Annotated in this window: 230 protein-coding genes, 4 tRNA genes and 2 pseudogenes (2 of these 236 only partly in view); 119 read left to right on the top strand and 117 right to left on the bottom strand. The window is 68.3% G+C overall.

Annotation, left to right across the window (positions count from 1 at the left end; all coding sequences use genetic code 11):
- Both ACZ5YD_RS12165 and ACZ5YD_RS12160 read left to right on the top strand, forming a co-directional pair.
- On the top strand, positions 1 to 722 hold the 3' portion of the coding sequence (locus ACZ5YD_RS12165; protein ID WP_379744233.1) for a YihY/virulence factor BrkB family protein. The gene continues 544 nt to the left of window position 1, outside the view; only the last 722 of its 1266 coding nucleotides appear in the window; its start codon lies beyond the left edge, outside the window; the stop codon is at positions 720 to 722.
- A 3-nt stretch (positions 723 to 725) separates the two neighbouring features.
- Positions 726 to 1685: a phosphatase PAP2 family protein gene (locus ACZ5YD_RS12160; protein ID WP_379744235.1), complete on the top strand. Its 960-nt coding sequence runs from the start codon at positions 726 to 728 to the stop codon at positions 1683 to 1685.
- A 52-nt stretch (positions 1686 to 1737) separates the two neighbouring features.
- On the opposite strand, the gene ACZ5YD_RS12155 is transcribed toward ACZ5YD_RS12160, so the two are convergent.
- On the bottom strand, positions 1738 to 2622 hold the full coding sequence (locus tag ACZ5YD_RS12155) for an RNA methyltransferase (RefSeq protein ID WP_379744237.1): 885 nt from the start codon (positions 2620 to 2622) through the stop codon (positions 1738 to 1740).
- A complete protein-coding gene (locus ACZ5YD_RS12150; RefSeq protein WP_379744239.1) occupies positions 2619 to 3224 on the bottom strand; it encodes a hypothetical protein in 606 nt (201 codons plus the stop codon). The genes ACZ5YD_RS12155 and ACZ5YD_RS12150 overlap by 4 nt, the downstream gene beginning before the upstream one ends.
- A gap of 109 nt (positions 3225 to 3333) precedes the next feature.
- Here ACZ5YD_RS12150 and ACZ5YD_RS12145 point away from each other — a divergent pair, with 109 nt between their 5' ends.
- The 12 genes from ACZ5YD_RS12145 (at position 3334) to ACZ5YD_RS12090 (ending at position 13638) form a co-directional block, all read left to right on the top strand.
- On the top strand, positions 3334 to 4578 hold the full coding sequence (locus ACZ5YD_RS12145; protein ID WP_379744241.1) for a dihydropteroate synthase: 1245 nt from the start codon (positions 3334 to 3336) through the stop codon (positions 4576 to 4578).
- Positions 4575 to 5270: a 6-hydroxymethylpterin diphosphokinase MptE-like protein gene (locus ACZ5YD_RS12140; protein ID WP_379744243.1), complete on the top strand. Its 696-nt coding sequence runs from the start codon at positions 4575 to 4577 to the stop codon at positions 5268 to 5270. The genes ACZ5YD_RS12145 and ACZ5YD_RS12140 overlap by 4 nt, the downstream gene beginning before the upstream one ends.
- Positions 5271 to 5359: 89 nt before the next feature.
- Positions 5360 to 5650, top strand: coding sequence for a 50S ribosomal protein L21e (locus ACZ5YD_RS12135; RefSeq protein WP_379744245.1), 291 nt, complete (start codon positions 5360 to 5362; stop codon positions 5648 to 5650).
- 15 nt (positions 5651 to 5665) lie between these two features.
- A complete protein-coding gene (locus tag ACZ5YD_RS12130; protein WP_379744247.1) occupies positions 5666 to 6022 on the top strand; it encodes an RNA polymerase Rpb4 family protein in 357 nt (118 codons plus the stop codon).
- Between the two features lie 157 nt (positions 6023 to 6179).
- The gene (locus ACZ5YD_RS12125; RefSeq protein ID WP_379744249.1) at positions 6180 to 6857 is read left to right on the top strand and encodes a DUF655 domain-containing protein; all 678 of its coding nucleotides are present in this window, start codon (positions 6180 to 6182) and stop codon (positions 6855 to 6857) included.
- Positions 6858 to 6965: 108 nt separating this feature from the next.
- Entirely contained in the window at positions 6966 to 7862 is an 897-nt protein-coding gene (locus ACZ5YD_RS12120; RefSeq protein WP_379744251.1) for a 16S ribosomal RNA methyltransferase A, read from the top strand.
- Between the two features lie 190 nt (positions 7863 to 8052).
- Positions 8053 to 9228: a mechanosensitive ion channel family protein gene (locus tag ACZ5YD_RS12115; protein WP_379744253.1), complete on the top strand. Its 1176-nt coding sequence runs from the start codon at positions 8053 to 8055 to the stop codon at positions 9226 to 9228.
- Complete coding sequence (locus tag ACZ5YD_RS12110; RefSeq protein ID WP_379744255.1) at positions 9225 to 9827, top strand: HemK2/MTQ2 family protein methyltransferase; 603 nt, start codon at positions 9225 to 9227, stop codon at positions 9825 to 9827. Before ACZ5YD_RS12115 ends, ACZ5YD_RS12110 begins: the two co-directional genes overlap by 4 nt.
- Positions 9828 to 9881: 54 nt before the next feature.
- On the top strand, positions 9882 to 10880 hold the full coding sequence (locus ACZ5YD_RS12105; RefSeq protein ID WP_379744257.1) for a 5-methyltetrahydropteroyltriglutamate--homocysteine methyltransferase: 999 nt from the start codon (positions 9882 to 9884) through the stop codon (positions 10878 to 10880).
- Positions 10880 to 11953 (top strand): methionine synthase, encoded by a 1074-nt coding sequence (locus ACZ5YD_RS12100; RefSeq protein ID WP_379744259.1) that lies wholly within the window; start codon positions 10880 to 10882, stop codon positions 11951 to 11953. The genes ACZ5YD_RS12105 and ACZ5YD_RS12100 overlap by 1 nt, the downstream gene beginning before the upstream one ends.
- 82 nt (positions 11954 to 12035) lie before the next feature.
- Positions 12036 to 13196 (top strand): DUF63 family protein, encoded by a 1161-nt coding sequence (locus ACZ5YD_RS12095; protein ID WP_379744261.1) that lies wholly within the window; start codon positions 12036 to 12038, stop codon positions 13194 to 13196.
- A gap of 247 nt (positions 13197 to 13443) precedes the next feature.
- Positions 13444 to 13638: a cold-shock protein gene (locus ACZ5YD_RS12090; protein WP_021072750.1), complete on the top strand. Its 195-nt coding sequence runs from the start codon at positions 13444 to 13446 to the stop codon at positions 13636 to 13638.
- Between the two features lie 153 nt (positions 13639 to 13791).
- Here the strand turns inward: ACZ5YD_RS12090 and ACZ5YD_RS12085 are convergent, their stop codons facing one another.
- Complete coding sequence (locus tag ACZ5YD_RS12085) at positions 13792 to 14595, bottom strand: inositol monophosphatase family protein (protein WP_379744263.1); 804 nt, start codon at positions 14593 to 14595, stop codon at positions 13792 to 13794.
- Positions 14596 to 14750: 155 nt separating this feature from the next.
- On the opposite strand from ACZ5YD_RS12085, the gene ACZ5YD_RS12080 reads away from it, so the two are divergent.
- Positions 14751 to 15008 carry a hypothetical protein gene (locus ACZ5YD_RS12080; protein ID WP_379744265.1) on the top strand — a complete coding sequence of 86 codons (258 nt, stop codon included), beginning with the start codon at positions 14751 to 14753 and terminating at the stop codon, positions 15006 to 15008.
- 409 nt (positions 15009 to 15417) lie between these two features.
- Here ACZ5YD_RS12080 and ACZ5YD_RS12075 read toward each other — a convergent pair.
- Positions 15418 to 15501 (bottom strand) — tRNA-Leu (locus tag ACZ5YD_RS12075).
- A 181-nt stretch (positions 15502 to 15682) separates the two neighbouring features.
- On the opposite strand from ACZ5YD_RS12075, the gene ACZ5YD_RS12070 reads away from it, so the two are divergent.
- The 4 genes from ACZ5YD_RS12070 (at position 15683) to ACZ5YD_RS12055 (ending at position 18330) form a co-directional block, all read left to right on the top strand.
- On the top strand, positions 15683 to 16174 hold the full coding sequence (locus tag ACZ5YD_RS12070) for a DUF309 domain-containing protein (protein ID WP_379744267.1): 492 nt from the start codon (positions 15683 to 15685) through the stop codon (positions 16172 to 16174).
- A 70-nt stretch (positions 16175 to 16244) separates the two neighbouring features.
- Positions 16245 to 17048, top strand: coding sequence for a M14 family metallopeptidase (locus ACZ5YD_RS12065; RefSeq protein ID WP_379744269.1), 804 nt, complete (start codon positions 16245 to 16247; stop codon positions 17046 to 17048).
- A gap of 150 nt (positions 17049 to 17198) precedes the next feature.
- Positions 17199 to 17987, top strand: a complete 789-nt coding sequence (locus tag ACZ5YD_RS12060) for a DUF7117 family protein (protein WP_379744271.1) — start codon at positions 17199 to 17201, stop codon at positions 17985 to 17987.
- Positions 17988 to 18093: 106 nt separating this feature from the next.
- Positions 18094 to 18330, top strand: coding sequence for a DUF7385 family protein (locus ACZ5YD_RS12055; RefSeq protein WP_379744273.1), 237 nt, complete (start codon positions 18094 to 18096; stop codon positions 18328 to 18330).
- 42 nt (positions 18331 to 18372) lie between these two features.
- Here the strand turns inward: ACZ5YD_RS12055 and ACZ5YD_RS12050 are convergent, their stop codons facing one another.
- Positions 18373 to 19266, bottom strand: a complete 894-nt coding sequence (locus ACZ5YD_RS12050; RefSeq protein WP_379744275.1) for a bifunctional methylenetetrahydrofolate dehydrogenase/methenyltetrahydrofolate cyclohydrolase — start codon at positions 19264 to 19266, stop codon at positions 18373 to 18375.
- A 141-nt stretch (positions 19267 to 19407) separates the two neighbouring features.
- On the opposite strand from ACZ5YD_RS12050, the gene ACZ5YD_RS12045 reads away from it, so the two are divergent.
- The 4 genes from ACZ5YD_RS12045 (at position 19408) to ACZ5YD_RS12030 (ending at position 22825) form a co-directional block, all read left to right on the top strand.
- A complete protein-coding gene (locus ACZ5YD_RS12045; protein ID WP_379744277.1) occupies positions 19408 to 20970 on the top strand; it encodes a Na+/H+ antiporter NhaC family protein in 1563 nt (520 codons plus the stop codon).
- Positions 20967 to 21245, top strand: coding sequence for a DUF7513 family protein (locus ACZ5YD_RS12040; RefSeq protein ID WP_379744279.1), 279 nt, complete (start codon positions 20967 to 20969; stop codon positions 21243 to 21245). Before ACZ5YD_RS12045 ends, ACZ5YD_RS12040 begins: the two co-directional genes overlap by 4 nt.
- Before the next feature lie 181 nt (positions 21246 to 21426).
- Entirely contained in the window at positions 21427 to 22083 is a 657-nt protein-coding gene (locus tag ACZ5YD_RS12035; protein WP_379744281.1) for a potassium channel family protein, read from the top strand.
- A gap of 118 nt (positions 22084 to 22201) precedes the next feature.
- Positions 22202 to 22825: a DUF7384 family protein gene (locus ACZ5YD_RS12030; protein WP_379745588.1), complete on the top strand. Its 624-nt coding sequence runs from the start codon at positions 22202 to 22204 to the stop codon at positions 22823 to 22825.
- A 217-nt stretch (positions 22826 to 23042) separates the two neighbouring features.
- Here ACZ5YD_RS12030 and ACZ5YD_RS12025 read toward each other — a convergent pair whose 3' ends face one another.
- Complete coding sequence (locus tag ACZ5YD_RS12025; protein WP_379744283.1) at positions 23043 to 23669, bottom strand: non-canonical purine NTP pyrophosphatase; 627 nt, start codon at positions 23667 to 23669, stop codon at positions 23043 to 23045.
- A 150-nt stretch (positions 23670 to 23819) separates the two neighbouring features.
- On the bottom strand, positions 23820 to 24872 hold the full coding sequence (ahbB, locus tag ACZ5YD_RS12020) for a siroheme decarboxylase subunit beta (RefSeq protein ID WP_379744285.1): 1053 nt from the start codon (positions 24870 to 24872) through the stop codon (positions 23820 to 23822).
- 120 nt (positions 24873 to 24992) lie between these two features.
- Between ahbB and ACZ5YD_RS12015 the strand changes: the two genes are divergently transcribed.
- From ACZ5YD_RS12015 to ACZ5YD_RS12000, 4 genes are all read left to right on the top strand, one after another.
- The gene (locus tag ACZ5YD_RS12015; RefSeq protein WP_379744287.1) at positions 24993 to 26072 is read left to right on the top strand and encodes an anthranilate phosphoribosyltransferase; all 1080 of its coding nucleotides are present in this window, start codon (positions 24993 to 24995) and stop codon (positions 26070 to 26072) included.
- 104 nt (positions 26073 to 26176) lie between these two features.
- Complete coding sequence (locus ACZ5YD_RS12010) at positions 26177 to 26680, top strand: hypothetical protein (RefSeq protein ID WP_379744289.1); 504 nt, start codon at positions 26177 to 26179, stop codon at positions 26678 to 26680.
- 90 nt (positions 26681 to 26770) lie between these two features.
- On the top strand, positions 26771 to 27304 hold the full coding sequence (locus ACZ5YD_RS12005) for a DUF5812 family protein (RefSeq protein WP_379744291.1): 534 nt from the start codon (positions 26771 to 26773) through the stop codon (positions 27302 to 27304).
- An 89-nt stretch (positions 27305 to 27393) separates the two neighbouring features.
- Complete coding sequence (locus tag ACZ5YD_RS12000) at positions 27394 to 28029, top strand: TIGR00296 family protein (protein ID WP_379744293.1); 636 nt, start codon at positions 27394 to 27396, stop codon at positions 28027 to 28029.
- Positions 28030 to 28126: 97 nt separating this feature from the next.
- Here ACZ5YD_RS12000 and ACZ5YD_RS11995 read toward each other — a convergent pair whose 3' ends face one another.
- Positions 28127 to 29293 carry a nicotinate phosphoribosyltransferase gene (locus ACZ5YD_RS11995; protein WP_379744295.1) on the bottom strand — a complete coding sequence of 389 codons (1167 nt, stop codon included), beginning with the start codon at positions 29291 to 29293 and terminating at the stop codon, positions 28127 to 28129.
- A gap of 70 nt (positions 29294 to 29363) precedes the next feature.
- Entirely contained in the window at positions 29364 to 31103 is a 1740-nt protein-coding gene (locus tag ACZ5YD_RS11990; RefSeq protein ID WP_379744297.1) for an Hvo_1808 family surface protein, read from the bottom strand.
- A gap of 155 nt (positions 31104 to 31258) precedes the next feature.
- Between ACZ5YD_RS11990 and ACZ5YD_RS11985 the strand changes: the two genes are divergently transcribed.
- Positions 31259 to 31831 carry a cysteine hydrolase family protein gene (locus ACZ5YD_RS11985; RefSeq protein WP_379744299.1) on the top strand — a complete coding sequence of 191 codons (573 nt, stop codon included), beginning with the start codon at positions 31259 to 31261 and terminating at the stop codon, positions 31829 to 31831.
- Positions 31832 to 31887: 56 nt separating this feature from the next.
- Here ACZ5YD_RS11985 and ACZ5YD_RS11980 read toward each other — a convergent pair whose 3' ends face one another.
- Both ACZ5YD_RS11980 and ACZ5YD_RS11975 read right to left on the bottom strand, forming a co-directional pair.
- A complete protein-coding gene (locus ACZ5YD_RS11980) occupies positions 31888 to 32289 on the bottom strand; it encodes a universal stress protein (protein WP_379744301.1) in 402 nt (133 codons plus the stop codon).
- A gap of 138 nt (positions 32290 to 32427) precedes the next feature.
- The gene (locus tag ACZ5YD_RS11975) at positions 32428 to 33873 is read right to left on the bottom strand and encodes a bifunctional metallophosphatase/5'-nucleotidase (protein WP_379744303.1); all 1446 of its coding nucleotides are present in this window, start codon (positions 33871 to 33873) and stop codon (positions 32428 to 32430) included.
- Positions 33874 to 34145: 272 nt separating this feature from the next.
- Between ACZ5YD_RS11975 and rpl7ae the strand changes: the two genes are divergently transcribed.
- The 6 genes from rpl7ae to ACZ5YD_RS11945 all read left to right on the top strand — a co-directional run bounded on the left by rpl7ae (position 34146) and on the right by ACZ5YD_RS11945 (position 37529).
- Complete coding sequence (gene rpl7ae, locus ACZ5YD_RS11970) at positions 34146 to 34508, top strand: 50S ribosomal protein L7Ae (RefSeq protein ID WP_379744305.1); 363 nt, start codon at positions 34146 to 34148, stop codon at positions 34506 to 34508.
- A gap of 6 nt (positions 34509 to 34514) precedes the next feature.
- Positions 34515 to 34739, top strand: coding sequence for a 30S ribosomal protein S28e (locus tag ACZ5YD_RS11965; RefSeq protein WP_379744307.1), 225 nt, complete (start codon positions 34515 to 34517; stop codon positions 34737 to 34739).
- Positions 34740 to 34741: 2 nt separating this feature from the next.
- Positions 34742 to 34936, top strand: coding sequence for a 50S ribosomal protein L24e (locus ACZ5YD_RS11960; RefSeq protein WP_379744309.1), 195 nt, complete (start codon positions 34742 to 34744; stop codon positions 34934 to 34936).
- Positions 34933 to 35415: a nucleoside-diphosphate kinase gene (gene ndk, locus ACZ5YD_RS11955; protein WP_379744311.1), complete on the top strand. Its 483-nt coding sequence runs from the start codon at positions 34933 to 34935 to the stop codon at positions 35413 to 35415. Before ACZ5YD_RS11960 ends, ndk begins: the two co-directional genes overlap by 4 nt.
- A 199-nt stretch (positions 35416 to 35614) precedes the next feature.
- Entirely contained in the window at positions 35615 to 37159 is a 1545-nt protein-coding gene (locus ACZ5YD_RS11950) for an acyl-CoA carboxylase subunit beta (RefSeq protein ID WP_379744313.1), read from the top strand.
- A 4-nt stretch (positions 37160 to 37163) separates the two neighbouring features.
- On the top strand, positions 37164 to 37529 hold the full coding sequence (locus ACZ5YD_RS11945) for a hypothetical protein (protein ID WP_379744315.1): 366 nt from the start codon (positions 37164 to 37166) through the stop codon (positions 37527 to 37529).
- A 33-nt stretch (positions 37530 to 37562) separates the two neighbouring features.
- Here ACZ5YD_RS11945 and ACZ5YD_RS11940 read toward each other — a convergent pair whose 3' ends face one another.
- The 5 genes from ACZ5YD_RS11940 to ACZ5YD_RS11920 all read right to left on the bottom strand — a co-directional run bounded on the left by ACZ5YD_RS11940 (position 37563) and on the right by ACZ5YD_RS11920 (position 41352).
- On the bottom strand, positions 37563 to 38204 hold the full coding sequence (locus ACZ5YD_RS11940; RefSeq protein ID WP_379744317.1) for an HAD family hydrolase: 642 nt from the start codon (positions 38202 to 38204) through the stop codon (positions 37563 to 37565).
- A gap of 86 nt (positions 38205 to 38290) precedes the next feature.
- A complete protein-coding gene (locus tag ACZ5YD_RS11935) occupies positions 38291 to 39445 on the bottom strand; it encodes an acyl-CoA dehydrogenase family protein (RefSeq protein ID WP_379744319.1) in 1155 nt (384 codons plus the stop codon).
- 56 nt (positions 39446 to 39501) lie between these two features.
- The gene (locus ACZ5YD_RS11930; RefSeq protein WP_379744321.1) at positions 39502 to 40548 is read right to left on the bottom strand and encodes an AIR synthase family protein; all 1047 of its coding nucleotides are present in this window, start codon (positions 40546 to 40548) and stop codon (positions 39502 to 39504) included.
- Positions 40549 to 40635: 87 nt separating this feature from the next.
- Positions 40636 to 40836 (bottom strand): dodecin, encoded by a 201-nt coding sequence (locus ACZ5YD_RS11925; protein ID WP_379744323.1) that lies wholly within the window; start codon positions 40834 to 40836, stop codon positions 40636 to 40638.
- A 177-nt stretch (positions 40837 to 41013) separates the two neighbouring features.
- Positions 41014 to 41352, bottom strand: a complete 339-nt coding sequence (locus ACZ5YD_RS11920) for a DUF7116 family protein (protein ID WP_379744325.1) — start codon at positions 41350 to 41352, stop codon at positions 41014 to 41016.
- A gap of 214 nt (positions 41353 to 41566) precedes the next feature.
- On the opposite strand from ACZ5YD_RS11920, the gene ACZ5YD_RS11915 reads away from it, so the two are divergent.
- Positions 41567 to 42223: a glycosyltransferase gene (locus ACZ5YD_RS11915; RefSeq protein ID WP_379744327.1), complete on the top strand. Its 657-nt coding sequence runs from the start codon at positions 41567 to 41569 to the stop codon at positions 42221 to 42223.
- Here ACZ5YD_RS11915 and ACZ5YD_RS11910 read toward each other — a convergent pair.
- The 7 genes from ACZ5YD_RS11910 to ACZ5YD_RS11880 form a co-directional block, all read right to left on the bottom strand.
- The gene (locus ACZ5YD_RS11910) at positions 42184 to 42501 is read right to left on the bottom strand and encodes a ubiquitin-like small modifier protein 1 (RefSeq protein ID WP_379744329.1); all 318 of its coding nucleotides are present in this window, start codon (positions 42499 to 42501) and stop codon (positions 42184 to 42186) included. The genes ACZ5YD_RS11915 and ACZ5YD_RS11910 overlap by 40 nt on opposite strands.
- A 129-nt stretch (positions 42502 to 42630) precedes the next feature.
- Positions 42631 to 43959 carry a TrkA C-terminal domain-containing protein gene (locus ACZ5YD_RS11905; RefSeq protein WP_379744331.1) on the bottom strand — a complete coding sequence of 443 codons (1329 nt, stop codon included), beginning with the start codon at positions 43957 to 43959 and terminating at the stop codon, positions 42631 to 42633.
- Positions 43956 to 45206, bottom strand: a complete 1251-nt coding sequence (locus tag ACZ5YD_RS11900; RefSeq protein WP_379744333.1) for a potassium channel family protein — start codon at positions 45204 to 45206, stop codon at positions 43956 to 43958. Before ACZ5YD_RS11900 ends, ACZ5YD_RS11905 begins: the two co-directional genes overlap by 4 nt.
- 102 nt (positions 45207 to 45308) lie before the next feature.
- Positions 45309 to 47900 (bottom strand): DEAD/DEAH box helicase, encoded by a 2592-nt coding sequence (locus tag ACZ5YD_RS11895; protein ID WP_379744335.1) that lies wholly within the window; start codon positions 47898 to 47900, stop codon positions 45309 to 45311.
- A 68-nt stretch (positions 47901 to 47968) separates the two neighbouring features.
- Positions 47969 to 48091, bottom strand: coding sequence for a hypothetical protein (locus ACZ5YD_RS11890; protein WP_379744337.1), 123 nt, complete (start codon positions 48089 to 48091; stop codon positions 47969 to 47971).
- A gap of 95 nt (positions 48092 to 48186) precedes the next feature.
- Positions 48187 to 48843, bottom strand: coding sequence for a phosphoserine phosphatase SerB (gene serB / locus ACZ5YD_RS11885; protein WP_379744339.1), 657 nt, complete (start codon positions 48841 to 48843; stop codon positions 48187 to 48189).
- Positions 48844 to 48882: 39 nt separating this feature from the next.
- A complete protein-coding gene (locus tag ACZ5YD_RS11880) occupies positions 48883 to 49329 on the bottom strand; it encodes a VanZ family protein (protein ID WP_379744341.1) in 447 nt (148 codons plus the stop codon).
- 57 nt (positions 49330 to 49386) lie between these two features.
- On the opposite strand from ACZ5YD_RS11880, the gene ACZ5YD_RS11875 reads away from it, so the two are divergent.
- Together ACZ5YD_RS11875 and ACZ5YD_RS11870 are read left to right on the top strand one after the other, a co-directional pair.
- The gene (locus tag ACZ5YD_RS11875) at positions 49387 to 49785 is read left to right on the top strand and encodes a DUF5778 family protein (RefSeq protein ID WP_379744343.1); all 399 of its coding nucleotides are present in this window, start codon (positions 49387 to 49389) and stop codon (positions 49783 to 49785) included.
- 16 nt (positions 49786 to 49801) lie between these two features.
- A complete protein-coding gene (locus ACZ5YD_RS11870) occupies positions 49802 to 50449 on the top strand; it encodes an alpha/beta hydrolase (protein ID WP_379744345.1) in 648 nt (215 codons plus the stop codon).
- Positions 50450 to 50462: 13 nt separating this feature from the next.
- Here the strand turns inward: ACZ5YD_RS11870 and cmk (ACZ5YD_RS11865) are convergent, their stop codons facing one another.
- From cmk (ACZ5YD_RS11865) to ACZ5YD_RS11850, 4 genes are all read right to left on the bottom strand, one after another.
- Complete coding sequence (gene cmk, locus ACZ5YD_RS11865) at positions 50463 to 51077, bottom strand: (d)CMP kinase (RefSeq protein ID WP_379744347.1); 615 nt, start codon at positions 51075 to 51077, stop codon at positions 50463 to 50465.
- A 93-nt stretch (positions 51078 to 51170) separates the two neighbouring features.
- The gene (locus ACZ5YD_RS11860) at positions 51171 to 51500 is read right to left on the bottom strand and encodes a transcription factor S (protein ID WP_379744349.1); all 330 of its coding nucleotides are present in this window, start codon (positions 51498 to 51500) and stop codon (positions 51171 to 51173) included.
- Positions 51501 to 51600: 100 nt separating this feature from the next.
- Complete coding sequence (locus ACZ5YD_RS11855) at positions 51601 to 52260, bottom strand: DUF8135 domain-containing protein (RefSeq protein WP_379744351.1); 660 nt, start codon at positions 52258 to 52260, stop codon at positions 51601 to 51603.
- On the bottom strand, positions 52253 to 53089 hold the full coding sequence (locus ACZ5YD_RS11850) for a hypothetical protein (protein WP_379744353.1): 837 nt from the start codon (positions 53087 to 53089) through the stop codon (positions 52253 to 52255). The genes ACZ5YD_RS11855 and ACZ5YD_RS11850 overlap by 8 nt, the downstream gene beginning before the upstream one ends.
- A gap of 269 nt (positions 53090 to 53358) precedes the next feature.
- On the opposite strand from ACZ5YD_RS11850, the gene ACZ5YD_RS11845 reads away from it, so the two are divergent.
- The 4 genes from ACZ5YD_RS11845 (at position 53359) to ACZ5YD_RS11830 (ending at position 56796) form a co-directional block, all read left to right on the top strand.
- Complete coding sequence (locus ACZ5YD_RS11845) at positions 53359 to 53919, top strand: hypothetical protein (protein WP_379744355.1); 561 nt, start codon at positions 53359 to 53361, stop codon at positions 53917 to 53919.
- Between the two features lie 73 nt (positions 53920 to 53992).
- Complete coding sequence (locus ACZ5YD_RS11840) at positions 53993 to 54229, top strand: DUF7561 family protein (RefSeq protein WP_379744357.1); 237 nt, start codon at positions 53993 to 53995, stop codon at positions 54227 to 54229.
- Between the two features lie 89 nt (positions 54230 to 54318).
- Entirely contained in the window at positions 54319 to 56256 is a 1938-nt protein-coding gene (locus ACZ5YD_RS11835; RefSeq protein ID WP_379744359.1) for a helicase C-terminal domain-containing protein, read from the top strand.
- A 345-nt stretch (positions 56257 to 56601) separates the two neighbouring features.
- The gene (locus ACZ5YD_RS11830; protein ID WP_379744361.1) at positions 56602 to 56796 is read left to right on the top strand and encodes a DUF7317 family protein; all 195 of its coding nucleotides are present in this window, start codon (positions 56602 to 56604) and stop codon (positions 56794 to 56796) included.
- A 135-nt stretch (positions 56797 to 56931) separates the two neighbouring features.
- Here ACZ5YD_RS11830 and ACZ5YD_RS11825 read toward each other — a convergent pair whose 3' ends face one another.
- Positions 56932 to 58065 (bottom strand): 60S ribosomal export protein NMD3, encoded by a 1134-nt coding sequence (locus ACZ5YD_RS11825; protein ID WP_379744363.1) that lies wholly within the window; start codon positions 58063 to 58065, stop codon positions 56932 to 56934.
- A 138-nt stretch (positions 58066 to 58203) separates the two neighbouring features.
- Between ACZ5YD_RS11825 and ACZ5YD_RS11820 the strand changes: the two genes are divergently transcribed.
- From ACZ5YD_RS11820 to ACZ5YD_RS11810, 3 genes are all read left to right on the top strand, one after another.
- Positions 58204 to 59505: an O-acetylhomoserine aminocarboxypropyltransferase/cysteine synthase family protein gene (locus ACZ5YD_RS11820; RefSeq protein ID WP_379744365.1), complete on the top strand. Its 1302-nt coding sequence runs from the start codon at positions 58204 to 58206 to the stop codon at positions 59503 to 59505.
- Between the two features lie 67 nt (positions 59506 to 59572).
- Positions 59573 to 60487 carry a malate dehydrogenase gene (gene mdh / locus ACZ5YD_RS11815; protein ID WP_379744367.1) on the top strand — a complete coding sequence of 305 codons (915 nt, stop codon included), beginning with the start codon at positions 59573 to 59575 and terminating at the stop codon, positions 60485 to 60487.
- 93 nt (positions 60488 to 60580) lie between these two features.
- A complete protein-coding gene (locus tag ACZ5YD_RS11810) occupies positions 60581 to 61033 on the top strand; it encodes a universal stress protein (RefSeq protein ID WP_379744369.1) in 453 nt (150 codons plus the stop codon).
- A 43-nt stretch (positions 61034 to 61076) separates the two neighbouring features.
- Here the strand turns inward: ACZ5YD_RS11810 and ACZ5YD_RS11805 are convergent, their stop codons facing one another.
- The gene (locus ACZ5YD_RS11805; protein WP_379744371.1) at positions 61077 to 61640 is read right to left on the bottom strand and encodes a peptidylprolyl isomerase; all 564 of its coding nucleotides are present in this window, start codon (positions 61638 to 61640) and stop codon (positions 61077 to 61079) included.
- Between the two features lie 129 nt (positions 61641 to 61769).
- Here ACZ5YD_RS11805 and ACZ5YD_RS11800 point away from each other — a divergent pair, with 129 nt between their 5' ends.
- Positions 61770 to 63074: a 5'-deoxyadenosine deaminase gene (locus tag ACZ5YD_RS11800; protein ID WP_379744373.1), complete on the top strand. Its 1305-nt coding sequence runs from the start codon at positions 61770 to 61772 to the stop codon at positions 63072 to 63074.
- 91 nt (positions 63075 to 63165) lie between these two features.
- Here ACZ5YD_RS11800 and ACZ5YD_RS11795 read toward each other — a convergent pair whose 3' ends face one another.
- The 5 genes and pseudogenes from ACZ5YD_RS11795 to ACZ5YD_RS11775 all read right to left on the bottom strand — a co-directional run bounded on the left by ACZ5YD_RS11795 (position 63166) and on the right by ACZ5YD_RS11775 (position 66477).
- A complete protein-coding gene (locus ACZ5YD_RS11795) occupies positions 63166 to 63738 on the bottom strand; it encodes a Tfx family DNA-binding protein (protein WP_379744375.1) in 573 nt (190 codons plus the stop codon).
- A 79-nt stretch (positions 63739 to 63817) separates the two neighbouring features.
- A complete protein-coding gene (locus ACZ5YD_RS11790) occupies positions 63818 to 64339 on the bottom strand; it encodes a TRAM domain-containing protein (RefSeq protein WP_379744377.1) in 522 nt (173 codons plus the stop codon).
- Positions 64340 to 64448: 109 nt separating this feature from the next.
- Positions 64449 to 64874: a CopG family ribbon-helix-helix protein gene (locus tag ACZ5YD_RS11785; protein WP_379744379.1), complete on the bottom strand. Its 426-nt coding sequence runs from the start codon at positions 64872 to 64874 to the stop codon at positions 64449 to 64451.
- A gap of 282 nt (positions 64875 to 65156) precedes the next feature.
- Positions 65157 to 65447 (bottom strand): annotated as a pseudogene (locus tag ACZ5YD_RS11780) (hypothetical protein); the annotation flags it as partial.
- Positions 65437 to 66477 (bottom strand): zinc-binding dehydrogenase, encoded by a 1041-nt coding sequence (locus ACZ5YD_RS11775; protein WP_379744381.1) that lies wholly within the window; start codon positions 66475 to 66477, stop codon positions 65437 to 65439. The gene ACZ5YD_RS11775 and the pseudogene ACZ5YD_RS11780, both read right to left, overlap by 11 nt.
- Before the next feature lie 157 nt (positions 66478 to 66634).
- On the opposite strand from ACZ5YD_RS11775, the gene ACZ5YD_RS11770 reads away from it, so the two are divergent.
- Positions 66635 to 67228, top strand: a complete 594-nt coding sequence (locus ACZ5YD_RS11770; RefSeq protein WP_379744383.1) for a MogA/MoaB family molybdenum cofactor biosynthesis protein — start codon at positions 66635 to 66637, stop codon at positions 67226 to 67228.
- A 38-nt stretch (positions 67229 to 67266) separates the two neighbouring features.
- On the opposite strand, the gene ACZ5YD_RS11765 is transcribed toward ACZ5YD_RS11770, so the two are convergent.
- Complete coding sequence (locus ACZ5YD_RS11765) at positions 67267 to 67761, bottom strand: hypothetical protein (protein WP_379744385.1); 495 nt, start codon at positions 67759 to 67761, stop codon at positions 67267 to 67269.
- The gene (locus tag ACZ5YD_RS11760) at positions 67761 to 68276 is read right to left on the bottom strand and encodes a DUF2240 family protein (RefSeq protein WP_379744387.1); all 516 of its coding nucleotides are present in this window, start codon (positions 68274 to 68276) and stop codon (positions 67761 to 67763) included. Before ACZ5YD_RS11760 ends, ACZ5YD_RS11765 begins: the two co-directional genes overlap by 1 nt.
- A gap of 110 nt (positions 68277 to 68386) precedes the next feature.
- Between ACZ5YD_RS11760 and ACZ5YD_RS11755 the strand changes: the two genes are divergently transcribed.
- Entirely contained in the window at positions 68387 to 68761 is a 375-nt protein-coding gene (locus ACZ5YD_RS11755; protein ID WP_379744389.1) for a 30S ribosomal protein S8e, read from the top strand.
- A 66-nt stretch (positions 68762 to 68827) separates the two neighbouring features.
- Here the strand turns inward: ACZ5YD_RS11755 and ACZ5YD_RS11750 are convergent, their stop codons facing one another.
- From ACZ5YD_RS11750 to ACZ5YD_RS11730, 5 genes are all read right to left on the bottom strand, one after another.
- Positions 68828 to 69511 carry a hypothetical protein gene (locus tag ACZ5YD_RS11750; RefSeq protein WP_379744391.1) on the bottom strand — a complete coding sequence of 228 codons (684 nt, stop codon included), beginning with the start codon at positions 69509 to 69511 and terminating at the stop codon, positions 68828 to 68830.
- A gap of 14 nt (positions 69512 to 69525) precedes the next feature.
- On the bottom strand, positions 69526 to 70461 hold the full coding sequence (gene mch / locus ACZ5YD_RS11745; RefSeq protein ID WP_379744393.1) for a methenyltetrahydromethanopterin cyclohydrolase: 936 nt from the start codon (positions 70459 to 70461) through the stop codon (positions 69526 to 69528).
- Between the two features lie 57 nt (positions 70462 to 70518).
- A complete protein-coding gene (locus ACZ5YD_RS11740; protein ID WP_379744395.1) occupies positions 70519 to 70830 on the bottom strand; it encodes a thiamine-binding protein in 312 nt (103 codons plus the stop codon).
- Between the two features lie 94 nt (positions 70831 to 70924).
- Positions 70925 to 71860, bottom strand: a complete 936-nt coding sequence (locus tag ACZ5YD_RS11735; RefSeq protein ID WP_379744396.1) for an alpha/beta hydrolase — start codon at positions 71858 to 71860, stop codon at positions 70925 to 70927.
- On the bottom strand, positions 71857 to 72231 hold the full coding sequence (locus ACZ5YD_RS11730) for a DUF8159 domain-containing protein (protein WP_379744398.1): 375 nt from the start codon (positions 72229 to 72231) through the stop codon (positions 71857 to 71859). The genes ACZ5YD_RS11735 and ACZ5YD_RS11730 overlap by 4 nt, the downstream gene beginning before the upstream one ends.
- Before the next feature lie 304 nt (positions 72232 to 72535).
- Here ACZ5YD_RS11730 and yqeC point away from each other — a divergent pair, with 304 nt between their 5' ends.
- From yqeC to ACZ5YD_RS11715, 3 genes are all read left to right on the top strand, one after another.
- Positions 72536 to 73321 (top strand): selenium cofactor biosynthesis protein YqeC, encoded by a 786-nt coding sequence (yqeC, locus tag ACZ5YD_RS11725; RefSeq protein ID WP_379744400.1) that lies wholly within the window; start codon positions 72536 to 72538, stop codon positions 73319 to 73321.
- A gap of 79 nt (positions 73322 to 73400) precedes the next feature.
- On the top strand, positions 73401 to 74060 hold the full coding sequence (locus ACZ5YD_RS11720; protein ID WP_379744402.1) for an HAD family hydrolase: 660 nt from the start codon (positions 73401 to 73403) through the stop codon (positions 74058 to 74060).
- A gap of 113 nt (positions 74061 to 74173) precedes the next feature.
- Complete coding sequence (locus tag ACZ5YD_RS11715) at positions 74174 to 74614, top strand: thioredoxin family protein (protein ID WP_379744404.1); 441 nt, start codon at positions 74174 to 74176, stop codon at positions 74612 to 74614.
- A 78-nt stretch (positions 74615 to 74692) separates the two neighbouring features.
- Here the strand turns inward: ACZ5YD_RS11715 and ACZ5YD_RS11710 are convergent, their stop codons facing one another.
- Positions 74693 to 75610 carry a DUF106 domain-containing protein gene (locus ACZ5YD_RS11710; RefSeq protein ID WP_379744406.1) on the bottom strand — a complete coding sequence of 306 codons (918 nt, stop codon included), beginning with the start codon at positions 75608 to 75610 and terminating at the stop codon, positions 74693 to 74695.
- A gap of 98 nt (positions 75611 to 75708) precedes the next feature.
- Positions 75709 to 76335, bottom strand: a complete 627-nt coding sequence (locus ACZ5YD_RS11705; RefSeq protein ID WP_379744407.1) for an adenylate kinase — start codon at positions 76333 to 76335, stop codon at positions 75709 to 75711.
- A 189-nt stretch (positions 76336 to 76524) separates the two neighbouring features.
- On the opposite strand from ACZ5YD_RS11705, the gene ACZ5YD_RS11700 reads away from it, so the two are divergent.
- Positions 76525 to 77349 (top strand): DUF63 family protein, encoded by an 825-nt coding sequence (locus tag ACZ5YD_RS11700; RefSeq protein ID WP_379744409.1) that lies wholly within the window; start codon positions 76525 to 76527, stop codon positions 77347 to 77349.
- A 59-nt stretch (positions 77350 to 77408) separates the two neighbouring features.
- Here ACZ5YD_RS11700 and ACZ5YD_RS11695 read toward each other — a convergent pair whose 3' ends face one another.
- Entirely contained in the window at positions 77409 to 79283 is a 1875-nt protein-coding gene (locus tag ACZ5YD_RS11695; RefSeq protein WP_379744411.1) for an aldehyde ferredoxin oxidoreductase family protein, read from the bottom strand.
- Positions 79284 to 79501: 218 nt separating this feature from the next.
- Between ACZ5YD_RS11695 and ACZ5YD_RS11690 the strand changes: the two genes are divergently transcribed.
- The 3 genes from ACZ5YD_RS11690 to ACZ5YD_RS11680 all read left to right on the top strand — a co-directional run bounded on the left by ACZ5YD_RS11690 (position 79502) and on the right by ACZ5YD_RS11680 (position 82464).
- Complete coding sequence (locus ACZ5YD_RS11690; RefSeq protein WP_379744413.1) at positions 79502 to 80251, top strand: molybdenum cofactor guanylyltransferase; 750 nt, start codon at positions 79502 to 79504, stop codon at positions 80249 to 80251.
- A 132-nt stretch (positions 80252 to 80383) separates the two neighbouring features.
- Positions 80384 to 81445, top strand: a complete 1062-nt coding sequence (locus tag ACZ5YD_RS11685) for a zinc-dependent alcohol dehydrogenase (RefSeq protein ID WP_379744415.1) — start codon at positions 80384 to 80386, stop codon at positions 81443 to 81445.
- A gap of 59 nt (positions 81446 to 81504) precedes the next feature.
- The gene (locus ACZ5YD_RS11680) at positions 81505 to 82464 is read left to right on the top strand and encodes a CehA/McbA family metallohydrolase (protein WP_379744417.1); all 960 of its coding nucleotides are present in this window, start codon (positions 81505 to 81507) and stop codon (positions 82462 to 82464) included.
- A gap of 27 nt (positions 82465 to 82491) precedes the next feature.
- Here the strand turns inward: ACZ5YD_RS11680 and ACZ5YD_RS11675 are convergent, their stop codons facing one another.
- On the bottom strand, positions 82492 to 83277 hold the full coding sequence (locus ACZ5YD_RS11675) for an SDR family NAD(P)-dependent oxidoreductase (protein WP_379744419.1): 786 nt from the start codon (positions 83275 to 83277) through the stop codon (positions 82492 to 82494).
- 96 nt (positions 83278 to 83373) lie between these two features.
- On the bottom strand, positions 83374 to 84447 hold the full coding sequence (gene carA / locus ACZ5YD_RS11670; RefSeq protein WP_379744421.1) for a glutamine-hydrolyzing carbamoyl-phosphate synthase small subunit: 1074 nt from the start codon (positions 84445 to 84447) through the stop codon (positions 83374 to 83376).
- A 96-nt stretch (positions 84448 to 84543) separates the two neighbouring features.
- Here carA and ACZ5YD_RS11665 point away from each other — a divergent pair, with 96 nt between their 5' ends.
- Positions 84544 to 84957: an Lrp/AsnC family transcriptional regulator gene (locus ACZ5YD_RS11665; RefSeq protein ID WP_379745591.1), complete on the top strand. Its 414-nt coding sequence runs from the start codon at positions 84544 to 84546 to the stop codon at positions 84955 to 84957.
- A 203-nt stretch (positions 84958 to 85160) separates the two neighbouring features.
- Entirely contained in the window at positions 85161 to 85778 is a 618-nt protein-coding gene (idi, locus tag ACZ5YD_RS11660) for an isopentenyl-diphosphate Delta-isomerase (protein WP_379744423.1), read from the top strand.
- Between the two features lie 29 nt (positions 85779 to 85807).
- Here idi and gpmI read toward each other — a convergent pair whose 3' ends face one another.
- The gene (gpmI, locus tag ACZ5YD_RS11655) at positions 85808 to 87322 is read right to left on the bottom strand and encodes a 2,3-bisphosphoglycerate-independent phosphoglycerate mutase (protein WP_379744425.1); all 1515 of its coding nucleotides are present in this window, start codon (positions 87320 to 87322) and stop codon (positions 85808 to 85810) included.
- Positions 87323 to 87602: 280 nt separating this feature from the next.
- Between gpmI and ACZ5YD_RS11650 the strand changes: the two genes are divergently transcribed.
- Both ACZ5YD_RS11650 and ACZ5YD_RS11645 read left to right on the top strand, forming a co-directional pair.
- A complete protein-coding gene (locus ACZ5YD_RS11650) occupies positions 87603 to 88529 on the top strand; it encodes a replication factor A (RefSeq protein WP_379744427.1) in 927 nt (308 codons plus the stop codon).
- A gap of 1 nt (position 88530) precedes the next feature.
- Positions 88531 to 89181 carry an RPA family protein gene (locus tag ACZ5YD_RS11645; RefSeq protein WP_379744429.1) on the top strand — a complete coding sequence of 217 codons (651 nt, stop codon included), beginning with the start codon at positions 88531 to 88533 and terminating at the stop codon, positions 89179 to 89181.
- A gap of 206 nt (positions 89182 to 89387) precedes the next feature.
- Here ACZ5YD_RS11645 and yciH read toward each other — a convergent pair whose 3' ends face one another.
- The 3 genes from yciH to ACZ5YD_RS11630 form a co-directional block, all read right to left on the bottom strand.
- Complete coding sequence (yciH, locus tag ACZ5YD_RS11640; protein ID WP_379744431.1) at positions 89388 to 89681, bottom strand: stress response translation initiation inhibitor YciH; 294 nt, start codon at positions 89679 to 89681, stop codon at positions 89388 to 89390.
- A gap of 207 nt (positions 89682 to 89888) precedes the next feature.
- Positions 89889 to 91244: a dihydroorotase gene (locus tag ACZ5YD_RS11635; protein WP_379744433.1), complete on the bottom strand. Its 1356-nt coding sequence runs from the start codon at positions 91242 to 91244 to the stop codon at positions 89889 to 89891.
- 67 nt (positions 91245 to 91311) lie between these two features.
- A complete protein-coding gene (locus ACZ5YD_RS11630) occupies positions 91312 to 91959 on the bottom strand; it encodes a DUF6149 family protein (protein ID WP_379744435.1) in 648 nt (215 codons plus the stop codon).
- Between the two features lie 218 nt (positions 91960 to 92177).
- On the opposite strand from ACZ5YD_RS11630, the gene ACZ5YD_RS11625 reads away from it, so the two are divergent.
- From ACZ5YD_RS11625 to mptA, 3 genes are all read left to right on the top strand, one after another.
- On the top strand, positions 92178 to 93416 hold the full coding sequence (locus ACZ5YD_RS11625; RefSeq protein ID WP_379744437.1) for an NAD(P)/FAD-dependent oxidoreductase: 1239 nt from the start codon (positions 92178 to 92180) through the stop codon (positions 93414 to 93416).
- Between the two features lie 50 nt (positions 93417 to 93466).
- Positions 93467 to 93880 carry a DUF7124 domain-containing protein gene (locus ACZ5YD_RS11620; protein ID WP_379744439.1) on the top strand — a complete coding sequence of 138 codons (414 nt, stop codon included), beginning with the start codon at positions 93467 to 93469 and terminating at the stop codon, positions 93878 to 93880.
- A gap of 88 nt (positions 93881 to 93968) precedes the next feature.
- Positions 93969 to 94904, top strand: coding sequence for a GTP cyclohydrolase MptA (mptA, locus tag ACZ5YD_RS11615; RefSeq protein ID WP_379744441.1), 936 nt, complete (start codon positions 93969 to 93971; stop codon positions 94902 to 94904).
- Positions 94905 to 94929: 25 nt separating this feature from the next.
- On the opposite strand, the gene ACZ5YD_RS11610 is transcribed toward mptA, so the two are convergent.
- Positions 94930 to 96585 carry a DUF255 domain-containing protein gene (locus tag ACZ5YD_RS11610; RefSeq protein WP_379744443.1) on the bottom strand — a complete coding sequence of 552 codons (1656 nt, stop codon included), beginning with the start codon at positions 96583 to 96585 and terminating at the stop codon, positions 94930 to 94932.
- Between the two features lie 64 nt (positions 96586 to 96649).
- On the bottom strand, positions 96650 to 97354 hold the full coding sequence (locus ACZ5YD_RS11605) for a helix-turn-helix domain-containing protein (RefSeq protein WP_379744445.1): 705 nt from the start codon (positions 97352 to 97354) through the stop codon (positions 96650 to 96652).
- Positions 97355 to 97569: 215 nt separating this feature from the next.
- Between ACZ5YD_RS11605 and ACZ5YD_RS11600 the strand changes: the two genes are divergently transcribed.
- From ACZ5YD_RS11600 to arcS, 3 genes are all read left to right on the top strand, one after another.
- Complete coding sequence (locus ACZ5YD_RS11600; protein WP_379744447.1) at positions 97570 to 98583, top strand: alcohol dehydrogenase catalytic domain-containing protein; 1014 nt, start codon at positions 97570 to 97572, stop codon at positions 98581 to 98583.
- A gap of 171 nt (positions 98584 to 98754) precedes the next feature.
- Complete coding sequence (locus ACZ5YD_RS11595; protein WP_379744449.1) at positions 98755 to 100476, top strand: hypothetical protein; 1722 nt, start codon at positions 98755 to 98757, stop codon at positions 100474 to 100476.
- 51 nt (positions 100477 to 100527) lie between these two features.
- Entirely contained in the window at positions 100528 to 102339 is a 1812-nt protein-coding gene (gene arcS / locus ACZ5YD_RS11590; RefSeq protein ID WP_379744451.1) for an archaeosine synthase subunit alpha, read from the top strand.
- Positions 102340 to 102377: 38 nt separating this feature from the next.
- Here arcS and ACZ5YD_RS11585 read toward each other — a convergent pair whose 3' ends face one another.
- The 3 genes from ACZ5YD_RS11585 to ACZ5YD_RS11575 all read right to left on the bottom strand — a co-directional run bounded on the left by ACZ5YD_RS11585 (position 102378) and on the right by ACZ5YD_RS11575 (position 104781).
- The gene (locus ACZ5YD_RS11585) at positions 102378 to 102683 is read right to left on the bottom strand and encodes a DUF7091 family protein (RefSeq protein WP_379744453.1); all 306 of its coding nucleotides are present in this window, start codon (positions 102681 to 102683) and stop codon (positions 102378 to 102380) included.
- A gap of 65 nt (positions 102684 to 102748) precedes the next feature.
- Positions 102749 to 104422, bottom strand: a complete 1674-nt coding sequence (locus ACZ5YD_RS11580) for an ABC1 kinase family protein (RefSeq protein ID WP_379744455.1) — start codon at positions 104420 to 104422, stop codon at positions 102749 to 102751.
- A 2-nt stretch (positions 104423 to 104424) separates the two neighbouring features.
- A complete protein-coding gene (locus ACZ5YD_RS11575) occupies positions 104425 to 104781 on the bottom strand; it encodes an Hsp20/alpha crystallin family protein (protein ID WP_379744457.1) in 357 nt (118 codons plus the stop codon).
- 150 nt (positions 104782 to 104931) lie between these two features.
- On the opposite strand from ACZ5YD_RS11575, the gene ACZ5YD_RS11570 reads away from it, so the two are divergent.
- Complete coding sequence (locus ACZ5YD_RS11570; RefSeq protein WP_379744459.1) at positions 104932 to 106212, top strand: molybdopterin molybdotransferase MoeA; 1281 nt, start codon at positions 104932 to 104934, stop codon at positions 106210 to 106212.
- The gene (locus ACZ5YD_RS11565; protein ID WP_379744461.1) at positions 106209 to 108164 is read left to right on the top strand and encodes a molybdopterin biosynthesis protein; all 1956 of its coding nucleotides are present in this window, start codon (positions 106209 to 106211) and stop codon (positions 108162 to 108164) included. Before ACZ5YD_RS11570 ends, ACZ5YD_RS11565 begins: the two co-directional genes overlap by 4 nt.
- A gap of 65 nt (positions 108165 to 108229) precedes the next feature.
- Here ACZ5YD_RS11565 and ACZ5YD_RS11560 read toward each other — a convergent pair whose 3' ends face one another.
- The 3 genes from ACZ5YD_RS11560 to ACZ5YD_RS11550 form a co-directional block, all read right to left on the bottom strand.
- The gene (locus tag ACZ5YD_RS11560) at positions 108230 to 108628 is read right to left on the bottom strand and encodes a universal stress protein (protein ID WP_379744463.1); all 399 of its coding nucleotides are present in this window, start codon (positions 108626 to 108628) and stop codon (positions 108230 to 108232) included.
- A 93-nt stretch (positions 108629 to 108721) separates the two neighbouring features.
- Entirely contained in the window at positions 108722 to 109093 is a 372-nt protein-coding gene (locus tag ACZ5YD_RS11555) for a hypothetical protein (RefSeq protein ID WP_379744465.1), read from the bottom strand.
- A gap of 100 nt (positions 109094 to 109193) precedes the next feature.
- On the bottom strand, positions 109194 to 110030 hold the full coding sequence (locus ACZ5YD_RS11550; RefSeq protein WP_379744467.1) for a QcrA and Rieske domain-containing protein: 837 nt from the start codon (positions 110028 to 110030) through the stop codon (positions 109194 to 109196).
- Between the two features lie 131 nt (positions 110031 to 110161).
- Between ACZ5YD_RS11550 and cmk (ACZ5YD_RS11545) the strand changes: the two genes are divergently transcribed.
- From cmk (ACZ5YD_RS11545) to ACZ5YD_RS11530, 4 genes are all read left to right on the top strand, one after another.
- On the top strand, positions 110162 to 110740 hold the full coding sequence (gene cmk / locus ACZ5YD_RS11545) for a (d)CMP kinase (RefSeq protein WP_379744469.1): 579 nt from the start codon (positions 110162 to 110164) through the stop codon (positions 110738 to 110740).
- An 86-nt stretch (positions 110741 to 110826) separates the two neighbouring features.
- Positions 110827 to 111810, top strand: coding sequence for an RNA-guided pseudouridylation complex pseudouridine synthase subunit Cbf5 (locus ACZ5YD_RS11540; protein WP_379744471.1), 984 nt, complete (start codon positions 110827 to 110829; stop codon positions 111808 to 111810).
- Between the two features lie 139 nt (positions 111811 to 111949).
- Positions 111950 to 112020: transfer RNA gene (locus ACZ5YD_RS11535), tRNA-Pro, on the top strand.
- A gap of 79 nt (positions 112021 to 112099) precedes the next feature.
- On the top strand, positions 112100 to 112360 hold the full coding sequence (locus ACZ5YD_RS11530) for a DUF7563 family protein (RefSeq protein WP_464384450.1): 261 nt from the start codon (positions 112100 to 112102) through the stop codon (positions 112358 to 112360).
- A 70-nt stretch (positions 112361 to 112430) separates the two neighbouring features.
- Here the strand turns inward: ACZ5YD_RS11530 and ACZ5YD_RS11525 are convergent, their stop codons facing one another.
- The 5 genes from ACZ5YD_RS11525 to ACZ5YD_RS11505 all read right to left on the bottom strand — a co-directional run bounded on the left by ACZ5YD_RS11525 (position 112431) and on the right by ACZ5YD_RS11505 (position 114739).
- Positions 112431 to 112697, bottom strand: coding sequence for a hypothetical protein (locus tag ACZ5YD_RS11525; protein ID WP_379744473.1), 267 nt, complete (start codon positions 112695 to 112697; stop codon positions 112431 to 112433).
- Positions 112698 to 112884: 187 nt separating this feature from the next.
- On the bottom strand, positions 112885 to 113151 hold the full coding sequence (locus ACZ5YD_RS11520) for a hypothetical protein (RefSeq protein WP_379744475.1): 267 nt from the start codon (positions 113149 to 113151) through the stop codon (positions 112885 to 112887).
- Positions 113152 to 113364: 213 nt separating this feature from the next.
- Positions 113365 to 113670, bottom strand: coding sequence for a hypothetical protein (locus tag ACZ5YD_RS11515; RefSeq protein ID WP_379744477.1), 306 nt, complete (start codon positions 113668 to 113670; stop codon positions 113365 to 113367).
- A 521-nt stretch (positions 113671 to 114191) separates the two neighbouring features.
- Positions 114192 to 114377 (bottom strand): type II toxin-antitoxin system HicA family toxin, encoded by a 186-nt coding sequence (locus ACZ5YD_RS11510; protein ID WP_379744479.1) that lies wholly within the window; start codon positions 114375 to 114377, stop codon positions 114192 to 114194.
- Between the two features lie 65 nt (positions 114378 to 114442).
- Positions 114443 to 114739 carry a type II toxin-antitoxin system HicB family antitoxin gene (locus ACZ5YD_RS11505; protein ID WP_379744481.1) on the bottom strand — a complete coding sequence of 99 codons (297 nt, stop codon included), beginning with the start codon at positions 114737 to 114739 and terminating at the stop codon, positions 114443 to 114445.
- A 180-nt stretch (positions 114740 to 114919) separates the two neighbouring features.
- Here ACZ5YD_RS11505 and ACZ5YD_RS11500 point away from each other — a divergent pair.
- From ACZ5YD_RS11500 to eno, 4 genes and pseudogenes are all read left to right on the top strand, one after another.
- Positions 114920 to 115099, top strand: a pseudogene (locus tag ACZ5YD_RS11500) (Cdc6/Cdc18 family protein); the annotation flags it as partial.
- 33 nt (positions 115100 to 115132) lie between these two features.
- Entirely contained in the window at positions 115133 to 115942 is an 810-nt protein-coding gene (locus tag ACZ5YD_RS11495; RefSeq protein WP_379744483.1) for a formate/nitrite transporter family protein, read from the top strand.
- 164 nt (positions 115943 to 116106) lie between these two features.
- Complete coding sequence (locus tag ACZ5YD_RS11490; RefSeq protein WP_379744485.1) at positions 116107 to 117507, top strand: glycerate kinase type-2 family protein; 1401 nt, start codon at positions 116107 to 116109, stop codon at positions 117505 to 117507.
- A 90-nt stretch (positions 117508 to 117597) separates the two neighbouring features.
- Positions 117598 to 118902 carry a phosphopyruvate hydratase gene (gene eno / locus ACZ5YD_RS11485; RefSeq protein WP_379744487.1) on the top strand — a complete coding sequence of 435 codons (1305 nt, stop codon included), beginning with the start codon at positions 117598 to 117600 and terminating at the stop codon, positions 118900 to 118902.
- A gap of 24 nt (positions 118903 to 118926) precedes the next feature.
- Here the strand turns inward: eno and ACZ5YD_RS11480 are convergent, their stop codons facing one another.
- On the bottom strand, positions 118927 to 120021 hold the full coding sequence (locus ACZ5YD_RS11480) for a phosphotriesterase family protein (RefSeq protein WP_379744489.1): 1095 nt from the start codon (positions 120019 to 120021) through the stop codon (positions 118927 to 118929).
- A 137-nt stretch (positions 120022 to 120158) separates the two neighbouring features.
- Complete coding sequence (locus ACZ5YD_RS11475; RefSeq protein ID WP_379744491.1) at positions 120159 to 121325, bottom strand: enolase C-terminal domain-like protein; 1167 nt, start codon at positions 121323 to 121325, stop codon at positions 120159 to 120161.
- A gap of 111 nt (positions 121326 to 121436) precedes the next feature.
- Here ACZ5YD_RS11475 and ACZ5YD_RS11470 point away from each other — a divergent pair, with 111 nt between their 5' ends.
- Positions 121437 to 123848 carry a hybrid sensor histidine kinase/response regulator gene (locus ACZ5YD_RS11470; protein WP_379744493.1) on the top strand — a complete coding sequence of 804 codons (2412 nt, stop codon included), beginning with the start codon at positions 121437 to 121439 and terminating at the stop codon, positions 123846 to 123848.
- Positions 123849 to 123996: 148 nt separating this feature from the next.
- Positions 123997 to 124656: a DUF2391 domain-containing protein gene (locus tag ACZ5YD_RS11465; protein WP_379744495.1), complete on the top strand. Its 660-nt coding sequence runs from the start codon at positions 123997 to 123999 to the stop codon at positions 124654 to 124656.
- Positions 124657 to 124715: 59 nt separating this feature from the next.
- On the opposite strand, the gene ilvD is transcribed toward ACZ5YD_RS11465, so the two are convergent.
- The 3 genes from ilvD to purS form a co-directional block, all read right to left on the bottom strand.
- Positions 124716 to 126497, bottom strand: a complete 1782-nt coding sequence (gene ilvD, locus ACZ5YD_RS11460) for a dihydroxy-acid dehydratase (protein ID WP_379744497.1) — start codon at positions 126495 to 126497, stop codon at positions 124716 to 124718.
- Between the two features lie 80 nt (positions 126498 to 126577).
- Complete coding sequence (gene purQ / locus ACZ5YD_RS11455) at positions 126578 to 127255, bottom strand: phosphoribosylformylglycinamidine synthase I (protein WP_379744499.1); 678 nt, start codon at positions 127253 to 127255, stop codon at positions 126578 to 126580.
- On the bottom strand, positions 127252 to 127503 hold the full coding sequence (gene purS, locus ACZ5YD_RS11450) for a phosphoribosylformylglycinamidine synthase subunit PurS (RefSeq protein ID WP_379744501.1): 252 nt from the start codon (positions 127501 to 127503) through the stop codon (positions 127252 to 127254). The genes purQ and purS overlap by 4 nt, the downstream gene beginning before the upstream one ends.
- 151 nt (positions 127504 to 127654) lie before the next feature.
- Between purS and ACZ5YD_RS11445 the strand changes: the two genes are divergently transcribed.
- Positions 127655 to 128860 (top strand): potassium channel family protein, encoded by a 1206-nt coding sequence (locus ACZ5YD_RS11445; RefSeq protein ID WP_379744503.1) that lies wholly within the window; start codon positions 127655 to 127657, stop codon positions 128858 to 128860.
- 19 nt (positions 128861 to 128879) lie between these two features.
- Here ACZ5YD_RS11445 and ACZ5YD_RS11440 read toward each other — a convergent pair whose 3' ends face one another.
- On the bottom strand, positions 128880 to 129284 hold the full coding sequence (locus tag ACZ5YD_RS11440; RefSeq protein WP_379745594.1) for a DUF8146 domain-containing protein: 405 nt from the start codon (positions 129282 to 129284) through the stop codon (positions 128880 to 128882).
- A 298-nt stretch (positions 129285 to 129582) separates the two neighbouring features.
- On the opposite strand from ACZ5YD_RS11440, the gene ACZ5YD_RS11435 reads away from it, so the two are divergent.
- Entirely contained in the window at positions 129583 to 131730 is a 2148-nt protein-coding gene (locus tag ACZ5YD_RS11435) for a CARDB domain-containing protein (protein ID WP_379744505.1), read from the top strand.
- A 78-nt stretch (positions 131731 to 131808) separates the two neighbouring features.
- Here the strand turns inward: ACZ5YD_RS11435 and ACZ5YD_RS11430 are convergent, their stop codons facing one another.
- The 3 genes from ACZ5YD_RS11430 to ACZ5YD_RS11420 all read right to left on the bottom strand — a co-directional run bounded on the left by ACZ5YD_RS11430 (position 131809) and on the right by ACZ5YD_RS11420 (position 132913).
- Positions 131809 to 132288 (bottom strand): rhodanese-like domain-containing protein, encoded by a 480-nt coding sequence (locus tag ACZ5YD_RS11430; protein ID WP_379744507.1) that lies wholly within the window; start codon positions 132286 to 132288, stop codon positions 131809 to 131811.
- Entirely contained in the window at positions 132289 to 132615 is a 327-nt protein-coding gene (locus ACZ5YD_RS11425; protein WP_379744509.1) for a cupin domain-containing protein, read from the bottom strand.
- A 143-nt stretch (positions 132616 to 132758) separates the two neighbouring features.
- Positions 132759 to 132913 (bottom strand) — tRNA-Met (locus ACZ5YD_RS11420).
- 236 nt (positions 132914 to 133149) lie between these two features.
- On the opposite strand from ACZ5YD_RS11420, the gene ACZ5YD_RS11415 reads away from it, so the two are divergent.
- A complete protein-coding gene (locus ACZ5YD_RS11415; protein WP_379744511.1) occupies positions 133150 to 134205 on the top strand; it encodes a DUF7115 domain-containing protein in 1056 nt (351 codons plus the stop codon).
- Between the two features lie 51 nt (positions 134206 to 134256).
- Here ACZ5YD_RS11415 and ACZ5YD_RS11410 read toward each other — a convergent pair whose 3' ends face one another.
- Positions 134257 to 134670 carry a DUF5830 family protein gene (locus ACZ5YD_RS11410; protein WP_379744513.1) on the bottom strand — a complete coding sequence of 138 codons (414 nt, stop codon included), beginning with the start codon at positions 134668 to 134670 and terminating at the stop codon, positions 134257 to 134259.
- A gap of 98 nt (positions 134671 to 134768) precedes the next feature.
- Between ACZ5YD_RS11410 and ACZ5YD_RS11405 the strand changes: the two genes are divergently transcribed.
- Entirely contained in the window at positions 134769 to 135419 is a 651-nt protein-coding gene (locus ACZ5YD_RS11405; RefSeq protein ID WP_379744515.1) for a TVP38/TMEM64 family protein, read from the top strand.
- A gap of 17 nt (positions 135420 to 135436) precedes the next feature.
- Here the strand turns inward: ACZ5YD_RS11405 and ACZ5YD_RS11400 are convergent, their stop codons facing one another.
- The 4 genes from ACZ5YD_RS11400 to ACZ5YD_RS11385 all read right to left on the bottom strand — a co-directional run bounded on the left by ACZ5YD_RS11400 (position 135437) and on the right by ACZ5YD_RS11385 (position 140841).
- Positions 135437 to 136351, bottom strand: coding sequence for an alpha/beta fold hydrolase (locus tag ACZ5YD_RS11400; protein ID WP_379744517.1), 915 nt, complete (start codon positions 136349 to 136351; stop codon positions 135437 to 135439).
- Positions 136352 to 136464: 113 nt separating this feature from the next.
- Positions 136465 to 139788 (bottom strand): carbamoyl-phosphate synthase large subunit, encoded by a 3324-nt coding sequence (gene carB / locus ACZ5YD_RS11395; RefSeq protein WP_379744519.1) that lies wholly within the window; start codon positions 139786 to 139788, stop codon positions 136465 to 136467.
- A gap of 212 nt (positions 139789 to 140000) precedes the next feature.
- Positions 140001 to 140216 (bottom strand): hypothetical protein, encoded by a 216-nt coding sequence (locus ACZ5YD_RS11390; protein ID WP_379744521.1) that lies wholly within the window; start codon positions 140214 to 140216, stop codon positions 140001 to 140003.
- A gap of 94 nt (positions 140217 to 140310) precedes the next feature.
- The gene (locus ACZ5YD_RS11385; protein ID WP_379744523.1) at positions 140311 to 140841 is read right to left on the bottom strand and encodes a DUF5815 family protein; all 531 of its coding nucleotides are present in this window, start codon (positions 140839 to 140841) and stop codon (positions 140311 to 140313) included.
- A 108-nt stretch (positions 140842 to 140949) separates the two neighbouring features.
- Here ACZ5YD_RS11385 and ACZ5YD_RS11380 point away from each other — a divergent pair, with 108 nt between their 5' ends.
- Positions 140950 to 142143 (top strand): iron-containing alcohol dehydrogenase, encoded by a 1194-nt coding sequence (locus ACZ5YD_RS11380; RefSeq protein ID WP_379744525.1) that lies wholly within the window; start codon positions 140950 to 140952, stop codon positions 142141 to 142143.
- A 91-nt stretch (positions 142144 to 142234) separates the two neighbouring features.
- On the opposite strand, the gene ACZ5YD_RS11375 is transcribed toward ACZ5YD_RS11380, so the two are convergent.
- The 4 genes from ACZ5YD_RS11375 to ACZ5YD_RS11360 form a co-directional block, all read right to left on the bottom strand.
- Positions 142235 to 143947, bottom strand: a complete 1713-nt coding sequence (locus ACZ5YD_RS11375; RefSeq protein ID WP_379744527.1) for a tryptophan--tRNA ligase — start codon at positions 143945 to 143947, stop codon at positions 142235 to 142237.
- Positions 143944 to 145086, bottom strand: a complete 1143-nt coding sequence (gene endA / locus ACZ5YD_RS11370; RefSeq protein WP_379744529.1) for a tRNA-intron lyase — start codon at positions 145084 to 145086, stop codon at positions 143944 to 143946. The genes ACZ5YD_RS11375 and endA overlap by 4 nt, the downstream gene beginning before the upstream one ends.
- A 46-nt stretch (positions 145087 to 145132) precedes the next feature.
- Positions 145133 to 145969 (bottom strand): topoisomerase DNA-binding C4 zinc finger domain-containing protein, encoded by an 837-nt coding sequence (locus ACZ5YD_RS11365; protein ID WP_379744531.1) that lies wholly within the window; start codon positions 145967 to 145969, stop codon positions 145133 to 145135.
- Between the two features lie 103 nt (positions 145970 to 146072).
- Positions 146073 to 148421, bottom strand: a complete 2349-nt coding sequence (locus ACZ5YD_RS11360; RefSeq protein WP_379744533.1) for a DEAD/DEAH box helicase — start codon at positions 148419 to 148421, stop codon at positions 146073 to 146075.
- 182 nt (positions 148422 to 148603) lie between these two features.
- Between ACZ5YD_RS11360 and ACZ5YD_RS11355 the strand changes: the two genes are divergently transcribed.
- Together ACZ5YD_RS11355 and ACZ5YD_RS11350 are read left to right on the top strand one after the other, a co-directional pair.
- The gene (locus ACZ5YD_RS11355; protein WP_379744535.1) at positions 148604 to 148972 is read left to right on the top strand and encodes a PadR family transcriptional regulator; all 369 of its coding nucleotides are present in this window, start codon (positions 148604 to 148606) and stop codon (positions 148970 to 148972) included.
- 52 nt (positions 148973 to 149024) lie between these two features.
- Positions 149025 to 149369 carry a DUF5802 family protein gene (locus tag ACZ5YD_RS11350; protein ID WP_379745597.1) on the top strand — a complete coding sequence of 115 codons (345 nt, stop codon included), beginning with the start codon at positions 149025 to 149027 and terminating at the stop codon, positions 149367 to 149369.
- Here the strand turns inward: ACZ5YD_RS11350 and ACZ5YD_RS11345 are convergent.
- Positions 149366 to 150145, bottom strand: a complete 780-nt coding sequence (locus tag ACZ5YD_RS11345; RefSeq protein ID WP_379744537.1) for a DICT sensory domain-containing protein — start codon at positions 150143 to 150145, stop codon at positions 149366 to 149368. The two genes, ACZ5YD_RS11350 and ACZ5YD_RS11345, sit on opposite strands and share 4 nt — an antisense overlap.
- A 366-nt stretch (positions 150146 to 150511) precedes the next feature.
- Here ACZ5YD_RS11345 and ACZ5YD_RS11340 point away from each other — a divergent pair, with 366 nt between their 5' ends.
- Together ACZ5YD_RS11340 and ACZ5YD_RS11335 are read left to right on the top strand one after the other, a co-directional pair.
- A complete protein-coding gene (locus tag ACZ5YD_RS11340; protein ID WP_379744539.1) occupies positions 150512 to 152443 on the top strand; it encodes an aldehyde ferredoxin oxidoreductase family protein in 1932 nt (643 codons plus the stop codon).
- Positions 152444 to 152516: 73 nt separating this feature from the next.
- A complete protein-coding gene (locus ACZ5YD_RS11335; protein WP_379744541.1) occupies positions 152517 to 152876 on the top strand; it encodes a DUF8147 domain-containing protein in 360 nt (119 codons plus the stop codon).
- A 78-nt stretch (positions 152877 to 152954) separates the two neighbouring features.
- Here ACZ5YD_RS11335 and ACZ5YD_RS11330 read toward each other — a convergent pair whose 3' ends face one another.
- From ACZ5YD_RS11330 to ACZ5YD_RS11310, 5 genes are all read right to left on the bottom strand, one after another.
- The gene (locus ACZ5YD_RS11330) at positions 152955 to 153854 is read right to left on the bottom strand and encodes a mechanosensitive ion channel family protein (protein WP_379744543.1); all 900 of its coding nucleotides are present in this window, start codon (positions 153852 to 153854) and stop codon (positions 152955 to 152957) included.
- Positions 153855 to 153975: 121 nt separating this feature from the next.
- Positions 153976 to 155127 (bottom strand): 7,8-didemethyl-8-hydroxy-5-deazariboflavin synthase subunit CofG, encoded by a 1152-nt coding sequence (cofG, locus tag ACZ5YD_RS11325; RefSeq protein ID WP_379744545.1) that lies wholly within the window; start codon positions 155125 to 155127, stop codon positions 153976 to 153978.
- A 34-nt stretch (positions 155128 to 155161) separates the two neighbouring features.
- Positions 155162 to 155875 (bottom strand): 2-phospho-L-lactate guanylyltransferase, encoded by a 714-nt coding sequence (gene cofC / locus ACZ5YD_RS11320; RefSeq protein ID WP_379744547.1) that lies wholly within the window; start codon positions 155873 to 155875, stop codon positions 155162 to 155164.
- 20 nt (positions 155876 to 155895) lie between these two features.
- Positions 155896 to 157074 (bottom strand): tubulin/FtsZ family protein, encoded by a 1179-nt coding sequence (locus ACZ5YD_RS11315; protein ID WP_379744549.1) that lies wholly within the window; start codon positions 157072 to 157074, stop codon positions 155896 to 155898.
- 384 nt (positions 157075 to 157458) lie between these two features.
- Positions 157459 to 158376 (bottom strand): complex I NDUFA9 subunit family protein, encoded by a 918-nt coding sequence (locus ACZ5YD_RS11310; protein ID WP_379744551.1) that lies wholly within the window; start codon positions 158374 to 158376, stop codon positions 157459 to 157461.
- Between the two features lie 82 nt (positions 158377 to 158458).
- On the opposite strand from ACZ5YD_RS11310, the gene tmk reads away from it, so the two are divergent.
- Positions 158459 to 159046 (top strand): dTMP kinase, encoded by a 588-nt coding sequence (tmk, locus tag ACZ5YD_RS11305; RefSeq protein ID WP_379744553.1) that lies wholly within the window; start codon positions 158459 to 158461, stop codon positions 159044 to 159046.
- Positions 159047 to 159061: 15 nt separating this feature from the next.
- Here the strand turns inward: tmk and ACZ5YD_RS11300 are convergent, their stop codons facing one another.
- Both ACZ5YD_RS11300 and ACZ5YD_RS11295 read right to left on the bottom strand, forming a co-directional pair.
- Complete coding sequence (locus ACZ5YD_RS11300; protein WP_379744555.1) at positions 159062 to 159382, bottom strand: hypothetical protein; 321 nt, start codon at positions 159380 to 159382, stop codon at positions 159062 to 159064.
- A gap of 95 nt (positions 159383 to 159477) precedes the next feature.
- A complete protein-coding gene (locus ACZ5YD_RS11295; protein ID WP_379744557.1) occupies positions 159478 to 159714 on the bottom strand; it encodes an Lrp/AsnC ligand binding domain-containing protein in 237 nt (78 codons plus the stop codon).
- Between the two features lie 79 nt (positions 159715 to 159793).
- Here ACZ5YD_RS11295 and ACZ5YD_RS11290 point away from each other — a divergent pair, with 79 nt between their 5' ends.
- The gene (locus tag ACZ5YD_RS11290; RefSeq protein WP_379744559.1) at positions 159794 to 160492 is read left to right on the top strand and encodes a potassium channel family protein; all 699 of its coding nucleotides are present in this window, start codon (positions 159794 to 159796) and stop codon (positions 160490 to 160492) included.
- The gene (locus ACZ5YD_RS11285; protein WP_379744561.1) at positions 160489 to 160722 is read left to right on the top strand and encodes an Lrp/AsnC family transcriptional regulator; all 234 of its coding nucleotides are present in this window, start codon (positions 160489 to 160491) and stop codon (positions 160720 to 160722) included. The genes ACZ5YD_RS11290 and ACZ5YD_RS11285 overlap by 4 nt, the downstream gene beginning before the upstream one ends.
- A 216-nt stretch (positions 160723 to 160938) precedes the next feature.
- Here ACZ5YD_RS11285 and ACZ5YD_RS11280 read toward each other — a convergent pair whose 3' ends face one another.
- The 4 genes from ACZ5YD_RS11280 to ACZ5YD_RS11265 all read right to left on the bottom strand — a co-directional run bounded on the left by ACZ5YD_RS11280 (position 160939) and on the right by ACZ5YD_RS11265 (position 164066).
- Entirely contained in the window at positions 160939 to 161520 is a 582-nt protein-coding gene (locus ACZ5YD_RS11280; RefSeq protein WP_379744563.1) for a DUF5813 family protein, read from the bottom strand.
- A 134-nt stretch (positions 161521 to 161654) separates the two neighbouring features.
- Positions 161655 to 161936 (bottom strand): DUF5808 domain-containing protein, encoded by a 282-nt coding sequence (locus tag ACZ5YD_RS11275; RefSeq protein ID WP_379744565.1) that lies wholly within the window; start codon positions 161934 to 161936, stop codon positions 161655 to 161657.
- An 82-nt stretch (positions 161937 to 162018) separates the two neighbouring features.
- Entirely contained in the window at positions 162019 to 163725 is a 1707-nt protein-coding gene (locus ACZ5YD_RS11270) for a bifunctional N(6)-L-threonylcarbamoyladenine synthase/serine/threonine protein kinase (protein ID WP_379744567.1), read from the bottom strand.
- 20 nt (positions 163726 to 163745) lie between these two features.
- The gene (locus ACZ5YD_RS11265; protein ID WP_379744569.1) at positions 163746 to 164066 is read right to left on the bottom strand and encodes a 30S ribosomal protein S24e; all 321 of its coding nucleotides are present in this window, start codon (positions 164064 to 164066) and stop codon (positions 163746 to 163748) included.
- Positions 164067 to 164213: 147 nt separating this feature from the next.
- Here ACZ5YD_RS11265 and ACZ5YD_RS11260 point away from each other — a divergent pair, with 147 nt between their 5' ends.
- From ACZ5YD_RS11260 to ACZ5YD_RS11205, 12 genes are all read left to right on the top strand, one after another.
- The gene (locus ACZ5YD_RS11260) at positions 164214 to 164780 is read left to right on the top strand and encodes a ribosome biogenesis domain-containing protein (protein WP_379744571.1); all 567 of its coding nucleotides are present in this window, start codon (positions 164214 to 164216) and stop codon (positions 164778 to 164780) included.
- 126 nt (positions 164781 to 164906) lie between these two features.
- Positions 164907 to 167600, top strand: coding sequence for a heavy metal translocating P-type ATPase (locus ACZ5YD_RS11255; RefSeq protein ID WP_379744573.1), 2694 nt, complete (start codon positions 164907 to 164909; stop codon positions 167598 to 167600).
- Between the two features lie 109 nt (positions 167601 to 167709).
- A complete protein-coding gene (locus ACZ5YD_RS11250; RefSeq protein WP_379744575.1) occupies positions 167710 to 168009 on the top strand; it encodes a hypothetical protein in 300 nt (99 codons plus the stop codon).
- 222 nt (positions 168010 to 168231) lie between these two features.
- Positions 168232 to 168405 carry a hypothetical protein gene (locus ACZ5YD_RS11245; RefSeq protein WP_379744577.1) on the top strand — a complete coding sequence of 58 codons (174 nt, stop codon included), beginning with the start codon at positions 168232 to 168234 and terminating at the stop codon, positions 168403 to 168405.
- Between the two features lie 97 nt (positions 168406 to 168502).
- Complete coding sequence (locus ACZ5YD_RS11240; protein ID WP_379744579.1) at positions 168503 to 169735, top strand: MBL fold metallo-hydrolase; 1233 nt, start codon at positions 168503 to 168505, stop codon at positions 169733 to 169735.
- A 264-nt stretch (positions 169736 to 169999) separates the two neighbouring features.
- Positions 170000 to 170659: a DUF7119 family protein gene (locus tag ACZ5YD_RS11235; RefSeq protein WP_379744581.1), complete on the top strand. Its 660-nt coding sequence runs from the start codon at positions 170000 to 170002 to the stop codon at positions 170657 to 170659.
- Positions 170660 to 170741: 82 nt separating this feature from the next.
- Entirely contained in the window at positions 170742 to 171380 is a 639-nt protein-coding gene (locus ACZ5YD_RS11230; RefSeq protein WP_379744583.1) for a DUF7114 family protein, read from the top strand.
- 121 nt (positions 171381 to 171501) lie between these two features.
- A tRNA-Thr gene (locus tag ACZ5YD_RS11225) sits at positions 171502 to 171573 on the top strand.
- Between the two features lie 357 nt (positions 171574 to 171930).
- Positions 171931 to 172212 carry a ribbon-helix-helix domain-containing protein gene (locus ACZ5YD_RS11220; protein ID WP_008307424.1) on the top strand — a complete coding sequence of 94 codons (282 nt, stop codon included), beginning with the start codon at positions 171931 to 171933 and terminating at the stop codon, positions 172210 to 172212.
- The gene (locus ACZ5YD_RS11215; RefSeq protein ID WP_379744585.1) at positions 172205 to 172489 is read left to right on the top strand and encodes a type II toxin-antitoxin system RelE family toxin; all 285 of its coding nucleotides are present in this window, start codon (positions 172205 to 172207) and stop codon (positions 172487 to 172489) included. The genes ACZ5YD_RS11220 and ACZ5YD_RS11215 overlap by 8 nt, the downstream gene beginning before the upstream one ends.
- 120 nt (positions 172490 to 172609) lie before the next feature.
- Entirely contained in the window at positions 172610 to 173014 is a 405-nt protein-coding gene (locus ACZ5YD_RS11210; protein WP_379744587.1) for a hypothetical protein, read from the top strand.
- A 558-nt stretch (positions 173015 to 173572) separates the two neighbouring features.
- Entirely contained in the window at positions 173573 to 174208 is a 636-nt protein-coding gene (locus tag ACZ5YD_RS11205) for an OsmC family protein (RefSeq protein ID WP_379744589.1), read from the top strand.
- Between the two features lie 88 nt (positions 174209 to 174296).
- Here ACZ5YD_RS11205 and ACZ5YD_RS11200 read toward each other — a convergent pair whose 3' ends face one another.
- Together ACZ5YD_RS11200 and ACZ5YD_RS11195 are read right to left on the bottom strand one after the other, a co-directional pair.
- Positions 174297 to 174557 (bottom strand): hypothetical protein, encoded by a 261-nt coding sequence (locus tag ACZ5YD_RS11200; RefSeq protein ID WP_379744591.1) that lies wholly within the window; start codon positions 174555 to 174557, stop codon positions 174297 to 174299.
- Between the two features lie 72 nt (positions 174558 to 174629).
- Complete coding sequence (locus ACZ5YD_RS11195; protein WP_379744593.1) at positions 174630 to 174962, bottom strand: hypothetical protein; 333 nt, start codon at positions 174960 to 174962, stop codon at positions 174630 to 174632.
- 127 nt (positions 174963 to 175089) lie between these two features.
- Between ACZ5YD_RS11195 and ACZ5YD_RS11190 the strand changes: the two genes are divergently transcribed.
- Entirely contained in the window at positions 175090 to 175806 is a 717-nt protein-coding gene (locus ACZ5YD_RS11190) for a helix-turn-helix domain-containing protein (protein WP_379744595.1), read from the top strand.
- 75 nt (positions 175807 to 175881) lie between these two features.
- On the opposite strand, the gene ACZ5YD_RS11185 is transcribed toward ACZ5YD_RS11190, so the two are convergent.
- Both ACZ5YD_RS11185 and ACZ5YD_RS11180 read right to left on the bottom strand, forming a co-directional pair.
- Entirely contained in the window at positions 175882 to 176364 is a 483-nt protein-coding gene (locus ACZ5YD_RS11185; RefSeq protein ID WP_379744597.1) for a HalOD1 output domain-containing protein, read from the bottom strand.
- A 94-nt stretch (positions 176365 to 176458) separates the two neighbouring features.
- Positions 176459 to 177685 carry a COG1361 family protein gene (locus tag ACZ5YD_RS11180; protein ID WP_379744599.1) on the bottom strand — a complete coding sequence of 409 codons (1227 nt, stop codon included), beginning with the start codon at positions 177683 to 177685 and terminating at the stop codon, positions 176459 to 176461.
- A gap of 314 nt (positions 177686 to 177999) precedes the next feature.
- On the opposite strand from ACZ5YD_RS11180, the gene ACZ5YD_RS11175 reads away from it, so the two are divergent.
- The 6 genes from ACZ5YD_RS11175 (at position 178000) to ACZ5YD_RS11150 (ending at position 184649) form a co-directional block, all read left to right on the top strand.
- Positions 178000 to 178989 carry an NAD(P)/FAD-dependent oxidoreductase gene (locus tag ACZ5YD_RS11175; protein WP_379744601.1) on the top strand — a complete coding sequence of 330 codons (990 nt, stop codon included), beginning with the start codon at positions 178000 to 178002 and terminating at the stop codon, positions 178987 to 178989.
- On the top strand, positions 178986 to 180107 hold the full coding sequence (locus ACZ5YD_RS11170) for a FecCD family ABC transporter permease (RefSeq protein WP_379744603.1): 1122 nt from the start codon (positions 178986 to 178988) through the stop codon (positions 180105 to 180107). Before ACZ5YD_RS11175 ends, ACZ5YD_RS11170 begins: the two co-directional genes overlap by 4 nt.
- A 1-nt stretch (position 180108) precedes the next feature.
- Positions 180109 to 181047 (top strand): ABC transporter ATP-binding protein, encoded by a 939-nt coding sequence (locus ACZ5YD_RS11165; RefSeq protein WP_379744605.1) that lies wholly within the window; start codon positions 180109 to 180111, stop codon positions 181045 to 181047.
- Positions 181048 to 181166: 119 nt separating this feature from the next.
- On the top strand, positions 181167 to 182438 hold the full coding sequence (locus tag ACZ5YD_RS11160) for an ABC transporter substrate-binding protein (RefSeq protein WP_379744607.1): 1272 nt from the start codon (positions 181167 to 181169) through the stop codon (positions 182436 to 182438).
- Positions 182435 to 183691 carry an ABC transporter substrate-binding protein gene (locus ACZ5YD_RS11155; protein WP_379744610.1) on the top strand — a complete coding sequence of 419 codons (1257 nt, stop codon included), beginning with the start codon at positions 182435 to 182437 and terminating at the stop codon, positions 183689 to 183691. Before ACZ5YD_RS11160 ends, ACZ5YD_RS11155 begins: the two co-directional genes overlap by 4 nt.
- 127 nt (positions 183692 to 183818) lie before the next feature.
- Positions 183819 to 184649: an MBL fold metallo-hydrolase gene (locus ACZ5YD_RS11150; protein ID WP_379744613.1), complete on the top strand. Its 831-nt coding sequence runs from the start codon at positions 183819 to 183821 to the stop codon at positions 184647 to 184649.
- Positions 184650 to 184708: 59 nt separating this feature from the next.
- Here ACZ5YD_RS11150 and ACZ5YD_RS11145 read toward each other — a convergent pair whose 3' ends face one another.
- On the bottom strand, positions 184709 to 185716 hold the full coding sequence (locus ACZ5YD_RS11145; RefSeq protein WP_379744615.1) for a DUF5787 family protein: 1008 nt from the start codon (positions 185714 to 185716) through the stop codon (positions 184709 to 184711).
- 134 nt (positions 185717 to 185850) lie between these two features.
- Between ACZ5YD_RS11145 and ACZ5YD_RS11140 the strand changes: the two genes are divergently transcribed.
- From ACZ5YD_RS11140 to ACZ5YD_RS11130, 3 genes are all read left to right on the top strand, one after another.
- Entirely contained in the window at positions 185851 to 186243 is a 393-nt protein-coding gene (locus ACZ5YD_RS11140; RefSeq protein WP_379744618.1) for a hypothetical protein, read from the top strand.
- Positions 186240 to 186863 carry an NUDIX hydrolase gene (locus ACZ5YD_RS11135; protein WP_379744621.1) on the top strand — a complete coding sequence of 208 codons (624 nt, stop codon included), beginning with the start codon at positions 186240 to 186242 and terminating at the stop codon, positions 186861 to 186863. The genes ACZ5YD_RS11140 and ACZ5YD_RS11135 overlap by 4 nt, the downstream gene beginning before the upstream one ends.
- 100 nt (positions 186864 to 186963) lie before the next feature.
- Positions 186964 to 187797, top strand: a complete 834-nt coding sequence (locus ACZ5YD_RS11130; RefSeq protein ID WP_379744624.1) for an NAD+ synthase — start codon at positions 186964 to 186966, stop codon at positions 187795 to 187797.
- A gap of 63 nt (positions 187798 to 187860) precedes the next feature.
- Here the strand turns inward: ACZ5YD_RS11130 and speB are convergent, their stop codons facing one another.
- From speB to ACZ5YD_RS11110, 4 genes are all read right to left on the bottom strand, one after another.
- Positions 187861 to 188682 carry an agmatinase gene (speB, locus tag ACZ5YD_RS11125; RefSeq protein WP_379744627.1) on the bottom strand — a complete coding sequence of 274 codons (822 nt, stop codon included), beginning with the start codon at positions 188680 to 188682 and terminating at the stop codon, positions 187861 to 187863.
- 5 nt (positions 188683 to 188687) lie between these two features.
- Complete coding sequence (locus ACZ5YD_RS11120) at positions 188688 to 189065, bottom strand: translation initiation factor IF-5A (protein WP_379744630.1); 378 nt, start codon at positions 189063 to 189065, stop codon at positions 188688 to 188690.
- A 98-nt stretch (positions 189066 to 189163) separates the two neighbouring features.
- Positions 189164 to 189409: a hypothetical protein gene (locus tag ACZ5YD_RS11115; protein WP_379744633.1), complete on the bottom strand. Its 246-nt coding sequence runs from the start codon at positions 189407 to 189409 to the stop codon at positions 189164 to 189166.
- A 94-nt stretch (positions 189410 to 189503) separates the two neighbouring features.
- Positions 189504 to 190508, bottom strand: coding sequence for a PhoU domain-containing protein (locus ACZ5YD_RS11110; protein WP_379744636.1), 1005 nt, complete (start codon positions 190506 to 190508; stop codon positions 189504 to 189506).
- Positions 190509 to 190817: 309 nt separating this feature from the next.
- Between ACZ5YD_RS11110 and pstB the strand changes: the two genes are divergently transcribed.
- On the top strand, positions 190818 to 191750 hold the full coding sequence (gene pstB / locus ACZ5YD_RS11105) for a phosphate ABC transporter ATP-binding protein PstB (RefSeq protein WP_379744639.1): 933 nt from the start codon (positions 190818 to 190820) through the stop codon (positions 191748 to 191750).
- A gap of 142 nt (positions 191751 to 191892) precedes the next feature.
- Positions 191893 to 192567 (top strand): phosphate signaling complex protein PhoU, encoded by a 675-nt coding sequence (gene phoU, locus ACZ5YD_RS11100; RefSeq protein WP_379744642.1) that lies wholly within the window; start codon positions 191893 to 191895, stop codon positions 192565 to 192567.
- Positions 192568 to 192591: 24 nt separating this feature from the next.
- Here phoU and ACZ5YD_RS11095 read toward each other — a convergent pair whose 3' ends face one another.
- Positions 192592 to 193470 carry a PspA/IM30 family protein gene (locus ACZ5YD_RS11095; protein ID WP_379744645.1) on the bottom strand — a complete coding sequence of 293 codons (879 nt, stop codon included), beginning with the start codon at positions 193468 to 193470 and terminating at the stop codon, positions 192592 to 192594.
- 186 nt (positions 193471 to 193656) lie between these two features.
- Here ACZ5YD_RS11095 and ACZ5YD_RS11090 point away from each other — a divergent pair, with 186 nt between their 5' ends.
- Positions 193657 to 195684 carry a PAS domain S-box protein gene (locus ACZ5YD_RS11090; RefSeq protein WP_379744648.1) on the top strand — a complete coding sequence of 676 codons (2028 nt, stop codon included), beginning with the start codon at positions 193657 to 193659 and terminating at the stop codon, positions 195682 to 195684.
- Positions 195685 to 195694: 10 nt separating this feature from the next.
- On the opposite strand, the gene ACZ5YD_RS11085 is transcribed toward ACZ5YD_RS11090, so the two are convergent.
- Both ACZ5YD_RS11085 and engB read right to left on the bottom strand, forming a co-directional pair.
- Positions 195695 to 196612, bottom strand: a complete 918-nt coding sequence (locus ACZ5YD_RS11085; protein ID WP_379744651.1) for an alpha/beta fold hydrolase — start codon at positions 196610 to 196612, stop codon at positions 195695 to 195697.
- A 37-nt stretch (positions 196613 to 196649) separates the two neighbouring features.
- Complete coding sequence (gene engB, locus ACZ5YD_RS11080; RefSeq protein WP_379744654.1) at positions 196650 to 197276, bottom strand: GTP-binding protein EngB; 627 nt, start codon at positions 197274 to 197276, stop codon at positions 196650 to 196652.
- 152 nt (positions 197277 to 197428) lie between these two features.
- Here engB and ACZ5YD_RS11075 point away from each other — a divergent pair, with 152 nt between their 5' ends.
- The gene (locus ACZ5YD_RS11075) at positions 197429 to 199006 is read left to right on the top strand and encodes a heme-binding protein (RefSeq protein ID WP_379744657.1); all 1578 of its coding nucleotides are present in this window, start codon (positions 197429 to 197431) and stop codon (positions 199004 to 199006) included.
- On the opposite strand, the gene ACZ5YD_RS11070 is transcribed toward ACZ5YD_RS11075, so the two are convergent.
- From ACZ5YD_RS11070 to ACZ5YD_RS11060, 3 genes are all read right to left on the bottom strand, one after another.
- Positions 199003 to 199878: a phosphatase PAP2 family protein gene (locus tag ACZ5YD_RS11070; protein ID WP_379744660.1), complete on the bottom strand. Its 876-nt coding sequence runs from the start codon at positions 199876 to 199878 to the stop codon at positions 199003 to 199005. The two genes, ACZ5YD_RS11075 and ACZ5YD_RS11070, sit on opposite strands and share 4 nt — an antisense overlap.
- Positions 199879 to 199882: 4 nt before the next feature.
- Entirely contained in the window at positions 199883 to 201703 is a 1821-nt protein-coding gene (locus ACZ5YD_RS11065) for an ABC transporter substrate-binding protein (RefSeq protein ID WP_379744663.1), read from the bottom strand.
- A 123-nt stretch (positions 201704 to 201826) separates the two neighbouring features.
- Positions 201827 to 203113 carry a hypothetical protein gene (locus ACZ5YD_RS11060; RefSeq protein ID WP_379744666.1) on the bottom strand — a complete coding sequence of 429 codons (1287 nt, stop codon included), beginning with the start codon at positions 203111 to 203113 and terminating at the stop codon, positions 201827 to 201829.
- Between the two features lie 161 nt (positions 203114 to 203274).
- Here ACZ5YD_RS11060 and ACZ5YD_RS11055 point away from each other — a divergent pair, with 161 nt between their 5' ends.
- Both ACZ5YD_RS11055 and thiD read left to right on the top strand, forming a co-directional pair.
- Positions 203275 to 203940: a DsbA family oxidoreductase gene (locus ACZ5YD_RS11055; protein WP_379744669.1), complete on the top strand. Its 666-nt coding sequence runs from the start codon at positions 203275 to 203277 to the stop codon at positions 203938 to 203940.
- A gap of 135 nt (positions 203941 to 204075) precedes the next feature.
- Positions 204076 to 204912 (top strand): bifunctional hydroxymethylpyrimidine kinase/phosphomethylpyrimidine kinase, encoded by an 837-nt coding sequence (thiD, locus tag ACZ5YD_RS11050; RefSeq protein WP_379744672.1) that lies wholly within the window; start codon positions 204076 to 204078, stop codon positions 204910 to 204912.
- A 24-nt stretch (positions 204913 to 204936) separates the two neighbouring features.
- Here thiD and ACZ5YD_RS11045 read toward each other — a convergent pair whose 3' ends face one another.
- Together ACZ5YD_RS11045 and ACZ5YD_RS11040 are read right to left on the bottom strand one after the other, a co-directional pair.
- Entirely contained in the window at positions 204937 to 206637 is a 1701-nt protein-coding gene (locus ACZ5YD_RS11045) for a histidine kinase N-terminal 7TM domain-containing protein (protein ID WP_379744675.1), read from the bottom strand.
- Positions 206638 to 206782: 145 nt separating this feature from the next.
- On the bottom strand, positions 206783 to 207727 hold the full coding sequence (locus tag ACZ5YD_RS11040; protein WP_379744678.1) for a UbiA family prenyltransferase: 945 nt from the start codon (positions 207725 to 207727) through the stop codon (positions 206783 to 206785).
- A 173-nt stretch (positions 207728 to 207900) separates the two neighbouring features.
- Between ACZ5YD_RS11040 and mutS the strand changes: the two genes are divergently transcribed.
- Entirely contained in the window at positions 207901 to 210681 is a 2781-nt protein-coding gene (gene mutS / locus ACZ5YD_RS11035) for a DNA mismatch repair protein MutS (protein WP_379744681.1), read from the top strand.
- Between the two features lie 62 nt (positions 210682 to 210743).
- Here mutS and ACZ5YD_RS11030 read toward each other — a convergent pair whose 3' ends face one another.
- The 5 genes from ACZ5YD_RS11030 to ACZ5YD_RS11010 all read right to left on the bottom strand — a co-directional run bounded on the left by ACZ5YD_RS11030 (position 210744) and on the right by ACZ5YD_RS11010 (position 214002).
- Positions 210744 to 211379 carry a uracil-DNA glycosylase gene (locus ACZ5YD_RS11030; protein ID WP_379744684.1) on the bottom strand — a complete coding sequence of 212 codons (636 nt, stop codon included), beginning with the start codon at positions 211377 to 211379 and terminating at the stop codon, positions 210744 to 210746.
- A 31-nt stretch (positions 211380 to 211410) separates the two neighbouring features.
- Positions 211411 to 211638, bottom strand: coding sequence for a DUF7860 family protein (locus ACZ5YD_RS11025; RefSeq protein WP_379744687.1), 228 nt, complete (start codon positions 211636 to 211638; stop codon positions 211411 to 211413).
- A gap of 89 nt (positions 211639 to 211727) precedes the next feature.
- A complete protein-coding gene (gene prs, locus ACZ5YD_RS11020) occupies positions 211728 to 212576 on the bottom strand; it encodes a ribose-phosphate diphosphokinase (RefSeq protein WP_379744690.1) in 849 nt (282 codons plus the stop codon).
- 84 nt (positions 212577 to 212660) lie between these two features.
- A complete protein-coding gene (locus ACZ5YD_RS11015) occupies positions 212661 to 213587 on the bottom strand; it encodes an HVO_0234 family beta-propeller protein (protein ID WP_379744693.1) in 927 nt (308 codons plus the stop codon).
- Between the two features lie 79 nt (positions 213588 to 213666).
- On the bottom strand, positions 213667 to 214002 hold the full coding sequence (locus ACZ5YD_RS11010) for a DUF7113 family protein (protein ID WP_379744696.1): 336 nt from the start codon (positions 214000 to 214002) through the stop codon (positions 213667 to 213669).
- A 152-nt stretch (positions 214003 to 214154) separates the two neighbouring features.
- Here ACZ5YD_RS11010 and ACZ5YD_RS11005 point away from each other — a divergent pair, with 152 nt between their 5' ends.
- Positions 214155 to 216083, top strand: a complete 1929-nt coding sequence (locus ACZ5YD_RS11005) for an ATP-binding protein (protein ID WP_379744699.1) — start codon at positions 214155 to 214157, stop codon at positions 216081 to 216083.
- A 54-nt stretch (positions 216084 to 216137) separates the two neighbouring features.
- Here ACZ5YD_RS11005 and ACZ5YD_RS11000 read toward each other — a convergent pair whose 3' ends face one another.
- Positions 216138 to 217472 carry a nickel pincer cofactor-dependent isomerase, group 22 gene (locus tag ACZ5YD_RS11000; protein WP_379801177.1) on the bottom strand — a complete coding sequence of 445 codons (1335 nt, stop codon included), beginning with the start codon at positions 217470 to 217472 and terminating at the stop codon, positions 216138 to 216140.
- A 119-nt stretch (positions 217473 to 217591) separates the two neighbouring features.
- Here ACZ5YD_RS11000 and ACZ5YD_RS10995 point away from each other — a divergent pair, with 119 nt between their 5' ends.
- Positions 217592 to 218005 carry a universal stress protein gene (locus ACZ5YD_RS10995; protein WP_379743096.1) on the top strand — a complete coding sequence of 138 codons (414 nt, stop codon included), beginning with the start codon at positions 217592 to 217594 and terminating at the stop codon, positions 218003 to 218005.
- A 64-nt stretch (positions 218006 to 218069) separates the two neighbouring features.
- On the opposite strand, the gene ACZ5YD_RS10990 is transcribed toward ACZ5YD_RS10995, so the two are convergent.
- Positions 218070 to 218577 carry the 3' portion of a KaiC domain-containing protein gene (locus tag ACZ5YD_RS10990; RefSeq protein ID WP_379801175.1) on the bottom strand. It continues 839 nt past the right edge of the window, so the window shows 508 of its 1347 coding nt (coding positions 840-1347); its start codon lies beyond the right edge, outside the window; the stop codon is at positions 218070 to 218072.

Below are 218577 nucleotides of genomic sequence, written 5' to 3'. Positions count from 1 at the left end.
CGATCGTCTTCGTTCCGATGTACTACATCCTCCCCAACCGGCCGATGACGCTCCGGGAGGCGCTGCCCGGTGCGGTTCTCGCGGCGGTCGGGTGGACGCTGTTACAGGGCGGCTTTCAGGTCTACGCCGCCGGAGCCGGCCAGTATCAGGTCTACGGCGTCATCGGCGGCGTCCTCCTGCTCGTCACCTGGCTGTATCTCGCGGCGATGATCGTCATCGTCGGCGCGGTCGCAAACGCCGTGCTTGCGGACCGGCAACTCCAAGGGGACCCCGGCCCAGCGACCGATATGGGCGACCGCGAGGACACCGACGCGCGCGCCGGCGACGAGGAGGAGACGCCGCGCGGCGCACCCGACGTCGCCGCGCTCTCGGAGGAAGTCGCCGAGCTTCGCGCCGACTTCGAGACCTTCGAGGACGACGTCGAACGCCGGACGGTCGACAGACCGCGGATCGAGACGGAGCTGAAGGCCTACGTCCGCAGACGGATGCGGAGGGGCCACGCACGCGGATGGGGGCCGTACCTCGTACTGCTGTACGGCACCGTCCTCACCCTCGGCGCGTTCTACTTCCTGAAGGGGATCTACGCGATCGCCGCGATGGTGATCCTCGGCCTCTCGACGCTCGGGCTCTACACCCTGTTCGTCATCGTCGGGATCGGGTTCAACGCGCTGGAGGCGCCGGGGCGGGCGATGGAGTACGTCCGCGACCGCGGCGAGGAGTGACCGATGGGGCGTGGCATCGGCGAGTCCGCGGTCGTCGACGCGCTCCCGGACGTCGCCGTCGTCGTCGGGGCGGCGGTCACCACCCTCGGGGACACCTGGTTCGTCTTCGTCCTGCTCGCGAGCGTCTACTGGTTCCTGTCGCAGCGGTTCGCGAGCGATCCGAGGCGGTCCGGCGCGACGCTCGTCGCGATCGTGACCGGCACGCTCGCGGCTCTCACGCTGTTGAAGGTCGGGTTCGGCGTCCCGCGCCCGCCGGCAGCGGCCACCCCGGCGGCGGCCCCCGGCTGGCTGCCGGCCGTCCTCGAGGGCTGGTTCGCGGGCACGACCGAATCCGACGGGTTCGGGTTCCCGAGCGGGCACGCGACCGGCGCGGCCGTGACCTACCTCGGACTGGCGGTCGTCCTCGACCGGCTGGGCGGCCGCCGACCGCGGCTCGCCCTCGGGGGTCTCCTCGCGGTCGCGGTGGGGCTCTCGCGGGTCGTCATCGAGGTCCACTACCTCGTCGACGTCCTCGCCGGCTGGCTGCTCGGCGCGGGCCTGTTGGCGGCGGGCCTCGCGCTCGCGCGGAGCTTCGACGATCGTGTCGGCTTCGACGGCCGTTCCGGATTCGACGATCGCTCCGGCAGCCTCGATCCGACCCGGCCGTTCCTCGCGGCCGCGGCCGTCGGCGTGCTCGGCGTCCTGGTCGCCTTCGGGCTCGGGGAACCGGGGAGCGTCGCCGACGCGAGCGTCGCGGTGGGAACGGCGCTCGGGGGTGCGGTCGGATGGACTCGCTGTGAGGGCTCGGAACCTCCGGTGTCGCTTCCGATCGCGGCCGGCGCGTTCGCCGTCTCCGGGCCGCTGTGGCTGCTCGCGTTGACCGACCTGGCTCCGTCGATCGCCGGCGCGGTGCCGGCGTTCCTCGCGAGCGCGGTCATCCTCGCGGCGCCGCGACTCTCGGAACGAGTGGCGGGGAGAAATTGACCGTCCGGGAGCGGAGTGGCCGGCGTACGGGTTCTCTCACCGATTTGCGAACTCACTCCGGACGCGGGTCGTCCGCGTCCTCGGCGCGTTCGTGGTCGTCTCCGCCGCGGGTCCCCTCGGGGCCGCCCCCGAACCGTGACTCCCCGTACCGCTCCGCAAGATCGTCGGCGTACGACAGCTTGTCGTTGGCCTTCCGGAAGACGCCGAGCAGGGTGTGTACCTCCCGATCGGTCGGGTGGGCGCGCCCGAGTACGCGCCGAAAGAGCGTCTCACAGCGGTCGCGACGGTGCTCGCGGTGGTCGGCGTGTTCGAGGAACTCGCCGAAGTACTCGTGGAGCCGCTCGACGTCGCCCTCGGGGGCCCGCTCGCGCTCGACGTCGGGGAGCTGGTACTCCTCGACGGTGAGTTCGCGAAGCTCGTACAACAGGACGGTCGCGGCCTGTCCGAGGTTGAGAACGGGGTACTCCTCGTCGGCCGGGATCGAACAGACCTGATCGAGGCGGGCGAGCTCGTCGTTGTTCAGTCCCTTGCTCTCGCGGCCGAAGACGAGGGCGGTTTGCGTCTCGACGGTCGAAAGCGACTGGCGCAGCTCCGCGGGCGTCGAGAACGGATACCGGACGTGGCGTCTCGCGTCCTCGCCGGTGATCGCCGTACACCCGACCGTGTGGTACGTCGAGACCACCTCCTCGAAGGTCACCGTCTCGGCGTTCGGCAGGACGTCCTGGCGGGCGTGGCCGGCGAACCCGTAGGCCTCGCCGTCCTCCGGAAGTTCCGGCGGGTCGACGAGCTTGAGGTCGGAGAGCCCGAAGTTCTTCATCGCGCGGGCGATCGTTCCCACGTTTCCCGGCGTCTCCGGCTCGACCACGACGACGACGGGGTCCGTCGAACGCGGTTGCGACGCGGTGGTCTCGCCGGACCCGGCGTCCGGCTCGCTCATCGGTCCGCCCGCGGGTAGTCCGTCGAGAGGTCCAGATCGCTTTCGGCGATCTCCTCCTCGTCGATCCGGTCGGCCTCGCGTTCGGCGGCCGCCTCCTCGTCCTCGACGTACGAGCGGATGTCGATCCGCCGTCCCTCGAAGCCCGCCTCGATCCGCTCTTGGATCTCGTTTTGTCCGGGCGGGTCCGGAAGCCCCTCGGGGTCGGCGTCGACGTGCTCGAGGCCGCCATAGTCCTCCGGCGCGCGGTTTCCGGCGGCGTACCACTCGTGGAAGCGGTCGGCGAACGCCGACGATCCGCGATGGTCGCTTCCGCCCGCCTCCCGGAACCAGTAGAGGAAGTCGGGCTCGTGGTCGTGACACAACAGGAGCTCGCCGAGCGGCTCGCCGTAGACGACCTCCGCCGGGGTCGCGCGGTGGAGGTTCTCCTCGCCGTGTTCGATGTAGCAGGCGTCACACGGCTCCTCGACGAGCTTCTGGAGACGGACCAGTCGTTCACGCGGCTCCTCGGGGATCTCCTCGAGCGGCTTGAACTCCCCGTCCTCGTCGAATATCTCGGACTCCTCGAACCGCCAGCCGCGGAGCCCGACGCTCACCTTCGACATGTGCGGATCTGGGCGACGAGGCGGTATAAACACGTTCCTTAGAGTCGTCCGGTCTGGTCGCCCATCCGCTTTCGGACCGCCTATGGTGCTCGCGTTCCTCCCGTCGGGCATGCGAACTGTAGACGCGGCGGGACTCGAGATCGGGGACGACCGCCCCCCGCGGATCATGGGCGTGCTCAACGTCTCCGAGGAGTCGCCCTACGACCCGAGCGTCTTCGACGATCCGGGCGAGGCGGCCGAGTACGTCGACGCCGAGCTGATCGCGGAGGGCGCCGACATCGTCGACGTCGGCCTGGAGTCGGCGAACAAGCGGTTCGAGGTGCTCTCGGCCGACCAGGAGCTCGACCGGCTCGACACGGCGATCGAGGCGATGGAGTCGACCGCGGGCGACGCGGTCTGGTCGATCGAGACGCGCTATCACGAGGTCGCGGCGGCGGCCCTCGATCGGGGATTCGACATGGTCAACGACGTCTGCGGGTTCGCGGACCCGGAGATGCCCGCGGTCTGTGCGGACCGGGAGGCGGCCGTGGTGAAGATGGCCTCCCCGCCGGACCTCGAGCGTCCGGGCGCGATCGCGGACGTCGACGACATCTACGACGCGCTCGCCCGAAACGGGTTCACCGACCGCACGATCCTCGATCCGGCCTTCGGCGGCTGGACCGAGGAGAAGACCCTCGCGGACGACCGGGAGACGTTCCGCCGGCTTCGCGAGTTCCGCGGCTACGGCCGTCCGATCCTCGTGTCCATCAACCGGAAGAACTTCCTTCGCGACGTCGTCGACCGCGAGACGGAGGGGGCGCTCCCGGCCTCGCTCGCCGCGACGTCCATGGCGGTCGAGCGCGGCGCCCACGTGATCCGCACCCACGACGTCGCGGAGACCCGCGACGCCGCCGCGATCGGCGCGGAGTTCGCCCGCGATCGGATCCGAGAGACCGTCCCGGGAGCCGAGCTCGAGGAACTCGACGTGACGGCGCCACGTGAGGCGGCACGACATCTCGACCGGGTCGGAGCAAACGCCGACATCGCGGACGAAAGCGTCATCCGGGTGGTCGAAGCCTCCGGTCTCGATCGGGATCGGCTCCGTGCCCTCGCGGCCGCCGTCGAGGGGACCGGCGTCGCGTTCGCGACCGACGGAACGGCAGGGACCGCCGAGTCCACCCGATCGGAGACGCCCGCGACGGATGGGTCCGGCGACGCCACCGGATCCGGTGCCGGGGACGCGACCGCGCGGGGACTGCTCGTCGGCACGCCGGCCGCCCTCGAGCGCGCGAGCGAGCGACTCGTCGACGGGGAGTTCGCGGCGGCAGCCGAGATCGGCTCCGTGCTGGCTCGGATCGCGGACCCCGATCGATGAACTTCGAGACCTGGGAGCCGGTCTACGAGGCCGTCCTCGACGACTTCGGCTTCGACCGGGGCGCCGACGAGCGCGCTCGTGACGTCGCAGATGGGTTCGCGACGCCGTTCGATCTCGGCCGGTTCGACGGACTGGCGGGCGCGACCGTGGCGATCGCGGGCGCCGGACCGTCGATCGAGAACGCGTCCGCAGCCCGCCGCGCCCGCGAGGCCGACGCGGTCCTCGCGGCCTCCACCGCCGCGGACGTCCTGCTCGCAGCGGACGTTGCGATCGATGCGATGGTCACCGACCTCGACAAGAATCCGGAGACGGCGCGCCGGCTGAGCGAGTCCGGCGTTCCCGTGGTCGCCCACGCCCACGGCGACAACGTGCCGGCGGTTCGCGAGTGGCTGCCGCGGTTTCGGACGGAACACGTCCTCGCGACCACGCAGGCCCGTCCGCGCGGTGACGTCCGCGGGTTCGGCGGCTTCACCGACGGCGACCGGGCGGCGTTTCTCGCGGACCACTTCGGGGCCGCCGAGCTCGTCTTCGTCGGCTGGGACCTCGAGGACCCGACGGTCGATCCGACGAAGGCGAGAAAGCTCCGGTGGGCCGGGCGTCTGCTCGCCTGGCTCGAGGCGCGCCGCTGCGACCGGTTCGACGTGCTCGAGGAACGGCGACCGTCGGTGCCTGCCGGCTGGCCGATGGAGTGACGGGACGGGGCGGGTGCCCGTGAACCAGTGACGTCCCCGACCCGTAACGCACCATTTATAACCGCGCCGACGGTACTGGTCCCACGACCATGCCGAGTTCCAACGGGCCCAACAAGGCGACGCGCAACAAGCTCTCGAACGCGCCGCGCGAGCGCGGCACCTCGCCGCCGCAGCGAGCCATCCAGGAGTACGAGGAGGGCCAGAAGGTCCACCTCAAGATCGACCCGAGCGTACAGAAGGGTCGCTTCCACCCCCGATTCGACGGCCACACCGGAACGGTCGTCGGCAAGCAGGGATCCGCGTTCAAAGTGGAGATCACGGACGGCGGCAAGACGAAGACGCTCATCGTCTCGGCCGCCCACATGCGCGCACAGAACTGATCGGAGCCATCCGAGATGAGCATCTTCAAGGAGAAACTCGACGAGGAGAACGTCACCGTCGCCGAGGCCAAGGATATCCTCGCCGACATCGAGGCGGAACGCGCGGCCGACGAGGACCGCGAACTCCGCTACGAGCTCGCCCGCGCGATCGAACACGTCAACCGCTTTGCGACCCTGGAGGGCGAGGAGTCCCGCGAGCTCGTCGAGGAGCTGTGCGAGCTCGAGTACGTCGACGAGCGCGCCGCGATCAAGATCGCCGACCTGCTTCCGAACGACCGGACGGAGCTCCGCTCGGTGTTCGCCCACGAGCGGTACTCCCTCGACGGCGACCAGCTCGACGAGATCCTGAACGTCCTCGCGAAGTACGTATAGGCCCTCTCGGGCCCGTTCTCGATCCGCGGTTTCCGAACCCGACTTCCCCGTCGCCGTTTCGTCGTTCGATCCGACGCCTTGCTCGTCGGGTTGCCGGGTCGATCCGACCGTTCCACGGCGGACGATTTTTAAGTATCACCTCCGCATAGATACGGGTATGAACGACCCTCAGCGCTCGCGCGTCCTGCCGGACGGCGGAACCGACGCCCGTTCGGACGGCGAGGCCGGCGCGGATTCGGACTCGACCGCCGAGCCCGGATCGGACTCCGACGGCGACGACCGTCGGTACGCCGTGGCCATCGACGTGTTGCCGACCGGTCGGCCGGACGACGATCGGCCCCAGTACCAGAAGTCGCCGATCGCCTACGCGCTGGGGGAGTCCGACTTTCGACTCTTCGAGCTCACCTTGAGCGACGACGCGGACGCCTCCGTGGGCGACCGGATCGCGATCGAGCCCACCGCCGACGCCGACATCGTCTCACGCTACCGGGAGGTCGACCACGACGAGTTGACCCACAACGCCGCCGCCGAGATCGAGTACGCCGTAGAGCGGATCGTCGAGGAGAACGAGCGACGCTTCGTCGATTTCTACAACGAGGCCGAGCCGATCACGCTCCGACTCCACCGGCTCAACCTGCTTCCGGGGATCGGCAAGAAGCTGCGCAACACGATCCTCGACGAGCGAAAGCGCGGCCCCTTCGAGAGCTTCGAGGACGTCTCCGAGCGGATATCGGGGCTGCACCGCCCGAAGGAGGTGCTCGTCGAGCGCATCCTGGAGGAGATCCGCGAGGACGATCTCAAGTACCGCGTGTTCGTCGACCGCGGCGGGGAGTGAGCCCGGAACGCGGCGACCTCGAACCGTCGACCGTCACGACCCCGAGGCGTCACCGCGTCTCCGCCGGGAAGCGGGACGTTTACCGGAGTGCCGCCGCTAGTCGAGTTAATGACCGATCCATCCACCCGCGCTGACGGAGGGGACGTCCCCCTCGCGGGCGACCGCGATCCGGACGGGCTGATCCGGCGGGCCGGCCTCCGCGTCGACCCCGATCGGGACCAGCACTTCCTCGTCGACGACCGGGTCCTCGACCGCATTCCGACCTACCTCCCGGACGACGTCGATCGCTCTCGACTGCTCGAGATCGGCGGCGGGGCGGGCGCCCTCACCGACCGCCTCCTCGGAGCGCTGCCGGACGGCGGCCGTCTCTCCGTGATCGAACGGGACCGGGAGTACGCCGCGTTCCTCCGCGAGGAGTTCGACGACGCGGTTCGAGCGGATCGCCTCTCGGTGATACACGGGGACGCCCTCGAGGAGGACCTTCCGGAGTTCTCCGCGTGCGTCGCGAACCTGCCGTACGGCGTCTCCTCGGAGATCGCCTTCCGGCTGCTTCCTCGAAGGCGCCCGCTCGTGTTGATGTTTCAGGCGGAGTTCGCCGAGCGGATGGTCGCCGAGGCGGGAACGAGCGAGTACGGCCGGCTGTCGGTGTCCGCGCGCCACTACGCCGACGTCGAGCTGGTCGAGCACGTCCCGCGTGAGGCCTTCGAGCCGAAGCCGGCGGTCCAAAGCGCGATCGTTCGGTGTACGCCCCGTGACCCCGACTACGAGGTGCCCCAGGAGGTGTTCTTCCTGCGGTTCGTGAAGGCGCTTTTCACCCAGCGGCGCAAGACGCTCCGCAACGCGATCCGGAACACGGGCCACATCTCGGGGCTCGAAGACTCCGAGGCGGTCGTCGAGGCGGTCGAGGAGGACCTCCTTCGGCGTCGCCCCGGCACCCTCGAACCCTCCACGTTCGCCGAGCTCGCAACGATCGCCTACGAACACGGCGAGCCCCACGAGTCGTGAGCGTGAGGTGAACGCCGATGCTCGAGAACCCCTCCCCGTCTTCGTCTCTCTGTCCGTTTCCGTCCCCGATCACGAGGGTGAACGTTCTTAATCGGGCGCGGCAAATCACCCCTACAGGGGACACCACAGTGGTGAACGAACGCTGGAACTCGTGGCTCGCGAGGGGGCGTCCCGGTGCGGTGATCGGCCGATGACGACGATCGAATCGGCCTGGCCCGGCACCGGTCAGGTCGCCTTCGGGACGCTCGAACGGCTCGGGGCGAGCGCCGCCATCATCCTCGCGGTGTTCCTCATACGGTATCTCGTGCATCGATACCGCGCCTCGAGGGGAGCGGAGTTCGGAACCACCAAACGTCTCGTCTTGTCGACGGCGATGGCCGCAACCACGGCCGTCGGCGTTCTCGGACTGGTCGGGCTGTGGGGACTCGGCGACCAGCTATTGGCGGCGTACGGCCGCCTCGAGCTCGGGGCGCAGGTCCCGAACATCATCCTCGCCGTCATCGTTCTCGGGGGCGCCTACGCGATCACGGACTTCCTCGGGCAGGTCATCGGGGAGGTGATCTCCACCGGCAAGACGATCTCCTCACACCAAAAGCAGGTGGTATACCGGCTGACGCAGCTGGGGATCTACTCGCTGGCGGCGCTCGTCGTCATCGGGCTGTTCACCGACAACCTCGGCAGCCTCCTCGTCGGGGCCGGATTCCTCGGCATCGTGGTCGGCATGGCCGCGCGACAGACCCTCGGGTCGGTGCTCGCCGGGATCGTCCTCATGGTCTCGCGGCCCTTCGAGATCGGCGACTGGATCCAGTTCGGCGACTACGAGGGAACGGTCACCGAGATCACGGTCTTTCACACGCGCATCCAGACGTTCGACGGCGAACACGTCACCATCCCGAACGACCGGATCGGGAACGAGGTGATCGTCGACCGCTCGCGGAAGGGCCGGCTCCGGATCGAGGTGGAGGTCGGCATCGACTACGCCGACGATCCCGATCACGCCGCCGACGTCGCCCAGGAGGCGACCGCGGCGATCGACGACGTCAGGACCGCCCCGCGTCCGAAGGTCGTCGCAAAGCGGTTCGGCGACTCCTCGGTCGTCCTCGGCGTGCGCTTTTGGATCGACCAGCCGAGCGCCAGAAAGCGGTGGCGGACCCAGACGAAGGTCATCTCCGCCGTCCACGAGGCGTTCTCCGAGGAGGGGATCACGATCCCCTTCCCGCAGCGGACCCACGGGTCGCGCCCGAACGAGCTGTCCGTCACCGTCGGGTCCCCGGACGATTCTGCGGCCGACGGGGGATCGTCTGCGTCGGATTCTGAAGGATCGTCCGCGGGCGAGTCGGGAGCGGGGACGGGTGAGAGCGAATGACGGATCTCGCGGAGCGGCGCGGCGCGGAGACGACCGTCTACCAGCCGGCCGAGGATTCGGGTCTCCTCGCCGAGGCGGCGCTCGAGGAGGCGACCGGCCGCGTGCTCGAGGTCGGAACCGGATCGGGCTGGGTCGCGAAACGAGTCGACGAGGAAGCCGGCGAGGTCGACGAGGTCGTTGCCAGCGACGTCAACCCGCACGCGTGCCGACAGGCTCGAGAGCGTGGAGTCGAGGTCGTCCGCGGCGACCTCCTCGATCCCTTTCGTGCGGGCGCGTTCGACGCGGTCCTGTTCAACCCGCCGTACCTTCCCACCGATCCCGAAAACGAGTGGGACGACTGGATGGAGACCGCCCTCTCGGGCGGGGAGACGGGTCGGGAGCTGATCGAGCCGTTCCTCGACGACGTCGAGCGAGTGCTGGCGCCGGAGGGGATCGTCCTACTGCTCGTGAGTTCGCTCGCCGGCTACGAGGAGATCCGCGGGCGCGCCGCCGACGCGGGCTTCGACGACGAGGTCGTTCGCGAGGAGTCGTTTCCCTTCGAGACGCTCTCGATCCTCCGGCTGTCCCGGCGGTCGCCCTCGTCGTCGGGAGATTACTGAATGGAATAATCCGTATTAGAAAATATTAAACAGCGGCATATCCAACCTCCGTCGATGACCGAACGAGTCGCGACCACGCCGGGGCTGTATCCGCTCCCGGACTGGGCGAAGGAGACGCTTTCGGAGTTGAAGGGCCACCAGAAGGGCGACCTGTTGAGCGGCGACGAGACGGGCGAGATCGTCGAGACCTACGACGAGGTCCGCTCGGAGCTGATCGACGACCAGGTCGACGCCGGACTCGACCGGATCGTGGAGGGACAGGCGCGGTGGGACGACATGATCGCCCACCCGCTGACGATCGCCGACGGGGTCGAACCCGGCGGAATCGTCCGGTACTACGACAACAACAACTTCTATCGCGACCCGCGCGTGCGTTCCGAGCCGAGCCCGAGCGGCGACGTCGCCGACGACCTGGCGGCCGCCCGCGACGTCGCACCCGAGAACGCCGCGCTGCAGGCGGTCCTTCCGGGTCCCTACTCGCTCGCCGATCTCGCGACGAACGAGACCGGTGGCGACGAGGGTGAGTTCCTCGAGGCGATCGCGGCGTTCCTCGCCGCGGAGGTCGAGGCGCTCGGCGACCACGAGACGCTGTTCCTGCTCGAGCCCTCGTTAGTCGAGAACCCGCCCGGTGACGGCGCGGACGAGCGCGCGAGCGCCGCGATCGACGAGGTGGCCGCGGCGACCGACGCCGAGGTCGTGGTCCACACCTACTGGGGCGCGATCCCGGAGAAGCCGTACGCACACCTGCTCGATGCCGACGTGGACGCGGTGGGGATAGACCTCGTCGCCGGCGACCGCGAGGACTCGCTTTACAACGTCCAGGAGTACGGCGCGGCGGACTCCATCGCCCTCGGCGTCGTCGACGGACAGAACACCCTCGTCGAGACGCCGGAGACGATCGCGGAGCGCGTCGAGTGGTTCGAATCGCAGGTGCCCGTGGACGACTTCGAGACGACCTACGTCACCTCGAACACCGAGCTGTTCTACCTGCCCGAGAACAAGTACGAGGCGAAGCTGAACGCCCTCGCCGCGGGCGTGGAGGTGCTTTCGTAATGGTCCGAACGCCCGACGCCAACCGCGAGCAGTTCCGCCCCGAGACGCATCCGAACGACCACTTCCTGTTGACGACCGTGGTCGGCTCGTACCCGAAGCCGAAGTGGCTCAACCGCGCCGACGAGCTCGTCAAGGACCCCGACTCGAAGTTCGACGCCGCCGACCTCGCGGAGGCCCACGACGACGCCTGTCGGCTCATCACCGACGAGCACGAACGGGCCGGCCTCGACACGGTCGTCGACGGCGAGATGCGACGAAACGAGATGGTGGAGTTCTTCGCCCACCGCATCCCCGGCTACGAGTTCAACGGCCCGGTGAAGGTGTGGGGTCACAACTACTTCGATAAGCCCTCCGTCGTCGAGGAGGTCGCCTACGACGAGCCGTGGCTCGTCGACGAGTTCGAGTTCACGAGCGAGGTGGCGAGCCGGCCCGTGAAGGTCCCGATCACCGGACCGTACACCCTCGGATTCTGGGCGTTCAACGAGGCCTACGGGACCACGGAGGAGTTGGTCTACGACCTCGCTGACCTCGTCAACGAGGAGGTCGAGGCGCTCGTCGAGGCCGGCGCGAAGTACATCCAGATCGACGAGCCGGCGCTGGCGACCACCCCGGAGGACCACGCCATCGTCCACGAGGCGCTCGACCGGATCACGGCGGGGATCCCCGAGGACGTCCGGATCGGACTGCACGTCTGTTACGGCGACTACTCGCGGATCTACCCCGAGCTCAACGACTTCCCGATCGACGAGTTCGACGTCGAGCTCTGCAACGGCGACTACGAGCAGGTCGGGGTGTTCACCGATCCCGAGTTCGAACCGGATCTCGCGCTCGGCGTCGTCGACGCACACACCGCGGAGGTCGAGTCGGTCGCGGAGATCAAACGGAACGTCCTCCAGGGACTGAAGATCGTTCCGCCCGAGAAGCTCACGATCTCGCCGGACTGCGGGCTCAAGCTGTTGCCCCGCGAGATCGCCTACGGCAAGACCGAGAACATGGTGACCGCCGCCCGCGAGATCGAGGCCGAACTCGACGCGGGCGAGATCGACCTCGACAACCCCCTCGCGAACTACTGAGGCCGCGGGGCTTGCCGTAACATCCGATCCTGTGGGATCGTACCGCAGAAGCTAAACCCGCCGGACGTCGCCATATTCACCAATGAGCCTCTCGATCGCGGAGCGCATCGAGTCGTCCCCGGAGGCGGCGTGGGTCGCCACGGTCGTCTCCCTGGCGGCCGCCCTCGCCGCCGGCGCGGTCCTGTTCCCCCGGTACGTCTACGATCGGTTCCTCTGGCGCTACTTCTGGGGGCCGGTGGCGGCCGACGGCGAGGGGGCCGAGTGTGCCGTCCGTCACGCCGACGGCGGCGTGGAGTACCTCTATTCGTCGGCCGCCTGCAGCGACGCGGCCGCCACCGCGGACGCGGTCGTCGCCTCGCCGGGGTACACCACCGTCTCGACGGTCTCCTACGTCGTCGTGTTGCTGATCGCGCTCGTCGGCGTGTTGTTCCTGCTTCAGCGCCTGGAGATCGGCGAGGAGAAGCGGTTCTTCTTCGCGCTGTTCCCGTTCGTTCTCCTCGGCGGTGCGCTCCGGACGATAGAGGACGCGGGCGTCGCGGCCCTGGGTGCCCGTGGCGAACACCTGATCCCGGATCCCTGGACCGCGCTGTTCATCAGCCCCTTCATCTACGTGACCGTCTTCCTCGTGACGCTCGCGTGCGTGCTCCTCGCGTACGCGCTCGCCGACTGGGGGCTCGCGGAGGACTACGCGAAACCCCTCTTCGCGATGGGATCGATCGCCGTTGCCGCGTCGATCGGCTACCTCGCGTACCTCGCGATCACGGTCGACTTCGTGACGTTTCGCGTCTCCATCCTCGCGTTGACGCTCGTCGTTGCGACCGCGTCCACCGCGGTCACCTGGCTGCTCATCGGACGGTTCGCGCCCTCGGTCAACGACGGGACCGGCTACATCGGGCTCGTCGTCATCTGGGGGCACGCGATCGACGGCACCGCGAACGTGATCGGGCTGGACTGGATGCCGGCGCTCGTCGGCGCGCCGAACCTCGTGCCCAAACACGTTCTCAACGCCGCCATCATCCGGTGGACCGGGCGTCTGCTCCCCGAGTCGGTCCTCGCCGTCACCGGCGACGCCTGGCCGTTCCTTCCGGTGAAGCTCGCCGCCGCGACGTTCGTCGTGTGGGTGTTCAACGACGAGATGTTCGAGGAGTCGCCGCGATACACCGTCCTGTTGATGGTGACCGTGCTCGCGGTCGGGCTCGGTCCGGGGACCCGTGACGTGTTGCGTGCGACCTTCGGCGTGTAACCTTCGCGTCCGAATGCGACGTCCGATCTTCGACGTGTGATCCTCTCGGTCCGTTCGCTGCCGAACGGGGATCTGATCGCGGATCCGGTCCTCCTCGGGCGAATATCTCACCCGCGTGAGAATTCCCATCCTCGAGAAAATCGTCGTCTCGTGGCCTGAAGATGAGAATATCCTCGGATTCGCGTTCGATCACGATACCACGTGTCGCACAAGCGTTAACCGTCAAGAGGGCCTCGCTACGGTTGCAATGTCGAAAGGTACGGTTGACTTCTTCAACGACACTGGCGGCTACGGTTTCATCTCGACTGACGACGCGGACGACGACGTGTTCTTCCACATGGAGGACGTCGGCGGCCCCGACCTCGAGGAGGGACAGGACGTCGAGTTCGAGATCGAGGACGCCCCCAAGGGCCCGCGCGCGACGAACGTCGTTCGCAACTGAGCCTCACCCCGTAAAGACGCCAGCGTCACGCTGACGGTTTGCAGTTCTCGACGCGTCCGCTCGGATTCGGTTTCGGGCGCTCGCGTTCGCATCGTTCGACTCGCCACCGGCGGGTCTTTTTACCACACCGATCACGCCACCAGGAGCGACGAGCTACCCTTCGATCTCGTTTGCGGCCTCGAGCAGTTCCCCGTGTAGCTCGCCGTTCGAGGCGACGAGACCGACCGAGTCGTGTCGCCAGCGGTTCCCGTCCAGGTCGGTCACTCTGCCGCCGGCCTGCCGGATCAGGTTCACGCCGGCGACGGTGTCCCAGGGGTTCGTCTCGACGTTCGTGATCGCCCCCTCGAGTCCGCCGTCGGCGATGGAGGCGAGAAGCGCCTGCGCGGAGCCGATCCGCCTCGCGTCGCCGAACCGGGTGACGATCGCCTCACACGCCCGGGCGTACTCGTCGCGCCGGTCCATCTCCCACCACATGGCCGGCGAGACGATCGCCGCCTCCGGATCGTCGACGTCGCTCGTCGCGAGCGGCTCCCCGTTCCGGTAGGCGCCCTCGGCGTCCACGGTGTAGACGTCCTCGAGGGCGGGCATCGCGGTGGTCGACGCGACCGGTTCGCCGTCGACCACCACGGCCACGACGCTCGCCCACACCCGGTTGTCACGGACGAAGTTGCTCGTCCCGTCGATCGGATCGATGATCCAGGCCGCCCCCGACTCGGGGACGGCCTTCAGCTCGTCGTCCTCCTCGCCGACGATCGCGTCGTCGGGGAACTCCGTTCGAATGACGTCGATAGCCTCGCGCTGGGCCGTGCGGTCGGCCGCCGTGACGACGTCGGTCTTCCCGGATTTGGTCTCCGTCGAGATACCCGTTCGAAAGTGCTCGTGGGCCACGCGGGCGCCGGCGTGGGCCGCCCGTTCGGCGATCGTCGCTCGGTCGTCGCGGTCGGCGTCGTCGATCATGCGGGGAGGTGGAGCGGCCGCCCCCGTTAACGCATCGATCGCATCGAAATCGATGAAGACGGCGTCACTCGACCGAACACGGAACGCTCCGCGAAAGTATTAACTCGTTTTCGAATTCGCGTACCTTTATGGGGATGTCGCTCCTTTCGTCCCATATGCGCCCCGAGGAAGCGGTCAGACAGATCGAGTACGCGATCGACGCCAACCTGGAGGAGACCGGACAGCGAAGCGCCGCCGGCTACCGTCACACCTTCGAGCGCGTCGCCGAGCGGGCCGACGGCCGCGCCGTCTACGAGCTCGCGCGCGAACTCGCCGCCGAGATCGCCGCCGGGTCGCGGCCAAACCCGGCGGAGGCGAACGCGACAGCGGAGAGCCTCCTCGCCGACCGCGTCTACACGGACGGCGGCCGGTAGGACCTCGTCTCCGAGCCGTCGATCGCGTCGGCGTCACGAGCCGATCGCTTCGTGGGATCGTCGCTTCCCGCGTACCGCTTTACCGCTTTCTCCATCCGTCTTCCACGTCCACCGGAGTCGCGTCTGTCGCAGTCAGGTCCCTCGCAGTCGTGACCGCCGCAATCCGTCGGAGTCGCGTCCGGATCGTTCGTGGCCGTCGCTCCTCGATCGGCGTCGTTTCAGGAATTTTTGCGAGGGAAGAGCGCTCCGAGAGCGTCTTCCGCATCACGGGTGTGACCCCGGCGATGCGAGGGGAGGGATTTGAACCACTTCAAGACGGCCGGGCTGCGGCCGTCGGCCGTTCCGGGCCGGTCTGGCCTGATTCAATCCCTCCGGTGCATCCGGCGGACCGGCGAGCGGCCCGCACGTATGCGAGGGGAGGGATTTGAACCCACGGACCTCTACAGGAGCGGATCTTGAGTCCGCCGCCGTTTCCGGGCTTGGCTACCCTCGCACGCGTTCGAGTGATGATCCCGATCCGGGTTTAAGCCTCCGATTTTCGGCGAGTCCCCGTCCGGATCCTCGCCGATCGCGAGCCGATCGACCACTCCGAAGCCCCGATCGGCGGGCGTTCACGGTCGAGGCCCAAATCGGGCCACCCACAGCGTTTAGCGCCTCCGTCCCGTGCTGTCGACATGGACGAACACACCCGCGATCCCGGCGTCGCCCCGCCGCTCGGCGACCCCACCGGGTGGCGAAGCGACGACCGCGTCTGGGAGCACGCGACGCTCCGACGCGCGAGCGAACACGGGATCCGGCTGTTCAACGCCGGCGAGTACCACGAGTCCCACGACTGTTTCGAGGACGAGTGGTACAACTACGGCGCCGGGACCGTGGAGTCGGCCTTCCTCCACGGGATGGTGCAGGTCGCCGCCGGCGCCTACAAGCACGTCGACTTCGAGGACGACGCCGGCATGGAGAGCCTCTTCGAGACCGCCCTCCAGTACCTCCGCGGGGTCCCCGCGGACTTCTACGGGATCGACGTCGACGACGTGCGTGTCACTCTCGAGGCGGCGCTCTCGGATCCGTCGGCGATCGACGGCTGGCGGATCGCGATCGACGGAGCCAGACCGGAGGCCTACCCGGTCGACTACGAGTACGTGGAGGAGCTCGAGAACGGGCCGTGAGTGGGGTCCCTCGCTCGACGCGTCCGCCGCGATCCGAACCCGACTTATTCGCGCGTCCGGTAGTCGAACCATGCGAATCGTCGAGTTGGGCGAGGGTCGACCCGAGATCGCGGTGGTCGCCGCCATCCACGGCGACGAGCCGTGCGGCGCACGCGCCGTCGACCGGCTTCTCGCCGACGAGGAGGCCTACGAACGGCCGGTCAAGCTGATCGTCGCCAACGAGGAGGCGCTCGAGGCGGGCGAGCGGTACCTCGAGGAGGACCTCAACCGGGCGTTCCCCGGCGATCCGGAGGCCGACACCCACGAAGGTCGCCTCGCCGATCGGCTCCTCTCGGAGCTTCGGGGATGTACCACCCTCGCGCTCCACTCGACGCAGTCGTACGCGGAGCCCTTCGCGGTCATCGACACGATGGACGAGGTGGCCCGCGGCGTGGCCCCCCACCTTCCGGTCGAGGCGGTCGTCCAGACCGACGCCTTCACCGAGGGGCGGCTCATCGAGCACCCCCACACGATCGAGGTCGAGTGCGGCCTCCAGGGGACCGATGAGGCGGCCGACAACGCCTACTGGCTCGTTCGCGCGTTCCTCGCGGCGACGGGAGCGCTTTGCGCGCCCGGATCCGAGAGCGTCGTCGACGCGGGCGGTCGCGGCGACGTCGACGTCTTCCGGCTCTCGGACCGAATCGCGAAGCCCCCGGCGAGCGAGTACGAGGTGTTCGTTCACAACTTCGAGCGCGTCGAGGCCGGCGAGCGGTTCGCGGCGGCCGACGGCGATCCGCTCGTCGCCGAGGAGCCCTTCTACCCCGTGTTGTTGTCCGCCTACGGCTACGAGCACGAGTTCGGCTACGCGGCCGAGTACGTCGACAGCTTCGCGTGAGCTGGTGTCGGTCGATCGACGAAGCGGAGGATCAAAACCGGATCGTCGAGCGTCCCGGACGAACACCCCGGACGAGCTCCTCTAACGAGCGCCACGGCCGAGCGCGCTCGGTGGCCAGCCATTTAGGCGTGCCGTCCCCACCTCCGATCGATGAAGGTCCGTGGCGAACGCGAGTGTGTCGACTGCGGGACCCGCTGGTCCTACTACGAGACCGGATCGATCGCCTGTCCGGACTGTGAGAGCCTGCGAAGCGTCGGCGTCGACGAACGTCGCCGACACACGGACTCGCCGGTCGATCTCGATCTGTCCGATCACCGGCTTCGGTTCGGCGAGGCGGCGGGCACCCTCCCCGCGGACGGGATCTCCGACCTCGAGTCCGACCTGCGCGAGTACGTCCACCGGCGCGGCTTCGTCCGCGGCGGCGAGCTCCTGCCCCTCGACGACGTCTACCTGGCCGCCCGCGAGCTGCTACAGGCGCTCGACGTCTACGGCCGCCTCGCGGAGCCGAGCGATACGGAACGCGAGTACCTCCTCCGACTGCTCTCCGGCGCCGACGACGGCGACCGTCCGGCCCCGGGAACCGTCCCGGACCGGTTCCACGCGGCCCGCGGGCTCGCGTACGCGAACGCGATCGGGACCCACCGCGAGGACCTGACGACGTATCTCCGTGATCTGGAGGACGGAGCGGTCGATCCGGACGTCGACGTCGAGGACGGTCCGGATGACGTCGAGGACGACCCCAATATCGAGGCCACACGGGACGTCCTCGAGTCGCTTCGCGAACGAACGAAGCGCGTGGAATCGCTTCAGGGCGACGTCGACCCCGACGTGATCGAGGCGCTGGTACGGGCGGAAAACGACCTGGTTCGATACCTGGATGCGGGAGACGCGACCGGTCTCTCCAGTGCGCGCGAGCGGGTGAGCGGGTCGAGGCGGTAGCGCCCTCCGGGGCCGAACCGGTGGTGACCGCCGAGTTCACACCGCTGGCGCCGACGATCCGACCGCGAACCGCACGCATTAACCCTTTCCGTCGGAATCGGCGTGCGTGAGCGATACCGCCGACTTCGACGTCCACGCCCATCGCCATCGACTCAAACAGCTCCGCGACGACGGCGGGACCGAACTCTACGAGAACCGCGACGGGGTGGCCTGTCCGGCCTGCGGCGAGTCCTTCTCGCGGCTGTTCCTCACGCGACGGGCGCGGACCTCGTTCCCGTCGAACGACGGCGCCCCGTTCTGTCTGGTTCGGACGTCCGAGTCGATCTGCGTGTTCCGACACTGAACCGCGCGAACGCCGCGTCGGGTTCCGGAGGGATCGATATCGTCAGGGCAGATCGATCTCGACGCCGGTCTGCAGGCTGGCCGCCTTGAGGGTGTTGTACAGGAGCATCGCGCGGGTCATCGGGCCGACGCCGCCGGGAACCGGCGTGATGGCGCCCGCGACCTCCGCCGCCGATTCGTACGCCACGTCGCCGACGAGTTCCGTGCCCGATCCGTCCTCGCTCTCGACGCGGTTGATCCCGACGTCGATCACGGTGGCGCCCGCCTTCAGCATCGAGCCGTCGATGAACTCGGGGATTCCGGCGGCGGCGATCACGATGTCGGCCTCGCGCGTCCGGGCTTCGAGGTCGTCTGTCCGGGAGTGACAGACCGTGACCGTGGCGTTGCCGCCGGGCGCCTTCTGGATGAGCAGGTTCGCCATCGGCTTGCCGACGATGTCCGAACGCCCCACGACGACCGCGTCCGCGCCCTCCGTCTCCACGTCGTGTGCGGCGAGCAGGCGCTGGATGCCGTGTGGCGTGCAGGGCTTGAACCGTGCGTTTCCGGCGACGAGCCGCCCCACGTTCTCGGGATGGAACCCGTCGACGTCCTTCTCGGGGCGGATCCGGCGCAGCACCTCGCGCTCGTCGACGTGGTCGGGAACGGGAAGCTGAACCAGGATTCCGTGGACGTCCTCGTCGTCGTTCAGATCGTCGATCGTCCCGTACAGCTCCTCGGCGGACGCCTCGGGATCCAACTCGACGTGGATGCCGTCCATCCCGACCTCCTCGCAGTCGCGCTGTTTCATCGAGACGTACGTCTCGCTCGCGGCGTCCTCGCTCATCAACACGGTCGCGAGTCCCGGCTCGACCCCGGCCGCGGAAAGCGTCTCGACGCGGTCGGCGATCTCCTCGCGGAGTTCGGTTGCGACGGCGTTCCCGTCGATGACCTCGGTCATACCCGTACGTGTCGCACGCGCCGGTAAAAGGACACGGGATCGTGGTCAATACGGTCCTCGAGACGGTCGATGTATACACGCTCGTGTGTATCTACGCCGGATCACGGGTGTTTAGTCGGTACGACGAGAAGGAGCACAGACATGCCCGATTCCACGACTGAACGGGACCCGACCGCCGAATTCGGCGGGTCGGACGTCGCCGACGGGCCCGACCTGGAGTTCCACGGCGGACGGGGGATGAGCGCCCTGCCCATCGTCTTCTTCATCCTGTGGGCCGTCGTCCAGACGGCGCTGTTGCGCGTCTCCGATACCACCGGGCTCGTCGCCGGGATGCTTCTCGGGCTCATCGTCGGGATGTTCCTCGTGAAGGGTTCCTGGACCGGGTACGCGAACACCATCTTCGAGGGGATGACCCAGCCGGTCGCCGTGACCGCCATCGTCGCCTGGATGTGGGCCGGAATGTTCACGGAGACGCTTCAGGCCGGCGGGTTCGTCGGCGGCCTCGTGTGGATCGCCGACGTCGCCGGCGTCGGTGCGACCGTCTTTCCGGCCATCACCTTCGTGCTCGCGGCCGTCCTCGCGACCGGCATCGGAACCGGATACGGGACGAGCGTCGCGTTCGTGGGGCTGTTCTTCCCGGCCGGGATCCTCCTCGGCTCGAGTCCCGTGTTGACCTTCGGCGCGATCCTGTCGGGAGCGATCTTCGGCGACAACCTCGCACCCGTCTCCGATACGACGATCGTCTCCGCGGTCACCCAGGACGCCGACATCGGCGGCGTCGTGGCCTCTCGGTTCAAATACGCGATCGTCGCGGCCGCCGTCGCCCTGCCCGCCTACGTCCTCGCGGGCGCGGTCATGCCCGGCATCGACGTCGCCGGGGATCCCCGGAAGGTGCTCCTTCGGGGGGCGGATCCGCTCGCGCTCGTTCATCTGCTCTCGATGGGCGTCGTCATCGTTGCCGCCATCGCCGGCCGCCACATCGTCGAAGCGATCTCGTGGGGGATCGTGATCGCGGTCGCGTTGAACCTGATCGGCGGGCTCGCCTCGCCCGCGGACATCCTCGTCTTCCGTGCGCCCGCAGAAGCTCCGGCAGCCGGGGTCCTCTCGGGGCTCCCGATCGTCGAGATCGTCTCCGACGCGAGCGAGATCGGCGTCGGCGGCTCGATATACGCCGGCGCGGCCGGGTTCTTCGCGCTGTCGATCCTCGTGTTGTTGATCATCGCGGCCGCCCAGATCATGATCCGCGGCGGCGCCTTCGAGGCGATGCTCGAGTGGTCGATCGATCACCTCGCGACGAACGTCCGCAACGCGGAGTTGACCATGGTCGGGACCGCGGCCCTCGTCAACGCCGCGATCACGATCAACACCGCCGCCGAGATCGCCATCGGCCCCTACATCGCGAAGATCGGCGAGCGGTTCAACATCAACGGTTACAGACGGGCGAACATCCTCGACGCCCAGACGGCCGCGCTCGGCTACATCTTCCCGTGGTCCGGCGGCGTACTCGCCGGCTACTCCGCGATGATCGGCCTCCCGGGCACCTTCGAGTGGTTCGAGGAGGGGATGCTCGTTAACCCCGCCGAGGTCTGGCCGTTCGTCTTCCACGGCTGGCTGCTCGTGGGGGTCTTCGTCCTCGCGGCCGTCACCGGGTTCGGTCGCGAGTACGTCATCGACCGCGAGAGCGAAGAGGTGGCCCGCGTATGAGCGCCCTCCGCAAGTTCCTCGCCGGCTGGTCGTTCCGGACGACCACTCCGTCCCTCGAGCCAGGCGAGACCGTCTCGGTCTTCGTCGCCGAGTACGAGCCGGAGACCGGCGAGGGCATCGTCTTCGTCGGTGACATGCGACTCGCCGTGGCGAACTTCGATCCGGACGCGCTCGGCGACAGGGTCGCGGTCCGCATCACCGACTTCGACCCGGACGAATCGGTCGGCCGGGGGGAGTTCGAGGGCGTCGTCGAGGAGAGTTCCTACGACGTGTAGCGGTGGGTGGATTCGTGTTGATCATCGCCGGCCTCCGGTGAAACGGCACGCGATCCGTTCCGATATCTCTCGGCGACGGCGCCGATCGGTGCTCAAGGCCGAATGGGAAAGGAAAGCGCACGTCGTGAACCATGGTAACTACCAACATAGATTTTTCACGCAGGTCGACGTATCCAGGCCCATGAGGATACTGGTCGTCGGATTCGGTCGAGTCGGTTCGCGGACCGCACGGATCCTCGCGGCGGAGGGTCACGAGGTCGTGGTCGTCGACGACGACCCGGAGAAGGTGCATCGAGCGCGCGAACGGGAGTTCACGGTGATCGAGGGTGACGGAGCGCTCGAGAGCGTGCTTGAGGAGGCGGGGATCGAAACCGTAGACGCCGTGGGGGGACTCACCGGCTCCGTCGAGACGAACCACGCCGTATGCCGCATCGCCTCCGAGCACGGCCGTCGAACCGTGATGCGTCTGAGCGAGGACGTCGACCCGGAGGTGTACGACCGATACGAATCGGACGCCGATGCCGTGATCTATCCGGAGCGGTTCGGAGCCGCGGGCGCGAAGACGGCGCTTCTCGGCGGCGACTTCAACGCCCTAGACGAGTTGACCGAGGACCTCCAGCTGTTCGTCCTGACGGTTCCAGAACAAGCGCCCTCGGTGGGGAGACACGTCAACGAGATCGATCTCGACGACGACGGACGAATATACGCCCACGGACGAAAGGACGAGTCGCTCACGATCCCGCTTCCGGGAACGATGGTCGAGGCGGGAGACCGGATCGCGCTTCTCGCCTCGACGGGCTCCATCGATCGGGTCCGGTCGCAGATCACGGGGACGTGAGCCGGGCCGGAATGGAAGTGAAACGGTGAAGGATGTAAAACGGAGAAGGGAGAGGGAGCGAAGAAGGGAGCCGGTCGAGTCCACAAACCGGATATGGATGGGACGCGTCACTCCGGCAGTGAACTGGGGATCGCTGTTCGATCGCGGTGAGTCGGCAGACGTCGACCGGGCGGCCGTGACGGGGGCGCTCGAACGGCGGCGCTCCGGGATCGACGATCGTCGCGACGGGGACGAACCGAACACGGAGTCCGGCGACCCGTCCGCGTCGACGCCTCCGGATCCGTCGCCGTCCCGGGTGGTCGCGGACGCCGACGTGCTCGCCGCGGATCTCCTGTGCGGCGGTGACGCCCGTGAGGCGCTCGATGCGATCCGTCGACACTCGTGGATGACGCTGGTCGCGAGCGAACCGCTGGTGGCGGACGCGAGGGAGGTGATCGCGGAGCTCACAGAGGAGACGCTCGCGGACGAATGGGCGGAACTTGTCACCGAGCGCTCTGAGCGGGTGGAGCATCCGGCCGGCGATCACCCGGCCCTGGCGTCGGCATACCGCGGCGGAGCGATGCACGTGCTCTCCTTCGATCCGGGATTGACGAGCGCCGCCGCCGGCGTCGCGGTCCGCGGTCGGATTCCGGCGAGCATCCGGGAGCCGCACGCGTTCGCGGCGGTGTTCGACGCGGAACGGCTGTACCCGACGGTCGTCGGGGGAGAGTATCCGGGACCCGACCGCGATCCTCGAGCGTGATCGCCCGACGCGTACGGGGAGGGACGGAAACGGGGAGAACGCGGCACGTCCGATCGGGATGAATGGCGGACAGGCGACACGAACGCGTGATCAGAGATCCCGACGCGGCGTGTCGCACACCCGCGGACGCGTCGGGGCCATCATGGCTGGCACGCCGCGGGCTGGGTCGTCATCGGTGATAAACATCCGGACGCGGTGGCGTTCGGCGAACGACGAACTAGCGCTCGGCGAACCACTCGGCAAACTTCGCGAGGGCGCGTCCGCGGTGTGAGACGGCGTTCTTCCGTTCGGTGTCCATCTCGGCGAAGGTCGTCCCGTCGTGTTCGAAGATCGGGTCGTACCCGAACCCGCCGTCGCCGCGGGGGGAGACGATCGTTCCGGGGACGTACCCCTCGAACAGCTTCACCGGAAGCGGACGGTCCGCCGTCTCCGCGTCCGGACCCGCCGCGGCGGCCGCGTTGCGATCCTCGCGGTCGATCGGGTCGGGGCTCGCGTCGAAGTCGTCGCCGTCGCAATACGCCAACACACACCGGAAGGAGGCGCGGCGATCGTCCAGATCGCTCGCGATCGCGTGGACCCCCTCGACGCCGAGGGTGTCCTCGACGTAGGAGGAGTAGGGGCCGGGGAATCCGTCGAGCCCCTCGATGAACAGGCCGGCGTCGTCGACGAGAACGGGGTCGCCGGCGTGACGGTACGCCTCTCGCGCGCCGTGTGCGGCGATCGGAGCGAGGTCCGGACTCTGTATCTCGGGATAGTCGTACTCCAGTCGTTTCACGGAGCCGTCCCGGAGGTAGGATTCGGCCTCGCGGACCTTTCCGGGATTGGTCGTCACGTAGGTGAGCATACCGACGTCTCGGCTGTCGATCGGGAATAGGCGTCGATCGGGATCGGGGCCGCGAGCGGGGCCGAAATCGGGAGCGGGAGCGGGAGCGGGACCAGTAACGGGACCGGAACCGGGACCAGGGTCAAAAATCGACGATCGGCCGGCCGGGAGTCACTCCGTGAGGAGGTCCTCGTAGTGCGCGCCGGTCTGTTTGAGCGTCTCGGTGGAGTAGAGCCGTTCGTGGTCGACCGGCAGGTGGTCGGCGGCGAGCTCGTCGACCTTCTCGTCGACGGCGTCCGCGTCGCGGCCGTGGATCATGGTGAAGAGGTTGTAGGGCCAGTCGTGTTCCGGACGGCGGGGACGGTGATAACAGAGCGTCACGTACGGCAGGCTGCCGACGCGCTCGCCGCGCTCGTCGAGTTCCCCGTCTGGAACGTCCCAGACGACCATGCAGTTGTTCTCGAAGCCGGTGACGACGTGGTTGACGACACAGCCGATCCGCTTTATGCACCCGTCATCGAGGAGCCGCTCGATCGCCTGCAGGACGGCCTCGGGGTCGGCGTCGAGGTCCGCGGCGACGTCGCGATACGGCGTGGCCGAAAGCGGAAGGCCGCCCTGGATCGCCAACAGCACCTCCGCCTCGAGACGCGTGAGGTCGCCGCGCGACTCCTCCGGGATGCGGGTCGCGGAGGCGTCCTCGCCGGCGACCGACTCGCGAGCGAACCGGTCGCGATTGACCACCGGGAACTCGAGGTCGATGTAGTAGTCGGTCAACATCGGCAACGCGAGCACCGACAGGCCGGTGCGTCGCTCGATCTCCTCGCGGATCGCATCGCGTTTTTCGCGCGTGCCGGCCGTGATGACGAACCACATGTTCCACTCGTGGTCGCGGCGGTAGTTGTGGTTCACCTGTCGGTACCCGTTTACCACCTCGGCGATCTCGTAGAACCGTTCCTCGGGAGCCCGCACGGCGGCGAGCATCGAGGAGCCGATCACCGGCGGATTGAGGACCGCCCCGAATCGGCGAAAAACGCCCTCCTCGTGGAGTCTACGGACCCGGTCGATGAGCGCCTCGGCCGTGAGGTCGCGGTCGGTCTCCGCGGCGATCTCGGCGGCGACCGATTCGAAGGGGGACTCGACGACCGGAAAGCCGCTCTGGTAGCCGTCGATCAAGGCGGCGTCGACGGCGTCCAATCCGCGTCGCCAGTCGGCAGCGGTGGTCATCACTCCCGGTAGGGAGCGGAGTTATCTACGGCTTTCGGAGTCGGAACGCGGCGGCGGGACGATTCCCGCTCGATCGGAGCAAGCGGGAGGCTTTTGCGGGGAGCGACCGTACCGTTCGCCATGGCGAAAGCGACCCAGGAGTTCGGCGAGTGGCCCCTCGAACGGTTGATGACCGAGGTGTGCGGGTCGGGTCCGAAGTCCGCGGCGGACCTGACGCGCGACCAGGCGACCGAGGCGCTCGAACGGATCCTCGCGGACGAGCCCGACCACACGACCCTGGGGGCCTTCTGGCTGGCGAACCGCTGGAAACGAAACACTCCCGAGGAGCTTGGCGCGTACGTCGACGTGATGTGTGACCGCGTCGAGTACGCCGAACCCGACGTCGATCCGGTCGACTGCGGGGCGAACTACGACGGGAAGGGCGAGTCGGCGATCCTCGGCGTCGGAGCGGGCGTCGTCGCGGCCGCGGCCGGCACGCCGGTCGTGGTCCACTCCGGGGACCGCGTTCCGACCCAGAAACAGGACGCCTACAAGCACGTTCTCGACGAACTGGGCGTCGCGACGGAGCTCGTCCCCCGTGACTCCGCGAGGATGGTCGATGAGACCGGGTTCGGGTTCTACTACGCGCCGGCGTTCAACCCGGCGATCGACGCTCTCCAGGAACGTCGCGAGCGGATGGGCGTGCGAACGTTCGTGAACACGATCGAGACGCTCGCAAACCCGGCCGGCGCGGGCGTCCACCTCGGGTCGTTCTACCACCTCGCATTCGCGCGCAAGGTCTGTGACACGTTCGCCGAGAGCCGGTTCCACGACCTCGATCGAGTGATCATGTTCCAGGGGATGGAGGGCTACGACGACATCCGTCCGGGCTACACCAAGGTCGCCGAGTGGGACGCCGCCGGCGACGACGCGGACGCGGCGTTCACCGATTACGAGATCGAGACGCCGGAGTACGGAATGGACTTCGAGGCCGAGGACCTCGCGGTCGACGACGTGGCCGGGGACTCGGCGTCGATCACCGAGTCGGTGCTGGCAGGCGAGCGCGACGATCGGTTCGCGGACGCGATCGCGCTCAACGCGGCGTTCCGCATCTACGCGCGCCGCGACGTCGAGACCATCGAGGAGGGACTCGAGGCGGCACGCGAGGCGATCGACGACGGCTCGGCCGCGGCGGTTCTCGAGGAGCTTCGCGCGTTCTGAGACGCCGCGATCGAGGGACGAAGGACGGGCGTCCCGGCGAGGGCCGACCCCGACCGGAACCGTCCTTCGCGGGGTTTATCGCTCGCCGGGGCCAACGACCGGCGATGACAGAGGCGTACCGCGGCGCGATCGGCGCGTTCCCCTACGCGTTCTCCGAGAGCGACTCGTGGTTCTTCCGGGTCTACGGGGTTGTCGGCACGCTCGCGGCCGTGATCGTCGCCCTGGTCGTCGGGATGGCGCTCGTGGTCGAGCTGGCGCGGACCGCGGAGTTGACCCGCGGCGGGCTCGTCTCCTTCTCGCGGTCGCTGTTCGTGTTTCTGGGCTTCACCGCGGCGGGACCGCTCGTCGCGCCCGTCCTCCTCGTCGCGCGCAGACACCGGAGGGGGACCGCGGTCCATCGGCTCTACGACCAGGCCATGGCGGCCTGTGGCTACCTCTTTCTCGCGTCGATCTACCTCGCGCTCGTGATCTCCGCGCCGCCGGCGTTCCAGGAGCCGACGACGTCGCCGGTCCTCGGCGCGCTCTATGCGGTCCACCCCGTCGCCGGCGTCCTCCCGCCGATCGCCGCCTTCGGCGTGATGGTTCTGGTGCACCGGCGATTGGGATAGCGCGGGGGGAACCGGTCGATCACTGACGTCTCGACGGGCGGATCCCCCGGCTCGAAACGGGCAAAAGGATCGACCGACTACCCGACGACGATGACCGACCCGACGGATCCGAACGAGTGCGGATCGGAAACCGACGATCAGACGGACGACACACCGGAGAACAGCGAGGAGGGTACCTTTCTCGTCACCCACGCGGAAGCGGAGTCGGCCGTCCTCAGGGACGTCGACGACGGACGGGTGCACACGTTGAGCTCGAACCCCGGAGTCGAGACCGAGGACGTCCTGGAGGCCGCCATCGCGCCGGAGCCACCCCTTGAGGTGACCCATCGCGTGATCGAGGTCGAGTCGCGTCGACGGATCCCGATCGAGGAGAGCCCGGAGCCCCCGACCGAACAGGAACGCGACCTCGCGGCCGACCAGGCAGTCGGAGAGGTGACTCGCGAGCCGCGGGCCGGTGTCGGGGAGCTTCACGTCATCACCGTGCCGGAGGAGACGACGTCGGACGCGGTCGGGGACGTGCTGGACGACTGGGAGACGACGATCGCGCGCGCGGCCCGACTCGGCGTGAATCGCGTCGAGATCCGATCTGAACCCGGGATCGTCTCGGTTCGCTACCTCCCGTGAGACGCGAGCGAACGCAGTGGGGACCGATCGGGGCACCAGCGGCCGTTCCAAGGGAAGCGTTCAAGTCGTCGGACCGTCTGTAGATCGGTATGTCCGAGGCGCAGACCGTTCGACTGTCCTACGAGGACGGGGCACGGGCGGTCGAACTCGCGCGCGAGTCGGTCGAATCGTACGTGCGACACGGGCAACGCGAACAGCCCGGAAGCATGCGGGACGCCTTCTACAACCGGACTGGCGCGTTCGTGCGGCTCCAGTCGACGCGGGGGCGCGGACGCCTCCGCGGGTGTGCGGGGACCTACAGCGAGTCCGACCAGCTCGGCCACGCCATCGTCGACGCCGCGATCAAGGCGGCCTCGGGCGACTCCTGTGGCACCGAGGTCGGCCCCAAGGAACTCGACAGCCTGCAGGTGTCGGTGTGTATCGTCTCCAACACGACGCTCACGAACGATCCGCTCGAGGACCTCGAGCTCGGCGTCCACGGCGTCGCCGTCGACGGCGAGGGGAGACACGGGTGGATGTATCCCCGGCTGCCGATCGAGAACGACTGGAGCCCGGCGGAGTTCCTCTCGCGAGCCTGCCGGAAGGCGAAGCTCTCGCCGACCGCCTGGGAGGAGGACGACACCATGGTGACGCTCTTCGAGGGACAGGTGTTCCGCGAGCGCGAGGACGGCGGCGCGGTCGAGGCGGTGGCGGCCGGAGAGTCGCTCGAGGCGTCGAGCGAGTAGCGTCGCTGGGAGCTACCTGAGAAGCGGGAACGCCGTGCCGGTCCGTTTCGCACGGACGGGTTCCGATCCGGGATGGAGACGCCGAGCGGCGCGCGAACTACTCCTCGATCGCGGCCCCGAATCCGGTTCGCTCCGCGTCCGCGAGCGCTCGCTCGCTCGCCTCGTCGATCGAGAAGGACCACCCGTCCACGAGTTCCCCGTCGCGAAGCAGCGGCTCCAGGAGGGGATCGGCGTCGGAAGGTCCTTCGCGGTCCGCGAGCCCGACGTGGTGTCCGCCGTCGGGGGTCCGGTAGACCTGTTTCGCACCCGAGAGCTTCCCGCGTTTCGCCGCCGGCTCCCCGTCGACCACGACGAGGTCGAGGGCGAAATCGACCGGGTCGGCGTTCGAGACGTGACCGCCGACGCCGAAGCCGTCGGCGACGTCCCGGAGGCGGACGAGATCGGAGGGGCCGAGCCCGCCGGAGACGAAGACGTCGACGTCCCCGTGTCCCCGGGCGTCGAGTTCCCACTGGACCTCCCGAACGATGTGTCTAAAGTCCCCTCGCCGGGATCCGGTGGTGTCGAGTCTGACGCCGGAGAGGTTCTCGCCGAGTGCGTCGACGGCACGTAACACCTCGTCCACCTCGTCGGTGTAGGTGTCACACAACGCGACCCGCGGGACCTCCGGTTCGACCGCCTCGTCGAACGCACGCCAGGCCGCCTCCTGGTTCCCGCGGCCGAAGCAGATCACGAGCGCGTGTGGCATCGTGCCGGACGCCTCCTCGCCGATCACCTCGCCCGCAGCGACGTGCGAGAAGCCGTCGAGGCCGCCGACGAGTGCGGAGCGCTCGACGGTCGCGGTCATCGCCGGGTGAACGTGGCGGGCGCCGAAGGAGAGGACCGTCGAGTCGGGGGCGGCGACCCGACACTCGAGCGCCGCGGTCGCGATCCCGGAGGCGTGCGAGAGGAACCCGAGAAGCGAGGTCTCGAGGCGGGCGAACTCGAGATAGGGGCCCTCGATCCGCATCACCGGACCGCCGTCGAAGAGGGTTCCCTCCGGCATCGCGTCCACGTCGATCGGTCGTCCCTCGAGGAGCGCCACGGCGTTTTTCACGCCGGCGAACAGCTCGAGCTCCCCGTCGGGGAACTGGTCGGCCGTCACCTCCGCGACGACGCGGGGGTTCCGGCCGGCCGCCTCCAGCACCCGTTCGGTCCGGTCGAAGTAGGCGTCCGTCGCCCGCCCGCTCGCGATGGCGTCGGCGCCGACGATGTCGAACTCCGTCATACTGGCACGTCCGACCCCGAGGAGAAAAAGCCATCCGGGTCGCGGATCGCGTGTTCTCCGACAGCCGCGTCTATCGGCGTCGACGCGCGACCGCCACCAGAGCGATCCCCGAGATCACGACCGCGAGAAGCGCGAGAAGCGCCGTGAACCCCGGCGTCTCCCCGGCGGTCGTCTCCGTGGCCTCGGTCGTTTCGTCCGGTCCCTCCTCGGAATCGTAATCGGGCAGGGTCGGAGTCGTCACCGCGGAGTCGGTCGGTTCCGATCCGTCCTCCGTGTCGGAGTCCGATCCCGTCCCGGGCTCGCTCGTGGGTTCGGGCGTCGGCTCCTCGAGGTCGATCGCCGGTCGGAGTTCGGTCACGTCCGCGGGCATGGGCGCGTGGACGATGGTCACTCGCGTGTCGTCCAGTTCGATCCCGTAGGCGCCCCGGAACCCGCCCTCGGCCACGTAGATGATGCCGTCGTCACGTCGAACGGCGTCGTGGGCGTCGAGCATCCGGAGGTAGGTCGCGTGGAACTGGGCGGCGTCCGCGGGGGTCTCCCACTCGCTGGCCCAGACGTAGCCGTTTCGCCGCTCGTCGCCGCGGTCGTTTCGGTAGGGAACGATCCGGTCGCCGGCCCAGCCGTCCGTCGACGCGTGATCGTAGTTGTAGACGGATTCGGGATGGATCCGCGAGGAGTCGAGGAGGACGCGCTGCCAGTCGAAGGTGTCGGCGCCGTATTCGCGACTCTGGAACCAGAACATCGCGAACATGGACGCCTCGCCGACGGTGTCGGAGCCGTTTACCCCCTGATCGGGATACGTCTCCCAGCCGTTCGTGGCGGTATCGGCGACGGGAACGGGCTCCGGAGCGATCGATTCGCGGTGGATCGTCTCCGCGGTCGCGTTCGGGGGCGACTCCATGCGTTCCGAGACGCCCTCCCACCCCTCCTCCTCGACGATCTCGGCGACGTAGGCGGGACCGTCGGAGTACGGCTGGAAGACGGTCAAGTAGATCCCCCAGTTCTCGGGTGGCCCCCCTCCGCCGCTCGATTCGGGGCCCTCGAGACAGGACCAGTCGCCCGCGCCACAGCGCTCCTCGTAGCGGTTCTCGACGTAGGAGGCCTCGCCCTCGACGATCCCGTCGATCGCGAGATCGGCGTCCTGCGTCTCGCCGACGTACCGCGGCCTGGAGAGGTTGTGATACTGGTCCTGCATGGCGTGGGTGAGTTCGTGGACGAGCGTCGCCTCCTCGATTCGGAGCTCCTCCCCCTCGGGTACCACGATCACGATCCGGTCTCCCCCGGGCGAGTAGAAGCCGGCGACCGAGCCCGACAGCGTCCCCTGGATGGCTTCCTCGGAGGATCCGTCCTCGCCGACGATGAAGAGCGCCTTCCACACCTGGTCGTTCCACCGGTTGAACTCGGGGTTCGACTCGGAGCCGTTCATCGTCTCCGTGTACTCCGCACGCGTCATCGTCTCGACCGGCACCTCCTCCTCGAAGGGTCGCTCCCGGAGGTACTCGACGCGGGCCATGCCGCGGTGGACGAGCAAGGTGATCTCCTCTTCGTCGAGCCCATCGGAGTCGTCGATCGCCAGCTCGGCGTCGTGACAGACGCCCTCCCAGTAGCCGATCTCGTCGTTGGTGGTCGCCTCACAGCTCCCGTTCGTCGCGTCGTCCGAGTCCTCGGATCCGGTCTGGAACGGTCCGACCGCGTGGGAGACCGCTCCGTCGTCCGGCGCCGGCCGAGCGGACGCCGCGACGGATCCGACCGGCGCGACCGCCGAGGAGACCAACAACACCGCGACGAACAGGACGAGCGACCGTCGCATACCGTGACATGGGAACAGGCGGGTAAGAAGCTTACCGACGGCGGGGCGCGGTCGGCCCCCTCGTGAGCGACGGCCGCATCACGAGCGACGACCGTACCGTGAGCGGAGATCCGAGTCGGCGTGGATTTTTGGCCGATCGCCGCCTATCCACGATCATGCGATTCGACGCCAGCGAGACCGCGGTCGTCGCCGTCGACATGCAAAACGGATTCTGTCACCCGGACGGGGGCCTGTATGCCCCCGCGAGCGAGGAAGCGATCGAACCCGTCGGCGACCTGATCGATCGAGCCCGGTCGGCGGACGTCCCGGTGGTCTACACCCGGGACGTCCACCCGCCCGAGCAGTTCGAGGACGCACACTACTACGACGAGTTCGACCGATGGGGCGAACACGTCCTGGAGGGGTCCTTCGAGGCGGAGATCGTCGACGAACTCGAGGTGCGTCCCGAGGACCACGTCGTCGAAAAGCACACCTACGACGCCTTCCACCGGACGGAGCTCGGCGGCTGGCTGGAGGCGAGAGGGATCCGCGATCTGGTCATCTGCGGCACGCTCGCGAACGTCTGTGTCCTCCATACGGCCGGAAGCGCCGGGCTTCGCGACCTTCGTCCCGTCCTCGTCGAGGACGCGCTCGGGTACATCGAGGAGGATCACCGCGAGTACGCGCTCGAACACGCCGACTGGCTGTTCGGCGAGACGGTCGAGCTGGGGAACGTCGCGTTCGAGTAGGCGACGCGATCGAACACGACGTCTCGGGAGCAGACAGGGTTCGAGTCCACGGAGGCTCAGGACCCGACGGTGATCACCGTACAGTCGAGCTTCTCCCGGAGGAACGAGTCGATGTCGGGGTCCGAAAACACCTTCCGGAGGGTTCGCCGCCAGCGGCTCGCCTGTCGGGAGCCGATCACGACGACGTCAGCGTTCTCGGCGGCGACCTCCTCGAGGATCGACTCCTCGACGAGGAACCCCTTGCGGACGACGTACCGCGCGCGGTCGATGGATCCGAACTCCCGTTCGACGGTGCGTTTGAGGTCGACGCGTGTCACGTTGTGGCTGTCCTGATAGAGATCGACGTGCAGCACGGTCAACGACGCGTCCCGGTCCTCGGCGACCCGGATCGCCTCCCGGAGCGTCCGCTTGGAGTCGGCCGTCAGCGGATACCGGACCGGAACCACGACGAGGGACATGCGCGATCGGTGGGGATTCCGGTTACAAGACCCTGCCGTTTCCGGATCACGATCAAGCCTTCGAGCTCCGGCCACGGACGCGAGTACCGATCCCGGCCAGGATTCGGATCGCGGCGGCGGGAGTCGGGATCGCGGCGGTCAGAGTCGGGGTCCCCGATCGGAGACGGTGGACGGCTCCTCCGCCGGGCGCTCCGCGTCCGCCTCCTCGTTCGAGCCGTTCAGGACCCGGATCCGACCGTCGATCGTCGGGTCGATGCCGCGCTCGGCGGCGTACCGCCACAGGACCTCGTACTGTATTCCGCCCTCGCCGGCGCGGTGGCGTTCGCGAAGCGTCGGAAACTCCTGGTCGGAGTGGAGCAGGTACTCCGAGGTCGCGACCGTGTAGGTCGCCTCGGGATCGATCGCCCTCCCGTCGACGGTCGCGTCCCGAAGCGTTTCGGCGTCCGCGTCCCAGACCACGCGGGCGTTCGAGACGTGGCCGTGCCACCAGTCGTCCTCGCCGAAGTCGACCGTCGGCGCCGCCATCTCCGCCAGGATCGACCGAAGCTCCCGGCCGGTCACCTCGGCGCGGACGACCGGCTCCTCGAAGGGGATGAGGCTCACGAGATCGGCCCGGGTGACGCGGCCCGCGATCGGATCGCCCGACCGAAGCCCGCCGGCGTTGGTGAGGCCGACGTCGGCGGAGAGGGCCCATCGGAACGCGTCGGCGACGAAGTTCCCGACCCGACACTCGCCGCCGTGGACCACCTCGTCCGTGCGGGACATCGGCTCGTCGAGCGTCGCGACCGTCTCGTCGAGGCCGGTGTTGGCCATCCGACGCTCGAGGGCGTTCCGGAGGTCCGAATGCGGATCGGCATCCGATCGCTCGCGAAGCGTCGCGGTCGGTCGCCGGTCCGCGAACAGCTCCACCTCGGCGACCGCGGCGCCGTTGACGCCGGGACGAACGAGGAGCGTCCCGTCCACGTGCTCGTTGCGCGGGCTGTGGACGTGTCCGCCGAGGATCGCGTCGACGTCGAGCGCCCGGGCGAGATCGTCGTCGCCGCCGCCGAGATGCGAGAGGACGACGAGGTGGTCGGGTGGGTCCGCCGCCGCGCGCATCGCCTCGAGTTCCGCCTCGACGGCGGCGATCGGGTCCGAAAACGACAGCGAGGCCGCCATCGGGTTCAACGAGTCGGTCGCCGGGTCGGTGACGCCGACGAACCCCACCCGGGAGCCGTCGATCTCCCGGACAGCGTGGGGGACGACGCCCTCAGCCGCGCCGAATCGTTCGCCGTCCTCGTCGCGGACGTTCGCCGAGACGTACGTCGCCGGCGACCGCTCGAGGAGTTCTCGAAGCGCGCCGGGGCCGTGGTCGAACTCGTGGTTGCCGAAGGTCTCGAGGGCCGTGTCCGTCGCGACGTGGAAGTCGACCGCCTGTCGGCCGGAGGCGACGAGCGAGAGGACGCCCGGCGCGGTCGTGTCGCCGGAGCCGACGACGAGCGCGTCGGGGCCGTCGAGCTCGCGGATCCGGCCGGCGAGGCGAGCGGCCCGCTCGGGCGTATCGAAGACGTTCTCGACGTCGGAGTGGTGGACGAGGCGGGGCATCTCCGTGGGAACCTGGGGGCGTCCCGAGGTAAAAGCCCTCGGGGCGGAGGGCGAGCGTTGGCGATCGATGTCCCTCACCCCGGGTCGCGCCGCGATCACCGTCACCTCGCCATGATCCGCCCTCACACGGCCGCTTCGGTTTGAAAGCCCTTTTATGCCATCCCGGAGTATTCCGGTGCACAGCCTCTTCGGGGTTGATGATGTGGCGCGCCGATAGGGACCGACCGCCGGCGCGACCACGCGAGCCCACGAGGGGGATACGGTGAACAACCATGGCAGTTTACGTAGACTACGACACCCCAGCCGACCTCGCCGATCGCGCGCTCGACGCGCTCGAGGTCGCCCGAGACACCGGTACGGTAAAGAAAGGTACGAACGAGACGACAAAGTCCGTCGAACGCGGCAACGCCGACGTCGTCTTCGTCGCCGAGGACGTCTCCCCCGAGGAGATCGTGATGCACCTCCCCGAACTCGCCGAGGAGAAGGGCATCCCGGTCGTCTTCGTCGAGACCCAGGACGACGTCGGTCACGCGGCCGGCCTCGAGGTCGGCTCCGCCGCCGCCGCCGTCGTCGACGCCGGCGAGGCGTCCGACGAGGTCGAGGACATCGCACAGAAGGTCGAGGAACTTCGATAAGCGGCCATGAGCACAGAAGAGGGAACCGGCGACTCGACGGCCGCGGAGGTCATCGAAGTCGTCGGCAAAACCGGGATGCACGGCGAGGCCATGCAGGTCAAATGCCGCATCCAGGAGGGATCGAACCAGGGCCGCATCATCACGCGAAACGTCCTGGGTCCGACCCGCGTGGGCGACGTGCTCCAGCTGCGGGAGACCCAGCGCGACGCCGACTCCATCGGAGGACAGTAACCATGGTCGAGACGCGCACCTGTGATTACACCGGAGAGGAGATCGAGCCCGGAACGGGCACGATGTTCGTCAGGACGGACGGAACGATCCTCCACTTCGTCGACTCGAAGGCGGAGAAGAACTACTTCATGGGTCGCGAGGCGCGCGACCTCGAGTGGACGGAGGCCGGACAGGCCACCAAGGGCGAGGACGAATGAGCCACCACGACGAGCGCACCTTCGTGATGGTCAAACCCGACGGCGTCAACCGCGGGCTCATCGGCGAGGTCGTCTCCCGCTTCGAGGACCGCGGACTGAAGCTCGTCGGCGCGAAGTTCATGCAGATCGACGAGGAGCTCGCCCACGAACACTACGGCGAGCACGCCGACAAGCCGTTCTTCGACGGCCTCGTCGAGTTCATCACCGCGGACCCCGTCTTCGCGATGGTCTGGGAGGGCGCCGACGCGACCCGACAGGTCCGCCGGATGGTCGGCGAGACCGACCCCGCGGAGTCCGCACCGGGCACGATCCGCGGCGACTTCGGCCTCGATCTGGGCCAGAACGTCATCCACGCCTCCGACCACGAGGACGAGGGCGCGAACGAACGCGAGATCGATCTCTTCTTCGACGAGGAGGAGCTGATCGAGTGGACCCCGATCGAGGAGACGTGGGTCTACGAGGACGCCGGCGGCGAGTGAACCGATAGCCGGTACCCTCGCTCGCGTCCGAATTCTTGCGGTGATCGTCGACGTCGCGGAGCCGTCGATCCCGATCGAGAACCGTCGGACGTCCCCATCGATTAGACGATCGTCGAAAGACGGATCGTCGGATAGCAGAACCCTTTTGCCGTCCCTTGCGGAGTTCACACACAATGGATGGAGGTGTCTCGAGGTGACGATGGACGACCGGATCGACGACCTCCGCGAGCGCCGCGAGCGCGCGCGCAAGGGCGGCGGGGAAGAGCGGATCGAGTCCCAACACGAAAAGGGGAAGATGACCGCACGCGAGCGGATCGACTACTTCCTCGACGACGGCACGTTCCACGAGTTCGACCAGTTCCGCACCCACCGCAACCACACCTTCGGCATGGAGGAGAACCAGCTCCCCGGCGACGGCGTCGTGACGGGCTACGGCGAGGTGAACGGCCGCAAGACGTTCGTCTTCGCCCACGACTTCACCGTCTTCGGGGGGTCGCTCGGCGAGGTGTTCGCGGAGAAGGTGTGTAAGGTGATGGACAAGGCCATGGACGTCGGAGCGCCCGTGATCGGGCTCAACGACTCGGCGGGCGCACGCATCCAGGAGGGCGTCGCCGCGCTGGGCGGCTTCGCGGAGATCTTCCGACGTAACACCGAGGCCTCCGGCGTGATCCCGCAGATCTCGGGGATCATGGGCCCGTGTGCCGGCGGGGCCGTCTACTCGCCCGCAATCACCGACTTCACCGTGATGGTGAAGGACACCTCCCACATGTTCATCACCGGACCGGACGTGGTCGAGACGGTGACGGGCGAGGAGGTCAGCTTCGAGGAGCTCGGCGGGGCGGTCACCCACTCGTCGACCTCGGGCGTGGCCCACTTCGCCGAGGAGTCCGAGGAGGACGCCCTCGACCGGATCGCCCGGCTGCTGTCGTATCTCCCGCAGAACAACGTCGAGGACCCGCCGCGGGTCGACCCCTGGGACGACCCGGAGCGCGCGGACGAGGAGCTCGCCGAGATCGTCCCGGACGCCCCCCGAAAGCCCTACGACATGACGGCCGTGATAGAGCGGGTCGTCGACGAGGGGTCGTTCCTCGAGGTCCACGAGAACTTCGCGAAGAACCTCGTCGTCGGGTTCGCCCGGCTCGACGGGCGTTCCGTGGGGATCCTCGCGAACAACCCGCGGGTCAACGCCGGCACGCTCGACATCGAGGCGAGCGAGAAGGGCGCGCGATTCATCCGGTTTTGTGACGCGTTCAACGTGCCCATCGTCACCTTCGAGGACGTGCCCGGCTTCATGCCCGGGACCGACCAGGAACACGGCGGGATCATCCGCCACGGCGCGAAGCTGCTTTACGCCTATTCGGAGGCGACGGTCCCGCTTCTCACCGTCATCACGCGAAAGGCCTACGGCGGCGCCTACTGTGTGATGTCCTCGAAGCACATCGGCGGGGACGTCAACTACGCCTGGCCGACCGCCGAGATCGCGGTCATGGGCCCGAAGGGCGCCGTGAACGTCCTCTATCGCGAGGAGCTGGCCGACGCCGACGACCCGGACGCGCGTCGACAGGAGCTGATCGACGAGTATCGCGAGGAGTTCGCGAACCCCTACACCGCGGCCGACCGCGGGTTCATCGACGACGTGATCGAGCCGACCGAGACCCGAGCGCGTCTCGTCGACGACCTGGAGATGCTCCAGAGCAAGCGGTCCGACCTGCCCGAGAAGAAACACGGCAACATCCCGATCTGATCGAATGTCCCCCGAGACCACCACGGAGCCGGCGGAGATCGAACGCGACGAGGGTGCGGCGAACGGCGGGTCGAAACGAGCGGGAACGACCCCGATCGACCGGATCGCGGAGGGGATCTCGATCCCCACGGACGCCGACCCGGAGGAGGCTGCCGCGATCGTCGCCGCGGTCGCGGCTCACGTTCGCGACCGGGAGGCTGCAGCCGCCGCGGCAGCGGCAGCGGCCGCCGCGGACGCGGAGGACGGCTGGGAGAACGACCGCTGGGCGTTCGCCGGGCGAACCGACACCCTCCAGGGACGCGCCGCCCGCGTGCCGCGCGAGGCGCCGCGGGACGCCTGGACGGCCGCCGGTCGAACCGACCGGTTCTGAACGCGATTCCTCACTCGGAGTGTGCGTGCGAGCTCACTCGGAGTTGACGTACCGAAACTCGACGCCCGCGCGCTCGGCCGTTCGGGCGTCGCGCTCGGAGTCACCGACGAAGAGCGAGCGGGCGGGATCCGCGGAGAGCGCGTCGAGGGCTGCCAGGAGCGGCTCGGGGTCGGGCTTGTAGGTTCCGACGGTATCCCGCCCCACGACGGCGCTTACACGATCGTCGAGGCCGTGTCGATCGAGGGCGATCCGGCAGGCGTCCTCGGAGTTGAGCGAGCAGACGGCCGTCCGGGGAGCCCGGTCGGCATCGAGGATCTCGGCGAACGACAGCCGCCGGGAGTCGCGGGCACCCTCGCGTTCGTGTTCGGCGATCGTCTCCTCGACCACGTCCGCGATGCCGTACTCGGGGGCCGCGGCGTGCAGCTCCCAGAGTCCGTCGGAGGGTGGCTTGACGGCGTGTTCGACGTAAACTCCGAGGACGTCCTGCGCGACCGCGTTCCAGTCGACGCCGAGGCGGACGAGGGTCCCGTCGAGGTCGTAGACGACCGCGTCGTAGGCGTCGGGATCGAAGCCCGGGTCGAGATCGGCGGCAACGGACGTCGAGTCCTCCGTGGAGCCGGGCGATCGCCGATCGCGTGAGTCGTCCGTCGCCTCGGTGACGTCTCGGGAGGTCATACCCGAGATAGGTCCCCCGGGCCACTGTACGTTTCGGTCGATCGGGTTTCGGCTCGAAACGGGCGTTGGATCGGCTCCACGCTGACTCACTCCGGAAGGAGCCCGCGAGCGATGATCGTCTTTTGGATCTGGGTCGTCCCCTCGTAGATCTCCGTGACCTTCGCGTCCCGATAGAGCCGCTCGACCGGGAACTCACGCGTGTATCCGTAGCCGCCGTGGATCTGGATCGCGTCGTTGGCGACGGCGGTGGCCGTCTCGCTGGCGAAGTACTTCGCCATGGAGGCGGCGACGCGGGCGTCCTCGCCGGCCTCGGCTCGCCGGCAGGCGGCCCGGACGAGCTCTCGACTCGCCTCGATCCGGGTCGCCATCTCCGCGATCGTGTGACGGATCGACTGGAACTCGGAGATCGATCGACCGAACTGCTCGCGGTCGGCCGCGTAGGTCGTCGCCTCCTCGAGCGCCGCGCGGGCGAGCCCGACCGCCTGGGCGCCGATCCCGATCCGGCCGCCGGTGAGGATCCGGAAGGCGGACGCGAGGCCCTCGCCGACCTCCGTCAGCCGGTTCTCGGCCGGGATCCGACAGCCGTCGAGGACGACGTCGGTCGTATCGGAGGCGCGAAGCCCGAGCTTCCGCTCCGGCTCGCCCGGCTCGAACCCGTCGGCGTCGGCCGGCACGAGGAACTGCGTGACGGTGTCGGGGTCGTCGGGATCGGTCTTCGCGAAGACGATGGCCACTCCGCCGCGCCGGCCGTTCGTGATCCAGCGTTTGTGCCCGTCGAGGACGTACTCGTCGCCCTCGCGCGTCGCGGTCGTCGTCATCTCCGCGGGGTTCGAGCCGGCCTGCGGCTCCGAGAGACAGAACATGCCGACCGGCCGCCCCGAGCGGGCCATCCGCGGGAGCCACCGCTCGCGCTGGTCGTCGGTGCCGAACGTCGCGATACAGGAGGTGACGAGACAGTGGACCGAGAGGGCGGTCGCGACCGCGAGCCCTCCATAGGCGACCTCCTCGTTGACGATCGCGTAGGTGGATCGATCGGCCGCGACGCCGCCGTGCTCCTCGGGAACGGTGAGTCCGGCCAGGTCGGCCTCCGCGAGCGCGTCCCAGGCGTCCTCGGGAAACGACTCGTTCTCGTCCGCCTCGCGGGCGACCGGCCGGATCTCCTCGGTCGCGATCTCGTGGACGAGTTCCGCGATCGCTCGCTGTTCGGCGGTCAGGCTCGGGTCGGTCCACGGATCGGGCATGCGGGCGGATTCGAGGCGGTCCCGCAAAAACCTGCCCACGCGATCGAAGCCACGAGCTACGCGTCGTCCGACGACGCGTCGGCGGCCTCCCAGAGCGCGTACAGCTCGTCGCGAGGCGGCTCCGGGATCGCCACGCCGTCGAGGACGACGCGGGCCGGATCGGCGTCGCCGGTGTTCGATCGACCGGATCGGTCGTCGCCGGCGTCCGATGCCACGGGTCGGACCTCGCCGACGACCGCCGCCTCGACGCCGACATCGGCGACGGCGTCCAGGGCCGCGTCGACGCGCTCGTCCGGGATCGCGGCCAACAACGCGCCCGATCCGAACGTCCGGAGCGGATCGACGCCGAGGGCGTCACAGCACACGCGGGTCGCATCACGGACGGGCACGTCCTCGCGGTCGACGTCGACGCGGACGTCGGCCGCGCTCGCCATCTCGTGGAGGGCCGTCAACAGCCCGCCCTCGGTCGGGTCGTGCATGGCGGTGGCGAACTCGCGGAGCGCCCTCGCCTCCGGGAGAACGCTCACGTCCTCGAAGTAGCCGAGCGCGTCGTCGATCGTGGCGTCGTCGACGCCGGCCTCGCGGCATTCCTCGGCGAAGTCGCTCGCGAGGATGGCGGTCGCCTCGATCCCGGCTCCCTTCGTCAAGACGATCCGGTCGCCGTGGGTCGCACCGCCCGACGGGAGAAACCGGTCCGTCGTTCCCATCGCGGTCATCGACAGGAGCGGGCGGTCGAGCGCCGGGAGGTACTCGGTGTGGCCGCCGACGATCGAGACGCCGACGTCGCGGGCCGTCGAGTCGAGCTGTTCGGCGAGGGTCCGGCGCGTCTCGGGATCTCGATCCGGCAGGAAGACGGTGCTCGTGAGCCAGCGCGGGTCCGCGCCGCTCACGGCAACGTCGTTGCAGGCGACGTGGACGCCGAGATGGCCGACGCGCTCGGCCGCCAGCGAGATCGGATCGGCGCTCACCACGAGCGTCCGGTCGCCGAGGTCGATCCCGGCGGCGTCCTCGCCGTAGGCCGCCCCCTGAACGACCGCCGGATCGTCGGCGCCGACCGCGTCGAGGAACTCGGAGAGCGCCTCGGGATCGAGTTTTCCCGTCATACCGATCGCTCGAGTGCGCCGCGTCAAAAGGGTGTGCGCTTCGATCCGCGGAAGACCGATCCGCGGACGGACCGGGACGGGAAGTCCTCACTCGGCCAGTTCGAAGGCGATCTCGACCTCCGCCTGGTACTCACGTTCGGGGGCGTTTTTGACCTCCACGCCGAACTCCTCGACCTCGGCCCAGTAGACGTTATCGAGCGTCGCCTCGGCGCGATCGATCGCGTCGTCCGCCGCGTCGTCGAAGCTCTCGGTGCTCGTCCCGATCAGGGAGATCTTCTTGAAAACCATGGGTGATGTTGGCTCGCCCACGGTGATAAATGTACCCGCCGGCTCGCCCGTGGAGTTCGTCGGCCGCTCGATCCCGGGGCGCTTGATCCCGGGGCGCTCGCGACTCGATGGCGAACGGCCGCGATTCGGGTCAGGATCGACCGCGGTTCCCGGGAGCGGCCGCAGTTCCGTCGGCGGTTAGGGACTTCCGGGACGGCCCTGCATCACGTCGAAGTCGCCGTCGTCGCCGACTCCGATGACGGCCCAGTCGAACGGCGGCTTCAGTCCGAGGAGGTGCTCGCGAAGATCGCTCGCCGACCGCTTCCAGGTCACGAAACACCGCAACCGCGGCGTCTCGCCGCCGTCCGCCAGATACGGTTCCGGGTCGGTGGCGTCCTCGGCGCGGATCGGCGTCACGAGCACGCGTCGCCACTTGCGTTCGGCGACGAACTCGGTGCCGTCCTCGCGAACCGAGTATCCCAGTTCTCGAAAAACGTCTCTGGCCTCCGTGGTCGGTGGCATGCTAACAGGGGCCATCTACTCGGGGGTACTCGGCCGAGTGTGATAAGCTTTCTCACAGGGCCGATTCGGCGATCGAACGTCCACCCGCCGTGGCGTCTCACGACTCTCGTGTCGCCTCACGAACTCATCGTGTCGCCTCCCGGACTCTCATGTGCCCCACGAGATCACCGCGCGAGCACGTTGGGGACCGACAAAAGGGCTATCCCGTCCGGAGGAGTGGGTCGTGACGATGGGCGATCCGACGCTGAGCTACGTCGTCCCGGCGTACGACGAGGCCGACTACATCGACGCGACGCTGTCGGCCATTCGGGACCAGTCGACGGACGAGGCGATAGAGGTCGTCGTCGCGGACGGGGGCAGCCACGACGGAACGCGTTCGATCGCCCGCGACCACGGCGCCGCAGTGCTCGTGGAGGACGACGACGGGATCTGGGCGGGGAGGAACCGGGGAGCGGCCGCCGCGAACGGGGAGTGGGTCGCGTTCGTCGACGCCGACACCGTGGTCTCGTCGAACCACTGCGACCGGATGCTGTCGTGTGCTCGAGAGCGCGGGCTGGACGCCGCGAGTTCGCGATGTCGCGTTCCCGGGATCCGGGCGACGTGCATGGAGGCCACCATCAACCACGTGTTTCCGCGGCTGCGACGTCCGGTCCTCCCGGGGTTCAACTTCCTGATCCGCCGCGAGGTCTTCGAGGCGACCGGGGGATTCCCGGCGGTTCCCAACGAGGACACGGCCTACAGCAGGCGACTCGGCCGGACGCATCGAACCGGCTACTGCAGGGAGATCCTCGTCGAGACGTCCCCACGCCGGATCGACCGACAGGGGCTGACCGGGAGCGCGTTCCACTACCTGCGACTCGACTGGCGGCGGCTGCGCTCGTCGTGAGCGTCGGAGCCGCCACTGACGGGGGGAAACAGCGCGAGCTCGTCGCCGTCCTCGAGTTCCGTCTCGAGACCGTCCTCGTGAATGACGTTCTGCCCGTTTCGAAGCAGGTTGATGTGGTCCGCGAGCTCCCCGTCCTCCATGACGCGATCGCGGAGGTCGGGACGGTCCTCGAGGAGGTCCTCCAACGCGTCGCCGACGGTGTCTCCCGGGCCGGCGGAGACGGTCACGGTTCGTCCGCCGGCGGCCTCCGCGAGGTCGGCGAACAGTTTCCACTCCATACCGACCCACCGCCCGCCGGGCGTATGAGGATTACGTCCCGTCGACGTTCGCGTCTCGTTGACGTGCGCCTCATCGACGACGTTCGGGTCTCGCCGACGTGCGTCTCATCGACGTTCGCGCTCCGCCAGTCAGTCTTCCCTCCTCGGGACGTCGGTTCCCGCATCGTCGGCCTCCGAATCGCCGGATTCCACATCGTCGGTCTCCGCATCTCCGGCCGCCTCGGCCTCGACGCGCCGAAGGGCGTCCGGTCGTCCGAGGAGGAAGACGGTGTCGCCGGGCTCGAAGAGCCGATCACGTTCGGGGATCGCCTCGATGGAGGCGCTCGCGGGACGCACCGCGGCGACGACGGCCTCGAGATCTCGAACGCTCGTGCCCACGAGGGGACTTTCGGGACCGATCGTGACGGCGGTCATCGTCTCGTCGGCCGCGCGCAGGAGGCTGGCGAACTCCCGGTCCGCCTGCGGTTCCGCGGGCAGCGTCACGAGCCGATAGGTCTCCGACTCCTCGAGGCGGGCCGCGTCGGTCTCATCGAGCGCGAGCGTCGCGACGTCCCCGGCCGTCGCACGGAGCTCCGCGGTCGCGACCCGCCTCGGGTCGTCGCCGCCGATCCACGCCTGAACGACGTCGCCCGGCGTAGCGGTGTACGGCGGGTCCGCGTGGACGGCGATGGCGGCGGTCCCGGGCGCGAGGGTCGGACCGATCCCGGCGGCTCGCGAGCCGACCGCGAGATACTCGATCTCCCCCTCCTGGGTGACGTCGACGTCGACGTAGTTCACCCCGAAGTCCTCCTTGATGCGGGCGACGAGGCGCTCGCGAAGCTCCGCCACCGTCACCCGACGCGGAAACAGCAGCGTTCGTCCGGCCATCCCCTCCTTCGTCGCCGGGGCGACCGCCTCGTAGGAGTCCATGTCCGCGATGTCCTCCGCGGCCGGCAGCGTGACGGGCGTGACGCGACCGACCGTGCGAACCACGCGTCCGATCTCCCCTTCGAGCTGTTTGCCGCCGGCGACGGCGAAGACGTTCCGGGCGACGACGTCCCCGGTCCAGGCGCCGGCGGGCGCGACGGCCGCGGCGACGCCGACGGCGACGACGTTGAACAGGACGACGTCGACGCGCAACAAGACGACGTCGGTGCCGCCGATGATCGAGCCGAGCGAGGCCGTATTGAGGTACAACACGACCGCGGAGACGCCGAGGAGGACGGCGACGCCCTCGGGGATCCGCTGGCGGAAGTACCACCGATACGCGACGGCGACGCCGCCGGCCGCGAGCACCGCAAGGCAGGCGAAGAGGAGGAGCCCAACCGCCGCCCGAAGCGGCTCCGCGAAGGTCACCTCGACCACGAGCGGCAGGCCCGCCGGCGTCGAACTCCCGGCGTCGGCGGCCGGAACGGGGGTCGGAACGGAGGCCGAGACCGAGGACAGGACCGGGACGAGAACCGAGGCCGGAGGGATCACGCGGCCACCTCCGAGAACCGATCGAGCGCCTCGCGCGTGCCGACGACGAACATCTCGTCGCCGGCGGCCAGCTCGCTCGAGCCCCGCGGGGCGATGGTCCACGAGTCGTGTCGCGCCGCGAGGATCGCGACGTCGTAGGCGTCACGGACGTCCACCTCGCCGATCGTGTGGCCGTCGAGGGGTCCACCCTCGACGACGGAGACGCGTCGAAACCGGGTGCCGGCGCGCCGCAACAGCGTCGTCAGCTCGAACTCGCGGCGGGTTCCCCGCGAGAGCACGAGGACTCGACCGCGATCGGCACGCAGGAGCGCTCCGGCGGCCGACCGATCGACCGCCACCGTGACCCGACCGTCGCCGCCGGTCGTGACGGGAACGGACGGAGCCGTCGGCTCGACATCCGGATCGCCGTCTCCGCCGTCGGTCGCGGCCGGCGGCGTATCGGCGGGCGGATCGGATGCGGGCGAGGGAGGCGATCCGGAGCCGTCGCCGGACCGTGCCGAGACGACGGTTCCCTCGACGGTCGTTTCGGGAGTGATGACGCGGACCTGCTCCCCGCGGGCGATTCCGGTCGGGACGAGCGCGGCGATTGAGACGGCGCGTTTTCCGGGGGGGACCCGCCTGGAGAGTCCGCCCATCGGCGGCGCGGCGTTGACCGTCGCCCGGGCGTTCTCGTCGATGCTCACGGAGACGTCGGCGAGTTCGAACTCCGTTCGAAGCCGGTCGGCGAACCGCGTTTCCAGCACGGAGATCGGGACGTCGGCCGGAAACGTCCAGTCCACCTCGGCGATCGCCTGGCGGGTCTCGGCGGCCAGCGGCGGGTATCCCTCCATGTCGCCGACTTCGCCCGCGATCGCGATCCGCACGCGGCCGCGCGACCCGACGAGATCGATCACGTCCGCCGAGAGCGTCCGGTCCCGAAGCGACCGAAGCGACAGCCGCTTCGGCGCGGTCGCTCCGAGCTTGTCGCCCTGGGCGTGGGCGTACAGCGAGACCATGAGGACGACGACGATGGCCGTCAAGACCGCGGGCGCACGCTCCGACGAGCGGATGGAGGGATCGTTGAGCGCGAGCAGCCCGCCGTTGACGCCGGCGATGGCGAGCGCGAGGACGACCACACCGAATCCGGGGATCGTCACGCCGGTCACGTACTTGAAGACGAAGCCGAGGACTCCCGAGACCAACGCCGGGATGATCCCGGTGAGAAGACCGAGGTAGAGCCCGTAGAGAATTTCGACCGGCAGTTCCATATCGGCCAGTCTCCCGCGGCGTATAAACCGTTACCGACGGACCGGTCGATCGGACCCCCGCGGTCGGACGTTCGGGCGTCCCCGGCGACCGTTCCGGCCGCTTCACCCGCCGACGTACTCGCTGGCGACGACCTCGCGGATCCGGTCCGCCGTCACCTCGCCGACGCCGTCGACCGCGAGGAGGTCCTCGCGCTCCGCGGTCATGACGGCCTCGACCGACTCGAAGTGCTCGAGGAGCGATCGGGCGGTCACCGGGCCGATGTCGGCGATGGACGAGACGACGTACTCCTGTTGTTCGTCGAGCGTCTTCGTCGTCTTCTCGCCGTGGACGCTTACCTCGCGGTCGCGCGTCTCCTGTTCGCGGCGGGCGATCGTCTCGAGGAGTTCCGCGGTCTCCCCCTCGTCGTCGCTTTGCAACACGCTGATCCCGAAATCGACCGCGAGGGAGGCGAGCGCGCCGCGTATCGCGTTGGGGTTCACGTCCCGCTGGGTGTAGAGATCGCCGCCCTCGATGACGAGGATCGGTCGGGCGTACGCCCGGGTCAACTCGCCGACCTGCTCGAACATCGACCGGTCCGAGTCGAGCAGGGAGTCGACGAAGTCGGCCGCGGACTTGCGCTCGATCGCCACCCGATCCGAGAGGACGTAATCGCCGACGGCCAGGGTCTCGAGGCGGGTCACCAGCTCCTCCCGCGTCGAGAGGTCCTTGGCGATCCCCGCGTCGAGTTCGCGCTGGTCGACGACGATCTCCACGCCGTCATCGACGCCAGCGGTCGCGACGACGCCGTCGTCTTCAGCGCCGGCGTCGCCTTCAGCATCGGCGTCATCCTCGAGGTCGGCGTCCGCGCTCCCGCTCGGATCCGAACCCGGATCGCGGTCGGCGGGTTCCGCCTCGGCGTCCGGGTCGGTATCCGCCTTCATCCCAGCGTCGGGATCGACGTCCCCCCCTGTCTCCGCCTCGGCCGCGAAGTCGGTCAGTCCCGGCTGGCGGTCGCCGCCCGCTCCCGGCTGGCGATCGTCGTCGGCCCCTTGCTTGTGGCCCTCGTCCGTCTTCTGCCGGCGATCGTCGTCCTCGCGCTCGCGAGCGTCGCCATCGTCTCCGTCGAACGCCTCCAGTCCCGACTGTGCGCCGCCGCCGATGGCCGACTCGATCTCGCCGGTGGCGGCTTTGAGTTCGCGAAGCTCCTCGCGCATCTGCTTCTCACGACGCCGCGAGATCCAGAAGAACGCCTCGTCGCGGGTGTCCTCGGCCAACAACACCACGACCTCCCCGCTGGCCTGCCGACCCGTCCGACCCTTGCGCTGGATGGACCGGATCGCGGTCGGGACGGGCTCGTAGAACAGGACCAGATCGACCTCCGGGACGTCGAGGCCCTCCTCGGCGACGGACGTCGAGACGAGCACCTCGAACTCGCCGGCCCGAAAGTCCTCGAGAGTGTCGTGCTGGTCGGCCTGGCTCATCCCGTCCGACCCTTCCTTGTCCCCCTGTCCGACGAACCGCTCGACGTCGAAGCTCGCGGAGAGGAACTCGACGAGCGCCTCGGCGGTGTCTCGCGACTCCGTGAAGACGATGGCCCGATCGCCGCCGTTCACCCCGAGCGTCTCCGCGAGGAGCAATCGGGTCTTCGAGAACTTCGGGTGGAGGTCGTCGAACGACTCGGCGAGCCGCATGGCCTCTCGGACCCGCGGCTCCGCGACGAGCCGCTGGCTCGCCTTCGAGGCGCCCGACGATCGGGCGGCGTTGCGCTGGCGCTCGAAGTAGCGGCGGACGGACTCGACCGACTGGGTCTCGACGAGCTCGACGGCCCGCCGGAGCTTCATCACCTCGGCGTGGGTCGACATGCCGGTGTAGCCCTCCGATCGACCCGCGTCCATCATCCGCTTGAGCTTCCCGCGCATCGCGTTGAGGTCGCGCTGGGAGACGTCGGGGCTCGTCGAATCCGCCACGCCGATCGACTTCAGCTGCTCGAGCCGCTCCTCGATGACCTCGTTGATCGCGTCCCGGATCGCCACGAGCTCCTCGGGCAGCTCCACGCGCTCCCAGCGAACGTCGGTGTCGTGGGTGTACTCCGCGACGTCGGCGTCCTCCTCGGTCATCACCTCGACGTTGTCGATCCCGAGGTTGTCACAGACGGTCTCGATCTCCTCGAGGTCGCCGCCGGGCGAGGCGGACATCCCGGTGACGAGCGGGTTCGCGGCGTCGGCGTGGTACCGTTCGGCGATGTAGACGTAGGCGTACTCGCCGGTCGCGCGGTGACACTCGTCGAAGGTGAGGTGGGTCACGTCCGCCACCGAGATCCGGTTGCCAACGAGGTCGTTCTCGACGACCTGTGGGGTCGCGATCGCGATGCGAGCCGACTCCCACAGCTCGGCACGCTCGTCGGGCCGGACGTCGCCGGTGAAGACCACGATCTCGTCGTCGGGGATGGTCAGCGCCTCGCGGTAGAAGTCGGCGTGCTGTTGGACGAGCGGCTTCGTCGGCGCGAGAAACAGCGCCTTCCCGCCCGCCTCCTGGAGGCGTTCCGCGGTGACGAGGAGGCTCACGGTCGTCTTTCCGAGGCCGGTCGGCAGACACACGAGGGTGTTCGCGTCCCGCGCGGCCGTCGCGAGGCGAAGCTGGTAGCGACGCCGCTGGAGGAAGCCGTCGACTAAAAGCGGGTGGTCGATGCTCGCCGCGTCGGCCTCGGTCGCCATCGGCGGCACTTGGCCGTCATCGCGGAAAAGGCTTCGCGAAGCGGGGTGAAAGTGGTCCGATCGCCGGGTTACCGGTCGTCGATCTCCCGGACGCGCTCGTCGGGAACGCGCTCGCCGACGAGCGCGGCCCACTCGTCGAGGCGCGAGCGACGGTCCCCCGCGCGCCCCGAATCGCGTGTGTGAGGGGTCATCGTCCGTATGTGTACGAAGCCGTCCTCTTAATCGTTACTCCGGTTCCCGGTCGGCGATGACCCGATCGCTGCGGCGGGGTCGGTGAGACCGCCGATCACTCGAGCGTCTCCGCGGACGGGAGCACGCGATATCCCTCGAGAACGGAGCCGAGACGGGCCATCGACGCGACGACGGCGTCACAGGAGGATCGGACGGCCGGTTTCGGGACGAAGCCGACGGAGAGCCCGGCGACCTCGAGCATCGGGAGGTCGTTCGCGCCGTCGCCGATCGCGACCGTGTCGGCCATCGGGACCCCGACCGCCTCGGCCAGCTCCTCGAGCGCGTCGTCCTTCGTCCCCTCGATGAGCGGGCCCTCCGCGTCGCCGGTCAGGCGGCCGCCGGACTGGGGAAGCCGGTTGGCGACGATGGTGTCGACCTCGACGCCCTCGCGTGCGAGTGCGGCCTCGACGCCGCGTTCGAACCCGCCGGTGAGGATCGCGACGTGGTGGCCGGCCTCGCGCAGTCGAGCGATGAGGTCCGCGGCGCCGGGGCGGATCCGGACGCGGTCGAAGGCGTCCGCGACGTCCTCCTCCGAAAGCCCCTCGAGCAGCTCTGCGCGCTGATAGAGGCTCTCGGCGTAGCTCAACTCGTCGTTCATCGCCCGTTCGGTGATCTCCGCGACCTCCTCGGAGACGCCGGCCCGCTCGGCGAGCAACACCGTCATCTCGGAGTCGGAGAGCGTCCCGTCGAAGTCGAACGCGATGAGTCGCATACGCGCGGTTCGCGGCGTGCCGGTTAAATCGCGACGGTTTCACCTCGTCGACGTGCGGGCGAGAGCTCCCGCGATCGTTCCGACGAGGACGCCGACGACGGCACCGACCGCGTTGATCGCGGCATCGAAGAGCCCCCCGGATCGCCACGGTATCGGGACCTGGAGGAGTTCGATCGTCGCGCCGTAGCCGGCGGCGAGAACGACGGCGATCACGGCCACCTCACGGACCTCGAAGTCGCGCTCTCGAAGCGTCCGTCGACAGAGCCCGGCGATGATCGCGTACGCGAGGAGGTGGCTCGCGACGAACGGGTCGACGCCGACCGAGAGGGTGAAAAACGCGGCTTCGCCGCCGGAACTCCCGGGAACCGGAACGACCGAGACGACGAGCACGAGGAGGGAGAATCCGACGATCGATCGCGATCCGACGGCGGAGAGCGCGTCGGCAACCCGGGTGCGGGCTCCACCGGAAGCGCGGTCGGAGGTCATCGGTCGCGTGACGCTCGGATCGCCACCCGTTTATCCGGTCCGATCGAACGTCCGCCGATGAACGAGACGCTCGACGACGACCTCTATCAGCGCACGATGGCGCTTTTAGAGCCCGGGGAGATCGACCTCCAGGGATGTATCGTTCACTCCGTCTACGACGGACAGTCGGACCTGGAGATGCACGAGCTGACCGTCGCGATCAACGACGTGATCGCCGAGGCCGCCGGCAAGGGCGAGACCTACATCGAGGCGGGCAACGACGACCCGGACTTCTCCTCGAACCAGTTCCAGGGGCTCACCCTCGAGGACGAGTCCTTCGTCTGGGAGTGCCAACAGCTGCTTCGCGAGGGGACCTTCGATCTGGTCTTCTACTACGAGGCCGACGCGGACCAACGGACGGTCGTCGAGGGGATCGAACGGCTCGAGGGCGTCGATCGGGTCACGCCCGTCCCCTGAATCGAGGATCCGGATCGTGACCGACTCGAAGACGGTCCTCGTTCCCGGCGGTCGAGACGTCCGGGCGACCCTCGATCGCGCCGGGGACGACACGCTCCCGACCGCCTGCGTCGTCGCGTGTCCGCCCCACCCGCAACACGGCGGCCATCGCGGCGACCAGCGGCTCGAGGCGGTCTCCGCCGCCATCCGCGATCGCGGCGTCGACTGTCTGCGGTTCGACTACGGGGACTGGGACGAGGGGTACGGCGAGCGGGCCGACGCGGACAACGCCCTCGCGTGGGCGTTCGACCGCTACGAGCGCGTCGGGCTCTTCGGTTACTCCTTCGGCGGCTGTCTCGCGCTCGTCGCGGCCGCCGGGCGCGAGGACCTCTCGGGCGTGGCGGCGCTGGCGCCCGCACCACAGATCAACCCCGACGTCGACGCGGTCGCGGCGCTCGCCGACGTCGCGTGTCCGGTCCGGATCGTCTACGGAACGCGCGATACGACCACGGACTGGGAGTCCGTCGTGGAGCGTGCTCGCGGGCTCAAAACGGGCCGGCCGTCCGGAGCGATCACGCTCACGGAGGTCTCGGCGGACCACTTCTTCATCGGTCAAACCGACGCGATCGGAGAGACGATCGGGGAGTGGCTCGGAGAACGGATCCGGTCGTCCCGACAGTGCTAACGGGAGACGGTCGTCAGATCTCCAGGTCCGGGGTCGGGATCGCGCCCTCGTCGCGCACCGGATCGTACTCGTCGATCGCCGCGAGAGCGATCGCGAGCGTGCTCGACTCGGTCCAGCGCCCGGTGTTTATCGCGAGGTCGTAGATCGACCGGTCCGAGACGTCGATGTCGTAGTAGGACTCGTATCGCTGGGCCTCGATCACCTCGCGGACGCGCATCTCCGCCTCCATCTCCTCGCGGCCGGCGGTGCGGTCGACGCGGACCTCCTCGGGCGCGTCGAGCCAGATGCGGAGGTCCGCGCGGTTGCCCGCGATCCATCCCGCGAGACGCGACTCGAGGACGAACGCCTTGTTCGCCGCGCCCCACTTCTCGGAGATGCGTCGAAGTCGCCGGTCGAGCTCGCGGTCGATGTCCTGTGACTCGCCGGTCTTCGCGACCAGCTGTGAGAGGCTCATGTCGCGGTCCTCGGCGATGTCCCGGAAGATCTCCCCGCCGGAGACGTAGCCGCAGTCCATCGCGGCGGAGAGCCCCTCACACAGCGTCGTCGCGCCACAGCCCGGCGGCCCCGAGACCGTGACGAACAGGTTGCTGTCGATTCGTCGCCCGCCGTCGTCGTCCTCCGTGGCCATCACGGGTGTTCTCGAGCGCGAGACGGGTAAGGGTGCGGATCGACGCGGGAGGGGGTGAGAACGCGGATCGGCGCGGGAGCAGAGAAACTCGGATCAGTTGTAGCCGCGCCAGCGATGGCCGCACTCGGTACACTTGAAAAAGCGCGTCGGCGGCTCGTCGGCGCTGCCGGTCTGTTTGATCGTGTACCACGCCTCGCCGTGACCGCACTCGTCGCAGGACACGTCGGTGGCGGTCGGCTTCCCCTCGAAGTCGGCCCCCTCCTCCGTCTCGATCGGGTCGGAATCGCCCTGCTCCTCCGTCGAGACGAACCGCTCCGCGAGGTCGTCGTCGCGGTCGGTGGTGGCGCCGCAGTCGTCGTTTTGACAGACCATCTCGCCGTCGACCGACACCATCATCGATCCGCACTCGTCGCAAAATTGCATCGGTGATCGTTCCCGATGCTAGGGGCTCGTGCGGTTTGAACGGTTCGTTCCGAAACCGGGGATCCCATCGAGCATTCCGGATCGTTTCCACGACGGCCGATTACTCGTCGCCGCGGTCGAACTTCGGGTCGTCCTCGGTCACCATCGGGCAGTTTCGGACCCGAAACTCGTCGATCCCGACCACCTCGACGATCGCCGTCCCGTCGTGGCCGCACTCGACTTCCGGCGGCTCGCTGAAGTGGGGACATCGCTGGCAGTACTGTCGTTTCGAGACGAGGTGGTCCTCGTGGCGCTCGTCGTGGTCGACGAGCGTGGCGTCGCCGCCGATCTCGAAGCCCGATCCCTCCGAGTCGAGGCTCTCCCAGACGTCGTCGGTCGCCACGTCGACGTCCATCTGTTCGAAGGGGTCACCCTCCCCTCCCTCGAGCGTCGATTCGGACGGGGACGCCGAACCCGAAGTCGAACGCGGCTCGTCGGCCTCGAGCGCCGCGAAGGGGTCCTCCTCGGCGTCGACGTCGGATCCGGATTCGAATGCCTCGACGTCGTCGTCGAGTTCCGCCATCGTCTCGTCGAGACGATGATGAGTCTCGCCGAGATCGATCGGCTCGTCAGGATCGCCCGAGTCGTCCGGATCACCCGAGTCGTCCGGATCGCCCGAGTCGTTCGACTCGTCCGCGCCAGCCGACTTCGCTGCGGTCGTCCCGTCATCGTCGACCGCGTCGAAGTTCCACTCCTCGGGGGCCTCGGAGTCGTCAGCCATCGTCGTCCTCCAGGATGTCCGCCGCGGCCTCCGGCCCGTCGACCTCGCCCTCGAGCGCGGGTCGATCGCCGATCGTGAGCCACGGCTTGCCGAAGAACCCGGATTTGGGCTCGACGGACTCGAAGGGGGTATCGCAGTGTGGACACCGCGGCTTGGCCAAAAGGCCCACGTATACCGCGTCCTCACAGTTTCTGCAGGCGGCTTTGGTGATCCCGTGGTGGTTCGCCCGCGAGAGGATGTCCTCGAGGGCCTTCCGGCGGGACCGCAGCGCCTCGAGCTTGCCGAGACGCCGTTGGGTGCTCACGACCGCCTTCGCGACCCTGGTGAGTTTCGTCTCGAACTCCGAGACCCGCTCGTCGTGGGCCGCGAGCGAGTCGCTCACCGAGTCGGCGGACTCGAGGTCGCCCTCCAGGTCGTCGATCCGGCTCGAGAGATCGTCAACGGCGGTCTCGAGGTCGTCGATATCCACCTCGACGTCCGCGTGTTCGTGGTCCTTCGGCGCCCGGGATTCGACCTCCTCGAGGACCTGGATCACGCGGTTTCTGACGTCGGTGATCTGCTCTTCGAGTTCCGTCCGGAGCGCCCCGACGTCGTCCTCGATCCCGTCCACGTCCCGTTCGATCGCGTTCACGTCCCGTTCGACCGTCTCCACGTCGCGTTCGAGGTCGTGGACGTCCGCCCGCATGCGTTCGATCGTCTCGGCGTCGGGAACGTCGATGTCGCGCTCCTCCGCGAGGTTGACGATGGCCCGGGCGAGCAACTCGCGTTGCCCGTCGCTCGCGAGCCCCTCGACGTCCTCCGGCCAGTCGTCCCCCGCGGACAGCGTCATTCGTTCGGATCCCCCGTCGTGTTCCCTTCGACCCCGGCGCATAAGTAAGCTTGCGCGCGAGAGCGCGGGGATCGACGACTCGAACGGTGATCGATCCCCCGAGCGGCGAACGACGTTCCGGACGCCGATCGATCTCCCGGACGGTGAACGTCCAAACCGGGTGCGGTTCGGCGCAACACGCCGATCCTTGAACGTGGACGCCTTTATGCGCGTTCATGCGCGCGAACGGCATCGGACGGCTTTTGGGCTCGGACCGTCCTCACGTCGGTATGTCACGCCACGGTCGTCGCAGTCGTGCGGTCGTCCTCCTGCCGGCCGGAGCCCTCGCCCTCGTCGGAAGCCTCGAGACGTGGAACGGACGCGAATCGTTTCCGGCGCTCCGAATGCTCGAGGAGCCGGTCACCGTGGCCTCGATCCTCGCGTCCGCGCTCCTCGTGTTCGGGGCGATCCTCCTTTGTGCGGCGACGATCGCGCTCGCGGCGCGCCCGCCGACGCCGCGCGCCGTGGCCGTCGTTCCCGTCGTCGGCGCGGCCGGCGCCGGCCTGTTCGGGGTCCGAACCGGCCTCGTCGCAACGACCGCATCCGTTCCGACGGTCACGTCGATGGGGACGTTCGTTCTCACCGTAGTGGTCGCGGGAACGGCGGTCGCTCCGATCGCGATCGCCACGACGCGCGAGCACACGCCGGTCCTGTTGGCCGGCGCCATCGGGTTCCTCGCGGCGATCTTCTCGTCCCCCGCGCCCATCAGCACCGCGCTCGTCGGAGCCGCGAGCGGAATCTCGGCGGTGGGGACGCTGTGGATCGTCGACGCGAAGGCCTGGCGGCCGTGAAGCCGCATTCCGCCGGCTCCGGCGGCGGCCGTGACGTCGATACGCCTATCCGTGGCCGAACCGAATCGGGGACATGGCGTCGGAGCCCTGTGCTGTCTGTGGATCGGACGTTCGGATCGCCGGCGGGATCGGCGACCTCTGGAGCCTCGCGTTCGAGTCCACCCAGGGGATGACCCTGGAGCTCGTCGACGGCTCCGAGTTCTTTCTCTGTTTCGAGTGCGTCGAGCGGCTTCCGGAGGATCGCGAGCCGGTCGCGGACGACGTCGAGCGGCTCCGGAGGGCCGCCGAGGACGTCGAGCACGGCGAGTGAATCGGATGGAGCGAGGCGATCGGTCCGACCAATCCCTCCCGATCCCGTCCTTCCGATAGGTTTACTCCGATCGCAACGGACCCGGGAGTGTGGACCCCGACCGGATCCTCGCGGAGTTCCCCGCGCCGAGCTTTCGCGGCGCCCAGAAGGAGGCCCTCCACGACGTCCGCGACGCCTTCGCGGCGGGCAACGAGGTGGTCCTCGTGCGCGCGCCGACCGGCAGCGGCAAGTCGCTTCTGGCCCGGGCGATCATGGGAGGCGCACGCACCGTTGAGGCGGCCGAGCCGCGGCAGGCGACCGGCGCGTACTACACGACGCCGCAGGTCTCCCAGCTCGACGACGTCGCGACCGACGACCTCCTCGAGGACCTGAACGTGATCCGCGGCAAGTCGAATTACGCCTGCATCCTGCCGGGCGAACACGACACCCCGGTCGATCGCGCCCCCTGCGTTCGCCAGCGGGGGTTCGACTGCAGCGTGAAACACCGGTGTCCGTACTTCTCCGACCGGGCGATCGCCTCCTCGCGACGGTTCGCCGCCATGACGCTCGCGTACTTCATGCAGACGGCCGGATCCGAGGTGTTCGGCGAGCGCGACGTGGTCGTGATCGACGAGGCACACGGCCTCGCCGAGTGGGCCGAGATGTACGCGACGATCGAGTTGTCACCGGACCGCGTCCCGGTGTGGGAGGACGTGGGCGTGCCGGACGTCTCGGCGGCGAGTGCCTCCGGCGACCGGGACGCGGGACACGAGGGCGACGGTCACGACCCGCTCGATCGCACGGCGCGGTTCGTCGAACAACTCCGGAGCGTCTGTGAAGGCGCGAAGGACGACCTCGTCGGCCGGGCGGAACTCGACGCCGAGGAGGTCGCCCGCCGCGACCGCCTCCAGGAGCTGATCGGCGAGCTGGGGTGGTTCCTCGAGGACTACCGCGACCCGGAGAGCCCGACCACGTGGGTCGTCGACCAGCCCGGCGGCGAGGGCACGGCGATCACGATCAAGCCGCTCGACCCGGCCCGGTACCTCCGACACACGGTCTGGGACCGGGGGAACCGCTTCGCGCTGCTTTCGGCGACCATCCTCTCGAAGGAGGCGTTCTGTCGCGGCGTGGGCCTCGATCCGGACGACGTCGCGCTCGTCGACGTCGAGCACACGTTCCCGCTCGAGAACCGCCCGCTGTACGACGTCACCCGGGGGAAGATGACCTACGAGCACCGCGAGGAGACGCTTCCCCGGATCGCCGAGTTGATCGTCCGATTGATGGCCGAACACCCCGACGAGAAGGGGCTCGTTCACGCCCACTCGTACGCCATCGCCGACCAGCTCGTCGATCGTCTCGGCGAGTTCGGCGTCACCGCGCGGCTGCGCCGGCACACGAAGGCAACACGCGACGACGAGCTCGAGGCCTGGAAGGCGAGCGACGACCCCGAGGTCTTCGTCTCGGTGAAGATGGAGGAGGCGCTCGACCTCAGGGACGACCTATGTCGCTGGCAGGTGATCTGCAAGGCGCCCTACCTGAACACGAACGACTCGCGGGTCGAAAGACGCCTGGAGGAGGGCCAGTGGGCCTGGTACCACCGGGCGGCGCTGCGGACCGTCATTCAGGCGTGTGGACGCGTCGTCCGGGCGCCCGACGACGCCGGCGCGACGTACCTCGCCGACGACTCGCTCCTCGACCTCTTCGATCGCGCACGCGCCGATATGCCGTCGTGGTTCGGCGACCAGGTCCGCGAGATGTCGACGCCCGACCTCCCGCCGGCGGACCCGGCGGCGGCGCTCGCCGGGATCGACGCCGATCCGACCGTCACCGCGTCGGCGACTCCGGGATCGGCAACCCCGGGAGCGGCGGCGGACGACCGCCGGGAATCCGGCCACAGCGGTCAGTCGTCGGGGCAGAACCGCTCGAGCGCCTCGAACGGCGGCGACCGATCGACGTCCCGGTCGGATACCCGATCGGAGACCCGGTCGGAACGCGACGCGAAACGACGCGAGAACCATCCGCTCTCGGACGTCTGGGGCGACGGCTGAGCCGGTACGGGCCACCCGCGCCGCCTAGATGAGCGAGACGCCCCAGGCCACCATCGAGGAGACCATCAGGAACGCGAAGAACAGCGCGAACAGCTTCTGTCGGTCCATGCACTCAGAGTAGGCCGGCGAGCGGACATAACTCCTGTGTCCGCGCGTCGATCGGCCGCCTCGACCGATGCACGCCCGACCGTCGTCCCGTGTCCGTCGAGCTCTCGCCCCTCCGTTGATCCTTAAACGCACGCGCTTCGAGACGGGAGTTCGATCGTGTGATTATATCATATAAGGTCTGAATATCCCCTACAGGACATAGAAACCTTAATAATCGATCACGCCTCATCGACTGATATGGCACTCCACGGGCTGGCGACCGCGCTCACGCTGTACGACTCGGGAACGCTGACACTGTCCCAGGCGGCGTCCCGGGCCGGGATCGGCGAAACGGAGTTCATCGCGCAGCTGGAACGACGGGGCATCGAGGTGTCCGAGTCCGACCGGTCGGCGCGAAAACGGGTCGAGACGCGACCGGCACGCGCCGACTGACCCGGGACGACGATCGGGTCCCGGTCCGGCAGGAACCGAGCCGGCAGGAACCGAGCCGGCAGGAACCGAGCCGGATCCGGACGGACAACGGGTCGAGCAGGAGGTCGAAGCGAACGCCGCGTCGATCCGCCGTTTTCACTCCTCGTCGTCGGTCGCGGCGGGGTCCCGTTCGGGGACCAGATGGACCTCGCCGTCGTGTTTGACCGCGAGCGCGACGTCGGCGTCGTTCTCGAAGAAGTCGGGATTCGGGACCGTGACCGCCTCGTAGGTCTCGGGATCGAGCACCTGCACGGCGTGTTCGTCCTCCACGGTCACGACGGTCGTCTCCGACGCGTCCGCGCGGGACCCGATCCGCTCGGCGTCGGGGGCGTCGCCGTCGTCGAACCCGGAGACGTACTCCGCCCCGCTGGCGAGGCGAACGCCGCGAACCCGATCGGCGACGCCGGTGACGAGGACCGGGCCGTCTCCGTCGTCCGGGTCGACGATCTCGCCGGGGGCGTACCGGGGGAGTCGAACCGCGAAGGTCACCCGATAGACCTCGTTGCCGTCGGCGTCCTCCGTGACCAGGGTCGGATAGGACTCGAAGCTCCCGCCGAGCTGGTCCGTGATGCGCGTCGCGACGTCCTGTCCGAGCCCGTTCGAGGAGATCTTCAAGTTCGGCCCGTCCTCGGTCTCGTCTATCTCCGTGATGAAGGCCTCGCGGTCGCCCTTCGCCTCCTGGGCGGCGACGTGCGATTCGGCAATCTCGATCGCTCGCTCGCGTTCCTCCGCGGTGAGCTCTCGGTCGTCGGCCCGGATCTGTACGATCGCGGCGTAATAGCCGCCGGCGATGCGGCCACAGCGGTCACAGGTCCCCCGGGAAATCTTGACGGGAACGGTGACGGACTCCTCGCGGCGGGTCCCCCTGACCACTCCCGAGAACTGACAGTGCATCCGGATCGTGTTCTCGTCCACCTGTTCGGGCTCGACGCCCCACTCGACCGCCTCGGCGTCGACGTGAACCCCGAGACGCTCCGCGGTCTCGTCGACCGCGACGTCGGTGTAATCGCGCGCCTCCACGTCCCGCCAGGAGCTGCCGCGTCGGACCGCCCCACACCCCGAACAGACGAGGACCTCGATCCGGTCCGGGGCGTCGACGAGGTCGAAGTCCTCGAAGTAGCAGTCGTCACAGAGCTTCCGGTCCCGCGTGCGGGGGCGACCGGGAAGCGGCTCGGCGCGCTCGCCGACCGGATCGCCACAGCGCGGGCAGAAATCGCGGGACTCGCTCATCGCCTCTCCGTAGGTGAGTCGGCGGGTTAAGTCGACCGAATCGGGACCGTCGACGAGGGCGTGCGAACGCATCCGGAACGTCGGCAGGACCTGCAGGAGCCGCGTGTCTTTAACACGGCGGCGGCCGAGGAGACGGATATGGCAGACGAATCCGACGACGACACGCAACGGTTCGCGACCCGGAGCCTCCACGCGGGCGCGAAACCCGATCCGACGACCGGCGCGCGCGCGACGCCCATCTATCAGACGACCTCCTACTCCTTCGACGACGCCGACCACGCGGCCTCGCTTTTCGCCCTGGAGGAGCCCGGCAACATCTACTCGCGGATCATGAACCCGACGAACGCGGTCCTCGAGGAGCGGATCGCCTCCCTCGAGGGCGGGATCGCCGCCGTCGCGACGAGCTCCGGAATGGCCGCGTTGAACCTCGCGACCTTCCTGCTCGCCGGTCCCGGCGACAACATCGTCTCGGCCTCCTCGCTTTACGGGGGCACCTACACCTACCTCACCCACACCGTCGAGCGGCGCGGCGTCTCCACGCGGTTCGTCGACACGCTCGACGTCGACGCCTACGAGGAGGCGATCGACGAGGACACCGCCTACGTCCACCTCGAGACGATCGGCAACCCGGCGCTCGTGACGCCCGACATCGAGGCGATCGCCGAGGTCGCCCACGAGCACGACGCGCCGCTTCTCGTCGACAACACGTTCGCGACGCCGTACCTCTGTAACCCGCTCGACCACGGCGCGGACCTCGTGTGGCACTCGACCACGAAGTGGATCCACGGCGCCGGCACCACGATCGGCGGCGTCCTCGTCGACGGCGGCAGCTTCCCGTGGGGCGAACACGCCGATAAGTACCCCGAGATCGGCGGCGACAACCCGGCCTACCACGGCGTCAACTTCACCGAGCGGTTCGGCGACGCCGCGTTCACCTACGCCGCCGTCGCTCGCGGGCTGCGCGACCTCGGCTGCCAGCAGTCCCCCTTCGACTCCTGGCAGACGATCCAGGGGCTCAACACGCTGCCGTTCCGGATGGACCGCCACTGTGAGAACGCCGAGATCGTCGCCGAGCACCTCTCCGACCACCCCGAGGTGAGCTGGGTCAACTACCCCGGCCTGGAGGACCACGAGACCCACGAGGCCGCAAGCGAGTACCTCGACGGATACGGCGGCATGATCACCTTCGGGCTGGAGTCGGGATACGACGCCGCAAAGACGACGGTCGAGAGCACCGAGATCGCCTCGCTTCTGGCCAACGTCGGCGACGCGAAGACGCTCATCATCCATCCGGCCTCGACGACCCACCAGCAGCTGTCCGAGGAGGAGCTGCTGTCGGCGGGCGTCACGGAGGACATGGTCCGGCTGTCGGTCGGCCTCGAGGACCCCGAGGACATCCTCGCCGACCTCGATCAGGCGATCGAGACCGCGACCGAGTGAAGCGCCCCGTCCGATTGTAGACGTTCGTCGAAACGGTTAGGGGACTCGCGTCCCCTTCTCCGGAGGCATGACCAAAGTGAGCGTGGTCGGCGCCGCCGGCACCGTCGGTGCCGCCGCCGGCTACAACATCGCGTTGCGTGACGTGGCGGACGAGCTCGTCTTCGTGGACATCCCGGACAAGGAACCGGAGGCGGTCGGACAGGCCGCGGACGTCAACCACGGCGTCGCGTACGACTCGAACACGACCGTTCGACAGGGCGGCTACGAGGACACCGCGGGCTCGGACGTCGTCGTGATCACCGCCGGGATCCCGCGCCAGCCCGGCCAGACCCGGATCGACCTCGCCGGCGACAACGCGCCGATCATGGCGGACATCGGCTCGTCGATCGCGGAGTACAACGACGACTTCGTCACCGTGACGACCTCGAACCCGGTCGACCTGCTCAACCGGCACCTCTACGAGGTCGGCGACCGCGACCGCCACTCGGTCGTCGGGTTCGGCGGCCGGCTCGACTCCGCGCGCTTCCGGTACGTGCTCGCCGAGCGGTTCGACGTGCCCGTACGGAACGTCGAGGCGACGATCCTCGGCGAGCACGGCGACGCGCAGGTCCCGGTCTTCTCGAAGGTGCGCGTCGACGGCCGCGATCCGAGCTTCGATCCGGACGAGCGCGAGGCGATCCTGGCCGACCTCCAGGAGTCCGCGATGGACGTCATCGAGCGAAAGGGCGCCACCCAGTGGGGCCCCGCCACCGGCGTCGCCCACGTCGTCGAGGCGATCCTGCGGGACACCGGGGAGGTCCTCCCCTGCTCGGTCGCCCTCGAGGGCGAGTACGGCCACGAGGACACCGCCTTCGGCGTCCCCGCGAGGCTCGGGTCGAACGGGATCGAGGAGGTCATCGAGTGGGACCTCGACGAGTACGAGCGCGATCTGATGGCGGAGGCCGCGGAGAAGCTCTCAGAGCAGTACGCGGAGATCGCCTGAGAACGGGCTCGAGCGCACTGGGAGACGCCCTCGGACGCGTTCGTAAGGAACCCTCGAACACTTTTAAGCGACGCCCGGACGAAGTTCCGGTCGATGTACGACCGAATCCTGTTGCCGACCGACGGAAGCGAGGGGGTCGACCGGGCGACCGAGCACGCGATCGACGCGGCAAAGCGGTACGGCGCGACCCTCCACGTGCTCTTCGTGGTCGACGAGGGCGTGATCAACGCCTACCCCGGCGACGAGTACGTCCACGAGTTCGAGGGGGTCGAACGAACCCTCGAGGAGTTCGGCGAGGAGGCGGTCGAGCGGATCGGGTCCGAAGCGAAAGACGCCGGCGTCGACTCGGTCGTCACCGAGGTGCACCACGGCGAGCCCGACGAGGCGATCATCGGGTACATCGACGACGAGGACATCGGTCTCACGGTGATGGGCACGAAGGACCGTCCCGGGGAGTATCGCCGGCTTCTGGGGTCGGTGACCGAGCGCGTGGCTCGCCGATCGAGCGAGCCGATCACCATCGTGAAGACGACGGTGGAAGAGTAAAAAGTAGAAGAGTGGATCCGGCGGCGCGTTCGACCGTCAGACCCTACCGATCGACGTCGATCGACTCGATCGCGGCGTCGGTGGTCGGCTCGTCCTGTCTGTCGGTCGGGAGCGAACCGATCTCCTCGACGACGTCCATGCCGTCCGTGACCCGCCCGAAGACGGCATGGCGGCCGTCGAGGTGGGGCTGGGCGTCGAGGGTGATGAAGAACTGCGAGCCGTTGGTGTCGGGCCCGGAGTTGGCCATCGAGAGGATCCCCGGGTCGTCGTGGCCGAGGTCGTCGTGGAACTCGTCGTCGAACTGGTAGCCCGGGCCGCCGCGGCCGGTCTCGGTCGGGTCGCCGCCCTGGATCATGAAGTCGTCGATGACGCGGTGGAAGGCGACGTCGGAGTAGAGCGGGTCGATCCGCTTTTCGCCCGACTCGGGGTCCTCCCAGGCGCCGGTTCCGGGAGCGACCTCGGTGTTCTCGTAGTCGTTCGCGCCCTCGGCGAGCCCGACGAAGTTCTCCACGGTTCGCGGCGCGCGCTCCGCGAAGAGCTCGACCTCGATGTCGCCGTGAGTGGTGTGGATCGTCGCCGTCGGGTTGTCGGAGTCCGAATCGGTCATGTCCCCTGGTGGGGGCGGCGTCCGGAAAACGCTGCTCATTCGACGCCGGATCGGGGGACCGTCCTCCCCGGGTGTGCCGCCGGGGCGAACGGACAGCCTCTTCACCGCACGGGACCTCGTTCGGCAGGGATGTTGCTCACGGGAACGGTCGTGGCGGACCCCGGGACGGTCATCGAGGACGGGGCCGTCGTCGTGGATGGATCGGAGATCGCTGCCGTCGGCGGCCGCGAGGAGCTGGTCGACCGCTTTCCGGACCGCGAGCGGCGCGCGTTCGATCTGGTCGCGCCGGGACTGGTCGGCGCCCACGTCCACTCGGTGCAGTCGATCGGTCGGGGGATCGCCGACGACGCGGCGCTTCTCGAGTGGCTCTTCGATCACGTCCTCCCGATGGAGGCGGAGATGGACGCGGAGGCGACTCGAGCGGCGGCCGAACTCGGCTACCTCGAGTGTCTCGAGTCGGGAACCACGACCGTCGTCGACCACCTCACGGTCCACCACTCCGAGGCGGCCTTCGAGGCCGCGATCGACCTAGGGATCCGCGCCCGCATGGGGAAGGTACTCATGGACGCTGACTCGCCGTCGGGACTCGAACAGGACGCGGAGACCGCCCTCGCGGAGAGCGAGTCGCTCCTCCGCGAGTACCACGGCGCGGCCGACGGCCGGATCCGATATGCGGTGACCCCCCGATTCGCGCTGTCGTGTACCGAGGCGTGCCTGCGGGGCTGTCGCGAACTGGCCGATCGCCACGACGGCGTCCGGATCCACACGCACGCGAACGAGAACCGCGAGGAGGTCGAGGCCGTCGAGGAGCGGACCGGGACCTCGAACCTCCGGTTCCTCGACGAGGTCGGTCTCACGGGACCCGACGTGACCCTCGCCCACTGCGTCCACACCGACGAGCGCGAGCGCGAGCTGCTCGCGGAGACCGGGACGGTGGTGACCCACTGTCCCTCCTCGAACATGAAGCTCGCGAGCGGGATCGCCCCGATCTCGGAGTACCTCGATCGGGGGATCACGGTCGCGCTCGGCAACGACGGACCGCCGTGTAACAACACGCTCGACCCGTTCACGGAGATGCGCCAGGCGAGCCTCCTCGGGAAGGTCGACGCCCTCGATCCCACCCGGCTGCCGGCCGAACGCGTCCTCGGGATGGCGACCGCGGGCGGCGCGCGGGCGGCCGGTTTCGACCGGATCGGCGCGCTCCGGGAGGGGTACCGCGCGGACGTGATCGGGCTGTCCGCCGATCGGGCGCGGACGACCCCGATCCACGATCCGGTCTCACACCTCGTCTACGCGGCCCACGGGGACGACGTCGCCTTCACGATGGTCGACGGCACGGTGCGATACGACGACGGCGAACACGTCGGCGTGGACGCGGGGGAGATTCGCGAGCGGGCGACCCGGCACGCGAAACGGATCGCGGAGCGGATCTGATCGTCGCTCGGCTTCGCGTTCGGCGGATGCGGGTCACCCTCGCGATCGGAGAACGTCGATCAGCCGTACGCCCAATGAACGCCGATCAACCTCACGGCCTGCGGACGCGGACGGTCCCGTCGTGGCTCACGGTGACGAGAAGCCGTCGTTTGACCTCGCGCCCGTGGACGGCGTCGCCGGCGGCGTCGCCGACCGTCCGCATCAGCTCGGGGGCGGTGTGGTTGACCTTCACGCCCGCCCCGTCGCAGGCGTCGTAGACGGTTCCGGGAACGTCGTACAGGTCGGTTCCGGCGGGGATCTCGACGCGGACCGGCGCCGTGAGCGTCTCGGCGAACGCCACGGTCTCGCGGGCCTTCTCGACGTTCTCGCGAGCGCTCGACTCCACGCTCGAGACGTTCGCACGCGAGGTGCCGAGTACGGCGGCGATATCGGACTGCTTCATGCCGCGTTCGCGCAACACGAGCACCTCGGCCTGGCGACGGGTGAGCACGCTCCCGTCGGCACGAAATCCGGCACGCTCGAGCAGGTCGTCGACGGAGTCCGCGTCGATCGCGTCAGCACCCTCGAACGATCCGAGGTCGCCAGCGGAGCCGCCGGATCCGTCCCCGGAATCCGTTCGGTCCCGGCCTCGATCGACGTCGCCCGTTCCGTCGTCTGCATCCATGTCACCGGGGAGGGGATGCGGGCGGAAAAAGGTACAGTACGGACTGTCCGGGTTCCTCCGGGGGAAGGAGGAGGGGCCTCTACCGGCCCCAGAAGTTCTCGCGACTGCCGAGGCGCTCCCTGGCGATTCCCTCACGCTCCGAGTCGGCTTCGTCCTCGTCCTCGTCGTCGTCGACCGCGTCCTCCGTGTCGGCCGAGTCCGGGTCGGCGCCGTCCGCCGCGTCCGAACCCGCGTCGTCCGCGTCCTCGTCGTCTTCATCCTCCTCGAGTGGAAGCCGGTCGACGACCTTCTTGGAAGTCGCGTGGTTGGACTTGACGCGATGGATCCGGACCTCCGCACGCGCCGGCGGGAGGACGCCGTCGACGAGAACGATGAACCCGTCGTCGGTGCGGCCGACGCCGGCGCCGCTCTCGTGGATGTCGTCGACCTCGACGACGACCTCCTCGCCGGGCTGGACGGGCTGGCGTTTCAGCTCGTGGATCGGCATATCGTAGTGTTGACACCACTCGGCACCCCCGCGATCGCCGTAGTGTTGACAGCCCATCCCCTGGATTCGCTCCTCGAAGCTCGGGCAGTCGTCGGCGAGTGGACAGTCCGCCATGGCGGCAGTTAGCCGACGTGCGCTCTTTACGTTTCCGACTAGCCTACCGCGGCGGTCGAACGGGCCGCCCCGGCCGAGGTGGCCCGGGCGGGGATGTGCGAGCGAGCGCTCACTCCGGGGTGACGGGGCCGAACTCGTCGACCGGCATCACGCTGTAGTCGACGGAGAGGGTGTCCTGTGTCGCGCGGATCTTGCCCACGAACGAGGAGATCTCCTCGAGGCGCCCCTCGAGGACGAAAAGCTCCATGCAGTAGTGGGCGCCGACGTGGCTGTGAAAGTTCGAGGCGACGAGCCGCTCGTGTTCGTGTCGCAGCCGCATCATGCGCTCCTCGACGCTCGTCGTCTCGTAGTTGAACAGCACGGTGACGACGGCCATCAGCTCCCGGTCCTCCAAGCTGGCGTCCTCGAACTCCCCGAGGAGATTGCGGGCCGACTCGCGAACGACCTCGCTGCGGCCGGTGTAGCCGTGGTCCTCCGCGAATCGGTCGATCCGCTCCAACAGCTCCTCGGGCATCGAGACGCTGACGACGGTCATATGTTAACTACGCGCCGGCGAGTTGTTAAAGATTGAGTCGCGTGGGTGGTTCGATCGGGTGACCCACCGGATCGCCCTCCCCCGTCAGGGGAGGGACCGCCATCAAGCGGAGTCGGATTCGGAGTCGGAGTCACGCTCGGCGTCGACGTCGTGATCGTGTCCGTTCACGCCGGCATCGTCGTCGAAGATCAGATCGTGATCGCGTCCGGCCGCGTGGTCCTCCCGGTCTCCGGTCCCGCCCTCAAGGTCGGTCCGGTCGCCGGCCCCGCTTTCGGAGTCGCTCCGGTCGGGCGCCGCCGCCGTCATCGTCCAGACCGCGATCAGACCCAACAGCACGGCGGGGACCATCGGCAAGGCGAGGTACGTGCCGAAGAAGCCGAGGTCGAAGACGCCCACCGCGTAGGGGTAAACGTAGATGATCCCGGGAATCACGAGCGTACAGCCGATCACGGCGGCCGCGAGGAGCCACCCGGCGCGGCCGAACCCGTCCGGCTCGGGACGTGCGTCGGCCTCGGAGGGATCGGGATCGTCCACGCGATCGGAACGGCCGGGATCGCTGCGATCAGAGCTCACTGTCGGGAATTACCACCACCTTGCCAAAGCCCTCACGATCCTCGAGGAGCCGGTGGGCCTCCGCGGCCTCGCTCATCGGGAATGTCTCCCGGATCCGCGGCTCGAAGGTGCCGTCCCAGACGTGCTCGAGGACGTCGTCGACCTCGCCGGGTGTCCCCATCGTCGAGCCGATGACGGAAAGCTGGTTCCAGAAGATCCGGTTGAGTCCGGCGTCGGGGTTCGGCCCCGTCGTCGCTCCGCAGGTAACGAGCCGGCCTCCGCGCGCGAGCGACGCCAGCGAGTCGGGGTAGGTCGCCGCGCCGACGTGATCGACGACGACGTCGACTCCGCGGCGGTCGGTCAGGGCCGCGACCTCCTCGGCGAAGTCGTCCGCCTCGTAGTCGATGACGTGGTCGGCCCCGCACGCCTCGGCGTGGCGGAGCTTCGCCTCGCTGGAGGCGGTCGCGAACACCTCACAGCCCGCGTGGTCCGCGATCTGCACTGCGGCGTGGCCGACGCCGCCGGAGGCGCCGAGGACGAGGACGCGCTCGCCGGCCTCGACCTCCGCGCGCGTGTGCAACATTCGCCAGGCCGTCTGGAAGACGAGCGAGGCCGAGCCGGCGACCTCCCACTCGACGTGGTCGGGGACCGGAACGAGGTTGTCCGCCGGAACCGCGGCGCGTTCGGCGTGGACGCCCGGCATGTGCTCGCCGAGGATCCGGAACCGATAGCAGAGCGTCGGGTCGCCGTCCCGACAGAACTCGCAGGTGCCACACGAGACGCCCGCCGAGACCGCGACGTGATCGCCGGGCTCGAAGCGTTCGACGTCCGCTCCGACCGACTCCACGACACCGGCCGCGTCGCTGCCCGGAGTGTGTGGCATCTCGAGATCGACCCCCGGAAGCCCGCGGCGCGTCCACACGTCGAGGTGGTTGAGCGCGCCGGCCTTGACGTCGACGAGAACCTCGTCGTCGGCCGGTTCGGGGTCCGCCAGTTCGGCGTATTCGATCACGTCGCGGTCGCCGTGTTCGGAGAAGGTCACCGATCGCATACCGATCGACACCACGGCGAGCGACTAAACGGTTCCGTGGCCGATGGACTCGGACGCGGGCGGGTGAAGCCGATGGGCTCGGATGCGGGAATCGGATGTGGGTCGGCACGAACGCGGGAGCCGGAAGCCTTTGTGCGCCCGGACGGTACGGTCGGACATGACCGACGGACACGATCACGACCACGGGGAGGACCACGATCACGACGGTACAGGCGAACACGAAGATCACGACCACGGCGAGGACCACGGCCACGACCACCACGCTCACGACCTCGATCGGGTTCGCGTGGCGATCGTCACGGTGACGTCCTCGCGGACGATGGACGACGACCCCTCCGGCGAGTTCATCGAGAGCGCCCTCGGGGAGGCGGCCCACGAGGTGTCCGTCCGCGAGGTGATCCGGGACGACTTCGACGCCATCCAGGGGACGATCGATCGGCTCGTCAGCCGTGAGGATACGGACGCGGTGGTGACCACCGGGGGCACCGGCGTGACGCCGGACGACGTGACCCCGGAAGCGGTCGCGCCGCTCTTCGAGAAGGACCTCCCGGGCTTCGGCGAGACGTTCCGTCGGCTCTCCTACGAGGAGGTCGGCACGCGAACGATCGGATCGCGTGCGACGGCCGGGATCGCCGACGGAGTCCCGGTGTTCTGCCTGCCCGGATCGAGGAACGCCGTCCGGCTCGGGATGGAGGAGATCATCCTCCCGGAGATCGAGCACCTGACCGGGCTCGCACGCCGTGAGGAGTGAGGATCCAACTCGGAGAGGATCCGGAACGGCGGCCGACCCTACTCCGATTCGAGAACCGACTCGAGAACCGACTCCAGGACGGGCAGCGCCCACTTGACCTGTGCGCCGTCCTCGAGGAACACGATGGTCCGCGGCGGCCTCGTGGCCGTCGGACGAACCCGAAGCCCGGCCTGACTCGCCGCCTCGGCCACGATCTCTGGCGCCTCGTTGAACTCGAGACGTGCGCGGTCCGGTTGCACGTGGACCGCGGCGATCTCCCGGCCGCCGTCGCCGGTTCCGACGTCGCCACCGTCGCCGACATCGCTACCGGTACCGTCGTCGCCATTGCCATCGGCGTCATCGCCATCAACGTCGTCGGAACCGTCCGGATCGTCGAGGACGATCCGGTAGGCCAACTCGCCGTCGACGGTCGCCTCGACGTCGGGATCGGCGTCGGTCACCCGAAGCTCGCGAAGTCGGCCGGCGTCGCCGGTTATCTCCGAGGAGAGAAGCTGGGCGATCCGGACGCCGTCGGTCAGCCGATCCTCGACCATCAGACGGGACCTCCCGCGTCGGTCTCCCCGTCGGGAACGTTCCCGTCCGCTCGGTCGGTCGTGCTTTCGACGATCTCCCGGCGGACCGCATCGGCCAGTCCGTCGACGTCAGTGCCGCGCTCGCGCGCGTAGACGACCGCGGCAGCCTCGATCGAGATCCCCAGATCGCGTTGTCGCTCGTTGATCGAGGCGACGGCGGTCTGTTTGTCGACGCCGTTGCTCACGATCGTCTCGAGCGCGCGCTCGAAGGTGGACTGCTCGCGGAGGACGCTCTCGTCGGGAGTGAAGTCCTCGGGTATCTCGACCGCGTCGAGGTCGAATCCCGGGACGAGATCGTCGGTCTCCGGGTCGATATCGAGCAGGCCACGGCCCCTCGCGAGGTCGACGAGCCGCTTCGCCTGGTCGGGGGAGAACCAGTCGCGATCGAGCGACAGGGCGACGACGAACTCGCCCTCGCCGAGGCGGTCCGTGCCCCGCTGTCGAAACGGGACGGCGACGGCGACCTGCAGACTCATGAACGGATCCCGGCGATCGACGCCGGTAAAGCTACCGAACCGTCGCGCGCGCCCTGCGAAGGGCGCCCCGAGTCGAACGGTTCAAGTATTCGCTGGCCGTCTCCGGACGTATGAAGGATCAGGGACGCTCCACGCGCAAGCGCACCGGGGGTCGACTGCGGCCCTCCCACGACAAGAAGCGACACCAGCTCGGCCGCCAGCCCGCCGAGACGACCGTCGGCGAGCCGCGGTTCCGGTACGTCGACGCCCGCGGAAACGACACGAAGGTCCGCGCGCTCTCGACGAACACGGCCCAGATCGCCGACGGCGGCGAGACCGTGACCGCCGAGATCGAGAACGTGGTCGAGAACCCCTCGAACGTCAATTACGTCCGCCGAAACATCATCACGAAGGGCGCGGTCATCGAGACGAGCGAGGGACGCGCGCGCGTCACCTCACGTCCCGGACAGACCGGACTCGTCAACGCGGTCGCGATCGAGGAGTAGTACACGGCCACGGTCGCGGGTCGTCAATGCGGTCGCGGTCGACGTCCGTCGGACGCGATGGCCGAACTACTCGATCCGATCGCGTCCGCGATCGGTCGGGACGTACCCGATCGGATCTTCCCCACGTGCATCGTCATCGAGGTCGGTACCGGCAGGTCCGACTCGCTCGAGGAGGTCGAACGCGACGAGCCACTCGAGGACGTGACCGGTTCGTTCCCGCCAGATGGACTCCCAGGAGTCGGGATTCTTGTACCGCTCGTAGGTCGGAACGTCCGATCGGATCCGGTCGAAGACGGCCTTCGGGGTCGCGAGAGCGGCGCCACTCCCGCACTTGGAGGCCGCCCAAAGCACCTCGTGCGAGAGGAGGATCCGATCGAGGAACGCCTCGCGGAGCCGTTCGGCCGCCGGTTCCTCGCCGACGCGTTTGAATCCCGACCCGGTCCGCTCGACGACGCCGAGCGCGCGCAGGAACGTGAGCCAGGTGCGCGAGACGTCCCGGCTCGCAAATCCGACCCGCTGCATGAGCCGCTCACAGCAGTCGTCCTCGTCGGCGGGGACGATCGGGACCGTCCGCCACGCATCGCGAAGTCGCTCGAGCGGTCGGTCCTGGGGCGGAGCGGGAACCATCTTGAACCGGACGGCGGCGCGTCGATCGGGAGGGCGAGATTCGTCGACGGAGGGTTCCCCGGCGTTCGGTTCGGGGACGTCCGATTCGCCGGCGTCCGGATCCGAGTTCGTGTCGGTCGGCATGGGCGTCCCGGCGATCACTCGAGGCCGAACGATTCCGCGAGCATCGCGTCGTCGACCCCGCCGTGGGTGTAGGTCGGCCCGTCGACGACGTCGACGGTGACGTGGGCGGGCGCGAAGACGGACTCGGGGACGTCATAGAGGTCCCAGTCGGCCGACTCGAAGAGTTCGAGGAAGGGGGTGCCGTAGTCGTCGCGAGCCGTCGAGACGAGCTCGTCGAAGCGCGCGTCGTCGCGGGCGACCCGCAGGTAGACCTCGCCGCCGTAGGCGATGGCGTCGTTCGTCCGACCCATGGCGACGTCCTCGTCGTAGCTGACCGGGGCGACCGGCGCGGAGCCGGAGGCGGTGAGCACGTCCGTCGGGTCGTAGCCGAGCTCCAGAAGCCGGAACATCGCGAGCTCGGCCGCGCGCGCGGCCATGGTCACCGATCCGACGATGGACCCGGTCGCGAAGGTCGGCAGGAAGACCCCCGAGGGCTCGACGCCGGCGAGGTCGGCGACGTGTTCCGCGACCGTCTCGTCGGGTAGCGCGGTCGACTCGACCGAAAGCGTCGCGAACTCGAACTCGTCGTAGTAGCCGATCCGCTCGAACTCCGTCTCCCGGCCGACGAGCGCGCGGGCGGGACCGGATCCGAGCCCCTCGAACCCGTCGAACTCGAGCTCCCAGCCCGCTTTCTGGGAACAAAGCAGGGCGATGGCCGGGTGGTCCGTCGTCACCTCGATGAAGGGACGGGGCGTGCCGGCGACCCGGTCCATGGTACTCGTCACGTTCGCGAGGCCCGCCGTCTGGATCTCCGCGAGGAGGATCCCGGCCTCGATGCCGCCGTCGGCCTGGACGCCGAAGTCGAGGACCGTCGCCTCGTTCTCCAGCTCGTAGGCCGCGACGTTCAACTCGCCGGCGAAGTCGAGCGCCTCGTCGACGAGCTCGATCGCGGTCCGGTTGATGCTGTCCATACCGCCCGTGGGCGCTCCTCGCCTAAGGGGCTTATCAAGGTGTCCGCACCGGCGCGCTCACCGGCCGCCGGACGCCTCGCGGCCGAGGTGGTCCTCGACCGCCTCGACCTTCTCCGACGCCGAGACGTCGGCGGTCCGCTTGTCGTCGATCTTCAACACCGTCGAGACCCGGTCCCCGTCGACGGCCTCGTGGGCGGCCCGCGCCGCGGCGAACAGCGTCGCGGCGTCGTCGGCCTCGATCACGGTTCCCATCGGATTCGTCTCGTAGCTCACGTCGAACGCCTCCAGGGCGTCGACGGCCTTCGCGACCTCGCCGGACATGCTTCCCTCGATCACGGGCGCGACGCTCAACAGCGCGATTGCGGTCATGTCGGATCGATCGGCCGGCGGAGACATAAATGCGCGCGGACGATCCCGTTCCTGGGGGTCGAGAACTCCGCGCTCCAAAGAGACGCCGCCACGGTTAGGCGTCGAATGCGTCCCGGAGGAAGGCGATCTGGTGGCCGACCGCGGGTTCGAAGTCGGCGCCGTAGACCGACCAGTGGTCGGCGGGCATTCGAACGTAGGTGGACGACGGGAGCCGATCGGCGGCCGATTCGACCGCGGGTTCGGGCGCGAGCGCGTCGCGATCGCCCGCCAGCATCAGCGTGGGCGCGTGGACGTCCTCGATCCGGTCACCGAGCCGAGCGCGGGCGAGCGAGACGAGGGATCGGGCGGGCGTCTCGTTGCGCCAGGTCGACTCGCGGTCGACCAGGTCGAGGTACCCCCGTTTGGCGCCGGGGTCGGTGAGGACGGCTCGGTCGGCCTCCCCTCCGACGATCGGGACGGTTCGTCCCCCGCCGAGACGTCCGATCGTCGCGTCCCGTACCCCGGTCGCCATCGCGGCCAGGAAGGGCTTGGCGGCGCGACGACGAAGGAGGGCACGGCCGTCGAGGAGCGGCGTGATGGCGAGAACGGCGTCGACGTCGCGGCGATCGGACGCGGCCCGGAGGGCGTGAAGGGCTCCGAGCCCGGAGCCGTAGAGCGCGACGCCGGGGCCGAGGTCGTCGATCCGACGGACGCGATCGACCGCGGCGTCGTAGTCCTCGCGATGATGGACTGGCGCGATCCGGCGATCGCTTCCCCCGGAGTCGCCGAAGCCGCGATAGTCGAACCGGAAGGCCGCGTATCCGGCGGCGGCGAACCGTTCCGCGACCGCCGGCAGGCCGAACGACCGGTCCGCGCCGAGTTCCGGCCCCATGACGACGACAGGCGGGTCCGGCGTCCCGGAGGGGAGATACAGCGTGCCGCGGCAGGTGTCGCCGCCGATCTCGAAGGTGAGCGAACGGGTGGCATACCGCTCGCGCGCCGGGCGATCGAGGTCTCGCTGGGCGCGGTTTCGCGGGGTCCGTCGGCTCACGGGGCGTCCTCCGCGGTCGACGTCTCGGACGCGTGGTCGATCGTCTCGACCACGCGCGTGGAGAATTCGGTCTCCGAGAGCTCGTAGGACGCGAGCCGCTCGAACCACTCCGGCTCGACGTGCCAGCGGCCGAGTACGTCCCCGGGGGCGCGCTCGACGGTGGCCTCGACGCGCGTCGGCTCCCAGCGGTCGGCCTCCTGGAGGTCGATGAGGGCGTTACACGCACGACCGATCTCGGGGTGGTGGACGGTGTCGCCGGGGAACGCGGTCATGTAGGTGACCCGGAGGGCATCCTCGTCGACCGAGAGGTCCTCGACGCTTATCCCGTAGCTGCGAAGCTCCGCCGCGAGCGCGTCGGCGTCCATGGTCATGGCGACCGTTGTGTCGCCGAGGCTAAATCGGTACCGGGAGCCAGAACGAACGCGCGGAGGGGAGCCTCACCGGGCGGAGCACTCGCGTCGAAAAGCCGCGTGCGGGGGGGATCGTCGGGGGGACGACGAACCAAATTCGGTTGTCAGAGGCACACGATTTGGGTTTCCCGCGCGGCAAGCCATTCTTTGGCATCGAGCCTATTAACCTTTCTGCGATCGACGTCGTGTTACCACACCACCAACACGAACACACGGACGTGAAACGGCGACAGCGCTTTTCGATCCGAATCCGTATTCGACCTCGATGCACCTCACCGAGGCGCTCTTCGCCGAGGACGCCGCGATCGCCGTGGTCGGCGCGGGCGGGAAGAAGACGACGATGTACGCGCTCGCGGAGCGCCTCGATCGAGCGGTGATCACGGCGTCCGTCCGGATCCCGATCTTCGACCCGCACGTCGAAACGGTCGAGGTCACGGACGACCCCGTGGATCGCCTCGCGAACGCGTCTCCGAACGAGTTCCCGCTCGGGCTGGTCCGCGAGCGCGAGCGTGGACGGGACGACCGATATCTCGGGTACGGTCGTGAGGCTGCCGCGTCGATCGTCGACGCCCACCGCGGCGACGGAAGCGTGTTGATCAAGGCCGACGGCGCGCGAATGCGCGAGTTCAAGGCGCCCGGCGAGGCGGAACCGCAGATCCCCGATTCCGTCGACGTCGTGGTGCCGATCGCGAGCGTCTCGGCCGTCGGCGAGCCCCTCGATCAGGAGTCCGTCCACCGGCCGGAACGGGTCCGCGAGGTGGCTCGCGCCGCAGGCGTCGACGCCGAGATCGGCGAGCCGATCGGCCCGGAGACGGTCGCCGCGGTGCTCGCGAGCGATCGGGGCGGCCTGAGGAACGTTCCCGAGGGCGCACGTGTCGTCCCCCTGCTCAACAAGGTCGACGACGAGGCGGACCTCGCCGTGGCACGCCGGATCGCGGAGGGGCTCATCGGACGACTCGAACGCGACGGGAGGGATGGTCCCGCCGTGCCACACGTCGTCCTCGGACGGCTCATCGAGGGCGAGGTGGTCGACGTCGTTCCGACGGGGTGAGGATCGGAGCGCGGCCGAAGCGATCGCGCGCTACCGCGTCAGTTGAAACCTTTTTCCGCGTGTCGCCCCGAGTACGGACGTGTACGACGCGGTAGTCTTCGACAACGACGGGGTGCTCGTGGGACGGACACCCTTCGATACGCTTCGGGAGGCGGCCTGGAACGCCTTCGAGAGCGTCGGCGTCGAGGACCCGGATCTCGCCCACGTGGACGACGTCGCCATCGGCGTGACGCCCGCGACGCTCACGGACGTCTGCGAGCGGTACGACATCGATCCGAGCGAGTTCTGGCGCGTTCGCGACCGCGTCGCGAGCGACGCGCAGGTCGAGGACGCGCGGGCCGGCCGCAAGACGCCCTACGACGACCTCGACGTCCTCGACGAGATCGACGCCGCCCTCGGCGTGGTCTCCTCGAACCAGCAGGCGACGGTCGACTTCCTCCTCGATCACTTCGGCCTCGCCGGACGATTCGAGACCGCCTACGGCCGCGAGCCGTCGATCGCCAGCCTCTCGCGCAAGAAGCCGTCGCCCTACTACCTCGAGCGCGCGCTGGAGGACCTCTCGGCCGAGACCGCGCTCTTCGTCGGCGACAACGAGTCCGACCTGGAGGCGGCCGACAACGCCGGGATCGACTCGGCGTTCATCCGCCGTCCACACCGCCGCGACTTCGAGTTGACGCGCCAGCCGACCTACGAGATCGACGACCTCCACGACCTGGTGAGCATCTGCGGTCGCCGCTGAGGAGTCTCAACCCCACGGCCACCGTCGAACCGGGCGCCGCTTGCGGTCCCGCATCGATTCGTCCCCGGAGCGACCGGCGACGAGGCTTTGCCCCTGCCGCCCCAATCGTACCCATGACCGGCGAGTCGACGATCCGAGGCGATACCGAGGGGGACAGCGACACGGCGGACGGTGAGACGGCGGGGATCGACACGACGGACGGCGACGCTCCAGCGAGGCCCGTGGAGATGCACTCGGCCGAGGAGCTGGACGCGTTCCTCGCCGACCACGAGATCGTCCTCGTGGAGTTCCACACCGAAGGGTGTACGCTGTGTGAGTCGATCCAGCCGGTTCTCGGGGCGGTCGCACGCGCGGCGGACGTTCCGGTCGCGACGATCAACCCGCGGGACGACCCCGAGCTGATCGAGCGGTTCACGATAGCGAGCGTGCCGACGCTTCTCGTGGTCGTCGACGGCGAGCCGGTCGACCGCCTCGCGGAGGGGTTCGTCGGGGCCGACCGGATCCTCGAGTTCCTCGCGACCCACGCGCCGGACCGGGTTCCGAAGGAACGGTAAGGGGGTACAACTCGGTGAACGGTTTCCGACCGGTGAACGGTTTCCGAGAGGGGAAAGAGGAAGGAGTGGCGTCCGCGATCAGGTCGACGTCGGCGACATCTGGATGTTCAGGCTCTTTTGGATGATCTGGGTGAACGCCATCGAGCAGAGGAAGTACCAGACGATCCAGATCTGGATCGGCCCGAGGAGCGGATCGGTCCACGCGAGCGGCTGGCCGGCGATCGGGACGACGATCTCGCCGAGCTCGTAGTGGGCCTCGCTGCCGCGGTAGCCGACGACCCAGTACATCCACAGGAACGCCGGAATGGTGAGGAACATGATCCACACCATCGGGCGGAACTGCTCTTTGAACATGCCGAGCTGGTCGCCCATCGCCTCCATCTGTTCGTCCTGGATGCGGTCGAGCGCCTCCTGATCGTCGCGCTCTTTGGCCTCCTTGCGGCGCTGTTGGATCTCCTTCATCCGGTCCTGGTACTGGCCCATCTTCTCCATGTCCATGATCCCGGCGCGCAACAGCGTCGAGTAGAGGCCGGTGGCGAGCGCGACGACCATGATGACGACGTAGAAGGGGACGATCTCGGCGAGCGGTCCGAACACGAGGTCGACCGCCCCCGCGATGACCGATCTGACCGGCGCCCACGCGTAGCCGACGAAGAACCCGACGGTCACGAGCCCGGCGAGCTTGTCCCACTTCGACCAGGACGTCTCCTCGGGGGTCTCGGCGTCGGAGCCGGAGCCGCCGGACCCGCCGGACTCGTCGGCGGACTCGAGTCCGGCCTCGATCCCCTCGCGGTCGGCGAGCGCGAATCCGGCGTCGCCGTCGACGAGGACCCCCTTTTCGATCAGGCGGCCCCACTGTCCGCTCGTCAGCTCGTCGCGGACGTCGACCCACTTCACCTCGCCGTCGTCGGCGTTGTCGAGGACGGTCTCTATGGCCCCGCGCATCTCCTCGTCCTCCGCGACGAGGCCACGGACCTTCCGTTCGACCTTGCTCATCGTGAGCCGGTAGGAAACGGACGGTTAAGAACCTTTTAGCTCGCGTCCGCGGGCGAGCGGATCGATCGAGCGTCCATCCGCATCCGGACGTGAGGCGATCACTCCTCGTCGAGGACGTTCCGGATCCGATCGAAGACCTCGTCGGGCGCGGCCTCGCCGTCGATCTCGACGAGGTCGCCGGTCTCGCGGAAGTGCTCGATGACGGGTTCGGTGTTCTCCCGGTAGACGGACAACCGCTCCCTGGCCGTCTCCTCGGTGTCGTCGTCGCGCTGGTGGAGGTCGCCGCCGCACTCGTCACAGACGCCCGGTTCCTCGGGCGGGGCGAACTCGACGTGGTAGTTCGCGCCGCAGTCCTCACAGACGCGCCGGCCCGTCAGCCGGTCGACGAGGACCTCCTCGTCGACGTCGAGGAAGATCACGGCGTCGAGGTCCGTGATCTCCGAGAGGTACTCGGCCTGGTCGAGGTTGCGCGGGTAGCCGTCGAGAACGAAGCCGTCGGCGTCCGCGAGCGCGGCCTCGACGATCTCGTTGACGACCGGGTCCGGGACGAGATCGCCCGCCTCCATGTACTCGCGGGGGGTGCCGTACTCCGTCTCCATGTCCTTTCGGGCCCGCAGCGCGTCGCCGGTTGTGACGTGCTCGATGCCGTATTCCTCGGCCAGCTTCGTGCTCTGTGTGCCCTTGCCCGCACCGGGTGCGCCAAGCAGGAGAACGCGGTGGCTCATGTGCGAACGGTGGAAGCCCCCACCTAAAGCCTTGAAGATATCGACGCGACGGCGGGAGCGCTCCCCGTCCGGTTTCGCCGGTGTCGTCCAGTCGGGTTCCGTCCTCTTTCGTTCCGTCCCGGTCGTGTCGTGGATCCGGCTCGGAGAAGACCCGAAACGCTTTCGGGACGCCGCGTCGCCTTCGTGGACATGGCGTTTCTCCCCGAGGGGTTCACGTTGCCGGCGTTGCCGCACCTGCTCGTCCTGCTCGCCGCGGTCGGACTCGTCGGCGCCGCGTTTCGACGGAGCCCGCCGCGCGTGGAGTCTCGACACGTACTCGCGCTCGCGCCGTGGATGGTCGTCGGGTCGTGTCTGCACGTGCTGTACGTGATCGGCGCGTTACCCGAGGCGGCGCGACCGTTCGCCGGGACGCCGGCGGTCTACCTCACGGTCGCGGCGATCGCCGGCGCGGTTTGGATCGCGATCGACTCGACGGAGGCGATCCCGGCGAGCCGGGTTCCGACGGTCCTGGCCGCAAGCGGGGTGGCGGCGCTCGTTTCCGTCGTCGCCGTCGCCCTGGCCGCGGGCGCGCGAAGCGGAAGCCTCTCGCCGACCTGGCCCGCTGCGGCGCTCGTCCTCGCCGTGCCGATCGCGGCCGGAACGTGGTTTGCGCTCGTCCGGGCGGTTCCCCGCGCCTCGATCACGGGCGAGGTGGGTGCGCTCGCGGTGTTCGCACACGCGCTCGACGGGGTCTCGACGGCCGTCGGCGTCGACGTCCTCGGGTTCGGCGAGCGGACGCCGCTGTCGCGGCTCGTCATGGAGGCGGCGGCCGGCCTGCCGACGCCGGAGGCGATGGGGGTCGGCTGGCTGTTCGTTCTCGTCAAGCTCGCGGTCGCGAGCCTCGTCGTCGTGCTGTTCGCCGACTACGTCGAGGAGGACCCGACGGAGGGGTACCTCCTGCTCGGACTCGTCGCCGCGGTCGGGCTCGGACCGGGCGCGCACAACCTGTTGCTGTTCACCGTCTGGGGCGCGTGATCCGCCGTTCGTCGTCCCGCAAGCGTGTGAGCTACGGTTCGCCGCCCTCCGAGCGTGAGCTACCGGTCGTCAGTCCCCGTGCGTGAGAGCTGGCGTTCCGCGTTGTCGGGCGCGTCGTCGAGATCGAGCTCCGGTCGGTCGAGCTCCGATCGATCGAGTCCCAGTCGATCGATGGTCGCCGCCGTCGGGACTCCCTCGGCGTTCCACCCCCGCGAGCGGTAGTAGGCGTCGAGGGTCTCCTCGAACGCCGCCGGATCGATCCGGCGTCCCGCGGCCGGCCCGTCGGCGATCGGTTCCGCGAACAGGTCCGGAAGCCGATCGTCGCCGCGGTCGAACCCCTCCCTGACGTTGAACAGGCGGACCAGCGTCCAGATCCGCTCGCCGACCGCGGAGAGCGCGTCCGAGTCGGTCGGATACGCCACGTCGGCGGTCGAATCGAGCGCACGCATGAAGGGCTGGCCCCGGTCGGACCACATGGTCTCGCCGGCGAAGTCGTCGGCCACGAGGCTCCACAGAAGCGATCGAACGTTCTGGGCCCGGATCACGGGCTGGACGCGGTCGCCTTGATCCCACGCGGTGAAGACCTCGCGCTCGATCGGGCGGGCCCGGCGGTGGCAGCCGCCGCGGTCGCTCGTGGCGTACGCGAGCGCCATCGCCGGAGCGACCCGGGGATCGTAGGACGGAAGCGTCATCGACTTCACGGTCGGAACGGTCGTGAGGTCGAACCGGTCCGCGGCGACCTCGACGCCCAGCCGGAGCGCCTCGATCGCCTCGGGATCGATCTCATCGGAACCGCCCTCATCGGAATCGACACTCACACCGGCGATACGTCGAATGGCGCGCCGGGCGACCGCCGGATCCCCGAAGGCGACGTCGACATCGACGACATCGGACTCGTCCGCGGAGCGGGCGAGCCACGCGACCGCGTTGCCGGCCGAGACGACGTCGATCCCGAGGCGGTCACAGAGCCCGCCGAGCGCGGCAACCGCGTCGAAGTCGTCGATACCGAGCCCGGCGCCGAGCGACATCGACACCGCGCCGCGCGGAACCGTCTCACCGGCGTCGGTTTCGACCCGGAAGTCGCCGGAAACGGCCGAATCGGGGTTCTCCCTGCCGGTCGAGGCCTCCCGAGCGGCCTCGACGCCTATCGACTCGACGCCCTCGAAGCGGTCCCGCGTCCAGCCCTCGGTCGCGAGTCCACCGACGGCGTTCGCGAACTCGGCCGACTCCGCGGTGCCGGAGGCGGCGTGCCAGCGGCCGGTCGAATCCGCGGCGAATCGGTCCTCGTACTCCTCACGCAGGGTCGCGAGCTTGGGGGTTGCCGGGTCCGCCGAGTTCCCGCGAGCGACGACGGCCTTGAGCCCCTTCGCACCCATCACGGCGCCGGCGCCGCCACGACCGGCGTGATGCTCGCCGCCGTCGGAGGCGATCGTCGCGTATCGAACGCCGTTCTCGCCCGCGGGGCCGGCACACGCCACGGCGGCCTCCGGGTGGCGTTCGGCGGTCTCGACGGCGTCCCTGCCCCAGCAGTCGGCGGGGACGATCCGTCCCGCGCCGCCGTCGATCTCGATTCGGACGGGATCGTCGCTCGCGCCGGTCACGAGGAGCCCGAGACAGTCGTCGAGCGATCCCGCCAGCCGAGCCGCGAACTCGCCGCCGGCGTAGGAGTCGAGAAAACAGCCGGTGAGCGGGGACTTCGTCACGGCGGCGTACCGCGGCTCGCCGGGCACGGAGCCGGAGAGCGGACCGACGAGGAAACAGAGGAGGTTGTCGGGAGCGAGCGGATCGACCCCCGGCTCGAGCTCCGAGAGGAGATAGCGCGCGCCGAGACCCTTCCCGCCGAGGTACAGACGGCGCCAGCGCTCGGGAACGCGTTCGCGACGGAGCGTTCCGGCGGAGAGGTCCGCGCGGAGCACGTGTGTCCGATCGGCCATCGAGTCGTGGGGAGCGTTGTCGCGCGCGGCGTATATGTCGTCTGGTACGCCGTCCGGTCGCGGGCCGGAAGCGGTCGGGACGGGAAGGACCCATCGAGCGCGCGCCGGTCCGCGATCTTTGGGAAGAGTCTGCGAGTGGCGAGGGAGACCTCGAGCATCGAGGAAAAGTCCGCGAGTGGCGGGGGAAAGTCCTTGAGCGACGGGGACCAACCTCCCCCATGGTCAGCGAGGAGCCCGCGGCCGGAGATCGGCGTTCTTCGACCGGGGGGCAAGACTCCACGGGCGGGGCGGAGGGCCTGACGGGCGCGATCGTCGCGGGCGGTCGGTCGACCCGGTTCGGCGAGGTCGACAAGGCGGTTGCGCCGCTCGCCGGGACCCCGATGATCCGCCGGGTCGCCGACCGGTTGGCGGGCGTCGACGACCCGATCGATCCCGGCAGCGACCGCGCGAGCGGCGGCGAGGCGGTCGTTCGGGACCTCGTGATCAACTGCCGGGCCGACCAGCGGCCGACGATCGAGGAGGCGATGGACGGCTACCCGCTCGCGGTTCGCTACGCGGTCGACGAGGAGCCCGACCAGGGCCCGATGGCGGGGATCAGGAACGCCTGCCGCGGGGCCTCCGGGGAGTACGTCGCGGTCGTCGCCTGCGACATGCCGTTCGTCGATCCGACCCTGATCGAGCGACTCCACGAGCGCGCGATCGGACACGAGGGGTCGGTTCCGCGGATCGACGACCGGTGGTTCCAGACGACGCAGGCGGTCTACCGGGCCGATCCGATGGCGGCAGCCTGCGATCGGATGCTCGCGGCCGGGAAACGGAAGATAGTCGAGGCGCTCTCCGAGCTCGAGTACGTCGTCCTCGACGGCGAGGAGATCCGGGCAGTGACGAGCGAGCGGACCTTCGAGAACCTCAACACCCGCGAGGACCTAGCGTCCGCGAGGGAACGGATCGACGGGAACGGGGCGTGAACCGATCGGCGGCGAAGCGTAAGCCGGTCGGCGGCGGATGGATCTCGGGGTCGAGGCGATCGGGATCGTCGATCCGGTTTGAAAGGTATCACCAATACCTTTTTGTGGATATCCGTGACCCCTGTAGTCGTCATGGAGACCCGAGTTGCGTACCTCGACGTGGGAGAGATCAACATGGACACGGTCGAGCTACCGGAGCTCGGACCCAACGACGTGCTGGTGAAGACACATCAGGCGTCGGTCTGCGGGTCCGAACGCTATTTCTACCGGGGCGTGACCGTCCGGGAGGAGGACGAAGCGAGGGGTCGCCCGAACGAGGGCGGCGAATACCACGAGGGGGAAGGGCGACGACACTCCTACCCGATGGGTCCGCTCGGTCACGAGGGCGGCGGGACCATAGAGGCGGTGGGATCGGCGGTCGACGAGTACCTCGGCGGCGGGTCGGTCTCGGTCGGCGACCGGGTGGGAAGCCTCTACTACCCGACCTACACGGACTACTGGGTGACGGACGTCTCGAACGTCCAGCCGATCCCGGACGGCGTGTCCTTCGAGGTCGGGTGCCTCTACGAGGCGCTCGCGTGTGCGGCGTGGGCCGCCCGGCGGATGGACGTCAAACTCGGGGACACGGTCGCGGTGAACGGCGCGGGCTTCGCCGGCAACATACTCCTCCAGGGGGCGATCGAATCGGGCGCCTCGAGGGTCTTCGCGGTGGACGTCGCGGACGAGAAGCTGGAGATCGCGAAGGACCTCGGCGCCGACGTCGCGATCAATCCCGAGGAGGAGGACCCCGTAGCGCGCGTCGACGAGCTGACCGAGGGCGAGGGCGTCGACGTGGCCGTCGAGGCCGTGGGCGGGACCGGGGTCGGCATCAAACAGGCGCTCGGAATGGTCGCACACAACGGGGTCCTCGCGCTATACGGGGACAACTACGAGCCGATAGAGGAGTTCTGTTTCCATCGCTTCCACGAGGACGGACTCGAGGTGCAGAACCTCAACGCGATGCACTACACCGAGCTGCAGGCCGTGGAGTACGCCCGCGAGGCGTATCGCGCCGTGGAACGTGACGTCTTCGACATCGACGTCATCCTCGAGAACTCGAACAGCCATCCGCTCGAGGAGCTTCCGGAGGTCTTCGCACGGGAGACGGAATCCGCGGAGGATCAGGGCTCGCTGAAGACGCTGATCATCCCCTGAGAGCCCCGATCTCCTCTCGAGCGATCGCGTTTATATGTGACACCGCCGTAGACGCACGCGTGTCGAACGAGAACGTCACCGTCAGGATCGACCCGCACGTCCACTCGGAGGCGTCCTACGACGGCCACGAGCCGGTCGAGTTGATCCTCGAACACGCCGCAGACATCGGGCTCGACGCGGTGGTCATCACCGACCACGACGTCTGTTCCGAGTCGGTTCGCGCCGCCGAACTCGCGCCCGAGTACGGGCTGATCGGGATCCCCGGCGTGGAGGTCTCGACCGCCCACGGGCACCTGCTCGCGATCGGCGTCGACTCGATGCCCCCGCATCGCGTCCCCTACGACGAGACGGTGGAGTGGATCCACGACCACGGCGGGGTGGCGATCGTCCCCCACCCCTTCCAGCGGTCGCGACACGGCGTCCGTCGTCGCTACATCCCGACGAAAGCGGACGCGTCGGGGATCGCAACCAAAGGGGACGGGACGGAATCCTCGCCCACGGCGGCGGACGGCGGTGAACCCTCGCCCGCGACCGCGGACGGAGAAGCCCCGACCGGAGCGGACGGGGCGACTCCCCCGAGCGGCGTCGACGCCATCGAGGTGTTCAACGCGTGGCTGTTCACGGGCTATCGAAACCGCAAGGCTCGGCGGTTCGCCGCCGAGAACGCCCTTCCGGGCGTCGCCGCGAGCGACGCCCACACGCTCGAGTACGTGGGACGGGCCTTCACCGAGGTCGAGATCGACGACGCGGCGTCGATCGACGCGGTGGAATCCGCGGACGTGCTCGAGGCGATCCGCGACGGGACGACAACCGTGTCGGGCAAGCGCGCGCCCGTGCCGATGGCGGCCAGACACTACGCCATCGCCGCGGGACGCAAGTCCGGCTACTACGCGAAGACGGGTGCCGTCCGGAGCGCGGCCGCGGCACGGTGGGCGGCGTTCACCGCCGCCTCGACGGCCCGCGTGGGCGCGCTTCAGGGCGCCCACCGGATCGCGCGGGTCGCCTCGTGGCTGCGGTGAGCCCCCGGATCCACGAGGGCGGAACCATCACCGCGCCGTGCTGCCGCCGTCGACGGCGATCACCTCGCCGGTGACGTAGTCGGCCCCCGGCGAGAGCAGGAACGCCACCGTCTCGGCGACGTCCCCGGCCTCGCCGAGCCGCCCGAGCGGAATGTCACGTGCGCGCCGATCCTCCCAGTCCGGATCCTCGTTGCGGACCGCCTCGTTCATCGACGTCCGGGTCGTGCCCGGCGCGACGGCGTTGACCCGTACGTTCTCGTCGGCGTATTCGACGGCGAGCTGGCGTGTCAACGCGTCGATCGCCCCCTTCGTCGCACAGTAGGCCGGCAGATTCGGGACGCCGCGCGTGGCGGCCTCCGAGGAGACGAACACGAGCGATCCGTCCGTCTCGACCAACGGGGGGATCGTCGCCCTCGCGACCCGCAGCGCGCCGAGCAGGTTGGTGTCGACGACGAACTCGAGGTCCTCGTCGGTCGCCTCGTCGATCGGTCCGCGAGTGAGCACGCCGACGGTGGTGACGACGGCGTCGAGACCGCCGAACTCCTCGAGCGCGCGTTCGACCGCCCGGTTCACCGCGGCCGTCTCGCGGACGTCGCACTCGATGGGCACCGTCTCGCCGTCGAGCGTCGCCGATAGCTCGCGAAGCTCGTCGATCGACCGGGCCGCCATGGCGACCGCGGCCCCCTGGTCCGCGAGCGTCTCGACGATGGCCCGCCCCATGCCGCGGCTCGCCCCGACGACGAGCGCGCGCATCTCCTCGCCTTCCGGGATACTCCCGATTCCGTCGGCGTCGGCTGGTTCGTCCGTGTCCATGTCTCACGGAAGGCGGAGCGAGGAAGATAGCCGTTCGGGTCGAGGCGAGTCGGGCGGAACTGGCGAGTCGGGGCGAAGATCGGCTCCGATCCCCGGTCAGTCGGCCGCGACCTCGGCGGTCGAGTCGGACATCGCGAGCACGTCGTCGAAGAAGTCGAGGGAGTCGTGGGGTCCGGGGTTCGCCTCGGGGTGGTACTGGCGGGTGATGACGCCGTACTCCTCGCTTTCGAGCCCCTCGGCCGTGTCGTCGTTGACGTTGACCTGGGTGACCTCAAGCGGCCCGGGGTCGGAGACGGTGTAGCCGTGGTTCTGGGTCGTCATCACGACGCGGTCGGTCCGGAGGTCCTTGACTGGCTGGTTGACCCCGCGGTGGCCGAAGGTCATCTTCTCCGTCGAGCCGCCGAGCGCGCTCGCGATGATCTGCTGGCCCAGACAGATGCCCGCGAGGGGGAGATCGCCCGCGAAGGCGTTCACGACCGCCTTCGCGGCCTCGAAGTTCTCCGGATCGCCGGGACCGTTCGAGACGAACAGGACGTCGGGATCGACGGCCTCGACGTCCGCGGGGGTCGAGTCGTAGGGCAGGACGTGGACGTCCGCGCCGCGTTCGTTCAACGACTCGACGATGGAACCCTTCGCGCCGCAGTCGAGAAGGGCGATCCGCGCGTCGACCGCGCCGTTCGGATCGGCCTCGTGGACGGTCGGTTCGGAGACGGAGACGCCGGCGCCGATGTCGACGTGGTCGCTCATCGGCTTGCACGCCTCCATCTCGGCCTTCGCGTCCTCGGGCGTGACGTCCTCTCCGGCGGCGATCCCGCAGGCCATCGCGCCCTCCTCGCGGACGGTCGTGACGAGTTCGCGCGTGTCGAGGTGGTCGATCGCCGGAATCCCCTCCTCGGCGAGCCACTCCGCGACGTCGTCGGTGAACTCGCGGGCGATCGCCGCGCGCGGCTGGACCCTGTCGGACTCGAACCGCTCGGAGCGGACCCCGTAGTTTCCGATCAGCGGATACGAGAACGTGAGGACCTGCTCGGCGTACGAGGGATCGGTGAGCGACTCCTCGTAACCGGTGTACGCGGTCGTAAAGACCAGTTCGCCACGTGTACGCCCCGGTGCGCGGGTGCGCGCCTCGAGCACGCGTCCGTCTGCCAACGCGATGTAGGCGTCCGTCATTACGAGAAACGTACGGAGCTACCCTAATAAGTGCGTCGTTCGTAGTTGAGTTACGAAATTCGTAATCAGTATATGGCCGCGGTCCCACGGACCGACATGGACGAACTCGATCGGCAGATCCTCGGCGTCCTCCGTCGGGACTCGCGCACCCCGTATACCGAGATCGCGGACGAGGTCGGGACCTCGGAGGGCACGGTCAGGAACCGGGTCGAGCGAATGAACGAGGAGGGCGTCATCGAGCGGTTCACGGTGACGACGCGGACGGGCAACGTGAAGGCGATGATCGAGATCTCCGTCGAGGTCCACGTCGACACGAGCGCCGTGAGCGAGCGGATGGCCGACTGGGAGGAGGTCGACTTCGTCTGGCAGGTCTCCGGCGAGGACGACATCGTGCTCGTCGTCGACTGCGTCGACACGGGCGCGGTCAACGAGCTGATCACCGACGCCCGCGAGATGGACGACGTCAAATCGACGAAGACGCGCCTCATCCTCGACGAGCGGCTGGGGTGAGCCGAGACCGCCAACGGCTGGGTGAGCCGAGACCGCCAACGGCTGGGTGAGCCGAGACCGCCAACGGCTGGGTGAGCCGAGACCGCCAACGGCTGGGTGAGCCGAGAACGCAGGCGATCGACGATCCAGGGGAACGAGATCCGACGGCGATCCGGTCCGTATCGATCGAATTCTTATTAGGGGGGCTCGCCGTCCCATACCGTATGAACGCAGACGACGCGGCCGATCGCCCTCCGATCGCCGACGGCGGCGAGTCCAGCGGCGGACCCGAGGACGAACTCGACCACGAGAACGCGAACCAGGACGTCATCGCGGTCGACTCCGAGGACACAGCACAGGGCACGGTCAATCGCCTCGACGCACACACCGGCGACGGGATCCGCCACCGGGCGTTCACCTGCCTCGTCTTCGACGGCGACGGCAGGCTCCTGTTGGCCCAGCGCGCGCCCGGAAAGCGGCTGTGGGACACCCACTGGGACGGGACGGTCGCCTCCCACCCGGTCGAGGGACAGACCCAGGCGGAGGCGACGGAACAGCGTCTCGAGGAGGAACTCGGGATCACGCCCGACCAGTACGACGACCTCCGCGTGACGGACAAGTTCGAGTACAAACGCTACTACCCGAACGCGGGCGTCGAGTGGGAGGTCTGTGCGGTGCTCAAGGTCACCCTCACGGACGTCAGCCTCGACCCCGACGAGGAGGAGATCGCCGGGCTGCTGTGGGTGGACTACGAGCACCTCCACGAACACCCGAAGTGGTACCGCCAGCTCAGGCTGTGTCCCTGGTTCGAGATCGCGATGCGGCGCGACTTTTCGGAATAGGTTCGACACCGGCGTCTTCGCGTGACGGATCACTCGAGCAGCGACTCGCCGGTCATCGCGTCCGGCTGGTCGATCCCCATCGTCTCGAGGATCGTCGGAGCCACGTCACAAAGCGACCCGTCCTCGCGGATCGACCGGCCGCGGTCGTCGCCGGCCGGCGACAGGTAGACGAACGGGACCGGATTGTACGTGTGGGCGGTGTGCGGCTCGGCCGCCGTGCCCATGTCGTCGGCGTTGCCGTGGTCCGCGGTCACGATGGCGTGTCCGTCGGCGTCCGCGATCGCCGCGAGGAGCCGGTCGAGCTGGTCATCGACCGTCTCGACGGCGCGGATCGCGGCCTCGTAATCCCCGGTGTGGCCGACCATGTCGGGATTGGCGTAGTTCAACACGACCAGTTCGGGGTCGTCCTCGCGGATCGTGGCGATCGCCTCGTCCGTGACCTCGCGCGCGGACATCTCGGGCCGGCGATCGTAGGTCGCGACGTCCGGACTCTCGACGATCGTCCGGATCTCGCCGGGGAACTCCACCTCGCGGCCGCCGTTGAGGAAGTAGGTGACGTGGGCGTACTTCTCCGACTCGGCGATCCGGAGCTGTCGGAGCCCGGCGTCTGCGACCACCTCGCCGAGGGTATCCTCCGGGATCTCCGGGGGGAACGCGACCGGGAACTCGAAGGTCTCGTCGTACTCGGTCATCGTCACCATCCGGATCTCGGGCTGGTCGAGATCGAAGGGCCACTCCGGCTCGGTCCCGGTGAGCAGACGGACGAGCTGTCTGGCGCGATCGGCCCGGAAGTTGAAGAAGACGACCGCGTCGCCGTCCGAGAGGGCCGGCTCGTCGGCCACGAGCGTCGGTTCGATGAACTCGTCCGTCTCGCCGCGCTCGTGGGCGCGCTCGGCGGCCTCGACGGCCGAATCGGCGACGTGTGGGGCCTCGCGGTTCACGATCGCCTCGTAGGCCTTCCGGGTTCGCTCCCAGTTCCGGTCGCGGTCCATCGCGTGATACCGACCCGTCACGGTGGCGACCTCGCCGGTGGCGACGTCCGCGGCGTGGTCCGAGACGTCCGCGAGGAACGTGTCCGCGATCTCGGGGGCCGTGTCCCGGCCGTCGGTGAAGGCGTGGGTGCTCGCGGGCACGCCCGCGTCGTCGGCGAGATCGATCAGCGCCTTCAGGTGGTCGACGGAGGAGTGGACCCCGCCGTCGGAGACGAGTCCCATGAAGTGGACCCGTCCCCCGTGGGAGTCGACGAAGGAGAACGCCTCGCGAAGCGCCTCGTTGTCGGCCAGCTCGCCGGCGGCGATCGCGTCCGATATCCGGGTGTAGGCCTGTTTCACCACCCGACCGGCCCCGATGTTGAGGTGTCCGACCTCGGAGTTGCCCATCTGTCCCTCGGGCAGCCCGACCCGCCGGCCGTGAACGGTCAGTCGGCCGGAGGCTCCCTTCGCCGATATCCCCTCGAAGGTGGGCGTGTCGGCGGCCGCGACCGCGTTCCGCCGGTCGTGGTCGCCGATCCCCCACCCGTCCAACACGACGAGCGCCGTTCTCATACCCGAACCGTCGGGGGCGACGCCCAACTACCCTTCGTTGTGGGGACCGGAGCGCGGCGGGCTCGCCCGCCGACTCGAACCGACACGATCTCCGCTCGAACGAGCATGATCTCCACTCGAAACGCCGCCCGCGTGCGTCCGACGTTCGTCGCACGCGAGACGGCCTGATCGGCCGCAGTCGGCCGGTCGTCCACTTTCACCGCGGCTACGGAACTTTTTACCACATGCCGCCCCAAGGGGCCCACGCCTCCCATTCGAAAACACGCCGGAGGCAACAACCATGACGGAACTACGAGACCACGCGGAAGCGATAGCCGAACAGTTCTCGGACCACCTCGACCCGGACGTCGACGAGATCGAGGCCCGGCTGGACAACCTCGTCACCGAATACCGGGTGCCCGTCGAGGAGGCGAGACGGAGCATCACCAACGACTACCTCGACGAGGCCGGCCTCGAGCGCGACGAGCTCGGACGGGGCGGGAGCGAACGGGTCCAGGTGAACGAGATCGACGAGGACGAACAGTGGGTCGACCTGCGCGTGCGCGTCGTCGACCTCTGGGAGCCCCGAAGCGACGCCGTCGCCCAGGTCGGGCTGCTCGGGGACGAGTCGGGGACGATCAAGTTCACAGCCTTCGAGACCTCGGATCTTCCCCTGCTCGAGGAGGATCAGGCCTACGATCTCTCGAACGTCGTCACCGACGAGTACGAGGGACGGTACTCGGTCAAGCTCAACCGGACGACCGGAATCTCGGAGATCGACGAGGAGATCGAGGTCGGCGACAACGCCGAGACGGTCGAGGGAGCCCTCGTCGACGTCCAGTCCGGCTCCGGTCTCATAAAGCGGTGTCCCGAGGAGGACTGCACGCGGGTGCTCCAGAACGGGCGCTGTAGCGAACACGGCAAGGTCGACGGCGAGTTCGACCTCCGGATCAAGGGCGTCCTCGACGACGGGCGGGAGGTCCACGAGGTCATCTTCGACCGGGAGGCCACGGAGGAGCTGACCGGCATGGGCCTCGAGGAGGCCAAACAGCTGGCGATGGACGCGCTCGATACGACGGTGGTCGCGGACGAGATGTCGGAGGGCATCCTCGGGCGGTACTACCGGGTCACCGGTCCGACGCTCGGCCGGTACGTGCTCGCGGACGAGACGGAGGAGCCCGGGCCGGTGGACGTCGAACGCGCGCTGATCAACGCGAGGTCGATCTGAGATGAGTCAAAGCGAATCCACCCCCATGAGGGAGGTCGCCCGGCGCGTCTTCGCCACCGAGTTCAACGACGCCGGCTACACGTTCAAGGAGTCCGACGACGAGCGCGCGCCCGTCTACTCGCTGCTTCCCACCGGGGAGTCCGCGAACCGGGTGTTCCTCGTCGGCACGCTCACGGAGAAGGACGACGTGGGCGAGGACAACGAGTACTGGCGCGGCCGGATCGTCGATCCGACGGGGACGTTCTTCGTCTACGCCGGCCAGTACCAGCCCGAGGCCGCGAGCACGCTCCGCGACCTCGAGCCGCCGGCGTACGTCGCCGTGGTCGGCAAGCCGCGGACCTACGAGACAGACGACGGCTCGATCAACGTCTCGGTCCGCCCGGAGTCGATCACCCCGGTCGACGCCGCCGTCCGCGATCGCTGGGTCGCCGAGACCGCGGAGCGGACGATAGAGCGCGTCGCCCGGTTCGACGACGAGGCCAACGAGTACGCGCGAATGGCACGCGAACACTACGATCTCGACCCCGAGACCTACCGCGCGGCGGCGCTCTCGGCGCTCGAGGATCTCGACGAGGGAGAAGGCGGTAACGATTCGGGGACTGACGACGCCGACTCGGAGGCGGACGACGCCGAGACCTCGCTCGAGGCGTAGGGTCTCGGCGGCCGGCATGCGCCGTCGCGGGTGACCGGGCGGCAGTTCACACGGCGGCGGTCATTCGTCCGTCGATCGACGATCCGCGTCGATCTGTGAGACGATCGTAGACGATCGTAAGCGACCGGAAACCGACGGAAAACGCGGCCGCTCACGCGTCGTCCGCGACCGAAAAACGACGGCTCGACGGCGGGGTCAGGTGACGGTCACGCGACGTTGAACCCCTTCTCGCGGAGGAACTCCTCGACGCGCCCGGAGTGGTTTCCCTGCAGCTCGATGGCGTCGTCCTCGACGGTGCCGCCGCAGGCGAACTTCGATTTGAGATCCGACGACAGCGAGTCGAGATCGACGTCCTTGGGGTCGAATCCTTCGATGACCGTTACCTCCTTTCCGTACCTTCGCTCGTCGATGCGGATGCTGATCTGCTGGGACTCCTTGGCGACGTCCTCGCAGACGCAGAGTTCCTGGGGCAGCCCGCACGTCGAGCAGACTTCCGACATTACGGTTCGAACCTACTGGATGCCGGTATTAAATAGTGTCGGGACCCCCGGCGTCGGTATCACGGATCGGCGGGGCGTTAACCGACGCCGACCGTCACCACGGATCGGCGGAGCGTTGACCGACGCCGACCGTCACCACGGATCGGCGGAGCGTTGGCCGACGCCGACCGTCACCACGGATCGGCGGGGATTTCTCCGACGCCGGCCTCAGCGTCCCCCGTCCGCGTCGTCGACGGCGCCGATCGGGTCGCGTGCGCGGGCGTTCTCTCCGATCGGGTCGCCGAAGGACTCCACGCCGATCACCGTGTCCCGCTCGTAGGCGACGTGGCCGCGAACGATGGTGATCTCGGGGAACACCCCGGTCATCCCCTCGAAGGGGGTCCACCGACACTTCGAGTGAAGCGCGGCGGCTCGGATGTCGGAGGGATCCTCGAGGTCGACGACGACCAGGTCCGCGTCCCGTCCGGCCTCGATCGCGCCCTTGTGCTCGAGTCCGAAGATCGACGCCGGATTTCGGGCGGTGACGTCGCGGACGCGCTCGAGCGTCAGCTCGTCCCGGCGAACCGCCGCCAAGAGCAGGGGGAGCATCGTCTCGACGCCGGGCACGCCGCTCGGCGCCTCGGTCAGGGTCCGGTTCTTCTCCGCGGCGGTGTGGGGCGCGTGGTCGGTCGCGACCACGTCGACGCGACCGTCGCGGAGCCGCTCGAAGACGGCCGCACGACGGTCGGGATCGCGAAGCGGGGGGTTCATCCGGCCGAACGTCCCGAGCCGGTCGCAGTCGTCCGTCGAGCAGAAGAGGTGGTGCGGGGTGACCTCGCAGGTCGCCCCGGTTCCGGCGGTCGCGTCGATCCCCTCCGGCGTCGAGGTGTGGGCGATGTGAACGTGCCCCTCGACGTCCTCGCCGGCCGCGACGGCGCGCTCGACGGCCGCCGCCTCGGCGTCCGGCGTTCGAAACGCCGACCAGCGCTCGCTTCGGGCACGACGCCCGACGCCGCCGAGATCGCCCGACAGCGCGTCCGGATCGAATCGGTCCGCGTCCTCGGCGTGGACGGTCACGGGAACGCCCGCGGCCGTCGCCCGGTCGAGGGCGTCCTCGAAGCGGTCCATCTCGATCCCCATCTCCCCGGTCGAGTCGGCGAGGAAGACCTCGCCGAGCGCGAACACCGGCCGGTCGAACAGCTCCTCGGGACGCCACGCCGCGGTGACGCCGCCGTTGATCCCGTAGTCGACGAGGGAGTCCTCGGCCGCGGTGGCGGCCTTCGCGTCGAAGGACCCGCCGTCGACGGTGGGCGGGTCAGTGTTCGGCTGGTCGACGACGGTCGTCACGCCGCCCGCCGCGGCCGACCGCGATCCCGTCTTCCAGGTCTCCTTTTGTAACCCGCCCGGCTCGCGAAAGTGGACGTGAACGTCGATCGCGCCCGGAAGCACGTGCTTGCCGCGAGCGTCGATCACCCGTTCGTCGGCCGCTGGCTCGAGGTCGGACGCGACGGCGTCGATCGTCTCCCCGTCGATGCGGACGTCGCGGACCCGCCCGTCTGCGAGCGCCCCGCCGGTGATGAGCATACGGGGATCCTCGATGGGGCACGGAAAAAGCAGTCCGATCCGGGAGGGCCAGGCTCGCCCGCGAGGGTCAGGCGCGCTCGCGGTCGTCGCCGGCGGGGGAATCCTCGGTGAGCCCGTTCGCGTTGGCGTAGTCGGCGTCCTCGTCGAGCCCGGGCGTCGCGCTCGGATCGACGTCCTCGGGCTCGCCGGCGTCGCCGACGACGGTCTCGCCCGATTCCGTCTCGACGTAGACGTCGTCCGCGAACCCGGCGATCGCGTTCTCGTATTCGGGCTCCTCGAGCCGCTCCGGGGTCGCGGGGGCGTCGGCGATCCCCGATTCGGGGTGGAACTCGCCGAGCGGGTCGTCGATCGTGATCCCGTGTTCGGTAAAGAAGTCCTCGTAGCGTCGGTAGTGCGCCTCAAGTTCGTCGCCCGGGATCTCCATCATCTCGGTCCACCCGTGGTTGAAGAAGTCGAAGTTCGCCTGGATGTGGGTTATCTCGCGGGCCTCAGCCTCCGGAAACCCGGCCTCGAGGGCGGTCACGTAGGCGTCCATGGTCGCATCGAAGAAGTCGTCGAGGTGGTCGCGACGCTGCTCGCGCCGGTCGTCGTCCGCCTGGTTCAAGAAGATCGTGGTGTGGAGATCGACGAGCTTGTCGTTCGCGAGGTCGCCGAGAACCGGGGCCGTGAGCGCCTTCTTCGCGGCCCAGTGGCGGACGTTCTGGCTGATCTTCATGCTCGCGGGTTGGGCCCGTACGTCCTTGAATCTGTGGCGGTGGGAACCGAACTCGTGACGATTCGAGCCGAACTCGTGACGATCGGACCCGACGGACGCCGTTCACGAGAGGGACTGTAAGGTCCTAAAGGAGCTACAGACATACCCCATGAGATCATTCCTCATGATTCCTCACGTCGATAGCAATCCACATTAACCCCCGTACCGAACGGCCGATCATGAGCGAATCGTACGTGATCGTCGGCGACGGCGTCGCCGGGTCGTCGGCCGCCGAGACGCTCCGCGAGGAGCGTCCCGACGCCGACATCACGGTCATCACGGACGAGGGCGAAGCCCTCTACAACCGCATTCTGATAAAGGAATTCGCGAAGGGGAAGCTCCCCGAGGCCCCGATCTCCATCCACGACGAGGAGTGGTACGCGGAGCGGGACATCGACCTGCGGCTCAACACCCTCGTCGTCGACATCGACGTCGAATCCGACGAGATCCGAACCCACGAGGAGGAGGTGTTCGCCTACGACAGCCTGCTGTTGGCGATCGGCGGAACCCCCCAACAGCTGCCCGTCGAGAACGCCGATGCCGACGGAGTCCACCACTTCTGGACGTTCCAGGACGCACGCCGGATCAAGGAGAGCGTGGAGGACGCGGACTCGGGCGTCATCGTGGGAGCGGGGCTACTCGGCATCGACTTCGCGGCGATCTGCGGCGCCCAGGACGTCGAGGCGAAGTACCTCATGCGCGGCGACTCGTGGTGGCGATACGCCCTCTCGAACGAGGGCGCGGAGATCATGCACGAGGCGATGCGCGAACGGGGCGTCGAACCCGTCTTCGACTCGGGCGTCGACCGCTTCGAGGTGGACGAGGACGGCCACGTCGAGGCGGCGATCGACCCGAACGGCGAGCGCTACGAGTGTGATTTCGCCGGCGTCGCGATCGGGTTGAACTTCAACACGGAGATCGTCGAGGACACCCCTGTCGAGACGGACGACGGGATCCTCGTCGACGAGTACATGCGAACGAACGTCGACAACGTCTTCGCGGCCGGCGACATCACGGAGTTCAACGACCTCGTTCTCGGCGACCGGGCACAGAACGGCGCGTGGGGCTCCGCCAAGGAACAGGGAACGATCGCGGCACGGAACATGGTCGAGTACGGCGCGGAGGAGTTCCGCTGGGTCAGCTCCTACTCGATCACCCACTTCGAGTTCCCGTTCCTCTCGTTCGGCCACCCGACGCTGGGCGACGAGAGCGTGGAAGCGACCACGGGCGAGGGCGAGTGGCGACGGCTCGCGTTGAAGGACGGCCGCATCGTCGGCGGCGTCCTGATCGGCGACCTCGCCCCGCAGTCGGCGTACAAACAGCTGATGCGCGAGCGGCGATACGTCGGCGACCAGACGGACGTCCTCATGGAAGAGGGCTTCTCGGTCGACGACCTGGCACAGACGAGCGAGCCCTGAGGGGACGCCGGAAGCGAAGCGGTTTTCGGCCGTCGCGGCGAACCGGACGTATGGACAGCGGCGGATCCACCGACATGACGTTGGCCTTCGAGCTGGAGGCGCTCCGGCGGTTCGCGGACCCGAACGCGGTGTTCAACGACGCCCGCCAGTGGACCGAATACGTCGGCGTCGTGAGCGAACAGCCGACCTACGTGGTGACGAACTTCACCCGCAAACACCGGGTTCGCCAGGACTTCTTCTCCGGACCGCGGGGGGTCGAAGAGAGCCTGCAGAACATCAAAGACCAGTTCGAGACGGACCGGCACGTCTTCGTCGGCACCGACGAAGACGACGAGGCGCTCGCCGAGTCTGCCGACTGGGAGTTCCTGTCGGTCGAGGACGCCGCCGAGGCGGCCGGCTGGCGGATCGCCGACGGCGAGGAGGAGCCCGCGGAGGCGACCGAGCAGCGCGACGACTGGCCGTGAAGCCGCTTGTGACGTCGGGGCGCGTGCTGGCGTTCGTCGATCACGGGTTTCGAAAGCCCTAATCGCGTCTCCCCCCTTCCCGTAGGTAATGAGCCACCAGCTGCCGGACGTTCAGGCGTCGGATCCCGAGGTCGCGGTCGGCCTCTCTCAGGTCGGGGTCACCGGGGTACAAAAGCTCGTGAAACTCTCGCGCGGCGACGACCGGCCGATCGTGTTGATGGCGGAGTTCGAGGTGTTCGTCGACCTCCCGAGCTGCAGGAAGGGACTCGACATGTCCCGGAACATGGAGGTCATCGACGAGATCTTAGAGGACATCACCCGCGAGGAAGCCTACCGCGTCGAGGACGTCTGTGGCGACGCCGCCGAACGACTCCTCGAGAAACACGAGTACACTTCTCGGGCCGAGGTGGAGATGACCGCCGAGTTGATCACCCGCGAGCGAACGCCGGCCTCGGATCGGCCGACCCAGAACACGGCGACGATCATCGCCTCGGCGACGGCGACCGAGGAGGGGACCCGCGAGGAGATCGGCGCCGAGGTGACGGGCATGACCGTCTGTCCGTGTTCGCAGGGCATGTCCGAGTCGCGCGCGAGGGAGAAGCTCCACGATCTCGGCGTCGACGAGGAGACGACGGAGTCCTTCCTCGAGGCGGTCCCCCAACCCGGCCACTCACAGCGGGGACACGCGACCCTCACGGTCACGGCCGACGGCGACCCGGACGTCGATCTGCGCGACGTGATCGACATCGCGCGCGACGCGATGAGCGCGCGGATCTACAACATGGCGAAGCGCCCGGACGAGGACCACATGACCTACCACGCACACGCGAACGCGAAGTTCGTCGAGGACTGCGTGCGGTCGCTGGCCGAGCGGACGGTCACGGAGTTCGACCACCTCCCCGACGACGCCGTGGTCCGGATGGCCCAGTCGAACGACGAGTCGATCCACGAGCACAACGCCCACGCCGAACGCGAGGTCACGATGGAGCGGCTTCGGACCGAAGTGAACGGCGCGGCCGAGTGATCCGGGGACGGAGCGGATCGAAAGACTACTCGACCGTCTCCGCGACCCGCGACAGCAGCTCGTCGGGCGTGCGTGCGGGCTCGGAGGTCTCCCCGTGGAGGGCAACCACGGCCGTGTCGCGATCGAGGGTGCGCCCGCCCGGCGCGTCCGCGAGGTGTGCGTTCGGGACGACGACCTTCTCGTGGTCGGCCACCCGCCAGGCGGCCCGATGGAGGTCGCTTCCCGGCGGGGTGGCGACGTGGACGGCGGGCGAGCCGTGGAGGAGACGCGCCACGAGTCCGCCGTAGCTCGCGATCTGTACGCCGTAGCGCTCGTAGGCGCCGGCGAATGACTCGGCGGTCTCGCGTGCGACGGCGGCGTATCGCTCCTCCCCGGTCGCAAGCGAGAGGGAGTAGAGCGCGTCGGCCATCTCGACGTTGGTGTCGAGGGGACGGAAGGGGCGATCGAGGAGTCCGGGGCCGTTTGCAGGTCCGTCGAGGAACGAGCCGTCCGCGTGGAGGACGTCGATCGCACGGTCGGCGACGGCACGCGCGACGTCGATCCCCTCGCCGAGGACGCCTTGCGCGCGGACGAACGCGGCAACGACGCGGGCAGCATCCTCGAGAACGTCGACCTCCCCGGTCGCGTCGCCGGTCCGAAAGCGCGTGACCGTGCCGGTCTCCGGATCGACGAGTTCGTCGCGGAGCAGATCGAGGATCCGCTCCGCGTACTCGCGGGCGCGCTCGTCGTCGGTGTAGGCGGCGTAGGTCAAAAGCGCGTCCGCCGCGAGCGCGTTCCCGCCCGCAAGGAGGGTGTAATCGTATCTGGGGTCCGCCATTTCTGCGCGTCCCTCGGCGTCGCTCGCGTAGTAGGCACGCCCCTCGCCGGGACCGATGCTGCCGCCGACGCCGACGCCGGTCCAGAGGTCCTCCGTGAGGAACGCGACGGCGTCGCTCGCCGTCTCCGCGTAGGCCGGTTCGCCGGTGTAGAGATAGGCGTTCGCGAACGCCCGAAGCGTCGCGGCGTTGACGTCGATCGTCTGCTCGTGGTGGACGTCCTCCCACGCGCGAGTCCCGGCGTAGCGGAAGAACCCCCCGCCGACGTCGTCGTGCAGGTGCGTCGAAACGGCATCCAGGGTGCGACGGGCCTGCGAGCGCTCGCGTTTGAGCGCGAACTCGATCGTCCGCGCGAGGGGGAACTTGGCGTCGTCGCCCCAGCCGGCGTGTTCGGAATCGAACTGGACCTCGAGTTGGCCCGCGAGGTGCTCCTCGATGGCCGCCGTGAGCTCGCCCGAGGGCGGGAGGTCGCCGGCGAGCGCGCGGGGGACTCGCCCGGCGTCGTCCCCCTTGTCGGCCCACATCGTGCGGACGGACTCGAGCACCTGACGCATCCCGTCGGGGCCGAGGTAGCCGGCGCCGGTGAGAAGCTCCCCGTCGGGGGTGACGAAGACCGTCGAGGGGAACCCCCCCATGTTGTACCGCTCTCGGACCCGCGGATGGCGGTCGACGTCGACGCGGACGGGGACGAACCCCTCGTTGACGTTGGCGGCGATCCGCGGCTCGCCGTAGGTCCGTGCGTCCATCTCGTGGCAGTCCGCACACCACGTCGCCGTGAGCGCGAGGAGGACCGGTCGGTCGGTCTCCGCGGCCTCCCGAAAGGCCGCACTCCCCCACTCGCGCCACTCGACGTGCGTCTCGTTCATGTCACCGGATCGGCCGGCGAGGTGGGTAAGCGCTTCGAGACGCGCGGGCGGCGGGGACGCGGACTCAAAGGTCGCGGAGCGTGTCGAGCGAGTCGTCGAGGTCGCGGGTCGAAACGGCGAGCGAGAAACCGTCGGCCCGAGCGAGGTCGGCCGCGTGGTCCCAGAGGTCCGGCTCCTCGATGCCGTGGAGGACGACCGCGTTCGGCGTCGGCGTGACGACCCGGAGCGCCACGAGCGGCGACTCCCCGCGCGTGACGTTCGTGAACACGAGCGCGCGGTTGGTCGACTGGCCGTACAGCCGGTAGAACTCCTCGCTCGAGAGCCGGGAGATGGCCTGGATGGAGTTGATGACGGTGTGTCCGTAGATCCGGTCGCGCTCGCCGGCTTGGATCTCGTTCGCTCCGATCGCGTCGTGGAACGTCGAGAGGGGGACGGCCGTCGAGTACTCCCGGAGGTCGCGGACCACGTCGCTCTCGAAGCCGGCCGAGAGGACGCGTGCGTGCTGTCGAAGCCGGTCGCCGCCGCGCTCGACGTCGATGTCGAGCAGCGCCTCGACGGTCCGTCGGACGACACCGATTCCGGGACTCTCCCGGCGGCCGCTCTCGTAGTCGGAGACGACGGACGAGGAGACCTCGAGCTGGGCGGCGAGCTCCGTCTGGGAGACGTCGAAGTCCGTGCGCCACTTGCGAAGCGTCGCGCCCGGATCGTCGCTCAGGGTGATCTCGCCGGCGATCCGTCGCGCCAACTCCTCTCTCGCGCGTTGGCTCATCGTGGTCGACGTCCGTCCGAGACGCGCAAAAGGGTATCGAAAGTGGGGTTCGTCGACCGTCGATATCGTTCGAGGATCGAAGAGGGACGGCGGCGCGTCGAGACGGGGACCGCGGCGCGTCCGGACGGCGGGCAGCGGCGCGTCCGGGCCGCGGGCGGTACGCGGACGAACGGCGGGCGCCAGTCCTATTTGATCGGCCGTCGAACCCTCGTCCGATGCGCGCCGCAGCATTCTCTGAGTTGACGGGGCCGGAGGGAGTACGGATCGTCGATCGACCGACGCCGGATCCGGAGCACGGCGAGGCGGTCGTCGACGTGGAGGCGTGTGCGATCAACAGACACGACCTGTGGATCCTGGAGGGCGACTCCGCGATGGTCGACGCGGACGACCTCCCGTTCGTGAGCGGGCTCGACGTCGCCGGAACCGTCCGCGCCGTCGGCGAGGGGGTGACCGACGTCGCGCCCGGCGACGAGGTGGTGTTGTGTCCGAACGAGACCTGCGGACGCTGCCGGTTCTGCCGTGAGGGTCCGGAGAACCTGTGTGAATCCTTCTCGCTGTATCACGGCGGGCTCGCGGAGTCGGCGCGCGTGTCCGCGGACAGGCTGGTCCGGCGTCCGGAGGGGGTCGACGCGACGACCGCGGCCGCGCTCCCGACCGCGTACGTGACCGCCTACCGGATGCTCCAGCGCGCGGAGGTGGGCGCCGGCGACCTCGTCTTCGTCCCCGGAGCCACGGGCGGGGTCGGCCTCGCGGCGATCCAACTCGCGGACGTCCTCGGCGCGCGGACGGTGGGCACCTCCTCGTCGGCGAGCAAGCTCGATCGGGTGGCGTCGCTCGGGCTCGATCATCCGGTCCACGGAGAGGACCCGGAGGAACTCCGGGGTGCCGTGGAGGCGGTCGGGACGCCGGACGCGGTGGTGAACCACCTCGGCGGGCCCTACACGGAACTCGGCATGGACGTCCTCCGCAGGGGCGGGATCATGACCGTCTGCGGGCGGACCGCGGGCGGACGATCGACGTTCGACGTCGCGGACCTCTTTTTGAACCACAAGCGGATCGTCGGCAGCACGATGGGGACCCAGGGCGACCTCGAGACGCTCGTCGATCTCGTCGCGTTCGGCGACCTCGATCCGGAGATCGACGGAACGTATCCGCTTTCGGAGACCGCGGACGCCTTCGCGGCGATGCGCGACCGCGAGACCGTCGGCAAGCTCGTGATAACGGCCTGAGGACTCGCTCACGGAGGACAGGCTCGCGTTCGAGATCCGCCCCTCGCGATCGAAAACGTCGAAACCGGAGACCGGAGCGGCCGGAAAGAAGTCATTGAACCGACCGTTCGCGGGAAAAACGGCGCGAACGGAACTCGGTGTTTATATTCGAGCCCCGATTGAGGACGATCAATGAGGGGCTCCGCCGTCGTGCTTTCGATCTGTCTGATCGCGGCCGCGATCCCGCTCGTCGCGGGGACGGCAGCCGCGGTGCCGGACACGGGGGACGCCACGAACGACGGATCGGCGGCGCTCGACGGACCGGAGCCGTTCGACGTCGCCGATTCGGCCGACGTCCCCGATCCATCCGGCGTCGCACCACAGATCGGCGGAGCCGACGGAAACGAGAGCGAACCCACCGGCGGGGGCGACGGCGGGAGCGGAAACGGAACGGACGCCTCGGACGAGAACGGTACTGACGCCTCGAACGAAAACGGTACCGACGCCCCGGACGAAAACGGTACCGACGCCCCGGACGAAAACGGTACCGACGCCCCGGACGAAAACGGTACCGACGCCCCGGACGAAAACGGTACCGACGCCCCGGACGAAAACGGGTTCGGATCGGCGGTCTCGGCGTTCGTGCAGTCGACGTCGGCGGAGACGGGTTCGACGATCGACCAGGGGATGTGGGAGGCCGGGATCGACGACGAGGACTCGAACGAGGCGGGTCGCGAGCGCGCGAGCGAGCTGTCGAATCGGGTCGAGGCGATCCGCGAGGAGCGCGCGAAGCTCGCCGCGGCCCGGGCTAACGGGTCGATCTCGCCCGAGCGATACCGCGTCGCGGACCGTCGAGCGCGGGCGAGACTGAAGGCGACTGGCTCGGCGGCGAACGAGACGCGAGCCACGGTCCCGAACGAACCGGAGATCGAACGCGCGCTGGAGGCGGTCGAGCAGGCGGCCGAAAACGCCCGGGGACCGCCCGCTTCGGTTCGGAATCGAACCGGGGCGGGCCCGCCGGAGTCGGTTCCCGCGAACGCGAGCGGACCGCCGGGCAACGCCTCGAACGGCTCCACGAACGTGTCGAACCGCTCCGTGACCGTTCCGAACGGTTCCGCCCCGAACGCGAGCGGAGCCGACGGCGAGCCGCCGGGGGCCGGCCGCGGCACGGGGTCAAATGGGGAAGGGCCGGACGGGGTGCCCGGAAACGGACCGGACAGTGCACCGGGGAACGGACCGGATGGTGTCCAAGGAAACGGAGCAGCCGGCGGTGCCGGTCCCGATAGAGGTGGCGAGAACGCCGGAAACGCACCGGGTGACCGGGGTCGAAGCGGGGTGGGTGGCGGGAACAGCAAGGACGAGAGCGACGACGAGGACGGGGAAGACGGGGACGACGAGAGCGACGAGGGTGATGGGGGAGGCGAGGACGGGGATACCGGAAGTCGGGACGGGAACGGGGCCGATCGGGACCCCGGACGGTCGACGAACGACCCCGGAGGGTCGGGTTCGAGCGACGTCCCGGGTCGGGGGAACGGGGCGGGCGACGGGCGTGGTGGACCGGATGGAGGCGAGGAAGGTCCAGGCGAGAGCGACGACGGTGGGGACGAGGAGAGCAACGACGACGGCGAAAGCGACGACGGCGGAAGTGAAGACGACGAGAGCGACGACGACGAGAGCGACGACGACGAGAGCGACGACGACGAGAGTTCGGAGGGAGGCGACGAGGCGGGAGGGCAACCCGACGGCGAGGCGAGCGGAAGCGGTCCCTCGGACGATCGCGAGACCGGCGCGTCATCGAACGGCGACGGAAACGGGGGGCCGCCGAACGATCTCGGAAACGGCCCGCCGAGCGGTCGGTCGAACGACGTCGCGTTCGGCGAGTCGGGCGGTCCCGCTCAGGCGCGCGCGGAGTGAGGGACGCCACGGGAACGCAACCTATTCGGCCGTCCGCGGCGCAGCGACGGTATGACCGAGTACTTCGAGATCCACGAGCGGGACGGCATGGCCCGCCTCGGCGAGCTTCGTCTCGCCGACCCGGTTTCGACCCCGGCACGTGCCGACGACGTCCTCGCGGACGCCGGCAGCCTCTGGGCGGGCGACCGGTCGGTTCCCGAGGGCGACGAGAGCGCCCTCACCGTCCTGCCCCATCGCGGGTTTCCCGCGGGAACCCGCGAGCCCGTTCGCGAGTCGTTCCGGGTCGATCACCCGAACGTCGAGTTTCCGAGCGCGGCCGTCATCAGCGCCGCGGATCCGGCCGCAGCCGTCGCCGAGACGGACGCGAACGTCGACGCATACGTGCTCTCGGACGCGACCGGGTTCGTGGGCCACGGGTCGGCGTTCGTCGACGCGATCGTCGGGGTCAAGGAGGCGATCCCGGCGGACACGGCGCTCGTTCTCTCGGGCGTCTCCACGCCGGTGAACGTCGCGACGCTCGCGTACGCCGGCGTCGACCTGGTCGACGGATCGCTCGCCCGGGTGAAGGGGTCACAGGGAAAGTACCTCACGAACGAGGGCGAACACTTCCTCGAGGACCTCGAGGAGCTGCCGTGCGCCTGTCCGGCCTGTGCGGTCCCCCGCGGGGAGTTCACCCGCGAGGACTGCGAGGCGCACAACCTGAACGCGCTCGAGGCCGAGCTCCGGCGAGTCCGCCACCGGATCCGGCGGGGGCGGCTGCGCGACTACATCGAGGGGCAGGCCCGCCACGACCAGTGGCTCACGGCGACGTTCCGCGTGTTCGACGAGCGCTGGAGCCACGTCGAGCGTCACGCGCCCGTGATCCGCGAATCGGAGATCACGGCGGCGAGTGAGGACACCCTCGAGCGGGCCGAGATCAAGCGCTTCGCCGACCGGGTGAGCACCCGATACCGGTGTCGCTTCGACGCGCCGCTCGTGTTGGTGCCGTGTTCGGCCACGAAGCCCTACAGCGACTCTCGGAGCCACCGACAGTTCCACGACGCGATCGGGTGGCGCGGCCACGTCGTCTCCGTGACCTCGCCGATCGGCGTCGTCCCACAGGAGCTCGAGACGACCTACCCGGCCCAACACTACGACTCGGTCGTGACGGGCCGCTGGTCGTGCGACGAGACGGAGTTCGTCGCCGAGGTCCTCCGGCGTTACCTCGAGGACAACGAGTATCCCCGCGTGATCGCTCACGTGCCCGAGGACTACGGCCCGATCGTCGAGCGCGTCGAGGACGACCTCGAGGTGCCGATCGACTACACCTGCGAGGACCACCCGACGACGGACGCCTCTCTCGAGCGGCTCTCGGAGGCCCTCTCCGGCGAGGAGACCTACAGCAAACGCGAACGCGAGCACAACACGGTTCGCGCCATCGCCGACTACCAGTTCGGGAGCGACACGTGGGCGGACGCGGGGGAGGCGGCCGGCGACCGCCTCTTCGGGGAGGACGTCGACCTGCGAACGAACGGGCGCTACCCCAAGCTGCAGGCGTGGGACGGCCCGGCCGGCGACGAGGGGACACAGCTCGCGACGATGGTTCCACAGTACGGCGTTCTCTCGCTCACGCTCGCGGGCGCCGAACGCTGGGTCGACTCCGACGTGGCGACCCGGACCGTGGAGATCGACGGGTTCGTCCCCCAGGGGTCGGTTCTCGCTCCCGGCGTGGTCGACGCCGACGACTCGATCCGGGTCGGAGACGAGGTCGTGATCGAGGGACCGCGCGCGTTCGCGGTGGGACGCGCGGAGATGCACGGCCGGGAGATGGCCGAGTCGACGCGGGGGATCGCGGTCTCGGTGCGACACGTCGAGGAGCGGTAGGCGGGAACGACGGCAGTTCCCGACGGATCACCACGCGCTCACCACGTCTCGACGTATCCGTCGCGCACGTCCTCGAGACAGCCCTCGCAGTCGGGGTGATCGGCCTCGAAACAGGCGGGACGACCCGACTCGTCGACCGGGACCGATCGGCGCTCGCCGTGGCGGCGACAGACGATCCGGGCGTTCCCGTCCTCGTCGGTCGGCAGGCCGAACCCGGAAACGTCGTCCTCGACCGTTTCGGAGCCGCCGGATCGGCCCTCCCGGTAGGCGCGTTTGGTCTCCTCGAAGCGGCGACCCGCCAGCCGGATCCCGCGCCGGATCGTCTCCTCGAGGTCGTCGTCCATGTCGGGGACAAGCCGCCGTGGACCCTTGAGTGGTTCGTGTGGGGATCTCGAGTGGTTCGCGTGGGTCACTCCTCGCGGCGCTTTCGCATGCTCTGGCGCGTGAACTGCGGCTTGGCGCGGATCCCCGAACGCGATCGGAACGAGCGGTACAACGCGATCGCAAGCGGCGTCGAAAGCCCGAGCGAGACCGCGGCGAGCTCCCAGGCGTTCGCGAACGAGTAGAGGATCGTCGCGGAGAGCACGCCGACGGCGAGCAACACGGAGTAGGCGATCCGCATCGCCAGCTTGTCGAGCACCTTCGTCTCGTCCTCGATGGTGACGTTGAGGTGGACGTCGCCGCGTTCTGCGCGATCGAGGACCCGATCCAGCTTCGGCGGGACGGTGAAGAGCGCCTCGGCGGTCGCACGCGCCTGCTCGCCGGCCTCGGCGGCCAGCTCGCGGGCGGTCTCCTCGTAGTACCCCTCCTCGCGGAGGTAGTCCGTCGCGGTCGCGATGAAGTCGAAGTCCTCATCGAGGGTGACACAGACCCCCTCGACGACGGTCGCGACCCGCAGGACCAACGCGAGGTTCCGCGGGAGCCGCAGCGGGAACTCGTAGATCGTCGATTCGATCTGCTCGATTATCTGATTGACGCGGTACTGCTCTATGTCCTCGCCGCGGGCGTCGGCGATGGCGAGCTCCATCACCTCGCCCATCACCTCGCGGTCGGCCTCCGGCGAGAGCGTCCCCATCTCGATGAGGGTGTCGAGGATGGCGTCGATGTTCTGGTCGGCGACGGCCACGTAGAAGTCGACGATCCGGTCCTGGATGAACGGGTCGACGCGCCCGGACATGCCGAAGTCGTAGAAGACGATCGCCCCCTCGTCGTCGACGGCGAGGTTGCCCGGGTGCGGGTCGGCGTGGAAGACGCCGTCGTCGATGATCATCTGCAGGTAGGCGCGCTGGAGCGTCTCGGCGACCGCGGTCGGGTCGTGGCCGGCGGCCTCCAGATCCGCGATCCGGTCGATCTTCGTCCCCGGAATGTACTGCATGGTGAGGACGCGGCGGCCGGACGCCTCCGCGTAGGACGTCGGGATCCGGATCGACCCGTCGTCGGCGAAGTTCGCGCGGATCTCCGCGAGCATCTCGCGTTCGCGCTCGTAGTCCATCTCCTGGCGGATCGTCTTCGAGAACTCCTCGGAGAGGTTCTCGAGCGAGAACGCCCGCCCGCTCCCGATGAAGCGTTTGACGATCGGAAGCGACCACCGAATGACGCGCAGGTCGGCGTTCACGAGGGGCTCGATCCCGGGACGTCGAACCTTTACCGCGACCGGATCGCCCTCGTAGGTGGCGGTGTATACCTGCCCGAGGCTCGCGCCGCTTATCGGCTCGGGATCGAAGTCGTCGAAGACCTCCTCGACCGGACCCAGCTCGTCCTCGAGCACGCGTTTCGACTCCGGCCACGGGGCGGGCGGAACGTCGTCCTGGAGGCTCGAGAGCACCTCGATGTACGCAGGCGGGAGGACGTCCGGGCGAGTCGAGAGCAGCTGCCCGAGCTTGATGAACGTTGGACCCAGCGTCAACAGGATGTCGAGGAGCGTCTCGGCGCGCTCGCGTTGGGTCTCGGCGTCGACCCGCCGGCTCCCGCCGAACAGCAGGAATCGGCGACGGTCCCGCCAGTAGGCGAGGATCAGCGGCGAGAACCGCCGAACGACGACGAGAAACCGCCAGTAGGCGCGAAGGGAGACCAGCGTGACCACCCTCAGGCGTCGCCGATCTCGATCGGCGTGCCGTCCTCGCCCTCGCGTTTAGGAACCGTCAGCTCCAGGACGCCGCGGTCCATCTCCGCGCGGGCACGCTCGCCGTCGGCGTCCGGAGGGAGAGGGAGATCGACGTCGAGGAACAGCGGTCGGTCCTCGCGGACGTATCGATAACCCTCCGGGGTCGCCTTCTCCCGACGGGCCTCGATCTCGATCCGGCCGGACTCGACGACGACCTCGGTCGTCTCACTCGTCGCGCCGGGGAGATCGACCACCACGAGGTAGGCGCGCTCTGACTCGAGGAGATCTGCGAACGCCGGCTCGGGGAGGTCCCGAAGCGCGTCACGAAGCGCGGACATGAGGCGGAGTACGGTCGCGTGGTCGAAAAAGGGTGTGGTCGACGAGGAAGAGAGACGAGGGAGAGAGTCGAAGAAGAGAGACGAGAGGAAAACGAAGGAGCGGATGGTCGACGGAGACGGGCTTTTCACCTCGGAGGGGAAACGGCGCGTATGGACACACGGAGACACGAGGCCGGGTTCAAGGACCGGACCCGCGTCGAGACCGCCCGGCGAATCCTGCTCGAGGCGGTCGTCCCGCACGGTCGAAGCGAGTCGGTCCCGCTTTCGGAGGCCGACGGCCGCGTCGTGGCCGAGTCGATCCGGGCGCCCAACCCCGTTCCGGGCTACGACCGGGCCGCGATGGACGGCTACGCGGTCCGTGCCCGCGACACATTCGGCGCCTCCGATCGGTCGCCGGTCGTACTCGACCGAACGGAGGGATCGGTCGGTGCGAAGGATGCCGCCCGCGTCCACACCGGAAGCGATCTTCCGGAGGGAGCGGACGCCGTCGTGATGATCGAGCACGTCGAGGAGGTCGCCGGCGGGGCCGAGATCGAGGCGTTCGACGCGGTTGCGGAGGGGGACAACGTCGGGGAGGCGGGCGAGGACGTCGCCGAGGGACAGTCGCTCTACGAGCCGGGACACCGCCTTCGGCCCTCGGATCTGGGACTGTTGAAGTCCGTCGGCCGCCGACGGGTTACGGCCCGCGAACGCCCCGAGGTGGCCGTGATCCCGACCGGCGAGGAGCTCGTGGACGCCGATCCCGACCCCGGCGAGGTGATCGAGACGAACGGCCTCACCGTCTCCCGACTGGTCGAGCGATGGGGCGGAACCGCGCGGTACCGCGACGTCGTCACCGACGACGAGACGCTGCTCCGGGAGGCGATCGGAACGGAGATCGACGACGGCGCCGATCTCGTGGTCACGACGGGCGGGTCCTCGGTCGGCGAGCGCGACCTCCTGCCCGAGGTTCTCGCCGAACTGGGGGAGGTCCTCGTTCACGGGGTTGCGCTCAAGCCCGGACACCCCGTCTGTCTCGGCGTCGTCGAGGACACGCCGGTTGTCTGTCTGCCCGGCTATCCGGTCGCCTGCATCGTCAACGCGGTGCAGTTCCTCCGGCCGGCGCTCAAACGATCCGGGGGCGCCGACGTGCAGCCGCATCCGACGCGACGCGCGCGGCTGACGAGGAAGGTGGCGAGCGAGCCCGGCACGCGGACGTTCGCACGCGTCAGACTGGCGGAGGTCGATGAAACGGGAGCCGATAACGACGGAGCGGACCGCGATGATGCCGGCGAATCGGTCCCCTTCGAGGCGATCCCCACCCGCGCGAGCGGGTCCGGCGTTCTCTCGAGCGTCGCGCTCGCCGACGGGTGGGTCGTCGTCCCCGAGTCGACCGAGGGCCTCGACGCCGGAACGACCGTCGACGTCGAGATCTGGGAGGTGGACGAATGAGCGACCGCCGGGAGTTCCGCGATCTGGCCGAGCCGTCGGAGGCACACGCCGCGATCGCGAGCCTCGAACTCGAGCCCGCCACGGAGTCCGTGCCGCTGGAGGAGGCCGACGGGCGGGTCCTCGCCGAACGGATCGATGCGGATCTCGACGTGCCGGGATTCGACCGCGCCTCGATGGACGGCTACGCGGTCCGCGCGCGGGACACCTTCGGGGCCGACGAGGCCGATCCGGTCGAGTTGGAGCGGATCGGGGCGGTCCACGCCGGCGCGAAGCCGGACGTGACCGTGGAGGCGGGGACGTGCGCTGAGATCTCGACCGGCGCCGTGATGCCCCCCGGCGCGGACGCGGTCGTGATGGTGGAACGGACGGACGAGGTCGAACCCGGAGACGAGGGCGAACTCGCGAGCGACGACGACTCGCGGATCGCGATCCGGACGTCGGTCGCGCCGGGCGACAACGTCATGGTCGCGGGCGCGGACGTCGCGGCCGGTCAGCGCGCCCTCGGGCCGGGGACGGGGCTCACGTCCCGCGAGATCGGGCTGCTGTCCGCGCTCGGTCGGGAGACGGTCCCGGTTCGCGGACGTCCGCGGGTCGGGATCGTCTCGACCGGGGACGAGCTGGTGCGGCCGGGCGATGAGCTCGACAGCGACCGCGGACAGATCTACGACGTGAACTCGACGACGATCGCCGCGGCCGTCCGGGAGGCCGGCGGCGAGCCCGTCCTCTATCCGCACGCCGGCGACGACTACGAGGAGATGGAGCGGCTGCTCGTCCGCGCGGCCGACGAGTGCGATCTCGTGTGCTCGTCGGGGTCGACCTCCGCCAGCGCCGTCGACGTGATCTATCGCGTGATCGAAGAACGCGGCGAGCTGCTGTTGCACGGGGTCGCGGTCAAGCCGGGGAAGCCGATGCTGATCGGTCGCATCGACCGGTCACCCGATGCCGACCGTGCGGGCGAGTCGGCATACGTCGGGCTGCCCGGCTATCCCGTCTCGGCGCTCACCATCTTCCGCACGTTCGTCGCGCCCGCGATCCGGGAGGCCGCGGGGCGACCGGAGCCGCGGACCGCGACGATCGGCGGCGAGATGGCCGTCCGCGAGCGGTACGGCGAGGGGCGTCTGCGACTCATGCCGGTCGGCGTGCTCGAACGCCCCGGAACGGACGATCCGCCGCTCGTCTATCCCGTGGACAAGGGATCGGGCGCGACGACGAGCCTCGTCGAGGCCGACGGCGTCGTCGCCGTCGATCCGGACACCGAGTACCTCGACGCCGGCGAGCGCGTCGAGGTGCAGCTGTTCTCGCCGGAGGTCCGCCCGCCGACGCTGCTCGGGGTCGGCGAGGACGACCCGGCCCTCAACCGGCTGCTCGACCGTCTCGATCGCCCGCGGTACCTGCCGGTCGGGTCGCGGGAGGGGCTCAGACGGCTTCGCGGCGGGCTTCCCGACCTCGCGGTGACCGCCGGGCCGGTCGATCGGGACGTCGAGTCGATCGACCTCGGCGGCTGGACGCGCGAGTGGGGCCTCGTCGTTCCGACGGGGAATCCCGCGGACGTGTCCGGGCTCGCGGATCTCGTCGATCGCGATCTCCGGTTTCTCAACCGCGACCGGAACTCGGGGTTGCGCGCGAGCCTCGATGCCGCCCTCGACGGGATGGCCGCGGAACGCGGGGTGGAACGACGGGAGCTCGCCGACTCGATCGACGGGTTCGAGTGGACCGTCCGCGCCTTCGAGAGCCCGCCGCGACGCGTGAAGGCGGGCGACGCCGACGCGGGGATCGGCCTGCGATCGACCGCCGAGAAGCTGGATCTGGGGTTCGTTTCGCTCGGCGACCAGAACGTCCGGGTGCGGGCGAACCCCGATCGCACCGAAAGCGAGGGAGTGGCGGAGGTCCGGGAGGCGCTCGCGGGGATCGGTGCGATCCTCGAGGACCTTCCCGGATTCGAGTCGGCGTAGGACTTCGGGCCGGCGGAGGAGAATCGACGTTAGACCTCGTTGGAACCCGCTTCGTCGAGACGCCCTCAGGCGGAGCGCGGAACGGCGACGACCGGAACCGGGGCGTCGATAAGCACCCGTTGAGCGACGTTTCCAAAGAGCAGCTTGTCGGTCGCGGAGCGCTCGCGCACCGCCAGGACGATCTCATCGGCCTCGAGGTCGGCTGCGGACGCGAGCACGTCCTCGGCCGCGTCGTTTTCACGGACGAACTGGTGGGTCTCCACGCTCGCAAGCCCTCCGAGCCGAACCGACATCACGTTCAACGCCTCCTCGCCGTCGCGGACGTCATCGTCGGTGGCCGCATCGCCGCCGGGAAGCGAGTTGACCGCGTGAACGACGTCGTCGTCGGCGAGCCGATCCTGGAGGTAGTCACAGATCGCAGCGCTCGCGTGTACCGAGTTCGTCGCGGCGATGAACGTCGTCATCGCAACGCGATTCGCCGCGATCGGTTATAAACCTCCGCGTCTCGACGTCGGCGAGCGGCCAGGATCGAGACGACGACGCGTCTCGACGCCCGGCTACTCCTCGTCGGGGAGGGAGTCGGTCGAGGCGGGGATCTCCTCGACCTGTCCGGCGAGGGTGGCCGCATCGCCGGCGACGGTCGACGGTTCGACGCCGGCCTGTCGCGAGACGAGCTGGAGGTGGGCCGCGAGCAGCCCGAGCGGCTGAAGCGCCTCCTGATCGGCGTCGTCCGCACGTTGGGCGAAGGTCGTCTCGACCTCCCCGTCGCGGATCGCGCCGACGAACAGCGCGTCGACGTCGGGATCGAGGAGCGCGCGAGCCCGCTCGACCTCCGCGGCGAACTCGCCTCGGTCGTCGGGGTCGGTCGACTCGTCGTCAGGGTCAGCGTCTGCGGCGTCGGAGTCGGTGTCGGCGTCTGCGGCGTCCATATCGGTCGGTGGGACCGGGTGGGGAAAAAGGCGCGGCTCGAACCGGGAGAACCGGAAGAATCGGGCGGGTGAATCGAACTGGGAAAATCGAACCGGGAGATCAGTTCGGACGCGGACGGGCGACGAAGAGCGTCTCGACGATGCTGAACGGGTCGTACCGCGACTGGTGACACTGACAGTAGACGCCGTCGGCGGCGTCGTAGCGGGCGGCCTCCTCGTTCTTCTTGTACCCGGGGACACAACAGAAGTGGGTGCAGACGTTCATCCACGCGAGGAAGCCGTTCTCGGTCGAGGCCGCGAGCCACTCGTCGTCCTGGGCGGCCTCCTCGATGATCGGCGATCGAATGACGGTGACGGTGAGGGTGTCCTCGGAGTCCTCCGAGCGCCAGTTGGTGACCGCTGGCTTGCCGATGCCGTCCGATCCGATGCCGTTGCCCCACTCCTCGTAGTTCTCGAAGGAGTCGGCCCGGATCCGGTCGCCGGTCTCGTACTCCTCGGACTGCCAGTCGTATCCGCCCGGCGCCGACCGGAGGATGTTGTCGGACTCGAAGTCGGGCTGGATGTTCTCATAGCCCTCCATCCCGCAGTACTGGAACCACTCGCCGGCGTAGGTCACGCCGCCGGCCATGTCCTCTTGGGCGACCTGGACCTCGACGCCCTCCTGGGTGATGGTCGTGGTCTCCGGCCACTTGCCGCGGAGGTAGCCGTCGTCGGTGATCTCGACGGGGATCTGCGGCATTCCGCGCGGGGCCGGACCGCCGGTGAGCTCGATGGCCATCGCGACGGTCTGGCCGCCACCCTCTCCGGCGGAGGTCGTCAGGGTGTTGACGGTCGCGGAGCCGGCCGCGCCCACGCCCGAGAGGGCCGCACCGCCGACGACGCCCTTCACGAACCGCCGGCGCCCGGATTCGGGGGGATACTTGTCGTCCTCGCTCATACCTCGAGTTCGAATGGCGCGGTGAAAAGCGTGACGAAGCCCCCGTCCGGGGGAGGTTCTCGAAACGAGGTCGTCGATCGACGGCCGCGTGAAACGACAGTCGTTTGTAACGGGCTCGATAGAGTGTCGGTATGTTACTGACCGTCTCCGGCCCGCCGGGAAGCGGGAAGAGCACCACGGCCGCCGGGCTGGCCGAGGCGCTCGATCTCGATCACGTGAGCGGGGGCGACATCTTCCGTGAGATGGCCGCCGAACGCGACATGACGCCGGTGGAGTTCAACGAACACGCCGAGACCGACGACCGGATCGACCGCGAGCTCGACCGACGCCTCCACGAGATCGCGACCACCCGCGAGGACGTCGTCATCGAGTCCCGCCTCGCCGGCTGGCTCGCCGGCGACGCCGCGGACGTGCGGATCTGGCTCGATGCACCCATCGAGGTGCGTGCCGCACGGATCGCCGACCGGGAGGACAAGGACGTCGACCGTGCGCGCGAGGAGACGCGTCGGCGCGAGGAGAGCGAGGCGAAGCGATACCGCGAGTACTACGACATTCCCATCGCCGACCTGAGTATCTACGACGTCGTCTACAACACGGCCCGGTGGGGCCCGGAGTCCGTCCTCGAGTCGATCGTCTCGCTGGTCGAGGCCTACGACCCGGATCTCGACGAGGGGAAACACCCCGTCGAGGGCGTCCGGTACGACTTTTGAACGGTGGGATCGATGACCGGGACGAACGGAGGATCGATGACCGGGACGAACGAGGGGCCCACGGACCGAACGAGCGGAGGCCGACCGTGACGGACGACCGACTGCGCGCCGCGCCCGCGGACCGGACGGCGGCGGAGCGGCTGCGCTTCGGCGTGGTCAACCTCGACAAGCCGGCCGGGCCGACCTCCCACCAGGTCGCCGCGTGGATCCGCGAGGAGATCGCCGAGACGCTCGCCGAACTCGATCCCGAGGGGTCCTCGATCGACGGCGTCGCCCACTCGGGGACGCTCGATCCGAAGGTGACCGGCTGTCTCCCGACGCTCGTCGGGACGGCGAGGCGTGCCGCCCGGGTGTTCCTGGAGGGCGAAAAGGAGTACGTCGCCGAACTCGAGTTCCACGACGTCCCACCCGCCGACCTCGAGACCATCGTGGCGGACTTCGAGGGGGAGATCTACCAGAAGCCGCCGCGAAAAAGCGCCGTGACGCGACGGCTTCGAACCCGCCGGATCCACGCATTGGACCTTCTCGAGCGCGAGGATCGACGCGGCCTGCTCCGGATTCGGTGTGAGTCCGGCACCTACGTCCGCAAGCTGTGTCACGACCTGGGGCTTGCGGCCGGCACCGGCGGCCACATGGGCGCGTTGCGCCGCACCGCGACCGATCCCTTCGACGACACCGATCTCCACACGCTGCAGGACCTGTGGGACGCGCTCGCGTGGGCCCGCGAGGGCGACGACTCCTACCTCCGGGAGGTGGTTCGACCCGGGGAGGACGCGCTGAGCCACCTGCCCGCAGTCACGATCGCCCCCTCCGCGGCGGCGAACGTCGCCACCGGCGCGCCGGTCTACGCGCCGGGGGTGATCGACGTCGAGTTCGTGTCGGGCGACGGCGCCGAGCTCGGAGCGGAGCACGACGCCGGAGACGGTGGGGACGCCGTTCCCCATCCGGAGGGTCGTCCCCTCGTCGCGTGTTACCTCCCCAACGGGAGCGCCGTCTGTCTGGGAACGCTCGTCGGCGATCCGGCCGCCGAGGAGGGACTGGTCGTCGATCTCGAGCGCGTGCTCGTGTAACTCTCCGCCGGCCGATCGCGGGACGCCTCGATGCCCGATCGCGGGGCGTCACGCCGGCCGATCGTGGGACGCGTGACCGCCGTCGACGGGGGAAACGAAGCCCTTAATTAACGGACTCTCGTTCGTTCGGATGCAGCCCGGGACCGTGGGGTAGTGGTATCCTATGCCGATGGGGTCGGTATGACCCGAGTTCGATTCTCGGCGGTCCCATAAAATTCTTTACAGAACTCCATTAACGGGGATTTCAACCCGGTCAGGGCCCCGAAATCGACGACCGGAGGGTCCGAAAATGATGCGGATCGGTCAATTGACCGATAATTCTCTCTGTCTCAACTGCGAACCTCACGTTTCTGATACGTTCCGCCGAACCTTCGGCGATGAGGAGGGGGGCGTTCACCGCTGCACCTCGTGCGACTCCCGGCCGCGCATCCAGCTCGGCAGCGCTGCCGGACTCGACGTCGACTGGCTCGACCCCGCCGACCAGCCCGAACGGAACCGCGGAATCGCGGCGGACCACGCCGCGCGGACTGACGGAGGTCGATCTCGATGAGCGGCTCGTCTCGATCAACGTCGACCGCCTGGGCGTATCGGTTGATCGTGGCTTCAGTATCGACGGGAACTCACGTTTCCCGCTGCTTGCCGTCGACATGCTCGCCGGTGGTGTCCTTCCCGGCGACGATCTCGAGCTCGTAGTGGCGGCCGTCGGTCATGCGCGAGATATGGCGCGGCTCAACGTCGAGGTCTTTGGAGACGCGCAGCCCACAGTCGCCCATCAGCCGGATCGCGATCTCGTGTTCGAACGAGTCGGCCGCTCGCGGGATCGCCTGGTACTCCTCGCGCGACAGCCACACGTTCCAACTCCCGTCCCTGTTTCGCTCCGTTCTCATTTCACGTTCCCCCGGAGAACCACGAAGAATAAGCGTTCCGGTGGGGTTCCGCCGTGATCGGCGCCGATCGACGGTCGATGTTCGGTGTTTCTGTACAAACGTGAAATCCAAGTGACTCAGCCTGGCCGGTACATGAATCGCTCAATACAGAGAATTGATGTATCTCTCGGGCTCTGGTATTCGGATTTCAAGACTTAAAATCATCAAACCCAGCATCACCAGTACCAAGCAACCCCATCCAGTAGTTCCATTTACCCGTAACCTTGAGATGACCGGGGGCAGCCTTCATCGAAGATATTGCTGCATCAATAGTAAACGGGTCATCTTCCTCACTGAATAACTCATAGAGACCCGAACCCTCCAGCTTCTTAGCTTCTCTTACAACTTTTTCTCGCTCTTTTGAGGTACAATTGAATTCTTTCCTAAGCCGCTTTTTGAATTCATCCTCATCCATGATAGATAAAGATAAACAATCGAACTACTTGAATGGTTGTGAGCGTTATCGAGAAATACGCTGTCTTCATCAACCGGCTGTTTCATCGCACCCACGTCTGAAGAATAGGGCTCCAACAGAGTCGGAGATCTCTCGTTTGTGTAGAAACGTGAAATCGCAATTCCTCAGTCAAGAAAACGTATTGACTGTGCGAATAGCGGGGATAGGTATCAACTACGTGGTGTTGTAGGATTCATCGTACCGCTGGTATAACACAGCAAACACTCCAAATACGGCAATTGCCCCAATTGCAACTCCAATCCAGTCGCCGTAGGGAATATCGGCGCTGATCAAGACACCACCGACAGCACGTCCACCAATCATCATCGCGATGATCACCGCGAAACCAAGGATGAACCGGGTAATGAAATTATTCTCGACTGGGTTATTTTCCATACGTTGATTTGTAGATACATTGTCGTAAGTATTCTGTCGGTCGGCGCATGCTCGATACCAGTCGCTATCAAGTGGCTGTTCCATCAGAACACGGTCTGAAGGATTAGGTTTCAACAGAGCCGAAACATCGCGCTTCTGTTCAAACGTGAAATCCCTGTTGCTCAGTCTAGACAGCACGTGAATCGCTCAATACACTCCGAGACGAGCCACACTTATTTACTCTCTGAGTCTATATACCATGGTGCCTACCAACAAACCCCAACGGGATTCGTGGTAGGCAAGCACGATACTCAGGCAACCTGCAATCGGTTGAGCTATCGTGTGACATGCTACATAGGGGGCTTTGGACGGCCCCTGATTTAGCAGCATAACGGAGGTTCGGTCAGTCAAACTCACCAGGTCACATTTCGCCTCCGTTTTTGAACTACGGGGCTGGGAACAGCTCCAAGTCGATCGTGGAAAGACCGACCGGCAGATCTGCTCCTTCGTATCGACATCTAGCTTTCGTCAGAAATCCACCTCGAGCTAGTACATCCCGTCCTGCTCGCGAAGCTCGATAGCCTGCTCGTTCATCGCCACCTAGAAGGCGACGAACTGCTCGGCGGTCACCGGTTCCGATCGATCCATCGACACCACGCGTTGAAGTTTTGGGCGCCGGACTGGTCGGCGATGTCGCGAAGCGTTCCGCCTTTGATTCGGTCATGCATTGGCACGGTCACGAGCCGAACGTCGTCGTCGTTCTCAGGATGATCGTATCGCAGGCGAACGTGGCTTCCCTCACGGCCGATCACTCGAAAATTGTTCTTCGTGAGGGCCTTGAGACGTCCTGGCCGGAAAAGTCGGTCGTGACCATTCGTTACTGCATGAACTCCGGCAGCTCCTCGGACTCCGCTCGAGCCTCCTCGATCTCGTCGGGATCGAGTCCGAGATCCTCTAAGAGGGCAGCCTCGTCATCGACGTTCTCACCGTTCCCGGCGTGGAGTGCGACCGCCTCGTCGAGCATCTCCAGGGCGTGTTCGCGCGTCTCGCCCTGCGTCGTCACGCCCGTATCTTCGTCGGTGATGATCCACATCTCACCGTCCTCGGATAACTCCATCCGGATACGGGTCGGCGTGGTCGGCCCGTTCTCCTCCACGCCCGTATCGGTGCTCATACCTCCACGTTTCGGGTAGACGGGCAAAAGCGTTCTGTCGAGTGGACCCATCCGGAACCGATCGGAACCCTCGGGGTACGACTTATCACGTCGCTCCGAGATCGATTCGACGTGATACGCGACGGAACGGTGTTCGACGACGACCACCTCTCGAACGAGATCGTGGGTCGCAACAGCCACATGAACGAGGTGACCGACGCGCTCTCGCCGATCGAGGACGGATTCCGCGCCGAGAACTGCGTTCTGTTCGGTCCCTCCGGCGCCGGGAAGACGACGGTCGCTCGCACCGCCGTTCGCAACGACGATCGTCATCCGGAACTGAAGGACGTCGTTCGACCCAATGCAAAGGTTTGGATATGGTGAACGAGAACGATCGGTCAACGAGGACCGACCGTGAGTGACTCAGGGCCCAACCCCGCCGATTCAACGGGACAACGGACGTCGCGAGACGTCCTCGGATCGCTGATCGACAGCGCGCTTCACGAGATGAATCGCGAGCGGTCCGGGCTCCTGCTCTCCGGGCTCTCCGCCGGCCTCGACATCGGGTTCGGTCCGCTGATGATGGCGGTGGTGTTGACCCTCTCGGAGGGGGGATTCGGGGATCTCTCGACGGAACTCCTGTTGGCGAGCGTCTACTCGATCGGGTTCATGTTCGTGATCCTCGGGCGCTCGGAGCTGTTCACGGAACACACCACGTTGGCGGTGATACCGGTCCTCGACGGACAGGCGTCGATCCGGCAGTTGGCGCGTCTCTGGGGACTGGTGTACGTCGGAAACGTCGTCGGGGGGCTGCTGTTCACGCTGTTGGTCGTGCTGTTGATGCCGGGGCTCGGCGTCGTCTCGCCGGGGGCGTTCGAGACGATCGCGCTCAAACTGGTCGATCACGACCTGGGATGGCTGTTCGTCGGCGGCGTGTTCGCGGGGTGGCTGATGGGGTTGCTGGCGTGGCTGATCACGGCGGCCCAGGAGACGACGAGTCGGCTGCTCCTCGTCTTCATCGTCACGGGAACGATCGGGCTCCTCCACCTCCCGCACTCGATCGCGGGCAACGTCGAGGTCCTCTTCGGGCTGTTCATGTCGCCCGCAGTCTCCCTGGTGGATTACCTGGCGTTCCTCTCGCTCGCAACCGTCGGAAACGCGTTCGGCGGGGCCGTTTTCGTCGCGCTACTCAAATACGGGCACGTCGTTCGCGGCGGGAACTAGCGGATCGGGTTCTCGAATCCCGTTCGCCCCAATCCGGAACCCTCACCGACACGTCGACCAACCGCTACACACGGATTCGGCAACAACGGTTATGTGCGATGGGCGACGATGCTCCTCGGTAGCATGGTGATCACCACGAACAGGTCCCGGACGCACGAGCGAGCGTGACGGTCCGCAACCGGGCGACGCTCGTCGAGGGGGACGAGGCGGTCCGCAGAGCCGACGCCGTCGGAATCATCGAGGAGGCGCTGGCCGCGGTCGCCCCGGATCGGCTGCTCGAGGGGATCCTCGAACGGTCCGGCGACGTCGTAACGATCGACGGCCGGACGTACGACCTCGACGCGGCCAGCGACGCGTCAGCGGACGACGTGTTCGTGATCGGGGCCGGAAAGGGGGCCGGGGCGCTCGCGAGTGCGGTCCTCGGCCGCCTCGGGGACGCCGTGAGCGAGGCGCTCATCGTCGAGAAGGACGCGTCGACCGTCGACTCGACGGCGTTCGACCTGCCCGAGGACGCCGTCTCGGTGATGGAGGCCGGCCACCCGATCCCGAACGGTGCGAGCCTGGCGGCCGGCGAGCGCGTCCTCGCGCTCGCGGACCGGGCGGGACCGGACGACCTGGTCGTCTGCTGTATCACGGGCGGGGCCTCGGCGCTGCTCGCGGCGCCCGACGGAATCGAACTCGACGCGATGGCCCGGACGACGGACCGCCTCCTGCGGGCCGGCGCCCCGATCGAGGACGTCAACGCGGTCCGCAAACACCTCTCCGCGATCAAGGGCGGAGGGCTGGCCGATCGGCTCGCCCCGGCGACGGTCGAGAGCCTGATCGTCGTCGACGAGGTGGCGGGCGACCCGTGGGGACCGACCGCGCCCGACGCGACCACCTACGCCGACGCGCTCCGCGTGCTGGATCGATACGGGCTGCGGGAGGCGATCCCGCAAACGGCGTCGGGCCGGTTGGAGCGCGGAGCGAAAGGGGATCGACCCGAGACGCTCGACGCGGCGGCGATCGCTGACCTCCCGGTCCGGAACGTCGTCCTCGCGGACGCCTCGAGCGTCTGTCTGCCCGCCGCCGAGGCCGCGAGGGAACGCGGGTACGAACCCATCGTCCTCTCGACGCGCATCGAGGGGGAGGCCAGCGAGGTCGGGCTCGTCCACGCGGGCATCGCGACCGACGCCGTCGAGTCGGGACGCCCCGCGGAGCCGCCGATGGCGCTCGTGACCGGCGGCGAGACGACGGTGACCGTCGACGGTGAGGGCGGCGAGGGCGGACCGAACCAGGAGACTGCGCTGGGGTTCGCACGCGGCGTCGACGGCTGGTCCGGGATCGTCGGGGCGTTCGTCGGCACCGACGGAACCGACGGACCGACCGAACTGGCGGGCGCGATGGCGACCGGCGAGACCCGACGCCGCGCGAGTGAAGCCGGCGTCCCGATCAGCGACGCGCTCGCGGCGAACGACGCCGCCGGGACCGTCAGGGAGCTCGACGACGCGATCGTGACCGGACCGACCGACACCAACCTCATGGACCTCCGGATCGTCCTCGTGGGAGGGGACGCTCCGGAGTAGCCGCCGGCGATGACCGGACAACGACGAACAAATGACGAGCAGACGAATGATGAACGAGATTGCCGACCATGACATGCGAATCCACACACCATGACACGTGAACCCACCAATCACGAATCACACGCCCCACGGACGAACACGGCGATCGAATCGGTCTCCGCGCTCGAGATCGTCGACTGCCGGTTGGATCCGACGCTCCGGGTGACGGTTCGAACCGCGGGCGGCGCGTGCGGGACCGCCGACGTTCCGTGTGGTCGATCGACCGGTTCCCACGAGGCGGTCGAACGGCGTGACGGGGACGACCGGTTCCACGGCCGGGGCGTCGAAGGCGCGGTCGAGACGGTCGAAACGGAGATCGATCCGGCGCTCGCGGGGCTGGACGTCACCGACCAGCGGGCCGTCGATCGCGCGCTCGACGAGCTCGACGGGACGAACGATCGGTCCCGGCTCGGCGGCAACACGACGACCGGCGTCTCGCTCGCGACCGCGGTCGCCGCTGCCGACGCGGTGGGACTGCCGCTCTATCGCTACCTCGGGCGCGCCGACGTCGGATCCCTACCCGTCCCGCTCTTCGACGTGATCGAGGGCGGCGAACTCGCGGAGAGCGGGCTCGCCTTCCAGGAACACCAGCTGATCCCGGTCGGAGCCGACTCCATCTCGGAGGTGGTGCGGATGTGTGCGGAGACCTACTCGGTGCTCGGCGACCTGCTCGAGGAGCGGTACGACGCCAGGTCGCGAAACGTCGGCGTCGAGGGGGGATACACGCCGCCGATCACCGACCCGCGGGACGCCTTCGACCTCGCGTTAGCGGCGGCCGAGGAGGCGGGCTACGGCGGATCGTTCGCCCTGGGGATCGACGCCGCGGCGAGCCACTTTTATGACCCCGAGTCGGGGACCTACGCGGTCCTCGAGGAGCCGTTCGATCGGGGCGAGCTCCTCGAGTTCTACGCCGACCTCGAGGACGCCTACCCGCTCGTGTCGATCGAGGACCCGCTGGAGGAGAACGACCTCGAGGGGACGGCGGAGCTGACGAGATCCCTCGAGGCACAGATCGTCGGCGACGACCTCTTCGTGACCGATCCCGACCGCCTCCGGGACGGGATCGAACGGGGGGCCGGGGACGCGCTGCTTTTGAAGGTGAACCAGGTCGGAACGCTCACGGAGGCGCTCGAGGCGGCCGACCTGGCCCGCCGAAACGGGTACGACCTGCAGGTCTCCGAACGCTCCGGACAGACGCCCGACACGTGGCTTGCCGAACTCGCGGTCGGGCTCTCCGCGACCCAGATCAAGACGGGCGTGACCCGCGGCGAGCGAACCGAACAGTACAACCGGCTCCTCGAGATCGAACGCGCGTTGGGGGACGGCGCCGCGCTGGCGGACCCGCCCTGGGAGTGACGGGAGCAACGTGACCGACGTGTTTCACTCGGGTTCGACGAAGGCGAGCACGGACCGGGGATTGTCGACCAGGATCCGATCGATGACATCGGAGTCGACGCCGCGTTTCTTCAGGAGCGGAACGACGTGTTCGAGCACGTGGGCGTATCCGAACCCGCCGTAGGCGGTCCGCTGCAGCTTCGTGTACACGTCCTGTGAGAACAGCAGCCGGTCGGCGTGTCCATCGTCGATCAGTTCCGTGACGAACTCGAGGCGCCGGGAATCGGACATGTAGGCGTCGCCGTACTGATCGAGGGACGCCTCCATGCCCCAGAGGTCGTACTCGAGGTAGGCGCCGCGCTCGGCGAGGCGGCGTTGATACGTGAGGTCCTCGAAGACCGTCCGGTCCATGTGGCTCATCACCACACGATCGGCCGGGAGTCCCTCCTCCTCGACGAGGTCCAGTATCTCGAGGCACCACCGGGAGGTCGGGTAGGTGCGATCGCGTTGGCTGTGTTCGGTTCGACCGGGCGGATGGAAGTTCACGGAGGCGCCGGTCCGGAGCGCGGCGCGGGCCGCCGCGCGAGCCACTTTCCGTTCGGCCTCGTGGATCCGTCCGCTCAGCCCGATCTCGCCGATCAGGCCGGCGCGAACGTCTGTGTCGTCGATCCCCGTCTCGACGTCGTCGACGAACTCCGCCGCGATCTCGTCGACGCTCATCCGGGCGATCCGGTCTGGATGGACCGGACGGACGTAGTAGGCCGTGCCGTGGACGACGGTCACGCCGGTCGCGTTCGCGACCCGCCGGACCGCCCGCGGGTCCTCGCCGGCGTTCTTCGGCGTCACGTCGACGATCGCGTCCCCGCCGGCCTGCACGTACCGTTCCACCTCGTCTACGGCCTCCTCCGGGGAGTCCAGCCGCATGTTGTCCCGGTGTTGCATCGCGTTGCGTCTCACGTACGGGAGCGTCTCCATCGAGACGGGCTCGCGAGCCAGCCGGCGGTCGACGGCGCTGTCCGGCTTCGTGTACAGCGCGTCGACCGTGTCGATGAAGAGGTGCTCGTGGGTCATGGTCGTCCCGAGCGAGTCGGGGTCGATGCGACCGGTGACCGTGACGATGGAGCCGGGGTCGGACGTCATTGATACACACACCCACCGTGGTCGGGTTAAAGATACCGGCGTCGGGCCATCGGAAGGGCGACCCGATTCAGGTACTCGCGGATGCGCTCATCCGCTCGCGGACGCGTCGGGCGCTTATTCGCGGACGCGTCGGGCGTTCACTCGTAGACGCGTCGACCCGTCTCGTTCGCCTCGATGAACTCCCAGTCGTACTCGACGCCGAGGCCGGGGCCGTCGGGGAACCCGATCGTGCCGTCGTCGTCGATGCGGTCGAGCTGGTCGGTGTAGCCGTCGGCGTAGATGGGCGGCGTCGTGTTCGGCGTCTTCGGGCCGACGAGCGACATCTCGTAGTAGTTCGTGTTTCGGATGGCCGCCAGACACTGCCGCTGTGCGGGGCCGGGGGCGTGGAACTCGATGTCGAGGCCGAATCCCTCGGCCACGCGAGCGCGCTTTATCGCGCCGGTGATCCCGGCGTCGTACTCGGGATCCGCGCGGACGAAGTCGGTCGCCTCGTTCGCGATGAAGTCCGTGAACGGTTCGACTCCGCGGACGTGCTCGGTCTGGAGGATGGGCGTATCGAGCTTCTGGCGGAGCTTCCGGTGGGCGTGTTGGGAGATGCCGCCGTCGCGATAGGGGTCCTCGTACCAGTAGAAGTCGTGTTCGTCACACGCCTTGCCGACCGCGAGCGCGTCGCCCCAGGTCTCGATCTGACAGGCCGGATCGCACATGAGGTCCATCTCGTCGCCGACGCGCTCGCCGACCGCGTGGATCGTCTCGATGGTGCGTTCGGTGTCGCGCCACTGGCCGCCCCACGGGTGGATCTTGAACCCTTGATACCCCATCTCGAGACACTCCTCGGCGAAGTCCGCGTACGCCTCCGGCGAGTCGAGCCCGCCGTTCATGTCGCCGAAGTAGGTGGAGGCGTACGCGGGGAGGCGCTCGCGATAGGTGCCGAGCAGCTCGTGGATCGCGGCGTCGTGATACTTGCCCGCGAAGTCCCAAAGCGCGATGTCGATCGGCCCCATGCCCATGCGGTCGTACTTCCGTAGCGCGCGCTTGATCTCCGACCAGTGCTTCTCGCGCTCGAGCGGGTTCTTCCCGATCAGGTAGTCCGCGACCATGTTCAACTCCGCCATCCCCGGCGAGTTCCCGCCCACGTACTCGCCCGTGATCCCCTCGTCGGTGTGTACCTGTACGCCGAAGAGACGGCGCTCGAAGGTCGAGTCCGGCTCGTAGACCATGTGGAATCCGTCGGGGGTCGGTCCCTGCTCCTCGAGCTCGTAGGCGAACTCGATCGAAACGATGTCCGTGATCGTTGGTGGCATGCACCACTAGGTGTCGGGAGAACGGATAAGTGCTGGCCCGAAGGCAGCGATCACCGTTTCCGGACGACGCGCACGCCAACCTATAGGTGACCGCCGCGAGAACGATACGTCATGTCCGATCGATTTCGCGCCTATCCCGTCGAGGAGCCGACCGACGGGGTGCGGATCCTTCACGTGGACGACGATCCCGCGTTCCTCGATCTGACGGCGACGTTCCTGCGCCGGGAGATCGAGGGCGTCTCCGTCGTGACCGAATCGAGCGTTCCGGCGGGACTCGAGCGTGTTCGATCGGAGTCGATCGACTGCGTGATCTCCGACTACGAGATGCCGGAACTGACCGGACTGGAGTTCCTCGAACGCGTTCGGGCGGTCGATCCGGACGTGCCGTTCATCCTGTTCACGGGGAAAGGATCGGAGGAGATCGCAAGCGAGGCCATCTCGGCGGGGGTGACCGACTACATCCAGAAGGGGGGCGGAAGCGACCAGTACGCGGTGCTCGCGAACCGGATCGAGAACGCCGTCGACCAGAGCCGGTCGCGGCGGGCACTCGAGGAGAGCCAGCGGCGGCTCTCACGGTTCATCGACCAGTCCCCGCTCGGTACGATCGTCTACGACGAGACGTTCACGATCCGGCGGGTGAACGAGGCGGCCGAGGAGATCACCGGGTACTCGGCCGCTGAGCTCGTCGGCGGCACCTGGCTGCCGATCGTCCCCGAGAAGCTACACCGCCACGTCGCCGAGGTGGAACGCAAGCTGCTCGACAACCGGGGCGGGTTCCAGAGCGTAAACGAGATCCGAACCCGGTCCGGCGAACGGCGGGTCTGCTCGTGGCACAACCGGGTGGTCACCGACGACGACGGGGAGGTCATCACGATCGTCTCCCAGTTCGAGGACGTCACCGATCGGCGACGGCAACGACGCGAGCTCGAGGAGACGAACGCCGTCCTCTCGACGCTCTTCGACACGCTCCCCGTGGGCGTCCTCGCCGAGGACGCCGACCGCGAGGTGCTCGCGGCCAACCAGCGCGTCTTCGACCTCCTCGAGATTCCCGGCGAGCCGGCGGACGCGGCGGGAGCCGACTGCGTGGAGCTCGCGCGCGCGGCGAGCGAGGAGTTCGAGGATCCGGACCGGTTCCTCGATCGGATCGGGGACCTGATCGAAAAGCGACAGCCGGTCACGAACGAGGAGCTCGCGCTCGCGGACGGCCGCACGTTCTCGCGCAGTTACCGGCCGATCGACCTTCCGGAGGGGCAGGGCCACCTGTGGGTCTATCAGGACGTGAGCGACCGCAAGCGCCGCGATCTCCGCCTCGAGGCGTTGAACGAGACGGCCCAGCGGCTGATGGGCGCCAGGGACCGGCGGGAGGTGGCGGAGGTCGGCGTCGAGGCAGCCCGCGACGTGCTCGGGTTGGAGGCCAACGCGATCCACCTGCGCGAGGAGGAGGTAGAGGAGAAGGAGGACGGAGAGGAGGGACCGGAGCTGGCGCCGGTCGCCTCGACGACGGCCGTCCGGGACCTCGTCGGGGACCTCCCGACCTTCACGGCAGGGGAGGGGATCGCCTGGCGCGCCTACGAGACGGGCGAGGCGATCTCGATCGACGACGTGCGGGAGGACCCCGACGTCTACGCCGAGGGGACAGAGATGCGAAGCGAGGTCTACCTCCCGCTCGGCGAGTACGGCATACTCATCGCGGGATCGCCGGAGGTCGGCGCGTTCGACGACCGGGACGTCGTGCTCGGGGAGATCCTCGCGGGCAACGTGGTCACGGCCCTCGAGCAGGTCGAACGGACGGAGCGGTTGCGCGAGCGCGAGCGCGAGCTCACGCGTCAAAACGATCGCCTGGAGGAGTTCGCGAGCGTCGCCTCACACGACCTTCGGAACCCGCTCAACGTCGCGAAGGGGCGACTGCACCTCGCGATGGAGGAAGCGGACGCGGCGGCACGGGACGACCTCGCCGACGTCGAGCGGGCGCTCGACCGGATGGAGGAGCTCATCGAGGACCTGCTCGCCCTGGCGCGCGAGGAGAACACCGAGACGGACGAGACGGCCGTCCCCCTCGACGACCTCGCGAGGGGCTGTTGGGACGACGTCGAGACCGACGGCGCGACGCTTCGCGTCGAGACCGACCGCCGGATCCGCGCCGACGAGGGGCGACTGCGCCAGATCCTCGAGAACCTCTTCGCTAACGCCGTCGAACACGGCTCGACGAGCCCTCCCTCGCAAACTCGCGAGGACGCCGTCGACCATGGTTCGACCGGAAGCGACGGCGTCCGAATAACCGTCGGGGAAACGGACGAGGAACCCGGGTTCTTCGTCGCCGACGACGGATCCGGTATCCCCGAACCCGAACGCGATCGGGTCTTCGAGTACGGCTACTCCGGATCCGAGAGCGGGACGGGTTTCGGGCTCTCGATCGTCGATCAGGCCGCGGGGGCACACGGCTGGGACGTACGCGCGACCGCCTCGGAGACGGGCGGCGCACGCTTCGAGATCACGGGCGTCGAGTTCGTGGACGAGGAGTGAGAAAACCACGAACGACGGCGGGAGAGGGCGGCAGTGAGGGCGGCGAGAACGGGGAGCCACGAGGGAGCGAGAATGTGAAACGGAGACGGCCGTGGCCGTCCGGGCGCGGACGCGCATCTTTTTGCACGACCCCCTCGAGCGTTCGTCCATGAGCGCCGATCGGCCGGACGAGGAGGAGGACACCCTCGAGGACCACGGCCCGGAGGATCCGGACGTCGGTGACCTCCTCAGAAAGCTCGACGCGTTGGAGGAGACCGTCGACGACCCCCACGAGCGCCGAAAGGTCCAACAGACCATCTCGCTTGTCGAGCGGATGCCCGGGAGCACGGCGTTCAGCGAACACATCTACAAGTACACCTCCCGGGACATGGCGGAGGCGCTCGTCGGGGGCGTCATCTTCGCGCTGCCGTTCCTCGTCGAGGACGGCGTCTTCCTCATCGCCGAGTGGTTCCTCGCGGTCCGGATCGCGGCGGTTCCGGTCCTCCTCCTCGCGAACGTGTTCTTCGTGCTCGTGTTGTCCGCCGGGTTGATCTACTACGCGGACATCCGGGAGGTGCGGGTGACGAATCCGATCCTCGGGGTCATTCCGCGGCGATACGTGGGCGTGCTCGCCCTCTCGTTCGCGGTCGCGGGCGTGCTGATGGCGATGTGGGGGCGGCTGGCGATCGACGACCCGACGCCGCTTGAGGCCTTCGCCCGGGTGACGGTCGTCTGGACCGCCACCGTACTCGGGTCCGCCCTCGGCGACATTCTCCCCGGAGAAAGCAAGGGCGAGGACATAAGCGAGATGTTCGACGACGACGACTGATCGCGGACGCCGGGGGGGAACAAAAGACGGGACGACTGCGGGACCGGATTCGGCGGTGCTTACTCGCGTTTGACGCCGGGGTTCGTGACGGCGCCGAGCGACGCGGAGGCGAAATCGCGGTGGTACTTCGCGAGGATGCCCGAGGTGTAGGGCGGCTCCGGCGGCTCCCAGTCGGCGTGGCGGGAGGCCAGCTCGTCCTCCGAGAGGTCGACGGAGAGCTCGCGGTTCGGGATGTCGACGGTGACCTCGTCGCCCTCCTCGATCAGGCCGATCGGACCGCCGGATGCGGCCTCGGGGGCGACGTGGCCGATCATTGGGCCGCGGGTCGCACCGGAGAAGCGGCCGTCGGTGAGGAGCGCGACGTCGTCCTCGTGGCCGGCGCCGACGACGGCGGCGGTCACGCCGAGCATCTCGCGCATGCCGGGGCCGCCGCGGGGACCCTCGTTGCGGATGACGATCACGTCGCCGGACTCGATCTCGCCGGTCTGGACGTACTCCATCGCGTCCTCCTCGTTCTCGAAGATCCGCGCGGGGCCCTCGTGGTGGAACTCGTCCTGGCCGGTCGCCTTCAGGACCGCGCCCTCGGGCGCGAGGTTCCCCTTCAGGATCTTGATGGCGCCCTCGGGCTGTTTGGGCTCGTCGACCGGATAGAGGAAGTCGGCGTCGATCTCCTCGTCGTCGGGGAGATCGAGGCGCTCGAGCTCCTCGGAGATGGTCCGGCCCGTCACGGTGAGCTGGTCGCCGTCGAACAGGTCGGCCTCGATCAGCCGACGGATGACGATCGGGACGCCGCCGATCTCGTGGAGGTCGTTCATCACGCTCTGGCCGCCGGGCTGCATGTCGGCGATCTTCGGGGTGCGACGCGAGATCTCGTCGAAGTCCTCGATGTCGAGGCCGACGCCGGCCTCGCGGGCGAGCGCGAGGAGGTGCAGGACGCCGTTCGTCGAGCCGCCGATCGCCGTCTGGAGGGCGATCGCGTTCTCGAAGGACTCGCGGGTCAGAAGGTCCGAGGGGCGCCGGTCGTTCTCGATGCAGTCGACGACCAGGTCGCCGGCGCGTTCGGCGACCTCGTAGCGCTCGTCGACCTCGGCTGGCGCGGAGGCGGACCCGAGCGGGGCGAGTCCGAGCGCCTCGGAGATGGAGGCCATCGTGTTCGCCGTGAACATCCCGCCACACGAGCCGGCGCCGGGACAGGCGTTGCGCTCCAGCTCGTCGAGTTCGTCCGCGTCCATCTCGCCTTGCGCGTAGGTGCCGACGCCCTCGAAGACCTGCACGATGGTGACGTCGCGTCCCTCGTGTTGGCCGGGCATGATCGAGCCGCCGTAGAGGAAGACCGAGGGGAGGTCGGTCCGGATGGCCGCCATCATCATGCCGGGGAGGTTCTTGTCACAGCCCGCGACCGTGACGAGTCCGTCCATCCGCTCGCCGAAGGAGACGAGCTCGACGGAGTCGGCGATGACCTCCCGGGAGATGAGCGAGGCCTTCATCCCCTCCGTGCCCATCGAGATGGCGTCGGAGATGGTGATCGTGCCGAACTCGATGGGCATCCCGCCGGTGTCCTCGACGCCGTCGATCGCGGATCCGGCCACGTCGTCGAGGTGGACGTTACACGGCGTGATGTCGGCCGCGGGGTTGGCCACGCCCACCATCGGCGAGGAGAGATCGGCGTCGTCGAAGCCCATCGCACGGAACATCGATCGGTGGGGCGCACGCTCCGCGCCCTCGGTCACGTCCCGACTCGGCAGGTCGGCGTCCTTGCTGCCGGCGAATTTCTCTGTGTCGTCGCGCGAAGCGTCCTCGTCGTCGACGGCGTCCCCGGGCCGTCGTTGGGATTCGCTCATGACCCGACGATCGTCCCCCGACGATTTAAAATAACCGTGTGATCGCTTCCCGAAGCGAACCGGTCACCGAACCCGGCCGATCAGCGGAACGCGCGAAGGATCCCCTGTCCGTCCGTGCAGTCGGCGACGTCGGGCAGCGCCGCGCGTTCGGGGTGGGGCATCAACACCGCGGTCGCCTCACGCTCGCCGAGGACGCCGGCGACGTTCCCCGTCGAGCCGTTGGGGTTCGCCTCGTCCGTGACGTTTCCGTCGGCGTCACAGTAGCGGAACAGCACGCGGTCGTCGGCCTCCAGATCGGCGTAGGCGTCCTCGCCGATCTCGAAGCGGCCCTCGCCGTGGGCGATCGGAAGGCGAAGGACCTCGCCGGCCTCGTAGGCGTCGGTCCAGGGCGTGTCCGCGCGCTCGACGCGGAGGTGGACGTGTTCACACTGGAAGCGCGCGCTCGCGTTGGTCGTGAACGCGCCGTCGACGAGGCGGGACTCGGCGCCGATCTGCGCGCCGTTGCAGATCCCGAGGACCGGCGTGCCGTCGCCGGCGGCCGTCCGGATCGACTCCATGATCGGAGCGCGCGCCGCCATCGCGCCGGCCCGGAGGTAGTCTCCGTAGGAGAACCCGCCCGGGAGGACGATCCCGTCGGTGTCCTCGGGAAGCCCGTCCTCGAACCAGCGGCGCTCGGCGTCGATCCCGAGGTGGTCGAGGGCGCGGACCGCGTCCCGATCGCAGTTCGACCCGCCGAACTGGACGACCGTGACCGTCATCGTTCGGCCACGGCGACGTCGTAGTCGTGGATGGTCGGGTTCGCGAGGAGCCGCTCGGCCATCTCCTCCGCGCGATCGGCGGCCTCCTCGACGTCGTCGGCCTGGAGGTCGACCTCGAAGCGGTCGGCCGACCGGAGGTCCTCGAGGTCGAACCCGAGCCGTTCGAGCGCCCGCTTCGTCGTCTCGGCCTCGGGATCGAGGACGCCCCGCTTGAGCCGGACCGTGACGGTCGCAGTGTAGCCGGTCATCGATCGATACTGCGAAGTCGTGTGCAAAAACGGTTTTGGAACGGGTGTACGATCCATGTTTGTGGATACTAACTGGTGGGTGTCGACCGGAAGAACGGGCCCCGATCGACGCCGTAACAAGGCTTTTGGGACGGCACGGAGAGTGTGAGCCATGGGACGATTCGAGGGGGGTGGGCCCCCGGAGACGGTCGAATACGAGCCGACGAGCGTGAAGGACCTGCTCGTCGAGATGAAGGACACGGCGGAGCTGCTCATCGATCTCTCCTACTCGGCCGTCCTCCACCGGAGCACCGACGTCGCCCGGGAGGTGCTCGAGCTGGAAAACCGGATGGACGTCCTCCAGTTGCGCGCCCGGATGAGCCTGATGCTCGCGGCGCGAAATCCCGACGAGGCCGAACGGCTCGCCCCGGTCCTCGGCGTGGTCTCCGGGGCGGACAAGGTGAGCGATGCCGCCGGCGACATCGCGAAGATCGTCTTAGAGGAGATCGGCCTGCCGGAGGCGATGCGCGGCGCGCTGTCCGAGGCCGTCGAGATGCTGGTTCGCGGCGAGATACACGACGACTCGCCGTACGCGGGACGGACCCTCGCCGACATCGACCTGGAGTCGGAGACCGGCGTTCGGGCCATCGCGATCCGGCGCTCCCAGGAGTGGATACTCAATCCCGGCCCGAACACGACCCTGCGGGCGGGCGACGTCGCGATCCTGCGGGGTCCCGAAGCGTCGATCTCCGGGGTACACGAGACCGCGACCGGGAAGGCCTACGAACCCGGCGAGCCCGCCGAACCCGACGTCTCCGACCTCGAGCGGGCCGTCGACTCCATCGTGTTGATGAAGAACCTCTCGGAGCTGGCCGTCGACCTCGCCTACGGGTCGGTGCTGTTCGACACCGAGGAGCTGGCCGAGGAGGTGGCCAACCTCGAGGTGGAGGTCGACGCGCTCCAGTCGCGCTTCGAGGCCTGGACGCTGCAGGCGGCCGCCGAGGCGGACGATCCGGTCGCGCTTCGCGGACTCATCCACCTGGGCGTCGCCACCGAGACGATCTCCGATGCGGCCCTCGAGATCACGGAGGGGGTCCTCCGTGATCTCGACGTCCATCCGGTCGTCGAACTCGCGGTCCGGGAGTCCGACGAGATCATCACCCGGACGACCGTCGAGGCCGGAAGCGAACTCGAGGGGACCGCCGTCCGCGAGGGAGTTCCGGAGACGGCCGTCTCCACGAGCGTGTTGGCGATCCGGCGGCCCGACGAGGGATGGCTGGTCGGCCCGGATCTCGACACCACGATCCGTGAGGGAGACGTGTTGATCACGAAGGGGACGCGCACCTCGGCGGCGGCGTTCGGCTCGCTCGCGGAGTGAGGACCGGAACGGGCGAATTCTACCCGAGCCGGAAGGATGGCTCGTCCGTATCGCCGTCGAGGTCCTCGAGCTGGATGACCTCCTCGTCCTCGTCCTCGAGCTGCTCTCTGAGGTAGGTCACGTAGCGTTTGTGCTCCTCGAGCTGCTCCCTGAGGTGGTCGGCCTCCAGCTCGAGCCGCTCGTGCTCGCGGATGAAGCTCTTCGGCACCTCCACCTTCGGGGGGAAGGAGTCGTCGGCGTCGCCCGCGTTCTCCAGTTCGTGTTCGGGGACGACGCGCACCTTCCCGTCGTGGGCAACGAGCGTGTCCACGTAGTCGCGGAACACCGCCGAAAGCGAGATGTCGCGTTCCTCGGCGATCTCGCGAAGCGTCTCGAAGGCGTCCTCGTTGACGCGAAACGAGATCGTCTTGTTCTTGTTGCCCATCATCGACTCGTTGGTCCCGCATAATACTTAAACGTTTGTCAGACGGGCGCACGGACGCGTCGATCGTCGCCCGACGTCGCAGCGATGCACGACGCCGAACCCGGCTCCGTCGTCGGATCTCGACGCCGATCCGAACCAACACGCGGAGCGAAACACCGGCCCGGATCACCAACGAATCGGCCAAATCACCAACCTCCCGACCAAAACCGACACGTCGACCAAAACCACCGACACCCCGACCAGAACCACCAACATCCCGACCCGAACCACTAATTCGGTCCGTCACCTCGCCTCGTGCATGCGCGGATCGGACCGGGGGGAGGACGGAGGGGCGCGAGCGACGGGCGAACGAGTTCGCTCGCGAGCCCGCGGTTCGGCCGGCGCGGTCATCCTGGCCACGCTCCTCCTCGCGGCGGCGACGGTCGGTGGAGTATCGGTCGCTGGCGCCGCGAGCGACGGGGCGTCGAACGCGATCGACACGACGGATACGGGCGGATTTGAAACCGCCGCGGTCGCGGACTCGGATGCGATCCGGATCGAGAACGCGCTCCGACGGGTCGACCGCCCCGGGGAGTACGGCGTGAGGACCCGAGTGCGGATTCCGGACCGGGTGACCGAACTCCGGCTGGAGATCCCCGAGACCGCACGCGACGTGACGGGGACGGGATTCTCCCGCGAGAGCGAGACGACGTGGGTCTGGGACCGGGAGACGTCGACCCCGCGGCTCTCCTACCGGATGCCCGCGAACCGCACCCGCGAGGACGCCGGACCGCTGGAGGGGGAAGGCGAGTACCTGTTCGTCGGGACCGGCGAGTGGGCGATCGTTCGGACGCCGGCGATCGGCGCCAGGTGGCGACAGACTGGCGACGAGTTACGCGTCACTCGCGAGAACGTCGTATCGGGCGAGGGCGCGGCGAGCGATCGAATGGCCTACCTCGGCCCGTACGAGGAACACGTCCACGAGGCGCACGGACAGCGGTTCCGGCTGATCGTTCCCGAGAGCGCGGAGCTGTCCGAGTCGCCGGCGGAGATCCACGCGTCGCTCGAGCACGCCTCGGGAGCGCTCCGGATCGGCGACCGCGACGGGACCGTGTTCGTGATCGCCGCCCCGACGTCGGAGGTCGGCTGGAGCGTTCGCGGGCTCCAGACCGGGCCGGCGGACATGTGGGTCCGCGACCTGGAAGGGACGGACACGGCGACCAACGTCTGGGTCCACGAGTACGTCCACACGCGACAGGGCTACGCCGAGGCCCCCTCGGGACGGTGGATCACGGAGGCGTCAGCGAGCTACTACGCCGCCCTGTTGACCCTCGAGCGCGGCGGGGTCGACTTCGAGTCGTTCCGCCGCGTGCTCGAACGCGGCGAACGCGACCCGCAGGCGAGCTCCGTCCTCTCGCGGCCGGACACCTGGCGGAACGCCGCCGAGTACACGAAGGGGGCGCTCGTCACCGGCGAGATCGACCGACGAATGCGCCTCGCGACCGACGGTCAGGAGACGACCGCGACCGTCCTCCGGCGGCTCAACGCACGGGAGGACCCGATAGAGAACGACGACGTGCTCGGGTACGTCCGGGAAGCGGCCGGACGTGAGGTCCGCGACGAGGCCGAGCGGCTGACGACCACGGAGGCTGCCCCGACGGCGTGGGATCGACGCGCCCACGACGAGGCGTTCGGACGGCTACCGGCGCGGATCGCGGTCTCGATCGACGATCCGGACGCGGTTCGCGCGACCGGCGAGTACCGCGGTCGGGCGATCGATCGCGAGCCCGCGACGCTCGTTCCCGGCGAAACGCTGCAAGTCCGCGTGCGCGTCTCGAACGTCGGCGGGACGGCCGGCGAGTACGACCTCGAAATGCGCGTCGATGGCGAAACCGTAGCGACCCGGGAGGGGGAACTCGACGCGAACGAGTCGACCGTCGAATCCTTCGAGCACGCGTTCGCCGAGCGCGGCGACCACGAGGTCTCGGTCGCCGGCGATCGGATCACGGTATCGGTCGTCGAGCCGGCGACGCCCCGGGTTCGGGACCTCACCGTGGCGCCGGATCGAGTCACGGCCGGCGAGCCGATTCGCGTGAGCGCGACCGTCGAGAATCCCGAGTCGGTTCCCGCTCGCGGCGAGTTCGCGTTGTCGGTGAACGGCGAGACCGCGGAGACTCACGAGGTGCTCCTCGACGCGAACGAGACGACCACGGTCGAGTCGACCGTGACGCCGACCGATCCCGGGGAGGCGACGATCGCGTTCGGGGAGGCGCGCGCGACGGTGGCGGTCGATCCCGCGGCCACGACCGCCGGTTCGGGATCGGGCGGGACGGCCGACGACGGGGGTGGAGCGACCAACGACGGACCGACGGACGAACGAACGCCGGGATTCCTCGGCGTTCACGCGCTCGTTGCGCTCCTGCTCGCTATCGCGCTCGTGGGGGCTCGGGTTCGAGGGGCAGGATGAAGTTCGACAACGGGGGAGCGGTTCGACGGGGAGTGGGGATCGGCGAGGGAATGAGGGTTCCGCGGGAAAATCCCCGGATCAAAACGGGGCTTCCGGGCCCTCGTCGTCGGGGACGGCTTCGTCACCGCCCGAGGAGGTCGAACTCGCCTCGGTCGTGGGCTCCAAAGGCCCCTCCCAGGCGTCCAGGCCGCCGCGGAGATTCTCCACGCGGGCGTCCGCCGTGCCCGCGTACGATTCGATCAGGGCGGCGGCCTGCCGACTCGAGACGCCGTGGGGACAGACGGTCACGATCCGGTCTGCACCCTCCAGTTCCGCGACCCGCGTGGTGAGTTCCGGAAACGGGATGTTCCGGCTGCCGGGGATGTGTCCGCGATCGAAGTCGCGTCGCGACCGGATGTCGACGATCGTCGGCGGATCCTCCCGTCCATCACCATCCTCGCCTCCATTCCCGCTCCCGTCTCCATCCTCGCCTCCATTCCCGCTCCCGTCTCCATCCTCGCCGCCGTGTCCGTCCCGGAGGAGGGCTGCGAGATCTTCGGGATCGATATCCGCGACCATCTACGGGAGCGGACAGAGGCTCGCCGTGAGCACGGCTCGCTCGTCGGTCTCGTTTTCGGCGCCGTGGACGTCGCCGCGCTCGTTGTGTACGACGGCGGGTGCCTCGAGGCGTTCGCGCGCGCCGTTTCGGATCACCGTCGGCGACCCCTCGAGCACGTGGAACACGTTGGTGGAATCGGCGTGTTCGTGCGGGTCGATCGCGGCGTCGGGAGCGAGCACGAAGGCCTTGACGAGGACGTCGTCGGTGACGACGACCTCGGCGGTTTCGACCTCCCCGCGGGCGGGATCAAGGTCGGCGATCGCGTCGGCGTATCGATCGAGACTCATGGACGTCCCTCGGCGACGGAGCCGTATGAAGTGAACGAACCCGTCGGTGGCGGATCGGGGATACGTCTGTGGCGAATCGAGGACGCGTCGGTTCGGAACGGAAACGCGTCGGTGGCGGGTCGAGGACGCGTCGAAAACGGGAGTGGCCGGGGCGGGCTCCGAACCCGCGATCTCCGCATCGCCCAGGTTCGAGGCTCGGCGGGCCCCGACGGGGTCGCGGACGCTTCCAAGGCGAGTGCCGCACCGAAGCTGCGAAACCCTATGAGTGCGGCGCTATGTCCAGCTAAGCCACCCGGCCTCACCTCCACCTACCGTGATGGGACCCTTTAAGCTTCCCATCTTCCGGCGGTTTGGCACCCGCGATCACGGTCGATGCGGACGATCGTTCGAAGTCACGACGCCCGTCCGCGGCGTCGAATGAACCCGTGGATCGGCCGATTTCGGGGTCGAACCGGCGGATCGACGACGGATCCGCGCTCGAAGACGCGGCTCGGACCCGCGGATTTATACTCCGGGCGACGGATTCGTCTTCCAATGAGTCTTCCCGATCTGCTCGCATCCGCCGTCGGCGAGGGGGACGTCGTCGCGACCGTCGATCTCGGCGGCGAGGACGTCCTCGCGGTGACGGCCGACCGAACGCTCATCTACCGCGCCGACGGGCTCCTCTCGGACGAATCGATCGAGGAGTACCCACACGGTGCAGAGCGGATCGACGTCTCCGAGGGGCGACGCAAGACGACGTTCACGCTCGATTACGGCCTCGACGGCGAGGAGACCGTGACGGTGCCAGCAAAGCGGACCGACGACGCCCTCCATCCGCTGCTCGCCGGCGTCCTCTCGGCCGCGGACGTGACGGACCCGGGCGAGTCGGTGCTTCGAACGTTCCGGTTCTCCGAACTCACGCTCATCATCACGAGCGATCGGGTCGTCAAACACGTCGGATCGGTCGTCTGGGACGACGAGTTCGAGGAGTTCCACTACGGCGACGTCGTCGACCTCGGCTTCGAGGAGGGGACGGTCGCGACGTCGATCGTGTTGACCCTCGATGGACGCCAGGAGCGGTTCAAGGCGCCCAACGAGTCGGCCCGGTCGGTCAAGGAAACCCTGAGCGAGGCGGTCTGTGCCTACCACGACGTCGAGAGCGTGGCCGAGCTTCGCGCGCTTCGAGAGGAGGAGGCGGCCGAGGAGGCGGCCGCCGAGGAGGCCGCGACCGCCTCGAGTTCGACCGACTTCGGCGAGGGCCCGGACCCGCTCTCGCCGTCGCCCTCGACCGAGGCCAGCTCGGAGGCGTCGACGGCGATGGAGGCGCCGCTCGAGGAGGCATCCGGCGGCACGGACGACGACGCCGACCCGCTCGCCGCCGGCGCGTCGGAGGTCACGAACGGGTCGGGGGCCGCAGGTGACGGCGAACGAAGCGGCGGCGACGCGGCGTTCGGCGATACGGGGTTCGAGCCCGCCGGCCTCGAGGACGACGCGCTCGCGGCCGAGATCGAGGCGTTGCGCGAGACCGTCGAGGCCCAGGGCGAACGGATCGACAGACAGGCGGAGCTCATCGACCAGCTGATCGAGGAGCTGCGACGCGGCCGGTGATCCCCGGGGATCCCGCCCGCGACTCGCGACCGGTGTCCGCCGCTCCCGCGTTCACGACTCCCGACCGGTGACCTTGCGGACGCACGAGGAGCCGAACGGCCCGAGCTCGCCGGCGGACAGGCGGACGAAGTGGCCGGTCGAGATGGAGGCGCCACAGCGGCGGCACTCGAAGTCCCCCTCGCGTTCTACGATCTGTTGGTCGAAGGAGACGTAGGTCCCGCCGCGGCGTATCAGAAGCCGGCCGTCCTCGCGGGCGATGATCCCGCGTTTCTCCGCGGCATCGAGGATCTCCCTCGTGAGCGAGGGGCTCTCCGTAACGGTCTCGATCCGGTCGACCGCCGCGGAGAGGGAAAGCGACTCGTCCTCGAGGTGGGCGAGAAGCTCGATCCCGACCTCGCGTTTCTGCTCGCGAGTGCGGGCGGCATCGTCGTCGACCCCGTTCGAGCCGTCGCGCGGATCGCTCATCGTTCACCGGATTCGACGGGCACGCCCATAAGCCGGCGGGATCGATCGACGAAGGCGCCTCCACAAGGCGTTTATCGGTCGACCGGATAGTCGGTCGCGTGAAGCGCCGCCTCGCCGCCGGGATCGCCGTTTGCGTCGCCGTCGCGACGGCGGCGTGGGTCACGTCACCGGCCGCGGTCGTCGCCCCGCTCGAGCGGCTCGCCGGCGCGCCGATCGCCTTCGGGCTGGCGCTCCTCGCGCTCGCCGCAGTGCGGCCGTTTCTCGCGCTCCCGACCACGCTCCTGGCCGTCGGCGTCGGGTACGGCTACGGCTGGTCCGGCGTTCCCCTCGGGGTCGTTCTGTTGACGCTCACGGCGATCCCGCCGTACGCCCTTTCCCGGGCGGGATGGCGGGGGACGAACGGCCGGATCGTCCGGACCGGCGAGCGGGTCGTCGATCTGACCGGCGGGACCCGCGCCGTGGTCGCGAGCCGATTCCTGCCGCTGCCCTCCGATGCGGTCTCGGTCGGGGCGGGCGTCTCACGGGTCGACCTCCGGCCGTTCCTCCTCGGCACCGCGATCGGCGAGACGCCGTGGGTCGTCGCCGGGGTCGCGATCGGCGTCTCCACCGACCGACTGCTCGCGGGCGACGCGTCGGCGCTCGATCCGGCCCTGCTCGTCGGGATGGTCGGGGTCGCGGCGCTGTTGCTGTCGGGACCGTGCTACAGGGCGTACACGGAGGGGTCGGGCCGGTCGACCGAACCCCTTTGAGAGAACCCCTTTGAGACTTACGCGAGGTGCTCGCGGATGGCGGCGACGACGCGACCGGGCCGCTCGTGGACGATCCAGTGGCCCGCGTCGTGGACCTCGAGGAGCCGCCCGTCGGTACAGCGCTCGACGCTGGCCGCGGCCATCGACCGCCGGAGGAACTCATCCTCGACACCCCAGATCACGAGCGTCGGGACCTCGACGGTCGGCGAAGCCGCGACGGGGCGCTCCCGGACGACCGCACGGTACCAGTTCACCATCGCGGAGAAGGCGCCTGGACGCGACCACGCGCGTCGGTATCGATCGAAATCGCGGGCGTCGAACGTCCCCGGGCGACTCGAATGCCGCATACCGTTGACGATCGGCGCCCAGTCGCCGACCCGGGCGACGCGTTCGGGCAGACGGGGGATCTGGAAGGCGAGGAAGTACCAGCTCTTCAGCCGCTGTCGCCAGGAACCGCGGAGCGTCCGCTCGAAGACGGTCGGGTGCGGGACGTTGACCGCGACGAGTCGGCGGAGCCGCTCGGGGCGATGGATCGCGAGCCACCAGCCGACCGCGGCGCCCCAGTCGTGACCGACGACGGCGGCCGTCTCGCGGTCGTACGCGTCGATCAGCTCCGTGACGTCACGGGCCAGTTCGTCGAGTCGATAGGCCGCGATCCGGTCCGGTTTCCCGCTCAGGTTGTAGCCGCGCTGGTCGGGAACGACGACGCGGAATCCGGCCTCGGCGAGCGGCGCGATCGCCTCGTGCCAGCCGTACCAGAACTCCGGGAATCCGTGGAGGAGGACGCACAGCTCGCCGTCCGCGGGACCGGCCTCCACGACGTGGAGGCGAACGCCGTTCGCGTCGACGAACCGTGACTCGCCGGGGACGGACTCCGGGATCTCGTCGTCCGGCGGGGACGGGCCGTCAGCCGACCGCGGCGGGCTCGACATGGTCGTGACTACGACGGCGAGGTCGGGTAACGTCTTCGACGCTCGAGAGAAGTCGACAACGGCAGTCGGACGCGGGAGGTCGATGGCGGCGGTCCGCCGGAGAACGTCGTTTCCTACTCCCCGGCGCCCCAGTCGGCGACGCGCTTCGGGCGGTCGGAGACCGCGAGGACGTCGAGGTCGTCGTTCGCGTGCGCGAGCGCCTCGAGGGCGGCCTTCGCGCTGGCCGGGGTGGAGAAGTAGGTGATCTCCTCCTCGACGGCCACCTCGAGCAGGTCGCGCTGGCGGGAGACGATCAGGTCGAGTTCGCCGGCGCGGGCCGCCTCGATCAGGTCTGTCGCCGTCGACAGCTCGAAGTGCTCGGCGAAGCCGTCGACGAGCGCCTCGCCCGCCTCGGTGTCCGGATCGGGGAACTCCTCGGCGGAGAGGTCGACGACGGCGGTCCCCGATTCGGGGATCGGCTTGCCGGTCGCGTCCTGGGCCTTGTCGTAGGCCTTCCCGAAGGAGGTCGCGGTGCCCATCACCTCGCCGGTCGACTTCATCTCGGGGCCGAGGCGCGGATCCGAACCGGGCAGGCGGTCGAACGGGAGCACGACCTCCTTCACGCTCAGGTGTTCGGGGATCTGTTCGTCGACGTCGAGGTCGGCGAGGGTCTCGCCGGCCATCACCTTCGCCGCGATCTTCGCGATCGGGACGCCGGTCGCCTTCGAGACGAACGGGACCGTCCGCGAGGAGCGCGGGTTCGCCTCGAGCACGTAGACGGTGGAGTCCGCCTCGGGGTCGTGGACGCCGGTCACGGCGAGCTGGACGTTCAACAGGCCGACCGTGTCGAGCGCGGTCGCGATCTCCTCGGTCACCTCGCGGACCCGCTCGAGGGTGTCCGCGGACAGCGAGCGCGGCGGGATCATGCACGCGGAGTCACCGGAGTGGACGCCCGCGCTCTCGACGTGTTCCATCACGCCGCCGATCAGGACGTCCTCGCCGTCCGAGACGGCGTCGACGTCCAGCTCGACCGCGTCGTCGAGGAACTGGTCGATGAGGATCGGCTTGTCCGGCGAGACGCGGACGGCCTCCTCGATGTACTGCTCGAGTTCGGCGTCGTCCTCGACGACGCGCATCGCGCGGCCGCCGAGCACGTAGGAGGGACGCACGAGGACCGGGTAGCCGATGCCGTGGGCCAACTCGAGCGCCTCCTCGCGGCTCGTCGCGGTACCGCCGGCGGGCTGGGCGATGCCGAGGTCGTCCATCAGCTCGTTGAAGCGGTCGCGGTCCTCCGCGAGGTCCATCGCCTCGACGGAGGTGCCGACGATCTCGCAGTCGAGGTCGCGACGATCGAGTTCCGCCTCGAGCGGCTCGCCGACGTTGACGGAGGTCTGCCCGCCGAACTGGACCATCACGCCGTCCGCGTCGGTGGCCTCGACGACGTCCGCGACCTCCTCGGCGGTGATCGGCTCGAAGAAGAGCCCGTCGGAGGTGTCGTAGTCGGTCGAGACGGTCTCGGGGTTGTTGTTGACCACGTGCGCGTCGATGCCCATCTCGCGGAGCGCGCGCACCGCGTGGACCGCACAGTAGTCGAACTCGACGCCCTGGCCGATGCGGATCGGCCCGCCGCCGATGACGACCACGCTCTCGACGTCGGGGTCGATCTGCTCGAGCTCGCCGTAGTCCGTCTCCCCGCTTCCGGCCTCGACGCCGGCGAGGTACTCGGGGAGACGCGCGGAGTAGTAGTACGGCGTCGATGCCTCGAACTCGCCCGCACAGGTGTCGACCTGCTTGAACGTGCGGTTCGGCGTCGTCGATTCGACCTCCTCGACCGAGACGGGCTGTACGCTCCCGCCGTCCGTGGAGGTCGTCTTCGGCTCGACATCGGCCGGCGCCTCGGGGGAGGCCGCGTCGGCGATCTCCGCGTCGGTGAAGCCGGCGATCGCGGCGTCCGTGAACTCGCCGTGTTTCGCGCCCTCGTGGGCGTCCGCGATACGCTTGAACCGCTCGACGTACCACTCCTTGATGCCCGTGAGTTCACACACGTCCTCGACCGTGTAGCCGCGCGAGAACGCCTCGAAGATCGCGTAGGGACGGTCCGGCGTCGGCGACTCCAGGTAGTCCGCTTCGAGGGTCTCGTCGTCGACGTCGACCCAGTCGACGGCGGGGTCGTACTCCGAGGAGCGAAGCGCCTTGAGCATGCTCTCCTCGAAGGTCCGGCCGATGGACATCGCCTCGCCGGTCGACTTCATGGCCGTGCCGAGCTCGAAGTCGACGTCGTCGAACTTGTCGATGGGCCACCGCGGCACCTTCGTCACCACGTAGTCGATGGCCGGCTCGAAGGCGGCGGTCGTCTCGCCCGTGATCTCGTTTTCGATCTCGTGGAGCCGCTTGCCGAGCGCGACCTTCGCCGTGACGCGGGCGATCGGGTAGCCGGTCGCCTTCGAGGCCAGCGCGGACGAACGGGAGACGCGCGGGTTCACCTCGACGACGCGGTACTCGCCGCCGGGCGTGCCGTCGTCGCGCCAGGCGAACTGGATGTTACAGCCGCCCTGGATGCCAAGCTCGCGGATGACGCCGAGCGCGGCGTCGCGCATCTCCTGGTGACCGTCGTCGGGGATGACCTGTGAGGGGGTCACGACCGTCGACTCGCCGGTGTGGATGCCCATCGGGTCGATGTTCTCCATGTTGCAGATGATGATACACGAGTCGTCGGCGTCGCGCATCACCTCGTACTCGAGTTCGACCCAGCCGGCGATGGACTCGGTGATGAGCACCTCGCTGTTGCGCGAGAGGCGAAGCCCCTTGCGGACGCGGTCGACGAGCTCGTCGAACTCCTCGACGACGCCCGAACCGGAGCCGCCGAGCGTGTAGGTCGTCCGGGAGATGACCGGCAGGCCGCCGACGTGGTCGACGGCGTCGCTGACGCGCTCGCGGAACGCCTCCTCGTCGAAGTCGGTGAGCGACTCGCCCTCGCCCAGCGAGATGGTCGTCGATTTGGGCACCGGCTGGCCGATGTTCTCCATGCGCTGGCGGAAGAGGTCGCGGTCCTCGGTGGCGTAGATGGTGTCGAGCGGCGTGCCCATGATATCGACGTCGTGCTCCTCGAGGATGCCCTGTTCGGCCAGCTCGGCCGTGACGTTGAGGCCGGTCTGGCCGCCGAGCCCGGCGATGACGCCGTCGGGCTTCTCCTCGCGGATGACCTCGGCGATCGCCTCGGGGGTGATCGGCTCGATGTAGACCCGGTCGGCCATTTCCGGGTCGGTCATGATCGTCGCGGGGTTGGAGTTGACGAGGACGACTCGGGCGCCCTCCTCCTGAAGGGCGCGACACGCCTGTGCGCCGGAGTAGTCGAACTCGGCAGCCTGTCCGATCTGGATCGGGCCGCTCCCGATGAGCAGGATCGTGCGGTCCTCGGAGGCCGCTTCCTCCCCGGACGTCTCGTCTGTCTCGCTCATTACCCGACCGGAGTGCGCACATCGTAATAAGGCCGGCGAAAGAATACGATTCTCGCAGGGGAATTTCGAAATTCGCAAGGCACGCGATCACGTGCCACGGTTGGCGGCCGGTAGCACGGAGCGGGGGGAACGTGTACCGTAGGCTCGAACGGGTGATCGACGGTCCGAACCGTGGCGTGGCCGACGGTCCGTCCCCGGTTGGCCGAGGTCGGTCAGGTGTTGAGCCGGTATCGATAGGGACTGTCCGCGATGACCTCGACCTCGCCGCGTCTCGCCCACCGACCCAACACGGTGGCGACGCGATGCGGACTGTCGAACTCGTCGCGGTCCTCGAGCTCCTCGACGAGCGCGAGGATCTCCCGCGCGGTCAGCGGCTCGTCGGCGTCGGCGAGCACACCGCGCAGCGACTCGTACTCCTGGGTGTGCATGTGTCTTACGTATGGGTGGAACACACATAGTCTTCAGTGAGACAGCGGTCCGACGAACGTCAGACACGCGGGGGACGGGACGGGAAAACGGGGTTCAAGCGTACGGGTCGTCCGCCTCGAGGTCGCGCTCGGCGCGGTATCGGTCGACGAACTCCGGGACGTCGAAGTCGGTCATCTGCCGTTCGAACTCCCGGAGGGCGCCGTCGTCGTCGGCGTGGCTCACGGCGTGTTCCATCAGTTCGACGACGAGCTCGACGATCACCTCGTGGAGCCTGCGGGAGTCGAACTCGGTGACCCACGCGAGGGCGTATCCGACGTCCGCGGTCTCGGAGGCGTCGATCGCGACGACCCGGTCGGGAAACTCCTCTAAGACCACGCCGAGCAGGTGCGGCGTCCCGAACTCGGGCATCTCCTCGCTCGTCGTCTCGATCGCCTCGCGCAACACCTCGACGAGGAACTCCGGGAGGAACCGCTCGGGCGGGTGGACGTCCATGACGACGCCGTGGGTCTCCCCGCAGTCGCACTCGAACTCCCGCATTCCCAAATCGAGGTCGCCGTGGCGGATCGTCTCGCCGCAGGACAGCTCGACGACGTCCTCGGCGCCCGGAACGCGTGGATCGGCCATACGCGACGTTGACGGCTGCGGCGGTTAAAGGGCGCGAAACCCACCGAGTCGGCTGCACGGGTCGCCGTCGGGCGAAGGCTTTTGGTCGTGATGCGCCATTCTGCTCGTATGTTCGACGGCCTCGGTTCGATCGACGACGTCAACGACATCAAAAGCCCCGACGAGATCCGCTACGGGATGGGCGCGGCGGACGGTCTGACGGAGTACGCCACGGAGGAGGGCGTGGAGACGGCGCTCGTGGTCACGGACGAGCACGTGCTCGGAGCCGGCGCGGCCGACCCCGTCCTCGACGCGCTCGAGGCCGCCGACGTGGAGGTGGCGGTCTACGACGGGGTCAAGCCCGAACCGAAACTCGAACTCGCGGAGGCGGCCGCGGCGGAGGTCGATCGGGTGGACGCCGACGTCGTTCTCGGCGTGGGCGGCGGCAGCAGCATGGACACGGCGAAGTTCGCCTCCGTCATCGCCGAACACGACGTCCCCACGCGCGAGATGATCGGAATGGGCAACGTCCCCGGCCCCGGCCGGCCGACGGTCCTGCTTCCGACGACGGCCGGAACCGGAAGCGAGGTCACCCACATCGGCGTGTTCGCGGACAAACAGGACGGAAACAACAAGAAGGTCGTCTACTCCGACCACATGTTCGCCGACCTGGCGCTCGTCGACCCCGAACTCACCCGCACGATGCCGGCGGGGGTCGCCGCCGCGACCGGCCAGGACGCGCTCACGCACGCGATCGAGTGTTACGTCTCGACGCTTCGGACGCCCTTCACCGACGGGCTGGCGCGACACGCCATCGAGCTGATCGGCGACTCCCTTCGCCCCGCGGTCCACCAGGGCCGCCACAACGACGAGGCGCGCTACCGGATGAGCCTCGCCGCGACCACCGCGGGACAGGCGTTCGTCAACTCCGGACTCGGCGCCGTCCACGCGCTCACCTACCCGCTCGGCATCGAGTGCGGCATCGGTCACGGGCTCGCCAACGCGGTGCTGCTGCCGCACGTGATGCGGTACAACGTCCCGGCCGAGCCCGATCGGTTCGCGGAGATCGCGGGGCTCCTCGGCGTGCCCGAACGCGAGGACGAATCGACGATCGAACGCGCCTACCGCAGCGTCGAGGCGGTCGAGGCGCTCAACGAGGACGTCGGAATTCCGAACCGGATCGGCGAGCTCGGCGGCGTCGACGACTCGGAGTTCGGGACGTTCGCGGACATCGCGCTCGAACACTCGAAACACAACATCGACCGGAACCCGCGAGCGATGGACCGAGACGACATCATCGAGCTGTTCGAATCGGCTTACTGACCGTTCGAATCGACCGACTGATCCGGTCGGCGTCTACTGATCCGGTCGGAGAGGTGGGAACACCGAAACGGGACGGCCTCGTCGGGTCGCGTCAGTGCTCGCCGCCGGTGCCGCGACGATCGCTGTCGAAGTCGATGTCCATGTCCGCGAGCAGCTCGGCCGCCTCCTCGCGTTTCTCCTGGTGGTCGGCGAGGAACTCGGCCATCAGCTCGGCGGCCTGGTCCTTGCAGCCGCCACAGAGCCGGTCGCCGCCGCGACACTCGTCGTAGACGGTCCGCGCGAGGTCGTCGTCGTCGCCGGCGAGCAGGTAGGCGTACAGCTCGTACACCGGACACTCGTCGGGCTTTCCGCCACGTTCGCGCTGTTCCTCCGCGGTCGAGCGGCCGCCGGTCGTCGCCGCTTTCACCTTCTCGCGTCCGTCCTCGGGGTCGTCGAGCAGCGAGATGTGGCTCGCCGGGATCGACGAGGACATCTTGCCGCCCGTGAGCCCCGACATGAACCGGTGGTAGATCGAGGAGGGTTGTCGGAAGCCGAACCCGTCGTGGTCAAGTTCGATCTCTCGGGCGAGCGCCTCCGCGGCGGGCCGGTCGAGATCGAAGGCGTCGACGTGGCCCTCGAACACGCGCTTTTCGCCGTCGATCCGCTCGATGAGGTCCTCGAAGGCCCCCTCGGTCGCGTTCCGGTCGAGGAATCGGACCCGCGGACGAAGCGGCTCCTTCCCGCCGGACCGCAGCGTTCCGATCGCGGACTCGCGGGCGTCCGCGAGGTCGTCCGGGGGATCGTAGGTCTCGAGCCAGTCGGCGGCCGCCTCACACCGGATCGGGTCGGCATCGCCCGTCCCGTCGGCATCGCCCGTCCCGTCCGATCCACTTTCGTCCGCGTTCGCGGCGGCGAGCGCGTCGTAGGCCGCCCGGACGAGCTGGCGCTCGTCGTCATCGAGCTCGAAGCTGGCGAACGCCTCCGTGACCTTGAAGTACCGCATCCGGATCGACAGATCGCGCGACAGCCGAAGGTGTGGGTCCTGGTCGGGACCGACCGGAACGACGGTCGGCTTCGGCTCGTCGACCAGCTGCGGATAGAGGATGTCGGCCATCTGGGTGATCGTCGACTGCATGTGCGAGACGTTCGTCTCGCCGTCGAAGCCGTAGAGCGCCTGCATCTCCGAGAAGTTCGCCTTCGAGCCGAGTTCGAAGGCCAGGTCCTGAACCTCCCGGTTGTCCGACTGGCGGTAAACGGTCCCCTCCTCGGGGTCGAACCCCAACGCGAGAAGCGAGAGGACGTAGCTGCGGGCGTGCTCGTCGATCTCCTCCCAGGAGAGCCCGCGTGCCGAGTGCGCCTCCAGATCGGCGATCAGCCCGAACGCGTCGCCGCCCTGTTGTTGGTGCCAAATGATCTCGTCGAAGACGAGCTTGTGGCCGATGTGGGGGTCCCCGGTCGGCATGAACCCCGAGAGCGCGGCGAACGGCTCGTCGTTGGCCATCGCCTCCGCGACGGCGTCGTACTCGCGGTGGCCGAAGATGACGCCGCGACGCATGAGGTAGTGCGGGTGGGGCACGTCGGGGAGGACCTCGTCGAACTCCTCGATGCCGAACTCCTCGAAGAGCTTCCGGTAGTCGTCGACGGTCGCCGAGCCCCACGGGTCGAGCTCCACGTCGTCGGCGCCGGCTGCCGTGTCGGTTCCACCGTCGGTCGCGGGCACGTCGGCGGCGACGCCGATCGCGTCCGCGTCGGCCGCGTCCGCGTCGGTCGTATCGACGTCCGGATCGGCGGACGTCCCGCGTGGAGCGTTGTCGTGGTCGGTCATGGCGTGAGTCGAGCTACCGAGAGGTAGTCGATGGAACTCGAACCGGTCGGCGCAAAAACCATTCGCTTGCGGACGCCCCCGGCGAGTCGCACGTCGAGCGAGAGTTCGCGGGGAACGAAGACGTGGTCCGGCTCGAGGACCCGAACGAGGTGTTCGGAGTGGGGGAGATCCGTCACCGTCTCCACCTCGAGGTAGGTCCGGAAGTCGGCGCCGAACTTGAACCCGGTCTTCGGAACGATCGAGCGATCACGGAGGTCCGTGTACACCCGAAGCCGCCGGTCGAACCGATCACCCTCGACCGCGCGACCGCGCTCGCGGATGGCCTCGGCGGCGTCGACGGGGGCGAGGACGCTCCCGTCATCGTCGGTTCGGGCGTCGGACGAAGCGGCATCGAGCGGGAGCGCCCGATCGAGGCGCAGCGATCCCCGTTCGGCGAGGAAGGCCGCCTCGAGCAGCGACAGCTGGATGGCACCCTCGAGCGTGGATGCCCGTCCGGAGAGCGGGCGGCCGTAGAAGCCGCGCTCGTAGAGGTCTCCCGGGACGTCCCACGCGAGGACGCGGTCCTCGAGGAGGACGCCGGCGAGGTCGTCCGGCGGATCGTATCGCGTGTCCCCGTCCGGATCGATCGCGACGGCCTCGAAGTAGGTGAGGTCGCTCTCCTCGTCGACGACCGCGAGCGTCGTTCCGGACAGCCCTTCGACCGGGATCGACTCGCGCTCGCCGACGACGCGGATCCGGTGTTCGAGCGCCCCGTCCGGGGGGCTCGCGCCCCGCTCGTAGACGACGAAGTCGACGTCCTCGCCGTCCCCGTCGAGGCGGCGATCCCCCGGCCATCCCTCGCGCGTGGGCGAGAGGTAGAAGCCGCGGTCGCGGAGGTCGGTATAGACCAGAAATCGGACCGCGAAACGGTCGACGGCGGCGGCCGCGTGGACGAAGAAGGGTTCGAACCCGAGCGCGTCGCCGTCGACGGAGACCGCCGAGAGATCGCCGCGAAACAGGAGGTGGGCGGCCTCGAGGTGCGTGAGGACGATCTCGTTGCCCTCGAGCGGCCGACCGTAGCCTCGCGAGTCGTAGAACCGCTGGCGGGCGTCGCCGCCGACGTGGACGCCGTCCGCGCGGAGGGTCCCTTCCGGTTGCATGGCTGTAGGGCGGCGCGGCGGCCGTAAACGGGTTGCGGTCCGGGACTCACGGGCGGGTGTCGTGGTTCGAAACGGGACGGTGATCGTCGTCGGTGCGACCCGCAGCGTCGGATGGCCGGGAGTCTCTCGACGACCGCGAGTCGCCTCCTCGCCACCGATCGCAGGTCCCGTCGAGACACCTGCGGGCGTCGGGCGTCTCGAAGACGGGGAGGCCGCAGGGACAGTCGTCGACGACGACGCCCGAGGGGAACGAGAACGTGGTGTCACAGTCGGGGTACTCCCCACAGCCGAGGAACACCCGGCCGGTCGCCTGCTGGACCCGGAGGTCGGACCCGCAGTCGGGACACGACCAGACGCGGTCGAACCGCTCCGCGACGGCGTCGGCGAGCGAGTCGCAGTAGACGTCCAGACAGACCGAGAGGACCTCGCCGCGCTCGACCCGAAGGAGGGGGAGCCCGCAGTCCCCACAGGTCCGTTCGGTGACGGTCGCGTCCCTGGGCAGGCCGTACCGCGATCCACAGCCGGTACAACTCACCGTGCCGGCGGACCGCATGAGCGGCGACGCGCAGTCGGGACAGTCGCCGACCGGGGTTCCGGCCGTCGTGACGGGGACGTCGCGTACGGCGGCGACCTCGTTGGCGACCACCCGGAGCGTGCGGTCGCCGTCGCGGGCGGTGACGGTGAATCCCGAGGAATCGGACTCGACGGTCACCGACTCCGGTCGGGTGAGCCACGCGACCGGCCGGTAGCCGTCGGCGTCGTGAACGAGCGTCGTGTTGTCGGGCTTGACGACCACGAGGACTCGTCCCCGCGTGGTCTCCTCGCGGGTCCCCTCGAAGGTCGTCGTACAGTCGCCGGCCAGGACGCGAAGGCGCGATGGCATACGCCGGTTGGTCCCGGCATCCGGTTTGAACCCTCGTCCGCCGCCGGGTGCCGCCGCCGTGACAAGACGCAAGCCCGACCCGGCAAACTTCCCAAAAGACGCCTCACCGAACCTCGACCGAGCGGGACGAGCGGACCGGATACAGCGGCCGCTCGGGGAAGGAGACCTCGATCGTGAAGGTCACCTCGTCGGCGTCCGGGGCGCCGAAGACGCCGACCGGAACGGTCGTCTCGCCGTCGAGATACACCGTTTTGGCGTTCATCTCGACGTCGTTGACCGTCACGCGGACGCCGACGCGCGCGCCGCCGCCGCGGTTTCGAACGGTCACCTCCCGGAGGTCGTTCTCGCCGACCTCGACGGCCTCGGGGAACGATCCCCACTCGACGTCGATCCGGGGGAGATCCCCCGCGGCCTCCGCGATCCGGGTCGCGACGCCCTCGGTCAAGCCCGCGCTCTCGAGCGCGCCCGGATCCGCGTCCGCGATCGCGGCTGGCGAGTCAAATCCGGCATCGGAGAGCCGCACGGCCCGGTTCGCGCCGACCCCGTCGATCGCCGTGAACGCGACCGCCTCGCGGGAGACGCCGTGTTCGAGCCGCGCCTCGACCCGACACGCGAGGTTCGCCGCCCGGGGACCCGCGAACCGGTCGAGGAACTCGCTCAAGGCCGCGATCAGTCGGAGCGCGTTCTGGCGGATCACCCACGCGTCCGACCGGAGGTCGGACGGAACCGAGTCGTCCATGCTCGCCGCACAGATCGCGAACACCTTGCGGTGGCCGTCCTCGAGGGTCGTTTCGAGGTCGACGGCCTCGAGGATCCGGTCTATCGCGTCGCCCTCAGCCGACCGGGCCGAGACCGAATCGAACTCGCCGGCGGCCGCGACCGCCTCCAGGATCGACTCGACCGAGACCGAATCGCGCTCCGCGAGATCGTGGAACCGCGCCGCGGTGTCGAGCCGGAGGTAGTACTTCGAGGCGAGACGGCCGACCGCGGTGGGCTCGATCCCCAGATCCGCGTCGGTCTCGACGAACCCGTCCTCGACCAGCGTCTCGAGGACGGTTCGGACCCGATCGCGGATCGAGTCGAAGCCGTACGCCTCCGGGTTCGAGCGCGCGCGGACGTGGTAGAACGTCGTCTCGATCCACGACATCACGTCGTCGAGATCGCGGATCGTTCCCATCGCGATCTCGGCGTTGAGGTGGGACGGAAGTTCCTCCGCCAGCCGCGATTCGATCGGCTTTCCCTCGCGCAACAGCCGCCGATAGCGATCGGCGTCCTCGCGGTCGCAGACGACCCACCCGTAGCCGACGTCGTCGTAGCCGGGACGGCCCGCCCGTCCGAGCATCTGTAGCACGTCGAGCGGGGAGATGTCCGTCTCGCCCTCGAGCGGGTCGTGGTACTTGGTGTCGCGGATGACGACACAGCGGGCGGGGAGGTTCACGCCCCACGCCAGCGTCGAGGTCGAAAAGAGGATGGAGATGTGCCCCTCGCGGAACCACTCCTCGACGCGGTCGCGGTCGTCCTTGCCGAGGCCCGCGTGGTGGAAACCGACCCCGTCGAGGACGGACTGGCGGAGCGTGTCGTTGGCGAGCTCGCTCGCCTCCGTGTGGAAGTCGTACTCGCCGCGGGCGCCGATGGGCACGTCGCGTTCGGCGAGGACGTCGCGGGTCTTCTTCGCCGCCTGCACGGTGTCCTGTCTCGAGGAGACGAACACGAGCGCCTGGCCGTCCTCGCGGACGTGCGGCTCCGCCAGGTCGATCGCTCGATAGAGCCGACGGTACTTGTCGGCGAAGGCGTTGTCGCCGTGCGAGTAGGTCTTGACGCCGGTCTCGAGATCGACGGGGCGGTACTCGTCGCCGAACGCGAAGGTCGCCTCCGGGGGCGCATCGAGCCACTCGGCGACGTCCTCGACGTTCGACATCGTCGCCGAGAGGGCGACGATCCGGGGGTCACAGATCCGCCGCAGCCGGGAGACGACGACCTCCAGGACGCCGCCGCGGCGGTCGGAATCGAGGAGGTGTACCTCGTCGATGAGCACGCAGTCGACCTCGGCGATGAACGAGTAGCGGGCCGACTCGTGTTTGCGCGTCGCCGAGTCGGCCTTCTCGGGGGTGATCACGATGACGTCGGCGCGCTCGGCGCGTCGTGGGTTCAGATCGCGCTCCCCGGAGACGACGTAGACGGAGTAGCCGAGGTCCTCGAACCGCTCCCACTCGCTCTCCTTCTCGTTCGTGAGCGCGCGGAGCGGGGCGACGAAGAGCGCCGTCCCCCCCGAGGCGAGCGTCTTGCAGATCGCCAGTTCGGCCAGGGCGGTCTTGCCGGAGCCGGTCGGTGCGCTCGCGACCACGTTCGCCGTCGTCTCGAGCAGCGCGGGCAGCGCCTCTCGCTGCATCCGATTGAACTCCTCGAAGCCGAACGCCTCGGCGAACTCCGGGACCGCCTCCGTGACCTTCATCGTGTCCCACCGCGGGACGACCTCCCACGCATTGTCTAGAGTCGGGAGCCTCGCGGGGAAAGGCGTTTCTCCTCCCGGCGGCCGCGGACGCCAACACCGGCCGCGAACGCCAACACCGGCCGCGGACGCCAACACCGGCCGCGGACTCCAACAGCTATACGTCCGGACGGGAAGGCTCGAACATGGCCAAGTGGCTCCACAGCGGCCGCCGACGCGACGTCTGCGTGTTGTTGTACGAGGCGGGCGAGCTGCGCGCACAGCGTCTCAAGAACCGCCTCTCGACCCACTACGACGAGCGGATCGACCCCGGATCGTTCTCCGCCATGCTGGCCGCGCTCGAGGACGCCGGCCACGTCGAGGCGCACACGGAGGGGATCGCGGACGTCTACGGACTCACGGACGCGGGAGAGCGAGCTCTCCTCGACCACTACGGGTGGCTCGCCGGGAACATCGAGAACGCCAACGACGAGTGCGACGAAGGCACCGACGACGCGAACGGTGAGCGTGTCGACACGGAGGAAGACGGAGCGGTCGATCAGGAGTCGATATAAGCGTTTGCGACAAGGCTTATGCCGTGGTGTGCGTAGTGTTACCATGCATAGAATGTTCGAACGCTTCTCGAGCAGCTACTTCCTGGGGGAACTGTACGTCGAGCCGCACGACTGCGACCGCCCGCTCATCCAACGCGCGGATCACGAGCGGGTCAACGAGCAGCTGTATGCGGACGATACGGGCATAGAGCGACTCGACGCGCCGCTCGTGATGAAGATCGACACCGGACACGTTCCCGTCGACGGCGACGACGGGATCCCGAGCGGCACGCTCGCCGTGCCCGACGAGCTCGCGGACGAGACGCTCCCCTCGAGGAAGAACGTGCTGCTCGCGGACGCCGATCGGGCGGCGGACCTCCTGAAGTGGGAGGGGTGGGAGCCACCGACCGGCGTCTAGAGCGCGCGACGGATGTAGGCGTCAAGGTCGCGAACGAGGTCGTCCCGATAGGTCCAAAAGCCGTCCCAGACGTTCGGCTCGTCCTCCAACGCGAGGAGGCCGACGTGTTCGTTCCGTTCGGTCGTCGGATCGTCGGGCGTGTACACGACGAACCAGGAGCGGCGGTACTCCTCCGCGGTCCCGCCGTGGACGGTGACGGGCAGTTTCCCCTCGAGATCGCGGTCGGGGATCCCGTAGACGTGGACGTCGACTCCACGGCTGCCGACGGTCTCGTAGACCGCCCTGGTTCCGCGTTCGTCCTCGATGCGCGAGAGGCGCTGGAACGACGATCGAAGGGTCCCGGAGCTCGCCTCTGCCGCTGTACGCTCGATCACGCGCGAGATCGTGATCAGCAGCAGCTTCTCCTTGTTCGATTCCGGGTACCCCCGAACGTGAAACGGGACGTCGTCGAGCCGCTCGAGCACCTCGGGGAGTTCGACCTCCGAGAGGGATCGGCCGCCGGTGGTATACAGATCGGAGTTGACGAGGAGGACCGCAGAGAGCAGCTCGTCCATCGTCGATCGCGCCAGAACACGGCCGTCCTCCACGAGCAAGACGACGTCCTCCTCGACCACCTCCTCGTCCGGGTCGAACGATTCGTGCACCGGAACCGGCTGGTTGTCGAGGAGGTCCTCAAGGAGGTTGCGGGCCGCCTCCGGGGAGGATCGATTGTGGACCACGAGCGAGCGTTCGGGATCGTCGAGCCGGTCGAGGAACGCACGCAACGAGTCGGCCATCGTCCGAACACCGTCTTCCGGGTACAAAAACGATCCCCACCCACTCCGCGGTCGTCCGATCGACGCTTACGAAGCCGTTTACGTCCGTGTGAGTGCTGCTGTGGCGTCTCGAGGACGATCCGAGCGGCGACACCGGACCCCCGAACGCGGCGATCGACCGCGTTTCAGGCGTGAACACCTCCGCGCCTCCTGTGGGCTGTCGAGCCGCGGCGACGCGAACCGACGCGGTCGAGATCGTCCCGGGCGATCGGTCGTCGACGCGTCGACTGGGGTGGAACGTCGTGCGCCGGGTCGAAACCATATACCGTTACATTCTCGTGTGAACATCTAACAGCCTGCGGCACCAATATAAGGAACGACCATTACATGACCGAATTCGGCGGATACCGCGACCGGGTGGCACAGATCGACCTCGGGGAGGGCGACGTCTCCTACCGGGGGATCGACGACGAGGACGCGAAGAAGTACATCGGCGCGCGCGGGCTCGGCGTCAAGTACGTCTTCGAGAAGGGACCGGAGGTCGACCCCGACGGCCCCGAAAACCGGCTGGCGTTCATGACCGGACCGCTGACCGGCACGCAGGCCGTGATGAGCGGTCGGATCGCGCTCGTGACGAAGTCCCCGCTCACGGGGACGGTCACCGACTCCCACCACGGCGGCTGGTCCGGCGCGCGGCTCAAGTGGGCCGGGCTCGACGGCATCCTGCTCGACGGCGAGAGCGACGAGCCGGTCTACCTCGTCGTCGAGGACGGCGACGTCGAGGTGCGCGACGCCTCCCACGTGTGGGGCAAGGGCGTCCACGAGACGATCGATACCCTCGGCGAGGAGGTCGAGGGGACCGTGGGACGAAACGTCTCCGTGATGGCGATCGGACAGGGCGGCGAGAACGGCGTCCGGTACGCCTGCGTGGTCAACGAGGACGACCGGGCGTCCGGCCGCGGCGGAACCGGCTGCGTGATGGGAAACAAGAACGTCAAGGCGGTCGTCGTCAAGTCCGGCACGAACATGCCGGCGCCGGCCGACCCCGAGACGTTCCAGGAGGGCCACCAGCAGTCGATGCAGGTCATCCAGGAGTCCGACGTCACCGCCCCCAACGAGGGCGGGCTCTCCCAGTACGGGACGAACGTCCTCATGAACATCACCGAGGAGATGGACGGCCTGCCGACGAAGAACGGCAAGTACACCTCCACGCGAAGCTACGAGGACGCGGAGGGCGTCGACATCGACGCCGAGCGCGTCTCCGGGGAGAACGTCCGCGAGAACATCCTCGTCGACGAGCCGACCTGTCACTCCTGTCCGGTCGCCTGCAAGAAGGAGGTCGAGGTGCAGACGATGCACAAAGGCGAGGAGATGAACGTCCGGATGGAGTCCTACGAGTACGAGTCGGCCTTCGCGCTCGGCCCGAACTCCGGACACACCGAACGCGACGACATCGCCCTCATGATCGACCGGTGTAACGACGTCGGCGTCGACACCATCGAGGTCGGCAACATGATGGCGATGGCGATGGAGATGTCCGAGCAGGGCAAGCTCGACGACTACGGCGATCTCGAGTGGGGCGACTCCGAGACGATGGTCGACCTCATCACGGAGATCGCGACCCGCGAGACCGAACTTGGGGACCTGCTCGCGAAGGGCACGGAGCGGGTCGCAGACGAGGTCGGCGCCCACGACAACAAGCTGTCGGTCAAGGGCCAGACCATCCCGGCCTACGACCCGCGCTGTATGAAGGGCATGGGCATCGCGTATGCGACCTCCAACCGGGGCGCGTGTCACCTCCGCGGGTACACGCCGGCGGCCGAGATCCTCGGCATCCCGGAGAAGGTCGATCCCTACGAGTGGGAGGGGAAGGGCGAGCTCACCGCGACCTTCCAGGACCTCCACGCCATCTCCGACTCCTTCGACATCTGCAAGTTCAACGCGTTCGCGGAGGGGATCGAGGAGTACGTGCTCCAGTACAACGGGATCACCGGACGCGACGTCTCCGAGGACGACCTGTTCGCGGCCGGCGAGCGCGTCTACAACCTCGAGCGCTACTACAACAACCTCGCGGGACTCGACGGCGAGGACGACACCCTGCCGAACCGGTTCCTCGACGGCCACCCGGACGCGGTTCCGGGCCAGGGCGCAAGCGAGGGCGAGCTGTGTGAACTCGAGGAGATGAAGGCCGAGTACTACGAGACGCGCGGCTGGGTCGACGGCGTCGTCCCGGACGAGAAGCTCGACGAGCTCGACATCGACGTCGGGCCCGGTACCGGCGTCTCCGCCGGCAGCGGCGCGGCGCCCGCCGACGACTGAACCGGCCGGCACTCCTCGGGAGCGCCAGCCGATCGCCACGTACCTTTTTATTTACACCCACAGAGGAAGTCGTATGGCCGACCGCCGACTCGTCGCCGTCGGGACGGCGACGACCACGTTCCTCGTCGTCGCGGGCGCGATCACGGGAGCCCTCGAGTCCCGGATCGCGTTTTCGGTGCTCGTCGGGCTCCCGATCGGGATGCTGGTCGGACTCCTCGCCGGACTGGTCGCGTACAGAGCGAGCCCCGGACTCCGCGGGGTCCGCCGCGGACTTCTGGACGGGTTCGCCACGGTGGGTCCGACCGCGCTCGGGCTGTTCACCGTTCGGTACGCGATCGCCTCGACGCGGGGGCTCTTGAGCGGCCGCGTCGTCATGGTGGTCGCGATCCTCGCGGGCGTGATGGTGGCGGCGATCGAAGCGACGTCCGAGTGAGGTCGGCGTTCGAATCGTCGCGGGATGAAAAACCAAAGGAACGTCGAAACAGGCGCCGCGAGGCCGTCTCGGAGCCGATCAGGCGTCGACGTCCGTGTTAGACTCCTCGAGATCCGCGTCCGAATCCTCGGCGACCGCCTCGATCGTCTCGATGCTGCCCGTCAGCTCGCGGTGGACGTAGGGCATGTCGATGCCCGCGTCGTCGAACCGATCTTTGACCGTCCGGACGTACTCCGAGCGGACGCGGACGAAGTCGCCCCGGTCGGGATCGTCGATCCACCACCGCGACTGGAGGCCGACCGCCGAGTCGCCGAGCTCGACGAGACGGACGGAGGGGCCGGGATCCTCGAGGATCTCCGCGTGAGCCTCGGCCGCCTCGACGATGATGTCGGTCGCGAGGTCGATGTCGTCGTCGTAGCCGATCCCGAAGACGAACTTCTGTCGGAGCGTCTCGTAGGCGACCGGGTTCGTGACCGCGTTGTTCGCGAGCTCGCCGTTTGGAACGGTAACGCGCTCGTTGTCGAAGGTACGAACCCGCGAGACGCGGAGGTCGATGTTCTCGACGCGGCCGCTTTGCCCGTTCCACTCGATCCAGTCGCCCACCTGGAAGGGCTTGTCCTTGAGGATGAAGACGCCGGCGACGAAGTTGCCGAGCAGGTCCTGGGCGGCGAAGCCGACCGCGAGCGCGACCGCGCTGCCGAAGACGGCGAACGCCGAGAGGAACGTTCCGTACCCGGCGACGGTCAAGGCGATCGCGAGCGCACCGACCCAGACGACCGCGTTCGCGACGCTTCCGGCCAAGCTCACGACCGCGTCGTCGAATCCCCTCGCGTCGAGCACCCGTCGAACGCCCGGCACGAACGCGAGCCGACCGAACAGTAGCACGACGACGAACCCGACGACGAACGACGCGATCGAGACCCCGATCCCGGCCAGATCGATCGACTCCGCGATCGCCCCCGCCTGTAGTGGTGTCATGTGCGATGCGTTCGTCCGCATTTATAAAGAAAGCACGGTCCGGTCGAGCGCGCCGTCGGCACCCCGCCGAGATCGGAATCGGTCGAGAGCGCACGGCTCAATCGATCGATAGCACGACGGCTCAAATCTCGAGCGGGCCCTCGCGGCGGGCGACCCCCCGAAACCGACGACCGTGGACGTCCCCCTCCAGGATCCGATCGCGGATGGACGCCGCGATCCATTCGCGGTCGTCGGGCGAGCCGGCTGACGCCGCCCCGGATCTGCGGATCTCGTCCGGGAGGTATCGGTCGTGGACGGGGAGCCGCTCGTGGAGGGTCATGTCGCCGGCGTGCGCGACGGCGCGAAGCTCCTCGAGGGCCGGCCACTCGTAGGCCGGGTTGACGTAGTCGTCGGTGACCGGCGAGACGCCGCCGAGGTCGTCGATCCCGCAGTCGACGAGTTCCGCGGCCGGCGAGAGGTTCGGCGGCACCTGTATCGAGACCTCCTCGGGAAGCGCCGCTCGGGCCATCGAAACGACGCGCCGCATCGTTTCGAGGCCGGGGCGCTCGAAGTCCGACCGCTCGTTCTCGACGACGTTCTGGACGATCACCTCCTGGACGTGGCCGTATCGCTCGTGAAGCTCGCGGATCGCGAGGAGGCTCTCCGCCCGGTCGCGCCACGTCTCGCCGATGCCGACGAGGATGCCGGTGGTGAACGGGACGCCCACGCGACCCGCCGCCCGGATCGTGTTGAGACGCTGTCCGGGCGTCTTGCGACGGCCGCCCGCGTGGGCGTCGACGTCCGCGGTCGTCTCGAGCATCACGCCCATCGAGGCGTTGACTCCCCGGAGCCGCTCGAAGGCCGCTTCGGTCAGATCGCCCGGGTTCGAGTGGGGCAACAGCCCCTCCGAGAGGGCGATCGAACACGCCTCCTGCAGGTACTCGAGAACGGAGTCGTGGCCCCACTCGGAGAGCTGCTCGTGGATCGCCGTATACCGGTCGTCCGGCGCGTCGCCGAAGGTGAAAAGCGCCTCCGTACAGCCGGCGTCCGCGCCGACCCGACAACGGCGGCGCACCTCCTCGGGCGAGAGGAGGCTCGCCTCGCCCGGGACGTCGTAGTAGGTGCAGTAGGTGCAGGTGTACCGACAGGCCGTGGTGAGCGGCACGAACACGTTCCGCGAGAACGTGAGCGCGTCCGCGGGCTCGACGTCCGCCGGCGTCACCTCGAGCAGGCGGTCGACGGCCTCGGGGTCGGGCTCGACCGCGATGTCGTAGCGCTCGGCCGCGGGGAACACGCCTTCGAGTCGGCGTCCGAGGCCCAAAAGGATATCACTCCGATCTGACGACCGTCGTGTCCCCGCCGTCGGTGGCGACCTCGAAGCCGGCCTCGAGGAGCCATTCGTGTGCGCGTCGCTCGCCGTGAACGAGCACCTCGAGGAGGTCCTCCCGGTCGTCGACGTCGCTCGCGAGGCGGCGGGAGTCGACCTCGGCGAGGGTCGCCCCGATCGACCGGGCGTTTCGGCGATGATCGCGGATCGAGACGCCGTGGTAGTCGACCCGAAACGACGGGTCGCGAGAGACGAACGCGTTCGTGCCGCCGCCGCGACCCGGCGCGAGCACGACCTCGCCGTCCGCCTCGAGGAGCCGCCGGAGGCTCGCGGGCGTCGCGAGCGGGAGGTCCGCCATCACGACCGCGACCGGCGGTTCGAACGCGTCGGTCCCCTCGAACGCCGTGGCGACGGCGGCGTTCACGGCGGTCGTGAGATCGCGATCGTCGACGATCACGTCGAGGCCGGAATCGAGACTTCCGGCGAGATCGGACTGGAAGGAGCGATTCGAGTTCGGATCGGCATCTCGGAGCGCCTCAAGATCGTGATCGAGCGGGCGGGTCGCGAGTACGTGGGGTGTTCCGCCGGCGGCGACGATCGACTCGAGCACGTCCGCGAGCATGACGCGTGCGAACGCGCGCCGTTCCCCGGGATCGAGAACGTCGGAGAGACGGGTCTTCGGGTCGTGAGCGGCGAACGGAACGATGACGTCCATCGGGACGTGGTGACGCCGAGTTAGAACAGCGACTCGAGCTCGTCCTCGCCGTCGTCGACGAGTTCCTCGAGGTTCTCCTCGCTCTCCTCGCGGATCTCCTCGAGGTTGTCCTGGGCCTCGATGGCGACCTGCTGGAGCTCCTTGATCCGGGGGACGTTCGTCACGCCCGCGAGCAGGATGACCGAGGCGACGAACCCGGAGCCGCGGTAGGGGTAGTCCCCGCCGCGAACCTCCATCGAGCCGGTCTGCTCCTCGAGCCACTTGCGCCCGCGCTCTATGCCCTTGCGGTTGAGGTACTCCGGCGGGCCGGCGAGCACGAGCAGCGCGCGTTCGGCGCCCTCGATCTCACAGGGGAGCGTCAAGCGACCGAGCGCCGCCTTTCGAACCAGGCTCGTGATCCGGTTCGTCGTGTGTGCGGTGTCGAGCTCCTCGGCCGACTCGTCGTTTCGGAGCCGCGAGAGGAGGCCGCCGGAGCTCGTCTCCTCGACCTCCTCCTCGGCGTATCCGACCGTCGAGACGCCGCCGCCCGAGAGCGTGTTGATGATCTCCGAGGAGTCGACGACGCTCTCTGCGACCTCCTGGCCCTGCTTGACCTCGCCGGCGCCGAAGAGGATGCCGAACCGCCGGACGATCTCCTCGTTGATCTGTTCGTAGCCGCCCTGGACGGACTCGCCGGTCTTGCGCCAGGCGTCGTTGTCGAAGACCATCAGGTTGTCGACCTCGCGGACGAAGGTCTGGAACGAGCGCGCCGCGTTCAGGGTGTAGATCCCCCCCTCGTCGCTGCCGGGCAGGATGCCGAGGCCGTAGACCGGCTCGGTGTAGATGCGTTTCAGGTGTTTCGCCAACACCGGCGCGCCGCCGGAGCCCGTACCGCCACCGAGTCCGGCGACCACGAGGAACGCGTCGACCTCGTGAACCGGGATCGAGTCGATGGCGCCCTGCACCTCGTCGATGTCCTCCTCGGCGATCTCCGCGCCGAGCTCGTTGTCGGCGCCGACGCCGTGGCCCTTGACGCGGGACTGTCCGATGAGCACCCGCTGTTCCTCGGAGACGTGTTCGAGGCCCATCAGGTCGGCCTTGGCGGTGTTCACCGCGGCCGCGGCCCTGACGATCTCGGAACCGGTCCGTTTGTCGTACTCGAGAAACTTGTCGACGACCTTTCCCCCCGCTTGCCCGAAGCCGATCATTGCCAGTTTCATGGAATCCCCCAGTCGGTCTTTGAAAAGACCACAGTAGCATGGCAAATATAAGCCTTGTGATGGTGGCGACCGGCGACGCCGGACGAACGGGCGATAAATCGGCTGAAGGCGGCGGATCGTCGGTTATCAGAATTTATTTTCACGCCGGACGGGAGCGAGTTCTGTATCGACGAGTGAATATAAATGATCAACGGTATCACGCCTCACGCCATCCCGAGAAATCGGTCGGGGCGGGATTCGTCTGACGCGCCCGCGCGTCCGTTCCCGTGTCGTCCGACGCATCCCCGTGGAGATCGCGATCAAGATGTCACGGGATCCCGTTCCGCGATCGGGATCCCTCGAAATCGCGTTCGAGCCGGGAGCGACGCGGGGTCCGACACCCGCTCACTCGGCCGCCGTCCCGGACAGGTACTCCCCGAAGGTCGTAAGATCGTCCTCCGTGAGGCCGAAGACGCCGACATCGTTGTTCTCGGTGGTGTTGTCGAACGTCAGCGACCGGTATTGGTCGGGGCCCATCGGGAAGCCCGGAACCACGCTCAACGTCGTGAGGCCGACCCTCGCGAGCGACATCGGTAACGAGACGATCCGCACGTCCCGTCCCTCGGCCGCGTAGACGAGCTCCGTGACCTCACGGAGGGTGAGCCGCTCCGGGCCGCCGAGCTCGTAGGTCTCGCCCGCGTGTTCGGGGTCCTCGATCGCCGTTGCGAGCATCGGGACGAGGTCCTCGACGTGGATCGGCTGGAACCGCGTTCGCCGCCCCCCTCCGGGGAGCGGATAGACGGGGACGCCGGGAGCGAACCACGACTTCAGCCGCTTCGTGAACCCCACGAACTCCCCACCGTCGCCGAAGACGACCGACGGGCGGACGATCGTCTCCTCGAGGTCGGCCTCGCGAACGATGTGCTCCGCGCGACCCTTGGCACGGATGTAGTGTGTCGGACCGTCGGGATCGGCGCCGAGCGCGCTCAACTGGAGGAACCGATCGACGCCGCCATCCTCGGCCGCGGCGACGAGGTTCTCCGTCCCCCCGCGGTGGATCGTGTCGTGGAGCTCGTTGCCCCCGGAGGGCTCGAAGAGCGGCGAGAGCGCGACCAGATTGACGACGGCGCCGTGACCCGCCACCGTCTCGCGGATGGAATCGAGCGCGGTCACGTCACCGACCGCGGTCTCGATCGAGTCGGCGTCCTCGAAGACGTCCTCGGGCGACCGCGAGAGCGCGGTCACCTGGTGGCCCCGGTCGGCGAGTTCACGGCACAGATACGATCCGATGAAGCCCGTCCCGCCGGCGACGAGGATATCCATGACGATCCAATGGGGCAGAAACCACCTAAAACTACCGCGGAATTCCAGTTCGGTTATGTGAGTGGGCCGCCCACCCACAGGCATGCTCGTCACCCTCGAGGGGCTGGACGGAAGCGGGAAGACCACCGTCTGGGAGGCGCTCCAGGCGTCGTATCCGGACGCGACGTTCACCCGCGAGCCGACCGATTCGTGGTACGGTGACGCCGTCTACCGCTCCATCGGCGACGACGACGCGGATCCGATCGCGGAGCTGTTTTTGTACACCGCCGACCACGCGAACCACCTCTCCGGAACGATCGAACCGGCGCTCGAGGCGGGACGTCTCGTGATCTCCGATCGATACAGCGACTCGCGATACGCCTATCAGGCGGCGACGCTCCGCGAGACGCGGATCGACCGACCGATGGAGTACGTCCGGTCGATCCACGAGCCGTTCACGCGCGCTCCCGACCTCACGATCTACCTCGATCTCGACGCCGAACGCGCGGCGGAGCGGTCCGGATCGACGAACAAGTTCGAGCGCCGGGAGTACCTCTCGGTCGTTCGCTCGAACTACGAGCGACTGATCGAGGAGGAGCCGGAGCGATTCGTCCGCGTGGACGCGACCCAACCCCCCGAAGCCGCCCTCGAACGCGTGGAGTCCGCGATCGAGAGGAGACTCGAGGAGTGATCGCCCCCCGCGTCGTCACTCCGCGGGCTCGGGAAGTTCGTACTCGTCGGGATGTTCGACGTAGAGGAGGTCTATCGCCACGCCGAGCGTGCCGGGAAGCAGGATCATCACGGCGAGGACGGCGGTCGGGGTCCCGAGATTCACGCCGATTCCCAACGGGCCGCTGAACACGAGCGTCGAGACGAACAACACGACGGGGACGAGAAACGCGACGTAAACCGCGGTGCCCCAGGTCGTCGCGAGACGCAGCCGGAGATACCGGGTCATCACGGCGGCGATCAGCGTGTGGATCCCCAACACCACGAGAAACGCGAGCACGCCGAGGATCGAGGCCATGACCCCAGTAGCGTCCGCGCGCTTTTTCGTCTATCGGCTCGTGTCGGACGGTCGCTCATCGGCTCGTGTCGGATCGTCGGTCACCTCGAAACGACTCACTCCTCGTCGATGGCGACGTACGTCTTCGTGTCGACGACGCCCGAAAGCTCCTGTAGCCTCGTCGCCGCGGTCGAGAGCACGTCGTAGACCTCCGGCGTCTCGATCTCGACGATGACGTCCCAGTCGCCCGCGACGACGTGTGCCGTCTCCACCGGCTCCACCGAACGGCTCGCCTCCGCGATCCCCGCCGCCGCTCCCACGTCCGCTTTGAGGAGCACGTATGCTCTGACCATGTGTTACCATACACCATGGACCGCAAAAACCTTCGCCCCGGGAGAAAGGTTATTTTAGCAGCCGTCTGTAGGATCTTTCATGAGATTTGTTAACATTGGCTGGGGGCGGGTCGGACGTCGGACCGCCCGCGTCCTCGCGGAGGAGGGCCACACGGTCGTCGTCGTGGAACGCGACCCTGAGACGGCCAGACTGGCGCGCGAGGCGGGTTTCGAGGTGGTCGAGGGGGACGGGGGGAGAGAGGAGGTACTCGAGAAAGCCGGGATCGACTCGGCGGACGCAGTCGGCGCGCTCACGGGCGATCTCAACGTCAACTTCGCCGCGTGCATGATCGCCAAACACCACGGCTGTAGAACGGTGATGCGAATCGACGAGGACTACCGCGAGGAGATCTACCGGAAGTACGCCGACGAGGTGGACGAGATCGTCCACCCGGAGCGGCTCGGCGCCATCGCCGCGAAGAACGCGCTCCTCGGCGGGAACATCCAGGCGATCGCCGACGTCGCCCAACACCTGCAGATCCTGCTCGTCACGGTGACGTCCGAATCCCCGATGCGGGGCTACACGATGTCGGAGGTCGCGCTCCCGGCGGCCTCCCGGATCCTCGCGTTCGGAAAGGCGGACGGCACGCTCGGGATTCCCCTTCCGGACGATACGCTCGAGGCCGGCGACCGGATCGCCGTGCTGGCGGACCACTCCGTTCTCGACGACGTTCGCCAGCTGCTCGTGGGGGACATCGAACCCTCGACCACCGCGGCGACCGCGGGAGGTGAACCATGAGCGTCACCGCCTACGTGATGGTGAAGGCCAACACGGGAGAGGCCGACCGGTTGAAACAGCAGATGGCCGCGATCGACGGCGTCGAGCGGGTGAGCATCGTCGCGGGCGACGTCGACTTCATCGTCACGCTCTCCGTGGAGACGCCCGCGGACGTCAAGGACGTCGCGGCGGCGTCGATCCAGGGGCTCGACGGCATCGAAAGCACGCAGACGTACGTCGCTATGGACTGAGACGTCGAGCGCTCTCTCGGTGGTTCCCTCGCCGAGATTTATACCCGATCGCGAACCAGCGTCGTCGTGTCTTGAACGTCGCCCCGGATCGGACGAGACGGTTGTGTGGCGCTCCGACCGGGAACCGTATCGCCACCTGTCCGCCATTTCACGTCGCAAGCGGCGTGTCGAGCGGTCGTCCCCCGATCAGACGTGCTCCGATCAGATGTGACCCGATCAGACATCGCCGGCGGTTCCCTGCGTTCGGGCCCGCGAGAGGAGCCCCGCGACGGGATCGGCGTAGTCGTATCCCGGAATGATCCCCTGCACGTACGTTCCCTCGACGAAGTCGACGAAGGCGCGTGCGTCCTCGACGCCGCGTTCCGGGTTGGCGTCCGCCAGAGAGACTTCGACCACGATGTCGTCCCCGTCACGACGGACTCCCGGATCCAGATCACGCGAGCGTCGCGTGATGCCGGAGACGTCCTCGATCCGTCGCTCGAACGTGTCGAACCACCCGTCCTCGACCACCTCGGCGACGGCGTCCTCGGTCACGGCGTCGAGCATGGGGACGACGACGGTCACGTCGAACGCGAAACGGACGGAGGGGTCCGGGTCCGTTCCATCGGCGTCCGAACCGGCCTGATCCGAACGGTCCCGAGTCGTTCGTTCTTCATCCGACCCGGCCACCGCTATCGGTTCGGCCTCGATCCGTCCCTCGAAGGCGGTGGTCGTCGAGCGCCAGGTCGTCTCGTCGATCTGCTCGAAGGATCCGGCCGTCTCGAAGGCGTTCCGGACCCGATCCGATGGCTCACGCATACCGATCGGAGGGTGCGAATCGCCAAAAGATCGTCGTGTCGGCGTCCGAGATCACGGTCGCGATCGCAAGCGCCGGGAAGTCGGTCCGCGATCCGATCCGGATCGGTTCTCGGCCGATTCCGTCCCCGGCCGATTCAGTCCTCGACGACGACCTCGACCGGTTCGTCCTGGTCGGTATCGGCGGATTCGGCTTCTTGGGCCGACTGCTTACCCTGCAGGTAGAGTCCGACCGCAACGGCGATGACGACCCACGATCGCCAGTTGGCCAGGTTCAGCGTGTAGCCGATCCCGAAGGGCTTCTCGACGAGCATGCCCCGCCCGGGCTTCCAGTACGAGGAGATCAGTCGGCCGAGGCTCGGCCGATCGAAGTTGTATGGGATCCCGAAGAGTTCGCCGGATGAGGGTTTCTCGACCATACCGTACCTAACGGCACCGGGTGGTAAATCGTTTTGGCTCGAGCGGCCGACCATCGATGACGCCCCGGCCGCTCACGTCGCGTCACCGATATCGACCACGTCCCTCGATCGTTCGGAGCCGGTCGATCACGGCCGAGTCGCCGACCGAGAGATAGCCGGACTCGAAGGCGTCGAGGAGCGACTCCGGATCCATCGCGGTACCGGCGACGGCCTGCTCGAGGACGTGGAGGTCCATCGCGTGGTCCTCGACGTGGCCCGTGTGATAGCCCAGGCCGAAATCGATCAGATACGTATGGGGGCGCGAACCCGGAGCGTCGGCGATCGTCCCGTCGACGTTCGCGTCGGGCTCCTCGATCGATCGGATCCGGACGTTTCGCGTCGTCGGATCGCCGTGGACGATCCCGGCATCGTGGAGCCGTGCGAGGTGTCTACCGACGGTCCGAGTGTGGACCCTCGAAGCGTCCGTTCCGTGCGCGAGCGCGTCGGCGAGATCGCGCTCGCCGACGTGCTGGAGCGTCAACGTCGCGTTCGCAACGTCGACGTCGTGAACGAGCGGAGTCGGAACGCCGGCTCGGCGCGCCTCGTTCAGCAGCCGCGCTTCGAGGGTGGTACGGCTCCGGCGGAGGGTCCCGTCGAGCTCCGGATGTCGGTAGGTCCGCGAGCGGCGACGTTTCCGGACGCGGTTGTCTCCGAGGAGTTCCACGGTCGCCTCGGCGCCGGTGTGATCGCGGTCGGTGCGTTCGACACCGTCGCGAGCCCGCTCAGTGTGCTCCGTTCGAGGGCCCTCCCGGATCGACTCGTCCCCCGGACGCCACGTGACCGGAACCTCGTCGGGCCGGAAGTTCGGATCGACCGACGACTCGCGGATCGGTACGACGTCACCGGCAGCGGCCATCTTCGCGCCGAGGACCGCGATCATGCCCGCGTTGTCGCGAAGGAACCGCGGTTCCGGCGCGAAAAAGGACGCGCCGCGTTGTGTACACATCGCCTCGAGCATCTCGCGGAGGCGATCGTTCTGTCCGACGCCGCCGCCGAGGACGAGCTCGTCGGCGCCGGTGAGCGATAGCGCCCGCTCTGCGACCTCGGTCAACATCGCGAAGACGTGTTCCTGGAGGGCGAAACAGACGTCCTCGACCGGGGCACCCTCGTCGTATCGGTCCTTGGCAGCCGACATGATCCCGGAAAACGAGAAGTCCATTCCCTTGACGACGTACGGGAGTTCGAGGAACTCGCCGTCGGCGGCCGCGGCCTCGACCTTCGGACCGCCCGGATGCGACCAGCCGACGTGGCGGGTGAACTTGTCGATCGCGTTGCCGACGCCGGTATCCATGGTCTCGCCCAGGACGCGATAGCGGTCGTCGTGATAGCCGAGCACGTGGGCGTTCGCCCCCGAGGCGTTCAAACAGATCGGATTCTCGAATCCCGACCGATGGCGACCGATCTCGAGGTGTGCCACCATGTGATTGACGCCGACGAGCGGGACCGAAAGCGATCCGGCGAGCGACCGGGCCGCGGTCCCGGCGGTTCGCAGGCAGGGTCCGAGACCCGGACCGCGAGAGAACGCGACGGCATCGATCGAAGCGCGGCCGTACTCCCGTTCGGCGTATGAAAGCGCCGCGTCGACGACCGACGGGAGGGCGTCGGACATGTGCTCTGCGGCCTCACGGGGGTGAATGCCGCCGCTATCGGGTAGATACGGATCGGATTCGATGTGGACGTCGTCGGTTTCGGAATCGTAGACGGCGGCGCTCGCACACCAGGCCGTCCCCTCGATCCCGAGAACGCGCATTCGGAAGCCGTCGGGGCCGATCAGGCTTCCTCGGCTTCGGCCTCGACGTCCGCCTCGTCGTCGACGCCGATCTTGTTGCGCTCGAGCATGTACTCCTGTTCGACGTCGCGGGCGTGTTCGGGCGTCTCGTAGGCCTTCGCGTAGCCGACGGTCTTTCGCATGCCGAACTTCGTGTCGAGCTCGTGGATGACGACCTCGTCGGAGTCCTTATCGAGGGTGGCCGCGAGCGAATCGCGGACGGAGAGCCTGGAGGGCGTCGCGTCCTCGTGGACGATCTCGAAGCGGATGTCCGTTCTGTGCAACATGGGGTTTTCCTCCTCGGAAACGATGTCGATCTCCATGGTCAGTTAGCGTTATCTCCCCGCGAAAGAGCTAAAAGGATTTCGAAGCCGGGACCTCGCCGCCGGTTCGACCGCCACCTGACGGCGCGTTGGGCGGCGAGGAGTCGGTGGCGCGGCGTTTTTATCTCCGAGCGGCGAAGGCGAAGCGTGGACGTACACGTTCGGTACGAGGGCGACGACGACCCGGAAAAGTGCACGGCCAGGAAGCTCGCCCGCTTCGATCTCGCGACCCTCCACCGGACGGACGGGGCGACGCCCTACGGCATCGTCTTGAACCCGCACGCCGAGCGAGCGCTGTCGCCGGCGGATGCTGGGAACGCGGGCGACGATGAGGAAGGCGGACGAGAGAACGCCGACGGGGGCAACGACGTGCGGGGAGACGGAGGCGACGGGGACGTACTGGTCGCGCTCGATTGCTCGTGGGAATCGGCGGGCGAAAAGCGGTTTTCCCTCCCCGGCGAGCACCGTGCGCTGCCGTATCTGGTCGCCGCGAATCCCGTGAACTTCGGGCGTCCGATGCGGTTGACCACCGTCGAGGCACTTTCGGCCGCGCTCGTGATCCTCGGTGAGCGGGTCCACGGCGAGCGACTCCTCGAGAAGTTCACGTGGGGAGAGACCTTCCTCGAGCTCAACGAGGAGCCCCTTCGTCGGTACGCGGCCTGTGAGGACTCCGCTGCGGTCGTCGACGTGCAACAGGAGTACCTCGACCGCTGACCGGTCGATCCTCGTGTGGTAACCTATCGTTTAATAAATACACCCACATTATTTATTAGTAACACCCAAATTTCGGCCGGGAGTTGACAGTTGAGTTAATAACGATCGAGCGTCTACGTCGAACTAATGAGCGACGACGACCGGCGCTCCGCCGGGGAGACGTGCGGGTGTGGCGGACACGCCGACGCGGATGGGGATCATCCCGAGCGGGACGGACGTCAACCGGGGCCGCCGGCATCCGGATCCGACGACCTCCGATTGTCGGTGCCCGACATGGACTGCAGCTCCTGTGCGGGGAAGGTGGAGTCCGCGCTGTCGGACCGAACGGGTGTGACGGGGATCGACACGCGTCCGACCAACGGGACGGTCGACGTACTGTACGACCCGGAGCGGACCGCCCCCAGCACGATCGTCGAGGCAGTTGAATCGGCCGGTTACGCGGTCGAGCGGGGAGAAACGACGCGGCTGTCGGTTCCCGACATGGACTGTAGCTCCTGTGCGGGGAAGGTGGAGTCGGCCCTCTCCATCGACGGCGTCCTGGACGTGGACACTCGGCCGACGACCGGCACGGTGGTGATCGACTACGATCCGCGGACGATCGGAGCCGACGGACTGATCGCGGCGGTCGAGTCGGCAGGGTACGAGGTGGAGAAGTCCGAGGACACCGTCGGTGGAGACGTGCCGATACATCGGACGCCGCGGGCGATCGCGACCGGGATCGGGGCGATCCTTCTGGCCGGCGGACTGGTCCTCCAGTGGGCGGTTCCCGTCCTCGATCCGTCGTTCGCGACGGTCGGTCCCTGGGCGATAACGGGGTCGTGGCTCGCCTACGTCCTCGCCGTCGCGGCCGCCGCGCCGCCGATCCTCCGAGCGGGATATTACTCCGCGCGCAACCGAAACCTGGACGTCGACCTGTTGATGACGGTCGGAGTGGTGGGCGCGCTCGCGATCGACGCCCCCTTCGAGGCCGCCACGCTGGCGGTGTTGTTCTCGACCGCGGAGCTGCTCGAGCGGTTCTCGATCGATCGGGCGCGAAACTCCATCGAGGAGCTGATGGAGCTCTCCCCGGAGACCGCCACCGTGTTGCGTGACGGAGCCGAGGAGACCGTTCCCGCGAGCGAGGTCGCGGTCGGCGAGCGCGTCGCCGTCCGTCCGGGCGAGAAGGTCCCGCTCGACGGGGTCGTCGTCGCCGGGTCATCCGCGGTCGACGAATCGCCGATCACCGGCGAGTCGGTTCCGGCGGGAAAGGTCGAGGGGGACGAGGTCTACGCGGGATCGATCAACGAGGAGGGCTACCTCGAGGTCGAGGTGACGGCCCCCGCGTCCGAGTCGACGATCGCGAAGGTGGTCGAGCTGGTCGAGGCGGCGAGCGCCGAGGAGACCGAGGCCGAACGGTTCGTCGACCGGTTCGCCGGGATGTACACGCCGATCGTGGTCGGGCTCGCGATCGCGACCGTGGTGCTCGGCACGGTCGTGGCCGGCGGGGGGTTCACGCAGTGGTTCGTCCGCGGACTGGCACTGCTCGTCATCGCCTGTCCGTGTGCGTTCGTCATCTCGACGCCGGTGAGCGTCGTCTCCGGGGTCACCGCCGCCGCCCGCAACGGCGTCCTAATAAAGGGCGGCCAGCACCTCGAGTCGGCGGGCGAGATCGACACGGTCGCCCTCGACAAGACGGGGACGCTCACCACCGGCGACCTCGGCGTGACGGACGTGATCGCGATCGGCCACGAGGACGACGAGGCGGTGCTCGCGTGTGCGGCCGCCCTCGAGCGCCGCAGCGAGCACCCGATCGCGCGGGCGATCGTCTCCCACGCCGAGGCGGCAGGCGTCCCCGACCGGGAGGTCGCCGGGTTCGAGGCGATGGCCGGCGAGGGCGTTCGAGCCGAGGTCGACGGCGAGACGCACTACGCCGGAAAGCCCGGGCTGTTCGCCGATCTCGGGTTCGATCTCGAACACGCCCACGTCCGAACCGACGGCGGAGGGACGCTCACCAGCGAAGAGACGACCGGTATCGAGACGGCGGACATCGAACCGGACGCCTGCGAGCACGGCGCCTACGTCGACCTCGTCGGCGGGACGATCCCGCGGCTCCAGCGGGAGGGAAAGACCGTGGTGCTCGTCGGAACGGCCGAGACCATAGAGGGCGTCATCGCGGTCTCCGATACGGTCCGACCGGAGGCCGCCTGGACGGTCGACCGACTCCACGAACTCGGGATCGACCGCGTCGTGATGGTGACCGGAGACAACGAGCGGACGGCCGCCGCGATCGGCGAGCAGGTCGGCGTGGACGAGGTCCACGCGGACCTCCTGCCGGACGAGAAGCTCGACGTCATCAGGGAGCTTCGCGAGGCGAGCGACGGCGGCGTGTTGATGCTCGGGGACGGCGTCAACGACGCGCCCGCGCTCGCGACGGCGACGGTCGGGGTCGCGATGGGGGCCGCGGGGACCGACGCGGCCCTCGAGACCGCCGACGCCGCGTTGATGGGCGACGACCTCACCCGGCTCCCGTACCTGATCGATCTCTCCGATCGGGCCTCCCGGGTGATCCGGACGAACATCGTCGCCTCGCTGGGCGTGAAGGCGCTGCTCGCGGCCGGCGCTCCCTTCGGCTACGTCACGATCGCGATGGCGGTCCTCGTCGGCGACATGGGCATGAGCCTCGGGGTGACCGGGAACGCGCTTCGTCTCGGCCGGATCGAACCGGCGGAACCCCCGGTCGCATCGGGGTCGGAGCTCGAGGACGGTTCCGAGGGAGCGGAGGCCGAAACGGCGGGACGGACGAGCGAACCGAACGAACCGGAGCGAGCGACGAGCCCATAGCGTGCAAGCGATCGAAATCCGGTAGCGCGCGTCGACGTGGCGATCCTGAGGATATGCACGCTGCGTGAAACACCTCCATACTCATATACGTGCAGCACTAACGTGGCACATGGACGCTCGTCGTCTCGAGTCCGCGCTGGCCGAGGAGTTCGGCGGCAGCGACGCCGAGCGACGAGTGGTCGCCCGCCAGGCCCGTGATCTGGCCGACTCGGGCAAGCCGAAACGCGACCGCGGCCACGCTCTCACGGTGCCGGACGTCCTTCGACACCTGCGGGACGCGCCGGAGGGATCCACGCTGGCCGAACGGTGGAACTGGTGGATCGGGGCGCTCGAGACTGCCTACGGCGGCTACGACCGATTTACGGTTCGTGTCGTCGCCGACGACGACGAACTCGACGTGAACCGGTGACAGGTCCCGACCGGACCGTTCCCCTCCTCCCGTTGTGCCGTCCCGCTTGCCGGCGTCCTGATCGCCTTAGGTACGTTTCGTTCGCCATTGGTACGTCCCGATCGACGTCGCGTACGTTTCGATCGTCGTCTCGTTCGTGGGTTTCAGCCCGCCCCATTTTCAGTTTCACTTTCAGTGCGCTGTTGGATGAGGTATACGTGCGGCGGCGACGAACGTTCGAGTATGAGCACCGAGGCACCGACGTCGATGCGGTATTTCGGGCGAACGCGCGTGGACGTGACGGAGTACGCGGCCGGACGCATCCCCGAGCGGATCGAGGAGAACACCGTCCCCGGGACCGAGGTCTACCTCGAGCGCCGCGGCGGACGGACCTACCTCGTCACGGACGCGCGGTAGCCGGTCCCGGACGCGAGGTGGGGACCGCTCGGCCGCGGCCGAGCCGTTGCGTCGCGGATCGATGCCCACTAGCGTGGGCCGACCCGAGGATCGGTCGATGAAGCTGCGGTTTCTCGGCGGCGCCCGCGAGGTCGGCCGGAGCGCCCTCCTCGTGAACGACTCGCTGCTCGTCGACTTCGGGAGCCTTGCGTCCAACCCGCCGCAGTTTCCGGTGGAGACGCCCGATCCCGACGCAGTCGTCGTCTCCCACGGACACCTCGATCACGTCGGCGCCGTTCCGGCGCTCCTCTCGGGGACGTCCCGGCCGCCGATCCACTGGACGCCGCCGACCCGCGAGCTGGCGCTCACGCTCGCTCGCGACACGCTGAAACTCCACGGCGGGACGCTTCAGTGTCCCTTCACGGAGAACGACGTCCGACGCGTGACGGAGACGTCGCGGACTCACGGGTACCGGGAGCCGTTCGAGGCCGCCAACCACGAGGTGACGTTCTATGACGCCGGCCACATCCCCGGAAGCGCCCACGTCCTCGTCGACGACGGGGACACCCGACTGCTCTATACCGGGGATTACCACACCGACGACCAGCGTCTCGTCTCGGGGACGACGGCGCGTCCGGAGGCGGACGTCGTCGTCTGTGAGAGCACGTACTCGGACGTCGATCACGAGGATCGAGGCGACGTCGAGGAGCGGTTCGCACGGAGCGTGGAGACGACGCTTTGGGAGGGCGGGACGGTCGTCATCCCCGCGTTCGCGATCGGACGGACACAGGAGATGATGCTCGTCTGTGAGGAGTACGACATCCCCTGTTACGTCGACGGGATGGGTGCGCAGGTGACCGAGATGCTTCGGAGACATCCCGAATACGTCCGCGACGCCGACGCGCTTCGGCGTGCGAAATCACACGCCCGGTTCGTCACCGGCCGCGACGGACAGCGCAAGCGTATCACCGATCAGAAGGCCGCGATCATCACCACCAGTGGAATGCTGTCCGGCGGCCCCGCCATGACCTACATCCCCGAGATCCGGTCGAACCCGGTGAACAAGATCACCCTGACGGGTTATCAGGTCGAGGGAACGCCGGGAAGGGACCTGCTGGAGACGGGCAGCGCCGAGATCGACGGTCGCGTGATGCCCGTCAGCGCGCAGGTCGAACAGTACGACTTCTCCGCCCATGCCGACCGCGGCGGACTGGTGGACTTCCTCGACGCCTATCGGGACGTCCCGGTGCTCGTGAACCACGGCGATCGATGCGGGCGGTTCGCCGAGGAGCTGCGGGCCGACGGGTTCAACGCGTCGGCGCCCTCGATCGGCGAGCCGATCGAACGGTGACGGCGGGTCCGTGAGACTCGAGAAAGCGGGGGAACGGCGGAGGACGTCCCGCCGCCGCGGATTTTGCCGGTGATCCGGAGGGCGAATCGTTCACCGCCCCGGCGAGCAGATCGTCCGCCCGCCTCGGCTCCATCGGAGATTCGACGGGTGGTCGAGACGGTTCCGGTCGGGAACGTCCGAGTCCCGCGTGTTCGCTCGTCACCGACGGTCACAGCGTTTGCCAACTGGCGAGGGTATTTTGGTCGTGGGTGCCCACGAACGCGTATGCCCGAGGAGCCACGCGCCGACCGACGATCCCCGGTCGGGGAACCGGTCGTCCGTTCGGACCCGGAGATCACCGGCGAGCGCGCCGCCGAGGCGATCGGTTTCGATCCCGACGACGAGGAGAGCGTCGCGGAGGCGAGCGAGGTCGTCCACCGGTTCGCCACCGGCGACGTCGGCGGGGACGATCACGTCCTGATGTTGCGCGGGGCCGCGGCGTGTGCCGCCCTCGTTCGTGGGCTCGGCTCCTACAAGCAGGCGGCCGAACGCGCCGGTGACGGCGTCTCCGTCGCGTTCATCCGCAAGTGGGCGCGCGTACACGATCTGCCACAGGCGATCCGACGCCACGTCGCCCGCGGCCACATCGCGCCCACGGCCGCGAAACACATCGCCCGTGTGAACGGCGAGAACCGATATCTGATCGCCTGGGGCGTGCTGGACGGCGATCTGACGGTTCGTGACGTTCGGTCGATCGCCTCGGACGTGAACGACGGGACGGCGATCGAGGACGCGATCCGCGATCACGGCGTCACTCCGGGACGGATGAGCCTGGACCTCCCGGCGGACGTCTACGTCGACCTCCGCAGGGAGGCGTCGATGCGAAACGAGCCCCCGGAGACGATCGTCGCCGAGGCGCTCTCGAAGCACCTCTCCGAGGAGTGAACCCGGCGACGCCGAGCGGACGTTCGGGTCCGAAACCGGCGTTTCCAAAGGTCTTTGCCCCTCGCGATCCACGTCGAAAGTGATGGATGACGTCGTGCGGGCTCGTGATGCCGCACGCGAGGCGCTCGCCGACGTGGAGCCGACGCGTCTCCGTACGGTCCTCGACGACAGGCTCGTGGATGCGGCCGTGACGCCGGGCGTTCTCGCGATCGTCACCGCGCGAGCGCTCGCTCCCGAGATCGCCGCGGATCGGGTCGCCGAACGTGCGGCCGGCGTCCAGCTCATCTACGAGGGGCTCAGACTCACGCGTCGGCTCGCCCACGAGGAACCCTGGTTGACCGCCGAGGGGTCTGCGGACATCGACGCGGACCTCGACGTGCTGGCCGCGGACGTGCTCGTCTCCCGCGGGTTCTCGCTCCTCTCGCGGACCGAGGCCGCCGGCGCCGCCGTCGAGGTCGTCCGTTCGTTCGGCCGCGATCAGACCCTTCGTCGCCGCCGCGACGCCGACGTCGACGCCCTCGATCGCAACCTCGAGGAGGACGTCTTCGAGCTCGCCGTCGTCGCCGGCACGACCGCGGTGGGAGGCGATCCGCCCACGGAGCTGCTCGCGTACGCCCGGGAGCTGGCGGCCGACTACGACGGCGGGTTCCCGCCCGCCGGACAGGCGCTCTCCGACGGGACGGCCGACCGGATCGCGACGCTGTCCGAGGAGCGCGCGTGACCGCGATCGGTCGGTGGCGACGAACCGCCATCCCTCCCGCGATCCGTCGACCGTGTGAGGACGTCGCGGTGGTCGATCGGATCGAAACGCCTAAAGACGAATCCGGCCAACCACCATCCGCGCCTGGGTAGCTTAGCGGTAAAGCGCGTCCTTGGTAAGGACGAGAGCCGGGGTTCAAATCCCCGCCTAGGCTCTTTCCTCCGTACACTCCTTGTACGAACACTTTTCTGACTACAGTCGTCTGAACGAAACCCGTTCAAGATTCGCTTCTCTCGCTAAACAGGGCATCCCTCGCCGTAATGCGATTCGGTGATGTATCAGGACACATAAACTAATTCACAGACAGCGACGGATTAGACCCGAAATCGACCGGGGGCGCGTCCCCTCAAGCGACACCCCGGATTTCGCTAACCCGCGCTCACGGAGGGATGACTGAATCGTAGTCAGTAATGTGATAGAAATGCTCCTCGATGCGGCTATCCACGTCGGTTACGCGGTGAGTGAGCCTCCGCCGAAACGATTATTGGTAAGACCAGCGTATTACGTCTATATGTCTGAAGCAGCTACGAATGACGACGGTGGGGACGACATCGCCACGGTCAACTTCAAACTCACCGAGTCGTTCCTCGAACAGATAGACGACACGTGGCAGGGACGCGGGTTCAACAGCCGGAGCGAGTTCATCCGGTACACACTTCGGGACGCCGTTGAGTTCCCGACGTTCGACCGCGACGAACTCGTCGCCCTGCTCGAAGCCGAGGAAGACATCCGCGAGGGACGAACGACGAGCGCCGAGGAAGCCCGCGAGCGGTTCGGCACGAGCGATGAGTGACGACGGGTGGACGTGGGAACTCTCCACGACCGCCGAAGACGACCTCGACGGACTGTCCCCTACCGACCAAGACCAGATACTCGACAAGCTCGATGAAATCGTCTCCTCGCCGTGGCGCGACCCGCCGGACTACGGTGAGCCGCTCCAGAACAGCCCGTACAAGAAGATACGCGTCGGGGAGTTTCGGCTCTCAGTGAGCTTCCGGCAGGACGACGGGCGGCTCGTCGTCGCACGTATCAAGCGTCGGGGCGGCGCGTACACCGCTGACGACGACTAGGTGACGAAAGGCCCTCGATGTGGGGAGTTACCTTCGGTAAGTACTGGCGAAGCAAAGCTCGCTCTGTACAGGCTATTAATTAAGTAGGTTCGCTAAGATTGTATTGCTACCCTCTCCCAGATGAGTTGGAATATTGCTAATCTTTTTAAAAGGAAAGACGGGAACCGTCCACCAGTAGATATTCTCGGCCTTGTAGCTGGATTGGTGGTGTTTGCAGTCATTTCGTTTTGGTTAGCCTTTCTGGTTCCATTCTCAGGGCCGGCCATTGAAGCGGGAAGCAGCTATCAGATACTTGCCGGCTTACAATGGGTTGTCGCAGGGGCTATATTTATTTTCTTAGCAATTCGAATATATCAGCAGAGACGTATCGGTTGGTATGGGACACTCGCAGTTGCAGTATTCGCATTAATTCGAGCGACACTTGATAGCTTTACTTTTGGTTTAGTTCCGGTAGTCTATATCGCAATACCGTTGGTTGTAATCATATTCTTGCTGATTCGCCGTGGCCTATTTTTGAACGGATAGTTCACACGCTCTACTTTCCAGCTGATTCACCACCGCATATCTGAAGCCAACATGGTACTCCCCAGTCGATGAAGTGGGACACACGTATGAACTATACAACACCCCTCACAATTATGATGTGTCGAATAGGACAACACTCACCCGAACACGTTTGTCGTTTTCCGGTGTCCACAGACGGCATACGGGGCCGAATACCCAATTCTTTTATAAGTAGCGTTGCTAATAGAGAGATAAGAAGCACGCAAAGTGGGCGTTTGCGGCAACGGTAGCCGCTTTCAGGGCCGAAGGCCTCCTCGGTAAAGCAAGTCCTTGGTAAGGACGAGACCCCGGGTTCAAATCCCGGCCTAGGCTCTTTCTGCCGTACACCCCTCGGGCGTACATCTTCATGACTGACTTGTCCGAATAGATCTCCGACTTTTATTTTCGTAGATTCCGTATAAGTAACTGAAACGTTTATCTCCTCTCGGACCCTTTATATACGTGATTCTCGCCGAACCGGCCGTTTGAGCCACGTTCGAGGTTTGGACGACTATTTCCTGAGAATACACGGAGAGAGCAATGTCAACAGATACACGATCGCCAGAGAAGCAACCAGTCCACGGTATCGACGTGGCCGCCCACGAAGAGTTCCTCGCGTTCGCCGAGGAGAATCCGGAAGCCGTCCAGTTCGTACTGAGCGCGGTTGGTACCGACGAGGGTCGCGTGCTGCATACCCGCTCGAAGACGCAGTCGTATTCGCTTGGCGGCCAAGAGATCGACCGCTTCGGTCGCGAGTACACCCAGCACTTCGGCGGGCACAAGGAGGTCGAAGAGCACGTCGGATTCGTCGATCCGACGGACAGAGAAGAGGCCATAGAGGTCGCCCTCGCTGCCCTGACCGGGTGCATCAACGGCTCGATCTCGCTGAGTGCCGTACAGTCCGGCGTCGACATCGACGACCTCGAGACGACAGTCTCGGTCGACTTCGACCCGTCGGTGTTCCTCGGACTGGGGGAGGTCAACGATGCTGACGGAGCCCCGACGAATATGTACGGAGACCTTCAGATAGACGTCCGTGTCAGCGGTGCGGACATCGACGACGAGACCCTCGACCGGATCCGGGGATGGGTCAATCGCTCGCCCGTGTACAATCTGATGACGCACGGACACGAGGCCACGCCGCAGGTGTCCTTGAAATCCGAACGGGCGAGCTAACGTCCCAACGCCGGGATTCCCGCTCCCTAACGCCGGGATTTCCGCATCTTCACGCACGGGACGTGGTCGGCGATCCACTTCGTCGACTTCAACGATCCACTTCGTCGACCGGAGCGGACGGGAAGCGGAACCCACCGGATCGTCGCGTGGGCTCCAAGGTCGTCGTTTCGAGTTGGTAGGCTCTATCCGTCGCCTTGATCGCCTCGATCACTTCCTCGGCGATCTGCGTCTCCTCCTCGAGGTCCAGAGACTGGAGAACGGTCGCAAGCCGCTCCGTGGCGTCCCGGATCCGTTCCGGACGGCGTCGGCGTGAGTCGACCGCGATCGTATGGTCGTGCGAACGGGTCATGTTCGCCGAAGGGGGCCCTACCGGTGTAGTAATGATGTGCCTACCGGTTCCGCTCCGGTCGCTCCGACCGCATTACGTCCCGCCGAGAACCCGGTCCCAGAGTCCGGGAAGGTCGTCGATACGCCTCCAGCCGGCCGCCTCGTCGACGTCCTCGTCCACGATCGTGATCTCCGAGAAGTACTCGTCGAGGACCTCGGCACGCTCCATCGCCAGCGGCGGAGTGCAGTAGTCCTCCTCGATCCAAACCGCCTCACCGGTCTCCGGATCGAAACGGGCGCGCTCCAGAGCGGTCGTCAACGCGCGGCCGAACGGGTCCATTCGTTCGATCTCATCACCGTCCAGTCGGTCGCGCAGTTCGGGGAGGCGCTCCCGGTTTGGGTTCGCACGGACGAATCTGTACGCCATATCCCCCGATACGGGGCCACCGGACAAAAACGCATCAGCGCGGCGATCGATCCTCGATCGTGAGAGATATACATATCGAGGAACGAATCGTTAAATACTTCGGCCGATTACTACCGAATTGGTAATCATGTCGGGAAACGGCGTCGAGAGCCGATCACGGGTCTGTGAACTCGAGTTTCAGGTTCACGGCGGGGAATACCCGTTCGTGAGCGTATCCGAGGAGGAGGACTGTACGCTGGCGCTCACGGAGATGTTCCCGCGCCCCGACGGCCGATACGCCGAGTTCTTCAACGTACGCGGGACGGAGCCCTCCCGGATACTCGAACGGGCCGGCACACACGATTCCGTGGAGGCGTCGATCGTCGCCGAGTACGACGACGGGGGGCTTCTCGAGTTCGTGGTTTCGGACAGCTGCCCGGCCTTCCGGCTGGCCGAGCTCGGCGCGCTGCCGCGAGAGGTCGAGGGGCGGGACGGGAGCGGTCACATCGTGGCCGAGGTCCCGCCGGGAACGGACGAGTCGGCGGTCGTCCGATCGTTCGTGGACGAGTACCCGGACGTCGAGTTCGCCGCCAAGCGGAGAAAGGACGCCGTCGAACCGCGCTTCACCCGATCGAGGATCCCCCGGGTGCTTCGCGAGAACCTGACGGAGCGGCAATACGAGGTGTTACGGACCGCCTTCGAGAGGGGCTATTACGACTGGCCGCGCGGCTGTACGGGCGAGGAGATCGCCGACGATCTCGAGATCACGTCGGCGACCTTCTCCGAACACATCACGGCCGCCGAACGAAACGTGCTTTCGGCCCTCTTCGCCGAACGCGATCCCGAAGACGCCGACGTGTCGTGATCGAATGGGACGGTGACCGGATGGGCGTCGGCATGACCGGACGGGACGTCGGACGGGAGATCGACGATCGGGATCTCAAGCACCGTCGTCGGCGTCCGGCGGTGTAACGACCGTTCGACCGTCCGCGTGAACGGTGACCTCACACCCCTCGAAGTGAAACGTCACGCGTCCCGTTGAGGACTGCCGAGTTCCGGCCGAGACGGGCTCGAAGAGCCGATCGAGCGCGTCGGGATCGATCGACTCGTACAGCGGATCCATCCGTCTCGGATCCTCGTCGATCGCCTCCGAGACCGCCTCGATCACGCGCATGGACGGCGATTCAGCGGGCGGGTCGCGGTCCGGTGACCGATTCGGCACGGTCGTCGACCCGGGGTCGTCGGACGAATCCGGTTCGGCCGTCGGATCGGATTCGGCTGCCGGATCCGATCCGGAAGTCGGATCGAATTCAACCGTCGGATCCGATCCGGAAGTCGGATCGAATTCGACCGTCGGATCCGATCCGGAAGTCGAGTCGGTTCCCGTCCCGTCCTCGCCTCGAGTGGTGTCGCGTGGAATCATGGGTCGTGTACCGGTCGAGCGTCCCCCGTTTGAGAGGAGGACGACGGGACGGTTAACTCGAGTCCCTACAGCTCAAGGTCCCCGAGGGGACGGATCACCGACGCCGCCAGTTTCGGTACCCGAAGATCGAGCTCGTCGCGACCAGTCCCCCGGTGAGAAGCGAGACGGGTTCGAGCGGGCCGCCCCGCGTGGGCTCGACGTTACGTTCGAGAATCCGGGTCTGGGGGTCGCTCGTGGTCGTGTTTCCGGCGCCGGAGTCCGACTCGGCGTCGGCGAACCGAACGGAGCCGTCGGCCTGTCCGGTACTCGTTGCGACCCGATAGGTGGCGGTGACGGTCGCGGAGCCGGAGGGCCGATCGTTCACGGCGACCGTCGACGTGTCCGAGGTACCCGGGGGGACCTTCGAGATCACGGTAGTGGGTAGCGACGAGCCGACCGTGGCGCCCGAGAGGACGACGTTTTCGATCGGCGCGTTTCCGTGGTTGTTCACCCGATATCGGAGGACGGTCGAGTCGTTTTGCTCGATCGCGGTCGCGTGAACGGTCACGTCCTCCCGGAGGGGCCGTACCGTCACGTCCTTCGAGAGGGTAACCGTCTCCCCGTCGCCGTACTGCAGGGTGGCGTTGATCGACTGCTCTCCGGGCGTCGTCGGTCGAACGTCGAACTCGAAGGTGCTCGAGTTGTGCGTCCCGAGAGCGGGTCGCAGTTTCGTTCGGTCATAGGTGCCATCGAGCCCGTGCAGCCGAACCGAGAGATCGGTGAGTTCGTCGTCGCCGCCGTTCGAGGCGACGACCCGGACGGTCGATTCCGAACCGACGGTCAGCGCGTCGGATTCGACGTTCAATCGCGGGTCCGTCTCCGTCGGCGTCGAGGGTTCCCAGACCGAGACGTACGTCGGACGTTTCGTGTGAATGATCTGAGTCAGCCGACCGTCGGAGTTGTACTGGACCCCCCGGACGTGAACGGTCAGCTTGTGGTGGCCGGACGCCGACGGCGTCGCGGTGAGCGGCACCTCGATCGAGTCCCCGGTTCCGAGGGTGCCGAGGTCGCTCGCGGTCGCATGGCGCGTTCCGCTCGCGTCCGTCACGGTCACCTGTGTCACCTCGAAGCTCCCGCTTCCCGAACTGGAGTGTCTGATCGTGGGAGTGACCGTGATCGTGTCCCCGACGACCGGTTCGTCGTCGGAAACGTCCACCGACCCGACGGAGACGTGTGGCGGGGCGGCGGCGGCGACGGGCGCCATCGTGGCCAGAAGTACCGTACATGCGAGAGCCGCACCGAGCGCGACTCGGACCGTGCCGTTTCGAACTGCGCTTGGCATCATTTTTTAGGCTAACCTAAAAGAATAAAGCCCCATCGATCTTTAGGTTAGCCTAAAACAGGGAAGGGAAAGTCGACCCGGGACGAAGGACGTTCGTCTCGAGACGTCGACGGCGGGCGCTCGGATTGAACGTCCCGGGCCAACGACGGGATTTCGCCCGACCCCCGCGTTGTTTAGGCCCGCCTAATATTCGAAGGCGATTTATGCTTTTAGGTTAGCCTAAGTCATATGACGAAGCGATCCCTCGGGGAACCGACGGCGTGTGGATCGACGGGACGACGGGACGGGCGTGCTCCGACCGCAGGTGGCCGTCGATGAGCGTGGACGCCGATCACGACGTGGCCGTCGTCGGTGGCGGGCCGGCCGGCTGTTCCGCGGGCGTGTTCACCGCGCGGGAGGGCCTCGACACCGTCATCTTCGATCGCGGCCGGTCGTCGATCAAGCGGTGTGCACACCTGGAGAACTATCTCGGATTTCCCGGCGGTATCGACGTCGAAACGCTGTACGGACTGATGCAGGACCACGCGGAGACGGCCGGGTGTACGGTGATCCAGGATCGCGTCGAGTCGATCGATCGGCTCGACGACGGTGACGGATTCACGATCGATCGCCAGGAGGGCGAGACGGTCAGCGTCCGCCGCGTCGTCGCCGCGACCCGCTACGGCGGCGAGTACCTGCGCGGACTCGACGACGATGCGGCGATGTTCGAGACGTACGAACACGACGGCGAGTCGAGCGAGCGCTTCGATCGCGAATACGCGGATCGCGACGGGACGACGCCGGTGGACGGCCTCTACGTCGCCTCCCCGTCCCCGGAGGCGGACACACAGGCGATCATGGCGGCCGGACGCGGCGCGCGCGTCGCGCGACGAGTGATCGCCGACGCCCGGTCGGATGCGGGACGGTGGGAATCGGTCGCCGAGGGCGTCGACTGGATGCGTCGAGAGTCGACGGTCGACGGGAAGTGGACGGAGCGGGCGGGCTGGATCGAGTGGTTCGACGAGCATCACGGCGAGTCGGCACCGGTCGATCCCGACTCGGAGCGGTTCGAACGCGTCCGGGAGGCGTACGTCGACGATCGGCTCTCGGCGTACCTCTCCGACGAGAAGATCGACTCGCGCGCCGCGCGAGGACGGAAAGCGCTCCTCGAACACCTCGATCCGACCCTCGAGGAACTCGATCCGGAGCCGGAGACGATCGTCGATTCGGTCGGTACGAGACGTCTCCTGGGGGCGATCGACGTCGCGGAGATCGAGGCGCACCTCGAGGAGAGGACCTCTCAGACGGGGGCGGGAACGCGATGAGCCGTCAAAACGTGGGTACGGACCACACGGGGAGAACGCGCACGGACCGGCGGTTCGGCTGGCTGTTCGACCCGAAGCTCCTCACCACGGCGATGGGAAGCCTCGTGGTCATCACCGTCGCGGGGCTGGTGCAGGTGAGCTTCGGGGCGTACTCGATGACCTTCACGCAGGCGTGGAGCGCGGTCTTCGATCCGAACGTCCTGTTGAACGGGCAGGTGTGGAACGCGTTCCTGTTCGGCGGAGAGTTACCCGAGATGAGCCGCGAAAGCCTGATCGTCTGGAACATCCGGCTTCCCCGGGTGTTCGTCGGGATGCTCGTGGGGATGAACCTGGCAGTGTCGGGGGCGATCTTCCAGGCGATCACCAGAAACGAGCTTGCGAGTCCGTTCATCCTCGGCGTCTCCTCCGGCGCCGGATTGATGATCCTGTTGACGCTCGTGGTCTTCGGCGGGCTCTCCGCGTTCCTCCCGGTCATCGCCGCGGTCGGCGGCGCGGTCGCGTTCCTGATCGTCTACGCGATCGCCTGGAAGAACGGCACCTCGCCGGTCCGGCTGGTGCTCGCGGGCGTGATCGTCGGGACCGTCTTCAACAGCCTGCAGACGGCGCTGTTCTTCTTCGCCGACGACATCGGGATCGTCCAGTCGGCGATCGCCTGGACGACGGGGTCGTTGACGGGGACGGACTGGGAACAGGTCCGGCTCGCGCTCCCGTGGTCCGTCGTTGCGGTGCTGCTCGCCGTCGCCGGGTCCAGACAGTGTAACGTGTTGTTGCTCGGCGAGCAGACCGCGAGGTCGCTCGGAATGTCGATCGAGAGGGTGCGCTTCGCCCTGTCGGGAGTCGCCGTCCTGGCCGCGGCCGCGAGCATCGCGGTCGCCGGGATCGTCGGCTTCGTCGGGCTGATCGTGCCGCACGTGGTTCGAAACCTCGTCGGAAGCGACTACAGGAAGGTGGTCGTCGGCTGTCTGTTCGTCGGCCCGGCGTTGATGGTCGGAGCCGACGTCGGCGCGCGGCTGGCGCTCAGCCCGGTTCAGATCCCCGTGGGGATCGTCACGGGGCTCGTGGGCGGCCCCTACTTCCTGTATCTGATGCGGAAGCGGCAGAACATGGGTGAGATCTGAGATGACACGCGACCAGAACGCGATGGAGGCGGCACGAGACGTGAACGCGATGGAGACGGCACACGAGCGCAACGCGTCGACGGACGGATCGGCCGCCAGCACCCTCGCCGGCCAGGAACTCGTGTTGGAGTACCCGACGGCGGACGATCCGATCATCGACGGCGAGACGATCGTCGCCGAGACGGGGTCGGTCACGGCCCTCGTCGGTCCGAACGGGTCCGGAAAGAGCACGCTGTTGAAGGGGCTCGCAAAGCAGCTTCAGCCCTCCGAGGGCTCGGTACTGATCGACGGTCGGGACGTCGACGCGATGGACACGAAGGAGCTGGCCCGACGGCTGGGCCTCCTCTCCCAGGAGCGCACGTCGCCGGAGGAGATCACCGTCGAGGACCTCGTGTACCACGGACGGTATCCCCACCGCGGGTTCTTCGAGCACGTGAGCGACGCGGATCACGAGGCGGTCGATCGGGCGATCGGGCTCGCGGGGTGTGGACACCTTCGCGACCGTGAGATCGGAAGCCTCAGCGGCGGACAAAAGCAGCTCGCGTGGATCGCCATGGCGCTCGCCCAGAAGACGGACGTGCTCCTCCTCGACGAGCCGACGACGTTCCTCGATCTCCACCACCAGCTGGAGGTGATGGAGATCGTCGAGACGCTCCGTGAGGACGGCGACATCACGGTGATCATCGTCCTCCACGACGTCGAGCAGGCCGCGCGGTTGGCCGATCGGGTGGTCGCGCTCAAGGACGGCGCGATCCACGCGCGTGGAACGCCGGAGGAGGTCATCACGAAGGAGCTACTCGCGGAAGTGTTCCGCGTCGACGCCGAGGTGGAGACGACCGACCGGGGACCACGCGTCACCCCGCTCCGTGCTCGACACGGGAAACCCGCGTCGGGAGAAAGCGACGGTCCGGTGGAGAGCGTGCGGGCGGACGACGACTGAGCGATGCGGGGCTCGAGGCGACGCGCGCCGCGGTCGAAGACCACCGACGATCCTGCCCAGGACTATTTGGCCGGCCTAAAAATCGGAACCCATATATTGTTTTAGGTGAGCCTAAAAACATGGGAGAACACGTCCCGAACGGGGAACGATCGACGCGACGCGAGTATCTGAAATACGGCGGTTCGGTCGTCGGAGCCATGGTGCTCTCGGGCTGTCTCGGCGGAGGCGGTTCCTCCTCCGAACCGGCCTCGGCGGGAGGGGACTCGACGGCCGAACCGAACGAGGAACCGGACGAGCAGCCGACCGAGGGGCCCGACGGGGAGTCGAACGAGGAGCAGGACGGGGGAACCACCGAGGAATCGAACGAGATCGACCCGTACACCGTCTCCATGGAGCCGGTCGGCGAGGTGACGTTCGAGTCGGTGCCGGAGCGGTGGGTCGCATACGACGGCGGGTTCGCGGACATGGCCGTCGCGTTGGGACGGGGCGACGGACTGGCCGGCGTGGGGAACGCCGACCGGTACTACACGTACGTCTACGACGAGCTTCCCGGCGTCGAGGTCGAACGCGACGCCGTCGAGGCGTACCCGGAGGTCCGAACCAAAGAGGAGTTCTACGAGCTCGACGCCGACGTCCACCTCTATGACCCGCAAATGCTCGTCAACTGGTTCGACTGGGCGGAGGCGGACGTCGAGGAGATCCGCGAGAACGTCGCGCCCTTCTTCGGGAACCTGATCTTCCGTCGCTCCGACGAGTGGCACGACTACCGGTACTACACCCTCTACGAGGCGTTCGAGCTGGTCGCGGAGGCGTTCCGCGAGCGCGAGCGGTTCGAGGCGTTCGCCGAACTGCACGAGGAGTTCATCGCGGAGGTACAGACGCGGCTGCCGCCGGCCGCAGAGCGGCCGAACGTCTTCCTCACCTTCGAGGGTACCGACGAGCCCGAGACCTTCTCGCCGTATCGGCTGATCGACAAGGGAACGAGCAAGAAACAGTGGCTCGACCTGGGGGTTAACGACGCGCTCGCGGGAACCGACATCGAGAACCTCAGCACCACCAACCGCGGCGAGCTCGACTACGAGAACCTCCTCGAGATCGACCCCGACGTGATCCTGGTCCGCGGCCACGAGCGGAAGTCGCCGACGGAGTTCCGCGAGACGGTCCTCGCCTACATGGAGGACCACCCCGTCGGCGGGGAACTGTCGGCCGTCCGAAACGGCCGGGTGTATCGGGGCGGTTACCTCTATCAGGGCCCGATCCACAACCTCTTTTTGACCGAACGGGCGGCCAAACAGCTGTACCCCGACGAGTTCGGCGAGGTGACCGACGATACGAAGCTGTTCGACCGCGAGCGCGTCGCCGACATCGTCGCGGGGAATCTCGAGGAATGAGCGACGATGCCGACGGACCGCCGGAGACGCCGACGAGGCGGTCGTACCTGAAGGCCGGCGGGTCGGTCCTCGCCGCCGGACTGCTCGCCGGCTGTACCGGCGAGACGGGAGAAAACTCGGTCAACGGCTCGGATCCGGCGACGACGAGTTCGGAACCGACGGCGGAATCGACGACGGCGGAATCGAGCACTGACACCGATGCCGGTACCGAGGACGGGTCCTACGCGGTCTCGATGTCGCCGATGGGGGAGGTCGCCTTCGAGGAGCCGCCGGAGACCATCTTCACGCGGTTGACCCACCACGCGGGCATGGCCTTCGCGTTGGGACGTGGTGACTCGATCACGGCGATGCACGCGCCCGAGTACTACGACGGGCTGTGGAACCAGTTCGTCAAGCGCCTCCCGGGAGTCTCGCTCGATTGGACCGGGCTGTACTCCTCGTGGGAGCCGAGCAAGGAGAAGCTCTACGAGCTCGACAGCGACGTCCACCTCGCGGACCCGGCCTGGATCACGAAACAGGACGACTGGAACGTGGACGAGATCGAGGAGATCGCCGCCACCGTCTCGCCGTGGTTCGGGAACTCGTTGAGCGATCGACACGCCGAACCAGCCCCGGCCTACGCCGACGGCTACGAGTACTACACGCTCTGGGAGCAGTTCGAGCTGGTCGCCGAGGCGTTTCGAGAGCGGGAGCGGTACGACGCCCTCGCGACGGTCCACGAGGAGCTGTTGGCGACCATCGAGGACGGCCTCCCCGTCGAGTCCGAACGCCCCTCGGCCGTGATGCTGGCGTCGGCCGATCTGAACGAGATCTACGCCTACACGCTGAGCAATCCCGGATTCTTGACCGCCCACACGCGGCCGCTCGGCGCCCGCGACGCCTTCGAGGGGTCGGTGGAATCGAACTCCGTGGTCGACTTCGAGACGCTGCTCGAGGCCGACCCCGACGTCATCCTGTTCCTCGGCGGCTTCGAGCCGGGGACGAGCCTCCCGAGACGCCGCGAGGCGTTCCGCTCCGACCCGGTGGCCTCGGAGATCACGGCGGTCCAAACCGGCCGGATGTATCCGCAGGGAGCCAGGTACCAGGGGCCGATCCTCAACCTGTTCCAGCTCGAGATGACCGCCAAACAGCTGTATCCCGACGCCTTCGGCGAATGGCCCACCTACGAGGAGGGACCGTATCCGGAGATCCCCGCGGAGGAGCGGCTGTTCGACCGGCAGCGCGTCGCCGACGCCATCAACGGAAACGTGTAGGGGCGTGACCGACGGAATCCGGTAGGGCGCGCCATCGACGGAAGCGCGTAGATGGGTCGGCGTACCTGAACCCCGCGGCGACCCCGTGAGAAAAGGATTAACCGTCGGGGGCCGAACCCCCGTTCGGATGCAGGTCACGCTTTTGGGAACCGGCGACACGACCGGGACCCCGACGGTCGGCTGTACGTGTGAGACCTGCCGGACCGCCCGCGATCGCGGGATCTCCAGATCGCGGTTCTCGGTCCACGTGCAACACGAGGAGACCGGCGAATCGCTGCTCGTCGACTTCAGCCCCGACTTCCGCCAGCAGTTCCTCGAGAACGACGTGCCGCTTCCGGAGGCGGGGATCGTCACCCACGTCCACTTCGACCACCTCGACGGGCTCGGAAACGTCTATCGCGTCCTCGACTCGCTCACGGTCCACGCCCCGAGCGAGGTCGACCCCGTCACCGAGGAGAGCGTCGCGGGGACGATACGGAACAAGTTCCACTACCTCGAGGACCGGGTCGGCGTCGCTGCGTGTGATCCCTTCGAGCCGTTCGAGACCTGCGGGTTCGAGGTTCGGTTCGTCCCGGTCGACCACCCGCCGCTTCGCTGTTACGGCCTCGCGGTCGAGGAACCGGAGACGGGCGCCAAGCTCTCCATCACCGGCGACACGAGCTACGACGTCCCCGAGCGCTCCCGAGAGATACTCGCGAACCCCGACCTGCTTTTGGCCGACGCCATCGTGCCGGCGTCGCTTTGCGATCGCCACCCGATCGGCGGGCGTCACGAACGGCCCGACGGAACGCCGCGGACCTTCGGGACGAAGCACATGACCCGCGAGGGAGCGCTCGACCTCGCCGACGAGCTGTCGGCGGACCGGACGCGCCTCGTCCACCTGGCGCACTTCTACCCGGCGGAGGAGGCCTTCGAGGAGCCGCTCGCGGTCGACGGCGAGCGGTATCATCTTGAGTAGCTACGGACGAGCGACGCTTTCGACTCCGAGAGCGTCACCCAAGCCGGTCGAGTCGCGATTCAGCCGAACCGATCGAGCCCCGACTGACGCCGAGGGGCGGAGGAAGGATCGCGGACCCAGGCCGAGTTCGCCTCGCGGAGCGCCTCGCAGTCGATCGCGGGCGGATCGTCGCTGTGATAGGCGCGACAGCGCTCCCCGCAGTCCGATCCGGGATCGACGACGCGCTCGAACCGCTCGCAGTACGGCCGGCCGTCCGCCGTGCCGGTCGCGTGGGCGCACGCCGGCGGGTCGGGTCGCCAGCCCCGTCCGTAGGCGCGTTCGGCGATCCGGCGTCGCTTTCGGGCCTTCGCGTCCGGGCTCACGATCGCCACGTCGGTGCGGAGACCGTGGTCCTCGCCGATCTCGACGCCGGGATCCTCGGCGGGAAGCGTCGCCGCCTCGCGGACGACGCGGCGGTCGCCGGTCCGGGGATCGACGCGGCGGACGCCGACCGCCTCCGGGATCCGGTTGAGGTGGGCCCGCGTGACGTGGGAGGCCGTCGCGAGCCACACCTCCTCGAAGAGCCCGAGCGCGACGTCGAACCGGAGCTGCGACCGGAGGTCCCCCGGCCGGCCCAGGTCGGGTTTGTTCTCGATCGCGACGAGCCGGTCGAACCAGTCGTCCGGATAGCGGGCGGTCGCGCGGACCAGATCGCGGCCGTTTCGACGCTCGCGTTCGAGGTAGCCGACGTCGACCGCCCGATCCACGACGCCGCGCGCGCGGTCGGGCGGGAGGTCGAACGCGTCGGCGACCGGAACGGCGGTTCCGGGACCGACTCCCGCCTCGAGGGCGGCCGGCGGGATCGAGTCGGCCGTGATCGCCGCGCGGTCGTCGAATCCGGGTCCGGGCTCGAGGACGCAGACGTCGACGATCCTGGCGCCCGGGGTCGCCACCGCGCCGCCGAGCTGTCGGGCGACGACGCGGTCCTCGCGTTCGAGCGCGGCACAAAGCGCCAGCTCGAACTGGAACTCCGAGTCGAACCGGTCGGAGTCCTCGGAGCCGTCGGAGCCGTCGGTCCGGCCGTCCATGTCGGCACGCGGCGGGCGACGGAGAAAAACCCTCGGCGGCCGTGGCGGCGTCTTGGACGCCCCGGACGCCTCGGACGCCTCGGGCGTCGATCCGTCTCCGAAACCCGTATTCACGGCGAGGGCCTACGGCGGATATGCGTCCCGTCACGCGAAATCTCGTGATCGCGATCGTCGTGGTCGTGGTCGCGCTGCTCGCGCTCGGCGCCCTCCCGAGCTACCTCGGTTCCGGCGAGCCGTACCACCTCACAGCCGAGGAGACGACCGCCGAGGGGCCGGCGGTCGACGTCACGAACGTCACCGACCGCCGGTACCCGTACCTCACGGAAGCCCTCGAGTCCGAGGACGGCCGCTCGGCGGGGTACCGGGAGGGCCCCTTCGGGATCAAGGAACACTTCACCCACACGCCGTTCGACGAGGTGGACGCCCTCCGCCAGCGCAGCTCCGCGGCCGTCGCCGAGGACGGGCGAGTGCTCGTGAGCCACGAGGACGAACGCTACTACCTCGAGGTCACACAGGGGGGCTCATGAGCGACGATCGACCGATCGATCACGAGCCGAGCGCCGACCTCCGGGACGTGGACGCGTTTCGCGACGGCCGCCTCCACTCGCTGCCGGGCGAGCCGGAGTGGCCGGTCCGGGAGGTGGCGATCGAGTACGAGACCGGGTGGCTCACGGCGGGCTACGACCGCGTCGAGCAGCCGGACGGCACCGAGAAGGACTACTACTGGGCGGAGCTGCCGCCCGCGACGGTCGTGGTCGCGCTCGCGGAGGGCGACGTCCTCTTCGTCGAGCAGTACCGCCCGACGATCCGGCAGCGGCAGCTGGAGCTTCCGGCGGGGATCGTCGAGCCCGGCGAGTCCTACACGGCGGCCGCCGAACGCGAGCTCGCCGAGGAGACCGGGTTCTCGCCCGCGAACGTCGCCCTGCTTCAGGAGGTGTGGTGTTCGACCGGCGTGCTCAGACACCGCCGGGGATACGTCGTGGCGACGGGACTCGAGCCGGTCGAACGGAGCCTCGATTCGAACGAGTTCCTCGAGCCGCGGGCGGTGCCGGAGGGGGAGGCGCTCTCCGTCGCGCGGGCGCCCTCGTGTAACGACGCGACCCTGGAGGGCCTGCTGCTCGCCAGGGAGGACGGATTCCTGGAATAGCCGTTGACGATCGGCGGTCGATCGCGGCGAAACCGGACGTTCGTTGGGGTTTTTGCGCCATCGGTAGCCTATTAGGCGGCGGCCGCATAACCGGGGAGCGATGACGCACCACTCTTCGGGCTCCGTGTTGTTGAGGGAGGATCCGCCGCTCGATCTCCGGCTCTCGGAGTCGGAGTTGGAAGCGGCCCGCGAGCGAATCGTCTCGTTCATCGCCGAGACGGTCGAGGCGGCCGGCGCCGACGGGGCCGTGTTGGGCCTCTCCGGCGGGATCGACTCGACGCTCACCGCCCACCTCGCGGTCGAGGCGCTCGGCGAGGACGGCCTCCACGGGATCACGATGCCGGCCACGGTCAACGACCCGGAGACGATGAGCGACGCCGAACGCGTCGCCGAGAACCTGGGGATCGACTACGACGTCGTCGAGATCGATCCGATCGCGGAGACGATCTTCGATCGCTATCCGGAGGCGGCCGAGGACACGACCGCGAAGGGGAACGTCTACGTCCGGACGCGGGCCGTGCTCAACTACTTCGTCGCGAACGCCGAAAACCGGATCGTCCTCGGGACGGGAAACCGGTCGGAGGCGGCCACCGGCTACTTCACGAAGTACGGCGACCAGGCGGTCGACTGCAACCCGATCGGCAACCTCTACAAGATGCAGGTCCGCCAGCTCGCCGCCCACGTCGGCGTCCCACACGACCTGGTGATGCAGACGCCGACCGCGGGCATGTGGGTCGGCCAGACCGACGAGGAGGAGATGGGCGTCGACTACGACACGCTGGACGCGATCCTCGCGGTCCACGTCGACGGCCCGCTCTCGAAGGACGCGACGGCCCGGGAGCTCGGCGTCGAACCCGAGCAGATCGAGACCGTCGTGGACCTCCACGAATCGAGCGCGCACAAACGTCGGATGCCGCCCGCGCCCGAGCGGTAGCCGGATAGGAGATAACGCCGGATAGGAGATAACGGTAGCACGAACGGAGGAAGGGACGGACCGTCAGCGGCTCGCGGCGTGCGCGTGGACGAACTCGCGGAGGAGCTTGCCGGCGAGCGCCGCGGCCTGCCCGTCGTCGCGGTCGTTCACCTCGACGACGTCGAACCCCTCGGTGTGAGGAGCCACGGCGCGAACGACCTCTCGCATCTCGCGCGCGTCGAGGCCGAACGGCTCCATGGTGCCGGTTCCGGGCGCGTACGCCGGGTCCGCCGCGTCCACGTCGACCGAGAGGTAGACCGACTTCCCGTCGAACGGCTCGCGTTCCGAGAGCGACCGCGCCCACTCGCCGGCCTCTTCCGGGGGAACGACGGTGACGTCCGCCGCCTCGGCGCGGTCCCACTCCTCGGGCGAGCCCGTTCGCGCGCCGATCACGTGGGCGTGATCGACGACCTCGAGCGCACGGCGGGCGATGCAGGCGTGGTTCCAGGGGTTCCCGCCGTAGGACTCCCGCAGGTCGAGGTGGGCGTCGACGACGACGAGCGCGTCGGGTTCGACGGCCTCGACGCCGGCGCAGGTCACGGTGTGTTCGCCGCCCATCGCCACCGGGACGGCGCCGTCGAGGACGGCGCTTCGAAGCTCCGCGGCGAGGTGGTCGAGATAGTCGCGGACGTCGTCCCAGGGGTGGACGTCGCCGGCGTCGTGGACGCCGAGATCGGTGAATCGGCTGTCGGTCGCGCGGTGGTAGTCGTCGTAGGATTCGGAGAAACGCCGGATCCGGTCCGGTCCGAACCGGGTGCCCGGCTGAAAGGTGGTCGTGGCGTCGAGCGGAGCGCCGACGACCACGTAGGAGGCAGCCTCGCGATCGGTCGTCGCTCCGGGAAACATCTCGACTACCCGACGATCTTGCGCTGTCCCTCGTACTCGAGGTACTCGATCTCGTCGTCGGAGGCGAAGTCCTCGTCCTCGGGGATACGCATCGTGAACGTCTCGTAGGTGTCGAGATCCATCACCTGTGCGTCGTTGCCGGAGACCGAGACGACCTGGCCCTGCTTGCGCTCGATGATCGGGACCCACACCTTCGCGTCGACGGGCTGGGAGAGCGACCGCTTCCTGTCGTCGAACACGCCCTTGCCCTCGATGCGGGCCTTGGCGCTGCCGTGTTTGCCGGGCTTTGCCGTACTGTAGTGGTTGATCTTACACGGCGATTCGTCCATCATCACGTAGCTGCCCTCCTGCAGTTCGCGAACCTGCTTTTGCTCACGAGGCATGTCCTCCGGTTCCCACGCAGCGGGTATAAACGGTTTGGAACGCGCCGAAGGCGTTCGAAACGGGTGAGGAGGGCGGGACGCGCGGCTCCCGGGATAGGTCACTCCTCGTCGTCCGAGTCCGGCGGCACGAACTGGCCGGTGATCAGGTAGCTCACGAGGAAGAAGACGATGAACCCGGCGCCGACGGCGGCCACCGACTGCACGACGAAGGGAATGTCGTGGTACCACGCGTATCGGTCGACCACGACGATCGCCGCGATCGCGGCCACGATCGCCTTCTGTTCGTCGGTCGGGTCCCGCACGAGTCCCACGAGGTCCTCCACGAGTTCGTTGACGAATCCCATCGGTCGCTCGATCCTACGGCGGGGAGCCGGAACCGTCTTTCGTTCGGAGTGGACGTCCTGTGGGTGGCTCGGGTCCGGGGAAGACGGTCTCGCGTCAGGGGGAGGGAGTCGGCGCGGCCTTCTGGAGGGCGGTCTCCGCGACGTTGCCCCCGTAATCGGCGCTCCGGAGGACGGAGTCGACGACGAGCCCGAGCAGCTGGGCGCGGGCCGGATCGAGATCGCGGAGCAGTTCGTCGATCTGTCGAACCCGGTCGTCGATGTCCCTGACGTGCTCGCGCGCGTCGTTCGCCAGCCGGGTCGCGGCGTCGCTGTCGGATTCGAAGAGGGCGTCCATCGCCGTGTCGATCACGTCCTCGGCCTCCTCGTGGAGGTCGCCGATCGCGTCCAGGACCTCCTCCGGGAGCGGCTCCTCGATGTTGAGCGTCAGGTGGGCGATCTTCGTGGCGTGATCGCCGATCCGCTCGAGCTGGCGGGCGCTCGAGTGATAGTCGAAACAGACCTCCCGGGGGAGGCCGAGCTCCTCGGCGGCCTTCGGGGTCCGGAGCGTCGAACGGAAGATCCGCGAGACGACCATCCACAGCCGGTCGAGGTCGTCGTCGCGCTGGATGACGTCGCGCGCGAGGTCGTCGTCCAGCTCGCGAAGCGCCGAGAGGGCGTCCTCGAGCATCGACGTCGAGATGAGCCGCATCCGGGTGACCGCGTTGTGGATCGACAGCTCGGAGGAGTCCAGGAGGTCCCGGATCACGACCCGGTCGCGCGTCTCCTCGAGGACCTCCAACCCGACGAGGCTCTGTGTGGCCTCGCGGATGGTCGAGCGCTGTTCGGTGGTGATCTTCGAGCCCTCCAGGGCGATGACGTCGAACCCGCTCACGTACATCGTCATCACCGCCCGGGTGAGCTCGCGCTCCTCGAGGTCCGTGATGTCGAGCGTCCCCTCGGTCCGCTCGGCCTCCGAGCGCGGGCTGAGGAGCAACGAGTCGCCGTCGGGATAGAACTCGACCTCGCTTCCCGCCTCGACGTCGTTCTCGTTCGCCCACCCCTTCGGGATCGAGACCGTATACGTGGATCCGCCGGTGACCTGCACCTTTCGGGTCTCCATGTTCGATACTCTATCGAGACTATGTATAAAGTTGTCTGAGTATATATCGTCTGCTCTACCGCCGTGTCTCGCCGTCGAGTCGAGGGACACACACGAATTAGACGCGTCTCCGACCCAGGATATGTGGATAGAGACGTTCACAAACATATCTATATATAGTCGTTATAGTAGAATATTTATGGGCACGCGACCCGTCGATCGAACGATGGAGGAAGACGAGCCCGACGTCGAGGCGGGGTCGGCGGCCGTCTCGCGGACCGAGGCCGACCACGGCCAGTCGAGGGCGGACCATCGCGTGAACCCACATCCATGAGCGACAGTTACCACGTCCACGAGACCGACTCCGAGGAGAGCGGCGCCGGCGACGGGGAGACGGACGCCGAGGGGACCGGCTCCGCGGTCGACGAACGAATCGAGGACCGCGAGGACTCGTCCGTGACCCCGAGCGACGACGAGGATCTCACGCCGTCGATCCAGGAGGTTCCCGACTCGCGCGCGGTCATCCGCGCGGAGGAACTCTCCGTCCACTACGGCGAGGAGGAGGCGCTCCAGCCGGTGACGATGGGGATCCCCGAACGCGAAGTCACGGCGATCATCGGTCCCTCGGGCTGTGGCAAGTCGACGTTCCTCAGGTGTATCAACCGGATGAACGACATGATCGACGCCGCGCGCGTCGAGGGGAGCCTCCGGTTCCGGGGCAAGGACGTCTACGACGAGGACGTCGACCCGGTCGCGCTCCGCCGCCGGATCGGCATCGTCTTCCAGAAGCCGAACCCCTTCCCGAAGTCGATCCGCGAGAACGTCGCCTACGGGTTGAACATCCAGGGCTACGACGGAGACGTCGACGCGCGCGTCGAGGAGGCGCTGAGGAACGCGGCGCTTTGGGACGAGGTGAAAGACCAGCTCGACAGCTCCGGACTCGACCTCTCGGGCGGCCAACAACAGCGGCTGTGTATCGCCCGAGCGATCGCCCCCGACCCGGAGGTCGTCCTGATGGACGAGCCAGCCTCGGCGCTCGATCCGGTCGCGACCGCGAAGGTCGAGGACCTGATCGCGGACCTCTCCGAGCAGTATACGGTGATCATCGTCACCCACAACATGCAGCAGGCGGCGCGAATCTCCGATAAGACCGCCGTGTTCCTCACCGGCGGCCAGCTCGTCGAGTTCGGCGACACGAACCGGATCTTCGAGAACCCGGAGAACCAGCGCGTCGAGGACTACATCACCGGCAAGTTCGGATAACGAGGACATCCCGGGAGGGGATTCCGGACCGTCGCCGGGGTTCCGGGAACACGTTTAACTGCCCCGGTCGAGTCGACCGGAACCGATGGACGAATCGCGAGCGAGAACGGACGCGACCCGATAGAAAACGCGATCGACACCGATGGTACGAAAGGAATACCAGACCCAACTCGACGAACTGCGCGACGACGTCCTCTACATGAGCGAGGTCGTCGCGGAGCGTCTGCGAATGGCGCTCGACGCGCTGGAACGACAGGACGCGGAGCTCGGCGAGGAGGTGATAACCGGGGACGCGGAGGTCAACGAGCTGTACCTCGAGCTGGAGCGGGACTGCATCGACCTCATCGCGCTCCAACAGCCGGTCGCGGGCGACCTCCGGTTCATCGCCGCTTCGTTCAAGATCATCACCGATCTCGAGCGGATCGCCGACCTGGCGACGAACCTCGGGGGATACGCGGGCGAGGCCCACCAGGAGGTCTTTCCCGACGTCGACATCCAGCTGATCGGCGAGAAGACCCTCGACATGCTCGAGGCCGCGATGGAGGCCTACCACACCGAGGACGCCGATCGGTGCTACGCGGTCGCGGACATGGACGACGAGGTCGACGAGCTGTGTGAGGCCGCAAGCGAGGCCGTCGTCCGGGACCTGATCCAGACGGAACACCTGGATGGCGACGAGGACTTGCAGGCGACCATGCGGGACGTCTCGAGGCTGCTTCTCACGATCCGGGACCTCGAGCGCGTGGGCGATCACGGCGTCAACATCGCCGCGCGGGGGGTCTACATGATCGACAACGACGACGACCTGCTGTACTGACGGTCGACGGCGGATTCGGGAGGTCTACGTCGATCGCTCGTCGGCGTCGGAGTTCGATTCGACGTCGATCTCCGTCTCGGAGTCCAACTCGGCGTCCGCGTCGGGGTTCGTTTCCGCCTCGTCGCCCGTCGAGTCGATCTCGGCCTCGAGGTCGGCGAGTTCGGACTCGACGTCCGATTCGGCATCGGACGGTTCGGAGTCGGTTCCCGATCCGGCCTCGGATTTGAGCGTCTCGAGTTCGGCCTCGACCTCGCGGTCCGAGGAGATCTGATCGAGCTCGCGGTCGATGCTGTCTTGATCCGAGAGCGCGTCGTCGAAGGCGCCGGTGTCCTCCAGCTCGTCCATCGCCTGTGACCGCGCCTCCATCTCGTCCGTGCGATCCTCGGCACGCTCTATGGCACGGCTCACGTCCTCCATCTCGTCGCCGACGCCGGTCACCGCCTCCGAGACGCGCGTGGAGGCCTCGGCGGCCTCATAGCGCGCCTTCATCGTCTCCTTTTTCGTTCGGAACTCCTCGATGCGGCCCTGGAGCTCGTTTTTCTTCTCGACGAGGTTCTCCTGGGTGTTCTCGAGTTCAGCTATCTGTCCCTCGAGGTCCTCGATCTGTTGCATCTTCGAGTTCTTCTTCTCGAGGGCCTGCCTGGCGAGGTCGTCGCGGTCCTGCTGGACGGCCTCGCGCGCCTGTCGGTTGTGTTTTTCGACGTTCTCCTCGAGGCGTCGCTTCTGGATCTCGAGGCGCTTCTTCTGTGTCGTCAGGTCGGCGATCCCCTGTTTGACGTCCTGCAGCTCGTCGCGCATCTGTTCGTAGGAGTAGTCGAGCGTCTCGGTCGGGTCCTCGGTCCGGTTGAGGATCGCGTTGACCTTCGACCGGATGACGTAGGAGGCGCGTGAGAGGATTCCCATATACCGTCTACTCGGGCCGTCCAGTAAAAAGCGGTGTGCCTGCGCGGGTGGACGATCGCGGCGAGACGAACGCGGTGGAGCGGGACGGACGATCGCGGCGAGAGTGGCGGGGTGGCCGTTCGAGCGCGACGCCCGTGGGCGGTCTCCACACCAGTTAAATACCTGACTGGAAACGGATCACCATCGATGGTTGGTGAGGGCCATCCCGGGGAGCGTGGGTTTCCGGAACGGTCGACGTCGGAGGTGGATCCGCGATCGTTCCCGGCGGTCGTAGAGAGCGCCGGCCACTCCATCTACTGTACGGACCCCGACGGGGAGATCGTCTACGTGAACGCCGCCTTCGAGGAACAGACCGGATACGACGCCGAGGAGGCCCTCGGTCGCAACGCGAGCCTCCTCCAGTCGGGCGTCCACGACGAGGCGTTCTACGCCGACCTCTGGGAGACGATCCTCGACGGCGACGTCTGGACCGGCGAGATCGTGAACGAGCGCAAGGACGGCGAGCGATACACGGTGAGACAGACGATCTCCCCCATCGTCGACGAGGACGGCGAGATCGCCCAGTTCGTCGCGGTTAACGAGGACGTCACCGAGATCCACGAGTACCAGGCGGAACTCGAGGCCGAACGGGACCGCTTCGCCGCGCTCCTGGATGCGGTTCCGGCACCGCTCGCCCTCGTGAGCTTCGAGGAGAGCGATTCCGGGCCGCTCGAGTCGACGGTGAAAGGGGTCAACGAGGCGTTCCTCGAGACGTTCGGCGGAACCGAACGGGAGCTGATCGGGGAGCCGCTCGACGAGCACATCGTGACCGACGACGAGTCGAACCGGTCGCGGAAGATCAACGAGGTGTTGGGCCGCGGCGAACCGGTGCGCGAGGAGGTCGTCCGCGAGACGCCCCGGGATGGGGAGCGAACCTTCGTACTCGAGGCGAGACCGTTCGGGACCGACGCGAAGGAGGCGCTTGCGACCTACACCGACATCACCGAGCGCAAGCGGGCCGAGGAGCGGCGACGGCTGGTGATCGAGGTCAGCCGTGCGATCCGGGAGGCGGAGACGTTTCGGGAGGGCCTCCAGCGAACCCTCCGGACGATCTGTTCGTTCACCGAGTGGACCTGCGGTGAGGCGTGGATGCCGGACGGCGACGGGGAGACGCTGGAGTACCTCGTCGGCCACACGAACGTCGAGGCGTGTCGGCGGTTCATCGACGCGAGCCGAACGAGGACGTTTCCCGCCGGCGAGGGACTGCCGGGGCGCGTGTACGCGTCGGGGACTGACGAGTGGATCCCGGACGTCTCGGCGGTTCCCGAGGCGACGTTTCACCGCACTGCGCTCGCGAGCGAGGTGGGAATACGTGCCGGCTTCGGCGTCCCGCTCGTGACGGAGGACGGCGTCGTCGCGGTCCTGGTCTTCTTCCTCCGCGATCGCCGCGATCACGACGAGCGGTTGGTCGAGGACGTCTCCGACGTCGTCGAGAGCGTGTCCGGGCTCGTCCTCAGAAAGCGCGCCGAGGAGCTGTTGAGACGGCAAAACGAGCGGCTTCGCGAGTTCGCCGACGTCTTGAGCCACGACCTGCGAAACCCGCTGAACGTGGCCGAGGGACACCTCGAGTTGCTGCGGAGTTCCAGCGAACCCGACGACCGGACGGACCACATCGAGGCGATCGAAACGGCCCACGCCCGAATGGAGGAGCTGATCGACGACGTCCTGTTGCTCGCGAGGGAGGGGAAGGCGGTCGAGGAGGCGTCGGCGATCGACCTGTCGGAGTGTGTGAGCCGGGCGTGGGAGAACACGGAGACGGGGGACGCGAGCCTCGACATCCGGACGTCACGGCACGTTCGCGCCGACGAGAGCCGCCTTCGGCGGCTGTTCGGAAACCTGATCCGGAACTCGGTCGAACACGGCTCGACCGGTCAGCGCTCGGGCGCTCGCGAGGGCGAAGAACACGGCTCCGTCACGACGGACCACGGCCCCCTCACGGTCACGGTCGGCGACCTTCCCGGGGGGTTCTACGTCGCCGACGACGGTCCCGGGATCCCCGAGGAGAAGCGCGAGCGAGTGTTCGCCTCCGGATACACCTCGAGGGAGGGCGGGACCGGCCTCGGGCTCGCGATCGTCCGCGAGATCGCCGAGGCACACGGGTGGGAAGTGACCACGACCGAAAGCGTGGACGGGGGAGCCCGGTTCGAGGTCACGGGCGTCGACTTCGTCGAGTGAGCCGAGCGATTCACCGCCGGCGAGCGTCGGAACCATCGTGATCCTCGGCGTCGGGGTCTCGAGACGAGCGAGCGGCGACGTCCGCGAACACGTCAGGTGCGCTCGAGAGAAGCGATCCGAGGTGGTCGTCGCCCTCGAGGACGCGCAGGCTGGCCGTCGGAATCCGGGAGACGAACCGGCGGACGTCACCGATCGGGACGTTCGTGTCCGCCTCGCCGTGTCGAAGGCGGACGTCCGTCCCGATCTCGGAGACGGGAATCCCCCAGTCGGCGGCGAGCATGGCGAACTCCGCCACGGCGCCGCGCCGGGATCGCGCGAAGGCCTCGAGGAAGTCCGCCCGAACCCCCTCCGCGACCGCGTCCGGGATCACATCCGCTCCGCCGTCCGCCGTGTACTGTGAGACCACGACGGAGGGATCGAGACGGGCCGCGAGCCACGCCTGTCCCCGAAGAAGCCCGCGGAGCGCGATCGGCGTTCTCGCGGCGAGCGTTCCCAGAAGCCGCTGTGTTCGGGGCGTCTCCTCGCTCACCGCCGGCGGGGTCGCGCCGGCTATCACGTCGACGCCGGCCACCCGATCGGGAGCGGCGATCGCGGCGGCCAGCGCATGGGGACTCCCGCCCGAGAACGCGACGAGGTGGGCGTCCCGAACGCCGACGTCGTCGAGGACGGGCGCGAGGAACGCCCCGGCGTCCAGGAACGATCGGTCGTCCCACGGCGGAGAGCGGCCGTATCCCGGCCGATCGACGGCGAGCACCCGAACCCCGCGTTCCGCGGCCGCCGGATGGAGGAGCCGCCCGGAGAGACGGGAGCCGGGCGTTCCGTGGAAGAAGACGACGGGGATCCCGTCCGGGTCGCCGTATTCGGCGTACGCGATCCGTCGATGGTCGTCCGATCGAGCGAACGTCGTGCGGCTCTCGTCCGGAAACATCTCCGTGGGTGTTTGGGGATTCAGCTCGCGACCCCGATCAGGAGGTCACGAACCCGAGCAGGTCGTCGCGTTTCTCCTCGCGAAAGCGGGTTCGCAGACACTCGAGGAGGGGCTCGATCGAGCCGCGCTTCGCGCGGATCGGCGCGACCGTCTCCTCGCGCCACTGCTGCCAGGGCGGGTAGAGCCCGAGCCGGTCGCAGATCTCGTTCAGCCGCTCGTCCGCGTCGTCGACCTTGTCCATCTTGTTGACGGCGACGATCGGTTCGATCCCGACCTCCCGCAGGAAGTGGAACATCTCGACGTCGTGGGGGACCTCGCCGCGGTCGGCGTGGCGATCGATGATCTCGACCGCGCTCTTCCCGTCGAGGACGAGCACGCCCGCGAGGATCCGGTCGGCGTACTCCTCGAGGTAGCGGACGATCTCCGTCTGTATCTGCTCGCGGCGCTCGTCCTCGACGCCCGACATGAACCCGAAGCCGGGCAGGTCGGTGAACATGAAGTCCTGGGCCGCCCAGTCGAAGTGGTTGGGCTGGCGGGTCACGCCCGGCTTCGAGCCGGTGGAGACGTCGTGGCCGGTCAACTCGCGCATCAGCGTCGACTTCCCGACGTTTGATCGGCCGACGAGGACGACCTCCGCGTCGCGGTTCGGCCGATTCTCGAACATACCCGGCGTAGGCGGTCCGAGCGTTTAAACGACCCGTGTTCGTCCCTCCGACGCCGACCGAACGGTCGGAGAGGATCGCCGTGGTTGCGGTCGGATTCCCGCTCGTCGGGACGACTCGCAAACCCCTAAGTCCCGGCGTGTGAAAGACGGGTATGGTCGAGGCGCCACAAACCGACGAAGGATGGTTCGCCCTCCACGACTTCCGGTCCGTCGACTGGGACGCCTGGCGGGCGGCACCCGAACGCGAGCGCGCTCGAGCGATCGACGAGGGGACGCGGTTCCTGTCGGCCCGCGAGTCCGTCGCCGACGCGGAGGCCGGCGACTCCGCGGTCTTTTCGATCCTCGGGCACAAAGCCGACCTGCTCTTCGTCCACTTTCGCCCGGAGCTCGACGACCTGTCGGCGATCGAGCGGCGGTACGAGGACGTCGCCCTCGCCGACTTCACCGAGCAGGAGACCTCCTACGTCTCCGTCACCGAGGTCTCGGGATACGTCTCCGACGACTACTTCGAGGGGAACGAGGCGGACGTCGACGAGGGGCTCCGCCGCTACATCGAGGGGAAGCTGAAGCCGGAGATCCCCGACGACGAGTACGTCTCGTTTTACCCCATGAGCAAGCGGCGCGGCGAGGAGTACAACTGGTACGACCTGTCCTTCGAGGAGCGCGCGGAGTTGATGGCCGGCCACGGCGACGTCGGGCGCGAGTACGCCGGGCGGATCAAGCAGGTGATCGCCTCGTCGGTCGGGTTCGACGACCACGAGTGGGGCGTCACGCTCTTCGGCGCCGACCCGACGGACCTCAAGGACATCGTCTACGAGATGCGCTTCGATCCCGCCTCCTCGCGGTACGGCGAGTTCGGCGACTTCTACGTCGGCCGGCGGTTCCCGCCGGCGGATCTGGGGGCGTACCTCTCGGGTGCAAAGGTCCCGACGAACGAGTACGGCGGCGGACGCGACCACGGCGACGGCGACCACCACGGAGGCGACCATCACGGAGACGACGGGCACGGCGACGGCGATCACCACGGTGGCGGGGACGGCCATCACGGTGGCGATCACCACGGTGGCGAGGACGACCACCACGGCGGCGACCACGGAACGACGGACTCGTCGACCGGAAGCGCGGACGGCGACGGGAACGTCGACGAGGAGGCGATCCGCGGGGAGCTTGAGGACCTCGACATCTACGCCGGCAAGCCGCACGGCGAGGACGTCTACGCGACCGTCCTCTACAGCGAGGCGGACGTCGGGGAGCTCTTCGAGGAGGTCGACGGCCTGCGGGGCAACTTCGACCACTACGGCACGCACGTGAAGACGGCCGTCTACGAGGCGAACGAGGGCGACCGGAGCGCGGTCGTCTCCATCTGGGAGACGGCCTCGGCGGCCGAAACCGCGGCCGGATTCCTCTCCGAGCTGCCGGAGATCGTCGAGCGCGCCGGCGAGGAGTCGGGGTTCGGAACGATGGGGATGTTCTACACCATCCAGCCGGAACACCGCGAGGAGTTCCTCGAGAAGTTCGACGAGGTCGGCGGGCTCCTCTCGGAGATGGACGGCCACATCGAGACCGATCTGATGGTGAACCACGAGGACGAAAACGACACGTTCATCGCCAGCCAGTGGCGCTCGAAGGACGACGCGATGGAGTTCTTCCGCTCGGACGCGTTCCACGAGACGGTCCAGTTCGGCCGGGAAGTCCTCGCGGATCGACCCCGACACGTCTTTTTGGCCTAGCGGCGCCGCGTTCCCTCGCCCTCGCGTGAGGGCGCTCCGGTCGACCGGTCATCGGCCGATCGAGGCGATCGACGATCCGGTTCGAGACGATCGACCATCCGGTTCGAGGCGGCGACGCAGCCGAGCGCGAGGACGATGCCGCCGAGAACGTCGATGAGCCAGTGGATGCCGAGATACATCGTCGCGAGCATCACGGATCCGGCGATCCACGCGGACATGACGGTCCAGACGGGATACTCCTCGCGGGTGAGGTACGCGAAGGTCGCGACGGTCATCGACAACGAGGTGTGAAGCGATGGGAAGACGTTGGCGTTCTCGTTCACCTGGGCCGCGAGCTCCTGAAAGCCCGGATTGAACGTGAAGAGGAGGGACGTGACGATGCCGACGTTTCGAGGACCGTGCGCGAAGACGAGGGTGTAGACCACGAGGCCGATCGCGTAGTTGAGGGCGTAAGCCACGAGCAGCCGCTTGAGCGTTCGCGGACTCGAGAGCGCGCCGTAGGCGAGAACCGGAAACGCGAGCAGGAAGACGTAGGCGTAGATGTAGATCCACGAGAAGTAGACGGTGGCGACGGGCGAGAGGAGCGTTCCCTGGATCCACGCGACGAAGCCGCCCTCGATGGCGAAGATGGTGCCGGTGGCACGCCAGCCGTACACCTCGGAGACGGCCTGGAGGCCGCCGCGTCCGGCCGCGCTGGTGAGGAGCACGGCGACGAGGAGCGCGATCTGGCGTCTGGCGTTCCACAGGTACGGTCGGAGGTTCGCGCGAAGCCGATAGAGTCCATCGCGGCCGAGGATCGCCACGGAGGCGACGAGACACGTCGAGGCGACGACGGCGAACAGGTACGCGAGGACGGAGAGGAGGACGGCCACGGAACTACCCCTCGCGAACGAGGAGATCCCCCTCGCCGTCGTATCGATATCCGATCTCCCTGATCGCCCCCGTGGCCGCTTCGACGTCCAGCTCGCCGTCGGAACCGAAAAACGGCGTCGCCGGATCGCCGTCGTCCCACCGCAGGTCCTCGTTTATCCACCGCTCCGAGAGCGCGAGCGGCGACGCCGCGGGACGCGCGTAGCCCTGGAAGGCCGAGCGAACGACCCACTCCTCGTCGACGAGGCGAGCGATCACCTCACGGAGGTTCGGGTTCGAAAGCGGCTCGCTTCGGGTGTTGAACCCGACGTGATAGAACCCCGCCGAGGGGGTGCTCACGAGCCGCACGTTCGCCTCGCGGCCGATCCGGGGAACGGCGTCCGGTCCGAGGTTCGAGGTCGTCGCGTCGGCGAGTCCCTCCTCGACCCGCTGGACGCCGACGATGTCCGATGGAACGACCGTGAGCTCGAGCGCCTCGAAGGCGGGCTTGCCCCGGAACGGTTCCGGAAACTGCGCCGGCCGGGTCACGATCGGGTGGTCGTCGTTGCGCTCGAAGACGACCCGCTCTTCGGGCGTCCGCTCGCGAAACTGCAGCGGTCCCGACCCGATCGGCTGGGGGTTCTCCCAGACCTGTGCGTCGGTCGTCCGCTCGTTGAGTTCGATCCCCGCCGGAAGCGAGACGAGGTCGGTCCGGGAGTCCCAGACGTGCTCCGGAAGGATCGGAACGGTGAGCGAGCGAATCTGGACGGCCGGATTCACGTCGGCGAAGGTGATGTCCACCGTCCGATCGGAGATCGTCTCCGTGTCCTCGACGACCATCGACCGCCCACGAAACCGCGGAGCGGGGATCGCCATCTCGGCGTTCCCCATCGAGGTATCCGCGAGGAAGGCGTAGGTGAACGCCACGTCGGACGCGGAGACCGCCGTCCCGTCGTGCCAGGACGTCGACCGGAGTTCGACGCGGACCGTCCGGTCGTCGATCCGGGTCCAGTTGTGGGCCAACCAGGGGAGCACGTCGGCACCGTGGCGTCGAACCAGCGGGTCGTAAACGATCCCGGTGAAGGTGCCGCGTCCGCGATACTCCGGGGCGATGGGGTTCAGGTTCGTGGTGGGACGGGCGTCCGTGGTCGCGAGCCGAAGCGTTCGCCCGTCGTCGGCCGCGGTCCCGTCCGCGCCACCGTCGCCGGAATCGGTCTCCGAGGGAGTCACGGCCCGTCCGGCCGAAAGCTGCAGGAGTCCGAGGGGATCCATCGCCCATTCCCGGTTCCACCCGGAAAACGTGCCGTCGTGGACGGCGGTAAGCGTGTCGGGAAACGCGATCACCGAGAACGGGTGGTGGAGAACGAGTTCGTCCTGCAGATCGTCGACGACCTCCTCGCGATCCGCACCGGAGACGCGTCGTTGCTCGACGAGGAGATCGTCGACGTGCGGATCGGTGAATCCGAAGGGGTTTTGCCACCCCGGCTCGGCGGCGAAGGTCGAATGTAAAAGCGGGTACAGCACGTCCGGATCGAACGGTCGGGTTCGCGGGAAACGACCGACGTAGACGTCGAAGTCGTGGTTGAGGAGGACTTCACGATAGAGCCCGGCCTGGTCGACCGTTCGCAGGCGGGGGGCGATCCCGACCGCCTCGAGGTTCTCCGCCAGGTGGCGCGCGATGCGGATCGCGTGCGGATCGCTGTCGGCCGGCCGCGTCGTGATCCGGATCACGACCTGGCTGGGCTGATCGCGTCCGGCGACGTTCTTCGCGCGACCCAGACACCCGGGAACGCCGACGCTCGCCGCCGTTGCTGCGAGCATGCGTCGGCGAGTCACGGCGTCGCGCATTCTTCCGATCGATTTCGGGACGGGCCGTATAACAGTCCTGCGGTCAGCCCCGCTCCGTGCCGGCATTCCGAGGACGGATCCGGCTCCGGCGTCGACGGGGATGCGGTTCGCGAGGTGGCCCGGTCACACGACGCCCGCGAGCGGCAACGCGAGCACGATGATCCACGCGGCCACCCCGACGATCGCGACCCCGTTCTCGACGAACGGCGAATCGCCGTCGCTCGCCCGGCCGGCCGCGATGATTCCGATGGCGGCGAGCACTGCAAGCCGGTGGGCGATGAGATCCGGGGGGGCAGCCACGCCGAGGGAGGCCAGATCCACGAGGAAGCCGCCGCCGAGCCCGACCGCGGCGCCGAGGAAGGCGGCCACCGGGTCACAGCGCGAGCCGACGTGCCAGCTCAAAAGCGGCAGCCCGGCGGCGATCACGAGGTACAACGGCGCGGCGATGAGCTTGGGCGGGAGGACCGGATAGGCAGTCTCCAGAGCGACGCCGGCGGCACGAACGCCGAGATAGACGGCAGCAAGTCCGACGCCGAGCGTCGCCGCGTCGCGGTGGCGAGCCGCGTCCGTCCGCACCCGCGAGAGGGCGCGACGCAGCGATCGTCGCGTCGCCGGGCGAAGAACGGCGGCAACCGGAAGCAACGCCGCCAGCCGGATCACGGACAGCCAGCCGTCGCTTCGTCCTCCCTCTATCCCGCGGTACTCGCGGCGAACCTCGGCGTCGGAGGCGATGAAGTCGTCCTCGACGGTTCTCGCCGACTCCGAGACGTCCGTGACGGTGTGGCGGAGGCGGAACCAGTCGTAGTACTCGCCGTGTGCCTGTACGGCGGTGTAGCTGCCGTCGGGAGAGCCGTACGCGCGGACGTGATACCGGGTTCCGAGATACGTCCCGGCGTGGAGCTGGGCGGTCTCGTCGGTCCAGACGCCCTCGCCGGTCTCGTCCTCGAAGTAGACGTACCGCGTCGACCCGTGCGCGCGCTGCCAGTCCGTGGTGACGACCTCCTCGACGAGTTCGGCGTCGACGTCGCTCGCGTTGATCTCGCTCGCGTTCACTCCCTCGGTCGTCGCGTTCGGCTCCGATTCGGTCGTTCCGGACTCCGACGGCTCCTCCCACTGTGAATCCGACTCGTCCCGGAGCGCCGCGACGACCGACTCGGGGTCGTTCTCGAAGACGACGTTGATCGCGAGGGTCCGCCCCGTCGCGGATTCCGTCCGGCTGGTGTAGGGCCACAGCTCGTACTCGCCGTCGACGCTGAGTAGCTCGCTTTCGGAAACCGGCCGGTCGCCGGGCGGCCCCTCGATCGGACCCGTTCCGGGTCCGTCCGTCGTCTCGGTGAACGCGCCGGAGGCCGCGAGCCCGATCGCGACCACGCCGAGAAGAACGGCGAGCGCGACGACCGACCGTTTCATGACCGAACCTGGGGACGACGGACCAAAAGTCGTCCGCCGACGTCGGAGGATCCGATCCACGGTTCGCATCGCGTCCCGGTTCGCGTCGACCCCGGTTCGATCCGCTCCCCGTTCCAACGTCTCCTCGCCGGGCTTTTGGCCCGTCGACGCCAAGTGGAACCATGACCGATCAGCCGCTCGTCGTGTATTCGGATTACGTCTGTCCGTTCTGTTACCTCGGCCGCGTGGCGCTGGAGCGCTACGAGGCGGAGCGTGGATCGCCCGTCGAACTGGAGTGGCGACCCTTCGACCTCCGCGGGCACGAGCGCGGTCCGGATGGCGAGATCCGGACGGACGTGGAAACCGGAAAGGACGAGGAGTACTACGAGCAGGCCGAGGCGAACGTCCGGAAGCTGCAGGACCGGTACGACGCGGAGATGGCACAGGCGCTTCGGCGCGACGTCGACTCGTTTTCGACCCAACAGGCCTCCCTGTACGTCCGCGAGACCGCGCCCGGGACGTGGCGCGCGTTCGACGAGGCGCTTCTCGACGCGCTCTGGAAAGAGGGGCGCGACGTCGGCGACCGCGACGTGATAGCGGACGTCGCCGCCGACGTCGGGCTCGACGCGGAAGCTGTCCGCGGGGCGACCACCGACGACGAATGGGAAGACCGCCTGCGCGAGGCGTTCACGGCGGCCCGCGAGGTCGGCGTGTCCGGCGTTCCGACATGGGTCTACGGCGACCACGCCGCCCGCGGCGCGGTCCCGCCGGAACACCTCGAGCGGCTGATCGAGGGCGAGAACGGGAGCGCGGGAGCCGGAAACGGCGCCGCCGCGGCCGATCGGTAGATTGGGGCGGGCCACGGCCGGCCGAGACGCCGCGTCGGTGCCACGATCGTTCCGGCGACCAACAATCCCTGCTGGCGACCACTACTCCCTTCGAGGACCACTAATCCCTAATACCACGACTGAATATCCTCGGACATGACCGAGAGGGACTCCGACGACGATCCGCGCGACTACGATCCGATCGAGCCGCCGGTCGCGCTCGCGATCGCCGGAAGCGACAGCGGCGGCGGGGCGGGGATCCAGGCCGACCTCAAGACGATGACCGTCCACGGCGTCTTCGGGACGTCCGCGATCACCGCCACGACCGCCCAGAACACCCGCGGCGTGAGCGACGTCGCGCCGGTGGACGTCGAACACCTCGAACGGCAGTGCGAGGCGGTCCTCGAGGACTTCGACGTCGCCGCGGTCAAGACGGGGATGCTCGCGACCGCGGGGATCGTCGAGGCGGTCACGGAGCGCGCACGCGAGTACGAGGGGCCGGTCGTCGTCGATCCGGTGATGGTCGCGGCCACGGGCGACCGCCTGCTCTCGGAGAGCGCCGAGGAGGCCTACGAGGGGCTGATCGCGGAGGCCACCCTGGTCACGCCGAACGCCGACGAGGCCGCAGTGTTGACCGACCGCGACGTCGACGACGTGGAGTCGGCCGCGGACGCTGCACGCGATCTCGTCGCGGCGGGCGCGGACGCGGCGCTCGTAAAGGGCGGCCACCTCGGCGGCGACCGCATCGTGGACACGCTCGCGATCGCCGACGAGCCCGACCCGATCCGGATCGAGTCACCGCGGGTCGAGACGGACGCGACACACGGCTCCGGCTGTACGCTCTCGAGCGCCGTCGCCGCCCGGTTGGCGCGCGGGGAGACGCTTCGACCGGCGGTCGAGGCCGCGACCCGGGAGATGACGGGGGCGGTCAGACACGGCTACGACGTCGGCGAGGGCCCCGGCGCCGTGAACCCGACGCGTCTCGACCGGTGAGACGCCCCGGCGAACGGCCGGTCCTCACTCGCCCGACCGGGAGTCGAGCGGGATCTCGAGGGTCACGACGGTCCCGACCGGGTCCCGATCGTCGAACCGGACGGCCCCGCCGACCATCTCCATGCCCCACTTGATGATCCACAGCCCCATCCCGCTGCCGTGGTGGAGCGCCGTTTCGGTCCCGCGATCGAGGACGTCCAGCTCGTAGTCGTCGATCCCGGGACCGTCGTCGGCGATCCGAACGACCGCGTGGCGGTCGGCTCGCTCGGCGTCGACCCACACGCTCGGCGACTCGTGATCGTTGTGTTCGGCCGCGTTCTCGATCGCGTTCGCGAAGACGGGCTCGACCATGCCGTCGACGGGCTCGTCCTCACCCGGGGGATCGAAGGCGACCGTCACGTCGGGGTACGCCTCGCGAACGTCCGCGACGGTCCGCTCGAGCAGCGTCGAGAGCGAACGCGAGTCGCCCGACCCGTTCTTCGTCTCGAAGAGCTCGATGGCCTCGCGTCCCTTGCGGGCGATCTCCTCGATCCGGAGCGCGCGCTGTTTGACCATCTCCGCGCCCTCGCCGTCCTCGAACCGATCGGCGTAGCCGTAGATGACGTTCGTCTCCGTCCGGATGTTGTGGCGCAACAGCCGGTTGAGGACCTCGAGCCGCTGTTGTTGACGCAGGTGCTTTCCGACGTCGTGAAAGGTAATGACGCGGCCGATCGTCCGGTCCCTGACGTCGTGGATCTCCGTCACGGCGACGTCGTAGGGGTGTCCGCCGCCCGCATCGCCCACGGTGAGGTGCCCGTCGAGCATGCCCTCCGTCGGGAGGCGATCGTATCCGGGAACGATCTCCGAGGCGGGCTCGCCGAGGACCTCTCGGGGGTCGACCCCGAGCATCCGGATACAGCCCTGGTTCAGGTCGACGACGTAGTCGTTGCGGTCGACGACGACGGCGCCCTCCTGCATCCGGTCGAAGAGGATCTCCCGTGCGCGGCGGTTCGGCGCCGGGCTCGTCCCGAGCAGCCGGAACCGCGTGATCGCGTTCAGGTACAGGAACCCGGACACGGAGAAGGCGACCGGCGTCGGATCGAGTCCCGACGTCGGGAGCATGCCGGCGAGGAACAGTCCGTTCGTCAGCCACGGAACCACGAGCCCGACGAGGAGGGCGGCGCTTTGGCCCCGGAAGGCGCCCGCGTCGCTCGCGAGCAGTCGGATGAGCGGCACCGCGCCGACCATGCCGAGGAGGTAGGTGTATCCGGCGATCACCCAGTACCACGCCCCGCCCTGTTCGAACTGCATCACGCCGTTCGGTCCGGCGCCGAGGGGGCGGACGTACATGAGGTCGTGGTGGCCGATCGTCAACGCGAGCACCACGGTGATCGCCGGAACGAGACACAGGCCGAGCACGTACCGGGGGCGCAGATACCGATCGCGGCCGGTATACTCGAGCGCGAAAAGCACCCAGGCGACGGGGATCGAAACGACGCCGATCCAGCCGATCTGCATCCAGAGCGTCTTTTCGGCCGTGGTGGCCGCCTGGAGCTTGAAGAGGATACAGACGGACCACCAACACTGGCCGGCGAGCATGGCGACGAGCGGCGCGGCTCCCGGTTCCGGACGCTGCCGCCAGGCGAGTATCGCCGCCGCGGCGCCGATCACGATCGAGGCGAAAAGCGCGGGAACGATCCCGATCGGATCGAGCAACACGGAGACGATCGGATGGAACGTTGTCACCGCTACCCTACATCAATAACCCATCCCATATCAAACGTCCGCCCGTTCCGATCGAATCGCCGCCCGTTTCGGTCGACGAACGTCCGCCTCGAGCGATCCGAGCGAGGTACGACGAAAAAATTCGTTCGAACCGCCTCGCAGTCCCTCAGAGTCCGCCGGCCGAGAGGCCGAGGATGACCGCGAACACGAGGAGGTGTTTCGCCTCGCCGGCGATTGAGAGGCGGCGGTGACGCCGCGTCCGCCCGACGAACGCCGCCAGCACGAGCGCGTATCCGAGCCCGACGACCATCGCGGCGGCGAGCTCGAACGCCAACAGACCGTGGTAGAACGCCCAGAGGAGGAAGCCGATCAGCGCGACGTCGATGCCGTAGAGGATCCGACGCGTTCCGTCGACGCCGAAGACGACGGGCAGCGTCGAGACGCCGATCGCGGCGTCGCCCTTCCTGTCCGCGACGTTCGGGATCTCCGTGTTGACGAAGGTGTCCACGAGGAAGTAGACGAACACGACGGCGACGGCCGGCGTGAGGGGCGCGTCGACGAACGCCATCGGGAGCAGGACCACCGCGATCGCCCACGCCAGCGCGACGATGGTGGAGTTGACCACGAGGACGTCCTTGAGCCGCTTGACGTGAGTCCCGACCGCCGGCAACCAGTCGGTCGCATACAGGATCCAGAAGGCACCGGGCATGAGGGTGATCGCGAGCGCGTCGGGACCGCCGAGCACCGAGAGCGCGATCGCGAGGCCGTAGGCCGTCGCCGACAGGACCGAGAGCGCGGTCTCGTGACGTTTGACGAACGCGCTCTGTCCCGGACTCGAGATCGCGTCGCTTTCGGCGTCGGTGATCCGGTCGCCGCCGTAGACCGCGAAGGCGACGAGCCCGACCACGATCGGCGCAGGGCTCGCCGGCAGCGACAACGCGATCATCGCGGTCGCGACCTCGACCATCGCGATGACCACGAGATAGCCGGAGGTGTAAACGAGGGTGTCCTTGATTCGTTCGCCGCGGGTCGAAAGCGACCCGGCGAACCCGCTGTACCACGAAACGTCGTCGTCCGCGCGTGCGGACAGGGGTGTCGTCTCGTTCGACATGGTGTCGACGGTCGGCGTCGATCGGCTCGACGCGTCGACCGTCGCTCGGGAGAACGACCGCCACCCCCGTCAAACACTACCCAACCACACGACGTGGCTTCGGGACGCGAGAGCGCGAAGGATCCGCCGAAACGACCCGCAGCGTTTTACCCGTCCACCCGCCGAATAGGGGTATGGCCACCGGGATCGTCGAGGAGTTCCTCGAGTTGAAATCGGAGACCGACGCCGACCTCCTGGCGATGCAGTGTGGTGACTTCTACGAGTTCTTCGCCGAGGACGCCGAGATCGTCGGCGAGGAGCTGGACCTCACCGTCTCACAGAAGTCCTCACACGGCTCGTCGTATCCGATGGCCGGGGTCCCGATCGACGACCTGACGCCGTACCTGAAGGCGCTCGTCGAGCGCGGCCGCCGCGTCGCCGTCGCCGACCAGTACGAGACCGAGGACGGCCACGCTCGCGAGATCACCCGGGTCGTCACCCCCGGCACCCTCCTCGAGACGACGGACGCCGAGGCGCAGTACCTGGCCGCGATCGTCCGCGAGGAGGGCGCGGACGGCGACCCGTACGGACTGGCGTTCGCCGACGTGACGACCGGGCGGTTCCTCCTCACGACGGCGGCGGACGCCGCCGCGGCGCGCGCGGAGCTCTATCGGTTCGACCCCGTCGAGGTGCTGCCCGGCCCGAACGTTCGAACCGACGACGAGCTCCTCGATGGGCTCCGGGAGAACCTCCAGACCACCGTCTCGCTTCCGGAGACCGCCTCCTTCGAGCCCGGACGGGCGAGGCGCGCGGTCCGCGAGCGGTTCGGCACCGAGACGCTCGACAGCGTCGGGCTCGACTCCGAACCGCCGATCCGGGCCGCCGGCGCCGCGCTCGCGTACGTCGAGGGGACTGGCGCCGGCGTGCTCGCGTCCATCACGCGGCTCACCGTCTACGGCTCGACGGACCGCGTCGAGCTGGACGCGACCACTCAGCGCAACCTCGAGTTGACGGAGACGATCCGCGGCGGCGAGGACGGGTCGCTGCTCGCGACGATCGACCACACCGTCACGAACGCCGGCTCGCGGCTGCTCCGCGAGTGGCTCACGCGACCCCGCCGCGACCGCGAGGTGCTGGAGCGACGACACGACGCCGTCGAGGCGCTCGCGGCGGCGCCGATAGAGCGCGATCACCTCCGGGAGATCCTCACGGACGCGTACGACCTCGAGCGGCTGGCGGCCCGCGCCACGAGCGGCAGCGCCGGCGCGAGACAGCTCCTGTCCGTCCGCGACACGCTCGGGTTGATCCCGCACCTGTCGGAGGCGATAGCGGGAACGCCGCTCGCGGACTCGCCCGTCGCCGCGGTCGTCGACGCCCCCGATCGGGAGACGGCAGCGGAACTCCGGAGCGAACTGGACGAGGCGCTCGCCGAGGACCCGCCGAGTTCGGTCTCGAGCGGGGGGATCATCGCGCGGGGCCACGACGCCGAACTCGACGAGCTGATCGACCGCCACGAGGAGGCGAAGCGATGGATCGACACGCTCGCGGAGCGCGAAAAGCGCGACCACGGCCTCTCACACGTGACGGTCGACCGAAACAAGACCGACGGCTACTACGTCCAGGTCGGAAAGTCGGTCGCCGATCAGGTGCCGGAACACTACCGCGAGATCAAGACGCTGAAGAACTCGAAGCGGTTCGTCACCGACGAGCTGGCCGAGCGCGAGCGGGAGATCCTCCGGCTCGAGGAGGCGCGCTCCGATCTCGAGCGGGAGCTGTTCGGCGAGCTCCGCGACCGCGTCGGCGACGCGGCGGCGCTGTTACAGGACGTCGGGCGGGCGATCGCCGAACTCGACGCGCTCTGCTCGCTCGCCGAACACGCCGCCGGAAACGACTGGACGCGCCCGAGCCTTGCCGAACCGGGCGAGCTCGCGATCGAGGCGGGACGCCACCCGGTCGTCGAGCGCACGACCGACTTCGTGCCCAACGATCTTCGGCTGGACGAGGACCGCGGGTTCCTGATCGTCACCGGCCCAAACATGAGCGGGAAGTCGACCTACATGCGGCAGGCGGCGCTCATCACGCTGCTCGCGCAGGTCGGCAGCTTCGTCCCCGCGCGTGCGGCCCGGATCGGCCTCGTCGACGGGATCTACACGCGCGTCGGGGCGCTCGACGAGCTCGCGCAGGGTCGCTCGACGTTCATGGTCGAGATGCAGGAGCTCTCGAAGATCCTCCACTCGGCGAGCGAGGAGTCGCTCGTCATCCTCGACGAGGTCGGCCGCGGAACCGCCACCTACGACGGGATCTCGATCGCGTGGGCGGCCACGGAGTACCTCCACAACGAGGTCCGCGCGCGGACGCTATTTGCGACCCACTACCACGAGCTCACGGCGCTCGCCGACCACCTGCCGCGCGTCGAGAACGTCCACGTCGCGGTCGACGACGGCGACGGGGACGACGACCGCGGCGTCACCTTCCTGCGGACGGTCCGGGAGGGCCCCACGGACCGATCATACGGCGTTCACGTCGCCGATCTCGCCGGCGTTCCCGATCCGGTGGTCGATCGCGCGGGGACCGTCCTCGACCGCCTCCGCCAGGAGAAGGCCATCGAGGCTCGCGGCGGGAACGCGGGTCTCGCGGACGCCAGCGGGGACGAGACGACCCAGGTCGTCTTCGACCTCTCGTCGGGATCCTTCGAGTCGGACGCCGCGTCGGGGAGCGGTTCCGGGCCGGAGACGATGAGGGAGGCGACCGAAACCGGAGGACCGGCCGAGGCCCTGACCGACGGCGATCCGAGCCGGGGAGTCGGCGGATCCGACGAGGGAGCGGACGGGAGCGGGAGGACGGATCCCGCGGTCGATCCGGAGGTCGAATCCGTCCTGGAGGAGCTGGCCGACGTCGACGTGGAGGAGACCCCGCCGCTGGAGCTGTCGGGGCGGATCCAGGAGTGGCAGCGGCGGCTCACGGACGGGGAGTGACCGACGCCGGACCGAAGGAGGCCCGACGACGAACGAGGACATCCACCGCCGGACCGACGCGTTCAACGCGTCGCCGAAAGCGCCTCCGCGATCGCCGAGCGATACTCGTCGGCGTCGTAGCCGAGCCGGGCGCGCCAGACGTCCTGGTAGGCCGGGTGCAACAACGGGATCACGGTCGCGTCGCCCTCGACGGGGATCGACTCGAGAACCGACTCCAGGAAGCCGTCGAGGTCGCGATCGAAGAGCGCGAGGACGGAGACGGTGGCGTGTCTGCCGGTCGGACAGATCACCGCGGGGTCGACGCGATCGATCTCCGTTCGGAGGTGAACGCGACAGGTGTCACGCTCCTCGCGGGTCGGCTCGCGGTTCGCGAGCGCGTCGGCGTCACGGTCGCGGGGGAAGCACTTGACGGCGTTCGTGTAGTAGGTCCGATCGCCGTAGCCGAGGTCCTCGAACAGCCGCCGGATCCGGCGGCCGGAGTGGCGTGCGGTGTAGGCCATGCCCGTCAGGTTGCCGCCGCGCCAGCGGTCCGCCTCGGGGTCGCCGGCCGCGGGCGCCTCCCCGACCACGAGCACGTCGGCGTCGAGCGGGCCGGTCCCCCAGCTGATGCGTGTTCGATCCGCCGAAAGCGCCTCACACCGCGAGCAGCCCGGCTCGAGGACGTGGCGTCGGTCGGGGAACTCCGGGTCGTCGGTCATGTCACGTGCCGGCGACGGACGCCGCCGGTGGTCACTCGGTGAGCGGCATCGCGATCCCGAAGACGACCACGGACAGCAGGGCCACGACCGGCCCGAGGAACTCCATGGTGAGAAGCGCCGTATCGAGCGTCGGGGAGAGCACGCCGCTCCCGCCGAGCGTCACCTCGACGATCGCGCCGATCGCGAAAAGCACCGCTCCGAACGCCACGCCGCCCTTCGTCAACGATCCGTAGTCCATCTCGCCGTATCGCCCGGCCATACCGACCATGGCGAGCGATCGCGTGTATACGTTTTGATCCGGAGGCGATCCGACTGGAGGACGAAAACGGCCGATTCGAGAGAGCCCGATCAGAGGGCGTCCGCGATCGCCGCCGCCGCCGAGACCTCGCTGCAGGCGCGTTCGAGCGTGTCGGTGCCGACGATTCGCTCGACGCCCGCGGACCGGAGCTTGCTCACGGCGTTGCTCGCGAGGACCGGATGGACGCAGGCCGCAAAGACCCGCTCGGCGCCACGCTCGTCGAGTACGGCGATCGACTGGCTCATCGTCGATCCGGTCGCGATGATGTCGTCGACGACGACCACGTCGCGGCCGGAGACGGGCGCATCCGAGGGCGAGACCTCGACGGTGCCGTCCTCGCGATCGCGGTGTTTCTCGAAGTAGTCGGTCGAGCCGCTCCCGTGGGCGTCCCGCACCGTCTCGGCGATGCCGATCGCGCTCGCGTCCGGCGAGAGGAAGAGGGGATCCGACAGATCGGGCAGCGGATCGGCCAGCGCGCCGGCGGCGTCGACGAGTTCGACCGGGACCTCGAAGAACTCGCGGACCGCGGGCTCGTGGGGGTTCACGAGAACGACCCGGTCAGTTCCGGTCGAGACGGCGCGGGCCATCGCGCGCACGGAGACCGGCTGTCCGGGCTTGAACGCCCGGTCCTGTCTGGCGTAACCGAGGTAGGGGATCACGGTCACCACCTCGTCAGCGCCGGCCTCCCGGACCGCGTCCTGTAGCTGGAGGAGCTCGATCCAGTCGGCGTCCCGTGGCGTCGAGGCGACGACCGCCGCCGTCTCCCCCTCGAAGCCGGGGACGGCCGCGAGCAGTTCGCCGTCCGCAAAGCGCTCGAAGGTCGGCGTCGCCAGCGTCTCCCCCGTCTCCTCGGCGAGCGTGGCGGCGAGCGTCTGCGAGCCGGAGCTCGGTACGATCATACGCGTCGTTTCTCGAAGCGGGTTAAACCCGTTTTCGTTCGGGGCGGACCGCGGTTAGTCGGCCGGCGATCACTCGACCGGCGATCACTCGACCGACCGGACCGCGATCCCTGAGACGTCGCGGACCCCGACGACCTGGTGGCGCCAGCCGTCGTCGGCGTCGACACACAGCGCTCCGCCGTCCGTCGCGGCGAGGGCGATCCCCGGGCCGTAGCCGAGCGCGGTCGCGTTCCCGCCGACCGGGAGGTCGCTTTCGTCCCAGGAATCGCCGTCCCACTCGCGTCCGCGGTGGACCGACAATCCGTCGGAGCCCGCCGCCAGCGCGTGCCCCTCTCCGTCAGCCGCGAGGACGTCGATCGGTCGGTCGAGCGCGTCCCGCCAGCCGTTGGCGAGCCAGTAGAGTCCGTCCGCGGTCCCCGCGAGGGGCACGCCCGCGCCGGCGACGTCGCGAACGTCCGAGAGCCCGACGTGCTCGAGTCGCAGGGTCGAACCGCCGTCCATCCCGCCGGCTTCGACCGCCTGCGATCCCCGGGACGTGAGCCGATAGACGCCGTCACCGGCCGCGACCAGTCCGGAATCGACCGCCCGGGGATCCGGGACGGTTCCGACCGTCTCCACGCCGGGCCCGTCGCTCGCCTCGGGAGGTACGACCACGATCCCGCCGGCGTCGGTCGCGGCGAGGAACGCGTCGGGACCGGCGGGCCCCACGAGGCCGACCGCGGCCGTGGATCCGATCCCGGTCGGTTCGAGCTGGGGGTCGTCGCCGTCGAACGCGGCGACGAACAGGTCCTCGTCGGTCGCCATCGCGAGACGGTCCGGGCCGGCCGCTCGCGGCAGGACCGCGACGTCGCGCGCCGGCGACGGATCGACCATCGAGAACTGTCCGACCTTGTCCCCCGAGACGGCCACGCGGACGAGCCCGTCCGCGCTCGCGAGGAGGACGTCAGTTCTCCCGGCCGAGCCGGCGTACACCCGCTTTTCCTCGATCGAGATGTCGTCCCCGTCGGGCATCGATCGGGACTGCGGCCCGCGTCGACAAAAAGGGTCGCGCGAGCGGTCGGCGAGGACCGCCTCCGGAGGAGGTGGGACGCTAGGCCGGGTTCCGTTTGACGACGTCGACCACGACCTCGTCGGGATCGACGCCGATCCGAGCGAACTGCGTCCGGACGTGCTCCTCGGCGGCCGAGAGCGCCTGGTCTCTCGTGTCGAAGCCGCGGGGCATCGGCTCCTCGAAGGCGATCCGGATCTCCTCGCCGTCGATCGAAAGCGCCGAGCCGCCGCTTTCGACCTGGTAGAACGAGTCGCAGACCCAGACGTACGGCGCCCCCTCCTCGGGCGCGCCGGCGTAGGTCGGCGGTTCCTCGCCGCGCTCGAAGACGGTCCCGGTCAGTTCGGTCCCGCCGCCGCGTCCGGTCACGAGGAGCATGAACGAGAGGAGGGTCTCGGGACGTATATTGGTTGTTCACCGGGGGTTCGGACGTCGAGCAGCACGGAGACCACGGAGACCACGGAGGTCACGGAGGTCACGGAGGACGGTCGGGGGAAAGCGATTTGCCCCTGCCGCGGCGTGTGGGAGGTATGACCCTCGAGGACTTCACCGAGTTCTCCGCCGACGAGGACGGATCGGCGGAGTCGAACCAGTCGGCGGATCCGGACGACGACGGCCCCGCGGCCGTCGATCCGGATGCGACCACCGATCCGGATGTGGCCGCGGATCCGGATGCGCGAAAGGAAGGGAACGCGAGCGACCGGGGAGCCGACCCGGGAGCGGACGATCCGGGATCGGACGACCCGGGGTCGGGTGCCTTCGAGCGCTACGCCGCGGAGGCGAGCGGCGAGGACGTCGGCCTGGGCGTGATCTCGGTCTCTCAGGGCCTCCGGGTCGCCGAGGACGAAGAGGAGACGACGCTTCGCGCGTTCGTGACGACCGGCAACCGCGAGTCCGTCCGGATCGGCAAGTACCTGATCGCGTCCTATCCCGACGGCGAACGGCTCTTCTGTCGGATCACGGGACTCGAGTACGCCCAGGAGTTCCGGTCGGACGACGCCACGGAGATCCACGCCCGCCGGCAGATGCGACGCGACGAGTTCACGGAACGCGACTACAAGTTCGTCGCCGATCTGGAGCCGATGTCCATCGTCTACGACGACGGGGGGGAGACGAAACGGCGGATGACGGACCGCGTCCCGAAGCCGGGTGCCGTGATCGAGGAGGCCGCGGACGCCTCGGAGATCAAGACCGGCCTGAAGATCCCCGAGGACGGCGTCTTCCTCGGCCACCTCGCGGTGGGCGGCGAGACGGTGGAGACGGCCGCGAGCCCGCCGACGGTCGACTACCGGCTGAACGACGATTACGTCGACGGCGATCCGCTCGTCTTCCGACACACGCTCGTGGCGGGGGGGACCGGCTCGGGGAAGACCCACGCCTCGAAGAACGTCCTGCGTCAGTACCTCGACGGCGACCGGCGCTACGAGATGGACGACGGCCGGGAGTCCCGGATGGCGGTCGTCCAGTTCGATCCGCAAGACGAGTACGCCCAGATGCACGACGACAACCCCGAGATGGACGACGCCTTCGAGCGGCGCCTCGAGCGTGAGGGGATCGCCCACGGGGGCCACGAGGACACGGTCGCGCTGGTTCCGACGACGCCGACGGCGACCTACCCCGGCGAGGGCCACCGCGCCGAGCGCGTCGAGTTCACGATCCCCTTCTCGTTGGTCCGCGAGCGCCCCTGGCTCGTCGCCGGCGCGAGTCTCAACGACAACCAGTACTCCGGGCTCGCGACGCTTTTGAGCCGGTTCTTCCGCGACTACGGCGACGCGGGGACCTACGAGGAGTTCCTCTCGTACCTCGAGGACCCGGCGCTCAAAGAGGAGCTTCACGAGTCGGGACGCGTCCACGAGGCGACCTTCGACGCGGTCAAACGCCGGGTCCACGGGGTTCCCGGGGGCGTCTTCGACGGCGACGCCCGGCCGATCACCGACCTCGACCACACGCTCGTCCGTCCGGGCGGACTGACGGTGATCCCGACCTATCACCTGCCGACCTCCAGACAAAAGGAGATGTTCGTGCTCGCGGTCTCGACGATGCTCATCGACGACAAGCTCTCGAACGATCCCGAAAGCGACCGGATCAAGGAGACGCCGCTGCTTCTCGGGATGGACGAGGCACACAACTTCCTCGCGGACGCGGAGAACGTCCAGGCGCGAAAGGTGATCCGCAAGTTCACGGAGGCGGCCAAACAGGGGCGCAAGGAGCGGCTCGGGCTCTTCCTCATCACCCAGGACCCACAGGACGTCGCCGAGTCGGTGTTCAAACAGGTCAACACGAAAATCGTGTTGAACCTCGGCGACGAGGACGCGATCTCGAGCGTCAACATCCCGACGAACCTGGCCGGCAAGGTTCCCTACATGGAGAAGGGCCAGATGGTCGTCTACTCGCCGGACAACTCCGAACCCGTCGAGTTGACCGGGATTCCGCGGTGTCTCACCCGTCACGGCTCCTGACCGGAGCCGGGGGAGACGTCGGGACCCGGAGCGACCCGGTCCGGGGACGCCGAATCAGGCTTCGTGGGGCGTCGGCGCCGCGAGTTCGCCGTCCTCGAAGTCGATCGGCTCGGGCTCGGCGACGACCCGGAGGTCATCGCGCTCGCGCGCCTCCTCGACGAGCGCCGGTGAGGCGTACAGCCGGTCGAGTCGCATCGTGTCGGTCGCGCGGAGCACGCGCGCGTCGTCGGGGCCGACCACGCCGAGGGTCGACAGTGAGGCGACCAGTCCGGCCCGGTCGGTCTCGACGACCGGCGGGAGGCGAACGCCGCGAACCGTGCTCGCCGTGATGGCGTTTATCAGCGTCGTCTCGCTCGCGAGCTCCGCCGCGACGTCGTGATGGACGAAGTCGGCGGAGCCCATCCCCATCGCGTTCCCGTGGGTCGTTTCGGTCAGCCCGCGCGTGTAGATCCGCTTTATTTCGGGCGTCTCGGGCGCCGGCTCGTTGATGGCGAACGGCCGCCTGCCGATGACGTTCGTGTCCAGTCCCTGCCCGCTCACGTCCTTGCCCTGGCGGTCGACGACGAGGACGTCGAGCTCCTCGAAGGGGATCTTCGGCATGATCCGATAGGCGGTCTCGAGGAGTTCGGCCTCACGGCCGAGGAATCCCTCGGGCGGGATCCCCTCGATGTGGTCGGTGTCGTCCCGCTGGTCCTCGAGGATGGCGACGCCGCCGACGACGGGCAGCTCCTCGAGGAGGCGTTCGGTGATCTCGGGGATCATGTTGCGGAAGCTCCAGTCGACGGCCCACTCGTGGGCGGTCTTCGCGCCCTTCTGTTTGCCCATGCCGATGACGAGCATCTTCGAGAGCCCGCTTTCGACGTCGCCGTCGAAGTCGGTGTGCGGCTTCACGCGGTTGACGGGCAGGATGGCGTCGGCGTTGACGGCGGTGGCGTCGGCGTAGACGGGGACGTCGCGGTCCGCGGTGCGGCCGACCTCGACGACGTCCATCGACGAGCGGATCGCACAGCCCACGGACTCCTCGGTGACGCCGAGTTCCGCGAGCATCTCGCGTTGGCCCTCGCCCGTCGCGCCGCCGTGGCTCCCCATCGCGGGGAACACGAACGGCTCGTAACCCAATTCCTGTAATTCCGCGACCACGCCGCCGACGATCGACGCGAGGTTCGCGATGCCGCGCGAGCCCGCGCCCACCGCGACCTCGCCGCCGGCCGGCACGTCGCCGAACTCGAGGTCGCGAACCGCCGCGCCCGCGCGCTCCGCGATCTCCGCCTCCGGGATCGGGTCCGTCTCCCACACCTGCTCGATGACCCCGAACTCCGGCAGCTCGACCGCTCCACAGGCCTCGAGGACCGTCTCCTCTGCGACCGTCAGGTCGGATAGCGTCTCCATGGTTCGGTACATGAGGGTCTCGGTAATAAACGCGGTGAGGATTCCTCGAGGCGCGCCGCCCCCGGTCCGCGAGGCGATCCGCCACCGGTTTTATGACCTCGTCAGCCGAATCGCCGTTCATGGCGAAGCGAATACTGGTGCCGGTGGACGGTTCCGAGGAGTCGGATCGGGCAGTCGAGTTCGCCGCCGAGGAGTGGCCGGACGCCCGGATCACGCTGTTGCACGTGATCAACCCCGCGCGCTCGGTTTCGGGGGCCGAGATGGGCGTCTCCGGGCTCACCGAGGACTGGTACGAAAACGCCGAGCGGAACGCGGAGACGCTGCTCTCGGAGACGGTCGAACGGGCCGATATCGACGCCGAGACCCTCGTCGAGGTCGGCAGACCGGTCCACACGATCCTCGAGGCCGCCGACGATTTCGACGGGATCGTCATCGGCAGCCAGGGACGGACGGGGCTCTCGCGTGTCCTCCTCGGAAGCGTCGCGGAGGGCGTCGTCCGCAAGGCCGAGATCCCGGTCACCGTGGTTCGTTGACCGTCCGAGGGTTCGTTGGCCGGTCCCCGAGAGCACGAGGTCGGGTCGACCCCTCGGTCGATCCTCAAAAGATGTTCGCACGCCGGTAGACGGAGATCCCCTCGTCCGTGATCTCGTAGGGCTTCGTCTCCCGGGAGTGGTTCGCGTTTCGGATCTTCTGTATCTCGATCGCCAGCCGCGTCTCGCGGAAGTCGGAGGGTCGGACGTACTGGAGGACGAAGACGGCGTCGGTGAGGTACTCGACGATCCCGTGTCGGGAGGCGTAGGGGTTCGACTCGCTGGCCTCGGAGGTCAACATCGTCGTCACGCCCGCCTCCTTGAGCGACCGGGTGAACTCGAAGAGCTCCGACCGCCGTTTCGCCGGATGGTCGTACATCATCTCGAGCAGCGAGACCGAATCGAGCACCAACCGCTCGGCGCCGAACTCACGGATGAGCGTCGCGAGTTCGTTGCCGATCGAATCCAGCGAGTTGGCCATCTCGATCGGGTCGATGGAGACGACGGCCAACAGCCCCTCCGACTCGTACTCGCGGAATCCCCATCCCTTCTCCTCGGCCGTCGAGAGGATCGCC

It is taken from the genome of Halopenitus salinus (assembly GCF_055397165.1).
This window is presented reverse-complemented; position numbering and strand designations above follow the sequence as displayed.

Coding starts and splice junctions, on each gene's coding strand:
- ACZ5YD_RS11140 (WP_379744618.1), top strand. CDS start 185,851: ATGCGTCCCGTCACGCGAAATCTCGTGATCGCGATCGTCGTGGTCGTG.
- ACZ5YD_RS11855 (WP_379744351.1), bottom strand. CDS start 52,260: ATGGCTGACGACTCCGAGGCCCCCGAGGAGTGGAACTTCGACGCGGTC.
- ACZ5YD_RS11690 (WP_379744413.1), top strand. CDS start 79,502: ATGGTCAGCGAGGAGCCCGCGGCCGGAGATCGGCGTTCTTCGACCGGG.
- ACZ5YD_RS11785 (WP_379744379.1), bottom strand. CDS start 64,874: ATGACCGTCGTCAGCGTCTCGATGCCCGAGGAGCTGTTGGAGCGGATC.
- ACZ5YD_RS11015 (WP_379744693.1), bottom strand. CDS start 213,587: ATGCCCGACGGGGACGACATCTCGATCGAGGAAAAGCGGGTGTACGCC.
- ACZ5YD_RS11340 (WP_379744539.1), top strand. CDS start 150,512: ATGACCGAATTCGGCGGATACCGCGACCGGGTGGCACAGATCGACCTC.
- ACZ5YD_RS11705 (WP_379744407.1), bottom strand. CDS start 76,335: ATGAGCCACCGCGTTCTCCTGCTTGGCGCACCCGGTGCGGGCAAGGGC.
- ACZ5YD_RS11840 (WP_379744357.1), top strand. CDS start 53,993: ATGGCGTCGGAGCCCTGTGCTGTCTGTGGATCGGACGTTCGGATCGCC.
- ACZ5YD_RS11910 (WP_379744329.1), bottom strand. CDS start 42,501: ATGGAGTGGAAACTGTTCGCCGACCTCGCGGAGGCCGCCGGCGGACGA.
- ACZ5YD_RS11415 (WP_379744511.1), top strand. CDS start 133,150: ATGAGTCTTCCCGATCTGCTCGCATCCGCCGTCGGCGAGGGGGACGTC.
- ACZ5YD_RS11550 (WP_379744467.1), bottom strand. CDS start 110,030: ATGAGCGAGGACGACAAGTATCCCCCCGAATCCGGGCGCCGGCGGTTC.
- ACZ5YD_RS11095 (WP_379744645.1), bottom strand. CDS start 193,470: ATGGGAATCCTCTCACGCGCCTCCTACGTCATCCGGTCGAAGGTCAAC.
- ACZ5YD_RS11290 (WP_379744559.1), top strand. CDS start 159,794: ATGAGATTTGTTAACATTGGCTGGGGGCGGGTCGGACGTCGGACCGCC.
- ACZ5YD_RS11755 (WP_379744389.1), top strand. CDS start 68,387: ATGAAGGATCAGGGACGCTCCACGCGCAAGCGCACCGGGGGTCGACTG.
- ACZ5YD_RS12060 (WP_379744271.1), top strand. CDS start 17,199: ATGAAGGTCCGTGGCGAACGCGAGTGTGTCGACTGCGGGACCCGCTGG.
- ACZ5YD_RS12025 (WP_379744283.1), bottom strand. CDS start 23,669: ATGCTCACCTACGTGACGACCAATCCCGGAAAGGTCCGCGAGGCCGAA.
- ACZ5YD_RS11040 (WP_379744678.1), bottom strand. CDS start 207,727: ATGTCGAACGAGACGACACCCCTGTCCGCACGCGCGGACGACGACGTT.
- ACZ5YD_RS11775 (WP_379744381.1), bottom strand. CDS start 66,477: ATGCGATCGGTGACCTTCTCCGAACACGGCGACCGCGACGTGATCGAA.
- ACZ5YD_RS11445 (WP_379744503.1), top strand. CDS start 127,655: ATGGGACGATTCGAGGGGGGTGGGCCCCCGGAGACGGTCGAATACGAG.
- ACZ5YD_RS11375 (WP_379744527.1), bottom strand. CDS start 143,947: ATGACCGACCACGACAACGCTCCACGCGGGACGTCCGCCGATCCGGAC.
- ACZ5YD_RS12090 (WP_021072750.1), top strand. CDS start 13,444: ATGTCGAAAGGTACGGTTGACTTCTTCAACGACACTGGCGGCTACGGT.
- ACZ5YD_RS11005 (WP_379744699.1), top strand. CDS start 214,155: ATGACCCTCGAGGACTTCACCGAGTTCTCCGCCGACGAGGACGGATCG.
- ACZ5YD_RS11575 (WP_379744457.1), bottom strand. CDS start 104,781: ATGTCCGCGCTTCGTGACGCGCTTCGGGACCTCCCCGAGCCGGCGTTC.
- ACZ5YD_RS12095 (WP_379744261.1), top strand. CDS start 12,036: ATGAGCCTCTCGATCGCGGAGCGCATCGAGTCGTCCCCGGAGGCGGCG.
- ACZ5YD_RS11770 (WP_379744383.1), top strand. CDS start 66,635: ATGACCGACGGACACGATCACGACCACGGGGAGGACCACGATCACGAC.
- ACZ5YD_RS12150 (WP_379744239.1), bottom strand. CDS start 3,224: ATGTCGAAGGTGAGCGTCGGGCTCCGCGGCTGGCGGTTCGAGGAGTCC.
- ACZ5YD_RS11795 (WP_379744375.1), bottom strand. CDS start 63,738: ATGGATGCAGACGACGGAACGGGCGACGTCGATCGAGGCCGGGACCGA.
- ACZ5YD_RS11480 (WP_379744489.1), bottom strand. CDS start 120,021: ATGACGTCCGACCCCGGCTCCATCGTCACGGTCACCGGTCGCATCGAC.
- ACZ5YD_RS11715 (WP_379744404.1), top strand. CDS start 74,174: ATGACCGGCGAGTCGACGATCCGAGGCGATACCGAGGGGGACAGCGAC.
- ACZ5YD_RS11515 (WP_379744477.1), bottom strand. CDS start 113,670: ATGGAACAGCCACTTGATAGCGACTGGTATCGAGCATGCGCCGACCGA.
- ACZ5YD_RS11120 (WP_379744630.1), bottom strand. CDS start 189,065: ATGCCTCGTGAGCAAAAGCAGGTTCGCGAACTGCAGGAGGGCAGCTAC.
- ACZ5YD_RS11410 (WP_379744513.1), bottom strand. CDS start 134,670: ATGAGCGATCCGCGCGACGGCTCGAACGGGGTCGACGACGATGCCGCC.
- ACZ5YD_RS11190 (WP_379744595.1), top strand. CDS start 175,090: ATGTCGGGAAACGGCGTCGAGAGCCGATCACGGGTCTGTGAACTCGAG.
- thiD (WP_379744672.1), top strand. CDS start 204,076: ATGACCGAGAGGGACTCCGACGACGATCCGCGCGACTACGATCCGATC.
- ACZ5YD_RS11390 (WP_379744521.1), bottom strand. CDS start 140,216: ATGCACACCCAGGAGTACGAGTCGCTGCGCGGTGTGCTCGCCGACGCC.
- ACZ5YD_RS11790 (WP_379744377.1), bottom strand. CDS start 64,339: ATGGCGGACTGTCCACTCGCCGACGACTGCCCGAGCTTCGAGGAGCGA.
- ACZ5YD_RS11900 (WP_379744333.1), bottom strand. CDS start 45,206: ATGGAACTGCCGGTCGAAATTCTCTACGGGCTCTACCTCGGTCTTCTC.
- ACZ5YD_RS11250 (WP_379744575.1), top strand. CDS start 167,710: ATGGACGCTCGTCGTCTCGAGTCCGCGCTGGCCGAGGAGTTCGGCGGC.
- ACZ5YD_RS11270 (WP_379744567.1), bottom strand. CDS start 163,725: ATGCGCGTTCTCGGGATCGAGGGGACGGCCTGGTGTGCGAGCGCCGCC.
- ahbB (WP_379744285.1), bottom strand. CDS start 24,872: ATGACCACCGCTGCCGACTGGCGACGCGGATTGGACGCCGTCGACGCC.
- ACZ5YD_RS11710 (WP_379744406.1), bottom strand. CDS start 75,610: ATGAGCAAGGTCGAACGGAAGGTCCGTGGCCTCGTCGCGGAGGACGAG.
- ACZ5YD_RS11170 (WP_379744603.1), top strand. CDS start 178,986: ATGAGCCGTCAAAACGTGGGTACGGACCACACGGGGAGAACGCGCACG.
- ACZ5YD_RS11180 (WP_379744599.1), bottom strand. CDS start 177,685: ATGCCAAGCGCAGTTCGAAACGGCACGGTCCGAGTCGCGCTCGGTGCG.
- ACZ5YD_RS11345 (WP_379744537.1), bottom strand. CDS start 150,145: ATGGCCGACTCGTTGCGTGCGTTCCTCGACCGGCTCGACGATCCCGAA.
- ACZ5YD_RS11850 (WP_379744353.1), bottom strand. CDS start 53,089: ATGACGCTGTCCGCGGGGGACGACTGGCCGGAGGACGTCGAGGGGCTC.
- ACZ5YD_RS11800 (WP_379744373.1), top strand. CDS start 61,770: ATGTTGCTCACGGGAACGGTCGTGGCGGACCCCGGGACGGTCATCGAG.
- ACZ5YD_RS11915 (WP_379744327.1), top strand. CDS start 41,567: ATGGGCGATCCGACGCTGAGCTACGTCGTCCCGGCGTACGACGAGGCC.
- ACZ5YD_RS11355 (WP_379744535.1), top strand. CDS start 148,604: ATGGCCAAGTGGCTCCACAGCGGCCGCCGACGCGACGTCTGCGTGTTG.
- ACZ5YD_RS11215 (WP_379744585.1), top strand. CDS start 172,205: ATGAGTGACGACGGGTGGACGTGGGAACTCTCCACGACCGCCGAAGAC.
- ACZ5YD_RS11685 (WP_379744415.1), top strand. CDS start 80,384: ATGGAGACCCGAGTTGCGTACCTCGACGTGGGAGAGATCAACATGGAC.
- ACZ5YD_RS11630 (WP_379744435.1), bottom strand. CDS start 91,959: ATGAAGATCAGCCAGAACGTCCGCCACTGGGCCGCGAAGAAGGCGCTC.
- ACZ5YD_RS11975 (WP_379744303.1), bottom strand. CDS start 33,873: ATGCCCCGCCTCGTCCACCACTCCGACGTCGAGAACGTCTTCGATACG.
- ACZ5YD_RS12015 (WP_379744287.1), top strand. CDS start 24,993: ATGGCGAAAGCGACCCAGGAGTTCGGCGAGTGGCCCCTCGAACGGTTG.
- ACZ5YD_RS11555 (WP_379744465.1), bottom strand. CDS start 109,093: ATGGACGCCGCAGACGCCGACACCGACTCCGACGCCGCAGACGCTGAC.
- ACZ5YD_RS11000 (WP_379801177.1), bottom strand. CDS start 217,472: ATGGAGACGCTATCCGACCTGACGGTCGCAGAGGAGACGGTCCTCGAG.
- ACZ5YD_RS11085 (WP_379744651.1), bottom strand. CDS start 196,612: ATGTTTCCGGACGAGAGCCGCACGACGTTCGCTCGATCGGACGACCAT.
- ACZ5YD_RS10995 (WP_379743096.1), top strand. CDS start 217,592: ATGGCGAAGCGAATACTGGTGCCGGTGGACGGTTCCGAGGAGTCGGAT.
- ACZ5YD_RS11960 (WP_379744309.1), top strand. CDS start 34,742: ATGGTCGAGACGCGCACCTGTGATTACACCGGAGAGGAGATCGAGCCC.
- ACZ5YD_RS11195 (WP_379744593.1), bottom strand. CDS start 174,962: ATGGCGTACAGATTCGTCCGTGCGAACCCAAACCGGGAGCGCCTCCCC.
- ACZ5YD_RS11230 (WP_379744583.1), top strand. CDS start 170,742: ATGGATGACGTCGTGCGGGCTCGTGATGCCGCACGCGAGGCGCTCGCC.
- ACZ5YD_RS11810 (WP_379744369.1), top strand. CDS start 60,581: ATGTACGACCGAATCCTGTTGCCGACCGACGGAAGCGAGGGGGTCGAC.
- ndk (WP_379744311.1), top strand. CDS start 34,933: ATGAGCCACCACGACGAGCGCACCTTCGTGATGGTCAAACCCGACGGC.
- ACZ5YD_RS12005 (WP_379744291.1), top strand. CDS start 26,771: ATGACCGACCCGACGGATCCGAACGAGTGCGGATCGGAAACCGACGAT.
- endA (WP_379744529.1), bottom strand. CDS start 145,086: ATGCAACCGGAAGGGACCCTCCGCGCGGACGGCGTCCACGTCGGCGGC.
- ACZ5YD_RS11430 (WP_379744507.1), bottom strand. CDS start 132,288: ATGGTCGCGGATATCGATCCCGAAGATCTCGCAGCCCTCCTCCGGGAC.
- ACZ5YD_RS11695 (WP_379744411.1), bottom strand. CDS start 79,283: ATGGCCGATCGGACACACGTGCTCCGCGCGGACCTCTCCGCCGGAACG.
- ACZ5YD_RS12010 (WP_379744289.1), top strand. CDS start 26,177: ATGACAGAGGCGTACCGCGGCGCGATCGGCGCGTTCCCCTACGCGTTC.
- ACZ5YD_RS11625 (WP_379744437.1), top strand. CDS start 92,178: ATGAGCGAATCGTACGTGATCGTCGGCGACGGCGTCGCCGGGTCGTCG.
- ACZ5YD_RS11240 (WP_379744579.1), top strand. CDS start 168,503: ATGAAGCTGCGGTTTCTCGGCGGCGCCCGCGAGGTCGGCCGGAGCGCC.
- ACZ5YD_RS11525 (WP_379744473.1), bottom strand. CDS start 112,697: ATGAGAACGGAGCGAAACAGGGACGGGAGTTGGAACGTGTGGCTGTCG.
- ACZ5YD_RS11650 (WP_379744427.1), top strand. CDS start 87,603: ATGACGGAACTACGAGACCACGCGGAAGCGATAGCCGAACAGTTCTCG.
- serB (WP_379744339.1), bottom strand. CDS start 48,843: ATGCGACTCATCGCGTTCGACTTCGACGGGACGCTCTCCGACTCCGAG.
- ACZ5YD_RS11760 (WP_379744387.1), bottom strand. CDS start 68,276: ATGAGTCTGCAGGTCGCCGTCGCCGTCCCGTTTCGACAGCGGGGCACG.
- ACZ5YD_RS12145 (WP_379744241.1), top strand. CDS start 3,334: ATGCGAACTGTAGACGCGGCGGGACTCGAGATCGGGGACGACCGCCCC.
- mch (WP_379744393.1), bottom strand. CDS start 70,461: ATGGACAGCATCAACCGGACCGCGATCGAGCTCGTCGACGAGGCGCTC.
- ACZ5YD_RS11315 (WP_379744549.1), bottom strand. CDS start 157,074: ATGAAACTGGCAATGATCGGCTTCGGGCAAGCGGGGGGAAAGGTCGTC.
- ACZ5YD_RS11940 (WP_379744317.1), bottom strand. CDS start 38,204: ATGACCTCCCGAGACGTCACCGAGGCGACGGACGACTCACGCGATCGG.
- ACZ5YD_RS11945 (WP_379744315.1), top strand. CDS start 37,164: ATGTCCCCCGAGACCACCACGGAGCCGGCGGAGATCGAACGCGACGAG.
- prs (WP_379744690.1), bottom strand. CDS start 212,576: ATGATCGTACCGAGCTCCGGCTCGCAGACGCTCGCCGCCACGCTCGCC.
- ACZ5YD_RS12135 (WP_379744245.1), top strand. CDS start 5,360: ATGCCGAGTTCCAACGGGCCCAACAAGGCGACGCGCAACAAGCTCTCG.
- eno (WP_379744487.1), top strand. CDS start 117,598: ATGACACGTGAACCCACCAATCACGAATCACACGCCCCACGGACGAAC.
- ACZ5YD_RS11875 (WP_379744343.1), top strand. CDS start 49,387: ATGAACGAGACGCTCGACGACGACCTCTATCAGCGCACGATGGCGCTT.
- ACZ5YD_RS12125 (WP_379744249.1), top strand. CDS start 6,180: ATGAACGACCCTCAGCGCTCGCGCGTCCTGCCGGACGGCGGAACCGAC.
- ACZ5YD_RS11130 (WP_379744624.1), top strand. CDS start 186,964: ATGACGCACCACTCTTCGGGCTCCGTGTTGTTGAGGGAGGATCCGCCG.
- idi (WP_379744423.1), top strand. CDS start 85,161: ATGAACGCAGACGACGCGGCCGATCGCCCTCCGATCGCCGACGGCGGC.
- ACZ5YD_RS11060 (WP_379744666.1), bottom strand. CDS start 203,113: ATGAAACGGTCGGTCGTCGCGCTCGCCGTTCTTCTCGGCGTGGTCGCG.
- ACZ5YD_RS11255 (WP_379744573.1), top strand. CDS start 164,907: ATGAGCGACGACGACCGGCGCTCCGCCGGGGAGACGTGCGGGTGTGGC.
- ACZ5YD_RS11845 (WP_379744355.1), top strand. CDS start 53,359: ATGTCACGCCACGGTCGTCGCAGTCGTGCGGTCGTCCTCCTGCCGGCC.
- ACZ5YD_RS11665 (WP_379745591.1), top strand. CDS start 84,544: ATGGACGAACTCGATCGGCAGATCCTCGGCGTCCTCCGTCGGGACTCG.
- ACZ5YD_RS12045 (WP_379744277.1), top strand. CDS start 19,408: ATGCCCGATTCCACGACTGAACGGGACCCGACCGCCGAATTCGGCGGG.
- ACZ5YD_RS11990 (WP_379744297.1), bottom strand. CDS start 31,103: ATGCGACGGTCGCTCGTCCTGTTCGTCGCGGTGTTGTTGGTCTCCTCG.
- ACZ5YD_RS11890 (WP_379744337.1), bottom strand. CDS start 48,091: ATGACCCCTCACACACGCGATTCGGGGCGCGCGGGGGACCGTCGCTCG.
- ACZ5YD_RS11505 (WP_379744481.1), bottom strand. CDS start 114,739: ATGAGCACCGATACGGGCGTGGAGGAGAACGGGCCGACCACGCCGACC.
- ACZ5YD_RS11115 (WP_379744633.1), bottom strand. CDS start 189,409: ATGGGATTCGTCAACGAACTCGTGGAGGACCTCGTGGGACTCGTGCGG.
- ACZ5YD_RS11860 (WP_379744349.1), bottom strand. CDS start 51,500: ATGCAATTTTGCGACGAGTGCGGATCGATGATGGTGTCGGTCGACGGC.
- ACZ5YD_RS12105 (WP_379744257.1), top strand. CDS start 9,882: ATGACCGAACGAGTCGCGACCACGCCGGGGCTGTATCCGCTCCCGGAC.
- ACZ5YD_RS11895 (WP_379744335.1), bottom strand. CDS start 47,900: ATGGCGACCGAGGCCGACGCGGCGAGCATCGACCACCCGCTTTTAGTC.
- rpl7ae (WP_379744305.1), top strand. CDS start 34,146: ATGGCAGTTTACGTAGACTACGACACCCCAGCCGACCTCGCCGATCGC.
- ACZ5YD_RS11400 (WP_379744517.1), bottom strand. CDS start 136,351: ATGTCGAGCCCGCCGCGGTCGGCTGACGGCCCGTCCCCGCCGGACGAC.
- ACZ5YD_RS11570 (WP_379744459.1), top strand. CDS start 104,932: ATGGACACACGGAGACACGAGGCCGGGTTCAAGGACCGGACCCGCGTC.
- ACZ5YD_RS11610 (WP_379744443.1), bottom strand. CDS start 96,585: ATGAACGAGACGCACGTCGAGTGGCGCGAGTGGGGGAGTGCGGCCTTT.
- ACZ5YD_RS11295 (WP_379744557.1), bottom strand. CDS start 159,714: ATGGTCAGAGCATACGTGCTCCTCAAAGCGGACGTGGGAGCGGCGGCG.
- ACZ5YD_RS11055 (WP_379744669.1), top strand. CDS start 203,275: ATGACCGATCAGCCGCTCGTCGTGTATTCGGATTACGTCTGTCCGTTC.
- ACZ5YD_RS12080 (WP_379744265.1), top strand. CDS start 14,751: ATGCGCCCCGAGGAAGCGGTCAGACAGATCGAGTACGCGATCGACGCC.
- ACZ5YD_RS11185 (WP_379744597.1), bottom strand. CDS start 176,364: ATGATTCCACGCGACACCACTCGAGGCGAGGACGGGACGGGAACCGAC.
- ACZ5YD_RS11210 (WP_379744587.1), top strand. CDS start 172,610: ATGAGTTGGAATATTGCTAATCTTTTTAAAAGGAAAGACGGGAACCGT.
- ACZ5YD_RS12065 (WP_379744269.1), top strand. CDS start 16,245: ATGCGAATCGTCGAGTTGGGCGAGGGTCGACCCGAGATCGCGGTGGTC.
- ACZ5YD_RS11820 (WP_379744365.1), top strand. CDS start 58,204: ATGGCAGACGAATCCGACGACGACACGCAACGGTTCGCGACCCGGAGC.
- cmk (WP_379744347.1), bottom strand. CDS start 51,077: ATGGCCACGGAGGACGACGACGGCGGGCGACGAATCGACAGCAACCTG.
- ACZ5YD_RS11465 (WP_379744495.1), top strand. CDS start 123,997: ATGAGCGCCGATCGGCCGGACGAGGAGGAGGACACCCTCGAGGACCAC.
- ACZ5YD_RS11425 (WP_379744509.1), bottom strand. CDS start 132,615: ATGAGTCTCGATCGATACGCCGACGCGATCGCCGACCTTGATCCCGCC.
- ACZ5YD_RS11925 (WP_379744323.1), bottom strand. CDS start 40,836: ATGGTTTTCAAGAAGATCTCCCTGATCGGGACGAGCACCGAGAGCTTC.
- ACZ5YD_RS11935 (WP_379744319.1), bottom strand. CDS start 39,445: ATGCCCGATCCGTGGACCGACCCGAGCCTGACCGCCGAACAGCGAGCG.
- phoU (WP_379744642.1), top strand. CDS start 191,893: ATGGTACGAAAGGAATACCAGACCCAACTCGACGAACTGCGCGACGAC.
- ACZ5YD_RS11560 (WP_379744463.1), bottom strand. CDS start 108,628: ATGACGACGTTCATCGCCGCGACGAACTCGGTACACGCGAGCGCTGCG.
- ACZ5YD_RS11595 (WP_379744449.1), top strand. CDS start 98,755: ATGAGGGGCTCCGCCGTCGTGCTTTCGATCTGTCTGATCGCGGCCGCG.
- ACZ5YD_RS11365 (WP_379744531.1), bottom strand. CDS start 145,969: ATGCCATCGCGCCTTCGCGTCCTGGCCGGCGACTGTACGACGACCTTC.
- ACZ5YD_RS11175 (WP_379744601.1), top strand. CDS start 178,000: ATGAGCGTGGACGCCGATCACGACGTGGCCGTCGTCGGTGGCGGGCCG.
- ACZ5YD_RS12100 (WP_379744259.1), top strand. CDS start 10,880: ATGGTCCGAACGCCCGACGCCAACCGCGAGCAGTTCCGCCCCGAGACG.
- mdh (WP_379744367.1), top strand. CDS start 59,573: ATGACCAAAGTGAGCGTGGTCGGCGCCGCCGGCACCGTCGGTGCCGCC.
- cmk (WP_379744469.1), top strand. CDS start 110,162: ATGTTACTGACCGTCTCCGGCCCGCCGGGAAGCGGGAAGAGCACCACG.
- ACZ5YD_RS11520 (WP_379744475.1), bottom strand. CDS start 113,151: ATGGATGAGGATGAATTCAAAAAGCGGCTTAGGAAAGAATTCAATTGT.
- ACZ5YD_RS12130 (WP_379744247.1), top strand. CDS start 5,666: ATGAGCATCTTCAAGGAGAAACTCGACGAGGAGAACGTCACCGTCGCC.
- tmk (WP_379744553.1), top strand. CDS start 158,459: ATGCTCGTCACCCTCGAGGGGCTGGACGGAAGCGGGAAGACCACCGTC.
- ACZ5YD_RS11350 (WP_379745597.1), top strand. CDS start 149,025: ATGTTCGAACGCTTCTCGAGCAGCTACTTCCTGGGGGAACTGTACGTC.
- carB (WP_379744519.1), bottom strand. CDS start 139,788: ATGAGCGAGACAGACGAGACGTCCGGGGAGGAAGCGGCCTCCGAGGAC.
- ACZ5YD_RS12115 (WP_379744253.1), top strand. CDS start 8,053: ATGACGACGATCGAATCGGCCTGGCCCGGCACCGGTCAGGTCGCCTTC.
- engB (WP_379744654.1), bottom strand. CDS start 197,276: ATGTTCGAGAATCGGCCGAACCGCGACGCGGAGGTCGTCCTCGTCGGC.
- ACZ5YD_RS11600 (WP_379744447.1), top strand. CDS start 97,570: ATGCGCGCCGCAGCATTCTCTGAGTTGACGGGGCCGGAGGGAGTACGG.
- ACZ5YD_RS11385 (WP_379744523.1), bottom strand. CDS start 140,841: ATGGCCGATCCACGCGTTCCGGGCGCCGAGGACGTCGTCGAGCTGTCC.
- ACZ5YD_RS11980 (WP_379744301.1), bottom strand. CDS start 32,289: ATGTCCCTCGTCGTGGTTCCGGTCCGGTATCCGCTGACGGCCGACTCC.
- ACZ5YD_RS12110 (WP_379744255.1), top strand. CDS start 9,225: ATGACGGATCTCGCGGAGCGGCGCGGCGCGGAGACGACCGTCTACCAG.
- speB (WP_379744627.1), bottom strand. CDS start 188,682: ATGTTTCCCGGAGCGACGACCGATCGCGAGGCTGCCTCCTACGTGGTC.
- ACZ5YD_RS11380 (WP_379744525.1), top strand. CDS start 140,950: ATGTTCGACGGCCTCGGTTCGATCGACGACGTCAACGACATCAAAAGC.
- ACZ5YD_RS11635 (WP_379744433.1), bottom strand. CDS start 91,244: ATGCTCATCACCGGCGGGGCGCTCGCAGACGGGCGGGTCCGCGACGTC.
- ACZ5YD_RS11280 (WP_379744563.1), bottom strand. CDS start 161,520: ATGCGTGAGCCATCGGATCGGGTCCGGAACGCCTTCGAGACGGCCGGA.
- ACZ5YD_RS11155 (WP_379744610.1), top strand. CDS start 182,435: ATGAGCGACGATGCCGACGGACCGCCGGAGACGCCGACGAGGCGGTCG.
- ACZ5YD_RS12040 (WP_379744279.1), top strand. CDS start 20,967: ATGAGCGCCCTCCGCAAGTTCCTCGCCGGCTGGTCGTTCCGGACGACC.
- ACZ5YD_RS11205 (WP_379744589.1), top strand. CDS start 173,573: ATGTCAACAGATACACGATCGCCAGAGAAGCAACCAGTCCACGGTATC.
- ACZ5YD_RS11950 (WP_379744313.1), top strand. CDS start 35,615: ATGGACGACCGGATCGACGACCTCCGCGAGCGCCGCGAGCGCGCGCGC.
- ACZ5YD_RS11275 (WP_379744565.1), bottom strand. CDS start 161,936: ATGGTCGAGAAACCCTCATCCGGCGAACTCTTCGGGATCCCATACAAC.
- ACZ5YD_RS12140 (WP_379744243.1), top strand. CDS start 4,575: ATGAACTTCGAGACCTGGGAGCCGGTCTACGAGGCCGTCCTCGACGAC.
- arcS (WP_379744451.1), top strand. CDS start 100,528: ATGACCGAGTACTTCGAGATCCACGAGCGGGACGGCATGGCCCGCCTC.
- ACZ5YD_RS11620 (WP_379744439.1), top strand. CDS start 93,467: ATGGACAGCGGCGGATCCACCGACATGACGTTGGCCTTCGAGCTGGAG.
- ACZ5YD_RS11010 (WP_379744696.1), bottom strand. CDS start 214,002: ATGCTCCTCGTGACCGGACGCGGCGGCGGGACCGAACTGACCGGGACC.
- ACZ5YD_RS12160 (WP_379744235.1), top strand. CDS start 726: ATGGGGCGTGGCATCGGCGAGTCCGCGGTCGTCGACGCGCTCCCGGAC.
- ACZ5YD_RS11730 (WP_379744398.1), bottom strand. CDS start 72,231: ATGACCATGGACGCCGACGCGCTCGCGGCGGAGCTTCGCAGCTACGGG.
- ACZ5YD_RS11025 (WP_379744687.1), bottom strand. CDS start 211,638: ATGGCCGGGCGATACGGCGAGATGGACTACGGATCGTTGACGAAGGGC.
- ACZ5YD_RS11585 (WP_379744453.1), bottom strand. CDS start 102,683: ATGGACGACGACCTCGAGGAGACGATCCGGCGCGGGATCCGGCTGGCG.
- mptA (WP_379744441.1), top strand. CDS start 93,969: ATGAGCCACCAGCTGCCGGACGTTCAGGCGTCGGATCCCGAGGTCGCG.
- ACZ5YD_RS11160 (WP_379744607.1), top strand. CDS start 181,167: ATGGGAGAACACGTCCCGAACGGGGAACGATCGACGCGACGCGAGTAT.
- carA (WP_379744421.1), bottom strand. CDS start 84,447: ATGACGGACGCCTACATCGCGTTGGCAGACGGACGCGTGCTCGAGGCG.
- ACZ5YD_RS11965 (WP_379744307.1), top strand. CDS start 34,515: ATGAGCACAGAAGAGGGAACCGGCGACTCGACGGCCGCGGAGGTCATC.
- purQ (WP_379744499.1), bottom strand. CDS start 127,255: ATGACGGTCACGGTCGTCCAGTTCGGCGGGTCGAACTGCGATCGGGAC.
- ACZ5YD_RS11740 (WP_379744395.1), bottom strand. CDS start 70,830: ATGACCGCAATCGCGCTGTTGAGCGTCGCGCCCGTGATCGAGGGAAGC.
- ACZ5YD_RS11565 (WP_379744461.1), top strand. CDS start 106,209: ATGAGCGACCGCCGGGAGTTCCGCGATCTGGCCGAGCCGTCGGAGGCA.
- ACZ5YD_RS11995 (WP_379744295.1), bottom strand. CDS start 29,293: ATGACGGAGTTCGACATCGTCGGCGCCGACGCCATCGCGAGCGGGCGG.
- ACZ5YD_RS12120 (WP_379744251.1), top strand. CDS start 6,966: ATGACCGATCCATCCACCCGCGCTGACGGAGGGGACGTCCCCCTCGCG.
- mutS (WP_379744681.1), top strand. CDS start 207,901: ATGGCCACCGGGATCGTCGAGGAGTTCCTCGAGTTGAAATCGGAGACC.
- ACZ5YD_RS11470 (WP_379744493.1), top strand. CDS start 121,437: ATGTCCGATCGATTTCGCGCCTATCCCGTCGAGGAGCCGACCGACGGG.
- ACZ5YD_RS11300 (WP_379744555.1), bottom strand. CDS start 159,382: ATGGCCTCGATCCTCGGCGTGCTCGCGTTTCTCGTGGTGTTGGGGATC.
- ACZ5YD_RS11440 (WP_379745594.1), bottom strand. CDS start 129,284: ATGGGCAACAAGAACAAGACGATCTCGTTTCGCGTCAACGAGGACGCC.
- ACZ5YD_RS11880 (WP_379744341.1), bottom strand. CDS start 49,329: ATGACCTCCGACCGCGCTTCCGGTGGAGCCCGCACCCGGGTTGCCGAC.
- ACZ5YD_RS11220 (WP_008307424.1), top strand. CDS start 171,931: ATGTCTGAAGCAGCTACGAATGACGACGGTGGGGACGACATCGCCACG.
- ACZ5YD_RS11930 (WP_379744321.1), bottom strand. CDS start 40,548: ATGACGGGAAAACTCGATCCCGAGGCGCTCTCCGAGTTCCTCGACGCG.
- ACZ5YD_RS11530 (WP_464384450.1), top strand. CDS start 112,100: ATGATGCGGATCGGTCAATTGACCGATAATTCTCTCTGTCTCAACTGC.
- ACZ5YD_RS11985 (WP_379744299.1), top strand. CDS start 31,259: ATGCGATTCGACGCCAGCGAGACCGCGGTCGTCGCCGTCGACATGCAA.
- ACZ5YD_RS11065 (WP_379744663.1), bottom strand. CDS start 201,703: ATGCGCGACGCCGTGACTCGCCGACGCATGCTCGCAGCAACGGCGGCG.
- ACZ5YD_RS11150 (WP_379744613.1), top strand. CDS start 183,819: ATGCAGGTCACGCTTTTGGGAACCGGCGACACGACCGGGACCCCGACG.
- ilvD (WP_379744497.1), bottom strand. CDS start 126,497: ATGAGCGAATCCCAACGACGGCCCGGGGACGCCGTCGACGACGAGGAC.
- ACZ5YD_RS11200 (WP_379744591.1), bottom strand. CDS start 174,557: ATGACCCGTTCGCACGACCATACGATCGCGGTCGACTCACGCCGACGC.
- ACZ5YD_RS11145 (WP_379744615.1), bottom strand. CDS start 185,716: ATGGACGGCCGGACCGACGGCTCCGACGGCTCCGAGGACTCCGACCGG.
- ACZ5YD_RS11310 (WP_379744551.1), bottom strand. CDS start 158,376: ATGGATATCCTCGTCGCCGGCGGGACGGGCTTCATCGGATCGTATCTG.
- ACZ5YD_RS11435 (WP_379744505.1), top strand. CDS start 129,583: ATGCGCGGATCGGACCGGGGGGAGGACGGAGGGGCGCGAGCGACGGGC.
- ACZ5YD_RS11335 (WP_379744541.1), top strand. CDS start 152,517: ATGGCCGACCGCCGACTCGTCGCCGTCGGGACGGCGACGACCACGTTC.
- ACZ5YD_RS11110 (WP_379744636.1), bottom strand. CDS start 190,508: ATGGAGACCCGAAAGGTGCAGGTCACCGGCGGATCCACGTATACGGTC.
- pstB (WP_379744639.1), top strand. CDS start 190,818: ATGAGCGACAGTTACCACGTCCACGAGACCGACTCCGAGGAGAGCGGC.
- ACZ5YD_RS12050 (WP_379744275.1), bottom strand. CDS start 19,266: ATGACCGAGGTCATCGACGGGAACGCCGTCGCAACCGAACTCCGCGAG.
- ACZ5YD_RS11805 (WP_379744371.1), bottom strand. CDS start 61,640: ATGACCGATTCGGACTCCGACAACCCGACGGCGACGATCCACACCACT.
- ACZ5YD_RS11605 (WP_379744445.1), bottom strand. CDS start 97,354: ATGAGCCAACGCGCGAGAGAGGAGTTGGCGCGACGGATCGCCGGCGAG.
- ACZ5YD_RS11030 (WP_379744684.1), bottom strand. CDS start 211,379: ATGACCGACGACCCGGAGTTCCCCGACCGACGCCACGTCCTCGAGCCG.
- ACZ5YD_RS11645 (WP_379744429.1), top strand. CDS start 88,531: ATGAGTCAAAGCGAATCCACCCCCATGAGGGAGGTCGCCCGGCGCGTC.
- ACZ5YD_RS11265 (WP_379744569.1), bottom strand. CDS start 164,066: ATGGAGATCGACATCGTTTCCGAGGAGGAAAACCCCATGTTGCACAGA.
- ACZ5YD_RS11825 (WP_379744363.1), bottom strand. CDS start 58,065: ATGAGCGAGTCCCGCGATTTCTGCCCGCGCTGTGGCGATCCGGTCGGC.
- ACZ5YD_RS11135 (WP_379744621.1), top strand. CDS start 186,240: ATGAGCGACGATCGACCGATCGATCACGAGCCGAGCGCCGACCTCCGG.
- ACZ5YD_RS12155 (WP_379744237.1), bottom strand. CDS start 2,622: ATGAGCGAGCCGGACGCCGGGTCCGGCGAGACCACCGCGTCGCAACCG.
- ACZ5YD_RS11765 (WP_379744385.1), bottom strand. CDS start 67,761: ATGGTCGAGGATCGGCTGACCGACGGCGTCCGGATCGCCCAGCTTCTC.
- ACZ5YD_RS11830 (WP_379744361.1), top strand. CDS start 56,602: ATGGCACTCCACGGGCTGGCGACCGCGCTCACGCTGTACGACTCGGGA.
- cofC (WP_379744547.1), bottom strand. CDS start 155,875: ATGGACGTCATCGTTCCGTTCGCCGCTCACGACCCGAAGACCCGTCTC.
- ACZ5YD_RS11700 (WP_379744409.1), top strand. CDS start 76,525: ATGGCGTTTCTCCCCGAGGGGTTCACGTTGCCGGCGTTGCCGCACCTG.
- ACZ5YD_RS11285 (WP_379744561.1), top strand. CDS start 160,489: ATGAGCGTCACCGCCTACGTGATGGTGAAGGCCAACACGGGAGAGGCC.
- ACZ5YD_RS12035 (WP_379744281.1), top strand. CDS start 21,427: ATGAGGATACTGGTCGTCGGATTCGGTCGAGTCGGTTCGCGGACCGCA.
- ACZ5YD_RS12085 (WP_379744263.1), bottom strand. CDS start 14,595: ATGATCGACGACGCCGACCGCGACGACCGAGCGACGATCGCCGAACGG.
- ACZ5YD_RS11075 (WP_379744657.1), top strand. CDS start 197,429: ATGGTCGAGGCGCCACAAACCGACGAAGGATGGTTCGCCCTCCACGAC.
- purS (WP_379744501.1), bottom strand. CDS start 127,503: ATGACCGGCTACACTGCGACCGTCACGGTCCGGCTCAAGCGGGGCGTC.
- ACZ5YD_RS12070 (WP_379744267.1), top strand. CDS start 15,683: ATGGACGAACACACCCGCGATCCCGGCGTCGCCCCGCCGCTCGGCGAC.
- ACZ5YD_RS11165 (WP_379744605.1), top strand. CDS start 180,109: ATGACACGCGACCAGAACGCGATGGAGGCGGCACGAGACGTGAACGCG.
- ACZ5YD_RS11675 (WP_379744419.1), bottom strand. CDS start 83,277: ATGGACACGGACGAACCAGCCGACGCCGACGGAATCGGGAGTATCCCG.
- ACZ5YD_RS11920 (WP_379744325.1), bottom strand. CDS start 41,352: ATGGCCCCTGTTAGCATGCCACCGACCACGGAGGCCAGAGACGTTTTT.
- yciH (WP_379744431.1), bottom strand. CDS start 89,681: ATGTCGGAAGTCTGCTCGACGTGCGGGCTGCCCCAGGAACTCTGCGTC.
- ACZ5YD_RS11475 (WP_379744491.1), bottom strand. CDS start 121,325: ATGCCACCAACGATCACGGACATCGTTTCGATCGAGTTCGCCTACGAG.
- ACZ5YD_RS11360 (WP_379744533.1), bottom strand. CDS start 148,421: ATGAAGGTCACGGAGGCGGTCCCGGAGTTCGCCGAGGCGTTCGGCTTC.
- gpmI (WP_379744425.1), bottom strand. CDS start 87,322: ATGAGAACGGCGCTCGTCGTGTTGGACGGGTGGGGGATCGGCGACCAC.
- ACZ5YD_RS11245 (WP_379744577.1), top strand. CDS start 168,232: ATGAGCACCGAGGCACCGACGTCGATGCGGTATTTCGGGCGAACGCGC.
- yqeC (WP_379744400.1), top strand. CDS start 72,536: ATGCACCTCACCGAGGCGCTCTTCGCCGAGGACGCCGCGATCGCCGTG.
- ACZ5YD_RS11090 (WP_379744648.1), top strand. CDS start 193,657: ATGGTTGGTGAGGGCCATCCCGGGGAGCGTGGGTTTCCGGAACGGTCG.
- ACZ5YD_RS11235 (WP_379744581.1), top strand. CDS start 170,000: ATGCCCGAGGAGCCACGCGCCGACCGACGATCCCCGGTCGGGGAACCG.
- ACZ5YD_RS11330 (WP_379744543.1), bottom strand. CDS start 153,854: ATGACACCACTACAGGCGGGGGCGATCGCGGAGTCGATCGATCTGGCC.
- ACZ5YD_RS12000 (WP_379744293.1), top strand. CDS start 27,394: ATGTCCGAGGCGCAGACCGTTCGACTGTCCTACGAGGACGGGGCACGG.
- ACZ5YD_RS11750 (WP_379744391.1), bottom strand. CDS start 69,511: ATGCCGACCGACACGAACTCGGATCCGGACGCCGGCGAATCGGACGTC.